At 72.8% G+C, this 230,686-nt stretch carries 190 protein-coding genes and 2 riboswitches (2 of these 192 only partly in view); of the genes, 102 read left to right on the top strand and 88 right to left on the bottom strand.

Annotation, left to right across the window (positions count from 1 at the left end):
* The 4 genes in view from Q5694_RS13875 to Q5694_RS13860 are tightly spaced (at most 56 nt apart) and all read left to right on the top strand, a layout consistent with a single transcriptional unit that may run on beyond the window.
* Window positions 1-180 carry the 3' end of a hypothetical protein gene (locus tag Q5694_RS13875; RefSeq protein WP_333933166.1) on the top strand. 219 nt of this gene lie to the left of the window's left edge, so the window shows 180 of its 399 coding nt (coding positions 220-399); its start codon lies beyond the left edge, outside the window; it ends in the stop codon at window positions 178-180.
* Window positions 177-1,082 carry a hypothetical protein gene (locus Q5694_RS13870; RefSeq protein ID WP_333933165.1) on the top strand — a complete coding sequence of 302 codons (906 nt, stop codon included), beginning with the start codon at window positions 177-179 and terminating at the stop codon, window positions 1,080-1,082. The genes Q5694_RS13875 and Q5694_RS13870 overlap by 4 nt, the downstream gene beginning before the upstream one ends.
* Before the next feature lie 38 nt (window positions 1,083-1,120).
* Window positions 1,121-1,666 (top strand): roadblock/LC7 domain-containing protein, encoded by a 546-nt coding sequence (locus Q5694_RS13865; RefSeq protein WP_333933164.1) that lies wholly within the window; start codon window positions 1,121-1,123, stop codon window positions 1,664-1,666.
* Window positions 1,667-1,722: 56 nt separating this feature from the next.
* Window positions 1,723-2,097, top strand: coding sequence for a hypothetical protein (locus Q5694_RS13860; protein ID WP_333933162.1), 375 nt, complete (start codon window positions 1,723-1,725; stop codon window positions 2,095-2,097).
* Between the two features lie 147 nt (window positions 2,098-2,244).
* Here Q5694_RS13860 and Q5694_RS13855 read toward each other — a convergent pair whose 3' ends face one another.
* From Q5694_RS13855 to Q5694_RS13835, 5 genes are all read right to left on the bottom strand, one after another.
* Complete coding sequence (locus Q5694_RS13855; RefSeq protein ID WP_333933161.1) at window positions 2,245-2,739, bottom strand: lamin tail domain-containing protein; 495 nt, start codon at window positions 2,737-2,739, stop codon at window positions 2,245-2,247.
* Between the two features lie 142 nt (window positions 2,740-2,881).
* The gene (locus tag Q5694_RS13850; RefSeq protein ID WP_333933160.1) at window positions 2,882-4,246 is read right to left on the bottom strand and encodes an FAD-dependent oxidoreductase; all 1,365 of its coding nucleotides are present in this window, start codon (window positions 4,244-4,246) and stop codon (window positions 2,882-2,884) included.
* 147 nt (window positions 4,247-4,393) lie between these two features.
* Window positions 4,394-7,132, bottom strand: coding sequence for a SpoIIE family protein phosphatase (locus Q5694_RS13845; RefSeq protein WP_333933159.1), 2,739 nt, complete (start codon window positions 7,130-7,132; stop codon window positions 4,394-4,396).
* A gap of 120 nt (window positions 7,133-7,252) precedes the next feature.
* Window positions 7,253-7,789: a hypothetical protein gene (locus Q5694_RS13840; protein WP_333933157.1), complete on the bottom strand. Its 537-nt coding sequence runs from the start codon at window positions 7,787-7,789 to the stop codon at window positions 7,253-7,255.
* A 28-nt stretch (window positions 7,790-7,817) separates the two neighbouring features.
* On the bottom strand, window positions 7,818-8,441 hold the full coding sequence (locus Q5694_RS13835) for an ATP-binding protein (RefSeq protein WP_333933156.1): 624 nt from the start codon (window positions 8,439-8,441) through the stop codon (window positions 7,818-7,820).
* Window positions 8,442-8,682: 241 nt separating this feature from the next.
* Here Q5694_RS13835 and Q5694_RS13830 point away from each other — a divergent pair, with 241 nt between their 5' ends.
* Complete coding sequence (locus tag Q5694_RS13830) at window positions 8,683-8,913, top strand: DUF397 domain-containing protein (protein ID WP_333933155.1); 231 nt, start codon at window positions 8,683-8,685, stop codon at window positions 8,911-8,913.
* A 142-nt stretch (window positions 8,914-9,055) separates the two neighbouring features.
* Window positions 9,056-9,970 (top strand): helix-turn-helix domain-containing protein, encoded by a 915-nt coding sequence (locus Q5694_RS13825; RefSeq protein ID WP_333933154.1) that lies wholly within the window; start codon window positions 9,056-9,058, stop codon window positions 9,968-9,970.
* A 158-nt stretch (window positions 9,971-10,128) separates the two neighbouring features.
* Here the strand turns inward: Q5694_RS13825 and Q5694_RS13820 are convergent, their stop codons facing one another.
* Window positions 10,129-10,956 (bottom strand): SAM-dependent methyltransferase, encoded by an 828-nt coding sequence (locus tag Q5694_RS13820; RefSeq protein ID WP_333933153.1) that lies wholly within the window; start codon window positions 10,954-10,956, stop codon window positions 10,129-10,131.
* 464 nt (window positions 10,957-11,420) lie between these two features.
* Here Q5694_RS13820 and Q5694_RS13815 point away from each other — a divergent pair, with 464 nt between their 5' ends.
* The gene (locus Q5694_RS13815; RefSeq protein ID WP_333933302.1) at window positions 11,421-13,094 is read left to right on the top strand and encodes a hypothetical protein; all 1,674 of its coding nucleotides are present in this window, start codon (window positions 11,421-11,423) and stop codon (window positions 13,092-13,094) included.
* Window positions 13,095-13,199: 105 nt separating this feature from the next.
* Window positions 13,200-13,373: a CsbD family protein gene (locus tag Q5694_RS13810; RefSeq protein WP_333933152.1), complete on the top strand. Its 174-nt coding sequence runs from the start codon at window positions 13,200-13,202 to the stop codon at window positions 13,371-13,373.
* A gap of 151 nt (window positions 13,374-13,524) precedes the next feature.
* Here Q5694_RS13810 and Q5694_RS13805 read toward each other — a convergent pair whose 3' ends face one another.
* Window positions 13,525-14,970, bottom strand: coding sequence for a glyceraldehyde-3-phosphate dehydrogenase (locus Q5694_RS13805; RefSeq protein WP_333933151.1), 1,446 nt, complete (start codon window positions 14,968-14,970; stop codon window positions 13,525-13,527).
* 169 nt (window positions 14,971-15,139) lie between these two features.
* On the opposite strand from Q5694_RS13805, the gene Q5694_RS13800 reads away from it, so the two are divergent.
* From Q5694_RS13800 to Q5694_RS13785, 4 genes are all read left to right on the top strand, one after another.
* A complete protein-coding gene (locus Q5694_RS13800) occupies window positions 15,140-16,036 on the top strand; it encodes a hypothetical protein (RefSeq protein WP_333933150.1) in 897 nt (298 codons plus the stop codon).
* Window positions 16,037-16,217: 181 nt separating this feature from the next.
* On the top strand, window positions 16,218-16,655 hold the full coding sequence (locus Q5694_RS13795) for a Fur family transcriptional regulator (RefSeq protein ID WP_333933149.1): 438 nt from the start codon (window positions 16,218-16,220) through the stop codon (window positions 16,653-16,655).
* A gap of 67 nt (window positions 16,656-16,722) precedes the next feature.
* Window positions 16,723-18,948: a catalase/peroxidase HPI gene (katG, locus tag Q5694_RS13790; RefSeq protein WP_333933148.1), complete on the top strand. Its 2,226-nt coding sequence runs from the start codon at window positions 16,723-16,725 to the stop codon at window positions 18,946-18,948.
* A 170-nt stretch (window positions 18,949-19,118) separates the two neighbouring features.
* Window positions 19,119-19,883, top strand: a complete 765-nt coding sequence (locus tag Q5694_RS13785; RefSeq protein WP_333933147.1) for a carbonic anhydrase — start codon at window positions 19,119-19,121, stop codon at window positions 19,881-19,883.
* 81 nt (window positions 19,884-19,964) lie between these two features.
* On the opposite strand, the gene Q5694_RS13780 is transcribed toward Q5694_RS13785, so the two are convergent.
* Window positions 19,965-21,356: a Tat pathway signal sequence domain protein gene (locus tag Q5694_RS13780; protein WP_333933146.1), complete on the bottom strand. Its 1,392-nt coding sequence runs from the start codon at window positions 21,354-21,356 to the stop codon at window positions 19,965-19,967.
* A gap of 106 nt (window positions 21,357-21,462) precedes the next feature.
* Window positions 21,463-23,163, bottom strand: coding sequence for a VanW family protein (locus Q5694_RS13775; RefSeq protein ID WP_333933144.1), 1,701 nt, complete (start codon window positions 23,161-23,163; stop codon window positions 21,463-21,465).
* 219 nt (window positions 23,164-23,382) lie between these two features.
* Between Q5694_RS13775 and Q5694_RS13770 the strand changes: the two genes are divergently transcribed.
* From Q5694_RS13770 to Q5694_RS13760, 3 genes are all read left to right on the top strand, one after another.
* Window positions 23,383-24,648 (top strand): glycosyltransferase family 4 protein, encoded by a 1,266-nt coding sequence (locus tag Q5694_RS13770; protein WP_333933143.1) that lies wholly within the window; start codon window positions 23,383-23,385, stop codon window positions 24,646-24,648.
* Window positions 24,649-24,797: 149 nt separating this feature from the next.
* On the top strand, window positions 24,798-25,664 hold the full coding sequence (locus Q5694_RS13765) for a transferase (RefSeq protein ID WP_333933142.1): 867 nt from the start codon (window positions 24,798-24,800) through the stop codon (window positions 25,662-25,664).
* A 177-nt stretch (window positions 25,665-25,841) separates the two neighbouring features.
* Window positions 25,842-26,492, top strand: a complete 651-nt coding sequence (locus tag Q5694_RS13760) for a YceI family protein (RefSeq protein WP_333933141.1) — start codon at window positions 25,842-25,844, stop codon at window positions 26,490-26,492.
* A 42-nt stretch (window positions 26,493-26,534) separates the two neighbouring features.
* On the opposite strand, the gene Q5694_RS13755 is transcribed toward Q5694_RS13760, so the two are convergent.
* The 5 genes from Q5694_RS13755 to Q5694_RS13735 form a co-directional block, all read right to left on the bottom strand.
* Window positions 26,535-27,029, bottom strand: a complete 495-nt coding sequence (locus Q5694_RS13755; protein ID WP_333933140.1) for a molybdenum cofactor biosysynthesis protein — start codon at window positions 27,027-27,029, stop codon at window positions 26,535-26,537.
* 138 nt (window positions 27,030-27,167) lie between these two features.
* On the bottom strand, window positions 27,168-28,175 hold the full coding sequence (locus tag Q5694_RS13750; protein ID WP_443040872.1) for an MASE1 domain-containing protein: 1,008 nt from the start codon (window positions 28,173-28,175) through the stop codon (window positions 27,168-27,170).
* A gap of 60 nt (window positions 28,176-28,235) precedes the next feature.
* The gene (locus tag Q5694_RS13745; RefSeq protein WP_333933138.1) at window positions 28,236-29,066 is read right to left on the bottom strand and encodes a PP2C family protein-serine/threonine phosphatase; all 831 of its coding nucleotides are present in this window, start codon (window positions 29,064-29,066) and stop codon (window positions 28,236-28,238) included.
* Window positions 29,067-29,146: 80 nt separating this feature from the next.
* Complete coding sequence (locus Q5694_RS13740) at window positions 29,147-29,989, bottom strand: DUF817 domain-containing protein (protein WP_333933137.1); 843 nt, start codon at window positions 29,987-29,989, stop codon at window positions 29,147-29,149.
* Between the two features lie 46 nt (window positions 29,990-30,035).
* Window positions 30,036-31,034, bottom strand: coding sequence for an inorganic phosphate transporter (locus tag Q5694_RS13735; protein WP_333933136.1), 999 nt, complete (start codon window positions 31,032-31,034; stop codon window positions 30,036-30,038).
* 141 nt (window positions 31,035-31,175) lie between these two features.
* Between Q5694_RS13735 and Q5694_RS13730 the strand changes: the two genes are divergently transcribed.
* From Q5694_RS13730 to Q5694_RS13700, 7 genes are all read left to right on the top strand, one after another.
* Entirely contained in the window at window positions 31,176-31,811 is a 636-nt protein-coding gene (locus Q5694_RS13730; RefSeq protein ID WP_333933135.1) for a DUF998 domain-containing protein, read from the top strand.
* A gap of 127 nt (window positions 31,812-31,938) precedes the next feature.
* Window positions 31,939-33,144, top strand: a complete 1,206-nt coding sequence (locus tag Q5694_RS13725) for a glycoside hydrolase family 64 protein (RefSeq protein WP_333933133.1) — start codon at window positions 31,939-31,941, stop codon at window positions 33,142-33,144.
* 304 nt (window positions 33,145-33,448) lie between these two features.
* Entirely contained in the window at window positions 33,449-34,357 is a 909-nt protein-coding gene (locus Q5694_RS13720; protein WP_333933301.1) for a helix-turn-helix domain-containing protein, read from the top strand.
* Between the two features lie 285 nt (window positions 34,358-34,642).
* Window positions 34,643-35,398 carry a (5-formylfuran-3-yl)methyl phosphate synthase gene (locus Q5694_RS13715; RefSeq protein WP_333933299.1) on the top strand — a complete coding sequence of 252 codons (756 nt, stop codon included), beginning with the start codon at window positions 34,643-34,645 and terminating at the stop codon, window positions 35,396-35,398.
* A gap of 8 nt (window positions 35,399-35,406) precedes the next feature.
* Entirely contained in the window at window positions 35,407-36,807 is a 1,401-nt protein-coding gene (locus tag Q5694_RS13710) for an aldehyde dehydrogenase family protein (protein WP_333933132.1), read from the top strand.
* Between the two features lie 2 nt (window positions 36,808-36,809).
* The gene (locus Q5694_RS13705) at window positions 36,810-37,901 is read left to right on the top strand and encodes an NAD(P)-dependent alcohol dehydrogenase (RefSeq protein ID WP_333933131.1); all 1,092 of its coding nucleotides are present in this window, start codon (window positions 36,810-36,812) and stop codon (window positions 37,899-37,901) included.
* A 94-nt stretch (window positions 37,902-37,995) separates the two neighbouring features.
* Window positions 37,996-38,901 carry an SAM-dependent methyltransferase gene (locus Q5694_RS13700; RefSeq protein ID WP_333933130.1) on the top strand — a complete coding sequence of 302 codons (906 nt, stop codon included), beginning with the start codon at window positions 37,996-37,998 and terminating at the stop codon, window positions 38,899-38,901.
* A 59-nt stretch (window positions 38,902-38,960) separates the two neighbouring features.
* Here the strand turns inward: Q5694_RS13700 and Q5694_RS13695 are convergent, their stop codons facing one another.
* Complete coding sequence (locus tag Q5694_RS13695; RefSeq protein ID WP_333933129.1) at window positions 38,961-39,494, bottom strand: EF-hand domain-containing protein; 534 nt, start codon at window positions 39,492-39,494, stop codon at window positions 38,961-38,963.
* A 752-nt stretch (window positions 39,495-40,246) separates the two neighbouring features.
* The gene (locus Q5694_RS13690) at window positions 40,247-40,990 is read right to left on the bottom strand and encodes an SDR family oxidoreductase (protein ID WP_333933128.1); all 744 of its coding nucleotides are present in this window, start codon (window positions 40,988-40,990) and stop codon (window positions 40,247-40,249) included.
* Window positions 40,991-41,139: 149 nt separating this feature from the next.
* On the opposite strand from Q5694_RS13690, the gene Q5694_RS13685 reads away from it, so the two are divergent.
* Window positions 41,140-41,973 carry a helix-turn-helix transcriptional regulator gene (locus Q5694_RS13685; RefSeq protein ID WP_333933127.1) on the top strand — a complete coding sequence of 278 codons (834 nt, stop codon included), beginning with the start codon at window positions 41,140-41,142 and terminating at the stop codon, window positions 41,971-41,973.
* A gap of 666 nt (window positions 41,974-42,639) precedes the next feature.
* Here Q5694_RS13685 and Q5694_RS13680 read toward each other — a convergent pair.
* Window positions 42,640-43,605 carry a helix-turn-helix domain-containing protein gene (locus Q5694_RS13680; RefSeq protein WP_333933126.1) on the bottom strand — a complete coding sequence of 322 codons (966 nt, stop codon included), beginning with the start codon at window positions 43,603-43,605 and terminating at the stop codon, window positions 42,640-42,642.
* A 107-nt stretch (window positions 43,606-43,712) separates the two neighbouring features.
* Between Q5694_RS13680 and Q5694_RS13675 the strand changes: the two genes are divergently transcribed.
* Window positions 43,713-44,741: a saccharopine dehydrogenase family protein gene (locus tag Q5694_RS13675; protein ID WP_333933125.1), complete on the top strand. Its 1,029-nt coding sequence runs from the start codon at window positions 43,713-43,715 to the stop codon at window positions 44,739-44,741.
* Window positions 44,742-44,774: 33 nt separating this feature from the next.
* On the opposite strand, the gene Q5694_RS13670 is transcribed toward Q5694_RS13675, so the two are convergent.
* The 3 genes from Q5694_RS13670 to Q5694_RS13660 form a co-directional block, all read right to left on the bottom strand.
* A complete protein-coding gene (locus Q5694_RS13670) occupies window positions 44,775-45,173 on the bottom strand; it encodes an STAS domain-containing protein (protein ID WP_333933124.1) in 399 nt (132 codons plus the stop codon).
* A 93-nt stretch (window positions 45,174-45,266) separates the two neighbouring features.
* The gene (locus Q5694_RS13665) at window positions 45,267-45,737 is read right to left on the bottom strand and encodes an ATP-binding protein (protein ID WP_333933123.1); all 471 of its coding nucleotides are present in this window, start codon (window positions 45,735-45,737) and stop codon (window positions 45,267-45,269) included.
* A gap of 62 nt (window positions 45,738-45,799) precedes the next feature.
* Entirely contained in the window at window positions 45,800-46,183 is a 384-nt protein-coding gene (locus tag Q5694_RS13660) for an STAS domain-containing protein (protein ID WP_333933122.1), read from the bottom strand.
* Between the two features lie 422 nt (window positions 46,184-46,605).
* Here Q5694_RS13660 and Q5694_RS13655 point away from each other — a divergent pair, with 422 nt between their 5' ends.
* From Q5694_RS13655 to ppk2, 16 genes are all read left to right on the top strand, one after another.
* The gene (locus Q5694_RS13655) at window positions 46,606-50,772 is read left to right on the top strand and encodes a SpoIIE family protein phosphatase (protein WP_443040871.1); all 4,167 of its coding nucleotides are present in this window, start codon (window positions 46,606-46,608) and stop codon (window positions 50,770-50,772) included.
* Entirely contained in the window at window positions 50,772-51,080 is a 309-nt protein-coding gene (locus tag Q5694_RS13650) for an STAS domain-containing protein (protein WP_333933121.1), read from the top strand. Before Q5694_RS13655 ends, Q5694_RS13650 begins: the two co-directional genes overlap by 1 nt.
* A 91-nt stretch (window positions 51,081-51,171) precedes the next feature.
* On the top strand, window positions 51,172-51,594 hold the full coding sequence (locus Q5694_RS13645) for an STAS domain-containing protein (RefSeq protein ID WP_333933120.1): 423 nt from the start codon (window positions 51,172-51,174) through the stop codon (window positions 51,592-51,594).
* A gap of 144 nt (window positions 51,595-51,738) precedes the next feature.
* Window positions 51,739-52,614 (top strand): MEDS domain-containing protein, encoded by an 876-nt coding sequence (locus Q5694_RS13640; protein WP_333933119.1) that lies wholly within the window; start codon window positions 51,739-51,741, stop codon window positions 52,612-52,614.
* Entirely contained in the window at window positions 52,611-53,558 is a 948-nt protein-coding gene (locus tag Q5694_RS13635; RefSeq protein WP_333933118.1) for a sensor histidine kinase, read from the top strand. The genes Q5694_RS13640 and Q5694_RS13635 overlap by 4 nt, the downstream gene beginning before the upstream one ends.
* 213 nt (window positions 53,559-53,771) lie before the next feature.
* Entirely contained in the window at window positions 53,772-55,961 is a 2,190-nt protein-coding gene (locus Q5694_RS13630) for a SpoIIE family protein phosphatase (RefSeq protein ID WP_333933117.1), read from the top strand.
* A gap of 275 nt (window positions 55,962-56,236) precedes the next feature.
* The gene (gene bdeA, locus Q5694_RS13625) at window positions 56,237-57,166 is read left to right on the top strand and encodes a bis(hydroxyethyl) terephthalate hydrolase (RefSeq protein WP_333933116.1); all 930 of its coding nucleotides are present in this window, start codon (window positions 56,237-56,239) and stop codon (window positions 57,164-57,166) included.
* Between the two features lie 238 nt (window positions 57,167-57,404).
* A complete protein-coding gene (locus Q5694_RS13620) occupies window positions 57,405-59,051 on the top strand; it encodes a helix-turn-helix transcriptional regulator (protein WP_443040870.1) in 1,647 nt (548 codons plus the stop codon).
* Between the two features lie 263 nt (window positions 59,052-59,314).
* Entirely contained in the window at window positions 59,315-60,634 is a 1,320-nt protein-coding gene (locus tag Q5694_RS13615) for a PucR family transcriptional regulator (protein WP_333933115.1), read from the top strand.
* Window positions 60,635-60,843: 209 nt separating this feature from the next.
* Window positions 60,844-61,686 (top strand): ABC transporter ATP-binding protein, encoded by an 843-nt coding sequence (locus Q5694_RS13610; protein WP_333933114.1) that lies wholly within the window; start codon window positions 60,844-60,846, stop codon window positions 61,684-61,686.
* Window positions 61,683-62,483, top strand: coding sequence for an ABC transporter ATP-binding protein (locus Q5694_RS13605; RefSeq protein WP_333933113.1), 801 nt, complete (start codon window positions 61,683-61,685; stop codon window positions 62,481-62,483). The genes Q5694_RS13610 and Q5694_RS13605 overlap by 4 nt, the downstream gene beginning before the upstream one ends.
* A complete protein-coding gene (locus Q5694_RS13600) occupies window positions 62,480-63,379 on the top strand; it encodes a branched-chain amino acid ABC transporter permease (protein ID WP_333933112.1) in 900 nt (299 codons plus the stop codon). The genes Q5694_RS13605 and Q5694_RS13600 overlap by 4 nt, the downstream gene beginning before the upstream one ends.
* 34 nt (window positions 63,380-63,413) lie before the next feature.
* Window positions 63,414-64,511, top strand: coding sequence for a branched-chain amino acid ABC transporter permease (locus tag Q5694_RS13595; protein ID WP_333933295.1), 1,098 nt, complete (start codon window positions 63,414-63,416; stop codon window positions 64,509-64,511).
* Window positions 64,508-65,794 carry an ABC transporter substrate-binding protein gene (locus tag Q5694_RS13590; RefSeq protein ID WP_333933111.1) on the top strand — a complete coding sequence of 429 codons (1,287 nt, stop codon included), beginning with the start codon at window positions 64,508-64,510 and terminating at the stop codon, window positions 65,792-65,794. The genes Q5694_RS13595 and Q5694_RS13590 overlap by 4 nt, the downstream gene beginning before the upstream one ends.
* A gap of 171 nt (window positions 65,795-65,965) precedes the next feature.
* Window positions 65,966-66,208 (top strand): DUF6411 family protein, encoded by a 243-nt coding sequence (locus tag Q5694_RS13585; RefSeq protein ID WP_333933110.1) that lies wholly within the window; start codon window positions 65,966-65,968, stop codon window positions 66,206-66,208.
* Window positions 66,209-66,245: 37 nt separating this feature from the next.
* Complete coding sequence (gene ppk2, locus Q5694_RS13580; RefSeq protein WP_333933109.1) at window positions 66,246-67,208, top strand: polyphosphate kinase 2; 963 nt, start codon at window positions 66,246-66,248, stop codon at window positions 67,206-67,208.
* A gap of 79 nt (window positions 67,209-67,287) precedes the next feature.
* On the opposite strand, the gene Q5694_RS13575 is transcribed toward ppk2, so the two are convergent.
* Entirely contained in the window at window positions 67,288-67,650 is a 363-nt protein-coding gene (locus Q5694_RS13575; RefSeq protein ID WP_333933108.1) for a hypothetical protein, read from the bottom strand.
* 41 nt (window positions 67,651-67,691) lie between these two features.
* Window positions 67,692-68,132 carry an ATP-binding protein gene (locus Q5694_RS13570; protein ID WP_333933107.1) on the bottom strand — a complete coding sequence of 147 codons (441 nt, stop codon included), beginning with the start codon at window positions 68,130-68,132 and terminating at the stop codon, window positions 67,692-67,694.
* A 209-nt stretch (window positions 68,133-68,341) separates the two neighbouring features.
* On the opposite strand from Q5694_RS13570, the gene tap reads away from it, so the two are divergent.
* From tap to Q5694_RS13555, 3 genes are all read left to right on the top strand, one after another.
* Window positions 68,342-70,564, top strand: a complete 2,223-nt coding sequence (gene tap, locus Q5694_RS13565) for a telomere-associated protein Tap (protein WP_333933106.1) — start codon at window positions 68,342-68,344, stop codon at window positions 70,562-70,564.
* A gap of 6 nt (window positions 70,565-70,570) precedes the next feature.
* Window positions 70,571-71,128 (top strand): telomere-protecting terminal protein Tpg, encoded by a 558-nt coding sequence (gene tpg / locus Q5694_RS13560; protein WP_333933105.1) that lies wholly within the window; start codon window positions 70,571-70,573, stop codon window positions 71,126-71,128.
* 101 nt (window positions 71,129-71,229) lie between these two features.
* Complete coding sequence (locus tag Q5694_RS13555) at window positions 71,230-71,640, top strand: MmpS family transport accessory protein (RefSeq protein WP_333933104.1); 411 nt, start codon at window positions 71,230-71,232, stop codon at window positions 71,638-71,640.
* A gap of 23 nt (window positions 71,641-71,663) precedes the next feature.
* Here the strand turns inward: Q5694_RS13555 and Q5694_RS13550 are convergent, their stop codons facing one another.
* Window positions 71,664-73,784, bottom strand: a complete 2,121-nt coding sequence (locus Q5694_RS13550; protein ID WP_333933103.1) for a SpoIIE family protein phosphatase — start codon at window positions 73,782-73,784, stop codon at window positions 71,664-71,666.
* A gap of 327 nt (window positions 73,785-74,111) precedes the next feature.
* Between Q5694_RS13550 and Q5694_RS13545 the strand changes: the two genes are divergently transcribed.
* Window positions 74,112-76,205, top strand: coding sequence for a SpoIIE family protein phosphatase (locus Q5694_RS13545; RefSeq protein WP_333933102.1), 2,094 nt, complete (start codon window positions 74,112-74,114; stop codon window positions 76,203-76,205).
* Window positions 76,206-76,292: 87 nt separating this feature from the next.
* Here the strand turns inward: Q5694_RS13545 and ykgO are convergent, their stop codons facing one another.
* The 8 genes from ykgO to Q5694_RS13505 all read right to left on the bottom strand — a co-directional run bounded on the left by ykgO (window position 76,293) and on the right by Q5694_RS13505 (window position 81,772).
* Entirely contained in the window at window positions 76,293-76,415 is a 123-nt protein-coding gene (ykgO, locus tag Q5694_RS13540; protein ID WP_333933101.1) for a type B 50S ribosomal protein L36, read from the bottom strand.
* 29 nt (window positions 76,416-76,444) lie between these two features.
* Entirely contained in the window at window positions 76,445-76,699 is a 255-nt protein-coding gene (locus Q5694_RS13535) for a type B 50S ribosomal protein L31 (protein WP_333933100.1), read from the bottom strand.
* A gap of 49 nt (window positions 76,700-76,748) precedes the next feature.
* Window positions 76,749-76,913, bottom strand: a complete 165-nt coding sequence (rpmG, locus tag Q5694_RS13530; RefSeq protein WP_320781837.1) for a 50S ribosomal protein L33 — start codon at window positions 76,911-76,913, stop codon at window positions 76,749-76,751.
* A 188-nt stretch (window positions 76,914-77,101) separates the two neighbouring features.
* On the bottom strand, window positions 77,102-78,208 hold the full coding sequence (locus Q5694_RS13525; RefSeq protein WP_333933099.1) for an ABC transporter substrate-binding protein: 1,107 nt from the start codon (window positions 78,206-78,208) through the stop codon (window positions 77,102-77,104).
* Window positions 78,209-78,446: 238 nt separating this feature from the next.
* On the bottom strand, window positions 78,447-78,548 hold the full coding sequence (locus tag Q5694_RS13520) for a putative leader peptide (protein ID WP_333933098.1): 102 nt from the start codon (window positions 78,546-78,548) through the stop codon (window positions 78,447-78,449).
* A gap of 186 nt (window positions 78,549-78,734) precedes the next feature.
* Complete coding sequence (locus Q5694_RS13515) at window positions 78,735-79,958, bottom strand: acyl-CoA dehydrogenase family protein (protein WP_333933097.1); 1,224 nt, start codon at window positions 79,956-79,958, stop codon at window positions 78,735-78,737.
* A 12-nt stretch (window positions 79,959-79,970) separates the two neighbouring features.
* Entirely contained in the window at window positions 79,971-80,540 is a 570-nt protein-coding gene (locus Q5694_RS13510) for a winged helix-turn-helix domain-containing protein (protein WP_333933096.1), read from the bottom strand.
* Between the two features lie 320 nt (window positions 80,541-80,860).
* Window positions 80,861-81,772, bottom strand: coding sequence for a LysR family transcriptional regulator (locus tag Q5694_RS13505; RefSeq protein ID WP_333933095.1), 912 nt, complete (start codon window positions 81,770-81,772; stop codon window positions 80,861-80,863).
* Between the two features lie 393 nt (window positions 81,773-82,165).
* Between Q5694_RS13505 and sfnG the strand changes: the two genes are divergently transcribed.
* The 7 genes from sfnG to Q5694_RS13470 all read left to right on the top strand — a co-directional run bounded on the left by sfnG (window position 82,166) and on the right by Q5694_RS13470 (window position 88,784).
* Window positions 82,166-83,296 carry a dimethylsulfone monooxygenase SfnG gene (gene sfnG / locus Q5694_RS13500; RefSeq protein ID WP_333933094.1) on the top strand — a complete coding sequence of 377 codons (1,131 nt, stop codon included), beginning with the start codon at window positions 82,166-82,168 and terminating at the stop codon, window positions 83,294-83,296.
* Window positions 83,297-83,378: 82 nt separating this feature from the next.
* Window positions 83,379-84,596 (top strand): acyl-CoA dehydrogenase family protein, encoded by a 1,218-nt coding sequence (locus tag Q5694_RS13495; protein ID WP_333933093.1) that lies wholly within the window; start codon window positions 83,379-83,381, stop codon window positions 84,594-84,596.
* 15 nt (window positions 84,597-84,611) lie between these two features.
* On the top strand, window positions 84,612-85,169 hold the full coding sequence (gene ssuE / locus Q5694_RS13490; protein WP_333933092.1) for an NADPH-dependent FMN reductase: 558 nt from the start codon (window positions 84,612-84,614) through the stop codon (window positions 85,167-85,169).
* Entirely contained in the window at window positions 85,166-86,362 is a 1,197-nt protein-coding gene (locus Q5694_RS13485) for an SfnB family sulfur acquisition oxidoreductase (RefSeq protein WP_333933091.1), read from the top strand. Before ssuE ends, Q5694_RS13485 begins: the two co-directional genes overlap by 4 nt.
* 32 nt (window positions 86,363-86,394) lie before the next feature.
* Window positions 86,395-87,552 carry an LLM class flavin-dependent oxidoreductase gene (locus tag Q5694_RS13480; protein ID WP_333933090.1) on the top strand — a complete coding sequence of 386 codons (1,158 nt, stop codon included), beginning with the start codon at window positions 86,395-86,397 and terminating at the stop codon, window positions 87,550-87,552.
* A gap of 120 nt (window positions 87,553-87,672) precedes the next feature.
* A complete protein-coding gene (locus Q5694_RS13475) occupies window positions 87,673-87,822 on the top strand; it encodes a hypothetical protein (protein WP_333933089.1) in 150 nt (49 codons plus the stop codon).
* 98 nt (window positions 87,823-87,920) lie between these two features.
* Entirely contained in the window at window positions 87,921-88,784 is an 864-nt protein-coding gene (locus Q5694_RS13470) for a glutathione S-transferase C-terminal domain-containing protein (protein ID WP_333933088.1), read from the top strand.
* A 78-nt stretch (window positions 88,785-88,862) separates the two neighbouring features.
* Here the strand turns inward: Q5694_RS13470 and metX are convergent, their stop codons facing one another.
* The 3 genes from metX to Q5694_RS13455 all read right to left on the bottom strand — a co-directional run bounded on the left by metX (window position 88,863) and on the right by Q5694_RS13455 (window position 93,283).
* Complete coding sequence (gene metX, locus Q5694_RS13465) at window positions 88,863-90,005, bottom strand: homoserine O-acetyltransferase MetX (RefSeq protein WP_333933087.1); 1,143 nt, start codon at window positions 90,003-90,005, stop codon at window positions 88,863-88,865.
* Window positions 90,006-90,010: 5 nt separating this feature from the next.
* Window positions 90,011-91,372 carry a bifunctional o-acetylhomoserine/o-acetylserine sulfhydrylase gene (locus Q5694_RS13460; RefSeq protein WP_333933086.1) on the bottom strand — a complete coding sequence of 454 codons (1,362 nt, stop codon included), beginning with the start codon at window positions 91,370-91,372 and terminating at the stop codon, window positions 90,011-90,013.
* Between the two features lie 411 nt (window positions 91,373-91,783).
* Window positions 91,784-93,283 carry an extracellular catalytic domain type 1 short-chain-length polyhydroxyalkanoate depolymerase gene (locus Q5694_RS13455; RefSeq protein ID WP_333933085.1) on the bottom strand — a complete coding sequence of 500 codons (1,500 nt, stop codon included), beginning with the start codon at window positions 93,281-93,283 and terminating at the stop codon, window positions 91,784-91,786.
* Between the two features lie 410 nt (window positions 93,284-93,693).
* Here Q5694_RS13455 and Q5694_RS13450 point away from each other — a divergent pair, with 410 nt between their 5' ends.
* Both Q5694_RS13450 and Q5694_RS13445 read left to right on the top strand, forming a co-directional pair.
* The gene (locus Q5694_RS13450; protein ID WP_443040869.1) at window positions 93,694-95,178 is read left to right on the top strand and encodes a tannase/feruloyl esterase family alpha/beta hydrolase; all 1,485 of its coding nucleotides are present in this window, start codon (window positions 93,694-93,696) and stop codon (window positions 95,176-95,178) included.
* 75 nt (window positions 95,179-95,253) lie between these two features.
* The gene (locus tag Q5694_RS13445) at window positions 95,254-95,631 is read left to right on the top strand and encodes a VOC family protein (protein ID WP_333933084.1); all 378 of its coding nucleotides are present in this window, start codon (window positions 95,254-95,256) and stop codon (window positions 95,629-95,631) included.
* Between the two features lie 103 nt (window positions 95,632-95,734).
* Here the strand turns inward: Q5694_RS13445 and Q5694_RS13440 are convergent, their stop codons facing one another.
* Window positions 95,735-96,844 (bottom strand): hypothetical protein, encoded by a 1,110-nt coding sequence (locus tag Q5694_RS13440; RefSeq protein WP_333933083.1) that lies wholly within the window; start codon window positions 96,842-96,844, stop codon window positions 95,735-95,737.
* Between the two features lie 2 nt (window positions 96,845-96,846).
* Entirely contained in the window at window positions 96,847-97,923 is a 1,077-nt protein-coding gene (locus Q5694_RS13435) for a hypothetical protein (protein ID WP_333933082.1), read from the bottom strand.
* 222 nt (window positions 97,924-98,145) lie between these two features.
* Between Q5694_RS13435 and Q5694_RS13430 the strand changes: the two genes are divergently transcribed.
* Entirely contained in the window at window positions 98,146-98,316 is a 171-nt protein-coding gene (locus tag Q5694_RS13430) for a hypothetical protein (protein ID WP_333933081.1), read from the top strand.
* A 138-nt stretch (window positions 98,317-98,454) separates the two neighbouring features.
* On the opposite strand, the gene Q5694_RS13425 is transcribed toward Q5694_RS13430, so the two are convergent.
* Together Q5694_RS13425 and Q5694_RS13420 are read right to left on the bottom strand one after the other, a co-directional pair.
* Window positions 98,455-99,609 (bottom strand): serine hydrolase domain-containing protein, encoded by a 1,155-nt coding sequence (locus tag Q5694_RS13425; RefSeq protein ID WP_333933080.1) that lies wholly within the window; start codon window positions 99,607-99,609, stop codon window positions 98,455-98,457.
* Window positions 99,610-99,750: 141 nt separating this feature from the next.
* Entirely contained in the window at window positions 99,751-100,323 is a 573-nt protein-coding gene (locus Q5694_RS13420; RefSeq protein ID WP_333933079.1) for a DUF6328 family protein, read from the bottom strand.
* A 241-nt stretch (window positions 100,324-100,564) separates the two neighbouring features.
* Here Q5694_RS13420 and Q5694_RS13415 point away from each other — a divergent pair, with 241 nt between their 5' ends.
* Window positions 100,565-101,881, top strand: a complete 1,317-nt coding sequence (locus Q5694_RS13415) for a phytase (RefSeq protein WP_333933078.1) — start codon at window positions 100,565-100,567, stop codon at window positions 101,879-101,881.
* 213 nt (window positions 101,882-102,094) lie between these two features.
* Window positions 102,095-104,275: an ATP-binding SpoIIE family protein phosphatase gene (locus tag Q5694_RS13410; RefSeq protein ID WP_333933077.1), complete on the top strand. Its 2,181-nt coding sequence runs from the start codon at window positions 102,095-102,097 to the stop codon at window positions 104,273-104,275.
* 133 nt (window positions 104,276-104,408) lie between these two features.
* Here the strand turns inward: Q5694_RS13410 and Q5694_RS13405 are convergent, their stop codons facing one another.
* Window positions 104,409-105,596, bottom strand: a complete 1,188-nt coding sequence (locus Q5694_RS13405; protein ID WP_333933076.1) for a type III polyketide synthase — start codon at window positions 105,594-105,596, stop codon at window positions 104,409-104,411.
* A gap of 1,113 nt (window positions 105,597-106,709) precedes the next feature.
* Window positions 106,710-107,075: an STAS domain-containing protein gene (locus tag Q5694_RS13400; RefSeq protein ID WP_333933075.1), complete on the bottom strand. Its 366-nt coding sequence runs from the start codon at window positions 107,073-107,075 to the stop codon at window positions 106,710-106,712.
* A 169-nt stretch (window positions 107,076-107,244) separates the two neighbouring features.
* Between Q5694_RS13400 and Q5694_RS13395 the strand changes: the two genes are divergently transcribed.
* Together Q5694_RS13395 and Q5694_RS13390 are read left to right on the top strand one after the other, a co-directional pair.
* Complete coding sequence (locus tag Q5694_RS13395; protein ID WP_333933074.1) at window positions 107,245-107,757, top strand: ATP-binding protein; 513 nt, start codon at window positions 107,245-107,247, stop codon at window positions 107,755-107,757.
* 406 nt (window positions 107,758-108,163) lie between these two features.
* Entirely contained in the window at window positions 108,164-110,254 is a 2,091-nt protein-coding gene (locus Q5694_RS13390; protein ID WP_333933073.1) for a glycosyltransferase family 2 protein, read from the top strand.
* Between the two features lie 149 nt (window positions 110,255-110,403).
* Here the strand turns inward: Q5694_RS13390 and Q5694_RS13385 are convergent, their stop codons facing one another.
* The 3 genes from Q5694_RS13385 to Q5694_RS13375 form a co-directional block, all read right to left on the bottom strand.
* On the bottom strand, window positions 110,404-111,303 hold the full coding sequence (locus Q5694_RS13385) for an NAD-dependent protein deacetylase (protein WP_333933072.1): 900 nt from the start codon (window positions 111,301-111,303) through the stop codon (window positions 110,404-110,406).
* 255 nt (window positions 111,304-111,558) lie between these two features.
* Window positions 111,559-112,980, bottom strand: coding sequence for a sugar porter family MFS transporter (locus Q5694_RS13380; protein WP_333933071.1), 1,422 nt, complete (start codon window positions 112,978-112,980; stop codon window positions 111,559-111,561).
* Window positions 112,973-113,824 (bottom strand): phytanoyl-CoA dioxygenase family protein, encoded by an 852-nt coding sequence (locus Q5694_RS13375; protein ID WP_333933070.1) that lies wholly within the window; start codon window positions 113,822-113,824, stop codon window positions 112,973-112,975. Before Q5694_RS13375 ends, Q5694_RS13380 begins: the two co-directional genes overlap by 8 nt.
* Before the next feature lie 116 nt (window positions 113,825-113,940).
* Between Q5694_RS13375 and Q5694_RS13370 the strand changes: the two genes are divergently transcribed.
* Both Q5694_RS13370 and Q5694_RS13365 read left to right on the top strand, forming a co-directional pair.
* Window positions 113,941-114,972 (top strand): LacI family DNA-binding transcriptional regulator, encoded by a 1,032-nt coding sequence (locus Q5694_RS13370; protein WP_333933068.1) that lies wholly within the window; start codon window positions 113,941-113,943, stop codon window positions 114,970-114,972.
* A gap of 175 nt (window positions 114,973-115,147) precedes the next feature.
* A complete protein-coding gene (locus Q5694_RS13365) occupies window positions 115,148-115,879 on the top strand; it encodes a GAF and ANTAR domain-containing protein (protein WP_443040868.1) in 732 nt (243 codons plus the stop codon).
* Window positions 115,880-115,971: 92 nt separating this feature from the next.
* On the opposite strand, the gene Q5694_RS13360 is transcribed toward Q5694_RS13365, so the two are convergent.
* The gene (locus tag Q5694_RS13360) at window positions 115,972-116,136 is read right to left on the bottom strand and encodes a hypothetical protein (RefSeq protein ID WP_333933067.1); all 165 of its coding nucleotides are present in this window, start codon (window positions 116,134-116,136) and stop codon (window positions 115,972-115,974) included.
* Window positions 116,137-116,453: 317 nt separating this feature from the next.
* Here Q5694_RS13360 and Q5694_RS13355 point away from each other — a divergent pair, with 317 nt between their 5' ends.
* The gene (locus Q5694_RS13355) at window positions 116,454-117,506 is read left to right on the top strand and encodes an enoyl-CoA hydratase/isomerase family protein (RefSeq protein WP_333933066.1); all 1,053 of its coding nucleotides are present in this window, start codon (window positions 116,454-116,456) and stop codon (window positions 117,504-117,506) included.
* Window positions 117,507-117,571: 65 nt separating this feature from the next.
* Here the strand turns inward: Q5694_RS13355 and Q5694_RS13350 are convergent, their stop codons facing one another.
* Entirely contained in the window at window positions 117,572-118,612 is a 1,041-nt protein-coding gene (locus tag Q5694_RS13350; RefSeq protein WP_333933064.1) for a vWA domain-containing protein, read from the bottom strand.
* Window positions 118,613-118,856: 244 nt separating this feature from the next.
* On the opposite strand from Q5694_RS13350, the gene Q5694_RS13345 reads away from it, so the two are divergent.
* Entirely contained in the window at window positions 118,857-120,296 is a 1,440-nt protein-coding gene (locus Q5694_RS13345) for a Gfo/Idh/MocA family protein (RefSeq protein WP_333933063.1), read from the top strand.
* Here Q5694_RS13345 and Q5694_RS13340 read toward each other — a convergent pair.
* A complete protein-coding gene (locus Q5694_RS13340; protein WP_333933291.1) occupies window positions 120,223-120,678 on the bottom strand; it encodes a RidA family protein in 456 nt (151 codons plus the stop codon). The genes Q5694_RS13345 and Q5694_RS13340 overlap by 74 nt on opposite strands.
* 180 nt (window positions 120,679-120,858) lie before the next feature.
* On the opposite strand from Q5694_RS13340, the gene Q5694_RS13335 reads away from it, so the two are divergent.
* Entirely contained in the window at window positions 120,859-121,113 is a 255-nt protein-coding gene (locus tag Q5694_RS13335) for an amphi-Trp domain-containing protein (protein WP_333933062.1), read from the top strand.
* Between the two features lie 245 nt (window positions 121,114-121,358).
* Here the strand turns inward: Q5694_RS13335 and Q5694_RS13330 are convergent, their stop codons facing one another.
* Entirely contained in the window at window positions 121,359-122,231 is an 873-nt protein-coding gene (locus tag Q5694_RS13330) for a YhjD/YihY/BrkB family envelope integrity protein (protein ID WP_333933061.1), read from the bottom strand.
* 413 nt (window positions 122,232-122,644) lie between these two features.
* Here Q5694_RS13330 and Q5694_RS13325 point away from each other — a divergent pair, with 413 nt between their 5' ends.
* A complete protein-coding gene (locus tag Q5694_RS13325) occupies window positions 122,645-124,483 on the top strand; it encodes a glycoside hydrolase family 15 protein (protein WP_333933059.1) in 1,839 nt (612 codons plus the stop codon).
* 210 nt (window positions 124,484-124,693) lie between these two features.
* On the opposite strand, the gene Q5694_RS13320 is transcribed toward Q5694_RS13325, so the two are convergent.
* The 4 genes from Q5694_RS13320 to Q5694_RS13305 all read right to left on the bottom strand — a co-directional run bounded on the left by Q5694_RS13320 (window position 124,694) and on the right by Q5694_RS13305 (window position 129,461).
* The gene (locus tag Q5694_RS13320; RefSeq protein ID WP_333933058.1) at window positions 124,694-124,933 is read right to left on the bottom strand and encodes a hypothetical protein; all 240 of its coding nucleotides are present in this window, start codon (window positions 124,931-124,933) and stop codon (window positions 124,694-124,696) included.
* 196 nt (window positions 124,934-125,129) lie between these two features.
* Entirely contained in the window at window positions 125,130-127,115 is a 1,986-nt protein-coding gene (locus Q5694_RS13315) for a protein-arginine deiminase domain-containing protein (protein ID WP_333933057.1), read from the bottom strand.
* A 144-nt stretch (window positions 127,116-127,259) separates the two neighbouring features.
* Window positions 127,260-128,834 carry a DHA2 family efflux MFS transporter permease subunit gene (locus Q5694_RS13310; RefSeq protein WP_333933056.1) on the bottom strand — a complete coding sequence of 525 codons (1,575 nt, stop codon included), beginning with the start codon at window positions 128,832-128,834 and terminating at the stop codon, window positions 127,260-127,262.
* Window positions 128,835-128,981: 147 nt separating this feature from the next.
* Entirely contained in the window at window positions 128,982-129,461 is a 480-nt protein-coding gene (locus Q5694_RS13305) for a MarR family winged helix-turn-helix transcriptional regulator (RefSeq protein ID WP_333933055.1), read from the bottom strand.
* Between the two features lie 321 nt (window positions 129,462-129,782).
* Between Q5694_RS13305 and kdpF the strand changes: the two genes are divergently transcribed.
* Genes kdpF through Q5694_RS13285 form a run of 4 tightly spaced genes read left to right on the top strand, consistent with a single transcriptional unit; the run spans window position 129,783 to window position 134,316 of the window.
* Window positions 129,783-129,872, top strand: a complete 90-nt coding sequence (gene kdpF, locus Q5694_RS13300; RefSeq protein ID WP_016434100.1) for a K(+)-transporting ATPase subunit F — start codon at window positions 129,783-129,785, stop codon at window positions 129,870-129,872.
* Entirely contained in the window at window positions 129,873-131,573 is a 1,701-nt protein-coding gene (gene kdpA / locus Q5694_RS13295) for a potassium-transporting ATPase subunit KdpA (RefSeq protein ID WP_333933049.1), read from the top strand. It begins immediately after the preceding gene.
* A 29-nt stretch (window positions 131,574-131,602) separates the two neighbouring features.
* Window positions 131,603-133,678 (top strand): potassium-transporting ATPase subunit KdpB, encoded by a 2,076-nt coding sequence (gene kdpB / locus Q5694_RS13290; RefSeq protein ID WP_333933290.1) that lies wholly within the window; start codon window positions 131,603-131,605, stop codon window positions 133,676-133,678.
* A 5-nt stretch (window positions 133,679-133,683) separates the two neighbouring features.
* Window positions 133,684-134,316, top strand: a complete 633-nt coding sequence (locus tag Q5694_RS13285) for a potassium-transporting ATPase subunit C (protein ID WP_333933048.1) — start codon at window positions 133,684-133,686, stop codon at window positions 134,314-134,316.
* 170 nt (window positions 134,317-134,486) lie between these two features.
* Here Q5694_RS13285 and Q5694_RS13280 read toward each other — a convergent pair whose 3' ends face one another.
* The 3 genes from Q5694_RS13280 to Q5694_RS13270 are packed head-to-tail and all read right to left on the bottom strand — an operon-like array spanning window position 134,487 to window position 137,424.
* Window positions 134,487-135,272, bottom strand: a complete 786-nt coding sequence (locus Q5694_RS13280; protein ID WP_333933047.1) for an ABC transporter ATP-binding protein — start codon at window positions 135,270-135,272, stop codon at window positions 134,487-134,489.
* Window positions 135,269-136,387 (bottom strand): FecCD family ABC transporter permease, encoded by a 1,119-nt coding sequence (locus tag Q5694_RS13275; protein WP_333933046.1) that lies wholly within the window; start codon window positions 136,385-136,387, stop codon window positions 135,269-135,271. The genes Q5694_RS13280 and Q5694_RS13275 overlap by 4 nt, the downstream gene beginning before the upstream one ends.
* A complete protein-coding gene (locus tag Q5694_RS13270) occupies window positions 136,384-137,424 on the bottom strand; it encodes an ABC transporter substrate-binding protein (RefSeq protein ID WP_333933045.1) in 1,041 nt (346 codons plus the stop codon). Before Q5694_RS13270 ends, Q5694_RS13275 begins: the two co-directional genes overlap by 4 nt.
* Window positions 137,425-137,469: 45 nt before the next feature.
* A riboswitch (cobalamin riboswitch) is annotated at window positions 137,470-137,621 on the bottom strand.
* Window positions 137,622-137,716: 95 nt separating this feature from the next.
* Window positions 137,717-137,843: riboswitch (cobalamin riboswitch) on the top strand.
* Between the two features lie 59 nt (window positions 137,844-137,902).
* Between Q5694_RS13270 and Q5694_RS13265 the strand changes: the two genes are divergently transcribed.
* Together Q5694_RS13265 and Q5694_RS13260 are read left to right on the top strand one after the other, a co-directional pair.
* The gene (locus Q5694_RS13265) at window positions 137,903-138,307 is read left to right on the top strand and encodes a (2Fe-2S) ferredoxin domain-containing protein (protein ID WP_333933044.1); all 405 of its coding nucleotides are present in this window, start codon (window positions 137,903-137,905) and stop codon (window positions 138,305-138,307) included.
* Between the two features lie 316 nt (window positions 138,308-138,623).
* Window positions 138,624-140,543 carry an RICIN domain-containing protein gene (locus Q5694_RS13260; RefSeq protein WP_333933043.1) on the top strand — a complete coding sequence of 640 codons (1,920 nt, stop codon included), beginning with the start codon at window positions 138,624-138,626 and terminating at the stop codon, window positions 140,541-140,543.
* Window positions 140,544-140,883: 340 nt separating this feature from the next.
* Here the strand turns inward: Q5694_RS13260 and Q5694_RS13255 are convergent, their stop codons facing one another.
* Entirely contained in the window at window positions 140,884-141,141 is a 258-nt protein-coding gene (locus tag Q5694_RS13255; RefSeq protein ID WP_333933042.1) for a hypothetical protein, read from the bottom strand.
* A 368-nt stretch (window positions 141,142-141,509) separates the two neighbouring features.
* On the opposite strand from Q5694_RS13255, the gene Q5694_RS13250 reads away from it, so the two are divergent.
* The gene (locus Q5694_RS13250) at window positions 141,510-142,268 is read left to right on the top strand and encodes a hypothetical protein (RefSeq protein WP_333933040.1); all 759 of its coding nucleotides are present in this window, start codon (window positions 141,510-141,512) and stop codon (window positions 142,266-142,268) included.
* 307 nt (window positions 142,269-142,575) lie between these two features.
* On the opposite strand, the gene Q5694_RS13245 is transcribed toward Q5694_RS13250, so the two are convergent.
* The 14 genes from Q5694_RS13245 to Q5694_RS13180 all read right to left on the bottom strand — a co-directional run bounded on the left by Q5694_RS13245 (window position 142,576) and on the right by Q5694_RS13180 (window position 158,010).
* Window positions 142,576-143,781 (bottom strand): ABC transporter substrate-binding protein, encoded by a 1,206-nt coding sequence (locus Q5694_RS13245; protein ID WP_333933039.1) that lies wholly within the window; start codon window positions 143,779-143,781, stop codon window positions 142,576-142,578.
* Window positions 143,782-143,954: 173 nt separating this feature from the next.
* The gene (locus Q5694_RS13240; RefSeq protein ID WP_333933038.1) at window positions 143,955-145,193 is read right to left on the bottom strand and encodes a serine hydrolase domain-containing protein; all 1,239 of its coding nucleotides are present in this window, start codon (window positions 145,191-145,193) and stop codon (window positions 143,955-143,957) included.
* Between the two features lie 224 nt (window positions 145,194-145,417).
* A complete protein-coding gene (locus Q5694_RS13235) occupies window positions 145,418-146,233 on the bottom strand; it encodes an enoyl-CoA hydratase/isomerase family protein (RefSeq protein ID WP_333933037.1) in 816 nt (271 codons plus the stop codon).
* The gene (locus Q5694_RS13230; protein ID WP_333933036.1) at window positions 146,230-147,477 is read right to left on the bottom strand and encodes a cytochrome P450; all 1,248 of its coding nucleotides are present in this window, start codon (window positions 147,475-147,477) and stop codon (window positions 146,230-146,232) included. The genes Q5694_RS13235 and Q5694_RS13230 overlap by 4 nt, the downstream gene beginning before the upstream one ends.
* Before the next feature lie 89 nt (window positions 147,478-147,566).
* A complete protein-coding gene (locus Q5694_RS13225; RefSeq protein ID WP_333933035.1) occupies window positions 147,567-148,940 on the bottom strand; it encodes a cytochrome P450 in 1,374 nt (457 codons plus the stop codon).
* An 11-nt stretch (window positions 148,941-148,951) separates the two neighbouring features.
* On the bottom strand, window positions 148,952-149,512 hold the full coding sequence (locus tag Q5694_RS13220) for a GTP-binding protein (protein ID WP_333933034.1): 561 nt from the start codon (window positions 149,510-149,512) through the stop codon (window positions 148,952-148,954).
* A 5-nt stretch (window positions 149,513-149,517) separates the two neighbouring features.
* Window positions 149,518-149,904, bottom strand: coding sequence for a DUF742 domain-containing protein (locus Q5694_RS13215; protein ID WP_333933033.1), 387 nt, complete (start codon window positions 149,902-149,904; stop codon window positions 149,518-149,520).
* Complete coding sequence (locus Q5694_RS13210; RefSeq protein ID WP_333933289.1) at window positions 149,897-150,724, bottom strand: roadblock/LC7 domain-containing protein; 828 nt, start codon at window positions 150,722-150,724, stop codon at window positions 149,897-149,899. The genes Q5694_RS13215 and Q5694_RS13210 overlap by 8 nt, the downstream gene beginning before the upstream one ends.
* 20 nt (window positions 150,725-150,744) lie before the next feature.
* The gene (locus Q5694_RS13205) at window positions 150,745-151,845 is read right to left on the bottom strand and encodes an ATP-binding protein (RefSeq protein ID WP_333933032.1); all 1,101 of its coding nucleotides are present in this window, start codon (window positions 151,843-151,845) and stop codon (window positions 150,745-150,747) included.
* 371 nt (window positions 151,846-152,216) lie between these two features.
* A complete protein-coding gene (locus tag Q5694_RS13200) occupies window positions 152,217-153,047 on the bottom strand; it encodes a hypothetical protein (protein ID WP_333933031.1) in 831 nt (276 codons plus the stop codon).
* Window positions 153,048-153,258: 211 nt separating this feature from the next.
* Window positions 153,259-153,534, bottom strand: a complete 276-nt coding sequence (locus Q5694_RS13195) for an SHOCT domain-containing protein (RefSeq protein WP_333933030.1) — start codon at window positions 153,532-153,534, stop codon at window positions 153,259-153,261.
* A gap of 149 nt (window positions 153,535-153,683) precedes the next feature.
* Window positions 153,684-155,549, bottom strand: coding sequence for a GMC family oxidoreductase (locus tag Q5694_RS13190; protein WP_333933029.1), 1,866 nt, complete (start codon window positions 155,547-155,549; stop codon window positions 153,684-153,686).
* Complete coding sequence (locus Q5694_RS13185) at window positions 155,546-157,078, bottom strand: hypothetical protein (RefSeq protein ID WP_333933028.1); 1,533 nt, start codon at window positions 157,076-157,078, stop codon at window positions 155,546-155,548. The genes Q5694_RS13190 and Q5694_RS13185 overlap by 4 nt, the downstream gene beginning before the upstream one ends.
* Window positions 157,079-157,299: 221 nt before the next feature.
* Window positions 157,300-158,010 (bottom strand): FadR/GntR family transcriptional regulator, encoded by a 711-nt coding sequence (locus Q5694_RS13180; protein WP_333933027.1) that lies wholly within the window; start codon window positions 158,008-158,010, stop codon window positions 157,300-157,302.
* Window positions 158,011-158,494: 484 nt separating this feature from the next.
* Between Q5694_RS13180 and Q5694_RS13175 the strand changes: the two genes are divergently transcribed.
* From Q5694_RS13175 to Q5694_RS13165, 3 genes are all read left to right on the top strand, one after another.
* Window positions 158,495-159,265, top strand: a complete 771-nt coding sequence (locus tag Q5694_RS13175; RefSeq protein ID WP_333933026.1) for an FAD binding domain-containing protein — start codon at window positions 158,495-158,497, stop codon at window positions 159,263-159,265.
* 562 nt (window positions 159,266-159,827) lie between these two features.
* A complete protein-coding gene (locus tag Q5694_RS13170; RefSeq protein ID WP_333933025.1) occupies window positions 159,828-162,452 on the top strand; it encodes a helix-turn-helix transcriptional regulator in 2,625 nt (874 codons plus the stop codon).
* A gap of 216 nt (window positions 162,453-162,668) precedes the next feature.
* On the top strand, window positions 162,669-165,317 hold the full coding sequence (locus tag Q5694_RS13165) for a LuxR C-terminal-related transcriptional regulator (RefSeq protein WP_333933024.1): 2,649 nt from the start codon (window positions 162,669-162,671) through the stop codon (window positions 165,315-165,317).
* Window positions 165,318-165,340: 23 nt separating this feature from the next.
* Here the strand turns inward: Q5694_RS13165 and Q5694_RS13160 are convergent, their stop codons facing one another.
* Window positions 165,341-168,076, bottom strand: coding sequence for a helix-turn-helix transcriptional regulator (locus Q5694_RS13160; RefSeq protein WP_333933023.1), 2,736 nt, complete (start codon window positions 168,074-168,076; stop codon window positions 165,341-165,343).
* 328 nt (window positions 168,077-168,404) lie between these two features.
* On the opposite strand from Q5694_RS13160, the gene Q5694_RS13155 reads away from it, so the two are divergent.
* The 11 genes from Q5694_RS13155 to Q5694_RS13105 all read left to right on the top strand — a co-directional run bounded on the left by Q5694_RS13155 (window position 168,405) and on the right by Q5694_RS13105 (window position 193,735).
* Window positions 168,405-171,614 (top strand): non-ribosomal peptide synthetase, encoded by a 3,210-nt coding sequence (locus Q5694_RS13155; RefSeq protein WP_333933022.1) that lies wholly within the window; start codon window positions 168,405-168,407, stop codon window positions 171,612-171,614.
* Window positions 171,611-179,542, top strand: a complete 7,932-nt coding sequence (locus Q5694_RS13150) for an amino acid adenylation domain-containing protein (RefSeq protein ID WP_333933021.1) — start codon at window positions 171,611-171,613, stop codon at window positions 179,540-179,542. The genes Q5694_RS13155 and Q5694_RS13150 overlap by 4 nt, the downstream gene beginning before the upstream one ends.
* Complete coding sequence (locus tag Q5694_RS13145) at window positions 179,539-186,753, top strand: amino acid adenylation domain-containing protein (protein WP_333933020.1); 7,215 nt, start codon at window positions 179,539-179,541, stop codon at window positions 186,751-186,753. The genes Q5694_RS13150 and Q5694_RS13145 overlap by 4 nt, the downstream gene beginning before the upstream one ends.
* A complete protein-coding gene (locus Q5694_RS13140) occupies window positions 186,750-187,976 on the top strand; it encodes a cytochrome P450 (protein ID WP_333933019.1) in 1,227 nt (408 codons plus the stop codon). Before Q5694_RS13145 ends, Q5694_RS13140 begins: the two co-directional genes overlap by 4 nt.
* A 68-nt stretch (window positions 187,977-188,044) precedes the next feature.
* On the top strand, window positions 188,045-188,257 hold the full coding sequence (locus Q5694_RS13135; protein ID WP_333933018.1) for an MbtH family protein: 213 nt from the start codon (window positions 188,045-188,047) through the stop codon (window positions 188,255-188,257).
* Between the two features lie 149 nt (window positions 188,258-188,406).
* Window positions 188,407-189,672 carry a KamA family radical SAM protein gene (locus tag Q5694_RS13130; RefSeq protein ID WP_333933017.1) on the top strand — a complete coding sequence of 422 codons (1,266 nt, stop codon included), beginning with the start codon at window positions 188,407-188,409 and terminating at the stop codon, window positions 189,670-189,672.
* An 89-nt stretch (window positions 189,673-189,761) separates the two neighbouring features.
* Entirely contained in the window at window positions 189,762-191,012 is a 1,251-nt protein-coding gene (locus Q5694_RS13125; protein ID WP_333933016.1) for an MFS transporter, read from the top strand.
* Between the two features lie 47 nt (window positions 191,013-191,059).
* On the top strand, window positions 191,060-191,899 hold the full coding sequence (ddaH, locus tag Q5694_RS13120; RefSeq protein ID WP_333933015.1) for a dimethylargininase: 840 nt from the start codon (window positions 191,060-191,062) through the stop codon (window positions 191,897-191,899).
* 74 nt (window positions 191,900-191,973) lie between these two features.
* Window positions 191,974-192,492 (top strand): GNAT family N-acetyltransferase, encoded by a 519-nt coding sequence (locus tag Q5694_RS13115; protein WP_333933014.1) that lies wholly within the window; start codon window positions 191,974-191,976, stop codon window positions 192,490-192,492.
* 99 nt (window positions 192,493-192,591) lie between these two features.
* Window positions 192,592-192,945: a hypothetical protein gene (locus tag Q5694_RS13110; RefSeq protein ID WP_333933013.1), complete on the top strand. Its 354-nt coding sequence runs from the start codon at window positions 192,592-192,594 to the stop codon at window positions 192,943-192,945.
* A 187-nt stretch (window positions 192,946-193,132) separates the two neighbouring features.
* Window positions 193,133-193,735, top strand: a complete 603-nt coding sequence (locus Q5694_RS13105) for a hypothetical protein (RefSeq protein ID WP_333933012.1) — start codon at window positions 193,133-193,135, stop codon at window positions 193,733-193,735.
* Window positions 193,736-193,748: 13 nt separating this feature from the next.
* On the opposite strand, the gene Q5694_RS13100 is transcribed toward Q5694_RS13105, so the two are convergent.
* Window positions 193,749-194,522: a polysaccharide deacetylase family protein gene (locus tag Q5694_RS13100; protein ID WP_333933011.1), complete on the bottom strand. Its 774-nt coding sequence runs from the start codon at window positions 194,520-194,522 to the stop codon at window positions 193,749-193,751.
* 270 nt (window positions 194,523-194,792) lie between these two features.
* Window positions 194,793-195,644 (bottom strand): GntR family transcriptional regulator, encoded by an 852-nt coding sequence (locus Q5694_RS13095; RefSeq protein ID WP_333933010.1) that lies wholly within the window; start codon window positions 195,642-195,644, stop codon window positions 194,793-194,795.
* Between the two features lie 257 nt (window positions 195,645-195,901).
* On the opposite strand from Q5694_RS13095, the gene Q5694_RS13090 reads away from it, so the two are divergent.
* The 5 genes from Q5694_RS13090 to Q5694_RS13070 all read left to right on the top strand — a co-directional run bounded on the left by Q5694_RS13090 (window position 195,902) and on the right by Q5694_RS13070 (window position 202,254).
* Window positions 195,902-197,167, top strand: coding sequence for an extracellular solute-binding protein (locus Q5694_RS13090; RefSeq protein ID WP_443040867.1), 1,266 nt, complete (start codon window positions 195,902-195,904; stop codon window positions 197,165-197,167).
* An 83-nt stretch (window positions 197,168-197,250) separates the two neighbouring features.
* Window positions 197,251-198,237: a carbohydrate ABC transporter permease gene (locus Q5694_RS13085; protein WP_333933008.1), complete on the top strand. Its 987-nt coding sequence runs from the start codon at window positions 197,251-197,253 to the stop codon at window positions 198,235-198,237.
* Window positions 198,234-199,121: a carbohydrate ABC transporter permease gene (locus tag Q5694_RS13080; RefSeq protein ID WP_333933007.1), complete on the top strand. Its 888-nt coding sequence runs from the start codon at window positions 198,234-198,236 to the stop codon at window positions 199,119-199,121. The genes Q5694_RS13085 and Q5694_RS13080 overlap by 4 nt, the downstream gene beginning before the upstream one ends.
* A 40-nt stretch (window positions 199,122-199,161) precedes the next feature.
* Window positions 199,162-200,691, top strand: coding sequence for a beta-N-acetylhexosaminidase (locus Q5694_RS13075; RefSeq protein WP_333933006.1), 1,530 nt, complete (start codon window positions 199,162-199,164; stop codon window positions 200,689-200,691).
* A 129-nt stretch (window positions 200,692-200,820) separates the two neighbouring features.
* Entirely contained in the window at window positions 200,821-202,254 is a 1,434-nt protein-coding gene (locus Q5694_RS13070) for a cellulose binding domain-containing protein (RefSeq protein ID WP_333933005.1), read from the top strand.
* A gap of 168 nt (window positions 202,255-202,422) precedes the next feature.
* Here Q5694_RS13070 and Q5694_RS13065 read toward each other — a convergent pair whose 3' ends face one another.
* The 3 genes from Q5694_RS13065 to Q5694_RS13055 form a co-directional block, all read right to left on the bottom strand.
* Window positions 202,423-202,857, bottom strand: coding sequence for a VOC family protein (locus Q5694_RS13065; RefSeq protein ID WP_333933004.1), 435 nt, complete (start codon window positions 202,855-202,857; stop codon window positions 202,423-202,425).
* Between the two features lie 69 nt (window positions 202,858-202,926).
* The gene (locus tag Q5694_RS13060) at window positions 202,927-204,459 is read right to left on the bottom strand and encodes a glycosyltransferase family 2 protein (protein WP_333933003.1); all 1,533 of its coding nucleotides are present in this window, start codon (window positions 204,457-204,459) and stop codon (window positions 202,927-202,929) included.
* Window positions 204,456-205,541 carry a HEAT repeat domain-containing protein gene (locus Q5694_RS13055; RefSeq protein ID WP_333933002.1) on the bottom strand — a complete coding sequence of 362 codons (1,086 nt, stop codon included), beginning with the start codon at window positions 205,539-205,541 and terminating at the stop codon, window positions 204,456-204,458. Before Q5694_RS13055 ends, Q5694_RS13060 begins: the two co-directional genes overlap by 4 nt.
* Before the next feature lie 245 nt (window positions 205,542-205,786).
* Here Q5694_RS13055 and Q5694_RS13050 point away from each other — a divergent pair, with 245 nt between their 5' ends.
* Window positions 205,787-207,028, top strand: a complete 1,242-nt coding sequence (locus Q5694_RS13050) for a sensor histidine kinase (RefSeq protein ID WP_333933001.1) — start codon at window positions 205,787-205,789, stop codon at window positions 207,026-207,028.
* Window positions 207,029-207,048: 20 nt separating this feature from the next.
* Here the strand turns inward: Q5694_RS13050 and Q5694_RS13045 are convergent, their stop codons facing one another.
* Entirely contained in the window at window positions 207,049-207,423 is a 375-nt protein-coding gene (locus Q5694_RS13045) for a response regulator (RefSeq protein ID WP_333933000.1), read from the bottom strand.
* Between the two features lie 385 nt (window positions 207,424-207,808).
* Between Q5694_RS13045 and Q5694_RS13040 the strand changes: the two genes are divergently transcribed.
* Window positions 207,809-207,961: a hypothetical protein gene (locus Q5694_RS13040; protein ID WP_333932999.1), complete on the top strand. Its 153-nt coding sequence runs from the start codon at window positions 207,809-207,811 to the stop codon at window positions 207,959-207,961.
* A 9-nt stretch (window positions 207,962-207,970) separates the two neighbouring features.
* Here Q5694_RS13040 and Q5694_RS13035 read toward each other — a convergent pair whose 3' ends face one another.
* From Q5694_RS13035 to Q5694_RS13020, 4 genes are all read right to left on the bottom strand, one after another.
* A complete protein-coding gene (locus Q5694_RS13035; protein WP_333933288.1) occupies window positions 207,971-209,386 on the bottom strand; it encodes an oxygenase MpaB family protein in 1,416 nt (471 codons plus the stop codon).
* Window positions 209,387-209,472: 86 nt separating this feature from the next.
* Window positions 209,473-210,246 carry a polyprenyl diphosphate synthase gene (gene uppS / locus Q5694_RS13030; RefSeq protein ID WP_443040875.1) on the bottom strand — a complete coding sequence of 258 codons (774 nt, stop codon included), beginning with the start codon at window positions 210,244-210,246 and terminating at the stop codon, window positions 209,473-209,475.
* A 304-nt stretch (window positions 210,247-210,550) separates the two neighbouring features.
* On the bottom strand, window positions 210,551-211,753 hold the full coding sequence (locus tag Q5694_RS13025) for an NAD(P)/FAD-dependent oxidoreductase (RefSeq protein WP_333932997.1): 1,203 nt from the start codon (window positions 211,751-211,753) through the stop codon (window positions 210,551-210,553).
* A gap of 101 nt (window positions 211,754-211,854) precedes the next feature.
* Window positions 211,855-212,799, bottom strand: coding sequence for an RNA polymerase sigma-70 factor (locus Q5694_RS13020; RefSeq protein ID WP_333932996.1), 945 nt, complete (start codon window positions 212,797-212,799; stop codon window positions 211,855-211,857).
* Between the two features lie 273 nt (window positions 212,800-213,072).
* Between Q5694_RS13020 and Q5694_RS13015 the strand changes: the two genes are divergently transcribed.
* The 8 genes from Q5694_RS13015 to Q5694_RS12980 all read left to right on the top strand — a co-directional run bounded on the left by Q5694_RS13015 (window position 213,073) and on the right by Q5694_RS12980 (window position 220,360).
* The gene (locus Q5694_RS13015; RefSeq protein WP_333933287.1) at window positions 213,073-214,731 is read left to right on the top strand and encodes an FAD-dependent oxidoreductase; all 1,659 of its coding nucleotides are present in this window, start codon (window positions 213,073-213,075) and stop codon (window positions 214,729-214,731) included.
* A gap of 331 nt (window positions 214,732-215,062) precedes the next feature.
* Window positions 215,063-216,214, top strand: coding sequence for a SchA/CurD-like domain-containing protein (locus Q5694_RS13010; RefSeq protein WP_333932995.1), 1,152 nt, complete (start codon window positions 215,063-215,065; stop codon window positions 216,212-216,214).
* 66 nt (window positions 216,215-216,280) lie between these two features.
* On the top strand, window positions 216,281-216,724 hold the full coding sequence (locus Q5694_RS13005; protein WP_333932994.1) for a cupin domain-containing protein: 444 nt from the start codon (window positions 216,281-216,283) through the stop codon (window positions 216,722-216,724).
* Window positions 216,721-217,989 carry a beta-ketoacyl-[acyl-carrier-protein] synthase family protein gene (locus Q5694_RS13000; protein WP_333932993.1) on the top strand — a complete coding sequence of 423 codons (1,269 nt, stop codon included), beginning with the start codon at window positions 216,721-216,723 and terminating at the stop codon, window positions 217,987-217,989. The genes Q5694_RS13005 and Q5694_RS13000 overlap by 4 nt, the downstream gene beginning before the upstream one ends.
* Window positions 217,986-219,239 carry a ketosynthase chain-length factor gene (locus tag Q5694_RS12995; protein WP_333932992.1) on the top strand — a complete coding sequence of 418 codons (1,254 nt, stop codon included), beginning with the start codon at window positions 217,986-217,988 and terminating at the stop codon, window positions 219,237-219,239. Before Q5694_RS13000 ends, Q5694_RS12995 begins: the two co-directional genes overlap by 4 nt.
* Before the next feature lie 32 nt (window positions 219,240-219,271).
* On the top strand, window positions 219,272-219,526 hold the full coding sequence (locus Q5694_RS12990) for an acyl carrier protein (protein WP_333932991.1): 255 nt from the start codon (window positions 219,272-219,274) through the stop codon (window positions 219,524-219,526).
* Window position 219,527: 1 nt separating this feature from the next.
* Entirely contained in the window at window positions 219,528-220,007 is a 480-nt protein-coding gene (locus Q5694_RS12985) for an SRPBCC family protein (RefSeq protein WP_333932990.1), read from the top strand.
* A 20-nt stretch (window positions 220,008-220,027) separates the two neighbouring features.
* A complete protein-coding gene (locus Q5694_RS12980) occupies window positions 220,028-220,360 on the top strand; it encodes a TcmI family type II polyketide cyclase (protein ID WP_333932989.1) in 333 nt (110 codons plus the stop codon).
* 116 nt (window positions 220,361-220,476) lie between these two features.
* Here the strand turns inward: Q5694_RS12980 and Q5694_RS12975 are convergent, their stop codons facing one another.
* The 5 genes from Q5694_RS12975 to Q5694_RS12955 all read right to left on the bottom strand — a co-directional run bounded on the left by Q5694_RS12975 (window position 220,477) and on the right by Q5694_RS12955 (window position 225,691).
* Complete coding sequence (locus Q5694_RS12975; protein ID WP_333932988.1) at window positions 220,477-221,505, bottom strand: methyltransferase; 1,029 nt, start codon at window positions 221,503-221,505, stop codon at window positions 220,477-220,479.
* Between the two features lie 91 nt (window positions 221,506-221,596).
* A complete protein-coding gene (locus Q5694_RS12970; protein WP_333932987.1) occupies window positions 221,597-222,700 on the bottom strand; it encodes a right-handed parallel beta-helix repeat-containing protein in 1,104 nt (367 codons plus the stop codon).
* A gap of 118 nt (window positions 222,701-222,818) precedes the next feature.
* Complete coding sequence (locus Q5694_RS12965; RefSeq protein ID WP_333932986.1) at window positions 222,819-223,325, bottom strand: GNAT family N-acetyltransferase; 507 nt, start codon at window positions 223,323-223,325, stop codon at window positions 222,819-222,821.
* A gap of 77 nt (window positions 223,326-223,402) precedes the next feature.
* A complete protein-coding gene (locus tag Q5694_RS12960; protein WP_333932985.1) occupies window positions 223,403-224,086 on the bottom strand; it encodes an adenosylcobinamide amidohydrolase in 684 nt (227 codons plus the stop codon).
* A gap of 99 nt (window positions 224,087-224,185) precedes the next feature.
* Window positions 224,186-225,691 (bottom strand): FAD-dependent monooxygenase, encoded by a 1,506-nt coding sequence (locus Q5694_RS12955; RefSeq protein WP_333932984.1) that lies wholly within the window; start codon window positions 225,689-225,691, stop codon window positions 224,186-224,188.
* 155 nt (window positions 225,692-225,846) lie between these two features.
* On the opposite strand from Q5694_RS12955, the gene Q5694_RS12950 reads away from it, so the two are divergent.
* Window positions 225,847-227,043, top strand: a complete 1,197-nt coding sequence (locus Q5694_RS12950; RefSeq protein WP_333932983.1) for a cytochrome P450 — start codon at window positions 225,847-225,849, stop codon at window positions 227,041-227,043.
* Between the two features lie 61 nt (window positions 227,044-227,104).
* Here Q5694_RS12950 and Q5694_RS12945 read toward each other — a convergent pair whose 3' ends face one another.
* Window positions 227,105-228,355 carry a helix-turn-helix domain-containing protein gene (locus tag Q5694_RS12945; protein WP_443040874.1) on the bottom strand — a complete coding sequence of 417 codons (1,251 nt, stop codon included), beginning with the start codon at window positions 228,353-228,355 and terminating at the stop codon, window positions 227,105-227,107.
* 719 nt (window positions 228,356-229,074) lie between these two features.
* Here Q5694_RS12945 and Q5694_RS12940 point away from each other — a divergent pair.
* Window positions 229,075-229,761 (top strand): PAS domain-containing protein, encoded by a 687-nt coding sequence (locus Q5694_RS12940; protein ID WP_333932980.1) that lies wholly within the window; start codon window positions 229,075-229,077, stop codon window positions 229,759-229,761.
* A 123-nt stretch (window positions 229,762-229,884) separates the two neighbouring features.
* Here Q5694_RS12940 and Q5694_RS12935 read toward each other — a convergent pair whose 3' ends face one another.
* Window positions 229,885-230,403, bottom strand: a complete 519-nt coding sequence (locus tag Q5694_RS12935; protein WP_333932978.1) for an RNA polymerase sigma factor — start codon at window positions 230,401-230,403, stop codon at window positions 229,885-229,887.
* 50 nt (window positions 230,404-230,453) lie between these two features.
* Window positions 230,454-230,686: the end of a phthiocerol/phthiodiolone dimycocerosyl transferase family protein gene (locus Q5694_RS12930; RefSeq protein WP_443040866.1), read on the bottom strand. 1,096 nt of this gene lie beyond the right edge of the window; the window shows 233 of its 1,329 coding nt (coding positions 1,097-1,329); its start codon lies off the right edge, out of view — the gene reads right to left on this strand; the stop codon is at window positions 230,454-230,456.

Below are 230,686 nucleotides of genomic sequence, written 5' to 3'. Positions count from 1 at the left end.
GAGCCGCCCGTGCAGGACCTCATCGTGACGAACACCGACTCGTACCACCTCATCAGGTTCGTCACCACGCCCTTCGAGAGCACCGTCTTCGTGCACCTGTGGCTCGACCGCACGGACGGCAACCTGGCCCTGGCCCGCATCCGGCTGGCCGAGATGGCGGACGGACTGGTGCTCGGATGATCATGCCGCTGCTGACCTCACGCACCGACGAACCGGCGTCGGTCCGGCTCGCAGGTCTCGCGGAGCGGGGCGCGAGCGGCGCCCTGTCCACCGAGTCCGGGATCTTCTACCTGGCGGACGGACGCATCGTCCATGTCGAGTCCGCGGTCACGCCCGACCTCGGCGACCTGCTCACCCACAGCGGAGCCCTCGACGCGGACGGCTGGTGGGAGGCGATCGACCGGGCGGGGCGCGGCTGCCGGGTCGGCCGGCAACTCGTGGACAGCGGCCGGCTCGCCGCCGGCGCACTGGAGCTGTGCCACCTCGGCGCCCTCTTCGACGCCGCGTACTTCGTCCTCACACACGACGGTCCGGCCCTGCGCTTCCGCCCCGGTGTCGCCCACTGGCTCGGCTCCGTGCGGCCCGTGCCGGTCGACACGGTCCTGCGCGAGTCCGCACGCCGGCGCGAACTGCTGCAGCGCATATGGCCCGAGCCCGCCATCGACCGCGACCCGCTCACCCGGGTGCCGGGGGCGTCGGCGGACCTGCCGCCCCGGCGCGGCCGGATCCTGGCCCAGGTCGACGGCGTGCGCACCGCCGCACAGATCGCCACCGCCCTCGCCTGCCGCACGTTCCACACGCTGGTCGAGCTGCGCCGGCTGGCCGCCGCCGGCCTGGTCGTCTCGGCGGGCCCCACGCCCACCGCACCCACTGCACCCCCGGCGCCCCCGGGCTCCGTCCCCGTCGTACCGCCCGCCGCCTCCCCGCCGCCCGCGGGCCCCGCCCCGCTCCTGCCGCCCCCCACAGCCCCCGCTCCCGCCCCCGCGTCCACCGCGCCGGTCAGCACCCCCCTCACCGTGGTGCCGGACGAGCCCGACACCGCACTGCTGCGACGGCTCCTGCACGCCCTGGAGGCACTGTGATCCGCGCGCGACGTCAGCGTGCCGAAAGGAGACTGCTCATGGCCGTCGAGACCGACGTCCTGGACGAACTGCGCCGGCTCCGCACCCGCATCCCGCGGCTGACCGGTTCCCTCGCGGCCACCGTCGACGGACTCGTCCTCGCCCACGACGTGCCGGAGACCGAACCCGAAGGACTCGCCGCGCTCACCGCCGCCGCCCTCGGCGTCGCCCACCGCATGACCGACGCGGCCGCCCGCGGAGACTTCCGCGAACTGCTGGTGCGCGGCACCCGCGGCTACGTCGCCACCTACGCGGCCGGCACCACCGCGGTCCTCACCCTGCTCGCCGAGGACCGCGTCAACGTCGGCCGTCTCCACCTGGAGGGCCGCCGCAGCGGGGCCCGCATCGCCGACCTGGTGACCACCCGGGTCGGCCCCGGAACCGGGCGCCACGCGGACCGGGCCGCGCGGACACCCGGCGCCGCACCCCGCTCGGCACTCGGGGAGCACCTGACGCCCCCGCCCACGGCCCGGCCCATCGGCACCCTCCCGGTGCGCACCCCGCAGCGGCCGACCCACCAGCCGCGCCCGCAGCCCGGCAACTGAGCCACCGACCCCCCCGACCGACCCGAAGCAGAAGACCCAAGGAAAGGAACGAGCGCATGGCCAACACGGAGACCGCGCTGAAGGAATGCCTGAGCTCCATCGACGGCGCGACGGCGGCGGCCCTCGTCGACTACACCAGCGGCATGGCCCTGGGCACCCTGGGCGGCACCAAGGACTTCGACCTGGAGATCGCCGCCGCGGGCAACACCGACGTCGTACGGGCCAAGCTGCGCACCATGGAGCACCTCGGCCTGAAGGAGGAGATCGAGGACATCCTCATCACCCTGAACACCCAGTACCACCTGATCCGCCTGCTCAAGGGACGTGGCGGCAGCGGGCTGTTCCTGTACCTCGTGCTGGACGGCAGCCGCGCCAATCTCGCGATGGCCCGTCACCAACTGCGCCGCGTCGAGGCCGAGCTGGAGGTCTGACCCGGCACCAGCGGACGGGAGCCCTCCGCCGCGGACACGCCGCGGAGGGCCCCGGCCTGCCGTCCGGCCTCTTCACGGTTCACATCATTCCGACGGCTCGGCCGCGCCCCGGTGATCCGGACCCGCGCCCGGCCGGCCGGCGGAGAATCAGCCGTGGTAGGTGATGTACCCGTTGCCGTCCGCGTCGGAGCCGCTCCTGGTGTACGAGTGCACGTCGGCACGGCTGCCGGACGGCTTGTACACGTAGATCGTGTCCTTGTCGTTGTTCCACATGAAGTTGCAGTTGTCGCGGTACACGACGTTGCCGGCGTCGGAGTCCGTGCCGTTGCCGCCGCGCAGCTTCACGTGGTCGCCCGGCTGGAGGGTGTGGCTCGCGGTGAAGGTGAACCTGTTCCCCGCGGCGTCCTTCACGACGTACCCCTTGAGGTCGACGGTCGTGGACCGCGAGTAGTTCTTGATGGCCAGGTACTCCTCCTTGGTGTTGCCTCCGGAGCAGCGGTTGGAGTCCCTGCCGGGAGCGTCGTACTGGATCCCGCGGATCTTCAGCGCCGAGTTGTACTCGGCGGCGTGGGCCGGGACCGCCGTCAGGGCGGCCAGGGCCCCGGCCGCGACGGCGGTGGTGGCGGCAAGGCGTATACGCATGGACGTTCGTCCCCCCTGCATGGCCTTCGGGTGAAGGCGATGTGTCGGTTCGGTGAAGCATCCGGATCGTACACGCTTCAAGTACGCGAAAGGGCGGGTCCGGTGACATTGCCACAGGACCCGCCCCGCGGGTGCAGAAAGGTCAGGCGCCGCTGGCGTCGAGCATGTCCTCACGCTCGACGATCTTCACGCGCTCGCGCCCCTCGGGCTCGCCCAGCGCCTTCTCCGCGGCGTCCAGCCGGTACCACCCCTCCCAGGTGGTGTAGCGGATGTTCCGCTCGGCGAGGAAGGCGTCCACGGCCTCGGGGCCGGGGGAGGCCGGCGTGTGCAGCCGGTCGTTCGCGAAGTCGTCCAGGAGGTTCGCGACGGTCTCGTTCGCGTCGCCCTTGGTGTGCCCGATCAGGCCCACGGGGCCGCGCCGGATCCAGCCGGTGACGTACGTCGACTGCAGGTGCTCGCCGGACTCCTGCACCACCCGGCCGCCCCGGTCCGGGACCGTGCCGGAGTCGAGGTCCCAGGGCAGCTTCGGGAGCTTGTCGGACAGGTAGCCGACCGCGCGGTAGACCGCGCCGACGTCCCAGGTCTTGAACGTGCTCGTGCCCCTGACGTTGCCGGTGCCGTCCAGCTCGGTGCGCTCGGTGCGCAGACCGACGACCCTGCCGTCCTCGCCGAGGATCTCCACCGGGGACTCGAAGAAGTGCAGGAAGAGCTTGTGGGGGCGGTCGCCCGCATCGCGGATCGCCCAGTTCTCCAGGGTCTTGGCGACCATGTCGGCCTGCTTGTTGCCGCGCCGGGTCGCGATCGAGCCCTCGTCGTAGTCGATGTCCTCGGGGTCGACGATGACCTCGATGTTCGGCGAGTGGTCCAGCTCGCGCAGCTCCATGGGGCTGAACTTGGCCTGCGCCGGGCCCCGGCGGCCGAAGACGTGGATCTCCTTGGCCCGGTTGGCTTTCAGGCCCTCGTACACGTTCTGCGGGATCTCCGTCGGCAGCAGTTCGTCCGCCGTCTTGGCGAGGATGCGCGCGACGTCGAGCGCGACGTTGCCGACGCCGAGCACGGCCACCTTCTCCGCCTCCAGCGGCCAGGTGCGCGGCACGTCCGGGTGGCCGTCGTACCAGGACACGAAGTCCGCCGCCCCGTACGAGCCGTCGAGGTCGATGCCGGGGACGGACATCGCCCGGTCGGCCATGGCGCCGGTGGCGAAGATCACACCGTCGTAGAAGGCCCGCAGGTCGTCCAGGCCGATGTCGGTGCCGTAGTCGACGTTGCCGAACAGCCGGATCTGCGGCTTGTCGAGCACCTGGTGGAGGGCGGTGATGATGCCCTTGATCCGCGGGTGGTCGGGAGCGACGCCGTAGCGGATCAGTCCGAACGGCGCCGGCATGCGCTCGAAGATGTCGACGGACACGCCGGGTTCGGTGGCCACCTCGGACTTGAGCAGGGCGTCGGCGGCGTAGATCCCGGCGGGGCCGGATCCGACGATGGCGACCCGCAGGGGGCGGGGCATGGTCAGGTTCCCTTCGAGCGGCGACAAGCGATCTCACCGGGAAGCCTAAACTAAGGCAAGCCTAAGTCGGTATGCGGGTCCGGTCTATGGCCTCATAAGCCGATCTTATGACACCCTCCTGCTGTCGCTTATGGCAGGGGGTTCCGCTCAGGGCAGCGGCAGTTCCGCCCAGATCACCTTCCCGGCGGGCAGATACCGCGTCCCCCAGCGCTCGGCGAGCTGTGCCACCAGGAACAGGCCCCGGCCGCCCTCGTCGGTCATGGTCGCGTACCGCAGGTGCGGCGAGGTGCTGCTGTTGTCGAACACCTCGCAGATCAGCTGGCGGTCGCGCAGCATCCGCACGTGGATGGGCGCGCCCCCGTAGCGGATGGCGTTGGTGACCAGTTCGCTGAGGATCAGTTCGGTGCTGAACGCCAGCTCGTCCAGCCCCCAGGCGGCCAGCTGCCGGGTGACCGCCGCGCGCACCTCGCCCACGGCCGCCGGGTCGGAGGGGACCGGCCACTCGGCGACCTGGTCCGCGGCCAGGGCCCGGGTGCGGGCCACGATCAGCGCGATGTCGTCGCTGGAACGTGCCGTGAGCTTCGAGTCGAGCACGGTCCGGCAGGTGTCCTCGGGGGACCGCCCGGCCCGGCCCAGCGCCTCGCGCAGCATCTCCAGACCGACGTCGATGTCCCGCTCCCGGTCCTCGACCAGCCCGTCGGTGTACAGCACGAGCCGGCTGCCCTCGGCGAGCTCCAGCTCCGCCGTCTCGAACGGAAGGCCGCCCAGCCCCAGCGGGGGTCCGGCCGGCACCTCGGGGAACTCCACCCGGCCGTCCGGGTGGATCAGGGCGGGCGGCGGATGCCCGGCCCGGGCCACGGTGCAGCGCCGCGAGACGGGGTCGTACACGGCGTACAGGCAGGTCGCGCCGGTGACCGGGGCGCTGCCCTCCTCCTCCGTCTCGTCCTGGTCGATCCGTCCCACCAACTCGTCGAGCAGCGCGATGAGTTCCTCGGGCGGCAGATCGAGGGCGGAGAAGTTGTGCACGGCGGTGCGCAGCCGGCCCATGGTGGCCGCCGCGTGCAGGCCGTGCCCGACGACGTCCCCCACCACGAGCGCGACCCGGGCCCCCGACAGCGGCAGGACGTCGAACCAGTCGCCGCCCACCCCGGCCTGGGCCGGCAGATAGCGGTAGGCGACTTCCAGGGCGCCCTGCTCGGGCAGGTTCCTCGGGAGCAGGCTGCGCTGCAGCGTCACCGCCATGCTGTGCTCGCGGGTGTAACGGCGGGCGTTGTCGATGGACACGGCGGCCCGTGCGACCAGTTCCTCGGCCAGCGCCAGCTCGTCCTCGTCGAAGGGCTCCGGCTTCTCGTAGCGCCAGAAGCTCACCACGCCCAGCACCAGCGCCCCCGCGCGCAGCGGCACCGTGATCAGGGAGTGGATGCCGAACTGCACGATCTGCGCGGAACGCTCCAGGTCCTGTGCCTGCCACCCGGGGGCCTCGTCCAGGCGGGGCTCCAGCACGGGCCGGCCGGTCGCGAGGCTGCGGCCCTGCGGGGAGGTCTCGACGAACCGGATCCGCTCGCCGACGGGGTAGAGCGGGGCGTCCTTACGGATGCCGCTGAGCGCCGTGCGGCTGAGGGCGGCCGCCGCGTCCGGCTGCCCGCCGCCCAGGACGGCGTCGAACAGGTCCACGGTGACGAAGTCGGCGAACCTCGGCACGGCCAGCTCCGCCAGTTCCTCGGCGGTACGGGTCACGTCCAGGCTCGTCCCGATGGCCACCCCGGCGTCGTACAGCATGTTGAGCCGTTCCCGCGCGGTCTCCGCCCGTCCGGACAGGGCCCGCAGTTCCGTGGAGTCGCGCAGGGTGGCGACGCTGCCGGGCGGGACGCCCGCGCGGTCGGTGGTGCGCTGGTTGACGGCCAGCAACCGGTCCCCGACGAGATGCACCTCGTCCGTGGCGACGCGCCCCGAGGCCAGCAGGTCGGCGGTGCCGGGGTCGAGGCCCAGGCCGAGGACGTGCCGGCCCTCCGCGTCGGCGGGCAGCGACAGCAGGCGGTGGGCTTCGTCGTTGGCGAGCACCAGGGTGCCCTCGTCGTCGACGATGAGCACGCCCTCACGGACGGCGTGCAGGACGGCGTCGTGGTGTTCGTACATCCGGGTCATCTCATGCGGCCCGAGCCCGTGGGTCTGGCGCAGCAGGCGGCGGCTCACCAGCGCGGCTCCCGCGGTGGCCAGGGCGAGCGCGACCGCAGCGGCGGACACCACGAGAGGCAGCTGACGGTCGGCCGTACCCCCGACGTTCTTGGTCGTGATGCCCGCCGACACCAGGCCGACGACCCTGCCGTCGGCCGGATCCGTGACCGGCACCACCGCCTGCACCAGCGGTCCGAGGGTGCCGTCGATCTCCTCGGTCACGGCCTCACCGGCCAGCGCCGGGGCCAGGGTGCCGACGAACTCCCTGCCGATGCGGTCCGGCTTGGGATGCGTGTAGCGGATCCCCTCGGTGTTCATCACGACGATGAAGTCGACCTTCGACCGCCGGCGGGCCGCCTCGGCACGCGGCTGGAGCGCGGCCGTGGGATCGGAACTCTCCAGTGCCTCGATGACACCGGGCGAGTTGGCGAAGGTCTCCGCGACGGCGAGCGAGCGGTTGCGGGCCTCCTGCGTCGTGTCGTGCCGGACCTGCAGCACGAGCGCCACGACGGCCGCCACGACCAGCAGCAGCACGATCACCACGACCAGCAGGAACACCTGACCGGCGACGCTGCGGCCGCCCAGCACCGATCGCAGCCCCGTCACCGGCTGCCGCCGCGCCGGACCCGTCTTGGGCCGCTGTCGCGCGGACGGCGCAGCGCCGGGGCGCAGGGGCGACCGGGTTCCGGATCGACCCGGGAGTCGGACCATGTGCCATGTCTACACTGCGCGGCTCCGCGAGGCGAGGGGCGTCGCCCGTGGCGGCAACGGGCCCTCACCGTTTCATCACTTCTCGCCCGAGGGGCCGTTCCCGCACACCGTACGACGGACTCAGCCGCCCAGGGACCGCGCCAGCTCCGTCGTCGCCCGGGCGATCTCGCCGTCCTCGTCGGACATCAGCCGTCCGAGCTCGTCCCGCCGGGCCCGCACCGCCTGGCGTGCCGCGCGCTCCCACACCACGGGGTTCTCCCGGTGGTTCAGCAGCTTCGGGTAGACGGCGGCGGTGCTCTCCCACTGCCGGGCGTCGGCGATGCACTTGAGGAGCTGGATGATCTGGGCGCGGACGGTCACCTGCGGCAGCTTCGCCAGCTCCCACAGGAACGGGACCGTCGCCGCCGTCGCCTGCTCCACGACGAAGCCGAACTGGCAGATCCGTTTCCTCAGGTCCTCGAAGGCGCACCGGGCCGTCTCGGCGTCACCCCAGGCGATGCCGTTCAGCAGGACCGGAATGGCCGCCGCCGAGCCCGTGGAGTCCTGGATGTCGCCCCACGGCACACGGTCCAGTGCCGTCAGTGGCGTGGTGCGGGCCACCCCGGTCGGGGCGTCGGGGCGCTCGCTGCTCGGGTGTTCCGTCGAAGCGCTGCGCATGGCGAGAGGCCTTTCCGCGGCAGTCGGGTCAGAGGGGCGGTCGAGTGGTGGGCGGGCAGGAGTAGGGAGGCGGGGTCAGGGGGAAGCGCGTGGGCAGCTTGGCCCAGACGGTCTTGCCGGCCGGGGGAGTGGGGGCCCACCCCCAGGCGTCCGACAGGGCGTCGACGATGCACAGCCCCCGGCCGCTCTCCTCCAGGGCGACGCCGGCCGGCGCGCACAACGGCGGGCGGTCGTCGCCGTCGGAGACCGTGACCAGAAGGTGCGTCGGTTCCAGGACGAAGCCGAGCCGGATCTCCGCGGCGGCCCCCTTGCGCGAGGGCGCCGGCGCCGCGTGCGTCGCGGCGTTCGCGGCGAGCTCGGTGACGACCAGCGTGGTGTCGTCGCAGCAGTGGTCGAGCGACCACGTGTGCAACGTGTCCCGGGTGAAGGACCGGGCCCGGGCGAAACCCTCCCGGCTGCACTCCACGCGCAGCGCGGCCGAGGCGGCCAGGGCGCCCGCGTACTGCGGCGGCGTCCCCGGCACCGACGGCGGTGCCCCGTACGGCGTCGTCGTGTCCGGACCCGGCGACGGGTCGTGGCGCGGTCCGGGTGCGCCGGTGCGCGCCCCGGCCTCGCCGGGCTGCCGGAGCACGGGCTGCGCAGGTGATGACACGGCATCTCCCCGATGCGACGTCAGGACGGGGCGCCAGCACGGGGGTTGACGCCGCAGCTATTATCCACGCTGACGGCGCTCGCGTGCAATTGCACGAGAAATTGCGTGAGATTCAAGCCGAGGCGGGTACGCAAGCCGAGGCGTGAAGCCGAGGCGGGTCCGGCCGAAGGGACGGGACCCGGCTCGGCCCGACGGCCGGGCACACCGCGCGGCGGGGAACGAGAACAGCAAGGAGACTGCGGTGCCACCAGTCAGGAACGGAGTGCAGGCAAGCTCGTTGGACGCCTGCTGGATCAAGAGCCGGCACAGCAACGCCGAGGGCAACTGCGTCGAGGTGGCCCCCCTCGTGGACGGGGGGATCGCGGTCCGCAACTCCCGTGACCCCGACGGGCCCGCGCTTGTCTACACGGCGGCGGAGGTGGCGGCCTTCCTGGCCGGGGCGAAGGACGGCGAGTTCGACCACCTGGTCTGAGAGGCCCTTCCCGGTCGAGTCGGCGCGCAGGAAGCGGAGCTCAACCCGTCTTTTCTGCACGGCTGTTGCGGGCGGATGCGTGAAGGCCCGGTGAAGTGCGATAGTGTAAGTCGCCCTTGTGCCGGTCTCGCTGGGAGTCAGGATGTCCGCCGCGTCGCATCGCATCTCCCGTCTGGAACCCTACCTGGACAGGCCCGAGCCGGCGCCGACTCTGCTCAAGATGCTGGTCGGTGTGCAGCTCGCGGGCTTCCGTGAGGATGCCGGGCTGGCCCAGGACCAGGCGGCGCGCGCAGTCGGCTTCAGTGCCGCGAAGCTGTCCCGCATCGAGTCGGGCAAGGGCCGCCGCCCTCCGACGGAGAACGACGTCCGTGCGCTGCTCCAGCTGTACGGCACCGACGACTACGAGGCATCGGTGCTGCTCAAACTGCTGCAGCGCGCAGGCGAGCCGGGCTGGTGGCAGCGCTACGACAAGCGGCTGATGCCCGAGTGGTTCGACCGCCTGGTCGGCTTGCAGGAGGCCGCCGCCACCATCCGTACCTTCGAGATCCAGTACGTCCCCGGTCTGCTGCAGACACCCGCCTACACCAGGGCCGTGGTCGAGCGCGGTCTGCCGAACGCCCCGGCGAGCGAGGTCGAGCGACGCGTCGAACTGCGCCGGCACCGGGCCCGGTTGCTGCTGCGCTCCGACGCGCCCCAGCTGTGGGCGGTCATCGACGAGTCGGTGCTGCTGCGCGTGCTCGGGTCCCCCGAGGTGATGCGTGAACAGCTCGGCCACCTCATCGAGATGGCCGAGCGTCCCAACGTGACGCTGCAGGTCGTGCCGTTGAGCGTCACCAACGCCTCGGCGCCCGCCATTCCGATCACCTATCTGCGCTTCGGCGGCCTCGACCTGCCCGACGTGGTCTACCTGGAGCACATCAAGAGCGCGAACTTCCTCGAGGACCGTGACGAGACGGAGGAGTACCGGATCGCGCTCGACCGTCTCGCCGACGAGGCGCTCAAGCCCCGGGACAGCCTCGAACTGCTCCGCCAGACGATGGAGCAGCGCTACCCCTGACGCGAAACCGCCCCTCGGCGGGGTGACGCGAGAGCGTCCCCGGCGGGGGGCGCACGTCTGCCCGTGGCGGCGGGAGCGTGCAGGGGGAGGACGCGGAACTGCCTCACGCCGGCGACCGGTCCGGCGAGAGGCAGTGAGAGGGGGGTGGAGCGGCCGGCTCAGCCGTCCAGGGGCAGGCGTCCCACGCCGCCGAACTCGATCCACTCGTGCGTGAGCTGACGGGGCGCCACCTCCGTGTCCGGGCGCCACTCGGACACCTCCACCAGGCCCGGCTCCAGGATCTCCAGACCCTCGAAGTACGCCTCGACGTCCTTCGGTTCGCGCACCCGGCCCCAGTTCCCCTGGGTTGCCTGGGCCATGAAGTCCGTGACGAACTTGCGGACCTCCGGGTCCTCGCTGACCAGCTGGCACATCACCATGAAACTGCCGGGGGCGAGCCGTTCCCGCACGCGGCGGGCGACCGCGAGAGGGCCGTCGGTGTCGCTGTCCGGGATGCAGTGGAACACCGAGTTGAACAGCACGCACACCGGCTCGTCGAAGTCGATCAGCCGCTTGGTGTCCGCGTGGCCGAAGATCAGGTCCGTCTCGCGCATGTCCGCGTGGATCACGGTCGTGCGCTCGTCCTGCTCCAGCAGGGCCCGGCCGTGGACCAGCACCATCGGGTCGTTGTCCACGTAGACCACGTGGGTGCTGGGATCGATGCGCTGGGCGACCTGGTGCACGTTCTCCTGGGTGGGCAGACCGGACCCGTGGTCCAGGTACTGCCGGATGCCGTACTCCTCGGAGAGGGTCTTCACGACCCGCTGGAGGAAGCGGCGGTTGTTCAGCGCGAGGCGGCGGGTGCTCGGCACGACCTTGTCGAGCTGCTCGCAGGCGGCGCGGTCGGCCGCGTAGTTGTCCTTGCCGCCCAGGTAGTAGTCGTACATGCGTGCTGCCGTCGGCACGTTCGCGTCGATCTCGGTGGACAGCTTGTTCTCGGAATGCATCGTCGTTCCCCCTGCAGGGTGCCGCGCCAACGGACTGGCTGGACAGGAAGTACATCCTAGGGAGCGGGAGTTGGGCCGTGCCAGCCCAGTGGGGAAGTGCCCACGATCGAACGAGCGGATGATGGGCACGAGCATGGCCGTTCGTCTGGTTTGCGAGGTTTCGCGTGCCGGCGGGTCGACCGCATCACGAACCCGTGGGATGCGCGCAGCGCCCCTACGGCGCCGGCGGACCCCGGCCGGCGCGTACCGACCTGCACCGGCGTGACGGCGGCGCCGTACGGGATGCGGAGCCCGACCCGGACGGCGAGGCGGTGCCGAAGGCGGCGGAGTACCTCGCGATCCGCCGGACCGGCACCATGGCCCGCAGCCTGGCCGCTAACCTGGAAGAGCGAGGATCGACCGGGCACCGCCGGTGGGTGCACACCGTCGTCCCCACGGCCCGGCCGCCGGCCCAGGAGATGACCATGGGTGACTACTACGACCTCGGTACCCACAGCCGCCCCGTCACCACCACGTCGCCCGAGGCGCAGACCTGGTTCGATCGCGGCCTGATCTGGACGTACGGCTTCCACCACGAGGAGGCCGTCGCCTGCTTCGAGAAGGCCGCCGAGGCGGATCCGGAGTGCGCGATGGCGTACTGGGGGATCGCCTACGCACTCGGCCCCAACTACAACAAGCCCTGGGAAGCCTTCGACGGCGACGAGCTCGTGCGCACCGTGGACCGCACGCACGCCGCGGTGGAACGGGCCCACGAGAAGGCCGCTCGTACCACCCCCGTCGAACAGGCCCTCATCGGTGCGCTGCGGGCCCGCTACCCGCAGGCGGAGGCCGCCGAGGACTGCTCGGTGTGGAACGAGCCCTACGCGGACGCGATGCGCGGGGTGTACGAACTGGCACCCGGCGACCCCGACATCGCCGCCCTGCACGCCGACGCGCTGATGAACCTCACGCCCTGGCGGCTGTGGGACATCAGGACCGGCCGGCCGGCCGAGGGCGCCCGGACCACGGAGGCGGAGGCGGTGCTGGACGCCGCCCTCGCCACGGACGCCGGCGCCGTGCACCCCGGGGTCCTGCACCTGTACATCCACCTGATGGAGATGTCCCCGGCACCGGAGCGGGCCCTCGTCGTCGCCGACCGGCTGAGCGGCCTCGTGCCCGACGCCGGGCACCTGCGGCACATGCCCTCGCACCTCGACGTCCTATGCGGCGACTACCGCCGGGTCGTCGCCGCGAACAGCGACGCGATCGCCGCCGACGAGAAGTACCGCCGGCGTGCCGGCGCGATGAACTTCTACACCCTCTACCGGGTGCACAACCACCACTTCCGGATCTACGGCGCCATGTTCCTCGGCCAGGCCCGCGTCGCCCTCGACTCGGCCGCCGAGCTGGAGGCCGCCGTACCCGAGGAGCTGCTCCGCGTGCAGAGCCCGCCCATGGCCGACTGGCTGGAGGGCTTCCTGGCCATGCGCGTCCACGTGCTGATCCGCTTCGGCCGCTGGGAGGACATCCTCGACCTGCCGGCCCCCGCCGATCCGGAGCTCTACGCGGTGACCACCGCGATGCACCACTACGCGCGCGGCGTCGCCCTGTCCGCCACCGGCGAGGTCGACCGTGCCGAGGCCGAGCGCGAGCTGTTGCGGGCTGCGGTGGGCCGGGTGCCCGAGACGCGGATGCTCTTCAACAACACCTGCCACGACATCCTCGCGATCGCCTCCGCGATGCTGGACGGGGAGCTGGAGTACCGCAAGGGCGACCACGACCGCGCCTTCGCCGCCCTGGAGCGCTCGATCGAACTGGACGACGGCCTCCCCTACGACGAGCCGTGGGGCTGGATGCAGCCCACCCGCCACGCGTACGGGGCGCTGCTGCTGGAGCAGGGACGTGTCGAGGAGGCCGAGGCCGTCTACCGTGCCGATCTCGGCCTGGACGACACCCTGCCCCGGCCCCTGCAACACCCCGGCAACGTCTGGGCGTTGCACGGCTTCCACGAATGCCTGGTGCGCACCGGGAAGACCGGCGAGGCGGCGTTGGTCGCCCACCAGCTCACGATGGCGACGGCGCTGGCCGACGTGCCGGTCCGGGCGTCCTGTTTCTGTCGCCCGGAGCCCGCGGAGACGGCCGGCGGGTGCTGCCTCTGACGCCCGCGGCCGGCGGTCCGGCAGGGGCGGCACGTTTGAGCCGCCCGGGTGCGGTCACTCGTACCACCGACCCCGCAGTCGGACACGACTTGGAGTGAACGAACCGTGGCTGAAGAGCAGAAGGCCAAGGCGAAGGCCGAGCAGGCCAAGGGCAAGGCCAAGGAGACGATCGGCCGCGCGGTGGGCAACGAGCGGCTGACGACCGAGGGCCGTGCCGAGCAGTCCAAGGGCGACGCGCGGCAGGCCAAGGAGAAGACGAAGGACGTCTTCAAGCACTGAGTTTTCATGCGCACGACCGGGTGCCGTGTCCCTTGCCGGGACACGGCACCCGGTCGTGTGTGAGCCGGGTCCGCACGCACGGAGGCAAGGGGCCCGCACGCCCCGCACCCCCGTACGCCGGAGCCGTCCCACCGGACCGGATCCGCGGAGGTCAGACCGCCGGAGCCGGGTAGGTCGGGTACTCCACGCCGGAGACGTGCTGCACGACGCGGATGACCTGGCACGAGTAGCCGAACTCGTTGTCGTACCACAGGTAGAGGATCGCGTTGTCCCCGTCGACCTTGGTGGCACCGGCGTCGACGATCGAGGCGTGGCGCGAGCCGATGAAGTCGCTGGAGACCGCGTCGGGGGCCGTGGTGAAGTCGATCTGGCGCTTGAGCGGCGAGGTCAGGGAGACCTCGCGGAGGTGGTCGAGGACCTCCTCGCGGGTGGTCTCACGGCCGAGCCGCAGGCTGAGGATCGCGATGGAGACGTCCGGCACCGGCACCCGGATCGAGCTGCCGGTGATCGGCGCCTTGAGGTCGGGCAGCGCCTTGGCGACGGCGGAGGCGGCACCGGTCTCGGTGATGACCATGTTGAGCGGCGCGGACCGGCCGCGGCGGTCGGCCTTGTGGTAATTGTCCAGCAGGTTCTGGTCGTTGGTGAACGAGTGCACGGTCTCCACGTGGCCGCGCTCGACCCCGAACTCGTCGTCCATCGCCTTCAGCGGCGGCACGATCGCGTTCGTGGTGCAGGACGCGCAGGACAGGATCCGCTCGTCCGGCTTGATCGTGTCGTGGTTGACGCCGTGCACGATGTTCGGCACGTCGCCCTTGCCCGGCGCGGTCAGCACGACCTTGTCGACGCCCGGGCGCAGGTGCTGCGACAGGCCCGCGCGGTCGCGCCACTTGCCGGTGTTGTCGATCAGGATGGCGTTCTTGATGCCGTACGCCGTGTAGTCGACCTCGGACGGGTCGTTCGCGTAGATCACCTTGATGGCGTTGCCGTTGGCGACGATGGTGCTGTTCGCCTCGTCGACGGTGATCGTGCCCTGGAACTGGCCGTGGATCGAGTCCCGGCGCAGCAGTGAGGCGCGCTTGACGATGTCCTGCTCCCCGCCGCCGCGCACCACGATGGCACGCAGGCGCAGGCCGTTGCCCGAGCCGGCCTTCTCGATGAGGAGCCGGGCCACGAGCCGGCCGATGCGGCCGAAGCCGTAGAGGACGACGTCGCGTCCCTCGCGGCGCTCGATCTTGTCGGCGCCGGTGGCCCCGGCCACGGCCTCGGCCGTGAACTCGGCGACCGACAGTCCGCGGTCGTCCTCGCGGTAGGTCGCGGCGAGCATGCCGATGTCGATCTGCGAGGGCCCGAGGTCGAGCTCGGCGAGGGCCTTCAGGAAGGGCAGCGTCTCGGTGACGGAGAGCTCCGCGCCCGCGATCTGCCGGGCGAACCGGTGGGTCTTGAGGATGCTGACCACCGACTTGTTCACCAGGGAGCGGCTGTGCAGCAGGACCGTCACGTCCCGCTCCCGGTGCAGCTTCCCGATGATCGGGATCATCGACTCCGCGATCTCCTCGCGGTTCTTCCAGTTGGTGAACGAGTCGTCGTTGACAGTCACGAGTCCATCTTTCGAGCTAGGCGGCGCTCATATGTTAAACCGTCGATTTCCCGATCATGAAGGGGGTGCCTCCGGGGAGCCGGCGGGCCCCCTTCCGGCGATCTCCACGCGCCTTCGGCGACCCGTCCTGAGACCATCGGATCCGGTCCTCCCCGTGAAGGAGACGCGCATGGACTTCGACAGCGTGGCCGAGGAGCTGTACGCCCGGCGGCCGGAGGAATTCGTCGCCGCCCGCGCCTCCGCCGTGGCCTCCGCGCGCTCCGCCGGTGACCGGGACCTGGCGCGGCGGATCGGCGCCCTGCGCAAGCCCAGCCTCGCCGCCTGGGTCAGCAACCTGCTGGTCCGCAGCAACCCCGGCGAGGTCGAGCCCCTGCTGAGACTGGGCGAGGGGCTGCGCCGCGCCCACCGGGACCTGGACGGCGAGCAGCTGCGCGAACTGAGTCGCCGGCAGCACGCTCTCGTGCGCGCCCTGTCCGCCCAGGCCAGGCAGCTCGCCCAGGAAGCCGGCCATCCCGTAGGCGAGGGCGTGCTGCGCGAGGTCGAGAACACCCTGCACGCCGTCCTGGCCGACCCGGAGGCCGCCGAGAGGTGGGCCGCGGGCCTGCTGGACAAACCGCTGAACGCCGCTGTCGGCTTTCCCGCGGCACCCGAAGGCGCCGGGCCGCGGCGCCCGGCGGCCCGGTCCGCGTCCACGGCCGGGACCGCCTCCGCGCCTGCGCAGTCCCGCCCGGACAGGAAGGCGGAGCAGCGGCGGCGGCAGCAGCTCACCGAGGCTCGTGAGGCCGCCGAGGCCGCCGAGGTGGAGCTGCGGACCCTGCGGGGGGAGGCGGACGCCGCCGACCGGGCCGCGCAGGAGGCCGAGGAGCGCCTCGACCGGATCCAGCGACGCGTCGGCGAGCTCACCGAGGAACTGGAACGCGCCAGGAACGAGCACCAGCAGGCGCGGTTCGCCGAGCGCACGGCCCGCGAGGAGGCCCGCACGGCCGGTCGCCGCCTCCGTGAAGCCGACCGCAAGGCCGCGGCGGCGGCCGCCCGGCTGGCCCGCCTGACCTCCCCGGACGCGTGAACCCCGCGGGCGTCCACGGCGCTGCGCGGCGTCCCGCGCGTCTCTCGCCCCGATCATGTCCGCGTGACCCGGCTCACATCGGCTGGCGGTCCCGTCCCCCCGCCGCCTCACTCGCCCGACACCGAAATTGAACCGTTCGTTTTCTTGAGCCGTTCGTGTTTGTGCGGCTAGGTTGTGCCGCATGACCGCATCCGGGACCCCGACCACCGCCGAGGAGCTGCGTGGCGCCGGCCTGCGGGTGACGGCCGCCCGCGTCGCGCTGCTCGAGGCCGTGCGGGAGGGCGACCACCTCGGCGCCGAAGCCATCGCCACCGAGGTGCGCGGCCGCGTCGGCCACATCTCGGTCCAGGCCGTCTACGAGGGGCTCCACGCCCTCACCGCGGCCGGACTCGTGCGCCGCCTGGACCCGCCCAACAGTCCGGCCCTCTACGAGGGGCGGGTCGGCGACAACCATCACCATCTGGTGTGCCGGTCGTGCGCCGCCGTGGCCGACGTCGACTGCGCGGTCGGCCACGCCCCCTGCCTGACCGCGTCCGACGACCGGGGCTTCGCCGTCGACGAGGCCGAGGTCATCTACTGGGGCCTGTGCCCCGCCTGCTCCACCGCCCGCAGTTCCTGAGCACGTGATCCACCGAACACCGTGATCCACCCGAGCACCGCGATCCACCCCGTCCGGAAGGATTTCCATGACTGAGAACCACGACGCGATCGTCACCGACCCCAAGTCGGCGGAAGCGGGAGGCGGTTGCCCCGTGGCGCACGACCGCGCCCTGCACCCGACGCAGGGCGGCGGCAACCGCCAGTGGTGGCCCGAGCGGCTCAACCTGAAGATCCTCGCCAAGAACCCCGAGGTGGCCAACCCGCTCGGTGAGGACTTCGACTACGCGAAGGCCTTCCAGGCGCTCGACCTCGCCGCCGTCAAACGCGACATCGCCGAGGTGCTCACGACCTCGCAGGACTGGTGGCCGGCCGACTTCGGCAACTACGGCCCACTGATGATCCGCATGGCCTGGCACAGCGCCGGCACCTACCGGATCAGCGACGGCCGGGGCGGCGCCGGCGCCGGACAGCAGCGGTTCGCCCCGCTCAACAGCTGGCCGGACAACGGCAACCTCGACAAGGCCCGCCGGCTGCTGTGGCCCGTGAAGAAGAAGTACGGCCAGAGCATCTCCTGGGCCGACCTCATGATCCTCACCGGCAACGTGGCCCTGGAGCAGATGGGCTTCGAGACCTTCGGCTTCGCCGGTGGCCGCGAGGACGTCTGGGAGCCGGAGGAGGACGTCTACTGGGGCCCCGAGACCACCTGGCTCGACGACAAGCGCTACTCGGGCGACCGCGACCTGGAGAACCCGCTCGGCGCGGTCCAGATGGGCCTCATCTACGTCAACCCCGAGGGCCCGAACGGCAACCCGGACCCGCTCGCCGCGGCCCGCGACATCCGTGAGACGTTCCGCCGCATGGCGATGAACGACGAGGAGACCGTCGCCCTGATCGCCGGCGGCCACACCTTCGGCAAGACCCACGGCGCCGGCCCCGCCGACCACGTCGGCGCCGACCCCGAGGCCGCCTCCATGGAGGAGCAGGGCCTGGGCTGGCGCAGCACCTACGGCACGGGCAAGGGCGGCGACGCCATCACCTCCGGCCTGGAGGTCACCTGGACGGCCACGCCCACGCAGTGGAGCAACGGCTTCTTCAAGAACCTCTTCGAGTTCGAGTACGAGCTGGAGCAGAGCCCGGCCGGCGCCCACCAGTGGGTCGCCAAGGACGCCCCGGAGATCGTGCCCGACGCGCACGACCCGTCGAAGAAGCACCGCCCGAAGATGCTCACCACCGACCTCGCGCTGCGCTTCGACCCGATCTACGAGCCCATCTCCCGCCGGTTCTACGAGAACCCCGACCAGTTCGCGGACGCCTTCGCCCGCGCCTGGTTCAAGCTGACCCACCGCGACATGGGTCCCAAGTCCCTCTACCTCGGCCCGGAGGTGCCGCAGGAGACCCTGCTGTGGCAGGACCCGCTGCCCGAAGCCGAGGGCGAGACCATCGACGCCGAGGACATCGCCGTCCTCAAGACCAAGCTGCTGGAGTCGGGCCTGTCCGTCGCGCAGCTGGTGTCCACCGCCTGGGCGTCGGCGTCGACCTTCCGCGGCAGCGACAAGCGCGGCGGTGCCAACGGCGCCCGCATCCGCCTGGAGCCGCAGCGCGGCTGGGAGGTCAACGAGCCCGACGAGCTGGCGCGGGTCCTGCGCGTCCTGGAGGGCATCCGGCAGGAGTTCAACTCCGGCGCCGGCGCCAAGAGGGTCTCCCTGGCCGACCTGATCGTCCTCGGTGGTTCCGCCGCCGTCGAGAAGGCCGCCAAGGAAGCCGGCTTCCAGGTGGAGGTGCCCTTCGTCGCGGGCCGGGTGGACGCCACCGAGGAGCACACCGACGCCGAGTCGTTCGAGGCGCTCGAGCCGACCGCCGACGGGTTCCGCAACTACCTCGGCAAGGGCAACCGCCTGCCGGCCGAGTACCTGCTGCTGGACCGGGCCAACCTGCTGACGCTGAGCGCTCCCGAGATGACCGTGCTGGTCGGCGGTCTGCGCGTGCTGGGCGCCAACTACCAGAAGTCCCAGCTCGGTGCCTTCACCAGGACGCCCGGCTCGCTGACGAACGACTTCTTCGTCAACCTGCTGGACCTGGGCATCACCTGGAAGGCCACGACCGAGGACCAGACGACGTTCGAGGGGCGCGACGCCGCCACCGGCGAGGTCAAGTGGGCCGGCTCCCGCGCCGACCTGGTCTTCGGCTCCAACTCCGAGCTGCGCGCGCTCGCCGAGGTCTACGCGAGCGACGACGCCAAGGAGAAGTTCGTCAAGGACTTCGTCGCGGCCTGGGTCAAGGTCATGAACCTGGACCGGTTCGACCTGGTCTGATCCCACCCGCCTGACAGGACGCCCCGGGCCGCGGCCCGGGGCGTCCCACGTTCCCGGGGACTCGGCCTGATGTCCCGTCAACTGCCCGTCCGAGTAAGGAAATCGCCTAGCGCAGGCCATGAAACGGCAAGGGGGGCAGCCCGGTCCGGGATCGGGCATACGTTCGGGTCGTGAACACAGTTCCCGCTTCCCATGACGGCTCCGGTCGCGCACCGCATCCGGTTCCCCCTGCCCGGCCCACCGGCCGCCGCGCCCTGCTGCGCACCGCACTCACCGGCGCGGCGGTCCTCGGCGCCGGCCTCGCCGCCGGGCCGGCCACCGCCGCCCCCGGCCGGGACACGCCCACGCGTCCCGCCACTCCCGCCGCAGCCTGGCGTGAACTGGTCGCGGGCAACCGCCGCTGGCGCGCCTTCCGGGAGCGCCACCCGCACGAGGACCCCGCGACCCGCCGGACCCTGGCCGTCGGCCAGCACCCCTTCGCGGTCGTGCTCGGCTGCATCGACTCGCGCGTCCCCCCGGAGCTGGTCTTCGACCAGGGCCTCGGCGATCTCATGACGGTGCGCACCGCCGGCGAGGTCCTGGACGAGGCCGTCCTCGGCAGCGTCGCCTACGGGGTGCTGGAGCTCGGCATACCCCTGGTCGTCGTCCTCGGGCACCAGTCCTGCGGCGCGGTCCGCGCGGCCGTCGAGGCCGACGCGTCCGGGACCCGGCTGCCGGCCCACATGCAGTACCTGGTCGACCGGATCAGCCCGGCCATCGACCGCGCCGAGCAGGGCGAGGCGCGGATCGACGCCACCGTGGACGCCAACGTCGGGCTGGTCCGCTCCCGGCTCGCCGCTGAACCGGAACTGGCCGCCGAGGCCGCCGCAGGACGTCTCGCGATCGTCGGCGCCCGTTACGAACTGAGCAACCAGGCCGTCCACCGCCTCGCCTGAGCCCGTCCCGTCCCTCCGGTCCACCGTCTCGTCCGAGCCCGGCCCGGTCCGCCGCACCGACCGGCGGACCGGGCCGCACCGTCACACCTGGAGCGGGTTGTACCGCGTGGCCGCCATCAGGTACCAGGCGGTCGCGCCCGTGTGCCGGTACGGGTAGTAGCCGAAGCCGAACCCGGTGTCGAGCGGACTGCTCGCGGACACCACCCCGCTCCGCTCCGGCAACGCCCCGCCACCGACGGTCTGGCCCGCGCCCAGCAGGTCCTGGGCCTTCTCGGCCGAGGCGATCAGCCGCCGGGCACGCGCCTCGTCACCACGTGCCCCGCGGTCCCGCAGGGCGAGGGCGAGGTGGGCGGTCCCCTCGAACCACACGCCGTTGCGGTCGGGCCTGGGCTGCCCGGACGCGATGGGCGCGTCCTCGTCCGCCAGCAGGCTCGCCGAACTGAAGGTGACGCCCTCGTACGACTGGCCTGCGGGGACCGTGCTGTTGGTGCGCCCGGAGTGGTCGAGGACGGCCAGCTCGGCCGCCGCCCAGTCCAGGGAGCGGGAGTGGCGCCGGGAGCCGAGCGCGAGGTGGGTCCAGGTCTGGGTGTCCTCCGGGATCGGGGACCTGTTCACCGTCTCCCCGTCGTTGGTGCCGGTGTAGAAGAAGCCGCCGGACGGCTCCCACATCCGCCGGACGAACGCCTCGGCCCGCCCGCGCCGCTCCCGCCACACCCGGTCGCCGGTGAGCCGTGCCAGCCGCCCGAACAGGCAGATCAGGTCGGTGTTGTGCTCGGTGGAGGTGAAGGGCAGCTTCTGGTTCGCCCCGTCCACCCCGAACTTGTATCCGCCCAGCGGTTCGTCGGTGCGGCCGGTCCGCTCGATCCACTCGCCGATGCGCACGGCCCCCGTGAGGAAGCGGCGCGCCCCGGTGCGCCGGGCGAGGGCGCTCAGCGCGATGCCGGCCCAGGCCATGTCGCCCACGGCGGTGCCGGTGAAGCCGAACTGGGTGCCGACGTTGGCCGTGCCGTCGGCCCGGACGAACCCGTCCGGCTGTGGTGTGCCGTCGTAGAAGGTGTACGGACCGGTGTTGTAGGCCTGGCGCAGCCTGCCGTCGTCGTACGCCGGGTCGTGCAGCTGGGCGTACAGCAGGGCGTCGCCCAGGATCCGGGCGCGGATCTGCCCGGTGCGGGTGCGGGTGGCCAGGTGGGCCAGGATCGCCAGGGCGTTGTCGTAGGTGAAGGCGGTGCTGAACAGGCCGGCCTGGTCGGTGTAGCTCTGGGTGAGGCGGACGGCGCCGTGGTCGGGGTAGGCGTCCATGGCGGCGGCGAGGAAGGCGTGCCCTCGGGCCGGGGCCGAGGCACGGCTCGGGCCGGGGGGACCGGCCGCCAGGGCCTGCCCGGAGCCGGCGGCGGTGAGAGCCGCGGCGCCGAGGCCGAGTCCGGCACCGATGAGCGAACGCCGGCCGAGGGCCGGGCCTTGTCTGCCAGTCATGGATCTCCCTTTGAGAGCGCTCTCAACGATGGCCGCCATTGTGCTGGCGGCGGGGAGAGGGGTCAACGACCGGTGCCGGCCCGAAAGTTCGCCAGGGGCGACGGAATCACTCGCAGACGATCTCGTCGCGCGGCGCGTAGTGGGTGCGGTAGGGCTCGCGGCGCACTTCGCGGCCGTTGTCGTGGAAGACGCGCTCCACCGTGACGTCGAACCCCTCGAGCGGGGTCTGCGGCACGCATTCCTTGTCGTGGCTCACGTGTCTGCCCGGCTTCTTCACCGCCGTACGCGGGCCCGTCTCCGAGGTCACCTCGTCGTACTTGCGGGTGCCGAGGAAGCTGACGGTCACGGACGTGTCCGTCGATTCGGCGTGGATGTACAGGGCCTTGCCGGAGTCGTTGGTGAACCGCAGGTCCAGGCTGCCCCAGGCGACCGTCGCCTCGCGGCCCTCCGGGTAGCGCTCGATGTAGAACGAGTGCGCACCGTGCTCCACGGGCTTGACGCCGGCGAAGAACAACGCGTTGTAGACCGTCGTCGCCACGGACGAGACGCCGCCGCCGGACGCCTTGGTGTACTTGTCGTCCAGGATGATGATCCCGTCGACGAAACCGTTGGCCTCGGTGCGTTCCCCGACCGTCCGGTTGAAGCTCCAGGTCTCGCCCGGCCCGACGAGCGAGCCGTTGATCAGTTCGACGGCCCGGCCGATGTTCTTCGTGCGGTACCCGGCCGGTTCGAAGTCGACGGTGAAGGAGGACATCGTCTGCGTCAGTCCCAGCTCCGCGGCGTTCTCCCGGGTCACCTCGGGCCGGGTGGTGCGGACGTCCACCGTGCCCGCGCGACCGTCGCCCGACGCGGTGAGCAGCGGCAGGACGGCCTTGCCCAGTGCCTTGTCGGTGACCTCGTGGCCGAGCGTGGCGTCCTTGGCGATCACGGCCTTGTCGCCTTCGGGGCGCAGTTCGGCGTCGGCGGCGGTCGTGGTGATCCGGTCCAGCGGCCGGGCCACGGCCGGGTCCTCGCGCAGGCCCTCGGTGTCGAGCCGGGGCCTCAGCCGGCCGCTGTCGTCCGGTCTCATGGCCAGGTGCTCTCCCAGGACCTTCTGCGGCACCGTGAACCGCTCACCGGCCGCGGTGAGCGTGACGGGCGCCGACATGGCGGGCTCGGCGAAGGTGCGCACCGCCCGGCGTACCTCGCCGGCCGTGACCTGGGGCCGGGTCTCCCGGACGGGCAGGGCGGTGGCCGTGCGGGTGTCGCCCCGCAGGAAGGAGGCGCGCAGGGCGCCGACCGCCGCGTCCACGTCGAGGGCGTAGCCGGTGCGCGGTGCGACCTGCTCGACCCGTCCGTCGCCGAACCCGACGGCACCCTCGCGGACCTTCTGGTCCAGCCCCTTCGCGAGCCGACCGAGGGCGGCACGGGTCCTGCCCTCGTCGACGCGCGCGACCGGTTCGACGTCGCCGCCCGACCGGAAGAGTCCCCGGAACACACTGACCGGGTCGGTGCCGCTGCGTGCGGCCCGGTCGACGGTCTTCTGGACGTCCCAGGAGAGCCCCGCGCGCCGCGGATCGACCGTCCCGATGCGGTCGCCGACCGTCACGGGCAGGTCCCGGGCCCCGGCGGCGCCGAGGTGCCGTTCCAGTGCGCGCACCGCCTCCGCACGGCTGAGCCCCCCGATGTGAACGCCGCGCACGGTCGTGCCCGAGTCGATCTCGCCTCCCGTGACCACCAGCCCGGCCAGGTAGAGGCCGCCGAAGCCCAGGGCCAGCGTGCCGCCGGCCAGGGCGAGGGACGGGACGGAGGCTATTCGAGGGCGCATGGGTCTCCAGACGATCGGGTGCGAAGGCGCACCCGGTGACGCGACGCTGCTGCGGGCAAACGACTCAAACCTACCCACACACCGGCGGCGGAACGGTATGGCGTAGACCACTTATGCCCGAGATCGTTCCGGAACGATCCCCGGCAGGCGGCCGGGCGCCCCGGACACGGAGTGGTAACGGCGAACAACTGTCCGGTGGTCGGCGCGGTCTGGTCCGGCATGAAGATCTCATTTCTGATCCACAACGCCTACGGGATCGGAGGGACGATCACCACCACGTTCAACCTGGCCGCCGCCCTGGCCGAGCGGCACGACGTGGAGGTCGTCTCCGCGTTGCGCCACCGGGAGCGCCCCCGGCTGACCCCCGCCCCGGAGGTGCGGCTGCGGGCGCTGGTCGACCTGCGCACGGAGGCGGACCATCCGCTGCACCGCAAGCCCGCACGGGTGTACCCGGCCGCCGAGTACCGCCACCACCAGTACAGCGAGCTCACCGACCAGCGCATCGGCGAGCACCTCGGGGCGCTCGACGCCGACGTCGTCATCGGCACCCGCCCGGGGCTCAACGTGCACATCTCCCACCAGGCGCCGCGGGAGGTGCTGCGCGTCGGCCAGGAGCACCTCACCCTCGACAACCACTCGCCGCGCCTGCGCACCGCCCTGCGGCGCGCGTACCGCCGGCTCGACGTGATCACCACCGTCACGGAAGCGGACGCCGACGCGTACAGGCGCAAGATGTGGCTGCCGGGCGTTCGCGTGGAGGCCCTGCCCAACAGCGTCCCCGACCCCGTCCTGCCGCCGGCCGACGGCACCGCACGCATCGTGGCCGCCGCCGGCCGGCTGGTCCCGGTGAAGCGCTACGACCTGCTCATCGAGGCCTTCGCGCAGGTCGCCGCCGCGTATCCGGACTGGCAGCTGCGCATCTACGGCAAGGGCGGGGAACAGCCTCGGCTGCGCGGCCTCATCGAGCGGCTCGGCCTGTGGAACAACGTCTTCCTGATGGGGGCCGTCACGCCCATGGAAGCCGAGTGGGCCAAGGCGTCGATCGGTGCGGCGGCCTCGAACTTCGAGCCGTTCGGCATGACCATCGTCGAGGCGATGCGCTGCGGCCTGCCCGTCGTCAGCACCGACTGCCCCTACGGGCCCGGCGAGATCATCGCGGACGGCGCCGACGGCCGCCTGGTCCCGGTCGGCGACCGCGACGCCCTGGCCGCGGCCCTGCTGGAACTGGTCGCCGACGACGAACGGCGTCGCCGTATGAGCCGCACCGCGCTGGAGAACTCCCGCCGTTTCGCCCCCGGCCCCGTCGTCGCCCAGGCCGAGCGCCTGCTGGAGGACGCCGCGGCGGCGAGGAAGGCGCCGGGGCGGACCGCACCGGTGCACCGCCCGGCGGGCAGCGCCCTGACCGGCCGCGCGCACGCGGCCCGGGACGCGGCCCGCGCCGCCGCGTCGGGCGTCCTGCGCGCGGTCCGGAGGGGCGGCCGATGAGTCCGGGAGGGACGCCGATGAGTCCGGGAGGAACGCCGATGAGTCCGGAAGGCATGCCGGTGAGCGCGTCGGTAGGCAGGGCGCGCACGGCAGAGACGAGGGGCGCGGCACGTGAGGCGGGCACGGCAGGCACGGTGGGGGGAGCGGGCGTGAGCGGCACAGCGGGCGGGACCGGCGGGCCGAGCGCTGCGTCGGACGGGCCGCGGGACTCCGGGGCTCGGGCCGACTGCACGATCGACGCGGACGGCCGGATCACCTTCCGTCTCCCGTCTGCCCCGGCCACCCGCCCCCACCCCCGGCTCGTGCTCCGGCTGCGCCCCGGGAAGGGGCGGCCGGAGGCGGACAGCCGCTCCCTCGACCTGGAAGCCGGGGGCCCCGGCGGGCACCTGTGCGCCCTGCTGGAACCCCACCCGGCCCTCGGCGAGGGACGCTGGGACGCGTACCTGGTGCCCGGGCCGGACGCCGAACCGCAGCGGCTGCGTCCCGGCCTGCGCGACCTGCGGGCCCTGGTGGACGGACACCTCCGCGACCGCACGTCACCGGTCGCCGTCCGGGTCCCCTACGCGACCAGGGACGGCTTCCTGGCCCTCAGGACGTGGCTGCGCACCGTCCACGCGGAAGCCGGCGCGGTGGACGTCACCGACCGGGCGATCACGGTCGCGGTCCGGCTGCACGGTGCCGCACTCGGTGCCGACGCCCTCGTGCACCTGCGCCTGCGCGGCACGGGGACGGTGCGTACGCTCCGCCCGCGGGCCGACGACGACGGCCGGGGGTTCTCGTTCACCACCGGCACCGACGAGGCGGCCGACGTGGGCGGGGGAGCGGACCAGGTCTGGGACGTCTTCGTGCGGCCCACGGCCGACGCCGCTCCGGTCCGGGTCGCCCGGCTGCTCGACGACGTCGCGGACCGCAAGCACGTGCACGTCTACCCGGCGATCCGCACCGGAGGTCTCACCCTGCGGCCCTACTACACGGTCGACAACGACCTCTCGATCGCGGTGTCCCGGGAATCGTGAAATGCCGGAAATCAAAAAGCTGGCATTGTGCATGGTCATTTCGTTCCCGCACGGCGGCAGTGATGTGTGGGTTCTGTGCGAAAGCGACAGGGAAATGCAGGTGCGGGCCCGTTCGCAAGACCCGTGAAAGGGAAGGGGACTTGCGGTCATAACCGATCTCAAGTACCTAGATGAATCATGAACCTGTTCAACCGCGTCGTGCCGACCCGCCGTCAGGCGCCGGCCGTCCCCCCACAGCGCCCCGGCGGTACGGCAGCCGTGCTGCCCGCCCCCCACCTGGCGGATCTCACCGGTGAATGGGTCGTCGACCCCGCCCACAGCAGGATCGGCTTCTCGGTCCGGCACGCCATGGTGACGACCGTGCGCGGCTGTTTCCTGGAGTACGAAAGCAGGCTCTACTTCGACGCGGAGGACCCCACGCGCTCGCGCGCCGACGTCACGCTGTTCACGTCCAGTGTGGACACCGGGGTGGAACAGCGCGACGCCCACCTGGTGGGCCGGGACTTTCTCGACGCCGCGACGTACCCGCGCATGCGCTTCACCAGCACGTCGGTGGAACAGGCCGGTGCGGACCTCTTTCACATGGCGGGAGATCTGACCATCCGCGGTATCACCCGGCCGGTCGTGCTGGACATGACCTACATCGGGAAGGTCACCGACCCGTTCGGCTACGACCGGGCCGGCTTCGACGGCACCACGACCATCAACCGCTCGGACTGGGGCCTGACCTACAACAGCAGGCTCGCCGAGGGCGGCGCGATGGTGAGCGAGAAGGTGCGCCTGCAGTTCGACATCGCGGCCATCCGTACGACGCCGACCGCCGGCTGAGGCGGAAGCCGAGACCGGGGCCGGCGGCCACGCGGGGCCTCGTCACGGACCGTCCATCCCGTTCACGACGCGGAACGTGGCCGGGCCGACCGTGAGCACCCCGTCGCTGAGCGGGGTGCACCGCACGCCGCCCCGGCCGCGCAGGGCCCGCTGCGCGCCGGGCCCGATGGTCACGTCCATCCACGCGCAGGGCCGGGCGGGCCGTTTCACCGCGAACAGCACCGGCCCGCTCCCGCAGTCGAGGGAGACCGTCGCGCCCCCGTACGCGTCGATGTCGACGCCCCGCAACAGGACGTTGCGCCGGGTGTGCCGGAGGTCGGCGCCCTCCGGCAGGTTCTCGGCGGCCATGAGGGTCACGGCCGCGTTCCGGTGGGCGGGCCGGGCGAAGTAGCGGTCGCCGACCAGCCCCAGCCCGCGGCGCACCTCGACGCTCGTGACGCGTTCGTCGGCGGGTCCGGGCGAGGGGCCGTCCGACGGCCGCCCGGCCAGCCGGTGCGCGGGCGACACCAGCAGCTGCACCACCTCCACCTCGGTCATGGCGCCAGCGTACGTCCCGGTGATCGGGGCCGGGCGGGGGCTTCCGTCCCCGGGGGGCGCCCGCCCCCTCCGTGGAGACAGGGGCAGAAGGCGGGGGCAGTCGGTCCGGCGCCGGCTCGAGGCGAGCCCGCCGGACCGTCACTCGTCCTGCCGCCGTGCCCGTCCCGCACCGCCCTCCTCGGCCCGGGCACGGCCGTCCGCCGTGTCCCCCGCCGTGAGATGGCCCAGGACCTCGACCAGCTCCTGGCAGGCGCGTTCGACCGAGCGCCGGGTGTGGATCTGCTCGGTGATCACCGCGGACAGGATCAGCGCGGTGAGCGCCATCGCCCCGTTGAAGGTCTGCAGCTTGAGCATCACCTCCACCCGGTTCAGCCGTTCGAACGGTCCGACGTGGTCGGTCGCCGCCACGGTGGCCATGACCGAGGCGAACAGCGCGCACAGCATGCTGCCCGCCAGCTGGAAGCGCAGCGCCGTCCAGATCAGCAGGGGGTAGACGAGGTACAGCAGGCTGACCGAGCTGCGCGCGGCCACCGGGAGCAGGCAACAGGCGACGACCGTCAGGCCCAGGGCCTCCTTCCAGCGCGACAGGGGCAGCGGGCGCCGCACCCGGGCCAGCAGGAGGAGGACCGGAGTGACGAGCAGGACGCCCATCGCGTCCCCCACCCACCAGGCCAGCCACACCGGCCAGAAGCCCGACCATTCGAGCCGGCCCGTGACGACCAGGGTGCCCGCGCCGGTGGTCGAGCTGATCAGCATGGCGGTGAACGCGCCCAGGAACACCAGGGCGAGCCCGTCCCGCAGCCGTGCGAGGTCGATGCGGAAACCGGCCCGGCGCAGCATGAGGTATCCCGCGACGGGGGCGGCCGTGTTCCCCGCCAGGATGCCGAGCACCGACGGCGTCAGGGAGGTGAGGGACAGGACGACGAAGAAGGCACCCAGGGCGATCCCCGGCCAGCAGCGCAGCCCGAGCAGCAGCAGACAGGCGACCGCCACGCCGGTGGGTGGCCAGATGGGGGTGACCACCGCGCCCTCGACGACCAGTTCCCGCAGCAGGCCCAGCCGGGCCGACGCGTAGTAGCAGGCCGCGACGGCCAGCGTCCGCAGAGCGACGACGGCCGGCTTGCGCAGATCCTGGCTACCCACCACAGCAGCCATGAGACACCGGGGCCGCCGCCACGGCGAGACGGGGACGGAGCCCCTGCCGCCCTATGGCGGAGCGTCCGGCCCGTCGAGGCCCACCACCAGGACGGCGGCGTCGTCGTCGTGTCCCACGCGCTCGGCGCCCTTGATCACCTCCGCCGCGAGCGCGTCCACGTCCATGCCCGCCGCGGCCGCGTCGCCGGCGAGCCGGCTCACCCGGTCGAGGCCCTCGTCCAAGGGCATCGAGGGGCCTTCCACCACCCCGTCCGTCAGCAGCACGAACACACCGCCGGCCGTCAGCTCGTACCGGGTCACCGGGTAGGGCACTCCCGCCTGCACCCCGAGGGGAGGCCCGCCCGCGTCCTCGGTGACGCCGCACGCGCCGTCGGACCTGGCCCAGACGCACGGCAGGTGTCCCGCCCGTGCGCTCTCCAGTACGCCGGCGCATAGGTCGAGGCGCATGAACGTGCAGGTCGCGAACAGCTCGGTGCCCAGCGACAGCAGCAGGTCGTTGGTCCGGGCGAGCAGTTCGCCCGGCTCGCCGGTGACCGAGGCCAGGGCCCGCAGCCCCGCCCGCACCTGTCCCATGAATGCGGCCGCCTCGATGGTGTGCCCCTGGACGTCGCCGATCGACAGGCCGATCCGGCCGTCGGCCAGGGTGAAGGCGTCGTACCAGTCGCCGCCCACGTTCAGCCCGTGGCAGGCGGGCGTGTAGCGCACCGCCAGGTGCAGTCGCCGGGCCGTGGGCAGGTCGCGGGGGAGCATGCCGCGTTGCAGCGCGATCGCCAGCTCCACCTGCGACCGCTGCACTTCGGCCTGCGCGCGCGCCTGGGCCGTCAGGGCCTCGAGCCGGGCCAGCAGCTCGTCGCCGTCGTCGGACGTGCCGGTGCGGAACATGGATCACTCCGGCGGGGATGGCCACGGTCGGTGACGGCCTGAAGAAGAAGCCGAATCACCCTGTTCTCCTCCATCAGATGCTACGCAGCGCCGGGTGAGCCGACGACTCCGCGCTCCCCGCCGGACGCCTCCTCTTCGCCCGGCCGACCGGCACGCCGGCCCACCGCCGCCAGGACGAACGTCACGCTGATCAGCAGCGCCCAGGCGCCGAACTTCTCCACGCCGACCGGCTCCCAGCCGTGCTGCTGGTACGGGTAGCGCCACGCGCCGACCAAGGTGGCCAGGTTCTCCGCCACCCACAGGAAGAAGCCGATCAGCACGAACGACAGCGCGAGCGGCATCCGCCGGCGCACGCCCCGGACCGTGAACCGCACCGACGTGCCCAGGGTGACGGCGAGCAGCAGCCCGGCCAGCACCCAGCGCACGTCCGGCAGCCAGTGGTGGCTGAAGAAGTTGACGTAGATGCCCAGCGCCACGACGGCCGTCGCCCGCGGGCGGTAGCGAACGACTTCCAGGTCGAACAGGTGCCACGCCCGGCACAGGTAGCTGCCGACGGCCGCGTACAGGAACCCGCCGTACAGCGGCACCCCGGCGAACTTCAGCACCGCCGGCTCCGGATAGCTCCAGGACCCGAGGGACACCTTCACCAGCTCGAAGGCCAGCCCGATGACGTGGCAGGCCGCGATCACGGCGATGTCCCGGCCGGTCTCCCAGCCGCGCGCCCAGAACACCAGCGTGAGCAGCACGCCGTAGACCACGAGCAGGTCGTAGCGCGCCACGGGCAGGTCGGGCAGCAGCGTGGACACCGCCACGCCCGACAGCAGGGCGATGGCGAACGCGCACGCCCGCGTCTGCGTCCAGGCGAAGTCGAGCAACTGGCGGACCGGTGCGGCCAGCGGGCCGGTGAGGGTTGCAGGGATCATGGTGCCCAGTAGGACGGTCCTTCGCGCTCGGCGGTTGCAGGGCGTCTCACCGGCCGGTGAGGGCGTGCAGGACCAGGTAGAGCGCCGCGGCCGGGATCCCCGCACCGGGGAAGGTGAGGAGCCACGCGGTGCCGATGGAGCGGGCGACCTGCCACCGCACGGCCGAGGCGCGCCGGGTCGCTCCGGCTCCCAGGATCGCCGCCGTGATGGTCTGCGTCGTGGAGATCGGCGCCTTCACCACGAAGGCGGTGACGTAGAGCACGGTGGCGGCGGCGGTCTCCGCCGCGAAGCCGCGCGGCGGGTCGAGGTGCACGATGCGCCGCCCGAGCGTGGTGATGATGCGCCGCCCGCCGCTGTAGGTGCCGGCGGCCATCGCCGCCGCGACGGAGGCGATCACCCACACCGGCACAGAGAAGCCGTCCTGCCAGCCCGCCGTCACCAGCGCCAGCACGATGACCCCCATGGTCTTCTGCGCGTCCTGCAGCCCGTGCCCGAGCCCCATCGCCGCGGCCGAGACGGTCTGCGCCACACGGAACCGACGCATCGTGCGTCGCGGGTTCGAGCGGCGGAACACCCACAGGACGAGCACGTGCAGCCCGTACCCCAGCGCGACACCGACCAGCGGTGACAGCACCATCGGCAAAAGGACCTTGTCCACGATGCCGGACCAGTGCACCGTGGCGGACGCGGCGAGCGCGGCTCCGACCAGGCCGCCGATCAGCGCGTGCGAGGAGGAGGTCGGCAGTCCCCGCCACCAGGTGAACACGTTCCAGCCGATGGCCCCCAGGAGCGCGCACATCACCAGCAGCAGCCCCGAGGTCCCCTCGGGCGCGCCGATGATGCCGCTCCCCACGGTCTGGGCCACCTCGGTGCCCAGGAAGGCGCCGCAGAAGTTCATGACGGCGGCCATGGCCAGCGCCACGCGCGGGCTCAGCGCCCTGGTGGAGATCGAGGTGGCGATCGCGTTGGCGGCGTCGTGGAAGCCGTTGGTGAAGTCGAACGTCAGCCCCACGACGATGATCAGCACGACCAGAGTGAGTTCCATGCACCGGTCACCTTCCGTCAGGAGGCCGCACGGTTCCATCGTGCGCCCCCGCAGGGGAGCGGGCCCCGCGACTGGGCCACTCGGGGCGGCCCCGCGCAGCGGGAACCCGAAGTCCCGGATCACCCGGTCTACGGTGTGCTGGTGCGATCCGTTCCTTCGTGGGCTCTGCTCTCCTCGGGGTGCGCGCCCGTCGTCCTGATCCTGGGCTGGCTGGTGGCGGCGTCCCTGCAGGGCTCCACGTACGACCCGGTCGCCCAGACCATCAGTGTCCTGGCGGCCCCCGGCGCGTCGGGCTCCTGGGTCATGACGGCCGCGTTCGTCGCCCTGGGCGTCTGTCACCTGCTGACCGCGTACGGGCTGCGGCCCGCCGCCGCGGCCGGGCGGATCGCCCTGGCGGGCGGCGGTGCCGCGGCCCTGGCGGTGGCGCTGTTCCCGGTACCGAGCAGCGGCGGTTCCCTGAGGCACGGTTCGGTGGCCGCGGTCGGCTTCGCCCTCCTGGCGGCGTGGCCCGTTCTGGCCGCCCGGCCCGGCCGGGACACCCCGTGGGCGCTGCGGCCCGCCCCGTCCCTCGCGGCGACGGCGGTGATGGCGCTGGGCGCCGGGTGGTTCCTGCTGGAGACCCACCACCAGGGCGCCATGGGTGTGGCCGAGCGGGCCGTCACCACGCTGCAGTCGGTCTGGCCCTTCGTGGTCGTCCTGTCCTGCCTCCGCCCGGCGGTCGGGCCCCGGGATCGCCGGGCTGGCGGCGACGCGGACCGGCGCCCCGGTCCGCGCTGATCCGCCGGCTGGGGTGCCGGAATCCCTGCGTCCCAGCGATTGACAGGTACGTACCAAGGCGGGACTCTCCCTGTGAGAGCGCTCTCAGAACCTTCCGGACCAGCCATCCGTCGAACGGAGGCAGAGCATGTTACGGACACTCGGACGCCGGGCCGCCGCCATCGCGCTGACACTCGGCGCGGTGCTCACCGGGTCGCTGCTCGCGCCCGGCGCGAGCACCACCGCCCACGCGGCCGTCCCGGCCACGATCCCGCTGAAGATCACCAACAACTCGGCCCGCGGCGAGCAGGTGTACATCTACAACCTGGGCACCGAACTGTCGACCGGCCGGCAGGGCTGGGCGGACGCGAACGGCACCTTCCACCCCTGGCCCGCAGGCGGGAACCCGCCCACGCCGGCTCCCGACGCCTCGATCCCCGGCCCGGCGGCAGGCCAGTCGACGACGATCCGCATGCCGAAGTTCTCCGGCCGTGTCTACTTCTCCTACGGCCAGAAACTCGTCTTCAAGCTCACCACCGGCGGTCTCGTCCAGCCCGCCGTCCAGAACCCGACCGACCCCAACCGCAACATCCTGTTCAACTGGTCGGAGTACACGCTCAACGACGCGGGCCTGTGGATCAACAGTACGCAGGTCGACATGTTCTCGGCACCGTACGCGGTGGGCGTGCAGCGGGCCGACGGCAGCACCGCCACCACGGGCCGGCTCAAGCCGGGCGGCTACACCGGGTTCTTCAACGCCCTCAGAGGCCAGCCCGGCGGCTGGGCCAACCTGATCCAGACCCGCTCCGACGGCACCGTGCTGCGCGCCCTCTCACCGCTGTACGGCCTGGAGACCGGCGCGCTGCCCGCCTCCGTCATGGACGACTACATCAACCGCGTCTGGCAGAAGTACTCCACCTCCACCCTCACGGTCACCCCGTTCGCCGACCAGCCGGGCACCAAGTACTACGGCCGGGTCTCCGGCGGCGTCATGAACTTCACCAACGGCGCGGGTGCGGTGGTCACCAGCTTCCAGAAGCCCGACGCCTCCTCCGTCTTCGGCTGTCACCGGCGACTCGACGCCCCCAACGACCAGGTGCGCGGCCCGATCTCACGGACTCTCTGTGCCGGCTTCAACCGCTCCACGCTGCTGATCAACCCCAACCAGCCCGACGCCGGTGCCGCGAACTTCTACAAGGACGCCGTCACCAACCACTACGCCCGCAAGATCCACGCCCAGATGGCCGACGGGAAGGCGTACGCGTTCGCCTTCGACGACGTGGGCCACCACGAGTCCCTGGTGCACGACGGAAGTCCGCGCCAGGCCTACCTCACCCTCGACCCCTTCAGCTGACCCGCCGGCGCGGCGTGCGCCCCACTCACGCCGCGCCCGGCACGCTCGACCGCCTCCTCCGCACAAGCTCCGCACGCTGGGCACCGAATCGCTGGCCGTGGGGCGGCTCGACGCCTACGGCTCACCGCCCGGCTCCTCGGTGTTCGACATCTCCCGGTCCGACCCGGACGTCATCGCCGGCGACATCACCGACACGGCGCTGATGGACCACGTCGTCGGAGCTCGGCAGAGGTCTGGAGAACTCACGGGATGTCGCACCGAGGCGCTTGAGTTTCCAGCCGCCGGAGGGTTCAGGATCTTACTCATGGACGACGAACGCCCCGACGTGCTCACCATTGGCCGGCTCGCGCACCGCACCGGACTTTCGGTGCGTACCCTGCGCTTCTGGTCGGACGAGGGGGCGGTGCCGCCCGTGGCCCGCTCCGCGGGCGGCTACCGGTTGTACGACGCCGAGTCCGTGGCCCGCGTCGAGCTGGTCCGCACTCTGCGGGAGCTGGGCCTCGGGCTCGACGACGTGTGCCGCGTCCTGAGTGGCCGCACCACGGTCGCCGAGGTCGCCGACGCGCATGTGGCCGCGCTCGACGCGCAGATCCGCTCACTCAAGGTGAGCCGGGCCGTCCTGTCCACCGTGGCGAAACGGGGTTCGACCGTCGAGGAGACAGCACTGATGAACCGGTTGGCGCGGCTTTCCGCCGCCGAGCGCAGGCAGATCATCGACGAGTTCAAGGAGGAGGTGTTCGGCGGCCTCGACGACCCGCGCCTGCGCGATCGCATGCGCACCTTCAGCATCGAATTGCCCGACGACCCCACACCCGAGCAGGTCGACGCCTGGATCGAACTGGCCGAACTGGTTCGGGACCCCGAGTTCCGCGCCCGGTTGCGCACATGGATGGAGCTCAACACGCCCGTACCGGGGCAGGGCCGTCCCCCCGGGGCGTCCATCTGGTGGGCCAGGCAGATCGTGCAGACCGTCGCGGAGGTCAGAAAGGGCGGGGTGGCTCCCGAGGGGCCGGCAGCGGTCGAGGTGCTGTCCGAGCTGTTCGGTGACACCGATCGGGCCGCCGTGCTGCGCAGCCTGGAGGCCGGGATCGAGGCAGGAGCAGAGCACTACCGCAGGCTCGTCGCCCGGGTGCGCGGGCAGGATTCGTCGCCCGACGCGACCCAGGAGCTGGAATGGCTGGCGCGGGCCCTGCGCGCCGCGGATCAGACCTGACCGCGTTGGCACCTTCTCGTGGACAGAGCTAACGGCAGCATCCGCACCATCACCACCCCGATCTCGTCCACCCACGTGAAGCAGATACTGGAGTTCCGGGAGGTCGGAGCTGGTTTGCTCCGGTATGTACGGCGCACTGCATGGGGGCACGAGCACCTCATGGGTACTCTGTGCGCCCTCCCGGTTCCCGAGGGTGACGGAAATGATGAGTGCACCGCACATGAGCCAGGTGATCCGCGGTCCCCTGTCCCTCGGCCGGGCGGACCGGCGGCGAAGGAGGTCATGGTGTTGCTTCTCATTTCCCCGGACGGTGTCGAGGAGGCCCTCGATTGTGCCAAGGCGGCGGAGCATCTCGACATCGTCGACGTCAAGAAGCCCGATGAGGGCTCTCTCGGCGCGAACTTCCCCTGGGTCATCAGGGAGATCCGCGACGCGGTCCCAGCGGGCACGCCGGTGTCCGCGACCGTGGGGGATGTCCCGTACAAGCCCGGCACGGTGGCCCAGGCTGCGCTCGGCGCGGTCGTCTCGGGGGCCACGTACATCAAGGTCGGCCTCTACGGGTGCACGACGCCTGATCAGGGCATCGAGGTCATGCGTGCGGTCGTCAGGGCGGTGAAGGACTACCGCCCCGAAGCGCTCGTCGTCGCCTCGGGCTATGCCGACGCTCACCGCATCGGCTGCGTCAACCCGCTCGCCCTGCCCGACATCGCCGCCCGATCCGGCGCCGACGCGGCCATGCTCGACACCGCCGTCAAGGACGGGTCACGGCTGTTCGACCACGTTCCGCCGGACGTCTGTGCCGAGTTCGTCCGGCTGGCCCACGCGTCCGGTCTGCTCGCCGCCCTCGCGGGCAGTGTGAAACAGATCGACCTCGCTCCGCTGACCCGCATCGGCACGGACATCGTGGGCGTGCGCGGAGCGGTCTGCGAGGGCGGCGACCGCAACGCCGGAAGGATTCAGCCGCATCTGGTGGCCGCCTTCCGCGCGGAGATGGACCGGCAGGCCCGGGAGCACGCGGCCGACGTCCCCGCGGTGAACTGACCGCTGGCATGCCGACATCCGAGTCCGGACAGGGTCCCGGACGCCCCGCGCGTTTCGCCGTTGTCGACCCGGCCACCGGGGAGACCTTCGACGAGGCCCCCGACCAGCAGCCGGAGGAGTTGGACGCCGTGGTCGACCGGGCCCACCGGGCCTGGCACGGCTGGCGGGCCGACCCCGTCGTACGCACCACTGCGTTGCGCGTGGCGGCCGACGCAGTCGAGGCGGCCGGCGATGACCTCGCCCGGTTGCTCACCCGGGAGCAGGGCAAGCCCCTGACCGAGTCGTACGCAGAGGTCGCCCGTACGGCGGCCCGCCTACGCTACTTCGCAGACCTCGCCCCCAGAACCCGGCAGATCGTCGACGGCCGGCCGGTGCGCAGCGAGATCCGCTGGCGACCGCTCGGGCCCGTCGCCGCGATCGTGCCGTGGAACTTTCCCCTCCAGCTCGCGGCGGCGAAGTTCGCGCCCGCGCTCGCGGCGGGCAACACCGTGGTCATCAAACCCTCCCCGTTCACCCCTTTGGCCACCCGGCTGCTCGGTTCCGTCCTTGCCGCCGTCCTGCCCGAGGACGTCCTGACCGTAGTCACCGGACGCGAACCCCTCGGTGCCCGTCTCGCGTCCCATCCGGGCATCCGCCACGTCACCTTCACCGGTTCGGTGTCCACCGGGCGGGCCGTCGCCGAAGCGGCGGCCGCCTCGCTCGCCCGGGTCACGTTGGAGCTGGGTGGTAATGACGCTGCCGTCCTGCTCGACGACGTCGACGTGGACCGGATCGCGGATCGGCTGTTCTGGGCGGCGTTCCGTAACTGCGGGCAGGTCTGCATGGCGATCAAACGCCTCTACGCCCCTGCCCGGTTGCATGCCGAGGTCGTCGAAGCCCTCGCCCAGCGGGCGAAGACCGTCGCCGTCGGCCCCGGCCTGAACCCTGAAACCCGGCTGGGCCCGGTCAACAACGCCCCGCAGCTGGCCCGAATCGAGCGGGTCACACAGCAGGCTCTGGCGGACGGCGCCCGGGCGGCGGCCGGCGGCCGGCGGCAGGACGGGCCGGGCTACTTCTTCGCTCCCACGATTCTCACCGACGTGCCGCCCAGCAGTCCGGTGGTGAGCGGGGAACAGTTCGGCCCGGTTCTGCCGGTGCTGCCGTACCGCAGTCTCGACGAAGCCGTCGACGCGGCCAACGGCACCGGTTTCGGACTGGGTGGCTCCGTGTGGGGTACCGATCTCGACCGGGCCGAGGCGGTGGCCGAGCGGCTCGAATGCGGCACGGCCTGGGTCAACCATCACGCCGAACTGTCCCTCGCCCAGCCCTTCGCAGGTGTCAAGGACAGCGGGGTCGGCGTCGCGGGCGGGCCGTGGGGGCTGTACGGAAACCTCCGGCCGTTCGTCGTCCACCGCCCGCAGGAGGCGTGACGATGAGGTTTCAGGCAGCCGTACTGCGCTCGTACGAGGACCCGTTCACGGTCGAGGAGGTGGTCCTGCGGACAGAGCCCGCCGTCGGCGAGATCCTGGTCGAGATCGCGGGCACCGGGATGTGCCGGACCGATCTCGCGGTCCGGCGATCCGCCGGCCGGAGCCCTGTGCCGACCGTCCTCGGCCATGAGGGCGCTGGGGTCGTGGTGCACACGGGAGGTGGCCCGGACGCCGCGATCGGCGTCGGTGACCACGTCGTGCTGAGTTTCGACTCCTGCGGACACTGCCGCAACTGCCGCGGCGCGGCCCCCGCCTACTGCGACTCCTTCGCCTCCCTCAACCTCTTCGGGGGGCGCCAGGAAGAACCGCCGCGGCTCACCGACGCGACCGGTGAAGCACTGGCACCCCGGTGGTTCGGGCAGTCCTCGTTCGCCGAGTACGCCCTCGTGCCGGCTCGCAACGCCGTCCGAGTCGACCCCGCACTACCTCTCGAACTGCTCGGGCCCCTCGGCTGTGGTTCCCTCACCGGCGCCGGAGCCGTGCTGAACACTTTCAGCGCAGGTCCCGGCGACACCCTCGTGGTCTTCGGTGCGGGAGCGGTGGGCCTGACCGCGGTGATGGCGGCCACCGCCGCAGGCGTACTGACCGTGGCCGTCGACCGGCATCCCGAGAGGCTCGCTTCGGCCGAGCGGTTCGGCGCGACCCCCCTGCCTGCCGCCGCACCCGACCTGCCCGAACAGATCCGGCGACTGACCGACGGCGGCGCCCAGTACGCGCTGGACACCACGGCCTCACCCGCTCTCATCAACCAGGCGCTCCAGGCCCTGCGTCCCACCGGCAGCCTCGGCCTGGTGGCACGCCTGCACACCCCACTGGCGCTCGAGCCGGGCACGCTCGACCGTGGCCGCAGCATTCGCCACATCTGCGAAGGGGACGCCGTGCCCGGAGTGCTGATACCCCGGCTGATCGGATTGTGGCAGGCCGGGCGCTTCCCTTTCGACCAACTGATCCGCACCTACCCGCTGGCCGGAATCAACGAGGCCGAACGCGACTGCGACGCGGGCCGTGTGGTCAAACCCGTCCTGCTCCCGTAGGGAACGAGCCGATGAGCGAGGCACGCGGCACCGAGGACTCGCCCCATCCGACAAGTGAGCATCTGGCAACCCCACTTCCACCGACGGAGGAAGCATGGCAGGCACGACGCCCCAGCACACAGACGTGGAAGGCGTGGACGGAGGCGTGGGCCTGACCGCCCTCCTGGTCGCCGCGGCACGGGCCATCGAGACCCACCGCCACGACAGCCTGGCCCAGGACGCCTACGCGGAACACTTCGTGCGCGCGGCCCCTGCCTGCGCGGACTGGCCTGTGCGCATCGAGCAGGTTCCGGACGGGGACGACAACCCGCTGTGGGGGAGGTTCGCCCGCTACTTCGGCTTGCGGACGAGGGCGCTTGACGACTTCATCCTCCGGTCGGTCGGCACGAGCGCCCGCCAAGTGGTCCTGCTGGGAGCGGGGTTGGACACCCGCGCCTTTCGGCTGGATCTGCCGTCCGACTGCGTCATCTTCGAGATCGACAGAGCGGGTGTGCTGGCCTTCAAGCAACGGGTGCTCACGGACCTGTCGGCCGCCGCGAAGGTGAAGCGCGTCCCCGTGCCGGTCGACCTGCGCGGGGGCTGGGTCAACGCGCTGACGACCGTCGGCTTCGACCCGGCCGCGCCGAGCGTCTGGCTGGCCGAGGGACTCCTCTTCTACCTGCCGGGCCCCGCGGAGACGTACCTCATCGACACGGTGGACAGGCTGACCACCGGAGGCAGCGCTCTGGCCTTCGAGGCCAAGCTGGAGAAGGACCTGCAGGCGTACCGTGACAGCCCGATCTACACGGCGACGCGCGAACAGATCGGCATCGACCTGCTCCACCTCTTCGACAAGGGGCCACGACCTGATTCCGCGGGCGACCTGACAGCCAAGGGCTGGTCCACCTCGATGCACACGCCCTTCGACTTCACCCGCCGGCACCGACGTGGCCCCCTCCCCGAGCCCAACGATGCGCTGGAGGGGAACCGGTGGGTGTTCGCGCACAAGCCCGCGCCATGACGCCCGAGGCTGCGTCGTAGCGGTGCCGCCCACGACCGGCAAGGCCTCTGAGGACCGCGTCAGACGGCCCGGGCAGCCACCAGCTGGTCGCCCGGGATCCCGGCCATGTCCGGCGCGTAGTAGTCCTTGATGCCGGCGGCCCACGTAGCCACGGTGATGCGGTCCCCGGCGTCCGGGCCGAAGGCGTCGAAGAGGGCGTGGATGTTCGCCTCCTCGAAGCCGATCGCCGTCATCAGCGATACGAAGAGGGGGCGCTCGATCAGGCCGTCCCCGTCGGGGTCGCCGAGTGCGGAGAGGGCCTCGGCGAACTCGGCGATCGTGGGACCGAAACGCTCGGGGTCGAGCACGAACGGACGGAACTCGTCCACGGTGATCACACCGTCGCCGTTGGCGTCCAGTTCAGTGGCCAGCGTCGTCCAGTAGCGGCGGAACGCCGCCCGGATGGCGGCCTTGGCGCTGTCGTCCGAAGCGGCCGCGGCCTCCAGAACACGGCCCGTCATCAGGTCGAAGTCATTGGAGTCGATGACCCCGTTGCCGTTGGCGTCGAAGAGGGAGAAGACCAGCTCGACCCGCTTGGCGGCCTCATCTCGCATTTCCATCACCTGTCTTCTGCGGCCCGACGATTCCGGGCCTGGGCCAATGAGGGCCTCTACTCGACGTGTTGGGACGCACGAAGATCTCCTGCCGGCTGCACTGATGCACCGAACGACCACGATGTCAGCGGCCTTGACTGCCTTTCCCAACCCGGCGCGTGTAGCGGCCATGGCCCATAGAACCGCCGTTATGAGCCGCGGGCCTGCCGATCTTCGCTTCTGGTGACAGAAGGACTGCTGAATGAGCGTATGTGACAAGTCGGATGCCTCACCTGTGACAACCAGACTGCTTCGGCCGACCTCATTCGCCAGCTCATCCGACCCCGCTGGCGATTCCATTGATCAATTCGCCACGCGGTCCTTCCCGCGCGGCTGCCGGCCGCTTGGCGGTGAGCGCCGTTCCGAGCTTCACGGACCATGCCTTGGCTCAGCCTGTGAGCACATGCGTGCGGACGGTCACGAATCGCCCATCGGCCGAGTCGGTTTCCACGCCCAGGCCTCGCACCCCAGGCCCCGGAACCGCTCAGGTCGGCGTTGTGGCCATCAGCGCACGCTTCCGGCTACCAGGAAGACCTGCGTACCGCTGACGAGTGGTACGGCAGGACTCAACGGCGAAATGCCGTGGCGTATCCACATACTGCGACGCACTGCAGCGACGCCTTGCGTTCGGCGCCCGCACCGTCGCGGTGGCCTCCTGTTGGCCGGTGTCGTACGTCCGCTGCTCCGGCGGAGCAGGCACCGGCCGGCCGGGTTCAGCCCTGGACGGTGGGGCGGACCACGATCTCGTTGACGTCCACGGTGGCCGGCTGATCGAGGGCGAAGCCGATCGCCTCGGCGACGGCGGACGCCGGGATGGCGAGTTGCCGTGCGGCGGCGCGCGCTGCCGCCTGTGCCTCGACGGCGCCACCCCGGTCCAGCAGCTCACTCTCGGTGAACCCGGGGCTGACGACCGTGACGCGGATGTCGCGGCTCTCCTGGCGCAGCCCTTCCGAGAGGGCGCGCACCGCGTACTTGGTGGCGCAGTACACCGCCGCGGTCGGGTCCACGCGGTGACCGGCCACGGAGGCGATGTTGACGATGTGCCCGCCGCCCTGTTCACGCATCCTCGGCAGTACCGCGGCGATGCCGTACAGCGTGCCGCGCACATTGACGTCGATCATTCGGTCCCACTCGTCGACGCGGAGATCTGCCATCGGTGCCAGCGGCATCACGCCGGCGTTGTTCACCAGCACGTCGATCCGGCCGAACCGGTCGAGTGCCGCGTCGACGAACGACTCGACGCTGTCGCGGCGGGTGACGTCGAGCGCGCAGTGGTCCAGTACACCGTTCGCCACGCCCACCTCTCGGGCCAGCTCCGCCAGCCGGTCGGTACGACGTGCTCCGGCCATGACCTGATGGCCCACGGCGGCCAGGTGACGGGCCGTGGCCTCGCCGATGCCGCTGCTGGCCCCGGTGATCAGGACGACCTTCTTCTCCGAGGGGGTGGACGCAAGCATGAAAGTGATCTCCTTCGTGTACGTGAGGTGGCCCGTGGTGATGGCCACCGGCATCAGTCCACCCGCCGAGCACGTGCTCGGGAAGGCCGCGGCAGCCTGGGTGCCGCGCACCCAGGCTGCCGCGGCAGCCGCGCAGTACCGTCGGTCTCATGCACCGTGCGTCTGCCCAGTCCCTCGGAGACTTCCTCCGCGCGAGCCGCGCCCGCCTGGAGCCGTCCGACGTCGGTCTCCCCGCCGGCAGTGGCACGCGCAGGGTCAAGGGCCTGCGCAGGGAAGAGGTCGCCGTACTGGCCGGGATGAGCGCCGACTACTACGTACGACTGGAACAGGGCCGGGAGACCAACCCCTCGCCGCAGGTCGTCGGCGCGCTGGGCAGGGCACTGCGCCTGAACACCGACGCGCGTACCCACCTGCACAGGCTCGCGGGGCTGAGCCCCGCGGCCGAGGTCGGCAGCCTGCGCGACCAGGTGCACCCCAACCTGCTGCGCCTGCTCGACACCTTTCCCGACGCCGCGGCCTACGTCCTGGGACCCGCGTTCGACATCCTGGCCACCAACGTGATCGCCGACGCGCTCCTCGAGCCCTTCGACGGGGAGTCCAACATGCCGCGGATCCTCTTCACCCACCCGCGGGCCCGCGACGTCTTCCCGGACCGGCGGCTGGTCACCAGCGCGACGGTGCACGCGCTCCGCCTGAACGCGGCCCGCTTCAGCGACGTCCCGGAGATCGACGAACTGGTCCAGGAACTGCTGCAGGCGTCGGCGGAGTTCCGCGCCCTGTGGGACGACCAGAAGGCCGGTGGTCTCACCCGGGCGTTCAAGGTGTTCGTACACCCCGAGGCCGGACGCATCGAGCTGACCTACGAGAGCTTCGACGTGCGGGCCGCGCCCGGCCAGGAACTGCTGGTGGGGTCGGCGGAACCGGGCAGCCGCAGCGCGCAGGCCCTCACCTACCTCGCGTCCATGGCCGCGCCCCGCCGCTGACACGGCCTGGCCCCCTGCGTGTGGGGGACCGGCGCCACCCGCTCGCGTCGCCGACCACGACCTTTCCGTCGGCCGTGCCGTTCGCCACGGACCGATGGGCGTCCGCCACGTCGGCGAGGGTGTGGCGCCTCCCCGTCCAGCAGGGGAAGCAGCTTGCCGTCGTCGACCAGTGCCGCGGCTTCGCGCAGTATGTCGCCGTGGTGCTCGCGGCCCTGGCCGGTCAGCACCGGCAGCGAAGTGAAGACGCCGGAGCAGGTGGCTGCCCGGAACGCCAAGGATCCAGCGCATGGGTGCCCCGGCCGAGCGCGCTCACGACATGGCCGGTGCAGATGCGTACCGCCTCGACCGGCGCCCGGCAGATCAGGGCCGGCCGTGCCTCGGGCGAGGCGAGTGCGCAGCACGGTGTGCACCCGCCGGGTGTCATCCGCCCGGCCGGGGGCAGCAGGACGGCGAAGGGCCCGCCGTCCTCCCCCCCGGCGGCGGGCCCCCTCCGCGTACGGCCGCGGCGCGGAACCCGTTGCCCTCGGGTCGGCCGGCCCGGCCCGTCCCGTCGGTCTCGCGGCGGACGGTGACCAGGGCGGTGCCCGGCCCGAGCAACCGCTCGACCTCCTGCCGGCAGCACCAGCGCACCCCGGTCGTCCGGCCGGGCCCGCGCGGGTGCCGGTTTCAGTCGGCCTCGGGGGAGCCCGCCCCGGTGCGGCTGCGGAACGTGCGCCGGTAGGCGTCGGGGGCTACGCCCACCGTGCGGTGGAAGTGGCGGCGCAGTGTCGTGGCCGTACCCATGCCGGTGGCCGTGGCGACGGCGTCGACGGTCCGGTCCGTGGTCTCCAGCAACTCCTGCGCACGGCGGATGCGCTGGGTGAGCAGCCAGCGCAGCGGGGTGGTGCCCGTCACCGATCGGAAGTGCCGGCCCAGGTTGCGCGAGCTCATGCCGGCCCGGCGGGCCATGTCCTCCACCGTGATGGGCTGGTCCAGCCGCCGGGCCGCCCACGGGAGGAGCTCGGCCAGCGGGTGGCTGTCCGGCTCGGGGAGCGGCGTCGTCACGAACTGCGCCTGTCCGCCGTCGCGGTGCGGCGGGACGACCAGACGGCGGGCGAGTGTGTTGGCGACGGAGGAACCGTGGTCGAGCCGGACCAGGTGCAGACACAGGTCCATCGCGGCGGCCTTGCCGGCGGAGGTCAGCACGCTGCCCTCGTCCACGTACAGCACATCCGGGTCCACCCTCACCCGCGGGTGCCGCAGGGCCAGTTCGCGGGTGTGCGCCCAGTGCGTGGTCGCACGCCGCCCGTCCAGCAGGCCCGCCGCGGCCAGCACGAAGGCGCCCGTGCACAGCGAGGCCACCCGCGCTCCCGCCTCGTGGGCCGTGCGCACGGCGTCGACCAGATCGTCCGGTGGCTGCCGGTCGATGTCGGCCCAGCCCGGCACGATCACCGTGTCGGCGCGTGCCAGCCGGCCGAGCCCGTCGTCGGGATCCAGACGGAAGCGGCCGGCCCGCACGGCACGAGGACCGCAGATCCGCAGCCGGTACCAGGACCCGTCCGCATCGGGACCGCTTCCGCCGAAGACCTCGCAGGCCAGAGCCAGCTCCAAGTGCAGCATGCCGTCGGTGACGGCCAGCGCGACGGTGGTCATGTCCGAAAGTGTATGGGGAGTGGCGTTCCGGACAGTCGTGGCCGGGGCCGGCCGACGCCACGATGTCCGGGACCGATCACCACGGAGCACTTGAACGAGGGGGACCCATGACAGCGGGGCGGACGGCGACGGTGTTCGGGGCCTACGGGCACACCGGGCGGTTCGTGGTCGCGGAGCTGGCGGAACGGGGATTCGTCCCCGTGCTGTCCGGCCGCGACGCGGACAGGCTCGCGGCGATGGCACGCGAGACCGGGTGGGAGGCCCGTCCGGCGTCGGTGGAGGACCGAGCGTCGCTCGACCGCGCCCTGGCCGGCACCGCCGCGGTGATCAACTGCGCGGGGCCCTTCGCCGCGACGGCGGGTCCCCTGGTCGAGGCGGCACTGGACGCCGGCATCCCCTACCTGGACGTCGCCGCCGAGATCGAGGCCAACGCCGACACCTTCACCCGGTTCGCCGGGCGTGCCCGCGAGGCCGGGGCGGTGGTCGTCCCGGCGATGGCCTTCTTCGGCGGGTTCGGCGACCTGCTGGCCACGGCGACGATGGGCGACTGGGCCGCGGCCGACGAGGCGCACGTGGCGTACGGGCTCAGCGGCTGGCATCCGACCGCCGGTACGCGCTCTTCGGGCGCGGTCTCCCGGGAGCGGCGGGGCGGACGGCGGCTCCGTCATGCGAAGGGGCGCCCGGAGTACCGCGAGGACGCGCCTCCGGTCCTGGAGTGGGACTTCCCCGAGCCGCTGGGCCGCCGTGCCGTGATCGGCGAGTTCACCATGGCCGACGTGGTCACGATCCCCAGCCACCTGGCGGTCCCGGACGTGTGCACGTACATGACGGTCGAGGCGGCCCGGGACGTCGCCGCCCCCGACACCCCGGCGCCGACCGCGGTGGACGAGCGGGGCCGGTCGGACCAGACGTTCGTCGTCGACGTCGTCGTCCGCTCGGGCGGCGCCGAACGGCGGGCCGTGGCCCGCGGCCGGGACATCTACGCGGTGACCGCGCCCCTGGTCGTGGAAGCGCTCGACCGCGTGCTGACCGGGCGGACCCGGACGACCGGTGTGGCGTCGGCGGGGGAGATCTTCGACGCACCGGACTTCCTGCGCGCCCTGTCCGCGCACATCGCCGTGGAGCTACGGGCGTAGGGGCGGCCGCCCTCGGGGGCAGACCCGTCCTGCTCAGGCGGTCTCGGCGTCGAACTCCACGGTCTCGCGGCGGGGGCGGTGGGTCATGCTCCGGAAGCGGCGGGCCCGTGAGACGGCTTCCCCGAGGGTCGGGGCGACGGGCATGACTCCGGCCAGCCCGAGCGTCTCCAGACGCCACCGCAGGTGTTCGTCGGGCACGGCCACGAGCAACGCGCCTCCGGCCGCCTCCAGCCGCTGCCAGAAGGTCAGCAGCACGGTGATGCCGGTGGAGTCGATGTAATCCACGGGGGAGGTGTCCACGACGAGGTAGCGGCAGCCGCCGTCGAGGATCCGTTCCCCTGCCGCGCGGACACCGGCACTGGTGAAGAAGTCGACGTCCTCCGGCAGTGCCGCGACGGCCAGATCCTCCTCACGGCTGATCAGCGTCAGCACGATCGTCCCTCCTTCTCGTGCTCGGTCCGTGGCTCCTCGGCCATGGTCGGTCGTGTCGGTCGTACGCCGGTCGAGATTATGCGAAGACGCCGGTCACCATGCCGGCTGGGGCCGCCGGCCGCCCGGTGCCGGCGGAAGGCCCAGCTCGGCCATCACCTGTTTGCCGCCCTCGTGGGCGATGGTGCGGACCTGCTCGCACAGGCGGGTGATGAGGAGCAGGCCGTGACCGCCGACGCGCCGGGGGTCGGGGAGTCGCGGGGCGGGTGCCTGCGGCGAGCTGTCGCGGACGGTGATGCGCAGCCGGTCGGGCGCCGGCATCTCCAGGAAGAGGCCGCCGGGTCCCGGCGCGTGGCGCAGCGCGTTGGTGACGAGCTCGCTGACGACGATCTCGGCGTCCTGGCTGATCCGGTGGTCGCGGTGGTGGCCGGCCCGGGCCAGCAGACCGCGTACCGCGTTGCGTGCGTCGGCGACGGATGTTCCTTCGGCGCCCCAGACGGCGCCGAAGCGCGGGGGCGCCGCGGGGGTGCGTGCATCCGTGGGGTGCTTCCTCAGCGGGATGGCCATGGGGGGTTCCTGTGCGTGACGATGCCTTCGATCACTGATCGTTCGTGTCGGACTGTTTCCGTCTACCCACGGTGGCCGCATCCATGAGGACGGCCGTCGGAACGGTCTCCGGCGTCGCGGACGTCCCTCACCGTGAAGTGCCCGAGTGTGCCGCTGATCTCCAGGAGCCGGCTCACCGGCGGCTGCAGCGGGCCCAGGAGGACCAGCTCGCGGCCGTCCGTGAGGTGGCGGTGCCGGGCGGTGAGGAGGGCGTTGAGAAGCATGCTGTCCGCGAAGGTGACCCGGGACAGGTCGACCGTGGTCGTGGGCAGCCCGGCGCGGTCCGCCACCTGCCAGGCGGCCTCCACGTCCTCGGCGTCCTCGTGGTCCAGTTCCCCGCTCACCGTGATCCGGACCACCAGGTCGTGCTGGCTGACGTGCACTTTCGTGTCGAAGGGGGCAGACATTGCGCCATCCTCACATCGGCGGGGCCGGGAGGCCAATCACCCTGATGTGCGATTTCCGGAACGCGCCCCGCGGCCCGAGGGGGTGCCGGGCGGGCGCGGTCCGGTCGCGTCACACTCGTGCCCTGCCCCGGGGCCGCCCGCACGAGGAACCCGGTCGTCGGCAGTAGGCTGAGCGGCGACTGCTCGACAACGACGTCACGTCCGCGCCGGGACCGTGTCCGTGGCACCCCGGGGGAGGGGCCGGCCGGGGCGGAGGGCCGTCGTCACCGCACGCAGGCCGACGTGGCATTCGTCGGCGTCAGGCGGCGGTTCCGGGGCAGACAGAGGCATGGGTGCGCGGGCCAGGGGTCCGTGCGCGCGTTCGACATGGAATGGGCATGGGAGTGGTCCCGGAAGCGGGCCGGCAGGAAGGGGGGTGTCCCGTGGAGCGCTCTGCCGAGACCGGTCACGGACCGGCGCCGGTGACGGCTGCGGGTGACGTGTTCGCCGGGGACCGCGAGGTCGGCGCGGACCTCGCCCGGGTGGACTGGGCGGACACGCCCCTCGGCCCGCCGCAGCAGTGGCCGCAGAGCCTCCAGACCGCCGTGAGCATCCTGCTGTCCTCCCGCTTCCCCATGTGGATGGCGTGGGGCGAGCAGCTCACCTTCTTCTGCAACGCGGCCTACCGGCGCGACACGCTCGGCCGCAAGTACCCCTGGGCGCTGGGCCGGCCGGCCAACGAGGTGTGGGCGGAGATCTGGGGCGACATCGGGCCCCGCATCGAGACCGTGCTGCGCACCGGGCAGGCCACCTGGGACGAGGGACTGCTGCTGTTCCTCGAGCGCTCCGGCTACACCGAGGAGACGTACCACACCTTCTCCTACAGCCCCCTGCGCGACGACTTCGGTGACGTCGTGGGCATGCTCTGCGTGGTCAGCGAGGACACCGAGCGGGTGATCGGCGGACGGCGCATGGCCACGCTGCGGGACCTGGGTTCCGACCCGAGCGTCATCCGCACCGAGCGGGAGGTGCTGACCTTCGCCGACCGGCAGCTGGCCCGCAACCGCAAGGACCTGCCCTTCACCCTGACGTACCTCTTCGACGGCGACGACGCCCGGTTGTCCGGTTCCACCGGCGTCCCCGCCGGGCACCCCGCCGCGCCGGCCCTCCTGCGGGCCGGCGACCCCGGCGCCCTGTGGCCCGCGGACGCGCTGGCCCGGGGCGAGACGGCCCTCGTGCCGCTGACCGGCGACCGCTTCGCCGGCCTGCCCGCCGGCGAGTGGCCCGAACCGCCCACGCAGGCACTGGTCGTCCCGCTGCTGCAGCAGGGCAGCGCCCCGTACGGCTTCTGCGTCGCCGCGCTGAACCGCTACCGCGAGCTCGACGACGGCTACCGGGGCTTCGTCGAACTGACGGCGGGACACATCGCCTCCGGCATCGGCAGCGCCCGCAGCTACCAGGCCCAGCAGCGCCGGGCCGAGGAACTCGCCGAGCTGGACCGTGCCAAGACCACCTTCTTCTCCAACATCAGCCATGAGCTGCGCACCCCGCTGACGCTGATCATGGGACCGACCGAGGAACTGCGCACCCGCCTGGCCGGCGCCGACGAGCACGTGCGCCGGGAACTGGACGTCATCCACCGCAACGGGCTGCGGCTGGGCAAGCTGGTCAACACGCTCCTGGACTTCTCCCGCATCGAGGCCGGCCGGATGCAGGCCCGCCACGAGCCCGTCGACCTGGCCGCCGTCACCGCGGAGCTGGCCAGCGTCTTCCGCTCCGCGATGGAGAAGGCGGGACTCACCTTCGAGGTGGACTGCCCTCCCCTGGAAGAGCCGGTGTACATCGACCGCGGCATGTGGGAGAAGGTGGTGCTCAACCTGTTGAGCAACGCCCTGAAGTTCACCTTCGAGGGGTCCGTGAGCGTCCGGGTGCGCCGGTCGGGGGACGAAGCCGTGGTGAGCGTGTCCGACACGGGCATCGGTGTGCCCGCCCCCGAGATCCCCCGGCTGTTCGAGCGCTTCCACCGCATCGAGAACGCCCGCTCCCGCTCCAACGAGGGCAGCGGCATCGGACTCGCCCTGGTACGGGAGCTGGTGGGTCTGCACGGCGGTTCCATCACGGCGCGAAGCAGCGAGGGCGAAGGCACCGCCTTCACCGTCCGGCTGCCCTTCGGCACCGCCCATCTGGCGCCGGAATCCGTGGTGTCCGAGGCGAGCAGCACCGCCGCCTCCGCCACCGCCGACCCCTTCGTCCAGGAGGCCCTGCGCTGGCTGCCGGCCGGCGGTACCGCCGAGGACATCGGCGTGCAAACCGCGGCGAACACGGCCGAGACGCCGGGGCCCGGCCCGTCCGGCAGCGCCCGGGTGCTGGTCGCCGATGACAACGCCGACATGCGCGAGTACCTCGCCCGCATCCTCGCCGGGGCCGGGTACGAGGTCATCACCGTCACCGACGGCGTGGAGGCCCTCCAGGCCGTCCGCCGCGACATCCCCGACCTCGTCGTGAGCGACGTGATGATGCCCCGGCTGGACGGACTCGGCCTGGTGGCCCGGCTGCGCGCGGAGACGCGCACGGCCGCGGTGCCCGTGCTGCTGCTCTCGGCGCGCGCCGGGCAGGAGGCGTCCATCGAGGGCCTGCAGGCGGGCGCGGACGACTACCTCGTCAAGCCCTTCGCCGCCGCGGAACTCCTCGCCCGGGTGCGCGCGAACGTCGAACTGGCCCGGCTGCGCGGCCACCACCTGCGCTGGCGGACGGCCGTCATCGACTCGCTGCAGGAGGCGTTCTTCGTCTGCGACGAGTCCGGAGCGGTCGTGGAGATCAACTCCGCCTTCACCGACATCCTCGGCTTCGGCCCGGAGGACCTGCCGTACGCTCCGGTCCACCCGTGGTGGCCCGACCCGGGCACCGACCCCGAGGCGCACCGCCGGGTCGGTGCCGCCTTCGCCAGCCTGCTGGAGGGTGACAAGGGCTCCACCACCGTCCCGGTCGCCCACCGCGACGGCCACCGCCTGTGGATCGCGGTCACCTGGAACAAGGCGCACGACCCGGACACCGGACGGCGGGTCACGGTCGGCACCTTCCGCGACGTCACCGCCGAGCACTACGCCGTCCAGCGCCAGACCGCGCTCGCGGCACTGAGCACGACCCTGTCGCAGGCCACCAACCTGGCCGACGCGCTGTCCGGCGCCCTCGCGGAACTGAGGGCACTGTGGCGTGCGCGGTGCGTCGTGGCCGCCGTGTTCGAACGCGGCGACGTGCCGGTGCTGACCGCCACGGACCCCGGCCTGAGCTGGGACGACCTGCCCGCCCAGCGCCGGGACCTGCTCACCGGCCTGCGGCACCTGTCACCACTGACCCCGGTCCCGGAGGACAGCGGCGCCGGCGTCCTGCTGGAGCACCCCCTGGGTCCGCTGGCCCTCTGGATCGACCTGGGCGAGCACCGGCCGTTCACCGGCGAGGACCAGCTGCTGCTCTCCCTGCTGGCCGGGCACCTCGCGCAGGGCCTGGTCCGGGCGCACCAGATCGACCAGCAGCGCGAGACCGCCATCGCGCTGCAGCGCGCCATCCTGGGCCCGGCGCGGCTGCCCGACGGATTCGCCGTGCGCTACGAGCCGGCCACCCGCCCGCTGGAGGTGGGCGGCGACTGGTACGACACCGTCGCGCTGCCCGACGGACGGATCGGCATCGTCGTCGGGGACTGCGTGGGCCGCGGCCTGAAGGCGGCCAGCGTCATGGGCCAGTTGCGCAGTGCCTGCCGCGCGCTGCTGCTGCGCGAGTCCGGCCCCTCCAGCACCCTGATGGCACTCGACCAGTTCGCGGCGAGCGTCCCGGGCGCGCAGTGCACGACGGTGTTCTGCGGTGTCCTGAGCCCCGCCACGGGGGAGCTGACGTACTCCAGCGCGGGACATCCGCCGGGAATCCTCGCCCACTCCGACGGGACCGTCCGGCGGCTCGACGACGGACGCTCGCTCCCGCTGGCCGTCCGCCCGGGCAGGGAGCGGCCGGAGGCGCGCTGCGTCCTGCCCGCGCGTTCCACGCTGCTGCTCTACACCGACGGGCTCGTCGAGCGCCGCCGCCGCTCGCTCGACGCCGGCATCGAGGAGGCCGGCGAGGCGGTGCAGGAAGGGCGCGAGGTGCCCGTCGACGACCTCGCCACCGCGCTGATGTCCCGCCTGTCACCGGCCGGCGGCTACGACGACGACGTCGCGCTGCTGCTCTACCGCCACCCGGGCCCGCTGGAGCTGTCCTTCCCGGCCGAGTCCGCCCAGCTCGCCCCCGTCCGCCAGGCGCTGCGCGGCTGGCTCGCCCAGTGCGACCTGCCTCCGAACGCCGTGCAGAACGTCCTCGTCGCCGCGGGGGAGGCCTGCGCCAACGCCATCGAGCACGGCCACCGCAACGCGCCGGGCCAGGCCGTACGGCTGCGCGCCGAAGCCCTGGTGGACAGCCTGCGGCTCACGGTCGCCGACAGCGGCCGGTGGAAGGTGCCGCAGCCGGAGCTGAACGCCCACCGCGGCCGGGGTGTCGCCCTGATGCGGGCCATGATGCAGCGCGTCACCATCACACCAGGCCCGGCCGGCACCACCGTCGACATGCAGATGAGGATCGCCTGATGACCACCCCGCTCACCCTCACCCCGGGCCGGCGTCCTGACGGCACCCCGCGGCTCATGGTCAGCGGCGAGATCGACATGAGCAACGCCGGATCCCTGGCCGAAGCCCTCGACGCCGGATCCGGCCCCGTCGAAGTGGACCTGACCGCCGTGGAGTACCTCGACAGCGCCGGACTCAGCGTGCTGTTCGCCCACGCCGACCGGCTGGAGCTCGTCGTCACACCGCTGCTCCAGCCCGTCCTCACGGTCTCCGGCCTGGCGGAACTGGTCACCGTCCACGCGCCGGGCGGCGGCCCACCGCGGCCGTGACCCCGGGCTGCCCGCACCGCGCGGCCGCCGACGACCCCGCCTCGTCCCGCCACGACGCACCACCGAAGCACCCGAGCCCTGGCCAGGAGTGATGACAGACGTGTCCGACCCGCTCGACATGACCGTCCACCGCCTCAGCGACCGCAGCGCCGTCCTCACGGTCACGGGGGACGTGGACCTGCACACCTCACTCACGCTGCGCGCCCACGCACTGGCCCTGGTCGGCGAGGGCGTGCGGCATCTGGTGCTCGACCTGGCCCGGGTGGACTTCGTCGACTCGACCGGTCTGAGCACGTTCATCACGCTCCTGCACGCGACGCAGCGGCGGGACGGTTCGCTGCACCTCGCCGCCGTCCCCGACCGTCTGATGCGCATGGTCACGATGACCGGCATCTCCCAGCTGCTGCCCGTCCACGCGACCGTGGAGGAAGCGGTGGCCGCCGACCCCGTCGCGAAGACTGTGACCGACGTCGCGGCCGACACCGCCGCTCGTGACGCGGGCGCCCCGGGCTGACGACGCGACCTGCGACGCCGCGGTGTCCGGCAGGTCTCCGGCACCTGCCTCGGACTCTCGGGACGAGCCGGCCCTGAGGTAGGCTGCCGCGTGCTGCGGCCCGAGAAGTACGGCTGATCGCGTGTGGAAGGAGAGGGTGAGTCCATGAGGGACACCCGCCCGATCCCCGGTGGCGAGTCCGCGGCCGCCCGTCACGTCGCCGTGAGCTACTCCAGCGACGACGAGTGGGCCGGCCATCTCGTGGCCTTCGTGCGGGCCGGGCTCGACGGAGGCGAACAGGTGCAGTACTTCGCCGACGCCACCGACCCCGACCGCGTGACGCGCACCCTCACCGAGCACGGCATCGACGCCGCGGGCGCCGTACGCCGCGGACAGCTGCTGGTGACCACCGCGGAGGAGACGTACCTGGCCGGATCCGGCTTCGACCCGGACGCCATGATCGGCCTGTGGCGCCAGGCGGTGGACGGCGCGGCCGCCCTGGGTTACCGGAACCTGCGGGTCATCGGCGAGATGTCGTGGGGCACCCGGCACATACCCGGGGCGGAGCGCCTGCTGGAGTACGAGATGCGCATCCACCACGAGGTGTTCGAGCGGCTGCCCCTGACCGCATGGTGCTTCTACGACCGGCGCCTGTTCCCGCACCAGGAGCTGGCGGCGCTGACCTCGGCACACCTGAACCGCTCCGGCGCCGCGTCCCCGGGTGCCGGCGGGCCGGCGCTGACGGCGGCCCCGCTGGCAGGCACGCCCGGCTTCCGCCTCTCCGGGACCGGCGGATACGAGAGCCGTCGCGTCGCCGCCGCGACCGCCGCCTCCCTCGCCGCCTCCCCGGCCCCCTCCCTCACCCTCGACCTGTCGGACCTGAACCATCTGGACGTGGCTGCCGTGGCCGACATAGCCCGCGCCGCGCGCCGGCGGCCCTTCGCCTCGCCGGTGCGGCTCCTGAACGCTCCGCCCGCCTTCCACCGCGTGCTGGAACTCTTCCCCGAGCTGGGTGCCGGTCTCGAGGAGGTGGGGAAATGACGACGTACTCGCGACCGTCGGCGACCCCGGGCCAGGACGCGGCGTTCCACCACCCCGCCGTCTTCTACGGCACGGACCAGGAGTACCTGAAGAGCGTCGGCGAGTTCGTCCGCCGCGAAGCGGCCCTCGGCCGGCCGCTGCTCGTCGCCGTCCCCGGCGCCCGCCTCGCCCTGCTGCGCGGCGCCCTCGGGGAGCTGGACGTCACCTGGGTCGACATGTGTCAGGCCGGACGCAATCCGGGGCGCATCCTGTCCATGCTCCAGGAGTTCGCCGACCGGCACGAACAGAGGCGCCCCTCCATCGTGGGCGAGCCGATCTGGGTCGGCCGCACCCCGGAGGAGGCCCGTGAGGCGACCCGTCACGAAGCACTGATCAACCTGGCCTTCGCCGGGCGGCAGGCCACGATCCTGTGTCCGTACGACACCCGCCTGCCCGACCGGCTCCTCGAGGAGGCCCACCGGACGCACCCCGTCCTCGGGATCGCCGAGGACTGCCGCCCCAGCCCGCACTACACCGACCCGCGGGCGGTGCACCGGGACTGCGACGCGCCCCTGCCCGAGCCCGCGGACCCGGTCGTCCTGCACTTCGAGGAGCAGGACCTCGGCCAGGTCCGCGACGCCGCGGCCGAGTGGGCGCAGAACGCCGGCCTGACGGCGCGCCGCCGCACCGACTGGCTGCTCGCCGTGAACGAGGCCACCGGCAACTCCGTGCGGCACGGCGGCGGACGCGGCACCCTGCGGCTGTGGCGCACCGACGACACCCTGATCGCGGAGACGAAGGACGGCGGGCGGATCACCGACCCGCTGGTCGGCCGGCGCCGTCCCGACCCGCTGTCCCCGGCAGGCGGGCGGGGTGTCTGGATGATGCACCAGCTCTGCGACCTGGTGGAGATCCGCACGCCCGCCTCGGGCCTGGTCGTGCGGCTGCACCTGACCGTGGACTGAGTGCCGCCGTGGCGGACACGGTGTTACGGCCGGTCACCGCTCTCTCCGGCTCCCTCGGCTCTCCTCTGGCAGGACGGCCCGGACGTCCCGGTGCCCATGACCACGGATGTGGCATGCACCATGCCGGGGTGAGCCTGATGTCGGCTCACCCGGAATCCGGGGCAGGCGCTCGGCGAGGGGGACGGGATGACGGCCGAGCGTGAACGGAGGCCGATGAGCGGCATCCGCCGGTCCGGGACCGTGCGCGAGGAGGACGAGGACCTCTCGCTGCTGTTCGGCACGTCGACCGCGCTGTTCGCGTCCATGGCCGGGCCCGCCCACGTCCTGGAAGCGGCCAACCCCGCCTTCTTCGCGGCCGTCGGCGACCGACGTGAACGCACCGGGCTGCCGCTGGCCGACCTCATGCCCGAGCTCGTGCCCCAGGGGTTCATCGACCTGCTGGACCGGGTGTACCGCTCGGGGGAGCGGCACGTCGGCCGGGACGCCCGGGTGGTCCTCGGCACCGGCGAGGCCACCCGCGAGGCGTACTTCGACTTCACCTACGAAGCCCGCCGTGACACCGCCGGCGACGTGATCGGCGTCCGGATGATCGGCGTGGAGACCACGCAGGTCAAGCACGCCCGGCGCCTGGCCGCCGAGCAGCGCGCGCTGCTGGAGCAGATCGCCCGCCAGGCCCCGCTGCCCGAGGTGCTCGACGGAATGTGCCGGACGATCGAGGAACTGTCCCCCGAGGTGATCGTCTCCGTCCTGCTGGCCGACGGGGACGGCCGGCACCTGCGCCACGGCGCGGCGCCCAGCCTGCCCGCCTTCTACAACCAGGCCATCGACGGCATCGCCACCGGCGAAGGCGTCGGCTCCTGCGGCACCGCCGCCCACCGGCGCCGCACCGTGGTCGTCAGCGACATCGCCACCGACCCCCTGTGGACCGACTTCCGGGCCCTGGCCGGGCAGGCCGGGCTCGCCGCCTGCTGGTCCACGCCGATACTCGCGCGTGACGGCCGGGTCCTCGGCACCTTCGCCATGTACCACCGCGAACCGCGTTCCCCTCAGGACAGCGACCTCGCGCTGGCCCGCGTCTTCGCCGACACCGCGGCCCTCGCCGTCGAGCGGCACCAGGCCGAACAGGCCCGGCAGGCCGCCGACGCGCGGGAGAAGGCCGCCCGGGAGGACCTCGCCTTCCTGCTGACGGCCAGCAGCACCCTGGCCGGCCGGCTGGACGAGAGACAGACGCTCCAGCGCCTGGCCGCCCTGTCCGGCGCCAGGCTCGCCCCGCTGGCCGTGGTCGACATCCTGGAGGGAGGGCGCCTCCGGCGCGTGGCGGCCGCCGCACCCGGCGAGGAGCAGCGCACGCTGCTGACCTCTCATCACTCCTCCCTCCGGGCCGACGACGACGTCGTCGCCCGGGTCCTGGCCTCCGGCCTGACGGAAGTGGCCCGCCACAGCCCGACGGGCGGCGGACCCTGGCGCGAACTGGGCGTCACCGGCTACGTCTGCGTGCCCCTGGTGGACCGCGGGCGGCCGTTCGGCGCGCTGACCCTGCTGTCCACCGACGGTCGCCCCTTCGACGACCACCGGGTCGCGCTGGCCGAGGAACTGGCCCGCCGAGCCGCCTCCGCCGCCCGCAACGCGCGCCAGTACGCGCAACGTGCCGCGCTCGCCCGCGACCTGCAGACGGGTCTGCTGCTGCCCGACCTGCCCGACATCCCCGGCGCCCGGCTCGCCGCCTTCTACCACCCGGCCGGTGAAGGGCTGGAGATCGGCGGGGACTTCTACGACGTCTTTCCCCGGGAGGACGGCAGCTGGGCCTTCATCCTCGGGGACGTGTGCGGACGCGGAGCCACCGCAGCGACCACGACGGCCCTGGTCCGTCACACCGCACGCGCGGTCACCTCGCTGCTGGACGACCCCGTCGACATCGTCAAGGCCGTCGACAAGGCACTCAACGACCGGCACGCCCACCAGAACAACGGCTTCGTGACCCTGGTCTACGGCCATCTCGCCCCGGCTCCCGGCGGACTCGGCGTCCACCTGGTCCGCGCCGGTCACACCCTGCCGCTCGTGCTGGACGGCGACCACCGGGTCGGGACGGTCGAGGCGTCCGGCGGGCTCATCGGCATCGGCATCCCGCCCACGCTCACGGCGAGCCGGTTCACGCTGGGCCCGGCGGAGAGCCTGCTGCTCTACACCGACGGCATCACCGAGTGCCGGACCGCCGGTGCGGAACAGTACGGCGAGGCCCGGCTGATCGAGGCCCTCGGCAGCACTCCCCGCCGGCCGACGGCGGACGACATCGTCGACACGGTGGCCGCGGACATCCGCGCCTTCGTGGGCGGCCGGACCGTGGAGGACGACCAGGCGGCCCTGGTCATCACGGCCGAGGAGCCCCCGCCGGGCCGGGACTGAGCGTCATCGGGCGGGGGCCGTGCAAGCCGCGACGGTCCCCGCTCCTGCTGCCGCCCGCGGAGCGCGCGTCGTGGGCGGACGGCCTTCCTGGCTGCCACGCCCCCTCCCGCGGTGCACGAGACCGGTGACATTGCCGGTCCCCGCGGGGCGGCCGATGGCCGACAGTGGCACGGCCAGCCCGACGGCGGTGCCCCACCGCGGGCATGCGAAAGACACCCCAGGTCCCGCATGCCCGTGCGGTGGGCCGTCCGCCACGACCGAGAGGACGACTCGTCGTGCACCTCGACCCCCACACCGACTCACCCACCCGCCCCCGCGGGGCGTTCGGACGCCGGACCGGGCGACTGGCCGGCGCGGCCGCCGCGCTCGCCGCCGTCATCGGCATCGGCCCCCTGGCCGCCCCCGGGGCCCACGCCGCCGACAACCCCTACGAGCGGGGCCCGGCGCCCACCCAGTCCAGCATCGAGGCCCTGCGCGGTCCGTACGCCGTCTCGCAGACGTCGGTGTCCTCACTGGCCGTGAGCGGTTTCGGTGGCGGCACCATCTACTACCCGACCAGCACCGCCGACGGCACCTTCGGCGCCGTGGCGATCTCGCCGGGCTTCACCGCCTACGAGTCGTCGATCGCCTGGCTCGGTCCGCGCCTGGCCTCACAGGGGTTCGTGGTGTTCACCATCGACACCAACACCACGATGGATCAGCCGGACTCGCGCGGTGAGCAGCTCCTCGCCGCGCTCGACTACCTCACCCAGCGCAGCTCCGTGCGCGGCCGGGTCGACGCCACCCGCCTCGGCGTGATGGGGCACTCGATGGGCGGCGGCGGCAGCCTGGAAGCGGCCAAGGACCGGCCCTCCCTCCAGGCCGCCATCCCGCTCACCCCGTGGAACCTGGACAAGACCTGGCCCGAGGTCCGGACGCCCACCCTGATCTTCGGCGCCGACGGCGACTCGATCGCCCCGGTCTCCAGCCACGCCGAGCCGTTCTACCAGAACCTGCCGTCGTCGCTGGACAAGGCGTACCTCGAGCTGAACGGCGCCACCCACTTCACGCCCAACAGCAACGACACGACGATCGCCAAGTACAGCATCAGCTGGCTCAAGCGGTTCATCGACAACGACACCCGCTACGAGCAGTTCCTGTGCCCGCTGCCCCGTCCGAGCCTGACCATCGAGGAGTACCGGGGCAACTGCCCCCACGCCTCCTGACCCCCGCCGCCTGAGGCCCGCGCGGCCGGAGACGGTGAAGCAGCCGGCGGCGGACGCTCCGGGGCGTCCGCCGCCGTGCCGTGCACGAGCAACCCCGCCGGGGCGGTGCGTTGGGCAGCCGCACAGTCCGCCGGGCGACCACACCGGACCAATCCGCAGGTGAGCACGCCGGTTACCGCACCCCGTGCCACGGACGCGAGCCTTCCGGTCTTCCTTACGCGCAAGTAACCTCCATGGGATGACCGGAGAAGGAAGCAGCGTGCGGTCGGCTTCCCGCACGGGGACCGGACACGAAGCCGTACGGCCGGCCGCCGCGCACCGCGGCCATGTCGCGTTCGCCCGCGGCCGGCGCCAGCTGGCCGGCGGGCCGGTGGGCGACGCGCGCGAGTCCCTGGCGCTGGCCGCGTCCCTGCTGGCGGCCGAGGACCCGGACGGCGCCGAGGCCGCGCGCCTGTGCGCGGCGGACGCCGCCTGGGCGACGGGTGACATCGGCGTCTGCCTGGCCATCCTCGACGGGCGGTCGACGCCCCGGGCCGCCGTGGACCTCCCCGGTGAGGGAGGAGCCCGGTGGGCCGCGGCGGGCCCCCGCCACTCCGAACCGGCCGTGACCACCGCCGTCACCGGCTCCGAGGGCGGCCGTGCGGAGCGGTCCGACGCCGAACGGGACGCACCGCCGGCCGTGGGCGACCCCTTCTTCCGGGACTACCGCGACGGTATGCGGGCCCTGCTGGCCCGACACCCGGAGCTCGCCGTGGGGCCGCTGCGGCGCGTGCTGCACCGGGCGCGCACCGACGAGCGGCCCGAGCGGCTGCTGCGTGCCGCGGCGGCCGCCCTGCTCCTCGGTGACGTCCACGCGGCGCGCGCCGCCGGGGCCCGCGCCCTGGCGGCCGCGCGCAGTACGGAGTGCGCCGCGTTCGAGGCGCGGGCGCTGGAGTACCTGGCCTACGCCGAACTCCGCGCCGGCCGGCACGCCCAGGCCCGCGCCCACGCGGAGGAGGGCGTCGTGGCGGCACGGGCGGCCGGACATCACAACACCGCGGCCAGTCACCACGCCATGCTCGCCCTGGCCGCCTCGATCGAGGGGGACACGGCAGCGGTCGCCGGGTACGCCTCGGCCGCCCTCGGTGTCGCCCGCCGCCACGGCCTGGCCCAGGCGGCGACCCTGGCCGAGTGGGCCCTGGCCCGCGCCGACCTGGCCCGCGGCCGGCCCCTGGAGGCCGCCGACCGGCTCGGCCCGCTCGTCGGCCCGGGCCCCCGGCGCGGGCACTTCGCCGTGTGGATGCTGGCGTTGCCCTGCTTCGTCGAGGCCGCGGTGCTCGCCGGTCAGCCGGAGGACGCCCGGGACGTCGTCGGCGACCTCGCCCAGTGGGCGGCCTTCGGCGCCGATCCGCACGCACCGGCCCAGCTCGCGCGCTGCCGCGCCCTGCTGACCGCGGACGACGGGAAGGCCGACCAGCTGTACCTGGAGGCACTGGCGCTGCACGACGAGTCGGGCGGTGACTTCGAGCGCGCCCGCACGGAACTGCTCTACGGCCGGTGGCTGCGCAGGCGCCGCCGGCTCCGGGAGGCCCGCGGCCGGCTCGGCGCCGCCCTGGTCGGCTTCGAGCGCTGCGGGGCCGGCGCGTGGGCGGAGCAGACGCGCGGCGAACTGCGCGCCAACGGCGTCGCGTCCGGGAAGGAGCCGGCCGGGGCGCTGTCGCGGCTGACCCCCCAGCAACTGCGCATCGCCCGCCACGTCGCCGAGGGCGCCACCAACCGGGAGGTGGCCCGGCGCCTGGCCGTCAGCACCCGTACGGTCGACTACCACCTGCGCAACGTCTTCGCCGCGCTCGGTGTGCGCTCCCGTATGGAACTGGCCCGCATGGTGAGCCGGGAGGACCGCTGAGCCCCGCCGCGACCGGCGTCCCGTCTCCGCGGTCCGTCCCCTGACCTCGGTCCCCGCCACCGGGACTGGCGGCCCCCACCATCCGGAGGATGGCCTTCCACTCGCAGAAGATGGCCGCACGACCCTGGGGACCGACCGGACGGTATGCCATTCTTCGGAGCAGGAGTACTGGGTGACGACGGCGCGCCCCGGTGCCGTGCCCGCCGGCCTTCTTCGGATCCGGCGGTGCGGGGCGGGCGGGCCGAAGTTGGGGGAGGACCGCGATGCATCCTGCCGCACGCACACGCACGACGTTCCGCACCGGGCCCATGCCCGTGCCGCAGCCGCGGACCCGAAGGTTCCGGTCGCTGATCGACGCCGACGCGCTGCGCGTCCTGCACCGCGCCGCCCGTGTCCTGCTGGAGGACCTGCCGGACCTGACCGACCGGCTGCTGGCTGTCCTGGGCGAGCAGGAACCGGCGTACCGGACCGCCCTGGAGAACGACCACACCGGCACCTGGCAGGAGGCGTACCGCTCGTTGCGGCACAGCGTGACCTCGCTGCTCGACCCGCGCGGCAGCCGGGAGGCGGCCCACCGCTGCACCTGGCGCATCGGGGTGGCACGGGCCGAGCAGGGACTGCCGCTGGACGCGCTGCTGCACGCCTTCCGGCTGGGCGGGTCCCTGGTGTGGCAGCGGCTGGTCGAGGAGACCGCCCGGGCGGAACCGGACGACATCCGGCTCCTGGTCCACGTGGCCACCGACGTGTGGAACTTCGTCGACGAGCACTGCACGCTCGTCGCGGACGCCTACCGCCAGACCGAACGGCAACTGGCCTGGCGGCGCGAGAACCGGGCGCGCCTGCTGGCGGCGGCCCTGCTGGACGGCACCAGCAGGATCGCCGACCTGCCGGAGACCGCCGAGGGGCTGGGCCTGCCGGAGCAGGGCCGGTACGTGGTCGTCGCGGTCGCGTGCGGCCGGCCGCAGGACCTCACCGGAGTCCGGGCGCTGGCCCCCGCGCACGGCGACGGCACGTACTGGCACGCGGGGGCCGACGTCGACTACGGCATCGTCCTGCTCGGGGACGGCTCGCCGGACGGCGGCGGAACGGCCGGCGGAAACGACACCCCGCACCGGGACCCGCTGGCCGCGCTCGGCGTGCCCGTCGGCGGGGCGCCCGGCCGCCGGGTCGGTGTCGGCAACGCCGTGACGGGACTCGCCGCCGTCGGCGACGCCCGGCGCCTGGCCGATCTGGCCCTGCGCATCTGCCCGCCCGAGGGCGGCACCGTCCGGCTCGCCGAGCACCTGCCCGAGGCCCTGGTCGGCTCCTGCCCCGAACTGGGCGCCACCCTCACCGAGCAGGTGCTCGGCCCGCTGCTGCGGCTCGAACCGGCCGACCGGGACGTCCTTCTGGCCACTCTCGTCGCCTGGTTCGCCTGCGAGGGCTCCGCCCAGCGCGCCGGTGAGCGCCTCTACTGCCACCGCAACACCGTCCTGAACCGGCTGCGCCGCTGCGAACAGCTGATCGGCCGTTCCCTGGCGCGCCCGCACGACGTGGTGGAGATCAGCCTCGCCCTCACCGCCCACCGCCTCCGGCACGGCTGACACCACGGCTCGCTCGCTGCTGCGGCGCCCCCGGGACGGGACCCGGGGGCGCCGCCGTTCTGGGCAGCCGCACAGTCTGCGTCCGGCGGGGTTGGGACCGCGCAGCCACCCGGGCCGGACACCTGTACCGCGCGTCCGCGCCCGTGCTGTCGTGGGCTGCCCTTCCCCCGAAGCACCCGTGCCCGACGGCACGGACCCGAGGAGCCGTGATGCCCGAAGCACCACCGGACGAAGAGCCCGCCCTGCACATCGAGGGCGTCGACGTGACCTACGGCCGCGCCCTGTCCGCCCTTCGTTCCGTCTCCCTGTCCGTCCCGCACGGCACGGTCGTCACCCTGCTCGGCGCCAACGGCGCGGGCAAGACGACCCTGCTGCGGGCGGTGTCGGGCACCCTGCGCCTGCACCGCGGCGCGATCACCGCCGGACGCATCCGCTACGGCGCCACGCGACTCGACGGGCGCGACCCGGTCGCCGCGGTGCGCGCCGGAGTCGTCCAAGTGCCCGAGGGACGGCGGGTCTTCGCCGGGCTCACCGTCGACGAGAACCTGCGCAGCGGCGGTCTCGGCCTGGGGCGGCGCCGCCCGGACCAGGTCGCCGAAGCCCGGGAACGGGTCTTTACGCTCTTCCCCCGCCTGGCCGAACGCACCCGGCAGGCCGCCGGGCTGCTGTCCGGCGGCGAACAGCAGATGCTCGCCATCGGCCGCGCCCTCATGGCCGCGCCGCGCCTGCTGCTGCTCGACGAACCGTCCCTCGGCCTCGCCCCGCAGATGGTCCACCGCATCGCCGACGTCATCCGCGAGATCAACGCCCAGGGCACCGCCGTGCTGCTCGTGGAGCAGAACGCGGGCATGGCGCTGTCCCTGGCCGACACCGCGCACGTCCTGGAGGTCGGCGAGGTCCGGCTCTCCGGGCGTGCGGACGAACTGGCCCGCACGGACGCCGTACGGCGGCTCTACCTGGGCGAGACCACCGGCGCCGAAGCCGCCGACGGCCCCGGGCACGGCGGGCCCGCGCGCACCGCCGACACCACCGAGGGGCAGGGAGCCGCGTGACCGTCCGCACCACCGCACCGCCCGAACTGGCCGTCACCGACGTGACCGTACGGTTCGCCGGACTCACCGCCCTGGACACCGTGTCCTTCACGGTCACCCCGGGCACCGTCCACGCCCTCATCGGCCCCAACGGAGCCGGCAAGTCCACCTGCTTCAACGTGCTGTCGGGTCTGTGCCGCCCCGCCACGGGCACCGTGCGCCTGGGTGACGCCGAGCTGACCCGGCTCGCCCCGCACCGCATCGCCGGCCTCGGAGTGGCCCGCACCTTCCAGAACATCGTCACCACCCAGGGCACCGTCGCCGACAACCTGATGCTCGGCCGCCACGCCCTGTCCCGGGCCGGTTTCGCCGCCAGCGCCCTGCGCCTGCCGCAGGCGCGGCGCGAGCAGCGCGCCCATCTCGACCGCGCCCGCGAGATCGCCGAACTGACCGGTCTGGCAGCCCACTTCGACAGCCCCGTCGCGCTGCTGTCCTACGGCGACCGCAAGCGCGTGGAGTTCGCCCGCGCCCTGTGCCTGGAGCCCAGCGTCCTGCTGCTGGACGAGCCGGTCGCCGGGATGAACGCCGCCGAACGCGCCCGCGCGGTGGAGGTGGTGCACGAGGTACGAGCCGAACTCGGCCTGTCCGTCGTGCTGGTGGAGCACGACATGGGTCTGGTGATGCGGCTCGCCGACGAGGTCACCGTCCTCGACTTCGGCCGCGTCATCGCCCACGGCACGCCGGACGAGGTCCGCCGCGACCCCGAGGTGCTGCGCGCCTACCTCGGCACCGGCGCCGAACAGGAGGACGCGGCATGACCACCCTGCTGGACAACGTCTTCAACGGCCTCGCGCTGGGAGCCGTCTACGCCCTCGTCGCGCTCGGCTTCGTCATCATCTTCAAGGCCTCCGGCGTCATGAACTTCGCCCACGGCTCCCTGCTCCTGCTCGGCGGCTACCTCACCGCCGTGTTCCACGACGACCTCGGATTCGCCGGAGCGCTCGCCGTGTCCGTCCTGGTCACGGCCGCCGTGGCCGGTGCGATGGACCGCTTCCTGCTCCAGGCGGGCGGCGGGGCGGACCCGCACGCCGCCCACGTGCAGACCATCGTCACCATCGGTGTCGACATCCTCATCCTCACCGACCTCTCCCGGCGCATCGGCGGCGACCTGCTCTCGCTCGGTGACCCCTGGGGCGACGACGTGAGCGGGCTGGGCCCGGTGACCGTGGCCGACAGCCGCATCGCCGCGATCGTGGTCTCGGCCGTGGTCATCGCCGGTGTCTTCGCCCTGTTCCGGTACACGCCTTGGGGCCTGTCGCTGCGGGCCTCGGCGGAGGACGTGGAGGCGGCCGCACTGATGGGCGTACGGCTGGTGCGCATCCGCATGCTGGCGTGGTGCCTGGCCGGGGCGCTGGCCGCCCTGGCGGCGGTCTTCCTCGCCGCGTTCCCGGCACCCGGTCTGGAGCGCACGACCGGGCAGATCGCCCTGAAGGCGTTCCCGGCGGCGATCCTCGGCGGGATGGCCTCGCCGCCCGGCGCCCTCGCGGGCAGCCTGCTGATCGGCATGACCGAGGCGCTCGTCGCCGGTTACCAGTCCGACCTGCACGTCCTGGGCGAGGGCTTCGGCGACGTCGCCCCCTACGCGGTGATGGTCCTGGTGCTGCTGGTGCGGCCCACCGGGCTGTTCGGCGGAAAGGCGGCGGTCCGTGTCTGACCGGTTCCCCGGATCCCGTGTCGGTGCCGCACGCCTGAGCCGGACCCTCGCGGCCGTCGTCGTCCTGTGCGCGCTGCCCTTCTACCTGGACGCGTTCTGGCTGCGCATCGGACTGTTCTCGATGGCGGCCGCCGTCGGCGCGGTGGGACTCGGCCTGCTGTCCGGCACAGCGGGCCAGCTCTCCCTCGGACACGCCTTCTTCCTCGCCGTCGGCGCCTACGGCTACGTGTGGCTGGCCGGCGAACCCGGACCCGGGCTGCCGACCGCCGTGGCCGCCGTGCTCGCGGTTCTGCTCGCCGGGGCGGCGGGCGGGCTCTTCAGCCCCGTCGCCGGCCGGGTCAGGGGCGTCTACCTCGGCGTCGCCACCCTGGCCCTGGTCTTCCTCGGCCACCACGTCCTGCTCACCGCCGACTCCGTCACCGGCGGGTTCAACGGCCGCTCGGTGCCGCCGCTGGAACTGGGCGGGTTCTCCTTCTCCGCCGACTCCGAACTCACTGTGCTGGGCGTGCCGTTCGGGGCGGAGGAGCGGCTGTGGTACCTCGGTCTCGCCCTGTTCGCCTTCACCTGGTTCACCGCCCGCGGGCTGCTGCGCGGCCGCCCCGGACGGGCGCTGGTGGCGCTGCGCGACAGCGAGACGGCGGCCGCGGTGATGGGCGTGGACGTCTCCCGCTACCGCTCGGCGGCCTTCGTCGTCTCCTCGATGTACGCGGGCCTGGCGGGGGTGATGCTCGCGCTCGCCTTCCGCCGGGTGGTCCCGGACTACTTCGGTCTGGTGCTGTCGGTCGACTACCTCGCCATGATCGTCATCGGCGGGCTGGGTTCGGTGGCAGGCGCCACCGCCGGTGCCGTCTTCGTCACCGCGCTGCCCCTGCTCATGACCCGCTACGCCGACCAACTGCCCCTGGTGGCCGCCCCCGGCAGCACCGACGGCACGATCGGCCCCACCGAGGCCGCCCGCTACCTCTACGGAGCGGCGATCGTCCTGATTCTGCTCTTCGCGCCCGACGGCCTGCACGGCCTGGTCCGCCGCCTGCGCGCCCGCCTGCGTCATCGGCGCGCCGCCCCACCGCCCCCGTCCTCGCCCCGACCCGCATCCGCGTCGTCCGCACGAGCCAAGGAGCCCACCCCGTGAAGTCCACGCACCACACGCACCGCGCACGTCCCACCACGCTCCTGGCCACCGCCCTGGCCGTCCTGCTGCTCACCGCCACCGGATGCAGCTCCAAGGCCGACTCCGCCAAGAACGCGGGCGACGGCGCCGACGGCGTCAAGGCCGGTCCCGGAGTGACCGACGAGGTCATCAGACTCGGCGCCCTGACCGACCTCACCGGCCCCTACGCCACACTCGGCAAGAGCATCGTGCAGGCCCAGCAGATGTGGGCGGACGAGGTCAACGCCGACGGCGGCATCTGCGACCGGCGCGTCGAGATCGTCGTCAAGGACCACGGCTACGACGTCCAGAAGGCCGTCACCGCGTACGCCGACCTGTCCACGGACGTCGTCGCGCTGCCGCAGGTCATCGGGTCGCCCGTGGTGGCGGCGCTGCTCGACGACATCGAACGGGACAAGGTGCTCACCTTCCCGCAGGCCTGGGCCGCCTCCCTGCTCGGCCGCGACGCCGTGCAGGTCCTGGGCACCACCTACGACATCGACATGATCGCGGCGGTCGACTTCCTCACCCGCACCAAGGGCCTCGGCAAGGGCGACACCGTCGGACACGTCTACTTCGAGGGCGACTACGGCGCGAACGCCCTGGAAGGTTCGCAGTGGGCCGCCGAGAAGGCGGGCCTGAAGATCGCCGGCCAGAAGATCAAGGCGACGGACACCGACCTGTCGGCCCAGGTCTCCGCCCTGCGCAAGGAGGGCGTGAAGGCCGTCCTGATCAGCGCCGGACCGGCCCAGACGGCCTCCCTGGTCGGAGTGGCGGCCTCCCGCGGCCTGAAGGTGCCGGTCGTCACCAGTGCGCCCGGCTACGCCCCGCAGCTCATGAAGACCCCGGCCGCACCCGCCCTCGCCGCCCTGCTGAACGTGGTCAGCGCCGCCCCGGCCGTCAGCTCCGACCTGCCCGGGGTGCGCAAGATGGTCACCGCCTACGAGAAGAAGTATCCCGGCTCCCTCCTCGACTCGGGCGTGCTCTCCGGCTACAACGCCGCCCGGCTGATGGGCAACGACCTGAAGAAGGCCTGCGAGGGGGGCAGTCTCACCCGCGAAGCAGTGGTCGAGGCGCACCGTTCGCAGTCCAGCGTCGACGTCGGTCTCGGCACCGCCCAGAACTTCTCCGACAAGGCACAGCCCGCCAGCACCGAGGCGTACATCCACAAGCCGGACGCCGAGGCGGTCGGTGCCGCGGTGAACGTCGAGGACGCGCACACCGCGCCGGGTGTGGCGGAGTACCTGGCTTCCCGCTCCTCCTGACTCCCCGGGCCGGGGCCGCGGCCGGCAGCCGACAGGACTGGGGCTGCCGGCCACGGCCGGGCCGGCACCGATGATCCGGCCGATTGCCCGCACCGCTTCCCCGTTACTCCACATGGGTGAAGCGGGTGGGGGCACCCGTGTCTGCGTCACCCACTGAAAAGGAGCACGATCATGGTGGTCGCCGCAGTCATCGGCGTGTGTGTGGTCCTGGCCGTCCTGGCCTTCCTCGTCCCGCGTCTGTCCCGTCACCCGGAGCGCGGCACCCAACGGACGCTCGGCGCCGGCGCCCGGGCCGGGGGCAAGGCGCCCGGTGTGCTGGGCCGGCTCTTCAGCAAGCCCTTCCACTCCAGTTCCCGCGCGGTGAGCCGCAGTGGCGCGGCGGGCCGCCGCTCCCGCGGCCGCATGCCGTTCTGACGGGTTGACGGAACGGACCGAACGGGGAGCCGGAACGATGAACGCCGAAGACGCCGACAAGCTGCTGGACGGACTGACCGTCGACGACAGCCGGCGCGAGCAGCCGATCGTGCTCGACGCCGACGGGCGTCCCATCCGGACGTGGCGCGAGAACTACCCCTACGACCGCAAGATCGGCCGCAAGGAGTACGAGCGGACCAAACGCGTCCTGCAGATCGAACTCCTCAAGCTCCAGCGGTGGGTGAAGGACACCGGTGCCCGCCTGGTCGTGGTCTGCGAGGGACGCGACGCGGCGGGCAAGGGCGGCACGATCCAGCGGTTCACCGAGCGGCTGAACCCGCGCGGCGCCCGCGTCGTCGCCCTGGACAAGCCCACCGAACGCGAGATGGGACAGTGGTACTTCCAGCGGTACATCGCCCAGCTGCCCACGGCCGGGGAGATCGTCTTCTTCGACCGTTCCTGGTACAACCGGGCCGGCGTGGAGCGCGTGATGGGCTTCTGCTCCAAGGACGAGTACGAGCTCTTCCTCGCCCAGTGCCCGGCCTTCGAGCGGATGCTCGTCGAAGACGGCGTGCTGCTGGTGAAGTTCTGGTTCTCGGTGTCCCGCTCCGAGCAGCGCACCCGGTTCGCGATCCGCCAGGTCGATCCGGTGCGCCAGTGGAAGCTCTCGCCCACGGACGTGGCCTCGCTGGATTTGTGGGACGACTACACCGAGGCGAAGGTCGACATGTTCCGCGCCACGGACACCGTCCACGCGCCCTGGACCGTCGTCAAGAGCAACGACAAGCGGCGCGCCCGGCTGGAGACCATGCGCAGCCTGCTCTCGCGCATCGACTACGCCAACAAGGACCAGGAGGCCGTCGGCACCCCCGACCCCCTCATCGTCGGAGCCGCCGACACCCTGCTGGAACCGGGGGAGGAGGACACGACGCTGTCCCCCACCCCGCTCTCCCCGGGAGCGGACGGGCCGGGCAACCACCCGGAGACCACCACCCCCTGACACACCCGCGCCCTCACCACGTGACGAGGCCCGGCCCCCTCCTCGCAGGGGGCCGGGCCTCGTCACGTTCGGCGGCGTCTCACCGCCGGGCGGCGGCGCGCGTCTGCGTGCGGTGGTCGAAGTACGCCCAGACCGTCACCGCGACCAGTGCGGTGAGACCGACGGTCAGGACCCGCACCGCGCCACTGGTCAGATAGGCGACCAGACCGGTGAGCCCGGCACCGGAGAACATGATCAGGCGACTGACGAAACGGTCCTCGGGCGGCTGGGGGTCCTCCCGGTCCTTCAAGTCGTGCACGGCGTCCCTGGCCGGGTGCGAGGAACCGCGCCGGGCGCGGGCCCGGTAGGCCAGTGCGTAGCTGATCAGCGCGTACAGCGCGAGAGCGCCCAGGACCCACAGCCAGACGTGCGGGTCGTCACTCGATCCTCGTGCCAGGTGCACGACACTTCTCCTTCTGCGGCGGGCTCACCGGTGAGCGGGACTCAGCTGCCGCCGCCGTGCCCCCGGGCGTCGCTGTCGCCGCCCTCGGGGTCCGCGGGACGGAAGCACGCCATCACCGTCTTGCCGTGCCGCTGACACCTCATGCCCCACTCGTCGGCGAGCTTCTGCACGATCGCCACACCGCGCCCGGAGACCTCACCCGGCTGGGGATCCCGCTGGCGCGGCAGCGTGGGGTCCTCGTCGTGGACGCCCACGTGCAGGCAGTCACCGTCCCAGGTGAGCACCAGGTGCGCGTCGCTGTGCGCGTGGATGTGCGCGTTGGTGATCAGCTCCGACACGGCCAGCACCACCGAGTCCACCGTGTCCGGCTCCTCCGCGGCCCAGGGGAGGGCCTCGAGGCGCTCGCGGGTCCACTCCCGCCCGGCGCGCACCCCCTCCGACATGGGAAACGAGTGCGCCCACCCCATAGCCTTCACCGCCACTGCCCCGACCACCTCTCTTCCGACCACACGGGCGTCCTGCAAGAACCGACTACCCGGCACCCGCCCCGGCAGACATGAGCGCCCTCGCGGTCACCGCATCGAGCGGCCCTGCCGCGACAGACGTTTCCGGCTCCGTCGTACGGGACGCGTACGCGAGGCGTACGCCGTGGGTACGGAAACGGGTCTAGGATCGCCCGTGGAGGTGCTGCATGTCGGAGCTGTTCGACGCCGTCGACGCGCTGGTCGCGTCCCGCTCCCCGTTGCCGCCCGCGCCGGAGCGCAAGCGCCTGCGCCAGGCGCACGGGCTGACGCTGGACCAGGTGGCCGCCGCGCTGAAGGTGCGCCGGGCGACCGTCTCCGGCTGGGAGTCGGTGAAGAAGCCGACCGAACCGCGCGGCCCGGAGCGCGAGGCGTACGCGCGGCTGCTGAACCAGCTCGCGGAGCTGTACCCGCCCCAGCCGGCACCTCCCGGCACCGTGGCATCGCCCCAGCCGGCACCTCCCGGCACCGTGGCCTCGGCCCCATCGGCGCCTGCCGCCCCGGCCGCGGACTCGGCACCCGTCGCCCCGGCCACCGCCTCCTCCGCGTCGGGCGCTCCCGCGGCGGCGGCGCCTGCAGGGCGTACCGGGCGTACCGCCAAGAGGACCTCCGGTCCTGACACACGGAAGACGCCCGCGGCCGCCACCTCCCCCGTCACCGATCCCCGCTTCGCCAACGGCCCTCTCGCCGTGGTCGACGTGGACTCCGACGGGCACGTCCTGGCGTACTGCACCGGCGGCCTGGTCCTCGACGTGCCCGCCAGGACCGTTCCCGCCCTGGTCGCTTGGACGTTGGAGGAGGCGGGGCTCGGCCAGCCGAGGCTGGTCGGCGCGGGCAAGGACGGTGACCCGCTGCTCGTGCTGACGGAGGCCGCGCTGGAGCGCTACGGACTGCCCGTCGCCCTGACCGACGAGGAGAGGCGGACCGGACGGCTCCGGGAGGACCACAAGGCCGTCGGGCAACTCGCGCGCGCCGACTGGAAGCTCACCAAGCGCGGGTTCGGCCCCTGGGCGCGGATCTACCGACCCGCCACCGGCGCGGAGCGCGCCTGCGTCCAGCTCTGCATCCCGTCCTGGCGCGCGCTCGACCCACGCCACTGGGGGGACGCGGCTCAGCTCCCCCCGGCCGAACTCGCCCGTGTCCTCGGCCTGTACGCGTCCCGGGTGATGACGCCGCGCGGCTCCACGGCCGTCACCGGCCTGGAGTTGATGACCGCCCTGCACCCGCCGACGCGCGCCTCGGAGCCGGACGCCCACGGCAGGCGGCACTCCGAGCACAACCCCGGCAGCCTGGGCAAGGACCCGGTGGACTGCGCCCCGTGCGAGGCCCCCGACGGGCATCCGCTGCTGGCCGACCTGCCCCGGTTCCACGTCCGCGGCCCCGACGAGAAGCTGTTCGAGGAGGCGTACGACTGGGCGCGGCCGATGACCGACGACGAGTGCGCGCTGCGGCATCTGGTCGGCATCGACGTGAACATGGCCTTCGCCGCCGGGGCCAACGGCCTCGTCGTCGGCCTCGGCGGGCCGACACATGTGAAGGCGCCGGAGTTCGACGCGAAGCTGCCGGGCTCGTGGCTGGTCGACCTGTCCCACGTCGACCTGTCCCGCGTGCGGATCGGCAAGGACGGATGGGCCGACCTGCACGCCGATCTGCTGCCCAGCCCCTTCACCCCGAAGGGAGAACGCCCCGAGGGCCCGGCCTGGTACGCCACACCCACCGTCGCCTACGCCGTGGAGCTCGGCTACGAGGTGCGGCCGCTCGAGGCGTACGTCCGCCACGACAACGGCCGTTACCTGGACGCCTGGTACGACCGGCTGCGCGACGCCTACCTCGCCACGATGGCCGACCTGGGCGTGCACGCCGACATGGCGCCGGACGACTTCCTCGCCGCGATGGACGGATACCGCAGCCGCGACCCGCAGGCGGCGATCGTCGCCGACGCGATCAAGGCGACGGTCAAGGGCGGCCTGGGCAAGCTCCGCGAGCGGCCCAGGGGAGAGGGCTGGCGGCCGGGCCGGCCCTGGCGTGCCCTTTCCCGCCCCACCTGGCGGCCGGACATCCGCGCGGCGGTCATCTCCCGGACGCGGATCAACCTCCACCGGAAGATCGTGAAGCACGCGGCGTTCACCGGGCAGTACCCGGTCGCGGTCCTGTCCGACTGCGTCGTGTACGCGGCCGAGGGGACGGGCCCGCTCGACTTCCTGCCCTACCGGGACGGCAAACCCCTGCCCGGAGGGTTCCGACTCGGCGTCAACCCCGGGCTGGTGAAGCACGAGGGCACCCAGACCGTGCTGTGGGGCGAGGAGGTCCGCGAACGGTTCGGTGCGCCGGAGCTCAACCTCGCCCGGTACATCAAGGACGGCGCCGTCACCGACGTCGACACCGGGGAGTAGCGGCCGATGAGCACGTTCGGGGACGGGCTGGACGCCGCGGTGCGCAAGGCGTTCACCCGTCCGGCGCCCAAGACTGCGCCCGCGCAGATGCGTTACCTCGTCCGGCAACTCAAGGGCACCCGCCAGGTGGCCCAGTTGCTGCGCGTCTCCCAGCGCACGGTCGAACGGTACGTGAGGAACCAGATCAGGAAGCCGCGGCCGGACCTCGCCGCGCGGCTGGAACGCGAGGTGAACCGGCGGTGGCAGCCGCAGGTCCGGGCCCGGGCCCGGCGAAGGGCCGCGACGACGGGGGGCATCGTCGTCGACACCCGGGCCCGGATCGGTTACACCGCGCCGATCGGCACGACCGACGAGGACCGGCTGCGCCACTTGACCGTGGCGCTGCCCCCGCAGTACGCGGCCCGGCTGTTCGACGCCCGGGAGCAGGGCGCACCCGAACAACGCCTGCGCGAGATCACCGCCGAGGGCCTCAGGGAGATCTACTTCCAGGACAACGGCCGCCGCGCAGGCCAATTGGAGGAGGTCCGCCTCACGGACATCGAACACGTGGAGTTCGACCTCTAGTCACGCGTGCGACCCCTGTGAGGTCGGCAGCGGATCGTTTGACTTTACCCTCCCTTTGCGATTGGCTGCTGATCACCGTTCCAAGATCCGGGGGGATCCTCATGAACCGCATGTTCCGCACCGCCGTGTGCTCCGTCGCCGTCGCGGGCCTCGCGGTCGGTCTGACCGCCTGCTCGGAGGCGGTGGATCAGGTCGACAAGGCCGTGAACGAGACGTACCAGGTCACCTATGAGGTGACGGGGAAGAACGTCGACTCGATCGAGTTCCACGGGGGCGGCGGCAAGGCCATGGAGCCGAAGATCGAGTCGGTGTCGAAGCCGGAGCTTCCCTGGAAGAAGACCGTCACCCTGCGCGGCATCATGCCCGCCGCCGTGATGCCCGTCGCCGTGGACCCCGAAGGCGCCGAGGTGACCTGCACGATCACGTACAAGGGTGAAGTGATCGAGGAGCAGAGCGCCAAGGGCCTGGTGACCTCGGGTGGTTGCACCGCCGAGTCCCCGATCGGGGGCTGACGGCAGCCGCTGGGGCGCGCGGCTCACCGCAGGCGCAGCAGGAGCAGGGCGATGTCGTCCAGGTGCGTGTGCGCGGGCAGGGCTTGGTGGATCAGGGCGTCGGCCAGCTCGTCGAGGGGACGTTCGCCGGTCGTGGTGAGGTAGTCGGCCACCGTCGCGATGGATTCCGTGATGTCGGCGCCCGGGGCTTCCACGAGACCGTCGGTGTACAGGGCCAGGAGAGAACCGGCCGGCAGGGTCGTGGTCGTGACCGGGTAGGTGGCGTCGATGCCCGTGTCGATGCCCAGCAGCGGCCCCGGTTCCACGTCGATCACCCTGGTACGGGGCTCCGGCCCCGAGGTCCGCAGCAGCGGGGGAGGATGCCCGGCACTGGCGAGGCACAGGCGTCGTTCGGCGAGGTCGAGGTGCAGGTACAGGCAGGAGACGAACAGGTCGGTCTCCAGGTCGAGCAGGACGCGGTTGGTGCGCGTGAGGACCTCGTCGGGCTGCGCACCGGCAGTGGCGTGCACGGCGGTGCGCACCTGGCCCATCAGGGCTGCGGCGTTGATGCTGTGCCCCTGCACGTCGCCGATGACGGCGGCGGCGGACGTGTCGCCGAGGCGGATCAGGTCGTAGAAGTCGCCGCCGATGTCCATGCCGTGCGCGGCCGGGAGATAGCGGGCGGCGACGCCGAGGCGGGGGACGGACGGCAGTGCCACCGGCAGGAGCGTCTGCTGCAGCCCGTGCGCGAGGTCGTGCTTGGCGTCGTACAGGCGGGCCCGGTCCATCGCCTGGGCGACCAGCCCGCCCAGCGAGACGAGCACGGCCCGTTCACCGGCGCTGAACGTCCGCGGGTGGTCGTAGGACAGGACGCAGCAGCCGACGCGGCGGTCGGAGACGACCAGGGGCAGGAAGGCCCAGGCGTGCTTCCCGCTGACCAGGGCCGCCCGGGGGTGTGCGCGGGTCATCTCGCCTCGGTCGGCGAAGAAGGCGGGGACGCCGCTCTGCAGGATGCGGCCGGCGGGCGTGAGGTCGGTGTCCAGGGGCAGGCCGTCGAGACGGGCGATCGTGCGGGGGTCGTACCCCCGGTGTCCGGTGATCTTCAGCCGGCCGGCGTCCGCCGCGGAGACGACCATGCTCTGCGCGTTGAACGCCGGCACGATCTGGTCGCCCACCACATGGATCACATCGGCCACGGTGACGGTCTGGCTGAGGGCCGCCGCCAGGTGGATCAGCTGGTGGATCCGGCCCGTGCCGGCGCCCTCGGGCGCGGCCGGTCCCGGTGCCGGGGGAGACGGCACCGTGTCCTCGGGGCTCGTCTCGCGACGGGGTTGCAGGAGTGCGCTGATCCCGCTGTCGTCGGGGTAGAGCCGGATGTCGAGCCATGTGCCGGGCGGCCGCAACGCGGTGTAGGCGACGGACTCACGGCTGAAGACGGCCGTGCGGTAGTGGTCCTCGTGGACGGGGGTGTCGAGCCAGGGCACGGTCTGCCAGGGCACGGTGCCCAGGAGGCGTTCGGGCCGCAGGCCCAGCAGCCGGGCGGCGGCCTCGTTGACGTAGGTGACGCGTCCCTCCAGATCGAGTCCGAGGGTGCCGATCGGCAGCCGCTGGACCAGGTCGGCGGCCGCCACACCGGCCTGGACCGTGTCCGGTACCGGCGGGTGCAGCGGTACCGCGCGGGGCTGGTCGGGGACGATCGTCGGGGCGGGCGACTCCTCCAGTGCCTGGGTGACGCGCTGCGCGCTGGACAGGATGTGCCCGCGCTCGCGGCGGGTCAGGGACGGCGGATGACTCGCCGGCCACACCAGGGCGAGGGCGCCCCAGCGGCGCACGCCGTCGAGCGGCGCGAAAGCCAGGGCGAACTGGTACGGCAGCCCCGCCGCGGCGTTCGGGTACAGCCGGGCCAGGTCCTCCTGCCGCCCCACCCACACCAGGCGGTCGTCGCGGACCGCCTCGGACAGCGGGCCCGCGGCCGACACGGCCACCCGCCACCAGGGCGCGACGGCCATCACCGGAACGCCGCAGACGAGCGACAGCCCCAGCACCGGCTCGGACGGCGACAGCAGGTACACGCCCCCGGCGGACGCACCCGTGCGGCGCACCGTCGCGCTGAGCGTCTCCTCCAACGACGAGCCGTCGCGAACCTCGCCCTCCTGACTGTTCACATATTGACCATAGGCGACGAACAGGCCTTTCGGTGGTCGGGTGGAGGACGGTGCCCCGGCGTCCGCCCGGAGCCCGGCGGCGTCCGTCGCGGACGGCCGGGGTGTGGAAGGGTGGAGGGAAAGGCCGACCCGGCGAGGTGAGCAGCGTGTCGTTCCCGTGCCGGGCGTCCGGGCCACCGCAGCGAGCCCTGCTCGGCGTCGCCCCGGCGCGTCCCCTGGCCGTCCTCAGCCCTGTGTCGCAAGGTGAACGAGTCGCCGAACAGCGGGGAAGCGGTGGGCCCGTCCACTGAGGCGTGGTGAGGCCGGCAGGCGGAAGGGGCGAGTGCGATGAGCCGAGCGGATCAGCACGCGGAGCCTGCGGAGCATCCGGAGGGGCCCGCGTCCGGCCCGAGCGGGCTGCTGGACCTGCTGGGCGTGGCCGCGGTCCTCGCCGAGGCCGACGGCCGGATCGACATGTGGAGCCCGCAGGCCGAGGATCTGTTCGGCTACACCCGTGAGGAAGCGGTCGGACAGTACGCGGCCCACCTGCTGCTGAGCCCCGAACACCGCGAGGTGGCCATCAGGCTGTTCGCCGAGGTGATGGTCACCGGCCGGGGCTGGGCGGGGTCCTTCCCCGTCCGGCGCAAGGACGGCAGCAGCCTCATGGTGGAGTTCCGCAACATGCGGCTGACGGACAACCTCGGCGACCACTACGCCCTGGGCCTGGCCACCGACCGGGCGCTGCTGCGGCAGGTGGAGCGCAAGGTGGCCCTGTCCAGCCAGCTGGTCACCCAGGCGCCGATCGGGCTGTCCGTTCTGGACACCGAGTTGCGGTACGTGGCCGTCAACCCGGCCCTGGCGTCGATGCACGGTGTCTCCGAGGCCGCTCACGCCGGCCGCAGGTTCCGCGAGATCCTGCCCGGTGCGCCCTTCGAGGTCGCCGAGAACCAGATGCTGGAGGTGCTGGAGACCGGTGTGCCCGTGGTGGACCGGCAGGTGGTGGGCCGTACCCGGGCCGACCCCGACCACGACCACGCCTGGGCCGTGTCGATCTACCGCCTCCAGGACCACGGCGGCAACGCCCTGGGCATCGCCAACGTCGTGGTCGACGTGACCGACCGGTACGAGGCGGCCAGGGAGGCCGAACGGGCCCGGCAACGCCTGCGGCTGATGGCCGACGGGTCCTCGCGCATCGGGACCACCCTGGAGGTGGAGCGGACCGCGCGGGAGCTGGCGGACGTGCTCGTGCCCGATCTCGCCGACATGATCGCGGTGGACGTGCTGGACTCCGTGCTGCGGACCGGCCGGCCGGACATCGGTGAGAAACCGCCGCTGTTCCGCGCCCTCGCGGTGAAGACCGCCTACCCGACCGACGCCTTCGAGGCGATCATCGCGCCGGGCCGGCTCACCGCGTACCACGCCGACCACCCGGCGGCCCACTGCCTGCGCACCCGCCAGCCCTTGCTGATCAAGCACCTGGACAGCGGCGAGCTCGGCCGGGTCGCCGCCGACGACGCCGCGGCCGACCTGCTCGCCCGGGCCGGTGTCCACACCGACATGGCGGTCCCGCTCATCGCCCGGGGGCAGATCATCGGGGTGATGGGCCTGGCCCGCGCGCGCAACCCCGAGCCCTTCGACGAGAACGACCTCACCCTCGCCTGTGAACTGGCCTCCTCCGCCGCGCTGAGCATCGACAACGCCGTCCTGCACCAGCACATCCGCAGCGCCGCGGAGACGCTCCAGCGCAGTCTGCTGCCGCAGCCCTCGCCCCGCCGCCCCGGTCTGGAGATCGCCGCCCGTTACCGCCCCGCGCAGGCCTTCAGCGAGGTCGGCGGCGACTGGTACGACATCATCCCGCTCAGCGGCGACCGCACCGCCCTCGCGGTGGGCGACGTCATGGGCAGCGGCATCCCGGCCGCCGCGACCATGGGCCGGTTGCGCACCGCCACCTCCACTCTCGCCGGACTCGACCTGGAACCCTCCCGGATCCTCAGCCACCTCGACCGCATCACCCAGGGCCTGGACCCCTACATCGCCACGTGCGTGTACGCGGTGTACGACCCCCGCCTGCGGCAGCTGCAGGTGGCCGGCGCGGGACACCTGCCGCCGGTCCTGGTGCGCGACGGCCGGCCGCCCGAACTGCTCGACCTGCCCACCGGCACCCCGCTGGGGGTGGGCGGTGTGCCCTTCGAGACCACGACCTTCGACATGGGCCCCGGCGACCAGCTCGTCCTGTACACCGACGGGCTCGTGGAGACCCGCGACGATCCCATCGACCGGCGCCTGGGGGACCTGGTGCACCTGCTGTCCCCGCCGTACGGCTCCGCGGAGGAGACCTGCGACCGGCTCCTGGAGGGGCTGCGGGGCCCCGCCGATCACGACGACGTGGCCCTGCTCATCGCCCGGGCCCAGCCGCTCGGCACTCCTGCCGAAGGCGCCTGAAGCGGGCCGGGCCTCCCCACGGCGCGGCCCGGCCCCCGCGACGGACGGCGGGGACCGGGCCGGCCACCGTGTGCGGTGGAGGGTCCGTCAGCCCTGGCGGGCCTTGAAACGCGGATCCTTCTTGTTGATCACGTACGTCACGCCTCGGCGGCGCACCACCTGGGCGCCGGGCTTGGCCTTGAGCGCGCGCAGCGACTTGCGCACCTTCATGTCGCTCTCCTCGGGTGTCGGGCGCCCGGTCAGTGCCGGGCGGCGCCGCCGTAGCGGCGCTCGAAGCGCTCCACGCGTCCTGCGGTGTCCACGACGCGCGAGGTGCCGGTGTAGAAGGGGTGGCTCGCCGAGGAGATCTCGACGTCGACCACCGGATAGGTGTTGCCGTCCTCCCACTCGACCGTGCGCCGCGAGTCGAGGGTGGAGCGGGTCAGCAGGGCGAACCCGGCTGCCCGGTCACGGAAGACGACCGGACGGGAGACGGGGTGGATCGCGGTCTTCATGGCTGTCCTTTCGGGGGCCTCCCGCCGCCGGGCGGCGGGAGGCGGGCGGTCAGCGCTCCTCGCGGAACGGGACGTGGGCCCCGGCGACCGGGTCGTACTTGCGCAGGACCAGCCGGTCGGGGTCGTTGAGACGGTTCTTGCGGGTCACGTAGGTGACACCGGTGCCGGCCGTCGACCTCAGCTTGACGACGGGCCGCGCGCTGCTGCGTGCCATGAGGACTCCTTTCCACCGACACACGAGCCTTCGATTGACTCAGGCATGTCAGACATGGGTCTCAACCCCACACAGCGCCTCCGCATTCCCGAGCGCCCCCGTTCCCGGCGGAGCAGGGGCACATGCCACGGCCCGTGTCCCCGGCGCCCCGGAGGGCGGAGAACTCCGGCCGTGTCCCGCCGGTGCGGTTACTTCGCGCCGAGGCCGGCGTCGCCGACCGACGGCTTGCCGTCCGCCTCGAGCACCTTGTTGAGCAGCTTCAGGTCGTAGATGCCCTTCAGGTCGGGCTTCTCCAGCAGGCCCGCCGTGACCGCGTGCTGCGCCTGGGTGTCGAGCGTGGAGGCCAGCGGGTCGTCGAGGAACGTGACGGACTTCCACGCCGGGTCGAGGACGTCGGCCGGCAGCGCCTTGCCCGACAGCTCCTTCAGGGCCTTGTTGGCGGACGCTTTGGCCTTGTCGGGATTGGCGTTGATCCACTCGTTGGTCCGCACCGAGCCGCGCAGCACGGCCTCGACGACGTCCGGGTGATCCTTGAGGAACTTCTGCGACACGATGATGTTCGTGATCACGAACTTCTTGTCCGGCCACAGCGTCGACTCGTCGAGGAGGACCCTGCCGCCGTCGGCGACCAGCTTGGACGCGGTCGGCTCCGGCACCCACGCGCCGTCGATGGAACCGGCCTTGTAGGCGTCCGGGGTGATCTTGTTGTCGGTGCGGACCACGGAGACGTCACCCGCGCCGCTCTCGGAGTCCACCTTCCACCCCTGCTCCGCGATCCAGTTGAGGAACGCGACGTCCTGGGTGTTCCCGTGCTGCGGCGTGGCGATCTTCTTGCCCTTGACGTCCTTCAGGGACGTGATCTTCTTCGGGTTGACGACCAGCTTCACGCCCCCGGAGGCCGAACCGCCGATGATGCGCAGGTTCTTGCCGTTCGACTTGGTGTAGCCGTTGATCGCCGGGGAGGGGCCGATCCAGCCGATGTCGATGGCACCCGCGTTCAGGGCCTCGATCTCGGACGGCCCGGCGTTGAAGGTCGACGCCTTGATGGTGGTGCCGCCGAGCTCCTTCTGGATCAGTCCCTCCTGGACGCCCACGAGGGCCGTGGCGTGCGTGAGGTTGGGGAAGTAGCCGATCTTCACCTGGTCGGCGGAGAGCTTCTTTGCACCCGCCGCGACCTCGCTCTTCTTGCCGTCGTCGGTGGCCTCGGAGCCGTAGCCGCAGGCGGTCAGCAGGAGGGGAAGCGCCGCGAGGGCGGCGAGGGCGCGCAGGCTGGTGAACGGTCTTGCGGCAGACACTGAGGTGTCCTCTCGGCAGATGAGGGATCGGGAAGGCGGGCGACGGCGTGGGGCGGGCCCGGGGCATGCGGCAGGAGGTCGCTCGCCGGCTCTCGGTACGGGACAGCCGTTCCGGACCCGTCGAGCGGAACGTGGGGGAGGGGCGGCGCGAGACCCCGGCACAAGTCCCGCGGCGACCCGGGGGGCCGGCGGGATGCGCGGGAGTCGTCGGCCGAAGGGTGTCGCGTCCGGCGACGTCTCAGGCGGGCCGACACATGGCGCTCGACGTGCGGGCGAAGTCGATGTGGCGACGTGAGGTCAGGCGGAGGAGCGCGAGGGTGGTGAAGTCGAGCAGACGCACGGCCCCACCTCGCAGTTCCCTAGTTTTCCTACCTGGCTGCTAGGGATCGTGGCAGAAGACGGCCCGCACCCCAAGAGGGTGTCCGAATGGCGGTCGCGCGCCTCTCGAATCATGAGATGGTGCGCCGGAATGTGTGGATTGTCCCGGGGTGCAGCCGGGTTGCCCGGCCGCACCGGCGCCTCCCCGTCACGCCGGGAGGACGAAAGCCGGGTGGGTGCCGTTCAGGTAGTAGTCCCCGACCTCGCGGAAGCGGTGGGCGGCCGGTTCCTGCAGGGTGTGCGTACGGGCGTTGCGCCAGAAACGGTCCAGGCCCAGCCGTGCGGAGGCGGCGCGGGGGCCGAGTGCGTCGAGGGCACGTGCGGTGGACTCGTGTGCCGCCCGGGATGCGGCGGCCTCGGCCATGGCGACGAGCACGGTGATCTCGGCGTACTGGTCGAAGCCGAGGTCGTCCCCGGCCGACAGTCCCTCCCGCGCGGCGTCCATGGCCTGGTCGGCGAGTGCCGAGGCGGAGCGGGTGAGGACGGTGAGTTCCCCGTACGCGCTGAGCACGTGAGGATCGGTGGGGGCCTGGGAGGTCCGGGGCCACGCCGTGTGGCCCGTCCTGCTGTACTCGCGCACCTCCGCCAGGACGCCCTCGGCGATCCCGAGCAGGAGCTGGACCGAGACCAGGCGCCCGACCGGTGAGGCCAGGGCGGCCGAGGGGGACAGGGTCTCCTCGTCCGCGGACAGCGAGCCGAGTACGTCGTCCTCGGTGACCGCCACGGCGTCGAACTCCACGGTCCCGCCGGCCGCGAGCCGCTGGCCGAAGCCGCCGGTGCCACCTTCCACCCGCACGCCCGCACCGGCGGGGTCGACCAGGACGGCCAGCGGTTCGCCGGTGCCGGCCCGGACGGCCCGGACGGCGAGGCGGTCGGCGACCAGGACGCCGGTGACGTAGCTCTGCCGGCCGTCGAGCACCCGGCGGCCGGATTTCCCGGTGAGGACCGGCGGGGCCTCCTGGCGGGCCAGGCCGCCGCCCCAGAACCACTGCTCGGCCGTGGACCGCAGTTCGACGCGTGCGGCGACGTCCGGGGGGGAGAAGAAGCGGGTGCTCCACGACAAGGAGTAGTGACAGCCGAGCAGTTGGCCTATCGCTCCGTCGGCGGCGGCGATCTCCCGCAGGACCGCGCAGGCCGTCGCCCAGTCCGCGCCACCGCCCCCGAACTCCACCGGCGCGAGGAGTGTCAGCAGTCCGGCCTCGCGGAGCCTGGACACCTCGTCGAACGGGTGCTTGCCCGCCTGTTCCCTGGCCACGGCGTCCGTGGCCAGGTCGTCCGCCGCCTCCCGGGCCACGCGCAGCCAGTGCGTTCGGCCGGGCCCCGTCCGCTCGGCCGCCGGGACGGGGTCGGCCGGTGCGATGGCAACGCCCATGGCGGGCTCTCCTCAAGGTCGGTGGCAAGGTGTGGTGCCGGGGCTCTGCTCCTGGTCGGGCACGTACTTGTAGCCCACGCGCCGCACCGTGACGATCGTGTGCCGGTGGGCCGTGCCGAGCTTGCGGCGCAGCCGCGCGATGTGGACGTCCACGGTGCGTCCGTCGCCCACGTGCTCGTAACCCCAGACGGCGTTGACCAGTTGTTCGCGCGTGTGGACGTGGTGGGGACGCCGGACGAGGTGCGCCAGGAGGGCGAACTCCAGATAGGTGAGGTCGAGTTGCCGCCCGTCCACCTCGGCGGCCTGGCGGGCCGGGTCGATGTGGACGGCGCCCTCGCCGGTGGGCGGGGCGGCGGCCGGGACGGTCGCCGCGACGGTCCGGACCTCGGGTCGCGGGCCTTCCCCGGCGAACAGCTCCCGCAGGTCCGTGCCTTCGGGCGCCACGACGAGGTAACCGACGAGGCGCGGGGCGGCGGGGCCGCCGGTGTCGTCGCGTCCCGGGTCGCCCACCAGGTGGAGGCGGCGGGTGTCGACGGGCGGGGCGGTCAGGGGGGTGGCCTGGGCCGGGAGTGCCGTGGTCATGGTGATGTCCCTCAGGGGTGTGCGGGCCGTCGTGCTCCGGGTACGGGCGCGTCCGGCCGCGGGGAAAGGAGGCGAGCTGAGCCGATCGGCACGGTGGGCGGGTGAGCCGGGTGCCTCAGGCGCGACAGCAGGCGGCGCTGACGACGTGACCGAAGTCGACATGCCGACGGCGAACGAGTCGCTGCTGTGTACGGGACATGTGCAACATCCTGTGCATCCTCCACGGACACCGTCAAGGGTTTCCTAGTAACTCGATAGGAAACGTGGGGAATGCCTCGCGCCGGATGGCCGCGGCCGCGAGACCTCACGTCCGGGGCGCCTCACGCCGGTGCGGCCCGGTACGCGGCCGCGTTGCGCACGAACAGCTCGTGCAGGTCGCGGACGGCGCGGGCGGGGGAACCGGAGTGCCGGCGCTGCAGTACCAGCAGCACCTCCGTCCCGTCACCCGCGAGCGGCCGCACGGTGATCGCGCCGCGCCGCTCCAGCGGGTCACCCACGACACTGAACTCCGGCAGCACCGTGGCCCCCAGCCCTTCGGCGACCATGAGCTTGCCCATCTCCGCGCCGTCGGTGGAGTACGAGAAGACCGGTGCCCTTCCCCGGAGCAGGCGGTGCAGGAAGCGGTGCATGACGTAGCCGGACCGCATGACGATCAACGGCTCCGCCAGCAGACTGTCCGCGTCCACCGCGTCCAGGGCCGCGAGCGGACTGTCGGGACGTACGCACACCACGGGCCTCCCGCACAGCAGCTCGGTGGTCTCGAAGCCGGGCGGCAGGTCGTCGCCACGCAGGTAGTTCACCAGCCCGAGGTCGAAGGACCCCTCCAGCAGCCCCCGGTGGATCCCGGACTGCTGCGCACCCACCAGCTCCACCTGGGTGACCGGGTGCGCGGCCCGGAACTCCCGCACCGTCGGGATGACCAGCGGCACGGTTGCCGTGTTCACCGTGCCGAGCCGGACCATCCGGCTGACGCGGTGCTGGTCACCGGCGGCGTCCCGCAGGCGGTCGACCGCGTCCAGCACCGTCATGATGTGCGGCAGCAGCTCCCGCCCCTCGTCGCTGATCTTCGCCCCGGACCGCTTGCGCTCCAGCAGGTCCACACCGAGTTCCCGCTCCAGATTGCGCACGGTCTCGCTGAGCGCCGGCTGGGACAGGTGCAGTTCCTCGGCGGCTCGCCGCAGCGACCCCAGCCGGGTCACCGCGGCGATGTATTCGAGCTGTTCGATGCGCACGGAAACGAGACTGCCGATCGAGCAGATCCGGGTTCAAGGGAATCCCTGTCACAACCTCGTGAATACCGAAGGCCGGCATGTGAAATCGAGCCGGGCATTCTTGACCGGCCGGACCTCGCGCTGCTTTGATCGAAGGCATGAAGCGACAGGACCTCACGCGGCGACGCCATGTCGATCTCGCGCGTGTCTGCAGCTCCCGCTGTCGCCACCGGGCCTGAGCGCACCCAGGGAAACCCTCCCGCCCCGCTCTCCCCACCTCCCCCTTCCGTGAATCGCCGTCCCGGCCGCATCCCTGCGTGACGACGGATTCCCAGGGACGCACAAAAACGCAGCCGAATTCCCGGAAGGTGCTCCGTCACGCTTTCTCCCGCATTCGCCGGCCAGGAGTTTCCCATGCCCGCATTTCCCCGGACCGACCCCGTCCGCTTCGCCTACTGGGTGCCGAACGTCAGCGGCGGCCTCGTCACCAGCACCATCGAGCAGCGCACCGACTGGGGCTACGACTACAACCGCGAACTGGCCGTGCTCGCCGAGAACAATGGCTTCGACTACGCCCTCAGCCAGGTCCGCTACATGGCCGGCTACGGCGCCGAGTACCAGCACGAGTCGACGAGCTTCAGCCTCGCCCTGCTGCTCGCCACACAGCGCCTCAAGGTCATCGCCGCCGTCCACCCGGGGCTGTGGCACCCGGGCGTCCTCGCCAAACTCGGGGCGACCGCGGACCACCTGTCGGGCGGCCGCTTCGCCGTCAACGTCGTCAGCGGCTGGTTCAAGGGGGAGTTCACGGCCCTCGGTGAGCCCTGGCTGGAACACGACGAGCGTTACCGCCGGGCCGAGGAGTTCATCACCGCCCTGCGCAGCATCTGGACCGAGGACCATGCCGAACTGGCCGGTGACTTCTACCGATTGCGCGACTTCTCCCTCAAGCCCAAGCCGCTGAGCAGCCCCGGGCGCCCGCATCCCGAGATCTTCCAGGGCGGCAACTCCACCGCGGCCCGCGCCATGGCCGGCCGCGTCTCCGACTGGTACTTCAGCAACGGCACGGACTTCCACGGCGTCACCGAGCAGTTCACCGACGTCCGCACCTCCGCCGCGCGAGCAGGCCGCACGCCACCCGGGTTCGGTCTCAACGGCTTCCTCATCGCCCGCGACACCGAGGCCGAGGCACGCGAGACGCTCCGCGAGATCGTCGCCAAGGCCGACACACCGGCCGTCCACGGCTTCCGTGACGCCGTCCGCCAGGCCGGGCAGTCCACCGCCGACGGCAAGGGCATGTGGCAGGACTCCACCTTCGAGGACCTCGTCCAGTACAACGACGGCTTCCGCACCGGCCTCATCGGCACACCCGAGCAGATCGCCGAACGGATCGTGGCCTACAAGCGGCTCGGCGTCGACCTGTTCCTCCTCGGCTTCCTGCACTACCTCGAGGAAGTCGAGTACTTCGGCAAGCGGGTGCTGCCCCTGGTGCGCGAACTGGAGGCGCTGCAGCCCGAGTCCGCGCCCTCCGCCGCCGTGCACGCCTGACCGTCCCCCCCGAACGTGTCCCCGCGCGCGTTCCTCAGCACACGTCACCCCCGCACGTCCCTCAGTGAAAGGAAGACGTCCCATGAGCACCGTCGCCCGCGCCGACTGGCAGAGCGCCCCCCTCCCCGAGAACGCCGAAGGCTGGATCACCCGCGCCACCGAGGTCGCCGCCGTCCTCGCCACCGACGCCGCCGCCCGGGACAAGGCCGCCGCCACGCCCCACGCGGAGGTCCGCCTGCTGAAGGACTCCGGCCTGGTCACCCTGCTCGGACCCGTCGAGCACGGCGGAGGAGGCCAGGACTGGCCGACCGCCTACCGCGTCGTCCGCGAGGTCGCCAAGGCCGACGGCTCCATCGGCCAGCTGCTCGGCTACCACTACCTGTGGAACCGGGCCGCCCGCCTGGTCGGCACCCGTGAACAGTGGGAGCACGTGGAGGCCGAAGCCGCCCGGGGCCGCTGGTTCTTCGGCGGCGCCGTCAACCCCCGCGACGCCGACGTGGTCGTGCGCGACGAGGGCGACACCCTCACCTTCACCGGCCGCAAGACGTTCTCCACCGGCAGCAAGGTCTCCGACGTGACCGTGCTGGAAGGCGTCCTGGAAGGCACCGACGACCACGTCTTCGCCATCGTCCCGTCCGGCAGCGAGGGCCTGACCTTCCACGACGACTGGGACAACATCGGCCAGCGCCTCACCGAGAGCGGCGGCGTCACCCTCGACGCCGTCCGCGTCCCCTGGTCGTCCGCCGCCGGATACGTGGACAAGCGATTCCGCCCCCGCGTGTACAACACGCTCAACGTGCCGACGATCCAGCTGGTCTTCGTCAGCTTCTACCTCGGCATCGCGGCCGGCGCCCTGGAGACCGCGGCCACCTACACCCGCACCAAGTCCCGCCCCTGGTTGCACGGCGGCCACGACCGCGCCGTCGACGAGCCGTACGTCATCGACACCTACGGCGACCTCACCGCCAAGCTGTGGGCCGTCGAGGCACTGGCCGACGCGGTGGCCGCCGAGGGCCAGAAACTGCACGACGACCCCGACGCGGTCACCGAGCAGGCCCGCGGCGAGTTCGAGGTGCGGGTGGCCGCCGTCAAGGCCCGCGCCACCGACGTCGCCCTGGAGATCACCAACCGCATCTTCGAGGTGACCGGAGCACGCGCCACCGCCTCCGCCGAGGGGCTCGACCGCTTCTGGCGCAACGTCCGCACCCACACCCTGCACGACCCCGTCGCCTACAAGCGCCGTGAGGTCGGCCGCCACGTCCTCACCGGCGAACTGCCGCAACCCACCTGGTACTCCTGAAAGGAATCCCGTCTCATGGCCACGATCCTCTCCGTCTCCGGCAGTCCCTCCGCCACGTCCCGCACCGCGCGCCTGCTGCGCCACCTCGACCAGCGGCTCATCGCGCAGGGCCACCAGGTGGTCCCCTTCGACGTCCGCGCCGTCCCGGCCGAGGCCCTGCTCGGCGCGGACTTCCGGCACCCCGCGATCGTCCGGGCCACGGCCCTGGTCGAGCAGGCGGACGGGCTCGTGGTCGGCACCCCCGTCTACAAGGCCGCCTACTCCGGGCTGCTGAAGTCCCTGCTGGACCTGCTCCCGCAGTTCGCCCTGGCCGGCAAGACGATCCTGCCCCTGGCCACCGGCGGCTCCACCGCACACGTCCTGGCCATCGACTACGCCCTGCGTCCGGTCCTCAGCTCCATGGGCGCGGCACACATCGTCCCCGGCTGGTTCACCCTCGACAAGGACATCACCACCGGCGACGACGGCACCCTGACCGTCGCGCCCGGCTCCGCCGAGGCCCTGGCCCAGGTCACCGACCAGTTCTCCGCCGCCCTGGGCGGCCGTACGGCCGTGCTGGCGGCCACCGGATGAGTCCCGCCCATGTGATCGCCGACGACGCCGAGGCCCTCACCGTCGCCGCGTCACTCGCCGAGGAGTTCCGCAAGGGCGCCGCCGAACGGGACGCCCGCCGCCGGCTCCCGCACGCCGAGGTGGAGCGGCTCTCCGCCTCCGGACTGCTCGGCGTGTCCGTACCGGCCCGGTTCGGCGGCGCGGACGTCGGCGCGGGCACACTCGCCGAGGTCTTCCGGCTGCTGGCCGCCGCCGACGCCAGCCTCGCCCAGATCCCGCAGAGCCACTTCGTCTACGTCAACGTGCTGCGCCGGCAGGGGACCCACGAACAGCGGGAGTTCTTCTTCGGCGAGGTGCTGGCCGGCAGGCGGTTCGGCAACGCCCAGTCCGAGGCCGGGACCGCGCACGTGCAGGACATCCGCACCCGCCTCGTGCCGCGCCCGGACGGCTCCTACGTCCTCGACGGTGTCAAGCAGTACTCCACGGGCGCTCTGTTCGCCCACTGGATCCCCGTCCTCGCCCGGGCGGGGGACGACACCCTGCACGTGGCGTTCGTACCGCGCGGTGCTCCCGGGCTCACCGTGGTCGACGACTGGGACGGCATGGGGCAGCGCACCACCGCCAGCGGAACCGTCCGTCTGGCGGCGGTGCCCGTCCCGCCCGGCCGGGTCGTCCCGCACCACCTCACCTTCCGCGGCCCTCAACTGCACGGCGCGGTCGCACAGATGCTGCACGCCGCCATCGACGCCGGGATCGCCTCCGGCGCCCTGACCGAGGCGGTCGAGTTCGTCCGCACCAAGAGCCGCCCCTGGTTCGAGAGCGTCGAGGAGGGACACACCACCGCGGCCCAGGACCCGCTGCTGATCCAGCGGTTCGGCGAACTGGCGGTCCGGGAACGGGCCGCCGCGGCGCTGCTGCGCGAAGCCGCCCGCGTCGTCGACGCGGCCCGTGCCGACCTGAGCGACGACTCCGCCGCCGAGGCATCCATCGCCGTGGCCACGGCCAGGGTGACGGCGGCCGAGGCGGCGGTGGAGATCGCCAGTGCTCTCTTCGAGGTCGCCGGGACCCGGTCCGCTCTCGACTCCCTCGGCCTGCACCGCCACTGGCGCGACGCCCGCACCCACACCCTGCACGACCCGGCCCGCTGGAAGGTCCAGCACATCGGCCGTCATGTGCTGAACGGCACCAGACCGCCGCGGCACGGCCTGCTCTGACGACGTATCGGTACCCCGGATCGGAGACCCGCGTGTCCCTCACCTTCCACTGGTTCCTGCCCACCAACGGCGACAGCCGCCATGTCGTCGGCGGCGGCCACGGCACCCCGGCCACCGAGTCCGGCCGCGACCGGCCGCCCACGGTCGCCTACCTGAGCCGGATCGCCGGCGCCGCCGAGGACCTCGGGTTCGTCGGTGCCCTCACCCCGACCGGCGCCTGGTGCGAGGACGCGTGGCTGACCACCGCCATGGTGAGCCGGCACACCGAGCGGCTGAAGTTCCTCGTGGCCTTCCGGCCCGGCTTCGTCTCACCGACGCTCGCCGCTCAGATGGCCTCCACCTTCCAGCGGCAGACCGGAGGCCGCCTCCTGCTCAACGTCGTCACCGGCGGCGAGAGCCACGAGCAGCGCGCCTACGGCGACTTCCTCGACAAGGACTCCCGCTACCGCCGCACCGGCGAATTCCTGCACGTCGTGCGCCAGTTGTGGGCGGGCAAGGCCGTCGACCTGCACGGCGAACACCTCCAGGTCGAGGACGCCCGCCTCGCCCGGGTGCCCGATCCGGTGCCCGAGGTCTACTTCGGCGGCTCGTCACCGATCGCCGGTGAGATCGCCGCCCGGCACGCAGACGTCTACCTCACCTGGGGTGAACCACCCGCCCAGGTCGCCGAGAAGATCGCCTGGATCCGGGCGCTCGCGGCCGCGGAAGGCCGCAGCCTCCGCTTCGGCATACGGCTGCACGTCATCACCCGCGACACCTCGGGGCAGGCGTGGGCCGAGGCGGAGCGGCTCCTGGCCGGCTTCGACCCGCAGACCGTCGCATCGGTCCAGGCGGGGCTCGCCCGCAGCGAGTCGGAAGGGCAGCGGCGGATGCTCGCCCTGCACGGCGGGGGCAACCGGGACCGGCTGGAGATCCACCCCAACCTGTGGGCCGGGATCGGCCTGGTGCGCGGCGGCGCGGGCACCGCCCTGGTCGGCAGCCACGACGAGGTCGCCGACCGCATCAGGGAGTACGCGGCTTCGGGCATCGAGGAATTCGTCCTCTCCGGCTACCCGCACCTGGAGGAGGCGTACTGGTTCGGCGAAGGCGTCCTGCCCCGGCTCGAGGCGCAAGGACTGTGGCGACACCCCGTCGGAGCGCGGACAGCGCCCCCCGCGCAGGTGCCGTTCACCGGTACCCGGAGCGCGTGACGGCCGGGTGCCGTTCCAGGGGGTGAGACGGCGAACTCCCGGCCGCACGGCCCTCTTGACGAGGGCCCGCCACGGACCGAGACTCCATGACGGGAACCCTAGTGAAAAGATAGGAAAATCATGGACCGTGCCGGCCGGGCACTCGGCGGCGACGCCGCCCGCCTCGCCCTCCGGCACTCCCCCCGGCTGACGTCCCGCCGCCACGTCGATCTCCTGCGGGTGTGCAGTGCGGCCGGTCCCCCTGACGGCGGCGGTCCCGCCCCCGCCTGACCCCCCGGTTTCGAGAAACGGTCCGGCCGTGCCGACGCCGCCGCGCGCCGCCGCCTTCCGTGCCTGTACGCCTGTGAACGAGCACCCCAGGGAGACGCATGTCCGCACCATCCCCGACCGCCGAGCCGTCCTTCCGAAGCCGGATCGGCTGCGACGCGCGCAGCGGCTACTACGCCGCTCCGCACCGCTACCGGCTCCACCTGTCGCCGTCCTGTCCGCACTGTCTGCAGATCGCCGTCACCCACAGCCTCCTCGATCTCGACAACGCCCTGCCGGTGACCCTGCTGCCGGCCGTACCCGACAGCCCGGACGGCGGTCACACGGCCCTGCGCCCGCTGTACGAGGCCAGTTCGCACCAGCACCCCGGACCGGCCGTCGCGCCGGTGCTCAGCGACAGCTGGACCGGGACGATCGTCAGCACGCACACGCCCGGCATCCTGCGCGACATGGCCCGGCGGTTCGGCGGCGACGGACCCGACCTCGTCCCGCCCGGAGCGGAGGAGGAGATCGAGGCCGTGGCCCGGCTCTGCGAGCAGGGCATCACCGAGGCCGCCCAGCGCGCAGGTCGCGCCGGAGCCGTCGCGGCGGAACGGGACGCGGCGCTGGCCACGCTCCTGGGCGCCCTCGACGCACTGGAGGCCCGGCTGGCCGCCCGCGACCACCTGCTCGGAGCCGAACTCACCCTCGCCGACGTACAGATGTGGGTGACGCTGGTGCAACTGGACACCGTGCACCGGCACCATCTGGACGTCGCCGCGGTGCAGCGCATCACCGACCACCCGTTCCTGTGGGCCTACGCGCGCCGCCTCGCGGCTCGTCCGGCCTTCGGCCCGCACCTCGACCTCGACGGCACGGCGCGCAGGCACCACGCCCACTGCCGGGGCCAGGAGGCCGCGGGTTCGGCGGTGCAGATCGTCGACTGGGCCGCCTTCACGCGGCGGCGGACGCCCGAGGCGGGGTGACGCCGGCGGACTCGGGACGCGGTGACGTACGGGTGGGGCGGCCTCCGGCGCGGGGCCGCCCAGGAGCACCCGGCCTCGTCAGCTCACCAACTCGGCCACGAGCGCGGCGACCTGCTCCACCTCGATGAGGAACCCGTCGTGCCCGTACGGCGACTCGACGACCCGCAGGCGATCCGCACCGCGCAGCCCGGCAGCCAACTCCGCCTGCTGGGAGAGCGGATAGAGCCGGTCGGAGTCCACCCCGGCGACCAGGGCGGGAGCCCTGACCCGGCTCAGGGCGGCCCGCACACCACCCCGGCCGCGGCCGACGTCGTGACTGTTCATCGCCTGCGCGAGTGTGACGTAACTGCCCGCGTCGAAGCGGCGCACGAGCTTGTCCGCGTGGTGGTCGAGGTAGGACTCGACCTGATAGCGGCCACCGCGCCAGGGGTCCTCCGCGCCCTGCGGCGCGCGGCCGAAGCGGGCCTGGAGCTCCGGCTCGCTGCGGTAGGTGACGTGGGCCAGACGCCGGGCGAGACCCAGCCCGGCGTGCGGACCGAGCCCGTCGGCCGCGTCGTGGTAGTCGCCGCCGTGCCAGTGCGGGTCGCTGCGGACGGCGTGGAGCTGGATGTTCGCCCAGGCGATCTGCTCCGCGCTCGCGGCCGCCGCGGTGGCGAGCAGCAGCAGCGCCCCGGTCCGTTCCGGGTGCTCCACGGCCCACTCCAGCGCACGCATCCCGCCCATCGACCCGCCGATCACGAGCGCCCACCGGTCGATGCCCAGCGCGTCCGCGAGACCGGCCTCGGCCGCCACCTGGTCCCGCTGGGTCAGGAACGGGAAGGCGCTGCCCCAGCGGCGCCCGTCCGGCGACACGGACGACGGCCCGGTACTGCCCTGGCAGCCCCCGAGCACGTTCGGCGCCACGACGAACCAGCGGTCGGTGTCCAGCGCGCGCCCGGGACCGACCAGCCCGTCCCACCAGCCGGCGGTGGGATGGCCGGGCCCGGCCGGGCCGGTGACGTGGCTGTCACCGGTCAACGCGTGCAGCACGAGCACCGCATTGGACCGGTCCGGCGCGAGCCGCCCCCAGGTCTCGAACGCGAGCCGCACCTGCGGCAGTTCACCCCCCGCCTCCAGCGGCAGCGGCCCGCCGTGCCGGTACCACCGCCGGCGCCCCGGCGGGTCCCCCTCCCGCCAGGCCCCGGAGGCCGGCGGGAGGGGGACCGCGGACGGCGTCAGCACGGTGCTCAGGACGCGGCCTTCGCCGCGCGGAAGCCCGCCTCCAGATCCGCCTTCAGATCGGCGAGGTTCTCGATGCCGACCGACAGGCGCACCAGCCCCGGCGAGGCACCGGTGGCCGCCAACTGCCTTTCGTCGAGCTGGCTGTGCGTGGTCGACGCCGGATGGATGATCAGGCTGCGCACGTCACCGATGTTGGCGAGGTGGCTGAAGAGTTCCACCGCGTCGACGAACCGCTTGCCCGCCTCGACACCGTCACGCAGCTCGAAGGACAGCACCGCCCCGGCACCGCGCGGCAGATAGCGCTGCCCGGCCTCGTACCAGCGGTTGGACGGCAGGCCCGGGTAGTGCACGGCCGCTACCTCGTCCCGCTGCTCCAGCCACTCGGCCAGGGCCTGGGCGTTGGCCGAGTGGCGCTCGATGCGCAGGCTGAGCGTCTCCACGCCCTGCAGCAGCAGGAAGGCGGAGTGCGGGGAGAGCGCGGGGCCGAGGTCGCGCAGCAGCTGCACGCGCAGCTTCACGGCGAAGGCGCCCGGACCGAGGGCGGGCCAGTACTGCAGGCCGTGGTAGCTGGGGTCGGGCTCGGTGAAGTCCGGGAACCGCTCGGGGTGCGCACCGAAGTCGAAGGTGCCGCCGTCGACCACCACGCCCGCGATGGCGGTTCCGTGCCCGCCGAGGAATTTGGTCGCCGAGTGGACGACGATGTCCGCCCCGTGCTCGATGGGCCGCAGGAGATACGGGGTGGGCACGGTGTTGTCCACGATCAGCGGCACGCCCGCCCCGTGCGCCACGTCCGCGACCGCCCGCACGTCCAGCACGTTGCCGCGCGGGTTGCCGAGCGTTTCGGCGAACAGCGCCTTCGTGTGGGGGCGGACGGCGCTCCGCCAGGCGTCGGCGTCGTCGGGGTCGTCCACGAAGGACACCTCGATGCCCAGCTTGGGCAGGGTGTGCCGGAACAGGTTGTAGGTGCCGCCGTACAGGGAGGTGCTGGAGACGATGTGGTCGCCCGCACCCGCCAGGGTGAGGATCGCCAGTGTCTCCGCCGCCTGGCCCGAGGAGAGCGCCACGGCCGCGACTCCGCCCTCCAGCGCGGCGATCCGCTGCTCGAAGACGTCCTGGGTGGGGTTGTGGATCCGGGTGTAGATGTTGCCGGGTTCGGCGAGCGAGAACAGGTCGGCGGCGTGCTGGGTGTCCCGGAACACGAACGACGTCGTCTGGTAGATCGGGGTGGCCCGGGCCCCGGTGGCCGGGTCGGGTACGGCACCGGCGTGGATCTGCTGGGTCTCGAAGGACCAGCCGGACGCGCCCGACCCGGTCGGGTCGTCCTCGGGCGTGTGTCCGGCGGTGACGGAGTCGATGGGCTGGCTCATGGTGGTGCTCCCGGGTGCGAGGGCAGGGCAGGGCAGGAAGTGGTGAACGAGGGATGCGTGGAGGACCCGCGAGGGCGGCCGGGCACGACAGCACGGCAGGAAGGCGCGGCCACAGCCGGGGGTCAGACGGAGACCGGGCCGGTTCGGAGGAGTGACGCGGCCGTCGGTCAGCCCATGGTGCGACACATGGTGGGACGACCCATGTTGGGACAACACATGGTGGTGACACGCACGAAGTCCACGTGGCGGCGGGTCACGAACCTGGTCATGAACTCAGAGAACCACGACGAACGCCGCCGTACCAGCGACACCTGCCCATTTCATACAGCGGACACGCGATGGACACAGTCGGCGCGCGACCCCTGGACGGAACGCGGGCCGCCCCCGGGCGAAGGGGGCGGCGCGCGGGGGTCACGACGAGCAGCCCGAGTCGGCCAGGACGTAGTGGTCGGGTGCCGTCTGCTTGAGGGTGTGGCTGGTGAACGTGTTCCACAGGCCCATGGCCTGCCCCGAGCCCTTGGCGTAGGTGTATCCACTGCTCTGGTAGGCGCGTCCGGCGACCGTGTGGTCGTAGTTGCTGGCCGTGTGGCACGTCGGCGTGAACCCGGTGGTCGTTGCCGTGACGCTCGGGGAGACGCGGCCCACGGCACCCGAGCTGTCCACGGCCGCCACGCTGTAGCCGTACGCCGTGCCGGTGGCCAGGCCGGTGTCGGTGTACGAGGTCGCCGTGACGGTGCCGACCCTCGCGCCACCCCGGTGGACGACGTACGAGACGGCACCGGGCACCGCGTTCCAGCGCACCGAGACCGTGCTGTCGGTGGTCCCGGTGACGGACAGCCCCGTCGGCGCGGGCAGGGAACCGGTCCCCCCGTCGTCGCCGAGACCCCAGAACCGGGCGGTGTGGTAGCTGGAGCAGATCGTGTCGAGGTAGTACGTACCCGTGCTGCCGCACTGCTCCGGGCCGCTGCCCGGGTCGACCGCCAGGCCGTGTGCCATACCGGAGACGGAGTAGACCTGGACGGCGGGACGGCCCGAGGGGTCGTCGTAGACACTCAGCGTGGTGCCCGCGCCGAGGTTCTCCGTACGGGAGGGTGTCTGTCCGATGCCCCACACGTTGGTCCACTGGTCGCGCAACTCGGTGGCGTTGGCCGGCCGGACGGTGGTGTCGGCGGTGCCCTGCCAGATCGCCACGCGCGGCCAGGAGGCAGTGCCGGACGGGGCGGCGCTACGGACCAGGTCGCCCCACTGGGCGGGCGTCCTGTCCGGCGGGCTGTACATGCACGTGTACGCCGCCGACACACTGGTCGCGCAGCGCGCCGGCAGCCCGGAGGCGACGGCGCCACCGGCGAAGACGTCCGGGTAGGCGGCCAGCATGTTCGCGGTCATGCCACCGCCCGCCGACAAGCCGGTGATGTACACGCGCCGGGGGTCGCTGCCGTACAGGGCGACGGCCTTGTCGACCATCTGCTTGATCGACAGCGCCTCGCCCTGGCCGCGGGCCGTGTCGCCCGGCTCGAACCAGTTGAAGCACGAGTTGGCGTTGTTGGCGCTGCTCGTCTGCGGGAGAACCAGGGCGAAGCCGTAGGCGTCGGCGAACTCGGGCCAGCCCGAGTGGGTGTAGTAGTCGCCGGCACTCTGCGTGCAGCCGTGCAGGGCCAGGACGAGTGGCGCACCGGGCGGCAGCGCGTCCGGGACGTGGGCGTACATCGAGAGGTTGCCGGGGTTGGTGCCGAAGCCGGTGACCTGCGTCAGGCTCGCGGCGGAGGCCGCGGGGCTCACGGTGACCAGGCCGACGGTCAGTGCCAGGGCACCGGCAGCGGCGGCGGCGACGCGGCGGATGCGTGCGCCGAGGCGGTGGCGTCGCGTGACGACGGGGGAGAGGGCAGTGGAGCGTGGGGGCGGTTGTCCCATGACGATGGCCTCCTGGTGGGGGACTGGGGGACTGGAGGGTCGGGGGCGATGCCGCTGGGGAGCGCTCGCTCGTCCGGGTGCCGGGGCGGTGGTGGTTTCGGCCACCGGCCCGGCTGAATCGTCTGGGTGCGCCGGCCGGTACCGACATGGGTTCGGCGACCATGGTCGGCACGAACCTGTGTGACGGCGCTCCATGGCTGTGGAGCGACGGGCGGTGTAAGGGGGACGATGCGAACAGGGCTGCGTCGCCCCCCGGAGGTGGAGGGATAGGGCTGGAAACCATGGCCAGGCTTCCGAAGGTGGTCTGCCACCCCATATGTGGCGGGCACACAGACGGCATAGCCTCCCGCGGGTCCTGGTAAGCGAGGCACGCGCCGCAGGCGCTGCTCGTCATCGTGGAGGCGTCACCCATGCATCTCTCCGTCCGCCCTCGTCCCCACCCCCGGCCCCGTCCACCTGTCCGCCCCCGTTCGGGCACCTGGCGGCGAGACGTTCCGGCGGTTCTCGCCGCGGCGGCCCTGATCCTGTCCGCCGGGCCTGCGACGGCCGGCCCCGCGAGTGCCGTGACCCCTGCCCCGGACGACCGCCACTGCGCGCAGTCGCACAAGGCGCGCGTGCCCGGCGCGGAGCGGCAACGCGTCGCCTGCCTCGACGAGTTGACGACCGCCGGCACGGTCGCCTCGGGACACACCGACCCGGCCGACTGGGCGGGGCTGACGCCCAAGGACCTGGCCGTACCGGAGGGTGTACCCGGGGTACAGATCGACGGCTACTTCCCCGACACCTCCACCACCAACACCAACCACGGCTGGAACCACGACGCCCAGTTCGTCGTGCGCCTGCCCGACCGCTGGAACGGCGGTCTCGTGGTCGCGGGAACTCCCGGGAACCGCGAACAGTACGCCAACGACCGCGCCATCGCCGACCACGTCCTCTCCCGCGGCTACGCCTACGCGGCCACGGACAAGGGCAACACCGGCCTGGCCTTCCACCGGGACGGCAGGAAGCCGGGGGACGCCATCGTCGAGTGGAACCGCCGGCTGACCCAGCTCACCCGGGCCGCCAAGGTGACCGTCGCCCGCAGCTACGGCCGGCCGCCGTCACAGACGCTGGTCACCGGCATCTCCAACGGCGGATACCTCGTGCGCTGGCAGCTGGAGAACCACCCCGAGCTCTACGACGGCGGAGTGGACTGGGAGGGCACCCTGTGGCGCCCCGACGGCCCCACGCTGCTCGACTTCCTGCCCGCGGCGCTGCGCAACCACCCGGTGTACGCGGCCGGCGGCGCAGGAGCCGACGAGGCACGCGCAGCCCTGCACACCGCCGGGTTCCCGGCCGGGTCGGAGTTCCTCTGGCAGTACCACCACAGCGTCTACTGGGACCTGACGCAGCGCCTCTACCGCGAGGAACTGGACCCCGGCTACAACGGGCCGGCCGAGGCGGGCACGCCCTTCTGCACGTCCGGGACGCCGGCCTGTGACGCCGACTACGACTACGCGGCCCGGCCCGCCGAGGTGAGAAAGGCCGTGCAGAGGATCGGGCTGACCGGACGCATCGGCAGGCCGCTCATCACCCTCCACGGCACGCTGGACGTCCTGCTGCCGATCAGCCGGGACTCCGACGTCTACGCCCGCATGGTGCGCGAGTCCGGCCGGGGCCACCTCCACCGCTACTACCGCATCGAGGGCGGCACCCACACCGACGCCCTGGCCGACACCCACCCGGGCCGCCTCCGCCCGCTCACCCCGTGCCACCACACGGCCATGGCGACACTGGACGCCTGGCTCACCGCAGCGAAGCAACCCCCCGCGTCCCACACGGTCCCCCTCCCGGCCGACCGCACCGCGGCGAACCTCGCGCACACCTGCCCGCTGGGAGGTGCGTCTGCCGGTTGACGGTACGCAGAAACCGCCGCGCCGGCCACGGCAGACCGACGCCGCGTCCAACTCCGGCCCGCATACGCTCCCTTCATGATCGCGGAACTGCAGTGCGTGGTGCTGGACTGTCCCGAGCCGTCAAAGCTCGCCCGGTTCTACCGGTCGCTCCTCGGCGGCGCCCTGAACCGGCAGGACAGGCGGTGGTCGCTCGGCGACGACTGGGCGACACTGCACACGCCGTCCGGTCTCGTCCTCGCCTTCCAGCGTGTCGCCGACCACCGGGCCCCCAAGTGGCCCGACCCGTCCGGCCCCCAGCAGTTCCACCTCGACCTCGGTGTCGACGACCTGCACCGTGCCGAGGAGCAGGTGCTGGCGCTCGGCGCGGTGCTGCTGGACGGCGGCTCCGGGGAGCGGAGCCGGCGCGTCTACGCCGACCCGGCAGGGCACCCGTTCTGCCTGGTGCGGCACTGAGCACGGGGGTACCGCGCGGAACAGCAGGACGCGGCCGACGCCCTCCCAGCGACGTGCCGAGGACTTGCGTTTCCAGCCGTCACCGGGCGGGGACGCGCGCCGCTCACCCGAAGCGCAGGATGCGTGGTGCGAAGGTGTTCTCGGGGCCGTCCGCGCGGCCGACCGACCACACCGTGTCCGTGCCCGGTACCCGCGCCGGCCGGAGAACCCGGGACTCGCCCTCTCCCGCCACCGTCGGTTCGTCGTACTCCGTGAAGGACCGTCCGTTCCAGGCGAGGAAGTCCGGTCCGGGGACGAGCGGGGGGTTGCTGCCGGGTGGGCCCCACTTCTGGGAACGGGTGACCGCGACCCAGCCCAGTGCGCCCGTCGCGGCGGGTGTCAGGGAGCTGATCGCGCCGAAGTCGGTCGGCACGCTCACCCGGCTCCACGCCTGCCCGTCGAAACGCACCAGCAGGGGAGGGATCGGCCGGCCCACCGGGCCGCCGACGAACCCGGCCGTGCCGCCCGCCCACACCTCGGTCGGCGAGACCGCCAGCACACTGCCCACGGCCGAGCGGGGGAAGCCGTCCACGACCGTCTGCCGCCAGGTGCGGCCGTCGAAGTGCGCCACGGCCGCACCGGCCTCCGTGGCGCCCGCGGCCCACACGTCGTCGGCCGCCACGATGTGCAGGCCGTGAACGGAGCCCGGTGGCACCGGCATGTCCCGCCACACGCGTCCGTCCCTGCGCAGCAACACCTGCGTGCCGTCCCGGGAGCCGATCAGCCAGGTCTCGCCCGGTCCCGCCACGACCCCGGTGAGCGACACGCCGCCGGGCGGCCGGCTCTCGGACCATGCGGTGCCGTCGTAGTGGAGCAGCCGGGACTCGCCGGCCGAGTCGCGGCCCACCACCCACACGGCGCCGGCTGAGGCCGCGGCGACGGACAGCAGCTCACCCTGCCAGCCCGCCCGGGGCAGCCCCTGGCGCTGCCACCCGCGTCCGTCCCAGCGCAGCAGCAGAGGGAAGCCCGGTGCCTGGCGCCCCACGGCGTCCGCGCCCACCGCCCAGGCCCGGTCCGGACCCAGGGCCACGGCCTCGTTCAGTGCGGCCTGGGGGCGCACCCCTGCGGGAACCGGAACGTGTTGCCACGTCGGCGTGCCGGTTGCGGCCGAAGCCATGACGGTCGCGAACGCCAGCGTCAGGGACAGGACGGCGACGAACAGTCGGCGTGCCACGGTCAGCCTCCCAGCCGCTCGCTCATCAGGTTCGGTTTCGAGCCGTAGATCTCGACGGTGCCGAAGGACAGCAGCGAGGAACCGGCGGCCGTCAGCGCCCGGGGTTCCACCTCGATGGCGTCGGTGCGCGCAGGACCGTAGGAGAAGGTGGTGCGTGCGCCGTGCAAGCGCGCGTACTTCGAGCGGAACGCGCGGTCGCTGCGCACCGGCAGCCACAGCGCGCCGTCGGGGCCGCGCACCACGGCCTGTGCGGAGGTGTCGCCCAGCGGCGGGTAAGTGGTGCGCCAGATCGCCCCGTCGCGGGTCGTCAGGTAGGTGCGGGGCCGGCCGTCGACGTACCGGCTGCCGCCCACCGTGATATGGCCGGGCCCGTCGACCACGATCGTGTGCACGTTGCTGTCGGGCGGCAGAGGCACCCTCGCGTCCCGCCACGCCGTTCCGTCCCAGTGCAGGACGGTGGCCCCGTCGATGGTGTCCGCCCACGCCCAGGCGTCGGTGGCGGTGCGTGCGGTGATCCCCATGACGTACAGCACGTCCTCCGGGGTGTCCTGCGCGGTCCACGAGGTGCCGTCGTGGTGCAGGACCTTCAGCCCGCCGTCGTCCTCGCCGACCACCCAGGCCGCGCCGTCGGGGGTGGCGTCGAAGTCCTGGTACGTCCACAGGGATTGCGGCAGTCGCAGGGTGCTCCAGTCCCCCGCGGAACCGCGGCGCAGGATGTCCCCCGTCCCCTCGCGGCCGCGGAAGATCCACGTCTCGTCGCCGGCGAAGTGCACCCTGCCGAGCCGGCCCGGCTCGCCCGCCCCTGGAAACGTCGTGTCGCGGCTCCACGCCGTTCCGTCCCAGCGGTACAGCATGGGCCGTGTCCCGCCGCCGGTGTGCTGCTCGAAGCCGCTCGCCCACGCCTCGCGCGGCCCGCGGGCGGCCAGGCCGGACACGGAAACGGGCGGGGCCGCCGCCGGCACGGGCAGCGCCGACCAGCCCGGCGGGACGGCCGCCGCCGGCGGAACCGCCACAGCCGGCGGCACCACCGCGGCACACAGCGCCACGAAACGGACGACGAACGCTCGGAGACCGGTCACGAGACCTCCACGACGCGAAGGCGGCACAGGCTACTGGCGTTCGACCGGCCGTGCACAGGCGACAACCGGCCGATGCGCCCACCGGGCGAGGCCGACGCGAACCGGTCGCCGGTCCGGCCGGCCCCGGCCGAGCGGCGTGCACGACACCGCGGCGAACGACCCGGGTATGCCTGGACGTTGGCCGGGCATACGGGCTTCACCCCTTCGAGAGGAGCTCGTTCCATGCTTGGCATAGTCGCGGCGGTGCTGTTCTTCATCTCGTTCCTGATCAACGCGGCGGAGATCGGCACCAATGACGTGTTCTCTTCGACGAACGTGATGCTGCTCGGTCTGATGTGTCTGGCTCTGCACGTGGCCGGCGTGGGCGGCGGCTGGACGGCCCGCAGACGCTGATCCCGTCGACGGCAGGACCCAGGACGCCTGCCGGTCCGCCCGGCCCGTTCCACGGCGCGTGGAACGGGCCGGCACGGCGACCGGCAGGCGTCCGTCCTGCCTCTTCCCCCGGCACCGGTGACGGCGCCGGGCGACCGGTCACGTGCAGAACGCCGTGTCCACGGACTTCATGACGGCCCGGGCCCCCTGCTCGGCGTCACCGAACGTCCCCGGCAGTGCGGTCACCGCCAGCCCGACGGAACGGCCGTCGTCCGTGGCGCCGCCGCGGGTCTCGTACCCGTCGATGTCACCGCCGTGCCCCCAGTACACGCCCCCACAGCTCAGCGGAACGCTGAACAGGCCCAGCCCGTAACGCCAGCCCGGCATCAGCGGGGCGGCGACCGTCTTGCGCATCTCGGCCAGTTGCGCGGCCCCGAGGAGCCTGCCGTCGATCAGGACGCGGGCGAACCTCGCGAGATCGCTGGGGGTGGAGATGAGCTGGCCGGCGGCTCCGCCCCATGACGGGTCCATCTCGGTCACGTCGATCACCTCGCGCGATCGCGGGTTGTCCAGGGCGTACCCGTGGGCGTGGGGTTCGCGCAGGGTCTGGTCGCCCGGCTGCGGCCAGTAGGTGTGGCGCAGACCGGCCTTCTCGATCACGCGCTCGGTTATCTGCTCCTGCACGGGGCGTTCGGTGACCCGCTCGATCAGCAGACCCGCCAGCAGGTAGTTGGTGTTGCTGTACTTCCACTCGGTCCCGGGAGCGAACTCCGCCGGATGGGCCAGCGCCGTCGCGAGCAGGTCGTGCGGCTGGAAGAACGTGTGCCGGACCTCGTCGAAGTTCTCCAGGCCCAGGTGGTCGGTGTAGCTGGGCAGGCCGCTGGTGTGCTGCAGGAGCTGGCGGACGGTGATGTCCCTGCCGTCGATGCCCTCACCGCGCACCAGCCCGGGCAGGTACGTCTCGACGGGCTCGTCCAGGCGGACCTTGCCCTCGGCGACCAGCTGGAGGACCACGACGGCGGTGAACGTCTTCGTGTTGCTGCCCGCCCGGACGTAGCCGTCGCGGGGAACCGGCACCCGTTCGCCGAGCCGGGCGGATCCGGCGACCAGGGACCTGGTGCGGCCGTCCTTGTGCACCCACGCCGTCACGGCCGGGTACTTCTCCTCGCTCACCAGTGAGTCGATGCTCCTCTGCAGCGGCGAGGCGGACGGCGGGCCCGCCACCGCCGCGCTGGTCACGGCGGTGCCCGCAAGGCCGGCCGCCGCCGCAACCAGCAGTCCCCTGCGCAGCCTTGACGCGATCTTCCTGTGCATCTGCGATCCTCCTCGTCCGGTCCGTCCACCACGACGGTTCCAGGACCGGGCGAGAAGATCAGTGGGGCTGAACGCCGAAAGAGGGGTGTACTTGTCACCACCGGGCCGCCACCCGGGCCGCCACCCGGGCCGTCACGCTCCTCAGGAGCCGTCGGCGTCGCGGGCGCGCCGGTCGGCACGGCGCCGCAGGTGCAACGGCAGCGCGTACCAGCAGAAGCCGAACCACAACATGACGCCCACGACCAGTATCTCGGCCAGCACGCCGGGCACCACGAACCGGAGGATCAGCAGCAGCGTGCAGCCGATGGTCAGCGCGAGAAGGACCATGCCGCACATCATCAGACGGCCGGCGGTCTCCACCAGCTCGTCCTTCATGCGCTGCCCGGACAGGAAGCGGTGGATGGAGACGGGGGCGATGAGCGTGCCCGTGGCCGCCGCGCCGAGCACCACGGTCGTGACGTAGATGGCCCGGTCCAGCGTCTCCAACTCCCTGAACAGAGGGGTGAAGGCCACGCTGAGCAGGAAGCCGAAGAGGATCTGCACGCCCGTCTGGGACACGCGCGTCTCCTGCAGGATCTCGTTCCACCGCCGGTTGACCCGCTCGTGCGGTGACTCGGGTCCCTCGCCGTCCGGTCTCCTCTCCGGCTCGTCGTTGCGCGCACCGTCGGCCTCGTTCCTGCCTTCCGGTTCCACCTGCTGCTCCGCCATGGTCACGGCATCCTCCCCTGTCAGAGGGACCGTCTGCCCTGCGGCGGCGCGATCCATGCCCGGGCAGGCGCGGCCCACCCCAGGCGGCCGTCCCCACCCCTCACCCGGTGTCCCGGTTGTCCCACGTTCAACGGCAGTTGGCCGGCCGGCGTCTTCTCCGTGCCCGCGCGTACAGGTCACAGTCTCCTGCGCGCAAGGTTCCACCAGCACCATCGGCAGGTCCTCGACACCGACCAAGGAAGTGCCAGTGGCGACGTATCGCACTCCGTTCACCACCGCCGCCCTCGTGCTGGGCAGCACCGTGCTGGCCCTGCTCAGCCCCGCCCCCGCCGGAGCGCTCGACCAGGCCCTGCCCACCGTCACCCCGGTCAGCGAGACCCCCGCCCTCTACGACGACGAGGCCGGCGGCAACTCCGACGCGGACGACCCGGCGATCTGGCGCAACGCCGCCCACCCGGGCCGCAGCCTCGTCATCGCGACCGCCAAGGAGGGCGGCCTGCGCGTGTACGACCTCGGCGCCCGCCCGGTGCAGTCACTGCCCGCTCCCCGCCCGCCCGCCGCGGACGACGCGCCGGGCCGGTTCAACAACGTCGACCTCGTCACCGGTCTGCGCACCGCCGGCGGCCCGGCCGACGTCGCCGTGGTCAGCGACCGCGGCACCGACCGGCTGCGGATCTACCGTATCGACCCGGCGGCCCCCGGCGGCCCGCTGACCGACATCACCGACCCGGCAGCCGCCCCGGTGTTCTCCGCGGACCAGGCCGAGGTCAACGAACAGCGCACCGCCTACGGCCTCGCCACCTGGCGGGACAGGTCCACCGGCCGCGGCTACGCCTTGGTCAGTCAGCGGGAGCGCACCCGCCTGGCACTGGTCGAGCTGCAGCCGACCGCGAGCGGCACCGTGACCTACCGGAAGGTCCGCACCCTCGACCTGCCCGCGTCCTTCCGCCTCCCGAACGGCGCGACCTGGTCGCCGTGCGCGGAGCCCGGCGAGCTGCCGCAGGTCGAGGGCATGGTGGTGGACCCCGCGAACGGCACGCTGTACGCCGGACAGGAGGACGTCGGCATCTGGCGGCTGCGCGCCGACCTGACGGGCAAGCCGGCCCTCGTGGACAAGGTCCGCGAATACGGGGTCCCCGGCGTGTACGACGAGGAGACCGAGGAGTGCACGGCGGGCACCGACCCCGGCTACGGCGGTGAACGGCTGTCGGCGGACGTGGAGGGACTGACCCTGCTGCAGGAGTCCGACGGCGACGGCCACCTGCTCGCCTCCAGCCAGGGCGACGACACCTTCGCGCTGTACGACCGCGAGGTGAGCGAGGACAACGAGTACGAGGGCGGCTTCCGCGTCACCGCGGCCTCGGCGACGCTCGACGGGGCGCAGGAGTGCGACGGCGCCGCCGTCCTCGACGCACCGCTCGGCAGCCGCTACCCGAACGGCCTCCTGGTCGTCCAGGACGGCCACGAGACCCCGGGGACGGCCGACGGCGAGGGCGGTACCCGGACCGCGACCGGCTTCAAGTTCGTCGATCTGGGCGAGGTGAAGGAGGCCGCCGACCTGTGAGCCCGGGTGCGTGGCGCCCCGGCACACGGGCGTGACGCGGCCCCGCCCGCCGGAAGCCGTCTCCCGTCCGGCGGGCGGACCTCACCCTCACTGTCCGTGTTCGTCGGGTGCTGCGCTGGTGTGGGCGCAGCGGCCCTTGGTGTTATTGAATGAGGTGTGCGACCAGGGGGCTCGGGGCCCCGATCGCACGGGTCCGCATACGGAAAGAGCCGCATGGACTCCACACCCTCGTCCTCGTCCCCGTCCTCCTCGGCGTTCGACCTGGTCAGCCGCGCCCTGGGGCGTTACATCCCGCACGGCGAAGAGGAAGCGGCCACCGGTTCGGCCGAGGCGCGGGACGACCGTGCCGCCAGGGGGCAGGGGACGGCCGACACCGCGGGGAGCAGCCGTCAGGAGCAGATCCTCGGCGCGCTGAATCTGGACACCGACCTGGTCATCACCCGCTGCAAGCTGGACGCCCCGGTGTTCGCGGGCCTGGACGCCGCATCGGGCAAGCCGTTCGTCGACCTCCTGCCTCCCGGTGACGTACCGACGGTCACCCGACGGCTGCGGCAGGTGGTGGAGACCGGTGAGGCACACGTGGCACGGATCCAGCGCCTGCGCCGCGCCGACGGGTCGGAGCTGGTGGTCTCCATGAGCATCCTGCCCGCCGCCCCGCCCGAGGAGGGACTGACGGTCTCGGTGATCGCCATGGCCAGGCGGCTGCACCTCTACGCGGCCGAGACCGCCATCGGCACCTCGCTGGACATCGGCGAGACCGCGCAGTCACTGGCACAGTCCCTGCTGGCCTGGGGGGACGTGGCGGCCGTCGACCTCGACTTCGCCGTGTGGACGGGCGAGGGGGTCACCGGCAAGGCGCGGGGACGCATCCGGCTGCGGCGCGCGGCCCTCGTCCCGGACCGGGCCTGGCCCGCCGGCTACGTCACCCCCGGCAACGACCTGCCCGGCGACGCGGGACGCCTGCTGGTGCAGGCGGTGATGCGCGACGACGACCCGCAGACCGTCGTGATACCCGACCGGGAGGCCGTCGAGCGGGTCTTCGGCAGCCCGCGCGTCATCCGCGCCCTGGTGCCCAGTGACCGTTCGGCGGGTGTGGCGTGCATCCCGCTGGTCCTGGACGGCACGCCGCCCGTCGTCCTGGGCGTGGCGGAGGTCTGGCGGCGGGCCGACCACCCCTTCCGCGACGGCGAGCTGTTCGACCTGCAGGAACTGGTGGCGCGGACGGCCCACCACGTCGACCTGGCCCGTCAGCACCAGCGCGAGCACACACAGGTCCTGGCGCTGCAGCGCCGGCTGCTGCCCCGGACCGGCGGCGACACCGTCGAGATCGCCAGCGTCTACCAGCCCGCCACTCCCGACAGCGCGGGCGTCGGCGGCGACTGGGTGAACAGCTTCCCGCTGCCGGACGGCCGTACCGCGCTGGTGGTGGGGGACGTCGTCGGGCACGGCCTGGGGGCCGCCGCGACCATGGGCCAGCTGAGCATGGAGGCCCGGGCGCTGCTGTCCGCCGGCCTCGCGCCCGACCAGGTGCTGGAGCACCTGGACGAGACCGTGTCACTGCTGGACGACGCGGAGTCCGGGCTGACGGCCGGCTACAGCGCCCTGGGGTCGACCTGCTGCATCGCCCTCTACGACCCGGTCAGCCACCAGGTCACCATGTCCAGCGCGGGCCACCTGCCGCCGATCCTGGTCTCCCCGGGCGGGAGGGCGGAGCCGCTGGCGATCCGGCCCCACCCGGGCCTCGGCGCCGAGTTCGCGCTGCGCGAGCCGTTCGACGTCCACACCTTCCACGCGCCCCCCGGATCGCTGCTCGCCCTCTACACCGACGGCTTGGTGGAGGACCCCGCCCTGTCGATCGACGACGGCATCGGCAGGCTCGCGGAGGCCGTGGCGGCGGTGCACCCCTGGGACACCCTGGAGCAGGCCGCACGGCACGTCGCAGCCACGCTCGCGCCCGCCCGCCAGCGCGACGACGTGACCCTGCTGCTCGCGCGCATGCTCGGCTACCGCAAGGGCGACACGGCGACCTGGCGGCTGCCCGCCCGCGACGACGCCCCGGCCCGTGCCCGGGCGCACGTCGACGCGCTGCTGAGGCGCTGGCGCACCAGGGACCACACCCGCTGGGCCGTGCTGTTGCTGATCAGCGAGCTGGTCACGAACGCGGTGCGCTTCGCGACGGGTCCCGTCACCGTACGGCTGATCAGGACGGGGCACGGCCTGTTGTGCGAGGTGGGCGACACCGGGAACGGCCGGCCGCGTCTGCGGCGCAGCGACGTGCTCGACGACGGCGGACGCGGTCTGGGCATCGTGCACCGGCTCACCACCCGGTGGGGAGTGCGGTGGACCGACGACGGCAAGGTGGTGTGGGCGGAGGTCGCGAGGCCACGAGGCTGAGCCTCACCGCCGTGCGGTACGGCCCGCGGGGCGACGGAGGCCGGTAGGGGAGCGACCGGCACGGGGGGCCGGCGAGGGCTCGGACGCGCCTGCGGGGACCACTGCCGGCCGGCAGTGGCGGTGGGACGGCGCCCTACAGCCACTCGCCCTCCAGGGCGGTGGCCGTCAGGCCCGGTGCCGCCGCGTAGAGGACGGCGCGGTCGCCGGGCTTGCGCCGCCCGCAGTCGTGCGCCCGCCGCAGGATGTCGAACACGGCGGCGCCGCCGCGATTGCCGGTGGTGTAGCTCTCCCTGCTGTGGTCGAGCAGCCCGGACGGCCACGAGTCGGGCATCGTCTGCTCCATGTACTCCAGCACGCGCGTCCCGCCGGGGTGCGCGAGCAGCACGTCGGGGTGCCAGGCCTCGGGGTGGTCCTGGTAGCGGGTGCGCAGCCAGTCCCACATGGCGGTGACGGTCTCCTGCACGGCGCGCGGCCCGCGCCGGTCCATCACGAAGTGGGTGCCGTCCGCCCGCGTCCGGAGCCGGTGCAGGTCCTGGGTGCCGGGCAGGGTGTGGTGCCAGGAGGCGTCCAGGCGCAGCACCGACTGGCGCCGCTGCCGCCCCGTGACCACCGCGGCGACCGCGGTGTCGGCGAACAGCAGCCGGACGATCAGGGACTCCAGGGTGTCGTCCGCGGGCTGGTAGGTCGTGCTCAGCGCCTCGGCGATGACGACCAGGACGACCCGGTCGGGATCCGCGGCCACGAGGTCCGCCGCCAGTGCCAGGGAGCGGGTGCCGGCGATGCAGGCCCACTGAGTGGCGGGCAGCAGCATCGCGTCCGGGCGCAGCGGCAGCCTGTTGGCCAGGGACATGTCCAGGCCGGGCAGCGCCGGGGTGGTGGAGTGGCTGGTGATCAGGCAGTCGACGTCGGACACGTCCAGTCCGGCCGACTGAAGGGCCCCGCGAGCCGCGCGCTCGCCGTAGGACTGCACGGCTTCCCACGCCGGTGCGGTGCGCTCCTCGATCGTCTGGGAGACGGGCAGGGCCTCCAGGGCGGCGATGGCGCGGTCCACGTCCTGCTGTGCGAACCCCTCGGCGGCGAGGGCCCCTTGGGCCGTCTCGACGCCGACGGCGTCCAGTGCGCCGCCCCTGCCGGGTGCGACGGCGGTCTCCAGCGGCAGCATCCAGCCGCGGGACTCGATGCCCGTACCGGCCGCGATGGCGTCGATCCGGGGCGCCCAGGCGGCGTCGGGATGCCTGCCCCGCACCTCCGCCACGATCTCGCTGGTCTTCACGGTGTGTTCGCCGTGTATGACGGTCGGGGGGCAGAGGTATGCGGCCATGTCGGGAGCCTTCCGGGGAGCGGGTTGTGGGGTGGTCGGGCGCTGACCGGGGGCGATCGCCACGAGGGGTGTGTCAGGAGTCACTTCCGCGACCCAGCGCCCAAAGGGGTGCCGAGGGGCTCCACTTCGGGAGGTCCGGTACCTGTGTCGAGCATGGACGCCAATGGGACATTTCCGCTGTGATGCAGACAACTCAGGTCAGCACGGGATGCGTGATACGGCACACAGGTCAACCGGCGTGTGACTCCTCCTCAGCCGGCCGGCCTCCACAACGGGTAACCGATTCGGAGGACTTCGAAGCGCGCCCGGCGCACGGAACGAGGCGCGCCCGTCCGACGCCGGCCACCTCGGGGCGTGCGGTGCCGGGGGAGGGCGCCGCGAGCCGAGAACACGGGTCGCCCACTGCCCCGCCGGAGCTGCCGGCGGCCTCAGCGAGCCGTTCGGCGTGGGACGGGGCGCGTACGCACCGACGAGCACGCCGGTGCGGCCGTGCCGCAGGAGTTCCGCGGAGCCGTCGCCCCGGGCCGGGCCGCCGGTGACGTCGAGTGGGGTCCCGCGCTGCTCGGCGGCGCAGGGCTCCGGTCGGACGAGCAGCGCGCCGGAACGCGTCCACGGCCGGCGGCGAAGCGCCGGCGGTGAGGAGGGAACCGGCGCGGCTGGGCGTGCGCTCGACGCGGACGCCCAACGCCCGCACGTCCGGCCATCGGTACGGGGCAGGCCGGGGCCGCGGGGCGTCCGGCCGTGACCGTCCGGTGGCCGACGCCGGGCCCCGCGGCGACGGCCCGGGGCTCACCGAGGCGCGTGCGCGGCGCGGACACCACGCGGTCGAACGTGTCGTCAGCAGCCGTGCCCCCGCCCGGACATGCTGTTCGCAGCGGTCACCGGCAGGGGCCGCCGTAGGGCGTACGCGACGCTCGCCACGCCGATGAGCACGACATCGGGCAGCAGGAGTCCGCGCATGCGACGGGCGGCGCCGGCGACGTTGTGTCGAGGTTCGACCGCCGGGGGCGGACGCCGGGCCGTGCACGGGCGTACGCGGTTCTCGACCCGCGTCATGCGCGCGCGCCACGCCGGATCCTCCCCCTGTTGCCCGGCCGGTGGGCGATCGCGTGATCAGGCGGTGAGGGCCTGCTCGGTCGTGGGGTGGCAGGGGATGACCGTGTCCACGCCGACCAGCTGCAGGACACGCAGCACGGACTCCTGGGCCCCCGCGATACGGACCCACCCGTCCGCCACGCTCACCTGCTGGTGGGCGGCGACGAAGACGTTGATGCCGCTGGAGTCCATGAAGGTCACACCGCTGAGATCGGCGACTATCCGGGGCGGCTCGGACGCGTGTCCACCCAGCAGCGCCTGGCTGAGCACGTCCTGGACGTCGTGGTCGATCTCGCCCCGCAGGGTCACGACACGGACGCCCTCGACCAGGTGGTGTTCGGCGCAGAGCCGGTCCGGCCGGTCCGCGGGTTGGATGTGGGCCACGATCTCCTCGATGCGTTCAGGGCTCGCCCTCGGTTCAGAACGAGGTTGATTCTGCCCCACCGGTCCTTCCGGATGCACCCCGCGGCTGTATCGAACATCACCTGTGAGGTATGTATGGCGTCAGTGGGGGTACTGGCGGGCACGTAAACGGGGAGTGAGGGCGAGGCCAGTGGAATGTCGTGCCGAGGGTGACGGTGGTTCGGCGCCGGACGAGCATCTGGCGCAGGTCGGCTTCGCCTTGAGCGGGGACGACAGTTGCATCGCCGACGCCCGTCACCATGCTGTCGGCTTCCTCGACAGGGCTGTCGAGGAACGTCACGTGCCGGTCTCCGACCGGGTCCGGGACCTCACCCAACTCGTGGTCAGCGAACTGGTCACCAATGCCCGGAAGTACGCTCCGGGCCCCGTCTTCGTGGAACTGCGCCTGACCGGGCGCAGCGTGGACGTCGTCGTGTGGGACAGCGACTCCGCGCTGCCGGCGGCCCGCGCCGCCGACCCCGGCCGGATCGGCCAGCACGGCCTCGAGATCGTCAAAGCGGTCACCGAGAGCCTGTCCGTCGAACGCGAAGCGGTCGGCAAGCGCATCACGGCGCGCATCCCCCTGCGCCACCTGCCCGGCAAGCCCGCCGGTGCCTCCACCACCCGGGACCTCTCGACGGGCTCCGGGGTCTGCCAGCCGTGATCCGTCCGCTTCACCGCGGCGCCCCAGCCGACCGTGCCGCTGCCCCGGCCCGGCCGCACTCCGCCCCGGCGCACCCCTCGCCCGCCGAGCTCCGTCCCGGTCCGTGACCCGCCGATCCGACGTGGCCCCGGTCGACGGCCCGCGACCGGCTCCGCTCCCGTCCACGGCCCGCGGACCGAGCCATGCCCCGGTCCACGGCCCCGGGCTCCGAACGGGTACGGCGCCGACACGCGCCCGAACGGGTGGTTCGCGCACTCCGACAGCCTAGGCGGGCGTCCCGGGCAGGGCGGGGGCGGCGACTGACGCCGGAAGCTCGCGGGGGAGGGCCTGCCGCCGCCCTGGCCCGGTCAGCGACGGACGGCCGTTCCCCCCTCTTCCGCAGCACCCCACGGCCCGGGAGCCCGCCATGCCCCGCACGACCCCTCCGCGCGTGAGCGTGATCATCCCGGCGTACAACGCCATGCCTGAGGTCACCGAGTGCGTCAGGTCCGCCATGGAGCAGACCCTCGGCCCGGACGAGATCGAGATCATCGCGATCGACGACGGCTCGACCGACGGCACCGGGCGCGAACTGGACCGCCTCGCCCGCATCTGCTCCCGCCTGCGCGTGATCCACCAGCCCAACAGCGGAGGGGCCGGAGGCCCCCGCAACACCGGTCTCGACCTGGCCTGCGGCGACTACGTCTTCTTCCTCGACTCCGACGACTACCTCGGCCCGGACGCGTTGCGCCGGATGGTCGCGGCGGCCGACGAGAACGGTACGGACGTGGTGCTCGGGAAGATGGTGTCGGTCGGCGGGCGAGCCGTGCCGACGGCCGTCTTCTCCCACGACCAGCCGCGCACCGACGTCTTCTCCTCCCACGCGTACCGCACCCTGGGCTGCTGGAAGCTGTTCCGGCGGTCGCTGATCGAGCGGCTGGGCCTGCGCTTCCCGCCGTACCGCAACTGCGAGGACAAGCCCTTCACCGCCGCGGCCTACCTCAACGCCGACGGCATCTCCGTCGTCGCCGACTACGACTGCTACTACTCACGGAACCGCCGGAACGGCAACAACCTGACCCTCACGGCCGCCGACCTCGTCCACCGCATGGACGGCACCCGGCTGTGCTTCGAGACGGTCGTCCGCTACCTGGAACCAGGGCCCCGCCGGGACCGGATCATGCGCCGCCACGTGGAGTGGGAACTGTGCGGGCCACTGCGGGCGTTGCTGCCGCGGGAGGACGAACAGCGGGCACGGGAGCACTACTACCCGCAGTTCCGGCAGTGGGCGCTCGACCACGTGACCGACGGCGTCTTCCACCTGCTCGCCCCACCGGACCGGCTGATCGTCCACCTCCTGCGCGCGGACCGCTACGACGACCTCATGACGGTGGCGCGCCACGCCCGGCGGGACGCGGCCCGCGGCCACGTCGTCGACAAGGGCCGCGTCTACTGGGCCCACCCGTTCTTCCGTGATCCGGCCAAGGCGGTCCCGGACGTCTGTTTCGACGCGACGGACCGGACCCCCGTCCATCACGACCTGGCCGGGGCCGCCTGGGCGGGCGACGGCGACGTGCTCCGCCTTTCGGGCCACGCCCGGATCGACGACCTCGGCCCGCTCCAGCCCGGCAGCCGGCTGGTCCTGCGCCCGAGCGGCTTCCGCCACCCGGACGTCCACGTGCCGCTCATGCTCGACGGCCGCGTGCCGGTCGTCTTCGCCGCCGCCCCGCAGCAACCCGTCCCGGGCACGGACGAGCAGGCCGCCACGGCCGAGGGCGGCAGCGGGGCGACCCGCTTCACCGTCGACGTCGACCTGGGCACCGCGGCCTCGGGTGCCCCGCTGGGCATCGGCACGTGGAACGTCCACCTCGACCTGCGCGCGCAGGGGGTCAGCCGCACCGTCAGGCTCCGGCAGCCCCGGACGGACACCGACGGCCGCAGCAGCACACCCCTGCCCCGCGAACGGATCCTCGGCTCCCGCCCCGAGCCCGTCACCGCGCGGCTGCACTTCACCGCCGAAGGCCATCTCGCGCTGGACATCCGGCGAGCCGGGACGGCGTCCGAGCCGACGTGCCGCGTGACCGCGGTCGCCTGGGAGGCCCCCGGCACCCTCGTCGTCAGCGGACACCTGACCGACGAAGCCGCCCGCCGCCCGCACCCCGTCGCCCTGCGCGCCGAGGAGGACTCGGGCCGGGTCCGGGAGGTACCCCTGTCCTACGGGGCGGACGGCGGTCGCGCATTCACCGCCCGCATGCCGCTCGCCAAAGTCCGGCCTGGCCGGTGGGCGCTGACACTTCGCACGGACGGCGGCGGCACGCCGATCCCCGTCCCGCACACGCACCGGCTCCCCGGCACGCGCTGGTTCCGCGCCTCCCGGCTGGGCCGCCCCTACTACGCCACACCGCTCCCGCACCCCCCGAGCGGCGTCCTGACACTCCGCGTCGCACCGATCAGGCTGACGGCGGCCCTGCGCCGCCGCCTGGCACGGACCCGCCAAGGTCACGGCAGGCACCCGTGAGGCGTCGCCCGAGCCCGCCGGGTCTCCGCCAAGGCAGAGGAGGTGGGGGGTGAGGACGAGCGCGCCGTCGGGGTTGCCGGCACGCGCCGCGCACGGTGAGCGGGTGAGGCGAGCCGGGGCCCGAGGAGCCCGGCGCGGACGGCACGCCGTCACCCGGCCGGCTCGTCCTCCAGCGCGATGCCCAGACGGTCCGCCACCGTGGTCAGGGCGGAGCCGAGCGGCAGAGCGACCCTGGTGACGGCGTGCTGGTCACCCCGCGTCAGGTCCCGGTTGACGATCAGCACCGGCTTGCCGGCCTGAGCCGCCTGACGGACGAGCCGGAGCCCGGACATCACCGTCAGCGAGGAGCCCAGGACCAGCAGCGAGGTGGCCGCACGGACCAGTTCCCGGCAGTGCTCGACGCGCTGCGGTGGAACGGACTCGCCGAAGAACACCACGTCGGGCTTGAGGACGCCGCCGCAGGCCGTGCAGGGCACCACACGGAAGTCTCCGACCTGTTCGTCCGTCAGGTCGGCGTCGCCGTCCGGGTTGATCCCCGCCGCGACGGGCTCGAAATCCGGGTTGGCCTCCTCCAGGCGCCGGGCGAGTTCCCGGCGGGGACCGAACGCCCCGCAGGACAGGCACACGACCCGGTTCAGGGTCCCGTGCAGTTCCACGACGTCCTCGCTGCCGGCGGCCTGGTGCAGGCCGTCCACGTTCTGCGTGATGACACCCGTGAGCAGTCCGTGCCGCTCGAAGCCGGCCACGGCCCGGTGCCCGGCGTTGGGGCGGGCCCGGCCGAAGGTGCGCCAGCCGAGGTGGCTGCGCGCCCAGTACCGGCGCCGGGCCCGGGCGTCGGCGGTGAAATCCTGGTAGGTCATCGGCGTGTGCCGGCTCAGGCTCCCGCCCTCGCCCCGGTAGTCCGGGATGCCCGAATCCGTGGAGATGCCCGCGCCGCTGAGCACCAGGACCCCGCCGGCGCCGAGCGCGTCGACGACCGGCTGCGGGTCCGAGGTGCCCGGCGGGAGGTCTCCGACGGGGGTCCAGCTCAGCGTGGGGCGCATGCGCATGCCGTCAGGGTACGGAACGGCGGCCCGTGACGCGCCGGCCCCGGCGAGCACGGCGCTCCGGGACGTCCCGGAGCCTCCGGCCGCCGCGCCCCGCCGCCCGGGCACATCGCCGTACCGGCCCGCGCGGGCCGGCCCCCGGCTTCGTGCACCCGTCCGCACCTCACGCGGCACCGGACGACCGCCACCTGAGCACGACGCTCTCGTGCCCCGCCGCGGATCCGCCGCCTCCGTCAGCAGGGCAGGGCACTGCCGTCGTCAGGAGCCGTCGAGCGCCTTGCGGAAGTCGCCGCCGCGCCGCAGCGCCCGTTCGATGCTCTCCAGCGACCTGCCCCGGGTCTCCGGCACCTTCGCGAGGACGAACGCGATGCAGACGACGTTCATCAGCGCGTAGACGAAGAAGGTCCCGGACCGGCCGATGGTCTCGATGGCGGTCAGCGCCGTGAGGGCGATGAGCAGGTCGACGCCCCACACGGTGACCGTGGCGAGACTGGTCGCCGGGCCGCGCACGCTCAGCGGGAGGATCTCCGGGCCGATGAGCCAGACCACCGCCTGCATGCCCACCCCGTTGAAGAGGATGTAGGCGAACAGGGCGACGATCACCGTCCACCGCTGGGCCGACGAGCCGCCCGACCCCAGGAACGCCAGGGCCATCACGGCCATCGCCAGGGCCGAGCCGGGCAGGAACCAGAGCATGGTGCTCCGCCGCCCCACCCGGTCCACCGCCACGGCACCCACCACGCCGACGACGACCAGCATGACGCCGATCCCGACACCCGTGAGGAGGGCGACCGAGTCGCCGAAGCCCGCGTCGACGAGGATGGTCGGCGCGTAGTAGACGACGGCGTTGATGCCGGTCAGCTGGCTGAAGGCGGCGATGCCGACGGCGATCAGCAGGGCGGGCCGCACCCATCGCTGCCGCAGGTCCCGCCAGCCGCCGGCGGGGACGCGCGCGGCCACCTCGGCGATCTCCCGGATCTCCCGGCCGACGTCGGTCCCGGCGGGCCGCAGCCGGGTCAGGACCTCCCGGGCCCGGTCGTCCATGCCCCGCTCGATGAGCCAGCGCGGGCTCTCCGGCAGGAACAGCATGCCGACGCCCAGTGCCACGGCCGGCAGGACCGCCAGGGCGAACATGACGCGCCAGCCGCCCTCGCCGGACAGCGCCCAGCCGCACAGGTAGGCGATGAGCTGCCCGGTGGCGACCATCAGCTGGAACAGCACCATGAGGCGGCCGCGGATCCGCGCGGGCGCGACCTCGGCGATGTAGACGGGCACCATGTTGGACGCGCCGCCCACGGCCAGTCCGAGCACGAAGCGCGCGGCGATCAGCGTGCCCACCCCGGGGGCGACCGCCGCCGCGGCGGCTCCCACCGCGAAGACCACGGCGACGGCGACGACGATCCTGCGACGCCCGTGGCGTACGGCCAGACGACCGGACAGCAGGGCCCCGACCATCGCGCCGAGCAGGATCACGCTGACGACGATCTCCTGCTCGCGGGAGGTGAGGTGCAGATCCTCGCGCAGATGCAGCAGCGCACCGGAGATGATGCCGGTGTCGTAGCCGAACAGCAGCCCTCCCAGGGCGGACACCGCCGACACCGCGTACACCGCCGCCGGGACGCGGGCCGAGGCGCCGGCGGCGGGGCCGGTGCGCCGGGGCTTCGTGGTCAGCTCAGGCATCGCCCATGACCAGACCCTCGATGGTGTGCTTCTGCGTCACCGGCTGCAGCACGTCGACGACGGGGCAGTCCAGGTGGCGCCGGACCCGCTCGGGCAGGCTTTCCCAGTAGGCCCGCGTGACGGCGGTGTCGTGCCGGTCGCCGTTGGTGGCCTCGGGACCGTCGACGCCCAGCACCAGCACGGGGCGGGACTTCGCGGAGTGGTTGCGGGTGCCGCGGTGGATCGTCAGCGCGGTGCGCGCCGAGATGTCGCCGCGCTGCGGGTACTTGCGCACGGCCCGCTCCTCGTAGCGCGGGTAGTGCGAGCGGGGCGGGAACATGCCGTGCCCGAACTCCGGGCTGTCGTCCCACTGCGTGCCGGGCGCGATCTCGAAGGGGCCCATGTCCTCCTCCGTGTCGACGGCCGTCACGTTGAAGGCCAGCGACGTCAGCCGCCGCTCGGCGCGGGTCTCCTCGGGCATGGGGAAGTCCCGGTGCCAGGGCTGGTTCACCGCGCCCTCCAGCGGTACGTCGAAGCCCAGCTCGACGATGCGATACTCGGGTCCGAGCACGGCGGTGCAGACCGAGCGCACCCACGGATGGTCGACGAGGTCGACGAAGCCGCGCAGTTGCTCGGGGTGGATCTCCACGTAGTAGCGGTTCGGGCCGCGTCCGACCGCGCCGCCGGGCCGCTGCCGCGCTTCCTCGAAGGCGGCCTCGACGTCCTCGCGCAGCCGGTCGGCCCACTCCTTGGTGAACGCGCCCTTGCGCGCCGTGATGCCGTCCGAGTACAGGGCTTCCACATCGGCCGTCACGTCGACGTCGAGGCCGGCCGGCGCGATGCCGGGGTAGGCGTACGGGCTCATGCGTGCCTCCTTGCAGCAGAACTGTCCGAGCCATGTTGCATCGTTGATTTCAACGTGGCAATACCTTCTTAGGGGGATCTTGTCCCGCCGCGCGCGGCGCATGCCACGATGTGCGGGTGAGGAGCAGCCTGAAGGACGTGGCCGCCCGCGCGGGTGTCTCCGCGCGCACGGTGTCGAACGTGGTCAACGGATCCGCCCGGGTGTCGGCCGAGACCCGGCAGCGGGTGCAGGAGGCGATCGACGAACTGGGCTACCGGCCCAACCTTGCCGCCCGCAGCCTGCGCGCCGGCCGCACGGGCATCATCGGACTCGCCATCCCGGAGCTGCACTCGCCGTACTTCGCCGAGCTCGCCGGCCTGCTGGTGGACGAGGCACGCCGCCGCTCCTGGACCGTGATCATCGACCAGACGCAGGGCGACGCCGAAGCGGAGCGCAGGCTGCTCACCGGCGACGGCGGCCGCGTGATGGACGGGCTGATCATCAGCCCCTGGGCCCTGGGCGCGCGCGACCTGACCGACACCGCCCGCTCGCTGCCGGTCGTCCTGCTCGGTGAGCGCAGCCCGCAGGGCCTGGCCGACCGCGTGGCCGTGGACAACGTGGCCGCCGCCGAGGAGGCCACCACCCATCTGCTGGCGCAGGGACGCCGCCGCATCGCCGCCGTCGGTCTGCAGCCGCACCTGGAGAACGGCACCGCGGAGCAGCGCGCCGAAGGATGGCGCCGGGCCCTGCGCCGGGCCGGCATCACGCCCCGCCCCGAATGGGCGCGGGCCGTGACGTCGCTGCACCGCACGGACGGCGCCCGGGCCATGGCGCAGCTCCTCGACGGCGGCACCGTCCCCGACGCGGTGTTCGCCTTCAGTGACGAACTGGCCCTGGGAGCCCTGCACACCGCGCACGCCCGTGGCGTGTCCGTACCGCGCGACCTGGCGATCGTCGGCTTCGACGACATCGAGGACGGCCGGTTCAGCAACCCGTCCCTCACCACCGTCTCGCCCGACAAGCGCCAGATCGCCCAGCGGGCCCTGCAGTGCCTGGCCGACCGCATCTACAGCCCCCGGAACGACCTGCCGGCCTCCGACCTGACCATCCCGCACCGGCTGATCGTGCGGGGCACCACGGATCCGGCGGTGACAGCGGCGGCGCCGTGATCCGGTGGTGACGGCGACGCCGCGGCGCGGTGGGCACCCCGGGCCCGGGCCCTGCCCCGAGCCGCCGCCCGTGCGGGCCGCCCGTGACGCATCGCTGTGCGCGTATCCGGCCCCGTCCGGGTATCCGCACAACGAAGGACAGGCCGCGGGTTCATGCTGTGGGAGGTGAAGGGCAGTGCACCGGCCGGATCACGATCGGCACGCCCTCGACATGATCGACTGGCTGCTGGAGACCGACACACTGCGGGACTTCCTGCAGCACCTGGTCGCCGACGCGGTCGGCGCCTCGGCGGCGGACGGGTGCGGGGTGACGGTGCAGCGCAGAAGCCGCCCGCTGACCGTGGTGAGCACCGGGGGAGTGGCGGACAAGCTCGACGAGAAGCAGTACGGCCAGGACGACGGCCCCTGCCTGCAGGCCCTGCGCACCGGAGAGATCGTTCACGTGCCCGACATGCTGAAGGAGTCACGCTGGGCGGGTTACCCGCGGTTCGCCACCTCCCTGGGCGTCCGCTCCGCGCTGTCGGTACCGATAGCCGTGCGCAGCCACACCGCGGGCGCGCTCAATTTCTACGCCGCGGACCCCCACGCCTTCACGGAGGACGACCGGCACGCGCTGGCGTTGTCCGCCGCCCAGGCGGGCGGTGCCATCGCCCTGGCCCAGCGACTGGCCGACGCGGAGGAGTTCACCCGGGACCTGCAGAGCGCTCTGGCCTCCCGCCGGGTGATCGACCAGGCCATCGGCGTGGTCATGCAGCAGCGGCAGTGCACCGAGGAAGAGGCCCTCGGCCTGCTGCGCCGGCTGTCCCAGCAGACCAACCTCAAGCTCCACGACGCCTGCACGCGTCTGCTGACCGACATCGCCGGCCGCCCGCCGACACCTCAGCCGCCGCTTCGGCCCCGCCCCTGACCGGCTCCCGACCGGGCTCCCCACCGGCTTGGTGGGCGGCACAGGGGAGCGGGACGCCGCGCACACGGCGTCCCGCCCCGCTCGCAGCCCTGTCAGGGTGCTTCGGTCCCGTCGGAGGCGTCGGGCGCGTCGCTGCCGTCCGAGTCGCTCTCGCCTCCGGTGTCGGGCGGCGTCGCCCCTTCTTCCTCGGGATGTACGTCCTTCTCCCCGGTGACTTCTTCCAGCGGATGGGACAGGTCGTTGTCAGGACTGGTCATGTCGGCTCCTTCCCTCTGACGGCCGGGTGCCCCTTTGCGGGGGAACGACGACTTCGCTCGGGATTTCGACCGGAAGGCCGGGCCGGCCCCCGCCCCGACACGGCGGGCGGCACCCGGCAGGCCGGTACGACCCGGACGAACCGGCCTCCCACCCACCCCGCCGGATCGCCCCGGCCGGGCGTCGGGCAACGTAGGGTCCCGCGTGGCGGAACCCTCCGCCGGCTGCCGAGGGCGGGCACACTGCTCCGCCACCGCGTCACGAGACAACGAGGAGACAGGGGCGTCACCGTGGTCCACGGCTCGAGGGAGACGGTCCGATGAGCGCGGCCGAGGAACCGGTCCTCTTCCGCACCACCGGACGCGCCGCCCACATCACGCTGAACCGGCCCAGGGCGCTGAACGCCCTCACCCACACCATGATCCGCCGCATCGACGAGGCCCTCACCGAGTGGGAGCGGGACCCGGCCGTGGAGACCGTGGTCATCACCGGCGCGGGAGAGCGCGGCCTGTGTGCAGGCGGCGACATCCGCGCCATCCACGACGACGCCCGTGACGGGGACGGCTCCGCCTCGGCGGCGTTCTGGCGCGACGAGTACCGTCTGAACGCCCGGATCTCCCGCTACCCCAAGCCGTACGTCGCCGTGATGGACGGCATCGTCATGGGCGGCGGAGTCGGTGTCTCGGCGCACGGGGACGTCCGGATCGTCACCGACCGGTCCCGGGTCGCCATGCCGGAGACGGGCATCGGCTTCGTGCCGGACGTGGGTGGCACCCATCTGCTCGCCGTGGCCCCCGGCGAACTGGGTACGCACCTCGCGCTGACCGGAACCCAAATCGGCCCGGCGGACGCCCTGTTGTGCGGACTGGCCGACCACTACGTGCCGTCGGACTCGCTGCCGGAGCTTCTCGAGTCCCTGTCGACCCTGCCGGCGGCCGAGGCCGTCGCGGGCGTGGCGCTGACGCCCCCGCAGGGCGTGCTGGCGGCTCGGAGGGACTGGATCGACGCCTGCTACCGCGCCGACTCGGTCGAGGAGATCGTGCGCCGGTTGCTCGCGCACGGCGACCCGGCGGCGAAGGAGAGCGCCGAGACCCTGCTGTCGAAGTCGCCGACCGCCGTCAAGGTCACTCTGGCTTCCCTGCGCCGGGCGCGCCGGCTCGGAACGCTGGAACGGGTTCTGGACCAGGAGTACCGCGTGTCCTGCGCCGCGCTGACCACCCCTGACCTGGTGGAGGGCATCCGCGCCCAGGTCGTCGACAAGGACCGCCGGCCGAGGTGGTCGCCGAAGACCCTCGCCGAGGTGGGCGACGCCGACGTGGAGCGCTTCTTCGACTCCCTGGGTGACCGTGAACTGGGGCTCGCCGAGGAGTAGGGGCATCATCCGGGGAGAGCACGCCCCGCCGCGTCCCCCCGGCGCGCTCATCCCCTGGCAGAACGTCAGAGCATGAGGAGCAGGCGGGTGTTGGGCACCAGCTTCCGGTTGACGCTGGTGCTCTGCACGAAGATCGTGAAGTGGTCGTTGTGGTCGGGCTTCACCCGGACCTCCGAGTCCGGCAGGCCGAGCAGGGCCCGAGCCTCCGGACCCGTGTACACGCGGTCCGTCTTCTTCTCCAGTACCGCTATCTCCTTCTGCGCCTGGATCTTCTCGGACTTGCTCAACTGATAAAAGGCGCAACCGGTGCGATAGGCGTGCCCGCATTCGATGACCCAGTCCCGGATCGCCGCGTCCCGAGCCACCGGGATCAGTTGGTATTTCGACGCGTCGACGGGTGTCAGGCCGGCCGTCTTGATGGTGTTCTCATTGACCGCGTCGGCGCCGGTGGAGAACACCGCCCGGGAGCCGCGAATTCCTCGCGTACGGCCCACCATGAAATTCTCGGTGGCCTGCCGGATGACCTGCCCGGCCTCCTCCAGTCCCTGTGTGCTGGTGGCGTCCCAGATGGCGATGTTGTCCCTGGGGAAACCGCACTGCATGGCCTCGCGCTTGCCCATCTGGTCGGGCACCAGCACGGCCAGCGTCCAGTTGTCCTGCTGCGTCTCGATCATCTCGGCCACGGCCCTGACCAGGTCGCGCGCGTTCCCGCTGGGGGCGTCCGGGCAGCGGTGGCTGGCGTTCTCCTGCCCGTCCGTCAGCACGAACGTCAGGAAGCTGTGGTCCCCGTAGAGCTGTGCCGTCCGCGCCAGTTCCCGCTGCGACTTCAGTGCGGCCGCGAGCAGGGCGGTCATTCCACCGGTCCGGTAGAGCTGCTTGAGGGACGGCATCCGCAGCACGTCCTTGTCGTAGATGACGCACTCCACCTTGTCGGCGAACACGTACACCGTGACGCGGGTCTCCTGGTCCAGTTCCCTCGAACGGCGGGCGAGATAGGCGATCTGCTGATCCGCGACTTCCACGACTTTGTGGCTGAGATGCGACATGGACGAGCTGGCATCCAGTACGAGCGCGACGTGGTTGATGTAATTCTGGGTTCCGGACATCACAACTCCCCCTCGTTCCGGGCTTGGTGTTTCCACCTTCTCATCCACCACTGACAATCGATCTCGCTTCCGGGTCCCACGGGGTCGGGTACGCCCCGCCGGCCGCTCAGCCACGACGCTCGGCGTGCTCATTCCTGCTCGCAACGGCGGCCTATCGAGCATCTATTGACACGGCGACGGCGCTCCCCCAGAGTCGTCCCCACCGAGTGATGCCGATCCGCGGACCCGAGGAGCGTGCACTGCCATGCCCGAAATCCCCGATGTCACAAGGCGTTCGCTCCTCGGAGGAGCACTGGCGGGCGGCGCAGCCGCAGCCGGTCTGGGCGCGGCGCAGGCGGCCGCGGCGCCGGACGGGCCCGACGGGCCGGCCGACCCCTCGCCGCGCCGCGGACCGGGCCAGAAGTCCATGATCAACGTGCCGTTCGACGCGCACCGGACCGTCCGCGTGGGCGTCATCGGACTCGGCAACCGTGGCTCGGGGATGACGGAGGGCTGGTCCGCCGTCCCGGGTTGCACCGTGACCGCCGTCTGCGACGTACGGACCGACCGCGTCCGGCGCGTCGCCGACCGCCTGGTCTCCCAGGGCAGACCGCGCCCCGCGGAGTACGGCGGTTCGGACGACGCCTGCACCCGCATGCTCCGCCGCGAGGACGTCGACCTCGTGTACATCGCCACCCCCTGGGAGTTCCACCACCGCCAGGGCCGGGACGCGCTGCGGGCGGGCAAACACGCCCTGGTCGAACTGCCGGTGGCCACCGAACTCGAGGAGCTGTGGGACCTCGTCGATACCTCCGAGCGCACCCGACGGCACCTGATGCTCGCGGAGAACTGCTCCTACGGCCGCAACGAACTCGCCGTGCTCAAGATGGCCCACGACGGCCTGTTCGGCGACCTCACCAACGGGCACGGCGGCTACCTGCACGACCTGCGGGAGCTGCTCTTCTCCGACACGTACTACACCGACGCCTGGCGGCGGCGGTGGCACACGCGCAGCACCGCCTCGCTCTACCCGATGCACGGGCTGGCACCGATCGCCGCCGCCATGGACGTCAACCGCGGCGACCGCCTGACCACACTGCGCGCCACCGCGACCGAGCCCAGGGGTCTCGCCGACTACCGGGCGAGGTTCGTGCCCCGGTCGCACCCCTCCTGGGAGGAGACGTACATCAACGGTGACCTGGTCACCTGCCTGATCGACACCGCGAAGGGCCGCACCGTCCGGGCCGAGCACGACGTCAGCTCGCCACGCCCCTACAGCCGCATCAACAGCCTCGCGGGCAGCCGGGGCATCTTCGAGGACTACGCGGGCACCTCGGCGACCGGCGGCCGCATCTACGTCGAGCCCGACCACGGCGGGCACACCTGGCGCGACTTCGACGCCTACCGCAAGGAGTTCGACCACTGGCTCTGGACGAAGATCGGTGACGACGCCGAGAACAACGGCGGTCACGGCGGGATGGACTACGTGCTGCAGTGGCGCACCGTCCAGCTGATGCGCGCGGGACTCGTCCCCGACATCGACGTCTACGACGCAGCCGTGTGGTGCTCCCCCGTGCCGCTCAGCGCACGGTCCCTGGCGGCGGGCGGTCGCCCCGTGCGGGTTCCCGACTTCACCCGGGGAGCATGGGTGAACCGGCGCCCGGGCCTCGACACCCGCCCCTCCGAGATGCCCCCCGTGTCCTGACATCGCCCGGCTCCTCGCACCGCCCGATCGCCCGCCCGCCCGCATCGGCGAGGCCGGGGCCGATGCGGGCGCGCGGGTCAGCGCCGGACGGCGACGGCCCCCACCTCGAACAGCACGTCGGGGGTGGCCGGCCCCCCGCGACGCCGACGAGTGTCCGAGCCGGGGGCCGCGTACCCCACCCCTCCCGGACGGCCTCGGTGATCGGCCCGAGCCTGCCGACGTCATGGTTGACCACGTACGTCCTGAGCTGGACGACGTCCTCCAGCCCCAGCCCGTGGGCGGCGAGAGCGACAGCGAGGTTGTGGAACGCCCGCTTCACCTGCCGGCCGAAGTCGTCCGACACCACCGTGCCGCCGGGCCCGGCCCCGAACCGGCCGGCCACGAGGACCGGTCCGGTGCCCGCCGGGGCGGCTGCGGTGTGGCTGTAGCCGAACGAGGCCGGCACGCGCCGCCAGGTCCGGGGCCGACCGCACCTACCGGCTGTCCCGGATCCTCGACGCCCGGGAACTCTCGCGCGGTGGGCCGGATCGAACCTCTCCGCGCCAAGGTTCCGGCCGAACCGTTGACCCTGCGGATCCCCGACGGTCTGCGCAGCGAGATCGAGGTCGAGATCGGCGGCGGCGAGGCCGAGCTGGAGATCGAGTTCACGTGGTCCACCGGGACGGGATCACCCCCGACCGGATCCGGGAAGGACGCGGCGACCTCCGACACGGCCGGGGCGACCTCAGCGAGGCGGCCCAAGGACGCCGGCGCGACTTCCGGGCGGGTGGCGGGCCGGAGCAAGACGGCGAAGCGTCCAGCCGCCAAGACGTCCTGAGCACGGCCGACCGGCACCGTTCCCGACCCTGCCACGATGTGGTTCGCCGACCAGCGCGGCGAACCCCGCGGAAGAGTAGCCTCGATCGTACGCGGAGGTCGGTTCCCGGGAGCCCATCAGCGCGAGGCTCCCTCAGTTCGGCCCAGAAGCTGAGGGAGCTGCTCCGAGCGGGCGGACGGCACCGATGCCCCGCCGGCACCGCCCGGACGGCCGTCCGCGGCCCGCGAGCGGCGCAGGCAGGTCCCTCAGGCGTCCCCGGGCGGCGACGTGACCGTGCCGAGCCTGCGACGCAGCGACGTCGCCTGCGACAGCACCGCGCCCACGCTCAGCCCGACCGCGATGGCCACGCACAGCACGATCAGCCAGGACAGCAGCACGAAGACCGAACCGGCGGCCCCGTAGGCGTCCAGGGCCCGCTTGAGGGCCCGCGGCATGGAGAAGTGAGCGGCGACCGACAGACCGCTGACCGCGAGCGCGGTGACCAGGGCCCCCGGCAGGAGCGGCGCCCAGCGGACCAGACCGCCCAGCAGCAGATGCTGGGTCCACCACCACATGAGCGTCTGCATCAACAGGCTGATCGTGAAGCCGAGGACCGCTCCCAGCTCGTTGCGCAGCAGGCCCTGCACGGCCAGGGCGCCCAGCCACAGAGCGATCCACGCCAGCCAGCGCCACGCGGCGACCGACGGGCCGGAGCGCGGCAGCTGCCACGCCCGTCTGCACAGCCGTTGCACGGCCCGGCTCACCGCGGTGGCCGACAGCAGCACCATCAGACCGCCGACCACGCCGGTCGCCTGTCGCAGGTCGGCGGTCGGCGGCTGGAAGATCTGCTGCAACTGGGCCCTCTCCTGCGCACTCAGTCCGAACACGGCGCTCACCGAGGCCGCCACCTGCTCCTTCAGGGCCGCGGGAGCGTAGGCACCCAGCACGAAGAGCAGGGGGACGGCGGTGAGAAACGACTGCGCCGCGATGCGGGTCGCCGAGTCGAAGACATTGACCGCCAGGAGTCGTTCGACCAGCGCCGTGACGAGGGGGAAGCGCGCTCTCAGTCGTGAACCGGCGGAGCGCAGCCGGGCGGCCCACCTGCCGGTCCCGGCCCGCCACCACGGCGGGCCGGACATCGGGGACGTCCGGCGTGGCGCGCCGGCTCCGCGGCTCACCCCGCCGGACGGCGTGCACGGCTCGCGCGGATCCGCAGCCGCAGGCCCATGGCACCACGCCGGCGGGCGGCCCGGCCGTACACCGCCCCCAGGGAACCCGCACAGGCCGGCCGTGTCCGCACCGCCGACCGCACACCCGGCGAAGTCTCCATCACGCCGCTCCCTTCCTCACCCAGCGTGCGCGACCCGGCCGCGCACGGCACCCCGCCGTATCGTCCGCGGGTATCGCCACGGGGACGGCGAGCGGCCGGTGGGGGCCGTGGCCGCCCCGGGCCCCACCGTGCCGTCGGGTCCGGACCGCGCGCCGGTCCGGGGCCCGGCTTAGTCTGTTGCCGGAGGCGTTCGGGTGAACGGCGCACCGGAAGGGCGGCCCGATGGACGACTACCCACCGATCGAGAACCACGGGCTCGTCGGTGACCTGCAGAGCGCGGCACTGGTCACCACCGACGGCGGCGTCGACTGGTTCTGCGTCCCGAGGTTCGACTCGCCCAGCGTCTTCGGCGCCCTTCTGGACCGGAAGAAGGGCGGACACTGCACCATCCGGCCCCGGCACCGCTCCTACGCCACCAAACAGCTGTACCTGCCCGACACGGCGATCCTCGTCACCCGGTTCATGACCGAGGCCGGAGCCGGCGAAGTGATCGACTTCATGCCCGTCACCGGCACCACCGTCACGCGAAGTCACCGGCTGGTGCGGATGATCCGCTGCGTACGCGGGCGGATGACCTTCGAGATCGAGGTGGATCCCCGCTTCGACTACGGCCGCGAACCCCACCGGCTGCACATCAGTGAGCACGGGGCGGTGTTCGCCGGAAGGCGCGGAGCGCGACTCACCGTGCACCCCGTCCGGGAACCGGACGACGACGAACTCCTCGACGTCCTCACCGACCGGGAGGAGGCCCTGCACTTCACGCTGACCCTCCAGGCGGGACTGGAACGCGGGATGGTCCTGGAGTGGGGCGCCGACGGCCCGCCCAGGGAGATGCGCCTGGCCGAGTACGGGCGGCTCTTCGACGACACGGTCGAATTCTGGCGCGGCTGGCTGCGGCAGTCGCGCTACACCGGGCGCTGGCGCGAGACCGTGGAGCGCTCCGCGATCACGCTGAAACTGATGACGTACGCGCCCTCCGGCGCCGTGGTGGCCGCCCCGACGGCCGCGCTGCCCGAGCAACTGGGCGGCGAACGCAACTGGGACTACCGGTTCACCTGGATTCGCGACGCCTCCTTCTCGGTGTACGCCCTGCTCGGGCTGGGGTTCACCGAGGAGGCCAGCGCGTTCATCCAGTGGCTGGGCGACCGGGTGAAGGAACGCGCCGGACGGGACAGCGACAGCGGGCCGCTGAACATCATGTACGCGGTGGACGGCTCCTGGGACCTGGACGAGCTGACGCTGGACCACTGGGAGGGTTACGCCGGCTCGGCGCCGGTGCGGATCGGCAACGGCGCCGCCACGCAACTGCAGCTGGACATCTACGGTGAGGCGCTGGACAGCATCTCCTTCGCGCACCGGCACGGCCTGCGGGTGGGCCACCACGGCTGGAACGCCCTGCTGACGGACCTCGACTGGCTGGCCGACCACTGGGACCAGGCGGAGGAGGGCATCTGGGAGACCCGCGGCGGCCGCAAGGACTTCACCTACGGACGCGTGATGTCGTGGGTGGCCTTCGACCGTGCCCTGCGGCTCGCGGAGTCCAACGGCAGACCGGCCGACGTCGGGCGCTGGCGCGCGGCTCGGGACGCCTGCTACGAGCAGGTCATGGCGAAGGGCTGGAACGAGCGACGCCAGGCGTTCGTCCAGCACTTCGGCAGCGACGTCCTCGACTCCTCGCTGCTGCGCATGGCGACCGTCGGGTTCGTCACGCCCGACGACCCGCTCTGGACCTCCACCCTGCAGGCCATGGAGGAGGAACTCGTCAGCGACAGTCTGGTCTACCGCTACAACCCCGAGGCGTCTCCCGACGGCCTGCGCGGCTCGGAAGGCACCTTCTCGCTGTGCACCTTCATGTACGTGGACGCCCTGGCCCGCGCGGGCCGCACCGACAAGGCACGGCTGGTGTTCGAGAAGATGATGGGGTACGCCAACCACCTCGGTCTGTACGCCGAGGAGATCGACCCGCAGGGACGCCAACTGGGCAACTTCCCGCAGGCGTTCACCCACCTCGCCCTGATCGACGCGGCCATCACCCTGGATGACGCCCTCAACCGGGCGTAATGGCGACGACTTCACCCGGCCGGTGCCGCAGCGGTCGCCTTCCCGTTCGGCAGCCGAGGAAACGGCTCCCGGGCGGCGCGTCCCCGGCGCGGGCGGCCCTTCCAGCCGTTGCAGCACTCGCCCCGGTCCTGCGCATGTCCGACGGCGCACCCGCTCGCGTCCGCCCGGGGCGCCCCTTGTCGGGCGGACGCCGACCTGCCCGATCGCTCGTCAGGCCGCCCTGTCGCGTACCGCCGCGTGACGGGAGGGCACGGACGCGCGGGTCCGGCCGGTTCCGCCCTCCGTACGGGCCGCGGTGGCCTTGCCCCCGTGGATGAGGCGGAGCCGACGGGGCCGGGCATGCCGGGCGGCGCCCGGCTCCGCTTCCCGCAGGAGCCGGTCCTCGAGCACACTCATGCCCGTCAAGAGCAGGGCGAGCCCGGGCAGCAACAGGACGGCGACTATCAGCATGGGCTTTCCCCTCCCGGACGCGGCATGCCATCCGGGTGCCCGGCAGGCCCGGAAGGATGGGCGTCACCGAGTGGAGAACGAGCAACGTTCCGGCAAACGGAACGAAATGCCTCCCGAGGGCGACGGGCGCCGGGCCCGCGGTCGAGCGGCGCCGGTGGTCCGCCGGGGGCCGTCGCCGGCGGCGACCGGCCGCTGCCTACGCTCCGTCGGGTGAACCGGGACGCAGCCACCACGCGGCGGACATGTCGCGCAGGGTGTTGGTGCCGCAGTGCACCTCACCCATCCCGAGGTGGTACGTGTACCAGTCGTCGATGTACGACACCTTCAGGCCGGCCCGCCGGTAGACGGCGGTGACGGCCTCCGTGAAGACGTCCTTGCCGCCGATGACGGGCCCCCACTGGCGCGGTGCGAGGTAGCGGTCGCGCGCCAGCAGCACGCCGTTGACCGCGCCGGGGACGTACGCGCTGGTCCTGACCGTGGCCGCGGCGGCCGCCCGCGCGGCCGGCGGGTTCTCGGCCAGCCACTTCTGCTGGCCGTGCTCCCCGAGACCGTTCACCAGGTCGGATCCGGCCCCCATGCGGGTGAGCCGGGGAACGGGAATCTCCCGGCCGTCGGCGGTCACGGCCTCCGAGTCACGGGTGTACAGCGCGGGCACGCGCACGATCTCCGCGTCGGTGACCCCCGTCTCACGCCTGAGGACCTCCAGGTTCGCCGCGATGCGCCGGGCCGCCATCTCGTTGTCGGCCGCCAGGTGACGGGACGCGAGCGCCTGGCTGATGGTCTCCCTGGGTGCGGGGCTGCCGCTGCGGCCCGGGACGGAGAACATCTTCGTCCCTCCGTGGCCGTCCCGTTCGGCATCGCGCAGCAGCCGCAGTCCCGCCTTCGGGTCGGCGACCCCGACACGCCAGCCGCGCGGGGTGTCGGCGGGCAGGAACTGCACGAACTCGTCGACGTGCCCGACGCCCAGCCACGACGTGTCCAGCAGCAGCGGGTCCTGCATGCCCTGCGACGCCAGCATCGTCCGCATCACCTTCGACGGGCGGGCCCCGACGTCCTTGCGCTCGCCCATGATGATCCGCCCGGCCGGGAAGGTGCGCCCGCCGTGCGAGTAGGGCGGGACGGTCTCCAGGTTTCCCATGGAGTCGAGCGACCAGTCCACGGGCTCCGCCCGGTCGGTCACCTGCACCACGCCGATGTCCCGGCCGCGCAGCCTCTCGAACAGTTCCCGGCCCGCGTCCCGGTGGGGCTGTGCCGAGCGCAGCATCACACGCATCGCCTGCCGCCCGCCGCCCGGCCCGGTCATGCTGACGTACGCCGGTTCCACGAAGTCCTGTGCCCAGCGGTCGGCGTACTTCTCGAACCTGATCAGCGGAGTCGTGACACCGGCCCTTTTCACCTCCTTGTCCAGCGCGGCGACGAACCGGCGCTGGAGCCGGCTGTCCGGTCCGTCGCCCTGCACCTCGGAGACCATCACCTGCCGGGTGTCCTGAAGGTGATGCTGCGTCAGCAGCGGTGCGACGCGCAGGGTCACGGCGTCGGAGGTGGATCTCCGCCCGGACGTCACCGTCAGCCGCACGACCGCCCGGCCGTCCCACTTCGCCTCGTCCCGGACGACGTCGGTGGCCTCGACGCCGAGCTCCGCACCGGAGCGCAGCTCCGCGGCCGTCAGCCTGGTCGCGGACGTGACCGGCACCCACGTGCCGGACCGCTTGAGGAAGAGATGGGTGTGCCGGGCACCCGAAGTGATCTTCAGAGTGCCTCTGGCGCCGGAGGCGAGGCCGGGCATCGGCACGGACCGGACCCGGGCGAGGTCGGCGGCGTCCTCGCTGCCGTTGACCTCGGTGTCGGTGCCGTCGTTGCACGCGGCCAACCGGGCGTCGCTCAGCGGTTCACCGCCCGGCCCGCTGACCCGGCACCGCTTGGAGTCGTCGTCGATGTTGGGCAGATACACGGCTCCCCGCCCGACGGACCAGCTGTCCTCTCCCCGGGTGTCGCTGCTTCCGGTGACGTCGGCCCTTCCGTCGCGGTCGACGTCCGCCCGCAGGTCGGCCCGTCCGCCGGCCTCGGCAGCGAACGCGGAGCCGCCGGCCGGACCGGCCAGCACGGATCCCGCGGCGGCGAGGGCCAGCACGACGGACCCGGCCCTGTACGGGCGCGGACGTATACGCGTACGTGAACGCACAGCACGTTCCTCTCGGTTGGCAGGTTTCGCCCTGCAAGAGGAGGCACGGTGGCTGTGCGTTCACTGCGTGGTGCGCTTTCGGCAGGACGAGTCAGCCGCTCCAGCACCCGCCGCACCCGCGGCCGGGCGCGCCCGGGGGGCCGGTCAGCCGTCCTTTCGGCCGCGCAGGCCGAGCGCGGCCAGGGCGGCGCCGGCCAGGGCGAGGATGCCCGTGACGAGTACCGCGGTGTGGACGCCGTTCATGAAGGCGGTGTGACTGCCGTGCGTCACGGCGGCCCTGAGCGATGGCGGCATGGCGCCGGAGACCGGGGCGACGCCCATGGCGACCGCGTCCCCGGCCTCTCGCAGACGGCCGGCGACGGCGGGCGGGACGCCCGCGCCGGTGAGCGAGCCGGTGAGGGTGGCGCCGACGCGGCTGCTGATGAGCGAGACGAGCACCGACGTACCGAGTGCGCCGCCCACCTGCAGCGACGTGGCCTGCAGGCCACCTGCCACGCCACCGTCCCGGACCGGGGCGTTGCCGACGATCGCGTCGGACGACGCCGACATCACCATGCCGACGCCGAGGCCCAGCGCGACGAACGGCGGCCACATGGTGTGGTACGACGAGTCGGCGCTCCACGCCAGCATCGAGAAGGCGGCACCGGCCTGCAGCACCATCCCCGACGGCATGGTGACGCGCGGCCCGAACCGCTCGGTGAGCTTCGCGCCGAGCGGGGAGGCCAGCATGGACGCCAGGCTCAGCGGAAGGGTGCGTATCCCGGCCTCGACGGGGGTGAAGCCGCGTACGTTCTGCAGGTACAGCATCACGAAGAAGATGACACCGAGCAGGACGAAGAAGTTCAGCGCGGTGACGACGGTACCGACGGTCAGGGCCGGACTGCGGAACAGGCGCATCGGCAGCAGCGGGTGTGCGACGCGCGTCTCGTGCCGGCCGAAGAGGCCGAGGACGACGGCGCCCCCGGCGATCGCACCGAGCGTGCCGGGCGAGGTCCATCCCCACGTCTCGCCCTTGACGACGCCGAAGACGACCGCGAGCAGTCCGCAGGCCAGCAGGACCACACCGGGCACGTCGAACCTCTCGCCGGCGGCCGCCTCGTTCCTGGACTGCGGCAGGACGAGCAGACTGAACACCAGGGCGATCACGCCGATGGGGGCGTTGATGTAGAAGACCGACTCCCAGTTCACGTGCTCGACGAGCAGTCCGCCGACGATCGGGCCGAGCGCGGTGGAGACGGACGAGATCATCGCCCAGATGCCGACCGCCATACCGAACTTCGCGGGCGGGAACACGGCGCGCAGCAGCGCGAGGGTGTTGGGCATGAGCATCGCGCCGAAGACGCCCTGTACGGCGCGGAAGGCGATGACGCCCTCGATCGAGCCGGCGAGGCCGATCGCCACGGACGCGGCGGTGAAACCCACGACGCCGACGAGGTAGAGCGTGCGGCGCCCGAAGCGGTCACCGAGCTTTCCGCCGAGGATGAGGGTCGCGGCGAGGGCGAGCAGGTAGGAGTTGGTGACCCACTGGAGTTCGGCGGTGGTGGCGTTCAGATCGCGGGCGATCTCGGCGTTGGCGATCGAGACGACGGATCCGTCGAGTCCGACCATGAACAGGCCGAACGCCACGGCGACCAGGGTGAACCAGGGATTGGCCCGGACACCCCGGGGCTGTGGGGCGGACGCGGAGGTGGGCGCTGCGGAGACAGCGGTGACTGGCACGGGTGAGATGTCCTCGGAACGAGTGGCGCCGCGCAGGCGCGTGGATGTGCGGGGGAAGGCCGTGCACCGGTGGCGCGGCGCAGCCTCGCCCCCACCCGGCCGTGTCCGCGGCGAGGGCGGGAGGCGAACGGCGAGCCGGAGGACCGGTCAGGCGGAGTGTTCGCGCAGGTGCCGGGTGAGGGCCCCGAGCGCGCCGAGCGCCGAACCGAGGGCGTCGAGATCCCCGTCGGTGAGGGTGCGCAGGGCGGACGCGAGCTGCGCCGCCGCGGTCTTGTGCACCTCGTCGATGCGCCGCCGGGCCAGCGGGGTGACGCGCAGATGCGCCACGCGCCTGTCGGTGCCGTCCTGGCGCCGTTCGAGCAGTCCCGCCTCGGTGAGGCGGGTGACCAGGGCGCTGACGTTGTTGGGCATCATCCGCAGCGCGGCGGCCGCCCGCTGGACGGTGACGTCCTCGTGCTCGGCGACGTACCGGAGCAGGTGAAGCTGCCGCTCGGGGAGCCTGGGGAAGGGCAGCCGCCCGTCGATGCTCCTCTCGAGGTGCCGGTTCAGCGCGGGCAGGCACGCCACGAGGCCCGCGGCCACCTGGTCGAGGCCCTGGCTCGTGCGAGCCCCACTGGTTCCGGTCACCCGCGCACAGTACCTATGAGCAAAAACCTATGTCAAGATACCCATCGCGGGGCGGCTCCGGTCGCCGGAGCTGCCACGGCATCGTCCGCCCTGGTCACCGTGCTGGTCACCCGGGTCGTCAAGACGGCGTCAAGGCCGGGCCCCGCGCCGTATGGGAGGCGTCAACGACCGCTCCGATCCGGCCATCGAGGCGTTTTCCTGATCCGGTCCGTTTCCGTCGACCTTCACTCAGGAGTTCGCGATGGCCGATCTGGCCTTCGTCGTCGCCGTGCTCGCGGGATTCGCGCTGGTGGCCCTCGTCGCCAAGGGGGTGACCAGGCTGTGACCGCCGAGAACATCGTCGGCCTGGTCGTGGCCGTCGCCCTGCTGGGCTATCTCGTCCTCGCCCTGATCTTCCCGGAGAGGTTCTAGATGAGTCCCGTCCTCGCCGGCGTCCTCCAGCTGCTGGCCCTCGTGGCGGCACTGGCGCTCGTGCACGTCCCCGCCGGCACCTACATGGCCCGGGTCTACTCCTCGACCCGGCACCTGCGGGTGGAGAGGTGGATCTACAAGAGCGTCGGCGTCGACCCGGACACCGGGATGCGGTGGCCGGCCTACCTGCGCGGTGTCCTCGCCTTCTCGGTCGTCGGGGTCCTCTTCCTGTACCTGCTCCAGCGTCTGCAGGGCCTGCTGCCCGGCTCGCTCGGCTTCGCCTCCGTCGGCCCGGCCCAGTCGTTCAACACGGCCGTGTCGTTCGTGACGAACACCAACTGGCAGTCGTACTACGGCGAGCAGACCATGGGGCACGTCGTGCAGACGGCCGGCCTCGCCGTGCAGAACTTCCTGTCCGCCGCCGTCGGCATGGCCGTGGCGGTGGCCCTCGTGCGGGGCTTCGCCCCCCGCCACCACCGGCTCCCCTCCGACGCGAGAACCTCCGTCCGCGCCGGCGAACTCGGCAACTTCTGGGCCGACCTGGTGCGCGGCACCGTACGGATCCTGGTGCCGGCCGCCGCGGTCGCGGCCGTGGTATTGGTGGCGTGCGGTGCGCTCCAGAACTTCTCCGGCATCCACGAGGTCGGCCAGTTCACGGGCGGCCCCCAGCAGTGGAACGGCGGTGCCGTCGCCTCCCAGGAGGCGATCAAGGAGCTGGGCACCAACGGCGGTGGCTACTTCAACGCCAACTCCGCCCACCCCTTCGAGAATCCGACGCCCTTCACCAACCTCTTCGAGATCTTCCTCATCCTGGTGATCCCCTTCTCGATGACCCGCACGTTCGGCGTCATGACCGGATCGGTGCGCCAGGGATACGCGATCCTCGCCACGATGACCACCATCTGGCTGGGCTTCGTCGCGCTGATGATGTGGAGCGAGTTCACCCACCACGGTCCCGCCCTCCAGGCCGCGGGAGGTGCTCTGGAGGGCAAGGAGGTCCGCTTCGGCGTCGGCTCCTCGTCGATCTTCGCGGTGTCGACCACCCTGACCTCGACCGGTGCGGTGGACTCCTTCCACTCCTCCTTCACCGGCCTCGGCGGCGGCCTCACGATGCTCGGCATGATGCTGGGTGAGATCGCGCCCGGTGGCACGGGTTCCGGCCTCTACGGCATGCTCGTCCTGGCGGTCATCGCGGTGTTCATCGCCGGCCTCATGGTCGGCCGCACACCCGAGTACCTGGGCAAGAAGATCGGCGCGCGGGAAATGAAGCTCGCCGCCTGCTACATCCTGATCACCCCGTCCCTGGTGCTCGTGTTCACGGCCGCCTCCCTGGCCCTGCCGACGCCACCCCACTCGATGCTGAACCCGGGCGCGCACGGCTTCTCGGAAGTGCTGTACGCCTTCACCTCCGCCGCGAACAACAACGGCTCGGCCTTCGCCGGGCTGAACGCGAACACCGACTGGTTCAACACCACGACCGGACTGGCCATGCTGCTGGGCCGCTTCCTGCCCATGGTCTTCGTGCTCGCCCTGGCCGGCTCCCTGGCGGCCCAGCAACCGGTCCCGGTGACCGCCGGGACCCTGCGCACCGACAAGCCGTTGTTCACCGGCCTGCTGGTGGGCGCGGTCCTGATCATCACCGGTCTGACGTACTTCCCGGCCCTCGCCCTGGGCCCGCTCGCGGAGGGACTGGCGTCGTGACCACCCGCACCGAACCCCACGAGGACTGCATGTCCACTCCCACTCTCGCGCCCCACCCGGACACACCGACGGGGCACACGTCCCCGCAAGGCCGCGTCCGAGCGGGCCACTTCACACCCGGACAGCTCATCACGTCGCTGCCGGACGCCTTCCGCAAGCTCGACCCGCGCGTGATGGTCAAGTCGCCCGTCATGTTCGTCGTGTGGATCGGGTCCGTGCTGACCACGGTCTTCTCCGTCACCGACCCGGGCGACTGGTTCGGCTGGACCATCAGCGCGTGGCTGTGGCTGACCGTGGTCTTCGCCAACCTGGCCGAGGCCGTCGCCGAAGGCCGCGGCAAGGCGCAGGCCGACACCCTGCGCAGGGCCAGGACCGACAGCGTCGCCCGCAAGCCGGACGGCAGCGTCGTGCCCGGAACCGACCTGCGGATCGGCGACCTGGTCGTCTGCGAGGCCGGGGACGTCATCCCAGGCGACGGGGACGTGATCGAGGGCGTGGCCTCCGTCGACGAGTCGGCCGTCACGGGCGAGTCCGCCCCGGTCATCCGCGAGTCGGGCGGCGACCGTTCGGCCGTCACCGGCGGTACGAAGGTGCTGTCCGACCGGATCGTCGTCCGCATCACGACCAGGCCGGGGGAGACCTTCATCGACCGGATGATCGGCCTGGTCGAGGGCGCGGCACGGCAGAGGACGCCCAACGAGATCGCCCTGAACATCCTGCTCGCCTCGCTGACGATCGTCTTCCTGCTGGCCTGCGCCACCCTGCCGTTCTTCGCGGCCCGCGCCGGCACCCACCTGAGCCTGGTCGTGCTGGTGGCCCTGCTGGTCTGCCTGATCCCCACCACGATCGGCGCGCTGCTCTCCGCCATCGGCATCGCCGGCATGGACCGCCTGGTCCAGCGCAACGTGCTGGCCATGTCCGGCCGCGCGGTGGAGGCGGCCGGCGACGTCTCCACGCTGCTGCTGGACAAGACGGGCACCATCACCCTCGGCAACCGCCGAGCCGCGGCCTTCGAGCCGGTGGACGGTGTCAGCGAGGCCGAACTCGCCGAAGCCGCCCAGTTGTCGTCACTGTCCGACGAGACTCCGGAGGGCCGCTCCGTGGTCGTCCTGGCCAAGGAGCGGCACGGCCTGCGCGAGCGGGAACTCACCGGCGCCGAATGGATCCCGTTCACGGCCCAGACCCGCATGTCGGGCGTCGACGCGGACGGCCGCAGGGTCCGCAAGGGCGCGACGGCCTCGGTCGTCGCCTGGGTCCGGCAGCGGGGCGGGACGATAGCCCGGGACGCCGCCGGGATCGCCGACCGGATCGCCCAGGCCGGTGGCACCCCGCTGCTGGTCGCGGTCGAGGACGCCGACGGTGCCCGGGTGCTCGGCGTCATCCACCTCAAGGACGTCGTGAAGAACGGCATGGGCGAACGGTTCGCCGAACTGCGGCGCATGGGCATCAGGACCGTCATGATCACGGGCGACAACCCCCTGACGGCGAAGGCGATCGCGGCGGAGGCGGGGGTCGACGACTTCCTCGCGGAGGCCACCCCCGAGGACAAGATGGCTCTCATCAAGCGCGAGCAGGCGGGCGGCAAGCTGGTCGCGATGACCGGTGACGGCACCAACGACGCCCCCGCACTGGCTCAGGCGGACGTCGGCGTCGCGATGAACTCGGGCACGTCGGCAGCGAAGGAGGCCGGCAACATGGTCGACCTCGACTCCGACCCGACCAAACTCATCGAGATCGTCGAGATCGGCAAGCAACTCCTCATCACACGAGGTGCGTTGACGACGTTCTCCATAGCCAACGACGTCGCCAAGTACTTCGCGATCATCCCCGCGCTGTTCGCCTCGGTCCACCCGGGCCTCGACAAGCTCAACATCATGCAGCTGTCCTCGCCCGACTCCGCGATCCTGTCCGCCGTCGTCTTCAACGCGCTGATCATCGTCGCGCTGGTGCCGCTGTCCCTCAGGGGAGTGCGGTACCGGCCGATGAGCGCCGACCGGATGCTCCGCCGCAACCTCACGGTCTACGGCATCGGCGGGCTGGTCGCTCCCTTCGCCGGCATCAAGGTCATCGACCTGGTCCTCTCCCTCTTCCCCGGAATCGGCTGATCGCCATGAACAACTCCGTCGTGAACACCGTCCGGTTGCTGGGAGCGGGCCTGCGCGCCCTGCTCGTGCTCACCCTGGTCACCGGCGTCGTCTACCCGCTGGTCGTCACGGGCACGGCCCAAGGGCTGTTCCACCACCAGGCGAACGGGTCCGAGATCAGGGCGGACGGCAGGGTGGTGGGCTCCTCGCTCATCGGGCAACAGGGCTACAGTCTCGACTACTTCCAGCCGCGCCCGGCGAACGGCCTGGGCGAGAACTCGCTCAACACGCGGTACCGGCTGATTCTCTCCGGTGCCACGAACCTGGCGGCCGACAACGAGGAACTCGTCGCGCAGGTGGAGCAGGCCAAGGCCGAGGTCGTCCAGGACAACTCGGTGCCGGGCTACACCGTCCGGCCCTCACAGGTCCCCGCCGACGCCGTCACCTCCTCCGGCTCCGGCCTCGACCCGGACATCTCCCCGGCGTACGCCGGACTCCAGGTCCACCGGGTCGCCCAGCGCAACGACCTGCCGGTGGCGCAGGTGAAGGAACTGGTGCGCGAACACACCCAGGCCCGCACCCTCGGCTTCATGGGCGAACCGCGCGTCAACGTCCTGGAACTCAACATCGCGCTCAAGGAACTGGCGGACAGACGGTGAGCCCCGCCTGCACCGGCTGACAAAGCCGGCGGCCCGGGCCACCCGCAGCCCCCGGACATTGACGGCATGGGTCGGTGTGAAGCCGAGCACGGCCTCCACCTCGGGATGGTCGGCGTGCCCGGCCTCGAAGATGCCCTCATCGCCCACGCCGGGTCCATGAGGTCCGGGTCCTACGTGCCGTCCGGGCCGGGGAGGAACGTCACATGAGGCGCTCCGGTTCGTGGATGGACGGTGACCTCGCTCGACACCCCGTAGACCTCGGCCAGCAGCCGCGGGGTGAGCACCTCGGACGGCGGGCCGGAGGCCGTGACCTCGCCGGCGTGCAGGACGTAGAGGCGGTCGCAGTAGTACGCCGCCAGGTTGAGGTCGTGCAGGGCGACGAGGACGGTCGCGGGCAGCCGCCGCAACGTCCCGAGGACTTCCAGCTGGTGGCGGATGTCGAGGTGGTTGGTCGGCTCGTCCAGGACCAGCAGCGACGGCTGCTGCGCCAGAGCGCGGGCGATGAGCACCCGCTGGCGTTCGCCGCCGGACAGCCGGTCGAACGGGCGGTCGGCCAGGCCGGCCGCGTCCACGGCGACGAGCGCCGACTCGATCAGACCGGCGTCCGCGGGGGTGTCCCCGTCGAGCAACCGCTTGTGCGGCGTACGCCCCATCGCCACGACCTCGCGCACCGTGAGATCGAGGTCCGCCCCCGATTCCTGCACGACCGCCGCCACGGCCCGCGCCACTTGGCGCACAGGCAGGGACCAGACGTCCCTGCCGTCGGCCAGGATGCGACCGGTCTCCGGGCGCAGCACGCGGTAGACCGCCCGCAGCAGACTGGACTTGCCGCTGCCGTTCGGCCCGACCAGGCCGACGACCTCACCGGGGCGGGCCCGCAGGGAGACGTCCGCAACGAGGCGGTGGGCCCCGGCGCTGAGGGTGACGCCGTCGAGTGTGAGTTCGCTGGCGGTCACGCGGCCGCTCCCTGCCGCGTGGCCCGCCGGGCGTCCCGGCGCATCAGCCACAGGAAGAACGGGCCGCCGCACAGTGCCGTCAGCACGCCGACGGGTATCTCCATGGGCGCGGCGACGGTGCGGGCGGCGATGTCCGCCCACACGAGGAAGACCGCTCCGCCCAGGGCCGCCGTGGGCAGGACGCGACGGTGGTCGCCGCCCACGACGAGACGGACCACGTGCGGCAGCATCAGGCCGACGAAGCCGATCGGCCCGCAGGCCGCGACGAGCACGCCGGTGACGAGGGAGAGCAGCACGAACATCCGGGCCCGGAACCGGGCCACGTCCAGCCCCATGGTCACGGCCGCCTCCTCCCCGGCCAGCAGGAGGTTCAGGTTCCGCGCCTGGACCAGGAGCACGGTGACACCCAGCAGCAGGGCGAGGCCGGGCAGCCACAGCGTCCCCCAGCTGACGCCGCCCAGACCGCCGAGCGTCCAGGCGAGGACCGCGCGGGCCTCGTTGCCCCGGTCGGTGGTGAGCAGCAGCAGGTTCAGCACGGCGCTGAGCACCGCGGCGACGGCCACGCCGGACATCACCAGCCGTGACGAGGTGATCCGGCCACCGGTGCGGGCGGTGGCGTAGACGAGCAGCAGCGCGCCGAGTGCGCCGGCGAACGCGGCGGCCGCCAGCGACACCGGGCCGAACAGCGTCACACCGAACACGATCACCACCACGGCACCCAGGGACGCCCCGGAGGAGACACCGAGCAGGTACGGCTCCGCGAGCGGGTTGCGGATCAGAGCCTGCATGGCCGTGCCCACCACCGCGAGTCCGGCGCCGGCCACCGCCCCGAGCAGCACGCGGGGCGCTCGTACGTCCAGCACGATGGTCTCCCTCGCACGCGACCAGTCCGGCGCGGCCCATTCGGCGCCCAGCGCGTGCGTGACGATGCCCCACACCTGGCCCGGGGGCACGTGCACGGACCCGACGGCCAGTCCCGCCGTGACCGACACGACCAGCGTGGCGGCCAGGACGACGAGCGTGACGGCGAGACGGGGCCGGCCCGTGCGCCCGTCGCGCTGTGGCCGTCGGGGTGCGGCGTGCCCGGCGCCGGCGTCGGTGACCGGGGAGGTCACTCGAAGCTCTCGGGGTGAAGACCCCGGGCCAGGTCCTCGACCGCGTAGGCGGACCGCACGCCGACGAGGGTGGCCGTCAGCGGCAGCACGACGAACCGCTTGTTCCGGACCGCGGGAACGTCCCGGAGAGCCGGTTGCGACAGCAGGAACTCCTTCTTCTGCTCGATGCTCCCCGCACCCGCATAGTCGTAGATGGCGATGACGTCGGGCTTCCGCTCGACGACCTGCTCCCAGGAGACGTCGCCGAAGACGTCGTCGAGGTCAGCGAAGACGTTCCTGCCGCCGGCCAGCCGGATCAGCTCCGTTCCCAGGCTCTTGCCACCGGCGGTGAAGGCCGCCTTGTCGCCGCTGTCGTACACGAACACGGACACCTTGGGCTCGCCCTCGACCGTGGAGGCGGCCCTGGCGACCCGCGCCCGCAGATCGGACACCAGCTCGTCCGCGCGGCCGGAGACGCCGAAGATCCGGCCGAGAGTGCGGACTTCCGCATAGGTGTCCTGCATCGTCACCCTCTTCTCGCCGCAGTACTCGCGGTTCAGGTGGGTGTCGATGCCGGAGTCGGCGAACGCCGTGCGGGACCGGCCCTCGTTCTCGGCGAACGCACTGCCGTACCCGCCGTAGACGAAATCCGGTTCGGCCTCCAGGACCGTCTCGAACGAGGGTTCCTTCTCGGCCAGTTCGGGGATCGACTCGTAGTCCTTCCGCAGTCGGGGCAGCACGGCCGAGTCGGGGAAGGCGGTGCCCACCACACGGTCCTTCAGACCGAGGGAGAGCATGAGTTCCGCCGGGTGCTGGTGGATCGTGACGACGCGGGAGGGCGGCTTCTCGTAGGTCGTCCGCACGCCGCAGTTGTCGACGGTGACGGGGAAACCGGCCGGTGAGCCCGCGGCGGCGGCGTCCTGCCCGGTCTTCTGCGAAGCTCCGCAGCCGGCGGTCGACAGGACCGCCGACAGGGCGAGCGCGACTGCCGCGGCGCGCAGGGCGTGGGACCTGCGGGCAGGGGTGAACAGCGGGGGACGGGACATGCCGTCGAACACGTAGAGCCTCCTGGGGAGTCCGCGCTCCTCGGATCGGGCCCGCGACAGGCCAGTGTCCTGACTCCCGGATCGACGCTCTCCCTCGGCCTTCCCGCGCGGCGCGCAGTGGCGTGTCGAAGGGTGCACTCCCCGGTCACAGTGGCGGGACCGTGCCGGATTCGCACCGGCTTCCTGTTTCCCGTCGCGGTGATGACCCGGTGATCCTACGGTCCGCGGAGCACGGATCAAAAGGGCGCCCTCTGCGGCGTGCGGGCTGATGCGATGATGAGCGGCGACAGGGCGACGACGGTCCGAGGAAGCCGGTGTGAATCCGGCGCGGTCCCGCCACTGTGATCGGCGAGCGGATCCCGTGCAGGCCACTGCCCCCGGGAGGGGGTGGGAAGGCCGGGACGAGCTGCGACCCGGAAGCCAGGAGACTCACGTCGTCGCCTCCTCGAAGAACACCGGGGCGGATCTCCCCGGAGAGAGGTGGTTCGGCATGCCCGAAGCAACGGACATCGAAGAACCCGGCAGCGGGGCGACCGCGCAGCGCGCCGGCTCCGCACCGTGCCGGATCGTCGTGTGCCGGGACTGCTGCTGCGGGAGCCCGAAGGTGACCGGCGTCGACCACGCGGAACAGACCGCACGCCTGCGCGCCGAGGCGCCCGTGCGGGTGTCCGACTGCCTGGACGTGTGCGATCAGGCCAACGTCATCGTCGTGCAGCCCTCCTCGGCGGGTCGGGCGGCCGGGGCCCGCCCGGTATGGCTCGGCCTGGTCAACGACCCGGCCGCCACGCAGGACATCGCGGACTGGGTACGGGCGGGCGGCCCCGGCGTGGCTCCGCGCCCGGAGATCCTGGACCTGTACGCCTTCACCCCGCAACGCCGCCGCGGGGCCCTCTGAACGACGCCGCCCCCGGGCCGGACAGCGGACAGCCGGCGGCATGCGCGTCCGGGCCACGGCCAGGAAGAGGCGGCGTACCGCGAACCGACCTCGCACCGCGGCCGTCACCGGCATGCGCAGACGGCCGTGCACCACGGCCCCCACCAGGGACGGTGCCCCGGCGTCGGGAAACTGGGAGCGCTCCCTTCCAGTTTCTCCGGTACAGACCTTGACCGACTGGCCGTGCAGGCAGTTCCATCACACCTTGAACTAAGACCTGAGTGCTTGGAGTGGCAGCAACTCCCATGGCAGCCGACGGACTTGAGGAGTGACGCGTATGAGGACATCGCAGACGTCGTCGACCACGGCGAAGCGACCGGGCCTACGCAGGGCCGCCCTTCTGCTCGGGGCCCTGGTCCTGACGGCCGCCGGTCTGGAGGTCGGTCTGGCCGGGACCGCTCAGTCCGCACCGTCCGTCGCCCAGGTGTGGGTGACCACCCCGGACGGCACCCGCAAACTCTCGTCCGGCGGCAGCGTGGCGTTCGACTCCGCCCCCCGGGCCATCGACATCCGCGTCGACGCGGCCCAGCGTGAGCAGCGCTTCACCGGCGCCGGCGCATCGGTCACGGAGGCGTCGGCCCACCTGATCCAGCAGCTCCCCGCTGCCCAGCGCACCGCGTTGATGACGTCCCTGTTCTCCACCCAGGGGGACGGCATCGGCCTGAACTACCTGCGCCAGCCCCTGGGAAGCACCGACTTCAACGCCGGGCCGTTCTACACCTACGAGGACACCCGGGGCCAATTCGGCATCGGCCGGGACCAGCAGGAGATCATCCCGGTCCTGCGCCAGGCCCTCGCGGTCAACCCCGGGATCCGCTTCATGGGCAGCCCCTGGTCACCGCCGGCCTGGATGAAGAGCGGCGGTTCCCTCAACGGCGGCAGTCTGCTTCCCGAGCGGTACCAGGACTACGCCGACTACCTGGTCCGCGCGATACGGGCGTACGCGCAGCAGGGCATCACCCTCACCGACCTCACGGTGCAGAACGAGCCGGAGTTCGCCACCAGTTACCCCTCCATGTCGATGACCGCCACGCAGCAGGCCGACTTCATCCGCGTGCTGGACCGGACGCTGACCGCGGCCGGACTGCCGACCAACCTGCTCGCCTACGACCACAACTGGGACCATCCGCAGTACCCCTTGACGGTGTTCGCCAACACCACCGGGATCAGCAGGGTCATCGGGGCCGCCTTCCACTGTTACGGCGGCGACCCGAACAGCCAGTCCCAGATCCGTCAGGCGGGCAAGCGGGTCTTCTTCACCGAGTGTTCCGGGACGGACTCGACGAACCCGTCCCAGACGTTCGCCGACACCCTGCGCTGGCATGCCGACAATCTCGTCGTGACCAACATGCGCACCGGCGGCGAGACGGTGATCAACTGGAACCTCGCGCTCGATCAGAACGGCGGGCCGCACCAGGGCCACTGCACGAACCGCTGCAACGGCGTCGTCGAGATCAACGGCGGCACGGTCACGCGCATGGCCGAGTACTACGTCCTGGGGCACCTGTCCAAGTTCGTCGAACCGGGCGCCGTGCGCATCGGCTCGACCAGCCAGGGCGCGGGCGGCGTGCGGAACGTGACGTTCGAGAACCCGGACGGCTCGCGCGCCGCGTACGTGGTCAACTCGGCGTCCTCCGCCCAGACGTTCTCCCTCACGGACGGTGGGAAGTCGCTCTCCTACACGCTCCCCGCCGGGGCCGTCGCCACGTTCGTCTGGGAGCCGGACGGCACGACTCCGCCTCCGGCCGGGAGCATCGACCCCTCCCGCTGGTACCAGGTCGTCAACGTCAACAGCGGCAAGTGCCTGGACGCCACCGGCGGTGGCACCGGCAACGGCACGGCCGTGCAGCAGTGGACGTGCTCGAGCGGCAACCCGAACCAGCAGTGGCAGTTCCAGCCCACCACGGACGGCCACGTGCGCGTGGTGAGCCGCAACGCCACGACCGCCGTCTGGGACGTCACCGGGGGCAGCGGTGCGACCGGGGACGGCGTCAAGGTCCAGCTCTGGGCCTACGGCGGCGCCGCGAATCAGCAGTGGCGTCCGGTGAGCCGGGGCGACGGGACCTGGGAGTTCACCGCCCGGCACAGCGGAAGGTGCCTCGACGTCACGGATCTGTCCACGGCTGACGGCGCCCGCCTGCAGCAGTGGACGTGCACGCACGGCCCTGCTCAGACCTTCCGGCTCACGCCCGTGTGATCGCCTGCCGCCGGAATTGCACCATCAGGCCTCCCTGAAAGCGGTGGCGAGGAATTGGGCGACGGAGATCTGCCGGTCCCGTGGCTCGCTGAGAATCCGACGGAGGTTGTTGCCGTGCGAAAGTCAGTGGAATGTGATCGAGTATTCAAGCAATCGGCTTCGGATGTCTCGTCGCTGCCGCCGTCATATGCACCATAACGTCCGAGCCGGGTGGTGGGTGCTGCGGGGAACGGGTGACGCCATCGGTGATACGTACGGTGTGACGATGATCGTGACCGGCTGCCGGCTTTCGTGCGGCAGCCCGGTCAGGTGCTGTCCCGAAGCGGACGTGATGCCCCTGTCAGGGAGTAGTCGCAGGTCGTCGGGGACAGGGAGCGCTCGCCGCCGGCTCCTTGGCTTCGTCGGCGGCCCGGGGCGACGGCGGCGCGCAGCGCTGCGCGCGCATGTTGTTGCGCAGCACCTCGACGAGCAGCCGGCGGCGGCGCAGTTCTGCCGCGTCGGTGTGGTGCAGTCGCCGGTGAGGGTCGGACAGGAATACGGAACCGATAGTGCAGAGAGATGCACTCACGACAAACGTCCACACCGTGGCGTTCAACATAGCTTCTCCGTGATCTGTGACCGGATGCATCGTCGAGGGTGATTGATGCATGGGCACAACTGAACGGCTCATGCTGTGTCACGGTTCGGCGGCGAATTTCTATCGTTCGGTTCAATAGCCCTTTGCCGTGCCTATCAGTTTGTCGCCCTTGCGTAACGGTGAGTCGGGGCTGTCCGGATGTACATGTTCCCGACGCCGCTGCCGCGCCCTCCGTGACGGCCTGCCGACCGTCACCGCGACGATCCCGGCGGTCCCGAGCTGACCGAGGGCCGAGCAGCCGCCCGCGGCGGAGGGCTCCGTCACTCTTTGGGCTGGCGGAACACGAGGTCGGCCGCCACCGGGCCCCACTGTCCCTACCGTCCGATGGCATGACCGACACGGACGACATCAACGCCATCGTGAACAGGGTGCGGCACGAACTGGGGGAGGAGTTGCGGAACCGCGTGCGGCACGCTCTGGCCGACCGGTCTCGTGACTGGCTGATCGAGCAACTCCTCGACGCGGCCCTGCCCCCGGCGCTGCCCGCGCCGCGGGACGGCCGCCAGGTGACCGTCCCGCAGGAGACGGAAACCGAGAGGTCGGCGCGGCTGGTACGAGTACGCGCGCTGAACCTCGACCACGCGGCACTGCGCCGTTGGGTCGACGACCACCGTGACCTGACGCGCGATGAACTCACCGGCCGGGGCCTGCTGCTCGAACCGCCGTCGAAGGGCGGGCCGCCGATCGGCCCCGCCCACCGTTCCGCGGACGGCGGGCGTCTGCTGCAGCGGGCCAAGGACGTGCTCTACGCGCTCCTGTTCGGCACCGAGGAGGTCGGGGTGCACCTGCAGCGCGTGGAGCGGGAGTTGCTGACGCTGACCGTACCGCGGGCGAAGGGGCACACGGTGGCCCGTGTCCTCCAGGCGGCGACCGAGATCGGTGCGCACGGCACGTGGCGCGACCCGCACGGGACGGCCGACGACGACCGCGCGGCCAACACCGTCTACCAGGTCGAGTACGGCGAGACCGCCGACGAGCTCGTGGGCAGCGGCATCAGGACCTGCCTGCGGCTGATCAACGAACTCGAGGTCAACGAGCAGGTGCTGTACGGACGCATGGAGAACGTCGAGGAAAGCACCCTGACCTGAGCCGAACCCCTCCACACCGAGCCCCTCGGCCGGTCCCGCCTGCGCCGGGGGATGCTCACCGCCGGGCCACCGGTCGGGCGGAACGGTCCTGGCTCGGGTCGCACGGGCGTGCCGGCCGGCCTCGTCGGGCGGCTGTGAGAGGAAGGCGAGGACGGCGGTGTGCCGTCGAGCGGCCGGAGCGCCCGGTTCGGTTCGCCGTTCGAGCGGACCGGAGTGCACCAGGCGGCTGATCGCCCGGCGCAGGATCCCGGCACCGACCGGCTGACCGCGGCCGGCTGCCGCGGGGCCGTGCCGCCGACGGCGCCGGTCAGGTGGTGACGAGGTCGCCGGTGACGGACAAGCCCTCGATCCGGCCCGGTGTCACGATGGCGAGTTCGTAGTCGTGGCGGATGCCCGGCTGCCACTGGCCCCCCGCCAGGGCGACGGTGGCGACGTTCGGCACGGGGCCGCCGGTCCAGTCGAGCAGGCCCGCCATGGTGTGCAGTCGCGTCGCGCCCAACGCGGCGGCGACGGAGCGCCGGTCGGTGGGGTCGTCCGCCGTGGTCAGCGCGTGGCAGGCGACTTCGAACAGGGCGTAGGCCAGACCGAGCGGCTGCAGGGACTGGCGGCCCGTCGACTGCTCGTAGGCGTCGGCGAGTTCCGCCGCGGTCGTGCCGTCGATCGACGACCGGTAGGGGTGGGCCGGTGTCCAGTACGCCAGGGTCCCCACCCCTGCCTGGGCGGGCAGTTCCCCGCTCCGGGTGACGGACGGCGGGTAGGCCAGCCAGCGGGAGCAGGTGATCAGACGCGGCCGCAGGTCCTCCTCGGCGGCCCGGGCCCGGAAGAGGGCGAGGTCGCGGCCGGTGGCCGCGCTCGTGACCACGTCGACCCCGGCGTCCTTGAACGCCTTGACGTGGGCGTCGAGGGAGGTGGCCGGTTCCCGGTACGGCTCCGGCTCCACCAGCCGGTGCCCCCGGGCCAGGGCCGCCGGGGCGAAGCCATGCTGCGGGTGGCGCGACCACATGCCCTGCGGCCCGTCGTTCCACAGGCAGCCGACCGGCTGCTGCGAGCCGGGGCCGTCCAGGCGCTCCCAGAGATCGGCGAAGGTCTCCGCGATGTCGTCCAGGCCCCAGCAGAAGTGGTACGTCCAGTCGAACGGCCGGTCGCCCTCGGCGCCGCGCCCGTAGTAGTACACCTGCCAAGGGAACGTGCTCGACAGGCACGGGACCCCGGCCGCCTCACAGGCGTCGGCGACGGCGGGCAGCACCTCGGTCCCGGCGAGGGTGACGACGATCGAGGCGTCCTCCTCCCGGATCAGCTCCTCGACCGCCTGGCGGGCGCCTTCGGCGCACGAGCGGGTGTCCCGGCTCGCCAGCCGGATCGTGTACCCGGCAGGTCCCCGTCCGGCCAGCTTCGGCGCCAGGTGGTCGAGTGCGAAGTCCAGAGGGTCGCCCAGGGACGCAAGGCGGCCCGAACGGGCGACGGCCACCCCCACGGTGAGGACGCGTTCCCGAACCGCACGTGACTCGCTCATCATGCTCCTCGCTGCTTGCCCGGGCCGGCGTTCGGCCCGCGGTGCACAGCCAGGCTCCCCAGGGGACTCGTCCGCCAAGGGGCCCGATCGGGTGATGTCGAGGCGTGCCGGTCACGGCACGGGAGCGCCCTCGCGACCGGGGGCGGCGGTCCCGTCCGAAGCGGAGTGTCCGGTCAGTCGCGGCGTCCGCCCAGCAGTGCGCAGACCGCGTTCTCCTGGACCGTGCGCAACTGCTCCAGGAGTTCCGGGGCGAGCGTCTTGTTCACCTGGGTGGTCAGGGAGAACGTGAGGGACTTGCGGCCGTCCGGGGTCGCGGCGATCAGCTGGGTGTAGCCGGGGAAGTTCCCCGTGTGACCCAGGACGACCCCGCAGCGGGTCTCGTAGCGGAAGACGGCGAGTCCGGCCTCGTTGCGGCCGGGTCCGGCCGGCTCCGAAGCCCCCTCGACCCAGCGGCGCTGCTCGCGCAGCACCTCCGGTGACGTCAGGCGTCCGGCGGCGTAGGCGCGGACGAAGCGCGTCATGTCCCGCGGGGTCGAGACGATGCCGCCGGAGGCCCACACGCCGGACGCGCTGATCACCTCGCTGACGTCCTCCGGCGGCTCGGGCGGCTCCACGGCGTAACCGTGCATGTAGGGCTCGGGCATCTCGTAGCCCATGGGCAGGCTGGTGTCGCGCAGGCCGAGCGGCCGGTAGACGATCTCCTTCAGCAGCTCCTCGTACGGCGTGCGGGTCACGGCCTCCGCCATCAGCGCCACGGCGATGTTGTCGGAGTTGGAGTACCGGTACCGGGTGCCGGGGCGGAAGCGCAGCGGCTCGTCCGCCACGAAGTCCAGCAGCCGTCGGGGGTCGAAGGTGCGACGCGGGTCCGACACCAGCAGGTCCGCGAACTCGGGGTCCTCGGTGTAGTCGGGCAGTCCGCTGGTGTGGTTCAGCAGTTGCCGCAGGGTGACCGACCGCCAGGCACGCGGCAGCCGGGGGAGGACGTGGCCGACGGTGCTGTCGAGCCGGAGCGCACCGTCCGCCACGAGACGCAGCGCCACCGCTCCGCTGAACGCCTTCGCGGTGCTCGCGATCCGCATGTGGTCGGTGGGCTCGATCGGGCGGCCGGTCTCCAGGTCGGCGACACCGGCGCGCAGGATGCGCGGGGCGCCGTCCCGTCGCAACACGACGATCACACCCGGTGGTCCTCCGGGCGTCGTCACCAGCTCCTCGAGCTGCCGCTGCAGGGCACGCTCGCCCGTGCCGCCGGAGCCGCCGGAACCGGCGGCGGCGCCCGCCGTCGGGGCGAGCAGCAGACCGCCGAGGAAGGACGCGCCGAGCAAGGTGACGAGGAACAGACGGTGGCGGCGGGAGCGGAATCCGGCACCGGAACGGGCAGGTGTCCCCGGTCGGGGAACGGGCACGAGTGGCATGGGGGTCCTGGGAGACTCGGCGGTCAGGGGCATCCTCAGCATCGGCCGGGACCGTGCCGGTCTGCTCGACGGACTTGCTCCATCCGGCCGCACGGCGTGCTCCCCGGCGGGCGCGGATCGCCCGGTCGTGGGCGACGGGGACCGCGCCGGAAACAGCGGCGGCCCCCTCGTACGGCGGATGTCCGCCGGTGCGTACGAGAAGGGCCGGGTGTGCTGGGCGCGGGTCAGCGGGGCTGGGCCAGTTGGGCGGCCAGCAGGTGGGAGTCCAGCAGGGCCGGGTCGGCGGTGCGGGCGGCCTTCGAGTAGCCGGCCAGCATGCGCTTGGTCAGGACGAGGGCCTGCGGTGAGCGCCGGGCCAGGGGCCTGGTCCAGGCGGTGACCGTGTCGTCCAGGGAGTCGAGGGGAGCGACCTTGTGCAGGAGGCCCAGACGGTGAGCGGTGTGGGCGTCGAACGTCTCGCACGTGAGCATCAGTTCGCGTACACGGGCCGCACCCGCCTCCGCGATCAGGCGGCCCATGGCGCCGCCCCAGGCCGGTGCGAGCCCGAGGCCGAGTTCGGGCATCCGGAACTGACAGGTGTCAGCGCCCGCGCGCAGGTCACAGTAGGCGGCGAGGGCGAGTCCCGCGCCGACGACCTTGCCGTGGAGCCGGGCGACGGTGACGGCGTGGGTGTTCTCCAGGGCCTGGCACAGGCGCTGTGCCTTGTCCGCCATCCGCCGCAGCGCGGTCCCGCCGGGGTCGGCGGCCAGGCTGTCCCGGTACTCCCGCCGGTCGGCACCCAGGCAGAAGTCGCCGCCCCGGGAGGAGAGCACCAGAACGCCGACGTCGGGCTGGTCGTGCAGTCCGTCGAGGACGGCGAGGAGAGCGTCCAGGACCGCCGTGCCCAGGACGTCGTCCTGTGCGTCGGGGTTGAGCTGGACGTGGAGGACGGCGCCGGTCCGGGTGAGGGCCAGTGGAGCGGGGGCGAGGGGCGTTCTCAGCGGGGCCGCCGGCTCGGGGGCGGCGGCGGAGACGCCGGTGGGGGTGTGAGGCGGGTTCATGCCAGTGCTACATCCAGATTCAGCAGGCGCCTGAACGCCACCCGCGGTGCGTACGCGGGGCGGCGCACCAGGGTGAGTCTCGGCAGACGGGTGATCGTGTGGCGGAGCAGGGTCTGTGCCTCCAGGCGGGCCAGGGGCGCCCCGAGGCAATAGTGGATGCCCCAGCTGAAGGCCAGGTGCGAAGGGTTGCGCTGCACGTCGAACAGGTCGGGTCCGGGGAACCGTTCGGGGTCGCGGTGGGCCGCCCCGACCATGAGGTGGACCATCTCACCGGTCGCCACCTCGATGCCCGCGAGGACGGTGTCCTGGGCGGCGACCCGGCTGATGACGTGGGTCGGGGGGTCGTGGCGCAGCGACTCCTCGACGAAGGAGGGCACGAGGTCCGGCCGGTGGGTGAGACGCGTCCAGCGATCGGGGTCCTCGACCAGCCGCAGTGTCATCGTCGACAGCATCGTCGAGGTGGTCTCCAGCGCCGCCAGCAGGACGAACAGGGCGAGGAAGTAGACCGCTTCGTCAGCCTTGTCCTGGTCGGGTTCGAGCTGGTCCCAGGTGTCCGTCCAGCGGGACACCGGGTCGTCGCCGGGACGTCTGCGCCGGTCGCGCACCACATCGAGGAAATACGCGCGCAGTTCGGCCATGGCGGCGTCGGAGCGCGCCAACTGGCTGGCGTTCGGCAGCAGTTCCTGGGTGAAGACCTGCTCGTGGGTCAGTTCCCGCAGGCGTGCCCAGTCGGCGCTGGGCAGCCCGAGCCAGTCGCCTATCGTGGCGACGGGGAGCTCCTCGCTCACCAGAGCCGCGAAGTCGGCCTCCCCGGCCTGTATTCGCTCGTACAGGTTGCCCAGCAGCCGGTCGACGATGCGGGTCACCCGGCTGCCGATGCGGTCGATGGTGCCGCGGTCGAAGGTGCCCGCCGACCGGCGCACACGGGTGTGTTCGGGTGGGTTGAGCGCGGGCAGGGTACGGCTGATCTCCCGCGCCGAAGGGGCGTTCCAGCGGGTGCGCGCACCTTGCTGCTCCCGCCATCGGGTGTCCGGTTCGAGCCAGTTGCCGCTGCGCAGTATCTGCTCGCACATGGCGTAACCGGTGACGAGTAAACCGCCCCAGGGCGCGGGACTGACCGCGCCGCGCGCCCTGAGCTCCTCGTAGAAGGGGAAGGGGTCGGCCTGTCCGTCGGCCGTCCTGAGACGGGAGAACAGAGAGATGGTGGCCCGACGGTCCGTGGACGGGGTCGTGACACTTCCCACGATAGCGGCTCCTTTCTGCCAGCCGCTATCCGTACCCGACCGTCACTTGAGCCATACAGTAACACCGTATTCTCATAGGGTTACTTACGTCACTCGCCATTCATCCAGGCCCGGAAACGGCTGAACAGCCCGCCCTTCGGGCGCGCGGCGTGGGCCGGCCGGTGGGCCGCGTGCGGCTGGGGGACGCCGACGGACGAAGACGCCGTTTGAGCCGCCGAGGGCTGCTTGAAACGGGCGTTGGCGGCCTGGGGCACGGTGCGGGGGCTGTACCGGATGGGGACGGTCACCAGCGTGCGGCTCCACGGGGCCGGCACCCAGGCGAGCTCGTCGAAGGGGACGCGCATCTCGACGTCGGGCAGCCGGTTGAGCAGGGACTCCACGGCCGTGGCGGTGATCATGAACGCCGGGTCCTTGGCCGGGCACGCGTGCGGGCCGGCGCCGAAGGCCAGGTGCGCCTTGGGGCTGAGCTGCTCACGGTGCGCGGTCAGCTTGGGGTCGTTGTTGGCCGCCGCGAACGAGATCAGCACGGGGTCGCCCGCCCGCAGGGTGCGGTCGCCCAACTCGACGTCCTGTGTGGGGTAGTGGCCGGCGTAGTTGGCGATCGGGGCGTAGTTCCACAGGGTCTTCACGACCGCGTCCTCCGCCGGCAGGCCCGTCGGCCAGTCGTCGCTGAGGTACAGGGCGACGCTCGTGCCGATCGCCGCCGCCAGGGGCGCGGTGCCGCCCGACAGCAGGGTCACGAGCTGGTGCAGCACCTCCTCGTCGCTCAGCCGGGCGGAGTGCACCATCAGCTTCGTGGTGAGGTCCTCGCCGGGCTGCCGGCGCTTCAGGGCGATCAGTTCCCCGAGAGCCCCGGCCAGGATCTCGTCGGCGCCGGTGGTGCCCTGGAAGATGCCGGTGATCCCGGCGATGACGCGGTCACCGAGCTCCGGGGGGCAGCCGAACAGGTCGCCGAAGATCAGCAGCGGCAGCGGCTGGGCGTACGCGGCCATCAACTCGGCCTGCCCGAGCGGCTCCGAGCTGAACCGGCTGATCAGGTAGTCGGCCGACTGCTGGGTCAGCCGGATGAGCCGGCCCTGGTCGACGGTGGCGAGACTGTCGGTGACCGCCTGGCGCAGCCGGGCGTGCGCGGCGCCGTCGCTGAACAGGGCGTTGGGGCGGTAGCCCATCATGGGCAGGGCCGGGCTGTCCTCCGGGACGCGCCCCTCGTTGAGGGCGTTCCAGCGGCGGGAGTCACGGACGAAGAGGTTCGGGTTCTGCAGGATGTACAGGCTCGCGTCGTAGCTCGTCACCAGCTCGACCTGGACGCCCGGGGCGATGTCGACCGGGGCGCTGTGTCCCGACGCGCGCAACCGGTCGTAGGTGCGCTCGGGGTCGGAGCCGAAGTCGGGGCCGTACAGCGGCACGTTGCCGGGCGCCGGCTGACCGGCGGGCGTGCCGGTCGTCTCGAGGGGCTGTTGCATGGTGGTGGCTCCTAGCCGAGTGAGGACAAGAGGTGCTTCACGAGGGTGATGAGGGCCTCCATCGAGGAGTCCTGGTCGCGGACGTCGCAGTCGATGACCGGCGTGTTCTCGGAGAGGTCGAGTGCCTCGCACACCTCGGACAGCGGGAAGCGGGACCGGCCGTCGAAGGTGTTGACCCCGACGACGTAGGGCAGGCCGAAGTCCTCGACCAGGTCGAGGATGGGGAAGGTCTCCTCCAGCCGCTCCGGGTCGACCAGGACGAGCGCTCCCAGCGCTCCCCGGGACAGGCCCTCCCACATCTGCTTGAACCGTTCCTGCCCCGGTGTTCCGAAGATGTAGAGCACCAGGTCGTCGCTCAGCGTCAGACGCCCGAAATCCATCGCGACGGTCGTGGTCGTCTTGTCCGGCGTCTCGGAGAGATCGTCGAAGCCCTCGCTGGCCTCGGTGATCTCCTCCTCGGTCTGGAGCGGCTCGATCTCGGAGACGCTGCCGATGTAGGTGGTCTTCCCCACCGCGAAGTGGCCCACGACCAGGACCTTCACGGAGCGGGAGACCTTGGGATCCAGATACACGCGACTTACGCTCCGGTTCGTATTCGCTCCAGGCCATGGAGCACGGCGGTGAGCAGGGCGGGGTCATGGCGCTCGGCATGTGGCACCGGATTGCGCACATGGATCAGCCCGTCCTCGGCCATCTGGGCCAGCAGGATGCGCACGATGCCCAGGGGCAGCTGCGTATGGGCGGCGACCTCGGCGACCGACAGGTATCCGTTCGCGAGCAGGTCCATCACCACACGTGCTTCCGGAGCCAGGGTGCGCACCGTGGCGGCGGCCGCGTCCCGGACGGAGATCATCGTGGTGTGCTCGTACTCGCTCTCCCGGGGCAGCACCCGCCCCTTCGCCATGACGAAGAAGGGGACTAACGGAGCCGTCAGCTCCAGCTCCTCGGACGGGTCCTCATGCATCGCCGACCCCTTCTCCCCACCCGGCGCGAGACGAGGCCTGCGGAGGCATCGCGTCACTCAGCCGGACGGTGAACTCCTCGATGTCACAGTCGTGTTCGGCGGCCGCCGCGAGGAAGGCACCCTCGCCCGCCGCGATCAGGAAGACCCAGCCGTGCTGGAACTCGATGACCGTCTGGCTCCACTCGTCGTCCCGCGCCCCGCCCGCGAACGGTGCCGTGGCCCTGCTGTAGGCGTGAATGCCCGTCATGGCCGCCGAGATCGTGTCGGCGAGGTCCCGGTCGATCCCCGCGCTGGCACCGCGGGGCAGACCGTCCGCGCCGAGCAGCAGCGCGTGCAGCGCACCCGGCACCGAGGCCACCACCTTGTCCAGCTGGTCCAGCACCGCGACGGCCCTGCCCGCCTGGCGCTGCGCGGCCTGGCCGCCGTCGCCGGCTCCGGCCTGGTCGGCAGGGGTCACCCGCGGCGGGGCCGTGAGGTTGTTGCCCAGCCGCGCCACCAGCCGGTTCATGCGGAACGACAGCTGTTCCATGTCGACGTCGGGCTCGGCGGCGGCGGCCAGATAGGCCCCCTGGCCCGCCCCGATCAGGAACACCCAGCCGTGCTGGAACTCGATGACGGTTTGGATCCACTCGCGGGTCTGCGAGGAGCCCGCGAAATGCGCGGTGGCCCGGCTGAGGGACTGCATCCCGGCCATGGCCGCCGAGACGGTACCCACGTCCTTGGCGGTCAGGCCGTCCGTGGAGCCGCGCGGCATGCCGTCCGCCGAGAGCACCACGGCGTGCCGTGCCTTGGGCACGTTGGCCACGATGTCCTGGACCATCCACGACAGGTCGGTCGTACTCATGCGTTGTCGGACCCTTCAGACATGGGGGCGTCGAGGGAGGCCACATCGCGTCCGGTCTGGGCGCCGCGCTGCAGCGCGCCGAGGCTTCCGGCGCCGCGGCGCCGGACACTTCGCCGGGCCGGCTGGTCCGCCGACGGCGAGTCGGCGATCGACGCCACGCGCGGGCCGCGCTTGGGCAGCCCGTTGGCCGTGCGCGCCTGATTGCGCGTCTCCATGGGCCGGATGCTGCTCACGGGCGCTGTGTCGGGGGCCGACGGGGTTTCCTCCATGGTCCACAGCTCCTCGGGCAGCAGGACGACGGCCCGTACACCGCCGTATCGGGACACGCCGGTGACGTCGACCTTGAAGCCGTACTGGCGGGCGATCAGACCGATCACCGGGAAGCCGAACTTCGGTTGGGTGCCCAGCTGCGACAGCCGGGGCAGATCGTCACCGGAGAGCAGCGCGGTCGCCCGCTGCCGCTCCTCGTCACCCATGCCGACGCCGGCGTCGTCGATGATGATGCACAGGTTCTGCTGGACCTGGCGGAACGTGACCTCGATCGGAGCGTCGGCCTGCGAGAAGCTGGCAGCGTTGTCAAGGAGCTCGGCCACGGCGAGGGCGACCGGCGCGACGGCGGAGGCCTTCAGCGCGATGCCGCTCGGCTGCATGATCTCCACCCGCTGGAAGTTGCGGATCTGGCTCTGGGCACTGCGGACGACGTCGTACACGCTGGCCGGCTGGTTGCGGCGGCCCAGGGGCGCGCCGCACATGACCGCGATGCCCTGGGCCTTGCGGGCCATCTGGGCGTTGGCGTGCGTGATGTCCATCAGGTCGCTGAGGACCGGGTGGCCGCCGTACTCGCGCTGGACCCGGTCCAGCAGCGTCGTCTGCTCGGCCGCGAGGCTCTGCAGGAAGCGGGCGGCGCCCTTGAGGACCGCCTTGGTGTTCTCCTCCGCGGTCGTCTCCGCCTCGCGGATGACGCTGTCCTGCTCGTTCCTCAGCTGGGACAACTCGCCGCGGACCCGCGCCAGTTCGATCTGGCTGTACTGCAGCTGAGCCTGCAGTTCGTCCTCGGACTCCTTCTTCCTCCTCAGTACGCCTCTGCTGCGGAGCACGAGCGCTACGACGGCGGCTATGGATATCACCGCTATCGCAACCAGGCACCAAAGAAGCACGTCTTGAGTCATGGAAACCTTTCACGGCGCGTGGCATGCAGGCGTCGACAGGTACGCCTCGCAAGGATCCGCAACCCGTCCGGGGCAGTGCACCAGGGGGAGCTCGGCGCGCGTTCGGGTTCGGGGCCCTGAGCAAAAGTGGATCAAGGTCGCAGACGGCGGAATGCTATCACCGTCGACGGGGGCGTCTGGAAGCCGCTCCTCCGGACTTCACACGATCAACGCCACTATTTAACAAGGGGCGTTGAACTCTGAGCCGACTCCGGGTGACGGGCCGGGGCCGTGACCGGCGGCGTCGGCCTGACGGGCGTTCAGCCGACGGCCAGGAACCGGCGCAGGGATCCGGTCATGCTCGCCACGAACGCCTCGCGCGTGTGGTCGGGGACCAGGTCCAGGGAGAGGTACGGGTTGAGGTCCTCCAGCTCCACCAGCAGCAGTTCGCCCTCCGGTGTGCGACAGGCGTCCACCCGCTGGATGCCGTGGTCGAGAGTGTTCCAGTCGATGAACCGGCGGGCGAAGGCCAGGTCGGCCCCGGTGGGCTCGTAGGGTTCGAGCGCCCAGCGCCTGCCGGGATCGGGGGCGTGGAGGGCGTACTGGAAGGTGTGGTCCACGTAGTAGAAGGACACCTCGTACCGGAAGTCGACCCGGGGCTGGATGAGCACGTCACCGCCGGTGAAGCCGCCCAGGGCCGCTCGCGGGACGAAGGTGAGCCCGATGGAGTCCGCGCCCAGCTTCGGCTTCACCGCGTACAGCTCCGCCTCGGGCAGCCGGTGCAGGTCCCGGGGATGGTCGACGGTGGGGATGACGGGGTGACCCGAGAGGGTCAGGTCGAGCAGATACTGCTTGCCCGCCATGTCCCCGCGGCCCGACAGCGGGTTGTAGACCCGGGCACCGCGCGCCACCGCCTGTGCCCGGAAGGCGGCGTACTCCTCCCGGTACTGCAGTACCGGACCGCTGTTGCGGACGACGACCGCGTCGAAGGCGTCCATCAGCGCGGCCGCGTCCAGCGGGTGGCACAGAGCCAGGCCGAACTCCCGGCGGAGGCGGGAGGTCAGGAAGATGTCCTCGTCGCAGTAGCGTCCGCGCCCCCGGGCCCGGTAGGCCAGGTCGGTGACGAACAGGATGCGGTGGCCGTCGGGCATCGGGTTTCTCCTTCACTGATGCCGTGCACCCTATGCCGTACCGGTCCCGCCCTCGCCGCTGGTCCGCCGCCGGCGGGAGCACGCTCCGCCGGCCGATCCGCTGGGCGAGGGCGACGACGGTGCCCGAGGGGCCGCGCAGTTGCGTCTCCTCGCCACCGGTACACCGGGGACGGAGCCGCCGCCGCACGCTCGGCACTCCCGGAGTGTCGACCTAGGCCGCACCCCCCTGGCGGCCGAACTCCTCGTTCAGCACGGACAGACGGCGCCAGTACTCGTCCTCGTCGATCTCACCGGAGGCGAAGCGGTGGCCGAGCACGGCGACGGGCGAGCCGGTGCCGGCCGGTTCCTGCCGCCGACGGGGGCCGCCGCGCCACGGGGCGCGGCGCAGCAGCGCGATGCCGCCGCCGATCACCAGGGCCCAGATCACCGGGACGAGCAGGATCCACGGGCCGGGTCCGCCGTCTGTGACGTTCGCCAGGGTCTGCATGTCGCTCACTCCTCGATCGCTCGGCACGCTGTCGGTGCGTCGCCTACGAGAGTGGTCCCGCACGGGGTGCCGGGTCGTCGTACGGGCGGCGGCTCCCCGTGTACCTCGCGGGGAGCAGGCGCAGGGGCGCGGAGTGCTTCCCGCCGGGGCTACGCGTCGCGGCCGACGGCCCGCTCCGCCACCGCGTGGGCCAGGGCCATGATGGTGACCTGCGGATTCACGCCGGGGGACGACGGCAGCAGGCAGGCGTCGGCCACCAGGACCCCTTCCGTACCGCGCAGCCTTCCGTCGGGGCGGACGGGAGCCCGCCGGCCGTCCGCCCCCAGGGCTGCCGTCCCCGTGGGGTGGAACGCCGACAGGTGCAGCCGGCGGTGGCCGGTGCGCCGCACCAGGTCCTCCAGGGCGCCGGGGGACGTGACCGACGGGTGCCCCGGGAGGCCGGTGAGGACCTCGCGGGCGCCCGCGGCGAAGAGGATGCGGCCCATGTGGACCATGGACCGGAGCAGACGGTCCCCGTCCTCGGTGTGCAGGGCGTACGAGGCCACCGGCCGGTGTGCTCCGCGTACGCGCCCGGAGGGCCGGTCCGAGACCATCGCGCCGAGGAGACCGAGGTTCCCCGCGTCCTCCAGCTCGTGCTTCAGGTCCGCGCCGAGATGCGGGAGGACGAACGAGGTCATGCCGGGCGGTGCCGCGGTCGCCTCGATGAGGATGCCGTCGTGGTGCCACTCGTCGACCCCGACGCTCTGCAGGACGTTGGGGCCGGCGCCCGGGCCGGTGACCGGTTCGGTGAAGCGTCCGGCGACGCTGACGGCCGGGTGGATCGCCAGGTTGCGGCCCAGCCGGGGGTGTCCGGCCAGCCCCGAGCGCCGCAGCAGGGCGGGGGTGTGCAGGGCTCCCGCCGCCACCACCACGAGCTCCGTGGCGAGGGTGAGGACCGTGCCGTCCGGGCGCAGTGCCTCCACCCCGACGGCACGGCGGCCCCCGGCCCGGTGCTCGGTGAGGACGCGGGTGGCCCGGGCACGCGTGACGATGCGCGCTCCCGCCGCGCAGGCCGCGGGCAGCACGGACAGCTGCACCGCCTGCTTGGCACCGCTCGGGCACCCGGCGACGCATTCGCAACAGCCTTCGCATCCGGTGGCGTTGCGGCGCAGGGGAGCCGCGGACCACCCCAGCCGCTCGGAGCCGGCGAGCGCCAGCCCGCCGTTGCGGCCGAGGACGGACGGATCCGGGAGGCCCACCCCGAGGAGACTCTCCACATGGTCCAGATGACGGGCGAAGGCGGCGGGGTCGGCGAGTTCGACACCGTGGGTACGGTGCCATCGCCGCAGCACGTCGCCGGGTGTGCGGAAGCAGGTGCCCGAGTTGACCAGTGTGGTGCCGCCGACGGCCCGGCCGACCGGGAGCAGCACGGGCGGCAGGCCCCAGGCGAGGGTGGCACCGCCGTCCCGGTAGGCGGCGGCGAACCGGTCCAGCGGCGGGCGCGCAGCGAGTTCCCGGGTCGGGAAGTGCCGCCCCTCCTCCAGGACCACGACCGAACGCCCGGAGGCCGCCAGGGTCAGCGCCGCCACTGCTCCGCCCGCGCCGGAGCCGATCACCACGGCGTCGACGCGGCACACGTCCGGCCACTCGGACGAGACGCACAGGTCCAGCGGAGGATCGGCCCGGACGAGGGGGCGGACGGCCCGGGTGCCGTGCCGGCTCGCCCCCGCGGCCAGCAGCACCGGGATCTTCACGTTGTCGAGCAGAGCCGGGAAGCCCGGCAGGCGGACCAGCCGCCGCAGCAGCCGGGCTCTCGCGTCCGCCGGCAGCCGGTGGGCGCGCCGCCCGGTGGTCAGCACGGCGAGGCCGTCGAGTGCGGCGTCCGCCGCGCGCAGACCCGTACGCACGTACGGCGGCAGGGAGGACATGAAGCGCAGCAGGCGTTCCGGCACCTGCCGCTCCCATTCCGGACCGTGGGCGTCCCCTCCGAGGTCCAGCAGGACCGCTGACAGCGCCCGGCCGGCAACCGCCCTCATCGCAGCCCCACTTCGGCGTGTGCCGTACCCCGCAGGTGCCAGACCCGCTCGGTGCGCCACCGACCGTCACGCACCTGCTCCACGTGGACGTGGACGTCGGCCCGCTCGCTGTTGTGACAGGTGGCCCTGCCGCCGTCCGGGTCGGTGTAGCCCACCTCGGTCCGCCTTCCCTCCGGCAGGTCCACCCGCACCGCGATACGGCGTCCTCCCGCACGGCCGTGAACGGTCCAGGTCGGCAACCGCGGCCGCCCCCGGAACCGTCCCACGCCCAGCAGACCCAGCGAACTGCGCCAGTCACCCCGCGGCCAGTCCCGTCCCCCGGTGCGCAACCGCAGGAACACCAGGGGCGGCAGGTGCCGCAGCAGGGGCAGGTCGGAGACGGCCGTCACCACCTCCAGCACGGTGTCGTCGTCCAGGTCGGCGTGCAGCCAGGCCCAGCGGTGGGCGTTGCCGCGACCGGCGATGCGGGCGTCGGCGCCCGGCGCGTCCGCCAGGGCCAGCGACTGCCCGTCGAGGCGGACGGATCCGGAGTAGCGGGCCTGCGGCTGGTGGACGGCGTGCACCGCGGGCAGGAGCCGGCGCTTCCACGCCAGCCGGGGGAACGTGTGCAGGGGCGCGGAGTCCGCCGCGACTTCGAGGTCCCACGCCAACCGGTCCGTTCTCCCGCGCAGTTCGCGTGCGGTGGCGACGGCGGACGGGCAGTGGAAGCCGGGTGACTGCGCCGGGACGGTGCCGTCGGCCGGTACGGGGGGTTCCCCCGGCAGTGGGTGCGGGCCGAAGCGGTCGATGACGGGGGGTGCGTCCGGCCGGTACACCGCCGCCCAGCCGTGGGTGTAGGGAGCGCCGCCGACCGGGCGGACCAGTTCGTGGTGGAACCAGTAACCGGTGCCGGTGTCCGGGTCCGTGAAGGTGCTGTACCAGACGTTGAGGCGGTCCGGGCGGGGTGCGGTGAACGTCTCGGCGGTGGCGGTGGTGTCGGAGGGCGTGCCGCCGGTGGTGGCGGGCGCGGGGAAACGCCAGCTCGCGGCGAACGAGGGGAGGGTGTGCAGCGGGAACCGCAGGAGTCCCTCACCGCTGACGCCGGGGGAGGAGCGCTCGTCGTCGGTCGCCGGGGAGCAGCTCTCGCCGGCGGCCGCGTGGGGGAAGCCCACCTCCCCGGTCGTCCCGGCCGGCCGCAGTCGGATCGGAAGGGTGGTCATGGAGCGCAGGGGACTGCGCCACACCGGGGACTTGTGCCCCTCCAGGACGTACGGGCGGCCGTCGCGGGCCGTGAAGCGCACGCTGTAGGCGATCCGGCCCCGCGACAGCGGGGCGATGAGCATGCTGCCGCGGGCGTGGAGGTCGTCGGCCCAGCCGCCGATGCGAACACGCCCCGTCACGCCGGCCGTCGTGGAGCCGCTCGGGCGGATCGCGCCGCGCGTGGCGACCCGCAGGTCGAGTCTCACGGGCCGTGACCCGCCTTCCGGTGTGTCGAGCCGCAGGGTCCCCTGCATGGTCTCCGCGAAGCGCGCTCCCCGGCGTGCTGCCATCTACGGCACCCTTCCTCTGCGAATCGTCCGGGCCGTCCGCCGCGTGAAGCAGCCACAGGGAAGACCGCGGAGGTGACGGCGAGCCGCGAGCCAGTGGTCTACTGGCTCAGTGGCTCATCCACTGGGGGAAGAGAATCAGCCCATCTCCCGGAGGTCAACCCCTCGTTCGTTCGTCCGGCGCCGCCCGCAGTTCGCGAGCGAGGGGTCCGTCGGCGCCGCCCCTACCGTCGCCGGGCGTGCCTGTCCAGGTCCGCGGTCATCTCCTGCGCGGTCAGCCGGAAGTAGTCCTCGGCGGCGCGCCCGGCGTCCTCCACCTCGCCGTTCGCCACCGCTTCCACCACCTGCCGGATGCGCTCCGCGGCGGCCGCAGGGTCGGCGAAGGGGGTGCTCATCAGGTGACGGACGGGCAGATAGGCGTTGAGCAGGGTGTTGGTCAGCAGCAGGTAGACGCGGTTGCCGGTGGCGCGGGCCAGTTCGCGGTGTACCTCCGCCTCGGCGAGCTGTGCCCCGGCCGGGTCCGACGCGTTGGCCACCGCGTCGACCGCGGCACGCAGCCGGACCCCCTGTGAGGTCCTGCACCGGGAGGCCGCCTTGCGTGCGATGATCCCGCCGATGGCCCGCCGCGCCTCGAAGACGTCCGACAGCCACCGTCCGTCCTGACCCACCAGCAGGGGCAGGAGATCGACGCCCCCGGACCTCAGGAAGTCCAGCACGCGCGTGCCCACGCCGTGGCGGGTGCGGAGCAGGCCCGCCTGCTCCAGCCGGGACAGCGCGTGCTTCAGGGTGGTGCGGGTGACGCCGTAGGAGGCGGCGAGTTCGCGCTCCGGCGGGAGCAGGGAACCCGGTGGGAGCGTGCCGTCCAGGATGCCCGTGCGCAGGCGTTCCTCCAGCACGTCGACGACGGACTGGCGCACGATCGTTTCGCCTGACATGGCCGCACTCCCTCGGTTCGGTCCGCCCTCCCGTCGGTGGGGCCGGGACCGGATGTCGGATCTTCGCAGGCAGTGGACCAGCGCGGACTTCCGACCGTCAAGCGGGGACCGCCGTGACCGCGGCAGGGCCCGCCTTCACCGAGGCCCGTCGCTTCCTGCGCTACGCGTCGCTGCCGTCCCGGACGAACGCGTCGTCACGGATCGCCGTTCCGCCCCGTCGGGCTGTCACGATGCCGTGGCCGCCGGTGATGCAGTACACCTCCGCCGGACAGGTGCGGACGTGTGCCCCTTGGCCGGTGCACTCAAACCGGCGGCGGGAGCGCGCCGTCGTCCGCGTCCGACGCAGGCCGATCCCCCTGCCGCGGGCGTCGCGCGCGTGTGAGCCCTGGATGCGCCCCCTCCGCTGCGGCCACTATGCGCCCTGACGACGGACGGGTGGCCGAAGAGTGTCCGTCGGCGTTCCGGAAGGGCAGCGTGACTGAAGATGCTGGTACATCTGCCGAAGACGGTGGCGCAGGCGCGGAAGCACCTGGCCGAGGGTGCCGTACCGGTCGGCGGGGCGACCCTCGTCTGGGCGATCTGGCAGCGGGACGGGTTCCCCCGACAGGCCATGTCCCTCAGAGAGCTGCCGCAGGCCAACGTCATGGGCCCGGAGGAGCTGGGCGGTGCGGTCGTACTGAGCCGCATCGACGAGCGGGTCCCGCACGTCCTGCGCGCCGCGGCCGCTGCGGTGGGCACGGGCGCGGTGCGGCGCGCGGCGACGGTCGGCGGCAACATAGCGGGCAGCACATTGCGTTGCCTGCTGCCGGCGGCCCTGGTCCTCGACGCCCGCGCGACCGTTCTGGCCCCGCACGGCGTCTACGAGACCGATCTGGCCGAGGTGACGGCCAAGCGCCCGGTGCTGCTCGGTCTGCACTGGCGCACTCCGGTCGCCAGCGCCTACCGCAAGCTGCCCGGTGCGGCGGGCGGCGCCCCGCCCCTCGTCGTGGCCACAGCCCTGCACGCCGACACCGATCCCCACACCGGCGCAGGGCACCGGCTCCGCGCCGCCGTGCGCGACGGGCACGACGTCCTGACCGCGACCGCGACCGCGACCCTCGGCGTCGGCACGGCCCCACTCCTGGACCAACTGCGCGACACACCTCTGGCGGACGTCCCCGGCGCCTGGGATCTGATCGACGAGCAGGTCACCACCCTGGTGGCAGCCGCTTCGGCCGAGGACGAGGCGGGCGACCAGCCGCGTCGGTCCGACTGAGCGGAGGCAGCCGGGCCGGCGTCGGCGACCCTCACCTGCCGGGCCGAACCCTGTGCGAGTTCCCGGCGGGCTTCTCCGGCTGTCTGTTGCGGCCCCGCGGGGCACAGGCGCTCAGCCGCGTTCGAAATTGAGTAGTCACCCTCCCTGGTCCGGTCTCCGTCCTCCTCGGAGACTGTCCGGGACCACATGATCGATCACGAACACGGCGGCCGGACACGGGGGAGGGTCGTACACCGGCGCCGACGGGGACGCACGACCGAAGGCGGGCCGGCCCACCCGAGCGGGACCGGCCCGCAGGCCGGCGGGAGCCGGCGCCCGACCCGGCGGTTCTCACACCGTAGGGCTCCTGGGCCGACGACGCTCCGGCCGTCCGAACCGGCGAGCGCCGACAGCCCGGCCCCGGAGGCACGGGCCATGACGGACGAGTCCGTCGGGCGTGGCTCCCGTCCACGCGACGCCGGCCCTCCCGCGTCGGCACGGCCGAGCGCCCGGTGCGCCGTCACGCACGACGTCGTGCCGCAGGCGGCGCCCGGCACCAAGCGATCCGCAACTGAGGGACCCCATGACTCCTCTACCGCTCACCCCTCACCCGGTCCCACCCGGGCCGGCCCCCGCCCTGGCCTTCGAGCCCGCGTTCGTCGGCAGGGTGGGGGAGCTGGAACGTATCCGTCACGTGCTGACGTCGGCACGCGGCGCACGGGGCGTTCTCGTGGCCGGACCGCCCGGCATCGGCAAGACGCGACTGCTCCGCGAAGCCGAGACCCTGACTCCCCAGCGACGCCTGATCAGCCTCAACTGCCGGGCCGGCGCGGGCACTCCCGTGTTCGTGAACGGGGAACCGGCCACCTCGGGCATCGCCCACCTGCTGACCGAGCCGACCCGCGGTACCGCCCGGAACCGGTCACGCGCCTGGCAGATCCACGTCGACGACGCCGACCTCATGGATCCGGCCTTCCTGCCGCTGCTCCACGAGGCCGCCCGCCACCCGGACGTCAAGCTGCTCGTCTCGGTGACCACGGACGGCAAGGCCCTGCCCGCCGGGATCCGGGCCCTGTGGAGCGACCACGCCCTGGTGCGGATGGATCTGCAGCCCCTCGGGGCCACGGACGTGAAGCAGCTGACCGACTCGCTGCTGAGCGGTGGTCTCGGCCAGCTGAGCGCCTCCCGGCTGGCCGGGATGTGCGAGGGCAACCCGCGGCTGCTGCTCGAAGTCGCCCGCGCCGCAGTGGAGCGGCGCATGCTCACACGAGTCGACGGCAGTTGGCACTTCACCGATGAACGACTGCCCCTGCCGACCTCGGTGCTGGAACTCATCGACCCGTACCTCGACGCCCTCGACGCCGGGGACCGGGAGATCCTGGAACTGGTGGCGCTGGCCGGCGAACCCCGTCTCACCGACGTCGAACGCCTCTGTGACGTACGGCGGCTGGAGCGGCTCGAACAGCGTGAACTGCTGCGCACGGACGGGGAAGGGGAAGCGGGCTCGTCCGGGCCCCGCGTGCGCATCACCCGCCCGCTGATACGCCATGCCCTGTCCTGCGGCCTGCCGCTCCTGCGCCGACGGCGCCTGCTGCGCGCATGGATGACCGCCTGCGGGGAGGCGGCGTGGACGGAAGGCGACGACTGCGTCCGGCTGGCCGAGTGGCACGTCGACGCCCTGGTGAGACCGCCACGGGCCCTGCTGGACAGGGCGGTCGGACAGAGCCTGCGGCAACAGGCCCTGGCGAGTGCCCTGCGGCTCACCAGGAGCGCCTGGCAGCACTATCCGGAAGTCCTCACCGCCGAGGCGCACGCCCGGGCGCTGACCGCTGCGGCGGACTTCTCCGGACTGACGTCGTTCGTGGCGGGGGTGCGCGCGCGGGGCGGCGAGTACACGGGTGCGCTGAGAGCAGCCGAGGCACGCGGGCTGTTACTGCAGGCCCGTTACCCGGAGCTGGAGGCACTCCTGCCGCTGCTCCCGCAGACCGAACGTGCCTACTTCCGCACGGTCGCCCAGTACTTCCAGGGCAGATTCGCCCGGGCGTACGCGTCGGCTGAGGCGCTGCGCCGCACCGGGCCGGAGGCGCACGCCCTGGAGGCCGGGCTGATCATGATGGGCTCGCTGTGCCACATGGGCCTGCCCGAGCGGGCGTTGACCCTGTACCGCACCCTGCGCCAGGACCTGGAGCGGACCACCGGCGGGCCCACCCGGTTCCACGCCGACTCGCTGGAGGAGCTGCACGCCTCCGCCCTGCACTACTGCGGCCGGTTCGACGAGGCCGAGGGGATCCACTGGCGCGAGTACACCGAGGCGCTGGAGAAGCACCACGTCCGCGTCGACGCGCAACGCGGCCTGGCGCTGGGCCATCTGCTGCACGACCGCGGCATCATCGAGGGAGCCGTCAAGTGCGCCACCTTCACGTCCAGTTACCAGGTGGGCTGGCGGCAGTGGCAGGTGAAGGCGGGCATCCACGCCGCGCTGGCGGCGAGCGCGCTGCCCGCCGACCAACGGCCGGCCGACGCGCTGCCCGAGGGACTGAGCATGCAGGAGGCCGGGCACTGCGCCATGTTCCTCGCGGTGGTACGGGCACGGCGGCACCACGAGGGCGGCGACGACCACGCGGCCGCCACCGCCCTGCACGAGGCGGTGGCGGCGGCCCTGGCCGACGCGGCCCACGCCGACGTCGTCATCGGCCTGCACGAGTGCGCGCGCCTCAGCCTGCCCGCACCGCCCGTCGCGCCCACGGACCTGCACGTGGAAGGACCCTTCCTGAAGGCACGCGCGGACTACGCGTGGGCCCGTGCGGCGCGCGATCCGAAACGCATGGGGAAGGTGGCCCGCGCGTTCGCCGAGCTGGGGGCGTTCCTGTTCGCCGCCGAGGCCTACGCGGAGCAGGCGCGGCTGTACCAGCGGCGTGGCGGAGTGAAGGCCTCCGCAGCGGCCACCGCCCAGGCCCGGGACCTGCTGCGCCGCTGCGGTCCCGTCGACACCCCGCCGCTGCGCTTCCTCGGCCGGTCGGTGCCGCTGTCGGACCGGGAGCGGACGATCGCCGGCCTCGCCGCCCGGGGGCTGCAGGACAAGGAGATAGCCGAGCGGCTGTGCGTGTCCGTCCGCACCGTGGGCAACACCCTGTACCGCGTCTACCGCAAGGTCGGCGCCGCCAACCGCCGCGAGCTCCAACTGCTCATGGCACCCTGCGGCGGCTGACCGCGCCGGGCCGCCGACGGACCGCTGCCGTCGCCGTGGCTCGGACCGCTGTCGTCACCGGCGGAGCCCGTCCCCTCGGCTCGGCGGGCAACCCGGACTATCGTGCCGGGATGGCGCACGAGGCCTGCGTCCGGCGGGGGCGCCGTGGGACCGGGACCAGCCACGCGAGGACGACCGACGAGGGCGACGGGGACTGTACCGAGATGCAGGACGACGATGAGCACGAGCGATGACGGCGCACCGGCCGGTCGCCGTCCCTGGCCGATGCTGGGCCGGGACCGGGAACTGGAACTAGCCGACCGTGCCCTGCGGGACCCGGCCTCCTCCGGCGTCCTGGTGACCGGGCCGTTCGGTACGGGCAGGAGCCGCCTGGCACAGGAGTGCTGGCGCGCGGCGGGCCGACGCGGGCATCCGCGCCTCCACGCTGCGGCCACCCCCGCCGCGCGGTACGTTCCGCTCGGCGCCCTGGCCCCCGTGCTGCGCCGCGGCCCGGACGGCGCGCCCGGTCTGCTGGAGGACGAGGTGCGGGCGGTCCGTCCCCGGCCCGTGCTGTTCCTGGACGACGCGCACCATCTGGATTCGGCGTCCGCCCGGCTCGTCGCGGAGTCGACGAGGAACGGCCGCCTGCTGGTCGTCGCCACCTCCGCACTCCACGCCCGGCTGCCGTGGGAGGAACACCCACGGCGACAGGCACTGCTCCCCGTACGGCTGGAAGCCCTGCCGGTGCAGGCCATGGGCCGGCTGCTGCGGCACGCCCTGGGCGGACCGGTGGAGCGCCGCACGGTCCGCCTTCTCCACCGCGCCACCGGAGGCAGGCCCCGGGAACTGGAGGAGGTGCTGGAGGGCGCCGTCGCCGAGGCCGCGTTGAGGTGGGACGGAACCGTGTGGCGACTGACGGGGGCCCTGCCGGTCACCGCGGGCCTGCGTGCGTTGACGGACAGCCGTCTGCGCTCCCTCGACCCCCGTGACCGGGAGTTCCTGGACCGTGTGGCCGTGTGCGGGCGTCTGGCCCACGTGAGGCCGGCACAGGCCGACGTGGAGGGACTTGTCCTGGACGGCTGGCTGCGGGCCCGGACCGAAGGCTCTCGCACCTTCCTGGAACTCGCCGGTGACCTGCACCGACAGCTGCTGTGCGCCCGCCTCCCGTCCCAGCGCACGCGCCGCATCCTGCGCCAGGAGCTGGCCCGTTCCCCGGAGTCCGGCTCCGGTGACCTGCTCGACCGTGCACGCTGGCGTTCGGCGGCGGGGGAGCCGTTCGACCCGTACGACCTGACGGCAGCCGTCCGCGCCGCCCGGTCGGTACCCGACCACGACCTGGCCCTGCGGCTCGCCCGGGAGCTGGTCCACCTGCGGCCGGGTCCCGCGAGCGGCTTGGCCCTCGCCGAGCAACTGCTGGAAGGCGGCCGCCCCCACGAGGCCCGGGCCGCGGTGAGGCAGGTACTGCGGGACAGCGCCGCGCCGGACGAGAGAGCCAGGGCCACGGTGCTGGAGGCGCAGCGGCTCCTCGGCGACCTGCGAGGGGAGGAAGGCCTGTCGGCCATCGCCACCGCGCGCGACGACTGTGCCGCCGACCCCGGTGCGGCGGCGCTGCTCGACGCGGCGGAGGCGGCGCTGCGCAGCCTGCTCGGTGACATGGAGGGGGCCGGGCGGGCCCTGGGGCCCGGGCCCGTGCGTGCGGCCGGCATCACCGAGCCGTTGCACCTCCTGGCCGAGATCCGCTGCCGGACCGAATCGGGCCGGACGAAGGAGGCGGTGGGCCTCCTCCGGCACGCGCCCGAGGGCGCCGCCCCGCTCACCCGCTCCGCGGCGAGGCAGGCAACCGTGGCCGAGGCCGAGCCGTCCGTCCGCTTCGTGCCGGCCGGCACCGAGGCCTGGGCCCTGGCCGAGGCCGGCGCCCTCGAGGAAGCCGGGGTGCTCGCGGAGCGGGCCTACGACCGGGCCGTGGACGCCCGGGCGGTGCGGTCGCTGACCTCGCTCGCGGAGCAACTGGGCTGGATCCGCTACCTCCAGGGACGGCTCGACGAGTGCAGGACGTGGTACGCCACCGCACTCGGTCACGGCCGGGAGGCCGGACAGCGCTCCAGCGCGTACGCGGGCCTGTGCGGACTCGCTCTCGTGGCGGCCGTGTGCGCCGATGTGACCGGTGCCGAACAGTGGCGGGAGCAGGCCCGGTCCCTCGCGCCCAGGAGCGGATGGCGGGCGGAGCCGGTGCTCGCGGATGCGTGGCTGGCGGCGGCCACCGGCCGGCTCGGTGAAGCCCGCCGGCAACTGCGGCGCGCTGCCGACGAAGCGGCCCGGCGGGGCCTGCACACGGCTCAGGCGCTGCTGTGGTGCGATGTGGCGCGGCTGGGGGACGCCCAGGCGGCGGCCGGGGCGCTGTCCCGCCTGGCGGCCTGCTCGGACAGTGCGCTGACGGCCGCCCGGGCCGGCTTCGCGCGGGCCCTCGCGTCGGCGGAGCCGGGCCGGTTGGAGACCTGTGCGGCCGGGCTGGAACGTCTGGGAGTCCGGCTCCTCGCGGCGGAGGCATGGACCGCCGCTGCCGCCGCGCATGCCAGGGCCGGTGCCCGGCCGTCCGCAGCCGGCGCGGCCCTGGACCGTGCCGCCCGGCTGACGTGCCGGGAAGCCGCAGCCCGCACCCCGGCCCTCGTGGCACCCCGTGCCCGGCTCGGCCTCACCGCACGGGAGACGGAGGTGGCGCTGGCCGCGGCGAGCGGCCTCGGCGTCGAGGAGACCGCTCGCCGGCTCTCCCTCGCGGACCGCACGGTCGTCAACCACCTGCGCAGGATCCGCTCGAAACTCGGCGTCACCGACACCGGCCGGCTGCGCACCGCCCTGTTCCCGGACCCCCGCCCCGCGGGTCCCTGATCGGGTCCGGCTGACGGTACCCGTCAGGGAACCGCCGGGGCGTCCGTGCCCCTGCCGGGCGAATCCGGCCAGTCGGCCGCCGCGAGCTCCCGGCGCGAGGAGACCCCCAGCTTCCGGTAGGCGCGGTGCAGGTGGTTGTCCACCGTGCGTACCGACACCACCAGTCGCGCGGCGATCTCGTGACTGGTCAGTCCATCCGCCGCCAGACGGGCCACGTCCCGCTCCCGCCGGGTCAGCGGACGCGCTTCGGCCGGCTGAGGAGAAGGCGCACTGACGCGTTCGGTCCCGCAGCGGGCCAGCAGCCGCCGGGACAGCACGGCGGCCGAGGCCGCCGCCTTCCCGTCGCCCGCTCGCGCCGCGCGCGCCGACGCCTCGCGGGCCGCCTCCGCAGCGGCCATGTCCAGGCCCAGCCGGCCCAGCCGGTCCGCCGTTGCCCGCAGGGGGTGGTGACCCGGCCCGGTCAGTGCGGCCGCCAGGTCCGCCCTGACCGCGGTGAGCCGGCTGTCCCCGGCCGCCGCCAGCTCGGCCAGCCGCACCCCTACCCGGGCGGCGGCCCCCAGCCGCGCCGCGTCGGCCAGGAGCCAGCCTTCGTGCACGGCCATCCCCGTCTCCCTCGCCCGCTCGGCCGCCGCGAGGAGGATCCGCACCGCCGTGTGTGGCGTGCCCCGGACCGCGCTCGACCAGGCGAGCGCCAGCTGCCGCATGAAGAACGTCGCCTGCTGGCGTTCGACGTCGACCCCGTCCAGCGAGGCCAGCGCCTCCCGCGCCGCCGCGGGACGTCCCGCCTGGGCGTGGACGGCGGCGAGGCCCGCCCCGGCGAACGCGGCCGCCCGCCGGAACCCCCGGGCGCGGGCCAGCCCCAGAGCCTCCGTGAACCACTCCTGCGCCGTCGTGAAGTGCCCGGCGATCAGCTCGCACCGGCCCAGATGGGCCGCGAGCCAGATCTGCGGCATCAGGGCCCGCGCGGCCACGGCGCTCTCGAAGGCCTCGCGGCCCACCGCACGCGCCTCCTCACCCCGGCCGGCGTCCGTCAGCGCGGCCACCCGGTAGATCGCCGGGCCGCTGGCGTGGGAGGAGGCACATCCCGGACGCTGGTCCCGTTCGGCTGCGGTCAACTCCTCGTGCACCGCCCGCGCCAGCTCCACGGACTCCTCCGCCCGCCCCACGTAGCACAGGGCCAGCGAGCGCTGCAGCTGCGCCCACATCCGCAAGCGGGGCACGGCGACGTCGTCCGCGTCGGACAGCAGACGCAGCGCGTCCGGCACCCGGCCCGCGTACAGCCGGTAGGCGGCCTCGTTGATGCGCAGCACGCGCCGCCCCACCGCGTCCAGCCGCGCCGCGGCACGACTGTTGACCTCCAGGGTCCGCCGGGCGTCACCGAGCCCCCAGTACAGGTTCTGGGTGCGCTCCATCACCACGGTCACCAAGTCCTCGTCCCGCTCGGCCAGTTCCTCGGCCGTGCGCAGACACTCCTCCGCCGCCGCGGAGTCACCGGTGTGGTGGTGCGCCTCGCCCCGCAGCAGCCAGACATCGAAGTCCGCCTCCTGTCGCGGCACACCGGCCAGCAGCCTGACGACGGCCGGGTAGTCGCGCACATGGCGGGCGATGCGTGCCGCGGCGAGCAGCGTGGCGGTGCCGACGGGCAGACCGGCGGCCAGCCGCCAGGAGACCAGGCGCAGGGCGTCCTCACGCCGGCGCGCCCCCGTCGCGGCCAGCCGGTCCGCCTGCTCCCGGAACACCTCGCGTCGCCTCGCGGCGGGGACACCGTTCCGCACCACCTCCCCGAACAACGGATGGTCCACCGCGCAGACCGTGCGGCGACCGTCGACCCGCACCCGCAACAGCCCCAGCTCCTCCAGTGCCTCGACGTCCTCCTCGCCGAACTCACCGGTCACCGCGTCCAGCGGGAGCGGACCGCACAGCGACAGCAGTTCCAGCACCCGGCGCCGACGGGCACCCACCCGGTCGAGACGGCTGCGCATGACAGCGGCCGGCCGCATCGGCTCCGGCAGTGGCCCGGTGAGCCGCCACAGCCCGTTCTCCCGCACCAGCCGTCCAGCACCGACGGCCGCGGTGACCAGCTCCCGCAGCAGCAGCGGGATGCCACGTGACTGCTCGGCCAGATGCCGCAGCGTGACGTGCTCGACCGCACCCCCGAGAGCCGTACGGACCACTTCCCGCGTCTCGGCTGCACCGAAAGGCGGCAAGTCGATGCGGCGCGTGCCGGGGTCGGGCGCGAAGGAGTCCACCACGTCCGACGCGGGAGCAGGGGTACGCACGGTCGCGAGGAGGAACACCGCGCCCCTGCGCAGCAGATGACCGAGGAGCACGGCGGACGCGTTGTCCAGCAGCGGGAGGTCGTCCACCCGGACGACCGCGCGCCGGGGGCGTCCGGAGCCGGTCGGCGGAGCGAACGCCTCCACCGCCGTCCGGAACAGCCGCACCGGATCGGTGACCGGGGCGTCCGGTGGCAGCAGATGCATCAACGCGCCCAACGGCAACGGCGAGTGCGCCTCGCCGGTGACCGCCCGCTCGACGCGGTGGCCGGCCCGTTCGGCGTGACGCAGGCACTCCTCGGCGAGGCGGGACTTGCCGACCCCCGCAGGACCGGTCAGCAGCAGTGCCAGGACGCGGTCGTCGTCGAGGTGCGACCGGAAGGCGTCGACCTGAACGTCCCGGCACGCGAAGGGCCACCGGTGCCGCGGGGCGTCGCCGGCGCACGGCGCGCCGGCGACCGGAGGGCCGCCCTCTCGTGCCACCGCTGCCGGCCGACGCCGGGACACCACATCGCTGTTCAGTGGATGAGCCACTGAGGCAATCAACCACTACGGGCAAGCAGAAGCAAGGCCGTATCCGTCGGTGCGGTGCGCCGGTGACGGCCACCCGGGGGCGCGGCACGGAAGTAGCGCCTACTCTATCGACGCTCGATTACCGCGGGATCCTTTCTCGCACGGACCCCGGGTCCGGTGCGAGGAACCATCGATCCTTCCCCGACCCGTGGCGGTCCATGCCGCTGCCTTGTGAGCCGGTCCGGCCGGCGAGGCGTCGACACCGGACAGCGGCTCCGGTATGGGGAGAGGAACTGCGGTGGAGCAATCAGCGACGAACGCGCTCGGGACGGACACCCGTGCCGGGGCCGGCCGGCCCCCGTCCTTCGCCCAGGAGCGCATGTGGTTCCTCGACCGGCTGGCCGGGGGGCACAGCACCGCATACGTGTCGACCCCCATGTGGTGGGTGCGCGGCCCGCTGGACCGGACACGTTTCGAGTGGGCGCTCGCGCGGGTGGCGGCCCGGCACGAAACGCTGCGAAGCCGCTTCACGGACCTGGACGGCGTGCCCCGCGTCCTCGTCGACGACCACGTCGGCATCCCCGTCCAATGGCGTGAGGCGACCGACGCCGCGCAGGTGGACCGGGAGGCCCGCGCCGAGGCCGACCGGCCCTTCGACCTGAGCCGGGGGCCGCTGCTGCGGATCGTCCTGTGGCGGCTCGGCGACCACGAGCACGTCCTGCTCGCAGCGATGCACCACATCATCTCCGACGCCTGGTCGGCCGGGCTGCTCGTCAAGGAACTGGGCGCCCTGCACGACGGCGCTGCCCTGCCCGAACTCCCCTGCACCTACACGCGCTTCGCCGCGGAGCAGCGACAGGAACTCGAGGGAGAGGCACTGCACGCGGACCTGGCGTTCTGGCGTGAGCGGCTGGGTGGTCTGCCGGTGCTGGAGTTGCCGGTGGACCGTGCGCGTGGGGTGCGGCCGTCGTGGGCGGGTGCGACGTGTTCGTTCGAGCTGGATCCGGAGCTGGTGGCCGGGTTGGAGCGGTTGGGGCGTGAGCACGGGGCGACGTTGTACATGACGTTGCTGGCGGTGTTCGAGGTGCTGATCGGTGGGTGGTGCGGTCAGTCGGACTTCGGGGTGGGTACGCCGGTGGCGGGGCGGGGCCGGCCGGAGGTGGAGCATCTGGTCGGGTTGTTCGTGAACACGCTGGTGGTGCGGGCGGATCTGTCGGGGGACCCGGCGTTCACGGAACTCCTGGCCCGCGTCCGCGACCACACCCTCGACGCCCTGGACCACCAGCACGTGCCGTACGAGCGGGTCGTACGCGAACTCCGGCCCGGGCGGCCGGACACCGACTCCCTGATCGACGCGTGGTTCGCCATGCAGAACGTCCCGGACACCGGTGACGACACCGGGACCCTGCACTTCTCCGACTTCGACACCGACCGTCCCCGCGCCCTGTTCTCCCTGTCCCTGTTCGCCCAGCCCCGGCGCGACGGCGGGATGTCGATGACCTTCGTCTACGCGACGGATGTGTTCGATGCGGTGTCGGTGGGGCGTCTGGTCGCTCGTTGTCGTGGGGTGTTGGCGGCGGTGGTGGCGTCGCCGGGTGTGCGGGTGAGTGAGTTGGGGTTGCCTGCCGGTGAGGTGGGTGTGTTGCGGCGGTGGGGTGCGGGTGAGGTGTCGCCGGGTGTGGTGGGGGATCCGGTGGTGTTGTTCGAGGAGCGGGTGCGTCGGGTTCCGGGTGCGGTGGCGGTGTGGTCGGGTGGCCGGTCGGTGTCGTATGCGGAGTTGAACGCGCGGGCGAATCGGGTGGCGTGGTGGTTGCGTGGCCGGGGTGTGTCGGCCGAGGTGCCGGTGGGTGTGCGGGTGCGTCGTGGTGTGGACATGGTGGCGGCCGTGCTGGGGGTGTTGAAGGCCGGTGGTGTGTATGTGCCGTTGGATCCGGACTGGCCTGCGGAGCGGGTGGCGTTCGTGTTGGGGGATGTGGGTGCGTCGGTGGTGCTGGAGGGGGAGCTGCCGGACGGGGGTCGTGAGGATGATCCGGGTGTGGTGGTCGCTGCGGAGCAGTTGGCGTATGTGATCTTCACGTCGGGTTCGACGGGGCGGCCCAAGGGTGTGGGGGTGAGCCGGGGTGCGTTCGCGGTGCATGTGGGGCGGATGCGGCGTCGGTTCGCGTTGGGTGCGGCTGATCGGGTGTTGCAGTTCGCGGCGTTGGCGTTCGATGCGTCGGTGGAGCAGATCTTCCCGGCGTTGTCGTGCGGGGCGGCTCTGGTACTGCCCGGACACGGCTTGATCGCCCCCGGCACCCTCCTCACCGAACTCCAGGACCACCGGGTGACCGTGATGGAGGTCGTCCCGGCCTACCTCAGTGAACTCGTCACCGAACTGTCGGCGGCCGGCGGACCGGCCGAAGCCGACCTCGGTCCCCTGCGCCTGCTGGTGCTCGGCGGTGACGTCGTCCGCCCGGCGGACATCACTTGGTGGCACCGGCGCTTCCCCGACACGACGGTCGTCAACACCTACGGCCCGACGGAGGCGACGGTGTCGTCGACGGTGTTCGAGGTGCCGGCGGGTGCGGGGGAGTGGCCGGGGGGTGTGCCTCTGGGGCGTGCGGTCGGACCGCGTTCCCTCCACGTCCTGGACGAGGGGTTGCGTGAGGTGCCGGCCGGTGCGGTGGGTGAGCTGTTCATCGGCGGGTCGGTGCTGGCGCGCGGGTATGTGGGGCGGCCGGGGCTGACGGCGCAGCGGTTCGTGCCGGATCCGTTCGGGGAGGTGCCGGGAGGGCGGCTGTATCGCACGGGTGATCTGGTGCGCTGGCGCAACGACGGGCAGCTCGCGTTCTGCGGTCGTGCCGACGACCAGGTCAAGGTGCGTGGTTTCCGGGTGGAGACCGGTGAGGTGGAGACCCGGCTGCGGGAGCACCCCGGTGTGGAGGACGCGGCGGTCGTCGTGTGGCAGGACCGGCTGGTGGCCTACCTCGCCGGCCGGGAGGCCCCCGCGGGTGAGCGGATGCGGGACTGGCTGGGCGAGCGGCTGCCCGCCTACATGGTGCCCGCCCTGTTCATCGCCGTCGAGGAGCTGCCCCGCACGGTCGGGGGCAAGGTCGACCGGGGCCGGCTGCCCGACCCCGACCACCACCGCCCTGCCTCGCAGCGCACCTACGAGGCGCCCCGCACCCCGGCCGAGCAGGCCGTCGCCGAGGTCTGGCAGGAAGTCCTCCAACTCGACGAGGTCGGCATCCACGACAACTTCTTCGACCTCGGCGGACACTCACTGCTGGCCACCCGGGCCGTGATGCGGCTGCGCGCGGTGTTCGGCGTGGACGTCGGCGTCCGCGCCCTCTTCGAACGACCCAGCGTCGCGGGACTGGCCGACGCCGTGGAGGAGCAACTGGTGCGCGAGATCACCGCGATGAGCGCCGAGGACGTCGAGCAGGCCCTGCGTGAGCGGGAGACGGCCGACGTCGTCGAACGGGCGCCGGGAGCACAGGACCGCGTGGAGAAGGAGCAGCAGGCATGAGCACGATGCACGGACTGGTCGAGGCGCAGGTCCGGCGCAGCCCGGACGCCGTGGCCCTGGAGTTCGAGGGGGAGGAGCTGACCTACCGGGAGATGGACCGCCGGGCGAACCGCCTCGCCCACGCCCTGCGCCGCCACGGTGCCGCGCCGGAGACCGTCGTCGCGGTCGGCGCCCAGCGTTCCCTGGACCTGGTCGTCGCCCTCCTGGGCGTCCTGAAGTCGGGGGCCGCCTATCTCCCGCTCGACCTCGAACTGCCCCCGGACCGGCTGACGTACATGGTCAGGCAGGCGGGGGCGGTGGCCCTGGTGCGCGGGCCCGGCATGGACGCGAGCCTGGACCTGCCCGGACTGCCCGAGGTGTCCACCGGCGGCCTCGACCAGGAGCCGGACGGGCCCTGCGGGGTGCGGGTCGACGACCGCAACGCCGCCTACCTGATGTACACCTCCGGCTCGACCGGCCGGCCCAAGGGCGTGATCGTCGAACACCGGGGCGTCTGCAACCGGCTGCGCTGGGGGCAGCGGGAGTACGGCATGACACCGGACGAGCGGGTGCTGCAGAAGACGCCGTACGCGTTCGACGTCTCGGTGCACGAGCTGTTCTGGCCGCTGATGGTGGGTGCCCGGCTGGTCGTGGCCCGGCCCGGCGGACACCGCGACAGCGGGTATCTCGTCGACCTCATCAGGCGCCGCGGCATCACGTCGGTCCACTTCATCCCCACCATGCTGGCTCTGTTCGCCGGTGAGCGGGGCGCGGCGCAGTGCACGAGCCTGCGTCGCATCCTCGCCAGCGGTGAGGCCCTGCCCCCCGACACGGCGAACCGCGTGCTGCGCGAGCTGCCGCACGTCGAGCTGCACAACCTCTACGGCCCCACCGAGGCGTCCATCGAGGTGAGCGCCTGGCCGTGCCGTCCGGACTGGACCGAGCCGGGCGTGCCGATCGGCGCCGCCGTCACCGACACCCGCCTGCACATACTCGACGACGAGCTGCTGCCGGTCCCGGGCGACGGACGGGGGGAGCTGTACCTCGCCGGCGTGCAACTGGCGCGCGGCTACGCCGGGCAGCCCGGGCTCACGGCCGAGCGCTTCCTGCCCGACCCCTACGGTGAGCCGGGCGGCCGGATGTACCGCAGCGGCGACCTGGCGGCGTGGCACCGGCCCGGAGTCGTGGACTACGTCGGCCGCGCCGACGACCAGCTGAAACTCGCCGGGAACCGGGTGGAACTCGGCGAGGTCCAGGCCGCGTTGAACGACCAGCCGGGCGTGCGCACCAGCGTGGTCGTCGCGAGCGGGTCCGGCGCGGACCAGGGGCTCGTCGCGTACGTCGTCCCGACGGGGCGAAGCCTGGACCACGCCGCGCTGCGCGGTGCGCTGGGCGAGCGACTGCCCGCCTACATGATCCCTTCCGCCCTCGTCGAGCTGGACGCACTGCCCCTGACCTCCAGCGGCAAACTGGACCGCAAGGCCCTGCCCGCGCTGGACAGACCCGACCTGCCCGTCGCCTACCGGACCCCGCGGGGTCCGCTGCAGGAGCGGCTCGCCGAGATCTGGGCATCGGTCTTCGGGGTGTCCGCCGTGGGGGTCGACGACCCGTTCTTCGCCCTCGGCGGCCACTCCCTGCTCGCCGTGCGGCTGGTCGCGCGCCTGCGGGACGAGGCCGGCCTCCACCTGTCGATCCGGGACGTCTTCGAGCAACCGACGATCGCGTCGCTGGCCGAGCACATCACCGGCACCGGCCTCGCCACCCGCACCGGGCTCGCCACCGCGGACACGCCCGCGTCACCGGCCGCCCCGGACGGCCCGCCGGTCGCCTCGTTCGGCCAGGAGCGGCTGCTCTTCCTGCAGCACATGCACCCCGACAGCGCCACGTACGTCATCCCGATCGCCTGGCGGGTGGACGGACGGCTCGACGAGACGGTCCTGCGACGGGCACTGCACCGCCTCGCCGACCGGCACGACGCGCTGCGCACCCGCTTTCCCGGGGTTGGTGCCGCGCCGGTCGTGGAGCCCGTGCCCAGCGTGGACCTGCGCCTGACCGACGCGCCGCGGTGGAGCGGGGAACTCGCCGCGACCGAGATCAGCCGACCGTTCGACCTGGCCGGCGGGCCGGTGTGGCGGGCCGTGGTGGTCCGGCTGCCGGAACACGACGTGCTGATGCTGACCTTCCACCACCTGGTCGCGGACGGCTGGTCCCTCGGCGTCGTCGCCCGGGAACTCGGCGAACTGTATGCCGGAGGCACCCCTTCCGCGCCCACGGTCCGCTACGCCGACTTCGCCCGCCGGCAGCGCGCCGCCCTGACCGGGGAGCGCATGACCGCCCAACTGGACTGGTGGCGGCGCACCCTGCACGACGCCCCGGTGCTGGAACTGCCCACCGACCGGCCCCGCCCGGCGGTCCTCGGCACCGAGGGAGCCACCCTCCGGTTCGACCTGCCGGAGGAAGCGCTGCGCACGCTGGCGCGGCGCGCGCGGGACGCGGCGACGACCCTGCACACCCTGCTGCTGGCGGCGTACCAGGTCGTGCTGGCCCGATGGAGCGGACAGACCGACTTCGTGGTGGGGATTCCGGTCGCCGGCCGGGCGGGCGCCGACGTGGAGAACACCGTGGGGTTCTTCGTCAACACCTTCGCCCTCCGCGCGGACCTGGCCGGCGACCCCACCCTGGACGAGCTGCTGAGCCGCGTGCGGGCGGCCACCCTCGACGGCCACGAGCACCAGGACGTGCCGTTCGAGCGGGTCGTGGAGGAACTGCACCCCGAGCGGGACCTCAGCCGCACCCCGGTGTTCCAGACCATGTTCGCCCTCCGGGACGGCGCCGGCACCGCCCTGCGGCTGCCGGGCACGACGACCGAGGAGATCCCGCTCGGTTGGCGAACCGCCAAGTTCGACCTCACGCTCTTCGTGGACCAGGCCGCCGACGGCTCACGCACCGGACTGATCGAGTACGCCACGGCGCTGTTCGACGCCGCCACGGCGCAGCGCATCGCCGACGCCTACCGGCAGGTGCTGCGCACGCTCGCCGCCGACGCCGGTGGCCGCCTCAGCGACTGGGACGTCCTCGACCCGGCCACCCGCGACCGGCTCGTCCGGGCGGGCACCGCCCCGCGGCCGGCCCTGCCCGAGCGCCCCCTGCACGAACTCGTCGCCGGGCAGGCGGCCCTGCACGGCGGCCGGCCGGCCGTGGTGGACGGTGACCGCGTGTGGACGTACGCCGAACTCGACCGCCGCGCCAACCGGCTGGCACACCGCCTGCGGGACCTCGGCGTGGGCCCGGAGACCGTCGTGGCCGTGGCTCTTCCGCGCAGTGCGGAACTGGTCCTGGCCCAGCTGGCCGTCCTCAAGGCCGGCGGTGCCTACGTGCCGCTGGACGCCGACCAGCCCGCCGAGCGCAGCCGCCACGTGATCGAGGAGACCCGAACCGGCCTGCTCCTCACCACCGCCGGGCACCTGCCCGCCGAGGAGCTGAACTGCCGGGTGGTGGAGGTGCCCCGGGACGCCGCGGAACCGGACGGTGCGCACGCGGCCGCTCCCGAGGTGGCCGTGCACCCGGACCAACTGGGCTTCGTCGTCTACACGTCCGGGTCCACGGGCACCCCCAAGGGCATCGGCATCACCCACCGCGGACTGGTCCGCACGGTGGCCGGCAGCGGCCACCTCACGCTCGGTCCCGACGACCGGGTGGCGTTCGCGGCCAACCCCGTCTTCGACGCGGCGACCTTCGAGGTGTGGGGAACGCTGGTCGCCGGGGCGGCCGTCGTGGTGACCCCGCCGGACGTCGCGCTGTCGCCCGACGCTCTCGCCGGCCACCTCGCCGGGCACGGCGTCACCACCCTCTTCCTCACCACCGCGCTGTTCAACCAGGTCGTGCGGCAACGCCCCGACGCCCTCGCCGGTCTGCGCCACGTGCTGTTCGGCGGTGAGGCCGCGGACCCGCACGCCGTGGACGCCCTGCTCGCCGACCCGCCCGGACAGCTGCTGCACATGTACGGTCCGGCCGAGTCCACGACGTTCGCCACCTGGCATCCGGTGACCGAACGCGCCCAGGGCCGCCCGGTGCCGATCGGCGGGCCCCTGCACCACACCACCGTCCACGTGGTCGACGCCTCGCTGCGGCCGGTCCCGGTCGGCGTCGTGGGGGAGCTGCTGATCGGCGGAGCCGGCCTGGCCCGCGGCTACCTGCGCCGGCCGGGACTCACCGCCGGCCGTTTCCTCCCCGACCCGTTCGGCCCGCCGGGCGGCCGCGTCTACCGCACCGGAGACCTGGTGCGGTGGACGGCGCCCGGACGGCTGGAGTTCGTCGGCCGGGCCGACGGCCAGGTGAAGATCCGCGGATTCCGTGTGGAGACCGGCGAGATCGAGTCCGTCCTGCGCCGCCATCCGGAGGTGCGCGAGGCCACGGTCGTCACCCGCGCGGACCGCAGCGGCTCCCTCGGCCTGGTCGCCTACGTGGTGGCCGACGGCACCGGACAGGCCGCCCTGCGCACGTTCCTCGGCGAACACCTGCCGTCCTACCTGGTGCCGGCCGCCGTGGTCACGCTCGGCGAACTGCCCCTGACGCCCAACGGCAAGGTGGACCGGGCGGCGCTGCCCGAGCCGGAGCACAGCCCCGGCGACGGCCGCACCGAACCGGCCGACGAGCTGGAACGGCTTGTCGCACAGGTCTGGACCGAGATCCTCGACGTGCCGGCACCGGGCATGGACGACGACTTCTTCGCTCTCGGCGGGCATTCGCTGCTGGCGATCCGCATGGCCGCGGCCGTGGCCGAACGCACGGGACGGCAGATCACCTTCCGCGACCTGTTCCGCACCCGCACCATCGCGGGACTGGCACGTCTGCTGCGCGACACCGCTCCGGCCGGCGCCCCGATGGAGCGCGCCGAGCGGACCGGCCGGCTGCCCGTGTCGTTCGGACAGGAGCGGCTGATCTTCCTGGACGTCCTCGAAGGCGCGGGCCCTGCGTACACGGTCCCGGTCGTGTGGCGGCTGGCCGGACCGCTGGACCTCGACCGTCTGGCCGACGCGTTCGAAGCCCTCGTCTCCCGTCATGACATGCTGCGCACCCGGTTCGCCCTGGTCGACGGTGTCGCGTACCAGGACACGGACGCACACGGGAAGGGCCTCGACCGGCGCGAGGCCCCCTCCCTCGACGAAGCCGTCCAGGGCGTGCGGGAGCTGGTGCGCGAGCCGTTCGACCTCACCGCGGGCCCGCTGTTCAGGGCGGTGGTGTACCGCATCGCGGCCGACGAGCACGTGCTGGCGGTGGTGATGCACCACGCGGTCTCGGACGGTTGGTCCATGGGAGTGCTGATCCGCGAACTGGAACTGTGCTACGAAGGCCGAACTCTGCCCGAACTTCCCTTCGGCTACGCCGACTTCGCGGCCTGGCAGCGCCGGGAGCTGTCCGCCGAGCGGCTCACCGGCCGGCTGGCGCACTGGCGGCGCCGGCTCGCGGACCTCCCCGCGCTGGAGCTGCCCACGGACCGGCCCCGTCCCGCCGTCCGCGACCGCGCGGGCGAGGCCGTGCGGTTCACGGTCGCGCCGGAACTGGTGACCGCACTCGAGGAGGTCGGCCGGCGGCACGGGGCGACGCTGTTCATGACCCTGCTCGCCGCGTACCAGGCGGTGCTGGGCCGGTGGAGCGGTCAGACGGACTTCGCGGTGGGCACCCCGGTCGCCGGCCGCGACCGGCCCGAGGTACGCGAGGTCGTCGGCTTCTTCCTCAACACCCTGGTCCTGCGGGCCGACCTGTCCGGCGACCCGGCTTTCGAGGACCTGCTGGGCCGTGTACGCGACGACGCCCTCGACGCCTACGAGCACCAGGACATGCCCTTCGGCCGCCTCGTGGAGGAACTCCGCCCGGACCGTGACCTGAGCCGGTCACCGCTGTTCCAGGCCATGTTCAGCTTCAACGACTGGAACCTGGACACCCTGCGGCTGGGCACTGCGCACGGCACCGCCCTGCCCGCCGACCGGGGCGCGGCGAAGCTCGACCTCACCCTGGAGCTGGTGCAGGGCCCGGACGGACTGGCCGGCACGATCGACTTCACCACCGACATCTTCGACACGGCCACGATCGAGCGCATGGTACGGGCGTACACCGCCCTCCTGGGAGCTGTCGCGGCCCGGCCCACCCTGCGGGTCGGCGACATCACCCTGACCGAACCGGGCACCGCGTCCACCGCGACGGCCCCGGCCGCCCCGCCCGCCCGGCCGGTCCTGGACCGGATCGCCGACCAGGTGCGGGACCACCCGGACGCCACGGCCGTGATCCACGGTGGCGAGCGGGTCACCTACGCCGAGCTGGATCGCCGGGCCGACCGCCTGGCCCACCACCTCGTCGGGCGCGGCGTGAAGCCCGAGAGCCGGGTCGGGCTGTGCGTACCGCGCGGCGTCGACACCCTGGTGGGGCTGCTGGGCATCTGGAAGGCCGGTGGAGCCTTCGTCGGCCTCGACCCGGACCAGCCCGAACGCCGGCTCGGAGTGCTGGCGGCGGACTCCGGACTGCTCACGGTCGTCGACGCCCGCACCCTCGCCGACCCCGCCCTCGACGGATGCCCCACCGGGCCACCGGACGTGGCCCGCGCCCCGGACCACCTCGCCTACACCGTCTACACCTCCGGTTCCACCGGAACGCCGAAGGGCGTGCTGGTGGCCATGGCGAACATCGCCGACCACCTCGACACGTGCCTGGCCCACTACCGGCTGGGGCCCGGCGACGTCGTCCTGCAACGCGCGTCCACGTCCTTCGACGCGTTCCTGCGCGACTGTCTCGGGCCGCTCACCGTGGGAGCGACGGTGCTGATGGCCGACCGGCCGGACCTGTCCGGCCTCGACGCGGCAGGAGACGGCACCCCCTCGCCTTCCGCCGTCCTGAGCATGGTGCCCTCCCTGCTCCACCGGCTCCTCGACGGCGGAGACCTGAGCCCCGACCGGCTGCCGGACCTGCGCCTGATGGTCCTCAGCGGCGAACCGTGCACCCCCGCCCTGCTGGAACGCCTCCACCGGGCGCTGCCGCACCTGCGCCGGGTGATCAACCAGTACGGGCCGACCGAATGCACCCTCACCACCACGTTCGAGGATCTGGACCCAGCCTTGCCGTACCGCACGGTCTCCATCGGCCGGCCCATGCCGGGCACGTCGGTGTACGTGCTCGACGCGGCACAGCGTCCCCAACCGCTCGGCGTGTACGGGGAGGTGTACATCGGCGGCCGGGGCGTCACCCGCGGCTACCACGGCCGGCCCGGCCCGACGGCACGGGCCTTCGTCCCCGACCCCTTCGGACCGCCCGGCGCCCGCATGTACCGCACCGGCGACGCCGCCCGCCTGCTGCCGGACGGCGGACTGGAATTCCGGGGCCGCCTCGACCAGCAGGTCAAGGTACGCGGGGTCCGCATCGAACCGGCCGAGGTGGAGGCCGCGCTCGCCACGCACCCCGCGGTGCGCGCCACCGCTGTCGTGGCGCGGCCCGACGGTTCGAACGGCTGGAGGCTCACCGGCTACGCCGCACGTGCCACGGGCACCACCGTCACCGCCGGCGAACTCCGGGCACACCTGGAGACCGCACTGCCGTACGCGATGATCCCGGCGGACCTGATGGTGCTCGACACCCTGCCCCTGCTCGGCAACGGCAAGGTCGACAGGGCCGCACTGCCCGAGGCCGCCGCCGCCCCGGAAAGCGAGCGCGTCGCTCCGCGCACGGCGACGGAGAAGGCCATCGCCGAGATCTGGTCCGAACTGCTGGACCGGCCCGACATCGGGGTCGAGGACGACTTCTTCGCCCTCGGCGGACACTCCCTGTCCGCGCTGCGGGTCATCTCCCGGCTGCGCTCCCAGCTCGACACGACGATCAGCCTCCGCGCCTTCTTCGAGGCCCGGACCATCACCGGGCTCGCCAGGAAGCTGCTCGCCCAGGAAGCGAAGGACAACACGTGAACGGCCTGACACCCGCACAGCGGGAGCTGCTGCGCCGCCGCCTCGCCGGACGCGCCGAACGCCTCGACGTCCCGGACCCGATCACTGCCGTCCCCGGCACCAGCGCACTGCCGGTGTCCTTCGGACAGGAGAGGCTCTACTTCCTCGACCGGCTGGAGGGGCCGGGCCCGGCCTACACCATCGCCGTGGCCTGGCGGCTCAAGGGCCCGCTGGAGCCCGCCCGGCTCGGGGCGGCGTTCGACGAGGTGGTGGCCCGTCACACCAGCCTGCGTACCCGGTTCGCCCTGGTCGACGGCCGGGTGCACCAGGACATCGACCCCGGCTGGCCGGGTGTCCGGTGGTGCGCGGCCGCCTCGGAGGAGGAGGTGTCGCGGGCGGCGCGCCGGCTCGCCCGCGAACCGTTCGACCTGACGCGTGGCCCGGTCTTCCGGGTGACCGCGTGGCACCTCGCGCCCGACGACCACGTCGTGCTGATGGCCTTCCACCACATCGCCTTCGACGGCTGGTCCATGGGCGTCCTGGTCCGCGAGGTGGAGACGCTGTACGCCGGTGGGTCGCTGCCCCCGCTGCCGCTGCGGTACGCCGACTTCGCCGCCTGGCAGCGCCGTACCCTCACCGGTGAGCGGCTGGCCGCCGAACTGGGGCACTGGCGCGACCGGCTGGCCGGATTGCCCCCGCTGGAGCTGCCGTACGACCGGCACGGCGAGGGCGTGCGCGGCGGCGACGCGGGCGCGGTGTGCGAGTTCCGAGCCGGGCCCGAGCTGGTGGCCGGCCTCGAACGGCTGGGCCGGGAGCACTCCGCGACGCTGTACATGACGCTGCTGGCCGCCTACCAGGTGCTGCTGGGCGAGTGGAGCGGGCAGCGCGACTTCGGGATCGGCACGCCCGTCGCCGGACGCAGCCGTCCGGAGGTGGAGCACCTGATCGGCTTCTTCGCCAACACCGTGGTCCTGCGCGCCGACCTCGGCGGGGACCCGTCGTTCGGCCGGATACTCCGACGCGTCCGGGACGACGCCCTGAGCGCCTACCAGCACCAGGACGTGCCGTTCGAACGGGTCGTCGACGAGGTGGGCCCCGAACGGGACCTCGGCCGGACTCCGTTGTTCCAGGCCATGTTCACGCTGGAGGACGACGCCGACGACCGGCCCGTACGCCTCGCCGGGATCACCGCCACCCGGTTCCCGCTGGAACTGGACGCCGTCAAGTTCGACCTCATCCTGCAGACCGCACGCACCCCCGAGGGCTTGGCCGGCGCGTTCTTCCACCGGGCCGGTCCGTGGCACCCCGAGACGGTACGCCGCTGGGCCGACCAGTACGTCCACCTGCTGCGCACGGCCGTGGAGCACCCCGACACCCCCCTGTCCCGCCTTCCGCTGCTGCCGGCGGGCGAGCGGCGGCGCATCGCCGCCTGGGGGACACCTGCCGCGTCGTACGACAGCGGTGACCTGCTGCACGAGCGTTTCGAGCGCCACGCGGCCGCCCGGCCCGGGGCCCCCGCACTGGTCGCGGGGCACGCCCGGCTCGACTACCGCGACCTCAACCGCCGGGCCAACCGGCTCGCCCACCGGCTGCGCGCCGCCGGGGTCGGACCCGAGTCGGTGGTGGCGCTCTGCGTGGAGCGCGGACCCGATCTCGCCGTCGGCGTCCTGGGCATCCTCAAGGCCGGGGGCGCCTACCTGCCGCTGGACCCGGACCACCCCCGCGACCGGCTGGAGTACGTCGTCGGCGACGCCGGCGCGCGCACGGCCGTCGTCTCGCCCGCGCTCACCGACCGGGTTCCCGCCGGGCCGGGGCAGCAGATCGTGCTCGACGAAGCGTCCCTGGCCGGACAGCCGGAGCACGACCCCGCCCCGGCCGGTGACGCGGACCGGCTCGCCTACGTCATCTACACCTCCGGATCCACGGGCCTGCCCAAGGGCGTGTGCATCCCGCACCGGCAGGCCGTCCGGCTCCTGGACGCCTGCGAGGCCGACCTCGAGCTGCCCGCGGGCGGCGTGTGGAGCCTGTTCCACTCGTACGCCTTCGACTTCTCCGTCTGGGAACTGTGGGGGGCGCTCGCCCGGGGCGGCAGCGTCGTCATCGCCGACAAGGACACCGCCCGCGACCCCGAGCGCTTCGCCGCGCTGCTGGAGTCGGAGCGCGTGTCCGTCCTCAGTCAGACCCCCGGCGCCTTCCGCAACCTGCGCGCCGCCCTCGGCAGCCGCCCGCTCGCGGAACTGGGCGTGCGCACCGTGGTCTTCGGCGGCGAGAAACTCGACCCGTCCGAGTTCGCCGGCTGGCTGGAGGGGCCGGGCGCCGGGGTCCGGCTGGTCAACATGTACGGCATCACCGAGACCACCGTGCACGTCACCCACCACACCGTGACACCCGGTGACCTCACCGGCGGCACCGCCTCGCCGATCGGCCGGCCGCTCGGCGACCTGACCGTCCACGTCCTCGACCCGCACCTGAACCCCGTACCGGCCGGAGCCGTCGGCGAGATGTACGTCGGCGGCGCGGGCCTGGCCCGTGGCTACCTGGGCAGGCCGGGCCTGACCGCGGAGCGGTTCGTGCCCGACCCGTACGGCACCGCGCCCGGGGCGCGCCTCTACCGCACCGGGGACCGGGCACGCCGGCGGCCCGACGGGACCCTGGAGTACCGGGGCCGGGCCGACGACCAGGTCAAGATCCGCGGTCACCGCATCGAACCGGGCGAGGTGGAGGCCGCGCTGCTCCGGCACCCCGCCGTCGACCAGGCCGCCGTGCTCGCCCGGGGCGAGCGCACCGGCGAACACCGCCTGCACGCCTACCTGGTGGGCGGCTCCGGCCTGGACCGCGACGACCTCCGGGCGTGGCTGCTGCGCCGGCTGCCCGAGCCGATGGTGCCGGCCACGTTCACGGTGGTGCCGGCGATGCCGCTCACCGCGAACGGCAAGACGGACCGCCGGGCCCTCGCAGGGCTGGACGGCACCGCCCTGGACACGGCCCGCTCCTTCGTGCCCCCCGCCACGCCCACCGAACGGGTCCTGGCCGACGTCTGGGCGGAAACGCTCGGCGTGCCGCGGGTGGGGGTCACCGACCGCTTCTTCGAACTCGGTGGCGACTCCATCCTGGCGCTGCGCGTGGTGGGCCTGGCCGAGCGGCGCGGAACGACCGTCGAACTGCGTGACGTCTTCGCGCACCAGATGCTGGGTGACCTCGCGCGCGCCGTCGACACCGCCGCCGACGCACGGCAGCGCGGCGGGCGGAGCCAGGGGCCCGTGGCACGCTTCGCCATGGTGTCGCCCGCGGACCGCGACCGCCTCCCCGGCGACATCGAGGACGCCTACCCCCTGACCCGCATGCAGCAGGGCATGCTGTACGAACTGCTCGCCGACGCCGGCAAGGGCGCCTACCACAACGTCACCAGCTTCCGCATCCAGGAGCCGGCCGGCTTCGACGCCGAGGCGATGCAGCGGGCCGCCGACGCGGTCGTGCGGCGCTACGAGATCCTGCGCACCGGCTTCGACTGGAGCGGCTACGACGAGCCGCTGCAACTGGTGCATCTCGACGCCACGCTCCCGGTGGGCGTGGACGATCTGCGTGGCGTCGACGCTGCCGCCCGGTCCGAGCGGGTGCGGGCCCACCTGGACGCCGAGGCCAAGCGCTGGTTCGAGCTGTCGGCCCCTCCGCTGATCCGGCTCCACGTGCACGTGCTGAACGACACCGAGTACCGGCTCACCCTCACCGACTGCCACGCGGTGCTGGACGGCTGGAGTCTCACCTCGCTCATCGCCGAGCTGGTGGACCGCCACCGCCGCATCCGGACCGGCGAGCCCGGACCGGCGGAAGACCACGAGGTCCCGCGCTTCGCCGAGTACGTGGCCCTGGAGCGCGCCGCCCTCACCGACCCGGCGGCGCGGCGGTTCTGGGACGCGATGGTGGAGTCGTTCCCGCCGGTACGGCTGCCCCGCGCGCGGGGTGACCGGACCGGCACGCCCACCTGCGAGGCACTGCGCGAGTACGGCCATCTCCAGCCCGGCCTCGACGCGCTCGCCGCCCGGGCCGGAGTGCCGCGCAAGACCGTGCTGTTCACCGCCTACTACCACCTGCTCGGGCAACTCGCCGACGGCGACGCCTACTCGACCGGCCTGGCCACCAACGGACGTCCGGAACGGGCTGGTTCGGACGGGATGCGCGGAGTGTTCCTCAACGTGGTGCCGTTCGGCGTCCGCTCCGCGGCCACCAGCTGGGTGGAACTGCTGAAGGACGTGTTCGCCGCCGAGCAGGAGGTGCTGCCGCACCGCCGCTTCCCCCTGGCGGAACTGCAGCGCGGCCGCTGGGCGGGAGAGACCTTGGTCGACACCGCCTTCAACTACGTCCACTTCCATGCCCTGGGCAGTGAACACAAGCAGGAGATCGAGGAGATCGCCCGGACCAACTTCGGGCTCATGGTCACCACCGGCCCGACGGGCGTGTCCGTCGAGGCGGACGCCGCACGCATGGCACCGGCCGAGGTGGCACGCCTCGCCGACGCCTACTGCGCCCTGCTGACCACGATGGTGGAGAACCCGGACGCCGCCCCGAGCCTGCCCGCGGCGGCGCAGGGGGCCCCGGCGACGGTACCGCCCCGGGCCCACGCCCGGGACGACCGCAGCGTCGTCGACGTGTTCGAGGCCCAGGTGGCCGCCCGCCCCCACGACGACGCCCTCGCGGGCGCCGGCGGCACGCTCACCTACGCCGAACTGAACCGGCGTGCCAACCGGGTCGCCCACCGGCTGCGACACCTCGGCGCCGGCCCGGAGCGCGTGGTCGGCCTGTGCGCCGACCGCGGCCCGGACCTCGTCGTCGGTCTCCTCGGCATCCTCAAGTCCGGTGCCGCGTACCTGCCCCTGGACCCGCGGGACCCCGCCCACCGGCTCCAGCGGCTGATGACCGGCACCGACGCCGACGTGGTGCTCGCCGAGCCGACCCACCTGCAGGCACTGCCGGAGGGCGTCCGCGCGGTCGTCCCGCTCACCGAGGCGACCTTCGCCGCCGACCCGGCGGGCGACCCCGGCCGCGGCGCCGACGCCGACAACCCGGCGTGCGTGCTGTACACCTCCGGCTCCACCGGCCACCCCAAGGGCGTCGTGGTGACGCACCGCGCCGTCGTCGACTCCCTGCTCGACCAGGAAGCCGCCTTCCACCTGGACGCCGACGAGACCGTCCTGCACCTGAGCAGCCTCAACTGGGACGCTGCCGTCTTCGAGATCCTCGGCCCGCTGCTGCACGGCGGGACCTGCGCCCTCCACCCGGCCGGACCCCTGACCCCGGCCGGAATCGCCGAGGTGATCCGCACCCGCGGGGTCACCACCGCCTTCCTCACCACCACCCTGTTCAACCTGATGGTGGAGGAGCGGCCGGACGGGCTCGACGGTCTGCGGCAGATCCTGTTCGGCGGCGAGACGGCCTCCGCCCAACACGTCCGCGCCCTGCGCCGCAGCCGGCCCGATCTGCGCATCGTCAACGGATACGGCCCCGTCGAGACCCTGTTCATCGCCACCGCCCACCACGTGGACACCGTCGCGGAGGACGCGGTCGGACTGCCGATCGGCCGCCCCCTCGCCCGGACCACCGCGCTCGTCCTCGACGGCGAACTGCGCCCGGTGCCCGCCGGGACGGCGGGCGAGATACATCTGGGCGGCGCGGCGCTGGCCCGCGGTTACGCCGGCCGGCCCGGGCTGACCGCCGAACGGTTCGTGCCCGACCCGCGCGGCGGCGGCGGACGGCTGTACCGCACGGGTGACCGGGGACGGCACCGGGCGGACGGCGCACTCGAGTTCGGCGGCAGGCTCGACGACCAGGTGAAGATCCGCGGACGCCGGATCGAACTGGGCGAGATCGAGACCACCCTGTCGACGCGATCCGACGTGGCGGTCGCCGCATGCCGCGCCCGGACCGGCCGGCCGGGCGACGACGCCCGGCTGGTGGCCTACGTGGTGCCCGCCGCGGGAGCCGCGGCGCCCACCGCCGAGGAACTGCGGCGCTGGCTGCGCGACCGGCTCCCCGCCTACATGGTGCCGACGGCGTTCGTGGCCCTGACCGCGCTGCCCATGACGGGCAACGGCAAGCTCGACCGCGCGGCACTGCCGGAACCCGGCCCGGCCGACCGTCCGCAACGCCCCCACGTCGAGCCGCGCACCGACGTGGAGGCGAGCCTGGCCAAGCTGGTGGCCGAGACCCTGCGGCTGGACCGGGTGGGCGTCTACGACGACTTCTTCGACGTCGGCGGCGATTCCCTGGCCGTCGTCCGGGTCGCCGCACGCGCCTGCGACCTCGGCCTGCCCGTCGGCGTGGCCGACGTGCTGCAGCACCCGACGATCGCGGCCCTGGCCGCCGCGGTGGACGACCGCCGCCACGGCGCCCCCGGCGCAGCACCGGCACCGCGGGGCGAGGTCCTCGTCGTGCTGCGCGAGGGCGCGGGCCGGCCGCTGTACTGCGTCCACCCCAGTGGCGGCAGCGTCGCCTGGTACCTGCCGCTGGCCCGCGCCCTGCCCCCCGGCCGGCCGGTCATCGGACTGCAGGCCCGCGGCCTGGACGGCGGCACGGACGCGGACACCATGACGGGGCTCGCCCAGGACTATGTCCGGCAGGTGCGCGCCCACCAGCCGCACGGCCCGTACGCCCTGCTCGGCTGGTCGATGGGCGGCAACATCGCCCAGGAGATGGCCATACGGCTCACCGCCGAGGGCGAGCAGGTGGACACACTGCTGCTGGTGGAACCGGCCGTGCCCGACGAGGCGGGGATGTTCGCGGTCACCGAGGCGCTGGACCTGCTGGACAAGGCCGTCGCCCTGCGCGAGGCGATCCGGGCGCTCTCCCCGGGCACACCCGCCCGGCTCAGCCAGGAGCGGGAACTGGTGGCCACACTCCTCGCCGCCGGGGTGGACGAGGCGGAGGCGGCGCTGGGCGCGGACTGGCCGGTCGCCATGTGGACCGCGCTGCTGCGCGCGGCCGCGTCCTACCGGCCCGAGCCCTACCGGGGCCCGACGCATCTGCTGGTCAGCGCCGAGGCGGCCACCGCGGCCCCCGGCCGGCCCTCCGTCGTCGCCGGTGAGGACCCGGCGGCCTACGAGCGGCGCTGCCGGGAGATGTTCCCGGGCGCCCTCACCCTGCACCGCCTGCCCGGCACCCACCGGAGCATGGTCACCGAACCGGAGGTGGCGGCCGTCGCCGCCATCGCCGCCGAACTGATGGAGCGCACGACATGACCACCGCCGGTCAGGTCACCGACCGCTATCTCCTGGACGACGACCTCGTCGCCGACCCCTTCCCGTACTTCGCGCACCTGCGCGACACCGCTCCCGTGCACTGGAGTCCGGTGCAGCGGTCGTGGCTGGTCACCGGGTACGAATCCGTCGCCTCCTGCTTCACCGAACCGGCCGTCTCCGCCGACCGGATCACCCCGGTGCTGGCCCGGACCCCGCGTCACCTGCTGGGCCCGGAAGCCGCGCGCGCGTTCGAGATCATGGCCGGCTGGATGGTGTTCGTCGATCCACCCGAACACCGGCGTCTGCGCAGCGCCTTCCGGGGCGCCTTCGGGCCGCGGCAGGTCCGGCGCAACCGGCCGATGGTGCAGCAGGCCGTCGCCCGGCTCGCGGCACGGGTCCGGGACGGGGGGCGGTGCAGCGACCTGGTGGCCGATCTCGCCCGCCCCCTGCCCGCCACCGTCGCGGCGGCCTGGATGGGGGTGCCGGCCGCCGACACCGCGCGGTTCCAGCGCTGGGCCCTCCAGGTCGGGGACCTGGCCCTCGGCGCGGCGCAGTCCGCGCAGGAGCACGAGGACTCCCAGCGAGCCCTGCTCGACCTGTTCGCGTACCTGCGCGACCTGGTGCGGCTGCGCCGCAGCGCACCGCAGGAGGACCTCATCAGCGCCGCGCTGGCCGGCGGGGTCGTCGACGACACCGTCAGCGAGGACGAGTTCGTCGCGATGCTCACCCACATCGCGTTCGCGGGCGGAGAGACCACCAGCAACCTCATAGCCGTGGGCACCTGGCACCTGCTGCGCCACCCCGACCAGCTCGGCATCCTGCGCCGGGAGCCGGAGTCGGCGCCCACCGCCGTGGAGGAGCTGCTGCGCTACGACGGCCCGTCGAAGATGTCCGTCCGGCAGGTGCGCGACGACTTCACCCTGGAGGGCAGGACCCTGCGCCGCGGTGACCGTCTCTACCTGGTCACCGCCGCGGCCAACCGCGACCCCTCCCGGTTCGAACGACCGGACGAACTGGACCTGCGCCGGCAGCCCAACCCCCATCTGGCCTTCGGACAGGGCGCGCACTTCTGCCTCGGTGCGCCGCTGGCGCGCCTGGTGGCCGGAGCGGCGCTCACCGACCTCCTGGCCGCCGCCCCCCGGCTCGCGCTCGCCGCCGGCGAGCCGCAGTGGCAGCCGTCCCTGCTCAATCGCAGCCTGCGGACCCTGCCGGTCCGGCTGTAGCCCCCGAACCCCGGCCACCGGCCGGACACCGCACAACGACACCACGTGCCACGAGAAGGAGGACACCCATGTCCGCAGAAGAGGACACCCGCACCTACCGCGTCGTCGTCAACCACGAGGAGCAGTACTCGATCTGGGCCGCCGGGCGTGACGTGCCGGACGGCTGGACCGCCACCGGGTTCGAGGGGCCGAAGCAGGAGTGCCTCGACCACATCGACGAAGTGTGGACGGACATGCGGCCGCTGAGCCTGCGCCGGCGGATGGCGGACGCCGGGCAGTGACCCGTCGGGCCCTGCCGGGGCGCGGCCGCACGGCACACGCCGTCCGGCCGCGCCCCGCCCCGGCCACGCCCCGGACTCCCGGCCGTGATGCCCCCGCGCGCAGGCGCCCCTCCCTCGTCGAAACCAGTGAGCCCCACAGATAGGCGGCAGTGTTGAAAGTCTTCGCCCACCAGCGTCTTGAACGCCTCGCCCGCGAGCGGGGCATGCTGGAGGAGTACCTGCGCGAGCTGCGGGTGGTGTCGTCGGTGCTGCCGTTCAAGGTCAACGAGTACGTCGTCGACGAACTGATCGACTGGTCCGCGGCACCGGACGACCCGATCTTCCGGCTCACCTTCCCGCACCGCGACATGCTGCCGCCCGACGTCTACGACGGCATGGCGGCGTTGCACCGCACGGCCGCCGCACCCGACGTGATCCGCAAGGCGGCACGTGAGGTCCACTCCCGTCTCAACCCCAACCCCGGCGCGCAGTTGGAGGCCAACGTCCCGACGGACGGGGACCACCCCCTGGACGGCGTCCAGCACAAGTACGCCGAAACGGTCCTGGTGTTCCCCGCGCAGGGCCAGACCTGCCACTCCTACTGCGGCTACTGCTTCCGCTGGTCGCAGTTCGTCGGGAACGCCGACATCCGCCAGGCTGCCCCGGACGTCGCCCGCGTCGTGTCGTACCTGGCCCGCCACGACGAGGTCAGCGACGTCCTGTTCACCGGCGGCGACCCCATGATCATGAGTTCCGCCGTACTGGACCGATGGGTCGCCCCGCTCCTGTCGGCCGACCTCGGCCACATCCGCACGATCCGCTTCGGCACCAAGGCCCTCTCCTACTGGCCCTACCGCTTCACCACCGACCGTGACGCCGACGACCTGCTGCGGCTGTTCGACCGGATCGTCGCCGACGGACGGCACGCCGCGGTCATGGCCCACTTCTCCCACCCGAGGGAGCTGGAGAACCCCGCCGTGCGGGAGGCGATCCGGCGCATCCGCGACACCGGCGCCGTGATCCGCGCCCAGGCGCCGCTCATCGCCCACGTCAACGACCGCGCCGAGGACTGGGCCGTCATGTGGCAGCGCCTGGTGGAACTGGGCGTGCTGCCCTACTACATGTTCGTCGAACGGGACACCGGCGCCCACAGTTACTTCAGCGTGCCGCTGACCCGCGCCCTGCGCATCTACACGGACGCCGTGCGCCGGGTGTCCGGCCTGGCACGCACCGCCCGCGGACCCGTCATGTCCGCGGCACCCGGCAAGGTCCTCGTCGACGGGGTCGTGACCCTGGGCGGCGACGAGGTCTTCAGCCTGCGCATGCTCCAGGCGCGTGACGCCCGCCTGGTGGGACGCCAGTTCTTCGCCCGGCACGATCCGGACGCCGAATGGCTGGACGACCTGCGCCCCGCACCCGGCTCCTGGTGGCCGTGACGCCCCCCGCAGCCGGCCCGCCCGGCGAGAACGCGGCCGCAGCGGCCCGTCGACCCGCCGCCCCACGACCGTCCGCACTGGAGGAATCGATGCCGCCGACCAAAGAGGACACCGGCGCCACGGCGAACGCCGACCCGACGCCGAGCCTGTGGCGCAACAGGGACTTCAACCTGCTCTGGGCCAGCCAGTCGCTCTCCGACCTCGGCACCGCCATGTCCAACCTGGCCCTGCCGCTGCTGGTGCTGCACCTCACCGGCTCGCCCGAGCAGGCGGGCCTGGTCGGCACCGCCGGTCTGCTCGTCACCATGGTGTGCAGACTGCCGGCCGGTGTGCTCGCCGACCGGCTCGACCGGCGCCGGGTGATGATCGCCTGCGACCTGCTGCGTCTGGCGGCCTACGGGGCTCTCTTCGGCGCGGTCCTGGCCGACGCCGCCGGAATCGCCCTCGTGCTCGCCGTGGTCGTCCTGGGTGCCGCGGCCAACGCCCTGTTCAGCACCGCCGAACACGCCGCCGTCCGCAGCCTGGTCCCGGCCGGTCAGCTGTCCACCGCCGTCGCCCGCAACGAGGCGCGCGCCTACGGCACCTCGCTGGCCGGGCCGTCGCTGGGCGGCGTGCTCTTCGCGGCCGGCCGGTCGCTGCCGTTCCTCGGCAACGCCGTCAGCCACCTGCTGTCCCTGATCGCCGTCCTGTGCATCCGGCGGCCCCTGCAGGAACGGCGGACGGCACCGGCGGAGACCGGACGGGCCGCCGGGACCGAGGGCGTGCGCTTCGTCCTGGGCAATCCCTTCCTGCGCGCCCTGCTCCTGATCGCCGCCCCCCTCAACATGGCGTTCACCGGCATGATCTTCGCCATCATCGTCGCCCTGCAACGCGAGGGCACCTCGCCCGCCCTCGTCGGGACCGCCAGCACCATCTTCGGACTCGGCGGCTTCCTCGGCGCCTTCGCCGCTCCCGCCCTGCAGCGGAAGCTTCCCCTGCCCAAGCTGATCCTGGTGCTGTGCTGGGTCACCACCGCCCTCATGGCGGCCGGCGCCCTGTTCGCCACCAGCGTCCTGGCCGCCGTCCCGCTGGCCTGTGCCGTCTTCCTCGGCCCCACCGCCAACGCCGCCCTGTTCGGCTACCAGGCGGCCATCACCCCCGACCGGCTGCAAGGGCGCGTGATCAGCGTCATCCTGCTGGTCGCCACCTCGGCGGCGGCCCTCGCCCCCGGACTCGCCGGCGTGCTCCTGGCACACCTGTCCAGTGCGGCGACGATGCTCACCTTCTCCCTCATCGTGGCGGTCGCCGCCGTCGCCGCCACGTTCAGCTCCGGCATCAGGACCATGCCCACGGACGTGTGACGTCCGACCCCGGCCGGACACGGCCCGAGACAGAAGGAATTCACCGGATGCGTGAACGCACGGCCCGCCCCAGGCGGTACGTCATGTGCCGTCCCGAACACTTCGACGTCACCTACTCCATCAACCCGTGGATGGACACGGGCAAACCCGTGGACACACCCCTGGCCGTGGCCCAGTGGGAACGGCTGCGCTCCGTCCTGCAGGAGGCCGGACATTCCGTCGCCCTCGTCGACCCGGAGCCGGACCTGCCGGACATGGTGTACGCGGCCAACGGCGCACTCGTCGTCGACGGCAAGGTGCTCGGCGCACGTTTCCGCCACCCCGAGCGTGCCGCCGAGGGCACGGCGTACCTGCGCTGGTTCCGGCAGCAGGGGTTCCGCGCGGTCGCGAGCCGCAGTGTCAACGAGGGCGAGGGCGACTTCCTGTGCACCGGGACGGTGATCCTCGGCGGCCACGGCCTGCGCAGCGAACGGGAAAGCCTCCTGGAGGTCCAGGAGTTCTTCGGCCGTCCCGTGATCGGTCTGGAACTGATCGACCCGGACTACTACCACCTGGACACCGCACTGGCCGTCCTCGACCACGACGAGGTCATGTACTACCCCGGGGCGTTCAGCCCCGGCAGCCGCGAGGTGCTGCGCCGCCTGTACCCGGACGCCATCGAGGCGGAGCCGGCCGACGCGGAGGTCTTCGGACTCAACGCGGTCAGTGACGGTCGGCGCGTCTTCCTCCCCGAGGCCGCCACCGCTCTCGCGGAGCGGTTGCGCGAGCGCGGATTCGAACCGGTGGGCGTCGATCTGTCCGAACTCCTCAAGGGCGGCGGCAGCGTGAAGTGCTGCACGCTGGAAGTCAGGGCACAGCGCGGAGGAGAAAGCGGCACACCGTCCTGACGGGAGGACGTACGGTGGGGACCACACGACCCCCAGCAGCGGCCTCCTGCCGTCCGGCCCGGCAGGAGGCCACGGTGAGCACACTCGCTGCCCGGCCGATCAGCACCGAGCGACTCGACCTGCTGCCGCTGCGGGTGGAGCACGCCGAGGAGATGGCCGTCGTGCTGTCCGACCCGGGCCTGCACACGTTCACCGGTGGCGCCCCCGACACCCCGCAGGCCCTGCGTTCTCGGTACGAGCGCCTCACCGCGGGCTCTGCCGTCCCGAGCGTGTCCTGGCTGAACTGGGTGCTGCACCTGCGTGCCGAGTCCCGCCTGACGGGCACGGTCCAGGCGACGGTCGGTCCGTCCGATGACGGGCTCACGGCCGAGATCGCCTGGGTGGTGGGAACCCCGTGGCAGGGAAGGGGCATCGCCCGCGAAGCGGCCCGGGGACTGCTCTCCTGGCTCCGCGAACGGTCCGTGCACACCGTCATCGCCCACATCCCGCCGGACCACCGGGCGTCCGCCGCCGTCGCCACCGCGGCCGGTCTCACACCGACGGACGCCCGGCACGACGGCGAGAGGCGCTGGCAACGGCCGTTGGGCCGCTGACCGTCGCAACCCGGGCCGAAATACCTGGCAGTCCGGGCGTTCCTGCCGGTAGTGTCCGGCTTTCCGAGCCCACCACCGTCCACCTTCCGGGATGCCCCGATGACCAGCCCGCGACCGACGACGACCCTGTGGCGCCCCACCGGTCCCGAGGAGCTGGAACTGGTCCGCCGGCTGAACTGGCGTGCGTGGCCCGCGCGCTTGCCCCATCAGCCGATCTTCTACCCGGTTCTGGACGAGGACTATGCGATCCGGATCGCGCGGGACTGGAACGTGAAGCACGACGGCGCGGGATTCGTCACCCGCTTCGAAGTCGACGCGCCGTTCCTCAGCCGCTATCCCGTCCGGCAGGCGGGCGGGAAGACGATCCTCGAACTGTGGGTGCCGGCCGAGGAACTGGACGATCTCAACGCCCACATCGTCGGTGACATCCAGGTGATCCACGAGTTCCGCTGATCCGGGCCGCCGACCTCTGTCGGACCGAGGACCGCGGCCCGCTGCCCGTTCGCCGCAGGGCTGCACACGGCCACTGATAGCCTCGTGTGGATCACGGAAGGCAGGCCCGGCGTACATCGGTCGCGGGCCCGGAGTCACCGGATCGCCGAGAACGCCCTGACGGACCGAAAGGCAACACCGCACTCCCATGCACCTGCGCACCCCCCGTACCGCTCTGGCCGCAACCGTCGCCGCGCTGGCGCTGGCCCTCACCGCCTGTGGAAACGGAGGCGATTCCGCCGACGGCAAGGCCCGGCCGAGCGAGGGGAGGTCCGAGTCGGCGAAGGCCAGGACGTCGTTCCGCCTCGGCGAGCCGAGTCCGATCAAGGAAAGCACGGCCGAGAAGGACAAGGGGACGAAGTACACGCTGACCCCGACGAAGGTGGAGACCGGCACGAAGGCCGACATGGCCAACTCCGGCCTCAAGAGGGACAAGGACGACGAGCCCCAGGTGCCGGTCTACGTGTGGACCACTCTCCGGCACGTCGGCGGCAAGCCCATGGCGTCCGGTGACATGGACGACGACCTGATCGTCCGGACGGACAAGGGCAAGCGCACCAGGGCACTCATCGTGCTGTTGGGCGAGGCGAAGTGGCCCGACTGCCCGACGCCTGAGAACAAGACCCTGCGCCCGGGGCAGTCCCAGAAGATCTGCAAGGCGTTCCTCATCCCCGAAGGCCAGAAGGCGAGCGCCGTCGAACTGTTCCAGGGCTTCTCCAAGGAGCCCCTGGAATGGCCGGTGAGCAGCTGACCGGGCCCGGTCCTCAACGTACCGGGAACCCGCACGAGTAGCCCTGTTCCTCCAGCCAGGGGAGGATGCGACGCAGGGCCTCGACGGTCTGGGAGCGGTCGCCGCCCGCGTCGTGGAAGAGGAGCGTCGGTCCGTTGGCCAGTTCCCGCCGGACGGTGGCCACGATGGCGTCGGCGCCGGGACGCTCGAAGTCCTTGGTGTCGACGTTCCAGCCCAGCGGCCGCATCCCCCGTGACGCGGCGAGTTCGCGGCTGTAGGGGGTGAACGCCCCGCCGGGCGCCCGGTAGTACATCGGCCGGACACCCCCCGACGCCTTGGTGATCATGCGCTCGGCGTCCAGGATCTGCCGTGACTGGTAGGTCCGGGAGTTCTTGTCCATGGCGGTGTCGTGCGAGACGGAGTGGTCGCACAGCCGGTGCCCGGCCGCGACCACCTTCCTGACGAGGTCGGGGTGTGCCTGCGCCTGGGTACCCACCATGCAGAACGTGGCCTTGACCCCGTACTGCCGCAGGACGTCGAGGACTTGCGGGGTCCACACGGGGTCGGGGCCGTCGTCGATGGTGATGTTCACGCCGCGTGCCCCCTTCTCCGACGCGTGCGCGATGGTGACCGCGACCGGCTCGACGTCACCGCCGGGGGAGGCCGAGACCGTCGCCTTCGGCCTCGGCGCGTCCGTGGCGCCGGCCCGTGCGGTCCACACCGAGGCACCGGTGGCCAGCACCGTCACCCCCAGCGCCGCCCCGACGACCTTGCCGTACCAGCCCCGCCCGCCACCGTGCCGCGCCATGTCCGCCCCGCTCCCACGCTGTTCCTCGTCCGCTCCGCGGTCGCCTCGCGACCACCTGACAGGACGAGGACCGACGGGTGCGGGATCCGCCCGTGACGGATTCCGGACGATTCCGCGGGAGTTCCCGGACAACCGATCGTGACGGTGGGGACGACCCCCTGCGAAGGCGGTCGGCAGCAGCGCCGTCCAGGCGTGCGCGGCGCCGGGGCCGCCTTCCGAGGCTGACGCACACCGTGTGCGGGAGAGCCGCCCCGGACCGTCTCCGCTCCGTCAACGCCCCCTGCCCGCCTCCCCGTCCGCCCCCGCCTCGACGGAGAGGCTGGGCTCCCACTGTCCCACCCCGCTCGGCGCGACCCCCGGTGTCACCCCCGGGCCGGGGGAAGCCTGCCGCCGGTCCGGGGCGTTCAGGCTCAGGCGGGACACGATGCGGTAGCGATCCCCCCGGTAGATCGAGTGGACGTACTCCACGGGCCGGCCCCGCGTGTCGCTGGTGTGACGCTCGAAGAGAAGCGCGGGCGACAGTTCGGGCACGCCCAGCAGCCTGGCCTCCGCCTGGCTGACCACGGTGGGCTCGATCGTCTGGGTGGCGTCGCAGACCTGTACCCGGTGCCGCTCGCGCAGGTGCTCGTAGAGGTCGCCCGTCTCCAGCTCCCCCGCGCTGAGCGCGGGTACCAGTTGCGCCGGGATGTGCAGGTGCTCGATGGCCATGGGGACGCCGTCGACCAGCCGCAGGCGCGCCGCGTAGACGATCTCGGCGGCGGGGGACAGGTGCAGTTTGCGGCCCACCCGGGCGCCCGCCGTGATGGTGGCGAACTCCAGCAGACGGCTCGACCAGGCGCCGGACGCCTGCGGCAGGACCATGCCGTGGGAGTCCGAGACGAGTTCCTGCGTGATCTTCTCCGGCGCGACGAACATGCCCCGCCCGTGCTCGCGCACCAGGAGCCCCGCCGCGACGAGTTCGTCGACGGCCGCGCGGAGCGTGGGGCGGGAGACCTGCAGCGTGGCGCACAGGGACCGCTCGGAGGGGATGGAGTCCCCCGGGTGCAGTGACTCGATCAGCTGGAGGATGTGGTCCCGCACCCGCTCCCGTTTGAGTACCGCCCCCGACCCGTCAGCGCCCATGCCCGACCGCTCCCGCTTCGCCGTACGCGACTGTTCTGCGACCCGCTCCGTGGACTCTTTACCACTCGGCGCCCGCTGGTCAAGCAGGCGGATCCCGCGACCGTACCGTCCCGCGTTCCGGCCGGAGCGGAAGTGAGGTGAGCGCGGGGGATTGACGCCTCTATTGGTCTATGCCATTTTCATCGACCAACGAGAGGTCACCTGTCCAGTGGCTCAACTGGTCAGGTGCCTTGGCGCCTTACCTCCAGGGGTGAACTGTGAAGCTCCGCATGCTTGCAGGACTGACCGCACTGGTGATCGTCTCGGGCGTCAGCGCCTGCGGCGACGGCTCCGGCTCGTCCGGTGACTCCGCCGACGGCGCCACGACGATCGACGTCTGGCTCATGCGGGACAGCGTCTCGGCGCAGTTCCAGAAGCAGTTCGTGGCGGGGTTCGAGGCCGCCCACCCCGACATCGACGTCAAGGTCCAGATCCAGGAGTGGGACGGCATCGGGGAGAAGGTCACGGCCGCCCTGGCCAGCAACGACGCCCCGGACGTCATCGAGACGGGCAACACCCAGGTGGCGCAGTACGCACAGAGCGGCGGCCTCCTCGACCTCAGCGACAAGGTCGACGAACTCGGCGGAGGCGACTGGCTCAAGGGGCTGGCAGAACCGGGGGCGTACGAAGGCAAGCAGTACGGCATCCCGTACTACGCCGCGAACCGGGTCGTGATCTACCGTACCGACCTGTTCGAGAAGGCCGGCGTCGACGCGGCCTCCATCAAGACCCGCGACCAGTGGATCGCCGCCACCGAGAAGCTCGACTCGGGTGGCACGCAGGGCATCTACCTGCCGGGCCAGATGTGGTACGCGCTGGCCGGGTTCATCTGGGACGAGGGCGGTGACCTGGCCACGCGGTCGGGCGGGAACTGGCGGGGCGCACTCGACACGCCGCAGGCGCTGCGCGGCATGGCCTTCTACAGGAAGCTGCAGGCCCTCGGGAAGGGCCCCAAGGACTCCGACGAGGCGGAGCCGCCCCAGGCCGAGGTGATGGCCAAGGGGCAGGTGGCGCAGATCATCTCCACACCCGGCGGAGCCGACGTGGTGACCGAGAACAACCCCGAACTCGAGGGCAGGCTCGGCTTCTTCCCCATCCCGGGCAAGACCCCCGAACAGCCGGGCTCGGTGTTCATCGGCGGCTCCGACCTGGTCATCCCGGCGGCGTCGGGCAAACCGGAGGCCGCCTTCACCTTCGTCAAGGAGCTGACCGGCGACACATGGCAGCGAAAGCTCGCCGCCGCCATGAGCTACGTGCCGAACAGGACGACCCTCGCCGACGCGGTCGCCTCCGACCCCGGTGCCTCGGCCATGGCGGTGGGTGCCGCCGTCGGCCGGGCCACGCCCAACACCCCCGGCTGGGCGGCCGTCGAGGCGAAGAACCCCATCAAGGACTACATGACGGCGGTCCTGACCGGCGCCGACGCCCGGGCGGAGGCGGCCCGTGCCTCCGCGTCGATCACCGCCGCCATGAACGGCTCCTGACAGCGTCACCGGCAGCACCTGGCGCCGCCACCCGGCGCGGTCCCGCCGTACAGGCCCCTGACGACACCCAAGGAGGCGACACCGTGTCGGTCGTCCGCGACTCCAGTGCGCCACCCGCCCGGACCCGTCCGCCGGCGCGGCCACCCGCGAAGCCGCGACGCGGCAGCGCACCGCGGGCCGGCCGTGCGGGCCCGTGGCCCTACCTCCTCGCGGCCCCCACCGTCCTGGGCATGCTCTACCTCCTGCTCTACCCCCTCGCCCGCGCCGTGCTGATCTCCCTGCAGGACTTTCGGCTACGCCAACTCATCCGCGGAGACGCCCAGTTCGTGGGCCTGCGCAACTACCGCACGCTGCTGTCGGACGAGCGCTTCTGGCAGGTCGTACGCCGTACCTTCGTCTTCATGGCCGTGAACGTCGTCCTGATCATGCTGCTGGCCACTCTGGTCGCCCTGCTCATCGAGCGGCTCGGCCGCGTGGGGCGCACGGCCGTCCTCAGCGCGCTCGTCCTCGCCTGGGCGATGCCCGTCATCGCCGCCACCACCGTCTTCCAGTGGCTCTTCCACTCCGAGTTCGGCATCGTCAACTGGGCGCTGCAGCACCTCGGCTTCTCCTCGTTCGACCGCTACCCCTGGTTCGCCCACGGTCCGGCCGCCTTCACCATCCTCGTGCTGCTGATCGTCTGGCAGTCGGTGCCCTTCGCCGCCGTCACCCTCTACTCGGCCCTGACGACCGTCCCTGCGGAACTGTACGAATCGGCCCGCATCGACGGCGCCTCGGCCGGGCGCGTCTTCCGCGCCGTGACGCTCCCCGTGATCCGGCCGATCTTCATGCTGGTCCTCTCCCTGGAAGTCATCTGGACCTTCAAGGCGTTCGTCCAGATCTGGGTCATGACCAACGGCGGACCGGGCGACGCCACCACCATCCTGCCCGTCTACGCCGTCCAGACCGCCCTGTCGAGCCAGCGCTACGACCTCGGTTCCGCCGCCTCCATGGTCACCGTCCTGCTGATGACCGGCGTACTCGTCCTCTACTTCCGCCAGATGTTCCGCCAGGAGGGCGAAACCCCATGAGCACCGGCCCCCTGACCATCGCCTCCACACGTCGCGGCGTCGGAGCGGTGACACGCCCCCCGGTCCGCCGGCGCCTCCTGCTGAACTCCGCCGCCTGCCTGACGATCGCCGTGTGCCTCTTCCCCGTCTACTGGATGATCACCACGGCGTTCAAGCCCAGCCGGGACATCCAGTCCGGCACACCGCAACTCCTGCCGTACACCTGGACGCTGAAGCACTTCCGTACGGCTGTGGCGGCAGACGGCTTCGCACTGTTCTGGCGCAACAGCCTCCTGGTGACCGCCGGTGCCGTCCTGCTCGCCCTGGCCGTCGCCCTCGGCGCGTCGTTCGCGGTGGCCCGCATGCGGTGGCGCGGCAGACGGCAGTTCATGCTGCTGGTGTTCATCGCCCAGATGGCACCGTGGGAGGCACTGATCATCCCCGTGTACATCATCTCCCGCGACACCGGCATGCTCGACCGGTTGCCCACGCTCACGCTCGTCTACTTCATGATGACGCTGCCGTTCACCATCGTGGTGCTGCGCGGCTTCATCGCCGCCATCCCGCCGGAGCTGGAGGAGGCGGCGCAGGTCGACGGCTGCACACGCCGGCACGCCTTCCGCCACATCACCTTCCCCCTCCTCGCACCCGGACTGATGGCCACCTCCCTGTTCGGCTACATCACCGCCTGGAACGAGTTCGCCTACGCCAACTTCCTGATCATCAAGCAACAGGACAGCCGCACCCTGCCGGTCTGGCTGTCCTCGTTCCAGAACGTCTTCGGCACCGACTGGGGCGCCACCATGGCCGCCTCCACCCTCTTCGCGCTTCCCGCCCTCGCCGTCTTCCTCCTCCTCCAACGCCATGTGACCGCCGGTTTCGCCGCCGGCGCCGTCAAGGGCTGAGCCCGCGCCCCCACTCAGCCGCAACCTTCCGGAGACAGCCGTGACCCCGTCCTCGCCGCGGACCGCGCTCGTGCCCCGACCCGCCAAAGCCCGTGTCAAGGGCGGGCAGTTCACCTTCGACGCCGGCACCCGTATGCGCGTCACCGCGGGTGCCGAGCCCGCCGCCGACCTCCTGCGCACCCTCCTCGCACCCGCCACCGGACTGCCGCTGCCCCCGGCCGCCGACGGCCCCGTCGTCCTCGTCCTCGACACCGCCCTGACCGGACTGGGCAGCGAGGGCTACGGGCTGACCATCGGCCCCCAGTCCGTGCTCCTGCGCGCCCGCAGCGTCACCGGCCTCCTGCGCGGCGTGCAGACCATCCGCCAACTGCTGCCCGCGCAGGCCCTGGCCGCCTCCCCACGGCCCGGCGTGCGCTGGACCGTGCCCTGCGCCGACATCACCGACGTCCCCCGGCTGCCCTGGCGCGGAGCCATGCTCGACGTGGCCCGCCACTTCCAGCCGTTGCCCTACCTGCTGCGCTACGTCGACCTGCTCGCCCTGCACAAGATCAACGTGTTCCACCTGCACCTGACCGACGACCAGGGCTGGCGGATGCCCGTCTCCGCCTACCCCAAGCTCACCGAGATCGGAGGCCACCGCCGCCAGTCCCTGATCGGACCCGGCGGCGACCGCTACGACGGCACGCCCCACGGCGGCGCCTACACCAGGGCCGACCTCACCCGCCTCGTCGTCCACGCGGCGGCACGCGGCATCACGGTCATGCCCGAGATCGAGATGCCCGGCCACTCCCGGGCCGCCCTGGCGGCCTACCCGCACCTGGGCAACCGGCCCGGACGCACCCTCGACGTCTGGACGCGATGGGGGGTGTGCGACACGATCCTCGGGGTCCACGAGGAGGTCCTCGACTTCTGCCGGACCGTGTGGGAGGAGGTCATGGACGTCTTCCCCTCGCCCTACCTCCACATCGGCGGCGACGAATGCCCCACCACCGAATGGGAGCGGAGCCCGGCGGCCAGGAGCCGCGCCCGGAGCGAGGGACTGACCGGGCCGGCCGCCCTGCACGGCTGGTTCCTCGACCGCATCGGCACCTTCCTCACCCGGCAGGGACGGCGCCCCGTGGGCTGGGCGGAGACCGGCAGCGAACTGCCCGCCGGCTTCACCGCGATGGCCTGGCGCGACCCCGCACACACCCTGCACGCCGCCCGGCGCGGCCACGACGTGATCAACTCGTACCACCGCGCCACCTACTTCGACTATCCGCAGAGCGCCGGTCCCGACGAACCGCCCGGACAGCCCGGCGGCGTCGTAGGACTGCGGGACGTCCACGGCCACGACCCCGTACCCGGGACGGCACCCCCGCACACAGCCGCCCGCATCCTGGGCACCCAGGCCCACCTGTGGACCGAGTACGCCGCCACACCCGCCCGCATCGAGTACCTGACCTACCCCCGCCTGTGCGCCCTGGCCGACGTCGGCTGGACGGGCCCGACCACCTGGGCGGACTTCAGCGCCCGCCTGGCCGGCCACACGGCCCGCCTCGACGCGCTGCACGTCGGCCGCCACCCCTGAACCGCACCACGGCACCACCCGGCACCGCACCGAGGCACCACATCCGGCACCGCAGCACAGCACCGTCCGTGCTCGTCCGGCCGCCCCCGAGCGGCGGGACGACCCCACCCCCACCCGGAAGGAAACAGCATGCAACGGCGCACGACTCCCCAGCGGTGGCGCATCGCCGCAGCCGCCGCCGTGGCCCTGGCCACGGGAACCACCTCGCTGGCCGCCCTCACCGGCACGGCCAGCGCCGCCGGCGAAACCGTCACCGTCCAGTACCGCACCGGCGCCGGCTCGGCCACGGCCGACCAGTCCGAACCCTGGCTGAAGGTCAGGAACACCGGGACCGTCCCCGTCCAGCTCTCCACCGTCAAGGTGCGCTACTACTTCAAGGCCGACTCGGCCGCGGCCGGCTACCGCTTCGCCTGCTCCTGGGCGGTCAAGGGCTGCGCCAACATCACCGGCACCTTCGGAACCCTCGCGCACCCCACCGCCACCGCCGACCGTTACCTCGACATCGGCTTCACCGCCGGCGCAGGCAGCCTCGCACCGGGCTCCGACACCGGGGACATGCAACTGCGCTTCCACCGCACGGACTGGCAGCCGCTCAAGCAGAGCGACGACTACTCCTTCAGCGCCACCCGCACCACGTACGCCGACTGGCCGAAGGTCACCGCCCAGGTCTCGGGCAGCACGGTGTGGGGCACGGCCCCCGAGGGCAACGACCCCACCGACCCGCCGACCGATCCGCCCACCGACCCCCCGGCCGGCGGACAGACCCTCTTCGACGACTTCAACTACACCAGCTCCAGCGACCCGAGGATCTCCGCGAACGGCTGGAGCGTCCGGGCCAACTCCGGTGGACCCGGCGTGCCCGGAGCGACCTGGGCCCCCGAGAACGTGACCTTCGCGGCGTCCGGCGGCAACTCCGTGATGAACCTGCGCACGTCGACGGCGGGGACGGCCGCCAGCACCAAGCACACCGAAGTCCTCACCAAGGCGACGAAGTTCAAGAACGGTACGTACGCCGCCCGCGTCAGGTTCTCCGACGCGCCCGTCTCCGGCCCCGACGGCGACCGCGTCGTCCAGACGTTCTTCACCATCAACGACCTCAAGGCGCCGATGGCCGACGACTACGCCGAGTACGACTTCGAGTACCTGCCCAACGGCGGCTGGGGCGAGCCCGCCAACATCCTGTACACCACGTCCTGGGAGACCTACAACCCCGACCCCTGGCAGGCCGTCAACCAGCACACCGAGTCGCGGCAGAGCTACGCCGGCTGGCACGACCTGGTGCTCACCATCGACAACAGCAGCATCAAGTACTACGTCGACGGGCAGCTGTTCGGCACCCATGACGCCGCCTACCTGCCCGAACGCCCCATGTCGATCAACTTCAACCAGTGGCTGATCGACCTGGCGGGCCAGACCAGCACCACTCCGCGCGCCTACGACGAGCAGATCGACTACGTCCTGCACGTCAAGGACCAGGTGCTCACACCTGCCCAGGTCACGGCGAAGCTCAACGCGTACCGCACGTCCGGCACGACCTTCGAGGACACGGTCCCCAACCCCTGACCGGGAAGGGAACACCGCACGGCCCGGGGCTGCCCGCCACACCGACGGGCAGCCCTTCTCGTCGATCGGCCGAGACCGGCCCCGGCCGCGGAACTCCGGCCACGGACGCCGAACCGACCGGTCCCACCCCCGGATCCGACGGGCTTGTCGGACCCGGGATCCGTTCCGTCAGTCCAGGCAGAACTCGTTGCCCTCGACGTCCTGCATCACGATGCAGGACTCGTTCTCCTCGTCGGCGAGCAGCACCTGCACCTTCGTCGCCCCCAGTGCGATCAGCCGCTCCGCCTCCGCCTGCAGCGTGGCCAGCCGCTCCTCGCCCACCAGGCCCGTGCCCACGCGTACGTCGAGGTGCACGCGGTTCTTGACCACCTTGCCCTCGGGGACCCGCTGGAAGTACAGACGCGGCCCCTCGCCCGAGGGATCGCTGCACGCGAACCACGCGCCCCGCTTCTCCGGGTGCAGGGAGTCCTCGTACTCGGCCCAGGTGGTGAAGCCCTCCGGCGGCGGTGGTGCCACGTACCCCAGCACCTCGCACCAGAAGCGGGCGACCCGCTCCGGGTCCGCGCAGTCGAAGGTGACCTGGATCTTCCTGATCGTCGGCATCGGCGCACCATAGCAGGGGACTTCGTCTGGCTTCCCGCTCTTTCCGCCCGGCCCTCCGCGGCGCCCGGCTCAATGGGACGTGCCCCGGTCCCGAGGCGCCGCCGCAGGCGATCGCGCACCGGTCGGGGCCTGCCCGGCCGCCGTCTCCGGAACCGTGGCGTGGCTGCCGTGGTCGAGGGGTGTGGTCCCGGCGAAGCCGCTGCGGGTCATCTCGCCCCACACGGGCGTTCCCTTGCGCAGCGACGCCCACCACCCCTGCAGTCGCCACAGGGCCGTGAGCTGCCGGTAGCCGAGGTTCTCGACGACGGTGGCCGCGGCCACCGCGGCCAGGTCCCCGAGCCGGCGGTAGCGGTGCAGACCCAGCTCGTCCAGCAGCAGGGCGAGCAGCGAGAGCAGTACGGCGTAGCCGAAGGCCGCCAGCAGGAACAGCAGGGCCAGCGGCGCGGACACCAGCCCGAACCCGAAGCCGACGCAGACCGTGATCAGGCCCCACACCTCGAGCAGGGGGGCCAGCAGCTCGAACAGCACGAAATAGGGGTAGGCGACCATGCCGATGACGCCGTAGCGGGCACGCAGCAGCATCCGCCGGTGCCGCAGCAGCGTCTCGTACAGGCCCCGGTGCCAGCGTCTGCGCTGCCGGGCCAGGACGCGCCCGCTGTCGGGGACCTCGGTCCAGCAGACCGGCTCGGGGACGAACTCGATGCGGTAGGGGCGATGCCGGTCGCGCAGGTGCCGGTGCAGGCGCACGACGAGTTCGAAGTCCTCCCCGAGGGAGTCGGCGTTCATGCCGCCGACTCCCTCGGGGAGGACGTCACGGCGGTACAGGCCGAAGGCCCCGGAGATGATGAGCAGGCCGTGCAGACGGGCCCAGCCGGTGCGGCCCATGAGGAACGCCCGCAGGTACTCGACGACCTGGATGCGCGGGAGCCAGCCCTTGGGGACACGGGGTTCCGCGACCTGCCCGTGGCGTACGACGCTGTCGTTGACGGGACGGATGACGCCTCCGGCGGCGACGACGTGCAGCGGGTCGGCGACGAACGGCTGGGCGAGCGTCAGCAGGGCGTCCTCGTCCAGCAGCGAGTCGGCGTCCACCATGCACACCAGCGGGTGGGAGGCCAGATCGATGCCGAGGTTCAGGGAGTCGGCCTTTCCCGAGTTCTCGGTGCGCACGACGGTGAGGGGCACGGAGTGGGTGCTGACGTACACGGCACGGGCCGGTTCCCGCGAGGTGATCTCCTGGGGGCGCACGCGTTCCACCGGTACGAGTCCGAAGGCTTCGCGGAGCCGGTCGAAGGTGCCGTCGCGTGAACCGTCGTCGACCAGGACGACCTCGTGGCGCGGGTAGCGCAGGGCGAGCATGGCGCGCACGCTCTCGACGATGGTGGGCTCCTCGTTGTAGGCGGCGGTGACGATCGACACCGGTGGGGTGAGCGGGCTGGTGGCGAGGTCGTCCAGGCCGGTGAGCCGGCGGCGTCGAGCCAGACGGGGAATGGTGCGTCCGGCCACGACCAGCAGCACCAGGTACACGGTGTTCAGGGCGAGGAAGTAGCCGATCACCAGGTACTGGCTGAGGTGGACGAGGGTGACGACGACGTCCTTCACCGGTCGGAGCCTCCCCGGTCGTCGAACGCGGAGGAGAGGGCTTCACGGGCGTGCGCACCGGCGGCACCGGAACCGCGCGCCGCGTCGGTCAGCGCCCCCCTTCCCGGCCGGTCCAGGCGCAGCAGGGCGCGGGCCGCGGTGTGGGCCGGGCGGTAGGTGCCGTGCCGGAGGATCTGCTCCAGTGCGGGTACGGCGCTCTCGTCGCCGATCAGACCGAGCGCCTCAGCGGCGGCCGCCACCACCCGGCCGGAGGGGTCGGTGCGGACGGTCGCGGCCAGCGCGGGGACGGCCGCGGGTTCGCCGACCCGGCCCAGAGCCGCGGCGGCCGCCGCCCGCACCATCGCGGCGGGATCGTCCAGGGCCACCGACAGGGCCGGCAGCGCCCGGCGGTCCCTGATCAGGCCGAGCAGTTCCACGGCCAGGGCGCGGTGCTGCTCGTCGCCGCTTTCGGCCGCTGCTGCCAGAGCCTGGACGGAGGCCGGTCCGATGCGGACGAGCGCGTCGCCGACCAGGCCGGGGGCGACGGACCGGGGTGCGTCCAGGGTGGCCAGCAGCAGACCGGCGCTGACCGAGTCACCGAGTCGTCCCAGGGCGCGCACCGCCGTCTCGCGCACCGTGGCGCTGCGGTGCTCCAGCAGCCCGTGCAGGACGCGCCGCGCCTCGGGCCCGCGCACCGGGTCCGTCCGCAGACTGGGGCCGGTCAGGGCGAGCAGGGTCGCGGCCCGGGCCCGCCGCAGCGAACGGGGCCTGTCGGCGTGGGTCAGGGCCGTGTCGACGACGCCGCGCTGCACCAGGACGTCGGTGAGCGCCCGGTGCGCGCCTCCCTTGACGCGGCTCAGCAAGCGGGTGACGGCGGGCTCCACGGCCTGCCAGGAACGCCGGTCCAGTGCGGCCAGTGCCGCGCCGGCCGACGGGCTCTCACCGCCCGCTGTCTCCACGACGAGACGTCTGGCGGCCGTCGCCGCATCCCGGAGGGCGCGTTCCCGGCGGTTGCGCACCACCCGGGTGACGCCGAGCGCGAGCAGGCACAGGGCCGCCCAGGCCGCGGACACCAGCAGAACCGCCTGAGCCACCGTACGCATCGCTGTGCGCCCCCTTCACCGGTCACGCGTGCCAGCCTGGGGCGGCGCGTGGGCGCGGGCCAGAGAGCCTCGTGCGTTTGCCGCGGCGCGTCCCCCGCAGGGATGACCGGTCACCGCGCGGAAGACCGCGGTGACCGGCGTCCCACCCCGGTGGCAGGCGGTGGGTGCGTTGGCCGGCGTTGCGGGTGCCGGCAGGCCGGTGCAAGCTGCTGAGAGGACCGCACACGTGGGACTCGGGGGCAGGGATGGCCGAACGCGTGGACCCCGGCGACGACCCCGCCGAGCACCGCCGTCTCGCGGTGCTGGAGCGCTACGGCATCGTCGGGGCGCCCGCACCGCCGGACCTGGACGTGATCGTCCGGCTGACCGCGCGGGTGTGCGAGGCTCCGCAGGCCGCCGTGAACATCATCTCCGCCGACCGCCAGCACCAGATCGCCGCGGTCGGCATCGCCCCCACGGTGTGTTCGCGTTCGGACTCCATGTGCGCGGTGAGCATCAGCGCCCCCGGCCAGGTCCTGGTGCCGGACGCACGGCGGGATCCCCGGTTCGCCGCCAACCCCTGGGTGACCGCCCCCACGGGCGCCGTACGTTTCTACGCCGCCTCCCAACTGCACTCGCCCGAGGGCGAGACGCTGGGCACCCTGTGCGTGTTCGCCCAGGAGGTGCGGTCGCTGACCGAGCGGCAGCGCCGGGCGCTGGACGATCTGGCGTCCCTGGTCGTGGACGTCCTGGACCTGCACCGGCACCGGCAGTTGCTGCACCACGCGCTGCTGGCCGCCGACCAGGTCCGGGCCGAGCTGGAGCGCTCCAACTCGGCCCTGGAGCAGTTCGCCGGGCAGGTCGGCCACGACCTGAAGAACCCGCTGACCGGCATCACCGGTCACGCGGGCCTCCTCGCCGAGCTGCCGGGCGTGACCGAGGACGCGCAGGCGTCGGCCTTCGTCGGCCGTATCGAGGCGGCCACCTCCCGCATGAACCGCACCATCGAGGCCGCCCTGTCCCTGGCCCGCACCGGCGGACGGCTGGACCTCGCCGAGACCGACCTGCTGTGCGTGGCCCAGGAGGCCGTCGAGGACCTGCGCGAGGAGCTGACACGGGCGCGGGCACACGTGTGTCTCGGCATGCTGCCGGTCGTCCCCTGCGACGGCACGCAGATCCGCAGGCTCCTGCAGAACCTCGTGGCCAACGCGGTCAAGTTCCGCCGTCCCGACCGGCCCGCGCGCATCGAGGTGAGCTGCGACAACGACGCGGACGGCTGGAACCTCCGCGTCACCGACAACGGAGTGGGGATCCCGGCCGAGCAGCGCCGTCACGTGCTGGAACCCTTCGTGCGGCTGGACACCGGCGCACCCGGCTCCGGGATCGGGCTCGCCACCTGCCAGCGCATCGCGGTGGCACACCGCGGCACCCTCGCCGTCGACGCGGCGGCCGGCGGGGGCACGACGGTGACCTGTCACCTGCCCTACCCGCCCGGGACGCGGGACTGAGCGCTTTCCGGCGGCGCCGGTCAGGAACGCGAGCGGGCCAGGACGGCCTGGACCCGGCTGCCCACCTCGCGCGGACTGAACGGCTTGGCGATGTAGTCGTCCGCGCCGGCCGCGAACCCGGCCTCCACATCGCCCTCCTCGGACTGGGCGGTCAGCAGGATGACCGGAAGCGTGGCCGTCGCCGGGTTCTGCCGCAGCCGCCGGCACACCTCGACACCGGTCAGCCCCGGCATGCGCACGTCCAGCACGGCCAGGTCCAGGCTCCGGCTGCTCGCGATCCGCAAGGCCTCCGGGCCGTCCCGGGCGGCCAGCACCGTGTGGTGGGCGCTGCCCAGCTTGAAGGACACGACGTCCCGGACGTCCTCGTCGTCATCCGCCACCAGAATGGTCGCCACGGCACTCCCTGTCAGCGAACACTCGCGCGCGGATCGGCGTCCGCACGACCGTGGTCGCGGCCCGTCGCCCGGCCGCGCGCCGGGACCTTCCGAGTATCCCCCGGGGGTGCTGCGGCCGCCCGGCCGCAAAAGCCCCGCAGTGGACGGCTGCGGCGGCGCCGCGGGGGAGCGGAAAAGAGGTGCCGCCACAGCCGGCCTGAGGTGTGCGTGCCCACCGGGCGCCACCGCAGTCGTCAAACCACCCCCGCCGGTGAAACCTGAAACCCGCCCGGGCCCCAGGAGCCGCCGTGGCCGTCGCCGCGGGTGCGATCTTCATCCGCTCGGCCCATGGTGGTCCTGGACCTGCTGCGTCACGCCGCGCCCGGCACCGCTGTCAGGAGGCGTCATGATGGCCTTGGCACTGCTCACGCCCCTGGTGCTGCTGGGCGTGCTGTTCGCACTGGACGCCTTCGAGGGGTTCCTGTTCCCGCCGCCCGCGCCTCCCGACGCGCCGCCGCGGGAGACGACGGCCGCCCACCTGTACGCCGAGAGTGAGTGACCCGGTCCGTCACGCCTGCGCCAGGAGGGGATCGTAGGCGGTCGTGCGCCGGCGTCCGGCCATGAAGGACACGAAGTCGCCGACGAACGCGCTGCGGCTGTACGTACCGTCGGCGTCGGCGGTGTCCCGGTGGAACCCGGTGCGGAACAGCGCCCGGTACTCGTCGGCGTCGATGCGCTGGTCGCCGTCCCTGTCGGTGACGTCGAAGAGGACCTCGGCGACGCGGATCAGCGCCGGCCCGGCCAGGGAGGGGACGGCGTCGGCGTACTCACGGGCGCTGACCCGGCCGTCCCCGTCGGCGTCGAGGGCGGCCTGCAGCTCGCGCCACCAGTCCGCGTAGGCGTCGTAGAGCCGGGTCTCCTCGGGCTCGTCGAGGTCGAGGCGGCCGGACAGTTCCCGGGCCATGGCGGCCAGGTCGGGCCAGTCCAGGTATCCGTCGCCGGTCTGGTCGAGGACGTCCGCGAAGAACTCCTCCGCGCTCCGCTGCGCCGTGCCGGCCGCGGCGGGTTCCGGCTCCGGGTCCGCAGGCAGTGGGGTGATGAGGCGGATGAGGGCGCCGGCCCGCTTGATCCGGTCCCGCAGGGCGCTGATCGTCCGGGCACGGGGGTCGTCGCTGTCGGGCGAGAGCGTCAGCATCTCGGCGATGGTCTCGGCCTGGATCCAGCCCTCGGGCAGGAACCGGGCCAGACCGGCCGCGAGATAGGTGCCCTGCATCAGGGTCTGGACGCCCGCGATCTCCGGCAGGCCGGCCCGCCGCCGGAAGGGCTCCGGGAGGGACGCCACGGTGATCGCCCCGATGACCGGGCCGGCCACGGCCCGGCCGGTCGCCCACAGTGCGGGGAAGCCGTTGAGCACCGGAGGGGCGGGGAGGTGGTCGAACAGCTTGTAGAGGATGATCCGCATGGCCTCGGTGTTCTCCAGCTCCTCCGCGACCACCCGGTCGTAGTAGGGCCAGAACTCGTCGAGCGTGGAGGGCAGGTGGGAGGCGTCGCCCTCCATCGCGGCCAGGAAGGCCTGGAACTCGGCGTACAGCTGCTCCATGGTCTTCTGCTCCAGCGGCTGTCCGCTGAGGCGGCACATCGTGACGGCGCTCTCGAACATGGTCGCCACCACCCAGGCCCGCACGGCCGGGTCCATCGCGTCGTAGGGCCGCTCCCGCGCGTCGGTGCCGCGCAGCCGGGCGTGCATGCGGTTGAGCCGGGTCGCCTCCCGCTGCCGTACGTGCTCGTCGGCTCCGAACATCCGCCGCAGGCTCATGAACGTGTTGCCCAGTCGCCGCCACGGGTGGACGACGAACGTGGAGTTCTCGATCAGGGCGGCGCCGATCTGCGGGTGGGCCGCCTCGAGCACGGTCGCGCGGATCATGGCCAGTGCCCAGCGCGGGTCGTTGAAGAGCGTGTGGAACTGCGAACCCGGACCGAACAGGGGCTCTTCCGCCGTGTCGTGGGCCCCGGCCCCGTCATGTTCCGTACCGCCCCCGGCGGTGGAGGAGCGGGGGGTGTCTGCTGTCGTCACGATCGGGTCTCTCCGTTCTGGTTCGGCAGTACGCCGCCGAAGCGGCGGTCGCGCTGCCGGTAGGCGTGCAGGCAGTCGAGGAAGTCGGGTGCGCGGAAGTCGGGCCACAGCACCGGCGGGAAGACCCACTCGGCGTAAGCGACCTGCCAGAGCATGAAGTTGGAGATGCGCTGTTCGCCGGAGGTGCGGATGACCAGGTCGACGTCCGGGGTGTCGGGGAAGGGCAGGTGGTCGGCGAAGCTCCGCTCGGTGACCGCCTCGGCCGGCACCCCGTTGCGGATCAGCGACCGTGCCGCCTCGACGATGTCCCGGCGGCCGCCGTGGTCGAAGGCGACGGTCAGGGTCATCTGCCGGTTCTCGGCGGTCAGCGTCGTCAGATCGCGGATGTCGCGCGCCAGTTCGGCAGGGATGCGGGGATCGGTCATGCCGAGGAAGCGGCAGCGGATGCCGCGGGCGTGCAGCAGCGGGGCGTGCTTGCGCACCACGCGGCGGACCAGGTGCATGAGGAAGTCGACCTCGGCGTCGGGCCGTCGCCAGTTCTCCGTGGAGAACGCGTACAGGCTCAGCCAGCCGACACCCGCCGCCCGCGCCGCCTCGATGACGTCGATCACCGTCGTCTCCGCGGCCCGGTGACCCGAGGTCCGGGGGAGGGAACGCCGCGCCGCCCAGCGGCCGTTCCCGTCCATCACGCACGCCACGTGGCGTGGCACCGGTCGTGGCTCGGGCGCGGTCCCGCCGCCGTGCGGCGCGGCACGGGGAGGCGTGAGCACATCACTCGTCAACCGCTCTGCTGTCACGCCTGCCCCCCTCAGCACCCCGGCCGGCGCACCCCCGCGGGGAGGCGGCGCCCGACGGGCCCCCGCCGTCTTTCGATCACCAACGGCAGGTTGACAGCGATGAGGTGTCCGGGGTCGGCATACGTACGGGAATCACCCTTGGTACTGGTGTCCGATTCGAGGGGTCGTGGCGGCCGGTCGCGGCGCCGCGCACCCGTGCGGCCGGGCCCGGACGCGCCGGGCCGCGGCCGAAGCGGGCGCCCGGACCGGGGCGCCCGCTTAGGCCCGCTGCCGGTGGTCAGGCGGCGGCCTCGGCCTCCGTCACCGTCGCCGTGCGGGACGGCTCGGCGACGACCCGGCGGCGGCGCGTCGGGAGGCCCAAGGTCGGATGGGCGACGCCCCAGGCCGCGCCCTTGCAGACGAGCTCCTTGTAGGCCGCGGCGAGCCGGCCGGTGAGCGCCGAGCGGACCGCGCGGTCGTCGGCGGTGACGTACTGGATCAGCCCCTGCCTGCGGCCCAGCGAGATGCACTGGTTGACGTAGCGCAGGGGAATCGCGGGGAGCTTGCCGCCCGTCAGACGGGCCGCGATGGCGTCGGCGGCCTGCCAGGCGGTGGGGACGCCCGAGGCGCAGGACATCCGCAGCGGCTTGCCGCCCGGGCCCGCCACCAGGGCGGCGTCACCGATGGCGTAGACGTCCGGGTGGGACACCGAGCGCATCGTCGCGTCGACGACGATCTGGCCGGTCTCGCCGACGCGCAGGGTGGTGGCCTGCGCGATCGGGTGGACGGCGAAGCCGGTGGTCCAGACGGTGACCGCGGCGGGGACGGCCGTGCCGCCGGCGGTGACGACGCGGTCGGCCTCGACCGCGGTGACCTCCGCGTTCTCGTGGACGGTGATGCCGAGCCCGTCGAACACCTTCCGCAGGTGCCGGCGGCCCTTGTCGGACAGCCAGTCGCCGAGGGCGCCGCGGGCGGCGAGGGCGACGTCCAGGTCCGGGCGGGCCTCGGCGATCTCGGTCGCGGCCTCCACGCCGGTCAGGCCGCCGCCCACCACGACCACGGGCCGCCCCGCGTCCAGCCCGGCCAGACGTTCGCGCAGCCGCAGCGCGCCGGGGCGGCTCGCGATCTCGTGAGCGTGCTCCGCGGCGCCGGGAACACCCTGGTCGTTCCAGCCGCTGCCCAGGGCGTAGACGAGGGTGTCGTACTCCAGTTCCTCGGCGCCACCGCCGGTGGTCACCGTGACCCTCCTGGCGTCGACGTCGATGCCGGTCACCCGCGCGAGCTTCAGCGTCACGCCGGTGTCCGCGAACATCTCGCCGAGGGGCCGGGGTGCGAGCTCCCGGCCGACGGCGAGCTGGTGCATCCGGACGCGTTCGACGAAGTCGGGCTCGGCGTTGACCAGCGTGACGGCGACGTCGTCGCGGTGCAGCCGCTTGGCGATGCGCCCGGCGGCGGACGCTCCGGTGTATCCGGCTCCGAGAACGATGATGCGGTGCTGCATGGCCTGCTCCTGTCGTCAGCGGGTTCGCCTCTTGAACCGAGCGGCGTCCTGCTTCCTGACAGGCGGGCTGTGTGATGCGCGTCACATTGCAGGTGGGGGCGTCAGAAGACCCGGAGCAAGGGCTCCCCGTGCTCGCCGGCGGCCCACCGCCGCGTCGCGCGCTCCAGCTTGTCGGGGTTGACCTGGCTGCGGAACGCGGCGATGCCGTCGGCGCCGATCTCCAGGCACATGACGCCGACGACCCGGCCGTCGACCACCACCACCAGGGCGGGACCCCCGTTGGCGGTCGCGGCGTAGATGTCCGGGGAGCCGCCCACCAGGTCCCGCTTGGCCTTGCTCGGCTTGAACAGGCCCCGCATGAACGTGGCGACCGCGCGGGCACCCTCGAACGCCCGGGCCCGGGCCGGGACCTTCCCGCCGCCGTCACCGACGGCGACCGCGTCCTGGGTGAGGAGCCGGACGAGCGGCTCGGTGCGCCCGCTGGTGGCGGCCGCCAGGAACTCGTCGATGATCTTCCGTGCCGCTGCCTCGTCGACCTCGGAACGGGTCTTGCCGGCCGCGACGTGCTTCTTCGCGCGGTGGTGGATCTGCTGGCTGGCGGACTCGCTGATGTCGAGGATCTCGGCGATCTCCCGGTGCGCGTAGGCGAAGGCCTCCCGCAGCACGTACACCGCGCGTTCACTGGGGGACAGCCGCTCCAGCAGGACCAGGACGGCGTACGACACCGATTCGCGCTGCTCGGCCGTGTCCGCCGGGCCGAGCATCGGGTCCCCCGCGAGCAGCGGCTCGGGCAGCCACTGGCCGACGTAGGTCTCACGCCGGGCCCGGGCCGAGGTGAGCTGGTTGAGGCACAGGTTGGTCAGCACCTTGGTCAGCCAGGCCTCGGGAACCTCGATGCGGTCGACGTCGGCCGCCTGCCAGCGCAGGAACGTCTCCTGCACGGCGTCCTCGGCCTCGCTCGCCGAGCCGAGGAGACGGTAGGCGAGGGCCTCCAGGCGGGGCCTGGAGGCCTCGAAACGCTCCACGTCGCGCACGGTCAGCACCATGGCCCGGATCCTAACGGCACCGCTCGCGGCCCGCCGCGGGCCCTCGGCCGGCGGCCGGCGCCGGACGCGGGTGCGAAGCGCCGCGTGCCTCACGTCGTCGACCACCGTCCCGCTGGGGTACGGCACCCCGCGCAGCCTGGTCCCGAGCCCTCCCGCCGGGCGCGCGAAGCAGGCGGGTGAAGCCTGAGCCACCGTCAGCTTCCCGGGGCATGCATGAGGATCGCCGCCGTGTCCGGCCTGGCCGGCGGCATCGATGCGCTGGAGGCGAGAGTGATGAACGAACGAGCCGGGGGGACGGGCCCCGACACCGTCAGCGTCCCGGTCCTCATCGTGGGCGGCTCCCTGGTCGGCCTGTCGACGTCCTTGTTCCTGGGACGGCTGGGTGTGCCGCACGTCCTGGTGGAGCGTCACGCGGGCACCTCGATCCATCCCCGGGGCCGCGGCAACAACGTCCGCACGATGGAACTGTTCCGGGTGGCGGGCGTCGAGCAGGCGATCCGGGACGCGGCCGCCACCCTGGCCGTCAACCACGGCATCCTCCAGACGCCCACGCTGGTCGGCGACGCCGGCGAGTGGCTGTTCCGGGACATCGACCCGGGCGGCGGTCTGGCCCGCTTCAGCCCCAGCGGCTGGTGCCTGTGCAGCCAGAACGACCTGGAACCCGTCCTGTTCGACCACGCCCGCGCGCACGGCGGCGACCTGCGCTTCTCCACCGAGCTGATGTCGTTCGAGAGCGACTCCACCGGGGTGACCGCCCTGGTCAAGAACCGTGAGACGGGCGAGCACACCACCATCCGCGCGGACTACCTCGTCGCCGCGGACGGCCCGCGCAGCCCCGTGCGCGAGCAGCTCGGGATCACCCAGAGCGGACCCGGCGACCTGTTCCACAACGTCAGCCTCACCTTCCGCTCCCGCCGCCTCGCCGACGTCGTGGGCGACCGTCACTTCATCGTCTGCTACCTGACGAACCCCGAAGCCGACGGCGCCCTGCTGCCGGTGGACAACCGCGAGAACTGGGTCTTCCACGCCCCCTGGCACCCCGAGCAGGGCCAGAGTCTCGACGAGTTCACCGACGAGATGTGCACCGCACACATCCGCCGCGCGGTCGGGGTCGACGACCTCGACGTGGAGATCACCGGCAAGGCGCCCTGGCACGCCGCCCAGCGGGTCGCCCGCAGCTACCGGTCGGGCCGGGTCTTCCTGGCCGGTGACTCGGCCCACGAGATGTCCCCGACCGGTGCCTTCGGCTCCAACACCGGCATCCAGGACGCGCACAACCTGGCCTGGAAGCTGGCCGCGGTGCTCGACGGCTGGGCCGGGGAGGAACTGCTGGACACCTACGACGCCGAGCGCCGGCCCGTCGCCGAGGCCACCAGCGCCCGGGCCGCCGCCCGGTCGGCCGAGCACAGCCACCCCGGTTTCGCCCCGCCCCCCGGAGCGGGCGGCGCGGGCCCGCAGCGGGGCATCCTGAACGTCGCCCTCGGTTACCGCTACACACAGGGCGCCGTCGTCGGAGCCGACCCCGAGGCCCCGGTGGTGCCCGAGGGCCTCGACCTGACCGGCGCGGCCGGTACCAGGGCACCGCACCTGTGGGTGCGCCGCGGGAGCGACCGGATCTCCACCCTCGACCTCTACGAGCGGGCCCCGGTGCTGCTCAGCGACGCCGACGAGCCGAACGGGTGGCACGACGCCGCCGTCCGCCTCGCCGACGAGCTGTCCCTGCCACTCAAGTCCTACCGGGTGGGCGGCGGAACCCGGGCCGAGCTGGTCCCGGAGGACTCCGCCGACTTCACGGAGCGCCACGGCACCGCGCCCGGCGGTGCCGTGCTCGTCCGGCCCGACGGTTTCGTGGCCTGGCGGTCCCGGGGAGCGGAGGCGGACGCCGAGGCGGTGCTGCGGGACGTCCTGCGAACCGCGCTGGCCGTGCACTGAGACCCGTCCTCGTCGTGGCCCGGCGGCCGACCGCCGGGCCACGACGACGTCCGTCGGGGGCACCCCGACCTCCCCGGGCGCGTGTAGCGAGCAACCATCCGCGCCCGGCCCGGGCCGTCACCTGTGCGGGGGAGCACGGGCGGCGCACCCGCGAGAACACGGTTCGGCAGGCCCGCCCCGGCATATGCCCCCCGGCCGCCCCCGCCGCATCACTCCTGCACTACACCCGAGTCGCGCGATGCGTGGAATCGGCCACAGGATCGAGGAACGCCGACGTCGCCCCACTGCGACCGGCGCCCACTTTTCCCTCCGCGAAGGAGCTGTGCGCAGGATGACCACCACGTCCGAACGGGCCGCAGGTTCACGGGTGCGGCAGGCGTCGCACCATGTCTCCCAGTCCGTGTTCGACGGCTCCCGGCTGCGAGTCGTCCTCCTGGTCGACGTCAACGACGGCGCGCAGCAGGAGTTCCTCGAAGCCTACGAGCAGTTGTGCAACCAGGTCGCGTCCGTCCCCGGGCACGTCAGCGACCAGTTGTGCCAGTCGATCGAGAACCCCTCGCAGTGGCTCATCACCAGCGAGTGGGAGAGCGCCCCGCCCTTCCTCGCGTGGGTCAACAGCGAGGAGCACGTGCAGATGGTGCGGCCGCTGCACAACTGCGTGCGCGACACCCGTTCGCTGCGTTTCCACGTCGTCCGCGAGACCGGCGGCCCGGCGGACGGCCCCGACGCGGCGGAGCGCCGGCTGCAGGCGGCCCCCCGGATCGGTGACGGTGTCATCCGGCACGCGCTGACCTTCACGGTCAAGCCGGGCAATGAGGACGTCGTCGCCAAGATCCTCGCCGAGTACGCCTCGCCCGAGCCGAAGGTCGACGACTCCACCCGGCTGTGCCGCACCTCGCTGTTCATGCACGGCAACCGGGTCGTGCGGGCCGTCGAGGTGCGCGGCGACCTGCTGGCGGCACTGCGCCACGTCGCCCGCCAGCCCGAGGTGCGGGCCGTCGAGGAGGCCATCAACCCGTACCTGGAGCAGGACCGGGACCTCAACGACCCCGAGTCCGCCCGGGTCTTCTTCACCCGCGCCGCGCTGCCGGCCGTCCACCACGTGAGTGCCGGGGACCAGGATGAGCGGGCCGAGCGGCACGCCCTGTACTACCCGGCCCGCCCGGAGTGCGGCATGCGGCTGGCCGAACTCCTGGCCCGCCAGGACGAGGCGGCGGCGGACGACCCGCGCAGCCCGGTCCTGCGCAGCACGATCTTCCAGCGCGACGACGTCGTCGTGCGGCTGGTCGACGTGCGCGGTGCGCTGGAGGACGCAGACCCCGCCCGCATCCTCGGCCTGTCCGACCCGGCCCGGACGGCCGAGCTGACGACGCTCCTCGACGACGCCGCAGGCGCGGCGGCGTCCACGGACGCCGACCCGGCCCGCCTGCTGGAACTGGCGCGCATGGAGTTCGTCACCGACCGCCGGGCGCCCGACGCCTGACCGCCAACCCGGGAGAGGCGATGCCCGCCTCTCCCACGCCGGTGCAGCACATCAACGGAGGAACGCGTGATCACATCCCGTCACAAGATCGTGAGCCTGAACGACGTCGAGCCCAACCGCCGGCGAGGTGGTGACCTGCGCGCCATGCTCACCCCGGCGGCGGTGGGCGCCACCAGCGGATTCATGGGCGTGGCCCTCATCGAGCCCGGTGACCGCATCGGTGAGCACTACCACCCGTACTCGGAGGAGTTCGTGTACGTGGTGTGCGGGCAGCTGGAGGTCGACCTCGACGGAGAGCCGCACCCGCTCCTGCCCGAACAGGGGCTGTTGATCCCGATCAACGTGCGCCACCGCTTCCGCAACGTCGGCAACGTGGAGGCGCGGCTGGTGTTCCACCTCGGTCCCCTCGCCCCGAGCCCGCCGCTGGGCCACGTGGACACCGAGGAGACCGACGCCGGGTCCGCGGTGGTGGGGGCGGAGGCGGCCGGACGAGACCAGGTCCCGTCATGACCCGACGTGTGGCGGTCACCGGTATAGGCATCGTCGCGCCCGGCGGCATCGGGGTACCCGCCTTCTGGGATCTGCTGTCGGCCGGGCGCACGGCGACACGTGGCATCACGTTCTTCGACCCGGCGGGCCTGCGCTCGCGGATCGCCGCCGAGTGCGACTTCGACCCCGCCGCCCACGGACTGGACGCGCGCGAGGTAGAACGCTCCGACCGCTACATCCAGTTCGCCCTCGTGGCGGCGGACGAAGCGGTACGGGACGCCGGTCTCGACGCCGGTGCCGAGAACCCGTGGCGCGTCGGCGTCTCGCTGGGCACGGCGGTCGGCGGCACCACCCGGCTGGAGAACGACTACGTCCTGGTCAGCCACGGCGGCGAACGCTGGGACGTGGACCACCGCAAGGCGGGCGCCGACCTGCACCGCGCGTTCTCGCCCAGCACCCTGGCCTCGACGGTCGCGGAGCGGTTCGGGGCGCGCGGGCCGGTGCAGACCGTCTCCACGGGCTGCACCTCCGGGCTGGACGCGGTGGGCTACGCCTTCCACACCGTCGAGGAAGGCCGGGCCGACGTCTGCATCGCGGGTGCCTCGGACTCGCCGATCTCCCCGATCACCATGGCCTGCTTCGACGCCATCAAGGCCACCTCCCCCAACAACGACGACCCGGCCCACGCCTCGCGTCCCTTCGACGCCGACCGGGACGGATTCGTCATGGGCGAGGGCGGCGCCGTCCTGGTCCTGGAGGAGCTGGAGCACGCCCGGGCCCGCGGCGCCCACGTGTACTGCGAGCTCGGCGGCTACGCCACGTTCGGCAACGCCTACCACATGACCGGCCTGACCAGCGAGGGCGTGGAGATGGCCCGCGCGATCGAGGACGCCCTCGACCACGCGCGGCTCGACCCCACCGCCGTCGACTACGTCAACGCGCACGGCTCGGGCACCAAGCAGAACGACCGCCACGAGACCGCCGCGGTGAAACGGGTGCTGGGCGCGCACGCCTACGAGACCCCGATGAGTTCCATCAAGTCGATGGTGGGCCACTCCCTGGGCGCCATCGGGGCGATCGAACTCGTCGCCTGCGTGCTGGCCCTGGCCCACCAGGTGGTCCCGCCGACCGCGAACTACGAGACGCCCGACCCCGAGTGCGACCTGGACTACGTCCCGCGCGTCGCCCGCGAGCGCAGGCTCGACAGCGTGCTCTCGGTGGGCAGCGGGTTCGGCGGCTTCCAGTCCGCGGTGGTCATGAGCCGGCCGAGGGAGAGGACACGATGAACGCACCCCGCCCACGGCGCGCGGCCGTCACGGGAGTCGGTGTGATCGCGCCCAACGGATCCAGTACCGAGACCTTCTGGAAGTCCACCCGGGAGGGCATCAGCGTCCTGGACCGCGTCACCCGGGAGGGCTGCGAGCACCTGCCGCTGCGGGTGGCGGGCCAGGTGCGCGACTTCGACCCCTCGGCGGCGATCGAGGAGCGCTTCCTCGTCCAGACCGACCGGTTCACGCACTTCGCGATGGGCGCGGCCGACCTCGCCCTGGACGACGCCCGCCTGCCCCGCTCGGAGACCGACAACGCCCCCTTCTCCGTCGGGGTGGTCACCGCGGCCGGTTCCGGCGGCGGCGAGTTCGGCCAGCGCGAACTGCAGCAACTGTGGGGCAAGGGCAGCCGCTACGTAGGCCCCTACCAGTCCATCGCCTGGTTCTACGCCGCCAGCACCGGCCAGATCTCCATCCGCCGCGGTTTCAAGGGCCCCTGCTCGGTGGTGGCCGCCGACGAGGCCGGCGGCCTGGACGCCCTCGCCCACGCGGCACGGGCGGTGCGCCGCGGTACCGACGTGATCGTGGCCGGATCGACCGAGGCACCGATCGCGCCCTACTCGGTGGTCTGCCAGCTCGGTTACGAAGAGCTGAGCACGGCCGACGACCCGGCCCGTGCCTACCGCCCGTTCACCTCCTCGGCCTGCGGGTTCGTCCCCGCGGAAGGCGGCGCCATGGTCGTCGTCGAGGCGGAGGAGATGGCCCTGGCGCGGGGTGCCCGGGTGCGGGCCCACCTGGCCGGTCACGCGGCCACCTTCACCGGCGCCTCCCGCTGGGAGGAGTCCGCGGAGGGACTCGCCCAGGCCGTGCGCGGCGCCCTGGCCGAGGCCGAGTGCGCGCCCGAGGAGATCGACGTGGTCTTCGCGGACGCCCTCGGCGTACCGTCGGCCGACCGCGCCGAGGCCCTCGCCCTCGCGGACGCCCTGGGGGCCCACGGCACCCGGGTGCCCGTCACCGCGCCCAAGACCGGTATCGGCCGGGGCTACTGCGCGGGACCGCTGATGGACGTCGCGGCAGCGGTGCTCTCCATGGAGCACGGGGTGATCCCGCCGACGCCGAACGTCTTCGACATCTGCCACGACCTCGACCTCGTGACCGGCCGGGCCCGTACCGCCGAGGTGCGCACGGCCCTGGTCCTCAGCCGTGGGCTCATGGGGTCGAACTCGGCGCTGGTGCTGCGGCACGGCGCCACCGGTGCCTCGTCCTGAGGCGCCGCGGAACCGGAGAGGAAGGAAACGCCATGAGTGACCGCATCACCGTGGAAGAGCTGTCCGAACTGATGAAGAAGTGCGCCGGCGCCACCGTCAGCCCGGCCGAACTGCGCGAGGAAGGGGCGCTGTTCGAGTCCATGGGCGTCGACTCGCTGGGCCTGCTGGGCATCGTGGGCGAACTGGAGAACCGGTACGGCACCCCGATGCCGACCGACGCCGAGCGCTCCAAGTCGCCCCGGCAGTTCCTCGACCTGGTCAACGGCGCCCTCATGGCGGGAGCGTGACATGGCCGGGCACACGCGGAACGAGATCACGATCGCCGCACCCGTGGACCTGGTGTGGGAGGTGACCAACGACCTGGAGAACTGGCCGCAGTTGTTCAGCGAGTACGCCTCCGTCGAGATCCTGGCCCGGGAGGGCCGCAGGACGACCTTCCGGCTCACCATGCACCCCGACGACAACGGCACCGTGTGGAGCTGGGTGTCCGAACGGGAGCCGAACCGCGACACCCTCACGGTCGACGCCCGCCGGGTCGAGACGGGTCCCTTCGCCCACATGGACATCCACTGGCAGTACGAGGAAGTACCGGGCGGCACCCGGATGGTGTGGACGCAGGACTTCGCGATGAAGCCGGACGCACCGGTCGACGACGCCTGGATGACGGACAACATCAACCGCAACTCCAAGGTGCAGATGGGCCTGATCCGCGACCGCATCGAGAAGATCGCCGCGGAGCGCGGCGAGAGTCCCGGTCTGACCCGTTGAGCCGGACGGAGAACACCGCCATGCACCAAGCCCTGATCGTCGCCCGGATGGCCCCGGGATCGGCGCCCGACATCGCCAAGGTGTTCGAGGAGTCCGACCGCGGGGAGCTGCCGCACCTCGTCGGCGTGACCCGGCGCAGCCTCTTCCAGTTCGGCGATGTGTACATGCACCTGATCGAGTCCGACCGCGAGCCCGGGCAGGCCATCGCCCAGGTCGCCGGGCACCCCGAGTTCCGCGACATCAGCGAACGGCTGGCCGCCTACGTCAGCGCGTACGACCCGGCGACCTGGCGTTCCCCGAAGGACGCCATGGCGCAGCGCTTCTACCTCTGGGAGCGCGAGCCGGCGGGCTGAGACGCCGCCGGCCCTCACCGGTCGCCGGGTCCACGACGTGGTGGACCCGGCGACCGGTGTCTGCGGGTGCCGAAGGCGCCCCGGGATCACCGGGCGCCCTGCGCCGTGCGATCGGGTCAGCCGGGGATGTGGCAGTCGAACGCGTGCAGATACGGGTTGACCGGGCTGATGTCGTCGATCACCAGTCCCGCTCGGGTCAGCCGGTCCACCATGCTTTCGGTGGTGTGCTTGGCCCCGCCCACGTTGAGGAGCAGCAGCAGGTCCATCGCGGTGCTGAACCGCATCGAGGGCGTGTCGTCGACGAGGTTCTCGATGACCACCACACGCGTCCCCGCGCCACCGGCCTCGCGGACGTTGCGCAGGGTGCGCGCGGTGCTCTCGTCGTCCCATTCCAGGACGTTCTTGATGACGTAGACGTCGGCCTTCACCGGGACGGCCGAACGGACGTCACCCGGCACCACGCGCGCCCGGTCCGCGAGGTCCCCGCCCGGCAGGAGCCGCGGCACCGCGTTCTCCACCACCCGGGGGAGGTCGAGCAGTGTGCCCTCCAGGGTCGGGTACTTGTCCAGCAGGCTCGCCACCACGTGCCCCTGGCCGCCGCCGATGTCGGCGACCGACGCGCACCCCGTGAGGTCGAGGAACCGGGCGACGTCCTGCGCCGACTGCACGCTGGAGGTCGTCATGGCGCGGTTGAAGACGTCGGCGGACTCCGGGGCGTCCTCGTTGAGGTAGGGGAAGAACTCCTTGCCGTACAGGTCCTTGACCACGCTGCGGCCGGTGCGCACCGCCTCGTCCAGCTTCGGCCAGACGTCCCAGGTCCACGGTTCGGTGCACCACAGGGCGATGGCCCGCAGGCTCTCGGGATCGTCCTCGCGCAGCAGCCGGGAGACGTCGGTGTGCGCGAACGTGCCGTCGGGGCGCTCGCTGAAGACGCCGTAACAGGACAGCGCGCGCAGGAGCCGCCGCAGCGGGGCGGGTTCCGTCTTCACCGACGCCGCGATGTCCTCCACGGCCATCGGTGTGTCACCGAGGGCGTCGGCCACGCCCAGCCGGGCGGCCGCGCGCAGGGCGGCGGCACAGGCCGCCCCGAATACGAGCTCCCGCAGCCGCATGGACGGCGGAGGAGCGGGCTGAGTGGTCGTCATGTGCCGCCTTCCTGGTCGATTCACGTGAAGCACGAGGGTCGTCGGACGTGCGTGGGGCCGGCGGGGACGGGTGCGGATCGACGGCGAACCGTCAGCACAGACCGGCGGGTTGCGAGGAGACGCAGGAGTTGCCCTGGAACGTGTTGCCCACGCCCGGGTCCGTGTTGACCAGGTCCGCAGGGGCGTTGCCGCTCAGCAGGTTGTCGCTGATCCGGTTCCGCTCGCTGGTCGTGCCCACGAAGCTCTTGAACACGACGATGCCGCCCGACAGCGGGGACCGGCCGGCGTTGTCCCTGATCACGTTGTGGGTGATCACGTTGTCGTCGGTGCCCGTCAGGACGATGCCGGAGCCCTGCAGGGCGTCGAGCCGCGCGGTCTTCGGGCAGGACTTGTTGTTGCGCTCGATCCGGTTCTCGCGCACGGTCACCCGGCCGGCCTTGGGCTTGTTCTCGTCCCCGACGACGAACACCCCCGCGCAGTTGCCCGTGAGGTGGTTGCCGGCGACGGTCAGGTCGCGCAGCCGCCGCACGGTGACGCCGATCCGGTTGCCCTCCAGCCGGTTGCGCTCCACCACCGTGCCCCCGGCGTCCGAGGCGCCTTCCTCCTCCGTCACCGTGTTGGCGAGGAACAGGCCCGCGTCACCGTTGTCCCGGGCGGTGTTGCCGCGGAACACCCCGCGCGGCGAGCGCTCGGTGGCGATGCCCCACACCCCGTTCCCGACCGCGGTGACGTTCCGCACGGTCAGTGCCTCGGCGGAGTGGGCGTAGACGCCGGTCTTGCGGAAGCCGGTGACCGTCAGGGAGGCGATGGTGACGCCCTCGACGCTGCCGGCCTTCGTGCCCGTGACGCAGATGCCGTTGCCGGCGGCGGCACACGTTCCGGAGGAGGCCGAGGAGACCGAGGAGGCTTCGGCGGCGCCGGAGGCGCCCGTGGCCGCCGCCGGCCGGAGCACGGTGCCGCGGCCCATGCCGCGCAGGGTGATCCCCGGCGTGGTCACGTCGACGCTGCCGTGGTGGACGCCGTGTGCCAGCAGCACGATGTCACCGGGCCCGGCGGCGTCGACCGCCTGCTGGATCGAGTCGCCCGGCTTCACCAGACGGACCGTGTGGGCGGCGGCGGTCGACGGGGCGGCACCCAGGCTCGTCCCGAGCAGCGCGGCCGTGCACGCCAGATACGCGATATGGCATTTGTTCATATCGCGCAGGTTATGTTCACCGAGGCCCGGAACCGGTGCGATGGGCCATCCGGTGGCGTGGCACCGGGCGCCTCGGCCGTCCGCGCGGACCGGAAGCGCAGTCGGGCACTCCGACGTCCTACGCCGTGCGGCCGTCCGGGGCGCGTGCCTCCGCGGGAGCGTTCCGCAGCCACGTGTAGGGGACCGGCTGGACGGCGTTCCAGCTCTCGGCGAGCGCCGGATCGACCGGTACGAAGCCGGCGCCGAGATAGCACCGGAGCGCCCGGTCGTTGTCCGGGTGGACCCGCATGAAGACGTCGTCGAAACCGGCCTCGACGGCCCGGGCGAGGAGAGCCGTCACCAGCTCGCGCCCCAGCCCCTCGCCCCGGACCCGGGGATCCACGATGAGCCGTGCCAGCTCGACCTCGTCCTCCTCCTCGTCGAACCACAACTCCCCGTACGCGAGCGGTTCGTCGCCCTCGACCAGGAGGTGGGCCCGTACGTCGTCGTCCTCGTGCCATGCGCGGACCGTGCGCTCGGACAGGGGGAACGCGTGCCGCCCGCACCACATGAGGACCTCCTCCGCGGACGTCGGCCATCCGGCGACCGTGGACGCGTGCGGAGGGGCGAAAGGACGAAGTTCCATGATCACCTGCCGTCTGGGCGCTGCCGGGGCGGCGACAGTACGCCGGACGGCCCTGCGGGCTCCACCGGATTCGGGTCTCACGGCCCGGCGGGGACGGCGTCGCGCACGGCTCGGTGCACGGCACGGGCCAGGCGTGCGCCCCACAGCGAGCGGGGACCGGCGAAGGCGTGGACCTCGTCCCCGGCCAGCGGGGAGCGGGCGGCGACGCACACGGCGTCCGTCGGGGTCCCGGAGCAGTCGTAGCCCGCGTCGAGCAGTGCCTGCACCTTGGCCTCGGTGGCCGTGGCCACGGCGTTGACCAGGGCGGCGTCGGACAGGGCGGCGGGAAGCGCCGCGACGATGTTGATCGTGCCCGGTCGCGTGTCCCCGTCACGGCCCGCCACCGGGGACGCCGCCCAGCCGCGCACCCCCAGCCCCGCGGTGGCGACCGCCTCCACGCCACCGTCACGGCCGTGGCCGTAGGCCCGGACGTCGGCCGCCGTCATCAGCCCGACACCCGGCCCGCGGGTCCCGGCGGCACGGGCGAGTTCCGCGAGGTGCCGGTCCGGGTCGGTGCGCCGGTATCCGTGCGCCACCTGTGCGTTGAGGACGAAGGACCGCGTCCCGACGCCCCCGCCGAGGACGGCGCTGCTGACCATCCGCCAGCCGTCACCCGCCCGCCACAGCAGACCGTGCAGCCGCTCGCCGTCCTCGACGCGGCTGAGCTGCTCCACCGTCAGCAGATCGGTGGCGGGGCGGGGCAGCGGGATCGCGGCGGTCACGGACGGGCACTCCTTGCGGGACGGCTACCGGCCGATCGTATGCGGTGCCCGCCCGGTGCCGGTCGGCTGGACCTGTCGGCCCGGAAGTCCGGCAGGCCCTCAGGACACCCCGGCCCGCAGGCCGATCCGGGTCACGTAGCGCTCAAGGTCTCCGGGATCGACGGTGGCCAGACCGATGTGGTTGTCCGGGCGGATGAGGAACAGTCCGGTGCCCAGTGCCTCGGCGAGCGGGCCGCCGGTCACCTGGTGCGTGCGGACGCGCCACGCAGTGGCAGGAGGCGTGCAGTCCACCGCCAGCAGGGTGAACTCCGGGCCCCTGAGGAGGTCGAAGAGACCGTCGTGGGGGCCGTCGGTGGTGACGCACGGGAGGTCGGGCGCACGATCGCCGGCCCGGACATCGGCCGGGGAACGGCCCGTACGCGTGTCGGTCGACAGGTCGCTGTCGCGGTAGTGCACCGACAGCAGGTGGCAGACCCGCCCCCGGTAGCGGGCCTGTTCACCGGCGTCCCGCGTCTCACGGCCCGCCCGGTACAGGCGCGTGCTGAGATCCAGTACGTCGGCTGCCGCCGCCCGGCGCTCGGCCTCGTAGCTGTCCAGCAGCGCGTCCGGGGCGCGGGCACCGACGACCAGGGCGAGCTTCCACCCGAGGTTGTAGGCGTCCTGCACGCCGATGTTCAGTCCCTGGCCACCTCCGGGCGGGTGCAGATGAGCGGCGTCCCCGGCCAGGAGGACGCGCCCCTGCCGGAAGCGTTCGGCCAGCGCGGTACGGGGCCGGTAGAACGAGTACCACCCCACCTGCGTGACGGCCTGCGGGGGCAGATGGGTACGGGCGGCGACCAGGTCGCGCACGGTCTCGGGCGCCGCGGCGAACTCCTCGCCGGTGATCTTGGCGTTGAGCTGGAAGTCCGCCGTTCCGGGCAGCGGGCACATCAGCAGCTCACCGGCCGGGTCGGGCCAGATGTGCCAGTGCCCCCGATCCAGCCCCCGGACGCGGACGTCCGCCACCACCGCCGAGCGCAGCCCCCCGTCGTCGCCCTTCATGGCGATGCCCGACGACTCGCGCACCGTGCTGTGGCCGCCGTCGGCACCCACCAGGTAGCGCGCCGACAGCCGGCGCCGGCCACCGTCGGGGTGGGTCACCTCGGCCGTCACCTGCGCGTCCGACTGGGTCAGGCCGCTCAGCCGGGCACCGTACTCCAGCGTCCCGCCCAACTCCAGGAACCGGTCGCGCAGGATCTCCAGAGTGCGCCACTGCGGGACCAGCCACGGGCGAGGATGCCGCGACACCGGTGCGTCCGGGTCGGGCTCGATCAGCTGCCACTCGCCCTCGCGCTCGCCGTCGCGCCATGTCTGCATGGGTGGGAAGAGGGAGCCGGCGGCGTGCACCGCGTCGCCGACGCCGAGGTCGTCGAACACCTCCAGCGTGCGCGACTGCAGGCTCTTTCCGCGCGAGCCCGCCGGAAGGCGTTCGGCCGCTTCGACGACATGGGTGCGCACACCGCGCCCGGCCAGGTCGCAGGCGAGGGCGAGGCCGGTCGGCCCGGCGCCGACGACCAGCACGTCCACGGCCGGAGGACGGGGTGACTCAGGGGTGGGATGGGGCACGTCTCCCTGCTTTCTGCCGTTTGACCGGCACTGGATGCATGGAGCGGCGCTCTGCCGCACTATGCGAGATGTCCCCCCTCGGGCAGGGCGGCCGTGGCCCGTGCCCACCGGTTCCGCCCACATGGCCGCACCACCGCACGCCCTCAGGAGTACCCATGGCTCACGCCGTCGCCTGCCCCTTCGACCACAGCGAACGACTCGCCTTCGACCCCTCCCTCGCGCAGCTCATGGCGGACGGCCCGGTCACCCGCATCCGGCTGCCCTTCGGGGAGGCCGAGGCGTGGCTGGTGACCAGCTTCGAGGGGGTGCGCCAGGTGACGACCGACCCGCGGTTCAGCCGGGCCGCCGTCGTCGGACGCGACTACCCGCGGATGACTCCGGAACCGATCGTCTCCCCGGAATCGCTCAACGTCATGGACCCGCCGCGCAGCACCCGGCTGCGTCATGCCGCCGCCCGGGCCTTCACGCAGAGCAGCGTGAAGGGCATGACACCGGCCATCGAGCAGGTGGCGCACCGGCTGGTGGACGAGATGGTCGGGAACGGCCCGCCGGCGGACCTCGCCCGCTGCCTGTCCGAGCCGCTTCCCAACCACACCATCTGCGCGCTGCTGGACGTACCCGCCGCGGACCGGCCCCTCATGCTGCGCCTCACCCAGCAGATGCTCACCACGGCACCCGAGGGCAGGCAGGCGGCGGCCGCGGCCAAACAGCAGCTGCGCGGCTACTTCACCACGCTCGTCGCCGAGCGCCGCAGGGACGGCGGCAGCGACCTCATCAGCACCATGGCTGCGTCCGAGCAGGGGGAGGAGCCCTTGAGCGACGACGAACTGGCCGTGCTGGCCCTGACGCTCATCCTCAGCGGCAACGACACGGCCACCTGCCAGATCAGCAATATCGCCTACACCCTGCTGACCCGGCCCGATCTGCGTGCCCTGGCCGAGCACAGCCCCGAACGGCTGCCCCGGCTGCTGGACGAACTGCTGCGGCACATCCCCTTCCGCAAGGGGGTCGGCATCCCGCGCGTCGCGGTGGAGGACGTGAAGCTGGAGGGGGTGCTGATCCGCGCGGGTGAATTCGTCCACGTCTCCTACCTGGCGGCCAACCGGGACCCGGAGGTGTTCGAAGCCCCCGACGTCATCGACGTCGACCGGGCGCCCCACCCGCACATGACGTTCGGCTGGGGCGGCCACCACTGCGTCGCCAGCACCCTCGCCGTCGCGGAACTGAGAGCTGCGATCGAGGTGCTGTTCACCCGCCTGCCCGGCCTGCGCCTGGCGGTTCCGGCCGAGGAACTGACCTGGGACACCCGGACGATCCGCCGCTTTCCCGTGGAGTTGCCGGTGACGTGGTGACGGGTGGGGGGACGGCCCCGGCGGACCCGTGCTCCTCGCCACCGGCCGGCACGGGTCCGGCTCAGGGGCAGCGGTCACGCTGACGTCCGGACCCGGGTCGCTCCGCCGCTCCCGGGGCCGTGTCGTGGGGGCGGACGTCGGCCAGGGTCGTGGCGAGGGACTGCCAGACGTGGGCGGCCAGGTCCAGGTTGGCGGACTCCGTCGCCTGCCGCCCCAGCCGTCGCAGCGCTGCGATGCCCTCGTCGGCACGGTCCGCGAGTATCTTCAGACGGCCGTCGAGGACCGACAGGCGTACGCGTTCACGGTAGGACAGACGCAGGTCCTCCTCGGCGAGCAGCGCCTGACTCAAGGCCCTGGCGTCGTCCAACCGTCCCTGATGGAAAGCCAGATGGGCTTCGAGGGCCCGTACTTCCTGCAGTTGACCAGGGGTTCCGACGAGACGCAGGACGGCCGCGGCCTCACCCAGCCGGCGCTCGGCGGCAGCCACCCGGGGCGGTGACATCTGCAGCGCGGCGTCGGCGGCTGCGACCCGAAGCCGGGTCCACAGGGCCAGGTCGTCCCTGCCCTCCAGCAGGCTGAGGGCCGTCTCCAGCCGGGTCCGGGCGGTCGTGTCGTCGCCCTGACGGCTGCTGACCACGGCGGCCGTCCACAGGGCCTCGGCCGCCTGGGCCGGCGCGGCCCGGACGAGCAGATCCCGCTCCAGTTCGGCGACATGGCGGCCGGCCGCCTCCAGCTTGCCGAGCTCCGTCTCGACGCCGATCAGCGCGATCAGGGCGGACAGGGTGTCGGCCACGGCGAGTTCCTCGGTGCGCGCCACGCACAGTGCCTCCACGGCCGCCGCCTCGGCGGCGCGCATGTCGCCCAGGGAGCGTGCGCAGCGGGCGAACTGCACGCGCGACCGGGCCCTCAGTTCCGGAGCGTTCAACCGGTCGCTCAGATCGACGAGTTCCGCCAGCCTCGTGCGCTCCAGCTCCCGGTCCCCGTCGCGGTCCGCGGCGCGGCTCAGCAGCCACAGCGCCTGCCAGCGGGCTGCGGGGTCCTCACCCGCGTCCTCCTCGACCGCGCGGCACAGCGCCGACGTGTCGTCCGCGCCGGGCGGCGCCGAGGTCACGGCGGCCAGGATGCCGGTCAGGGGCCTGCCGTCGGACGGACCCGTCAGGACGGACGGGTCGACGCCGAGCCGCCGGGCGAGGTAGGTCACGGCGCGCTCGGTGGGCGGCCGCTCACCGGATTCCAGACGCGACAGGTATCCCGTCGACATGCCTTGGCCGACGAGACCGGCCTGGCTCAGCCCCCGTGCCAACCGGAGCATTCTCAGCCGACGGCCGAAATACGGCTGTTCGAGCATCTCCCTCCCCTGCTCCCCAGGCGCCGTCGGCGCCACGCTGCGCCGCTCACGCCTGCCCGTTCGGGCGTACGAAATTGCCAACACTTTAGGAAGTGCGGCAAGGGGCGACAAGCCGTTTAACGCAGGTCAACCGGCCGGTGCCCGGGCGGTGTCCGGCTGTGCGGGCAATGTTTGAACTGCCTTTCAGGGCGCCCGAATTCAGCCCGTTCGGATGCCGGTCGACGCGTTGTCCAGGTCACTTGGCAAACTCTTGCCAGGGGAGTTGCCGAGGTCTAATCTCGAAAGCGTCCCCTTGATGTGACCCCCATTTCGCCATGCGGAGGTTCTCGTGCTGAGCAGGTTCCGACCGGCTCCCTCGCGACGGCCGGAGGTGCGGCCCGCGGACCCTGCCCGTGGTTTTCCGCCACGATCGGACGCCCAGGTCCCATGGCGATGACAACGTTATCCCCGGCAGTCAGGGGCCGTCCGCCTCGGTGCCGCTCTCTCTGCTCACTCTGACCGACCCGGGAGGCCGGCGCCTCGGTGCCGGCCGCCCCGGAACGACGCGGACAACGGCCCCGGCCACCAGTGAGGTGGTGCCTGCCGTCACCGGTCGCTCGTCGACACCCATGCACAGCGCACCGGTCCGTTCCGCGTCCGCTCACCCTTCCCCGCCCGCATGCAGGAAGAAGGACGGTACGTCCGTGGCGACCACGAGTTTCCCCGACGCCTCGCCCCACAGGAACAAGACAGCCGCCGCGGCCGCCCCCGCCCGCCGTGGCCCGACCGGCGACGGCTCGCCGGGCCCCGGCGCCCCGGCCGGAGCCTGCACGGCCCATGTGTCCCCCGGAGTTCCGGTCGTGACGGCCGCCGAACCCGAATTCGCCGGCCAATTCGGGCTGACCGCCGACGAGATATGCGGGTACAGCATTCTCGACCTTCTTCGTTCACCCCGTCCCGCGCGGCTGCGGGAACAATTCACGGCCCTTTCCTCGGGGCACCTGCGGCGGGTCACGGAAAGGGTCACCGGCCGGAACGGCAGCGGCCGGGAGTTCACGGCGGAGATCACCGCCGTCGCCGTGCGGGAACCTGCCGGTGAGGTCGTCGGCGTCGTCGTTCTCCTGCGCAGGGCCGAGGACGCGCTGTCGGCCGGGCCGGTGCTCAGCGCCCTCGACGCGCAGGTCCTGGAGGGCGTGGCGAGCGGTGAGTCCACGGTGCAGCTGGCCTCCCGTCTCTATCTGAGCCGTCAGGGAATCGAGTACCGCGTCGGGCAGATGCTGCGGCGCTTCGACGCGCCCAACCGTCCCGCCCTGGTGGCGCGGGCACACGCACTCGGCATGTTCGCCACGGGGCAGTGGCCCCCCCGTGTCCTCCCCGAACGCGTGCGCTAGCGCGGGACCCCCGGGGCGGGGCGGGACACGTGTGCCGCAGCGATCCGGAGTGCCAGTCCCGGAGCGGCCGTGGCGGTGACACACCGCCACGGCCGCGTCCACGTCGAGCAGCGGGCGCCGGTCTCAGGCCGCCGAGGGCTGCCACGCCTCCTGGAAGCGGCGCCGGGCGCGAAAGAGGCGGGAGCGGACGGTGCCCACGGGCAGGGCGAGCACCTCGGCCATCTCCTCCTCGTTGAGCCCGTAGGCACGCAGGGTGAGGACCTGCCGGTGCGCCCGGGACAGGCGCTCCAGCACGTCGCTGATGTGCACCGCGTCCAGCGGATTGGTCTCCTGCTGGGAGTCCACGTCGGAACACGAGCGTTCCTCGCCGTAGCGCTTGGCGGTGCGGACGGCCTCGCGGACCGTCACCGAGCGCACCCAGCCGTAGAACGCCGCCGGTTCGCGCAGGGTGCCCAGACCGCGGTAGATGGCGAGCAGCGCCTCCTGTGTGGCGTCGGCGCCGTCGTCGTGGGTGATGGACCGGCAGATACGCGCGACGTAGGGCGTGATGCCGGTCAGCAGGTGGTTCATGGCGTGCTCGTCACCCGCTTGCGCGCGGGGCAGCAGTGTCAGGGGGGAGGGGAGTTCGCTGACGGTGGTCATGTCGGTCACGGGTTCCTCGGCGGAGGCGGGGGAGCGGGGAGCGGGCCTGATCAGCCCGTGACGGCGCGGTCGGGTCGCGCCGCGCTCGCGAGGCGGAGGAGACCGGCGCGGACCTCGTCGCGGAAGGCGCTCATGAAGGCCGGGCTGTAACAGGCCGTGGAATGCGGGAACTCCACCGAGAGCCGGCCTTCGAAGGACACGACGCACGCCATGACGGGGCTGCGTCCCGCCTGCGGGAAGTAGTGCTCGCGGGCCGGCACCAGACGCACGTCGGACGCCAGCA

The organism is Streptomyces sp. AHA2 (assembly GCF_036857595.1).
In the GTDB taxonomy this organism is placed as follows: domain Bacteria; phylum Actinomycetota; class Actinomycetes; order Streptomycetales; family Streptomycetaceae; genus Streptomyces.
This window is presented reverse-complemented; position numbering and strand designations above follow the sequence as displayed.

Bases quoted from the DNA above. Each gene is read 5' to 3' on its own strand.
- Q5694_RS13820 (WP_333933153.1), bottom strand. From the start codon at position 10,956: ATGCATTCCGAGAACAAGCTGTCCACCGAGATCGACGCGAACGTGCCG.
- Q5694_RS13815 (WP_333933302.1), top strand. From the start codon at position 11,421: ATGGGTGACTACTACGACCTCGGTACCCACAGCCGCCCCGTCACCACC.
- Q5694_RS13645 (WP_333933120.1), top strand. From the start codon at position 51,172: ATGACAGACGTGTCCGACCCGCTCGACATGACCGTCCACCGCCTCAGC.
- Q5694_RS13100 (WP_333933011.1), bottom strand. From the start codon at position 194,522: ATGGCGCGGCACGGTGGCGGGCGGGGCTGGTACGGCAAGGTCGTCGGG.
- Q5694_RS13425 (WP_333933080.1), bottom strand. From the start codon at position 99,609: ATGCACAGGAAGATCGCGTCAAGGCTGCGCAGGGGACTGCTGGTTGCG.
- Q5694_RS13210 (WP_333933289.1), bottom strand. From the start codon at position 150,724: ATGGTCCAGGACATCGTGGCCAACGTGCCCAAGGCACGGCACGCCGTG.
- Q5694_RS13180 (WP_333933027.1), bottom strand. From the start codon at position 158,010: ATGTCAGGCGAAACGATCGTGCGCCAGTCCGTCGTCGACGTGCTGGAG.
- Q5694_RS13535 (WP_333933100.1), bottom strand. From the start codon at position 76,699: ATGAAGACCGCGATCCACCCCGTCTCCCGTCCGGTCGTCTTCCGTGAC.
- Q5694_RS12995 (WP_333932992.1), top strand. From the start codon at position 217,986: ATGAACGCACCCCGCCCACGGCGCGCGGCCGTCACGGGAGTCGGTGTG.
- Q5694_RS13240 (WP_333933038.1), bottom strand. From the start codon at position 145,193: ATGCCACTCGTGCCCGTTCCCCGACCGGGGACACCTGCCCGTTCCGGT.
- Q5694_RS13405 (WP_333933076.1), bottom strand. From the start codon at position 105,596: ATGGCCGCATACCTCTGCCCCCCGACCGTCATACACGGCGAACACACC.
- Q5694_RS13215 (WP_333933033.1), bottom strand. From the start codon at position 149,904: ATGCATGAGGACCCGTCCGAGGAGCTGGAGCTGACGGCTCCGTTAGTC.
- Q5694_RS13200 (WP_333933031.1), bottom strand. From the start codon at position 153,047: ATGCCCGACGGCCACCGCATCCTGTTCGTCACCGACCTGGCCTACCGG.
- kdpB (WP_333933290.1), top strand. From the start codon at position 131,603: ATGTCCACTCCCACTCTCGCGCCCCACCCGGACACACCGACGGGGCAC.
- Q5694_RS13445 (WP_333933084.1), top strand. From the start codon at position 95,254: ATGATCGCGGAACTGCAGTGCGTGGTGCTGGACTGTCCCGAGCCGTCA.
- Q5694_RS13800 (WP_333933150.1), top strand. From the start codon at position 15,140: ATGGACTTCGACAGCGTGGCCGAGGAGCTGTACGCCCGGCGGCCGGAG.
- Q5694_RS12980 (WP_333932989.1), top strand. From the start codon at position 220,028: ATGCACCAAGCCCTGATCGTCGCCCGGATGGCCCCGGGATCGGCGCCC.
- Q5694_RS12970 (WP_333932987.1), bottom strand. From the start codon at position 222,700: ATGAACAAATGCCATATCGCGTATCTGGCGTGCACGGCCGCGCTGCTC.
- Q5694_RS13860 (WP_333933162.1), top strand. From the start codon at position 1,723: ATGGCCAACACGGAGACCGCGCTGAAGGAATGCCTGAGCTCCATCGAC.
- Q5694_RS13055 (WP_333933002.1), bottom strand. From the start codon at position 205,541: ATGCGTACGGTGGCTCAGGCGGTTCTGCTGGTGTCCGCGGCCTGGGCG.
- Q5694_RS12945 (WP_443040874.1), bottom strand. From the start codon at position 228,355: ATGCTCCGGTTGGCACGGGGGCTGAGCCAGGCCGGTCTCGTCGGCCAA.
- Q5694_RS13685 (WP_333933127.1), top strand. From the start codon at position 41,140: ATGCACCGTGCGTCTGCCCAGTCCCTCGGAGACTTCCTCCGCGCGAGC.
- Q5694_RS13020 (WP_333932996.1), bottom strand. From the start codon at position 212,799: ATGGTGCTGACCGTGCGCGACGTGGAGCGTTTCGAGGCCTCCAGGCCC.
- Q5694_RS13545 (WP_333933102.1), top strand. From the start codon at position 74,112: ATGAGCCGAGCGGATCAGCACGCGGAGCCTGCGGAGCATCCGGAGGGG.
- Q5694_RS12985 (WP_333932990.1), top strand. From the start codon at position 219,528: ATGGCCGGGCACACGCGGAACGAGATCACGATCGCCGCACCCGTGGAC.
- Q5694_RS13325 (WP_333933059.1), top strand. From the start codon at position 122,645: ATGGACGACTACCCACCGATCGAGAACCACGGGCTCGTCGGTGACCTG.
- Q5694_RS13760 (WP_333933141.1), top strand. From the start codon at position 25,842: ATGAACCTGTTCAACCGCGTCGTGCCGACCCGCCGTCAGGCGCCGGCC.
- Q5694_RS13775 (WP_333933144.1), bottom strand. From the start codon at position 23,163: ATGCGCCCTCGAATAGCCTCCGTCCCGTCCCTCGCCCTGGCCGGCGGC.
- Q5694_RS13485 (WP_333933091.1), top strand. From the start codon at position 85,166: ATGAGTCCCGCCCATGTGATCGCCGACGACGCCGAGGCCCTCACCGTC.
- Q5694_RS13745 (WP_333933138.1), bottom strand. From the start codon at position 29,066: ATGTTCCGCACCGGCACGTCCGACGACGGCGACGAGCTGCTGGCCCGG.
- Q5694_RS13780 (WP_333933146.1), bottom strand. From the start codon at position 21,356: ATGACTGGCAGACAAGGCCCGGCCCTCGGCCGGCGTTCGCTCATCGGT.
- Q5694_RS13515 (WP_333933097.1), bottom strand. From the start codon at position 79,958: ATGGGCGTTGCCATCGCACCGGCCGACCCCGTCCCGGCGGCCGAGCGG.
- Q5694_RS13125 (WP_333933016.1), top strand. From the start codon at position 189,762: ATGCCGCCGACCAAAGAGGACACCGGCGCCACGGCGAACGCCGACCCG.
- Q5694_RS13610 (WP_333933114.1), top strand. From the start codon at position 60,844: ATGCCCGAAGCACCACCGGACGAAGAGCCCGCCCTGCACATCGAGGGC.
- Q5694_RS13350 (WP_333933064.1), bottom strand. From the start codon at position 118,612: ATGTCCGGAACCCAGAATTACATCAACCACGTCGCGCTCGTACTGGAT.
- Q5694_RS13375 (WP_333933070.1), bottom strand. From the start codon at position 113,824: ATGAGCCCGTACGCCTACCCCGGCATCGCGCCGGCCGGCCTCGACGTC.
- Q5694_RS13475 (WP_333933089.1), top strand. From the start codon at position 87,673: ATGGACCGTGCCGGCCGGGCACTCGGCGGCGACGCCGCCCGCCTCGCC.
- Q5694_RS13825 (WP_333933154.1), top strand. From the start codon at position 9,056: ATGTCCGCCGCGTCGCATCGCATCTCCCGTCTGGAACCCTACCTGGAC.
- Q5694_RS13680 (WP_333933126.1), bottom strand. From the start codon at position 43,605: ATGACCACCGTCGCGCTGGCCGTCACCGACGGCATGCTGCACTTGGAG.
- Q5694_RS13635 (WP_333933118.1), top strand. From the start codon at position 52,611: ATGACGACGTACTCGCGACCGTCGGCGACCCCGGGCCAGGACGCGGCG.
- Q5694_RS13390 (WP_333933073.1), top strand. From the start codon at position 108,164: ATGCCCCGCACGACCCCTCCGCGCGTGAGCGTGATCATCCCGGCGTAC.
- Q5694_RS13720 (WP_333933301.1), top strand. From the start codon at position 33,449: ATGGACGACGAACGCCCCGACGTGCTCACCATTGGCCGGCTCGCGCAC.
- Q5694_RS13870 (WP_333933165.1), top strand. From the start codon at position 177: ATGATCATGCCGCTGCTGACCTCACGCACCGACGAACCGGCGTCGGTC.
- Q5694_RS13735 (WP_333933136.1), bottom strand. From the start codon at position 31,034: ATGGAACTCACTCTGGTCGTGCTGATCATCGTCGTGGGGCTGACGTTC.
- Q5694_RS13725 (WP_333933133.1), top strand. From the start codon at position 31,939: ATGTTACGGACACTCGGACGCCGGGCCGCCGCCATCGCGCTGACACTC.
- Q5694_RS13000 (WP_333932993.1), top strand. From the start codon at position 216,721: ATGACCCGACGTGTGGCGGTCACCGGTATAGGCATCGTCGCGCCCGGC.
- Q5694_RS13065 (WP_333933004.1), bottom strand. From the start codon at position 202,857: ATGCCGACGATCAGGAAGATCCAGGTCACCTTCGACTGCGCGGACCCG.
- Q5694_RS13585 (WP_333933110.1), top strand. From the start codon at position 65,966: ATGGTGGTCGCCGCAGTCATCGGCGTGTGTGTGGTCCTGGCCGTCCTG.
- ykgO (WP_333933101.1), bottom strand. From the start codon at position 76,415: ATGAAGGTGCGCAAGTCGCTGCGCGCGCTCAAGGCCAAGCCCGGCGCC.
- Q5694_RS12950 (WP_333932983.1), top strand. From the start codon at position 225,847: ATGGCTCACGCCGTCGCCTGCCCCTTCGACCACAGCGAACGACTCGCC.
- Q5694_RS13250 (WP_333933040.1), top strand. From the start codon at position 141,510: ATGACCGACACGGACGACATCAACGCCATCGTGAACAGGGTGCGGCAC.
- Q5694_RS13385 (WP_333933072.1), bottom strand. From the start codon at position 111,303: ATGCGCATGCGCCCCACGCTGAGCTGGACCCCCGTCGGAGACCTCCCG.
- Q5694_RS13620 (WP_443040870.1), top strand. From the start codon at position 57,405: ATGACCGGAGAAGGAAGCAGCGTGCGGTCGGCTTCCCGCACGGGGACC.
- Q5694_RS13700 (WP_333933130.1), top strand. From the start codon at position 37,996: ATGGCAGGCACGACGCCCCAGCACACAGACGTGGAAGGCGTGGACGGA.
- katG (WP_333933148.1), top strand. From the start codon at position 16,723: ATGACTGAGAACCACGACGCGATCGTCACCGACCCCAAGTCGGCGGAA.
- Q5694_RS13675 (WP_333933125.1), top strand. From the start codon at position 43,713: ATGACAGCGGGGCGGACGGCGACGGTGTTCGGGGCCTACGGGCACACC.
- Q5694_RS13555 (WP_333933104.1), top strand. From the start codon at position 71,230: ATGAACCGCATGTTCCGCACCGCCGTGTGCTCCGTCGCCGTCGCGGGC.
- Q5694_RS13190 (WP_333933029.1), bottom strand. From the start codon at position 155,549: ATGAGGGCGGTTGCCGGCCGGGCGCTGTCAGCGGTCCTGCTGGACCTC.
- Q5694_RS13710 (WP_333933132.1), top strand. From the start codon at position 35,407: ATGCCGACATCCGAGTCCGGACAGGGTCCCGGACGCCCCGCGCGTTTC.
- Q5694_RS13040 (WP_333932999.1), top strand. From the start codon at position 207,809: ATGATGGCCTTGGCACTGCTCACGCCCCTGGTGCTGCTGGGCGTGCTG.
- Q5694_RS13845 (WP_333933159.1), bottom strand. From the start codon at position 7,132: ATGGTCCGACTCCCGGGTCGATCCGGAACCCGGTCGCCCCTGCGCCCC.
- Q5694_RS13010 (WP_333932995.1), top strand. From the start codon at position 215,063: ATGACCACCACGTCCGAACGGGCCGCAGGTTCACGGGTGCGGCAGGCG.
- Q5694_RS13690 (WP_333933128.1), bottom strand. From the start codon at position 40,990: ATGCTTGCGTCCACCCCCTCGGAGAAGAAGGTCGTCCTGATCACCGGG.
- Q5694_RS13050 (WP_333933001.1), top strand. From the start codon at position 205,787: ATGGCCGAACGCGTGGACCCCGGCGACGACCCCGCCGAGCACCGCCGT.
- Q5694_RS13630 (WP_333933117.1), top strand. From the start codon at position 53,772: ATGAGCGGCATCCGCCGGTCCGGGACCGTGCGCGAGGAGGACGAGGAC.
- Q5694_RS13450 (WP_443040869.1), top strand. From the start codon at position 93,694: ATGCATCTCTCCGTCCGCCCTCGTCCCCACCCCCGGCCCCGTCCACCT.
- Q5694_RS13285 (WP_333933048.1), top strand. From the start codon at position 133,684: ATGAACAACTCCGTCGTGAACACCGTCCGGTTGCTGGGAGCGGGCCTG.
- Q5694_RS13410 (WP_333933077.1), top strand. From the start codon at position 102,095: ATGGACTCCACACCCTCGTCCTCGTCCCCGTCCTCCTCGGCGTTCGAC.
- Q5694_RS13140 (WP_333933019.1), top strand. From the start codon at position 186,750: ATGACCACCGCCGGTCAGGTCACCGACCGCTATCTCCTGGACGACGAC.
- Q5694_RS12935 (WP_333932978.1), bottom strand. From the start codon at position 230,403: ATGACCACCGTCAGCGAACTCCCCTCCCCCCTGACACTGCTGCCCCGC.
- Q5694_RS13770 (WP_333933143.1), top strand. From the start codon at position 23,383: ATGAAGATCTCATTTCTGATCCACAACGCCTACGGGATCGGAGGGACG.
- Q5694_RS13865 (WP_333933164.1), top strand. From the start codon at position 1,121: ATGGCCGTCGAGACCGACGTCCTGGACGAACTGCGCCGGCTCCGCACC.
- Q5694_RS12965 (WP_333932986.1), bottom strand. From the start codon at position 223,325: ATGGAACTTCGTCCTTTCGCCCCTCCGCACGCGTCCACGGTCGCCGGA.
- Q5694_RS13705 (WP_333933131.1), top strand. From the start codon at position 36,810: ATGAGGTTTCAGGCAGCCGTACTGCGCTCGTACGAGGACCCGTTCACG.
- Q5694_RS13355 (WP_333933066.1), top strand. From the start codon at position 116,454: ATGAGCGCGGCCGAGGAACCGGTCCTCTTCCGCACCACCGGACGCGCC.
- Q5694_RS13755 (WP_333933140.1), bottom strand. From the start codon at position 27,029: ATGACCGAGGTGGAGGTGGTGCAGCTGCTGGTGTCGCCCGCGCACCGG.
- Q5694_RS13345 (WP_333933063.1), top strand. From the start codon at position 118,857: ATGCCCGAAATCCCCGATGTCACAAGGCGTTCGCTCCTCGGAGGAGCA.
- Q5694_RS13080 (WP_333933007.1), top strand. From the start codon at position 198,234: ATGAGCACCGGCCCCCTGACCATCGCCTCCACACGTCGCGGCGTCGGA.
- Q5694_RS13360 (WP_333933067.1), bottom strand. From the start codon at position 116,136: ATGACCAGTCCTGACAACGACCTGTCCCATCCGCTGGAAGAAGTCACC.
- Q5694_RS13850 (WP_333933160.1), bottom strand. From the start codon at position 4,246: ATGCCCCGCCCCCTGCGGGTCGCCATCGTCGGATCCGGCCCCGCCGGG.
- Q5694_RS13740 (WP_333933137.1), bottom strand. From the start codon at position 29,989: ATGATCCCTGCAACCCTCACCGGCCCGCTGGCCGCACCGGTCCGCCAG.
- ssuE (WP_333933092.1), top strand. From the start codon at position 84,612: ATGGCCACGATCCTCTCCGTCTCCGGCAGTCCCTCCGCCACGTCCCGC.
- Q5694_RS13225 (WP_333933035.1), bottom strand. From the start codon at position 148,940: ATGCAACAGCCCCTCGAGACGACCGGCACGCCCGCCGGTCAGCCGGCG.
- Q5694_RS13025 (WP_333932997.1), bottom strand. From the start codon at position 211,753: ATGCAGCACCGCATCATCGTTCTCGGAGCCGGATACACCGGAGCGTCC.
- rpmG (WP_320781837.1), bottom strand. From the start codon at position 76,913: ATGGCACGCAGCAGCGCGCGGCCCGTCGTCAAGCTGAGGTCGACGGCC.
- Q5694_RS13510 (WP_333933096.1), bottom strand. From the start codon at position 80,540: ATGACCACGGCACTCCCGGCCCAGGCCACCCCCCTGACCGCCCCGCCC.
- tpg (WP_333933105.1), top strand. From the start codon at position 70,571: ATGAGCACGTTCGGGGACGGGCTGGACGCCGCGGTGCGCAAGGCGTTC.
- Q5694_RS13260 (WP_333933043.1), top strand. From the start codon at position 138,624: ATGAGGACATCGCAGACGTCGTCGACCACGGCGAAGCGACCGGGCCTA.
- Q5694_RS12975 (WP_333932988.1), bottom strand. From the start codon at position 221,505: ATGACGACCACTCAGCCCGCTCCTCCGCCGTCCATGCGGCTGCGGGAG.
- Q5694_RS13840 (WP_333933157.1), bottom strand. From the start codon at position 7,789: ATGCGCAGCGCTTCGACGGAACACCCGAGCAGCGAGCGCCCCGACGCC.
- Q5694_RS13855 (WP_333933161.1), bottom strand. From the start codon at position 2,739: ATGCGTATACGCCTTGCCGCCACCACCGCCGTCGCGGCCGGGGCCCTG.
- Q5694_RS13195 (WP_333933030.1), bottom strand. From the start codon at position 153,534: ATGCAGACCCTGGCGAACGTCACAGACGGCGGACCCGGCCCGTGGATC.
- Q5694_RS13245 (WP_333933039.1), bottom strand. From the start codon at position 143,781: ATGAGCGAGTCACGTGCGGTTCGGGAACGCGTCCTCACCGTGGGGGTG.
- Q5694_RS13600 (WP_333933112.1), top strand. From the start codon at position 62,480: ATGACCACCCTGCTGGACAACGTCTTCAACGGCCTCGCGCTGGGAGCC.
- Q5694_RS13070 (WP_333933005.1), top strand. From the start codon at position 200,821: ATGCAACGGCGCACGACTCCCCAGCGGTGGCGCATCGCCGCAGCCGCC.
- Q5694_RS13640 (WP_333933119.1), top strand. From the start codon at position 51,739: ATGAGGGACACCCGCCCGATCCCCGGTGGCGAGTCCGCGGCCGCCCGT.
- Q5694_RS13380 (WP_333933071.1), bottom strand. From the start codon at position 112,980: ATGCCTGAGCTGACCACGAAGCCCCGGCGCACCGGCCCCGCCGCCGGC.
- ppk2 (WP_333933109.1), top strand. From the start codon at position 66,246: ATGAACGCCGAAGACGCCGACAAGCTGCTGGACGGACTGACCGTCGAC.
- Q5694_RS13105 (WP_333933012.1), top strand. From the start codon at position 193,133: ATGCACCTGCGCACCCCCCGTACCGCTCTGGCCGCAACCGTCGCCGCG.
- Q5694_RS12990 (WP_333932991.1), top strand. From the start codon at position 219,272: ATGAGTGACCGCATCACCGTGGAAGAGCTGTCCGAACTGATGAAGAAG.
- Q5694_RS13665 (WP_333933123.1), bottom strand. From the start codon at position 45,737: ATGGCCATCCCGCTGAGGAAGCACCCCACGGATGCACGCACCCCCGCG.
- Q5694_RS13110 (WP_333933013.1), top strand. From the start codon at position 192,592: ATGACCAGCCCGCGACCGACGACGACCCTGTGGCGCCCCACCGGTCCC.
- Q5694_RS13615 (WP_333933115.1), top strand. From the start codon at position 59,315: ATGCATCCTGCCGCACGCACACGCACGACGTTCCGCACCGGGCCCATG.
- tap (WP_333933106.1), top strand. From the start codon at position 68,342: ATGTCGGAGCTGTTCGACGCCGTCGACGCGCTGGTCGCGTCCCGCTCC.
- Q5694_RS13495 (WP_333933093.1), top strand. From the start codon at position 83,379: ATGAGCACCGTCGCCCGCGCCGACTGGCAGAGCGCCCCCCTCCCCGAG.
- Q5694_RS13460 (WP_333933086.1), bottom strand. From the start codon at position 91,372: ATGAGCCAGCCCATCGACTCCGTCACCGCCGGACACACGCCCGAGGAC.
- Q5694_RS13430 (WP_333933081.1), top strand. From the start codon at position 98,146: ATGCTTGGCATAGTCGCGGCGGTGCTGTTCTTCATCTCGTTCCTGATC.
- Q5694_RS13330 (WP_333933061.1), bottom strand. From the start codon at position 122,231: ATGTCCGGCCCGCCGTGGTGGCGGGCCGGGACCGGCAGGTGGGCCGCC.
- Q5694_RS13795 (WP_333933149.1), top strand. From the start codon at position 16,218: ATGACCGCATCCGGGACCCCGACCACCGCCGAGGAGCTGCGTGGCGCC.
- Q5694_RS13150 (WP_333933021.1), top strand. From the start codon at position 171,611: ATGAGCACGATGCACGGACTGGTCGAGGCGCAGGTCCGGCGCAGCCCG.
- Q5694_RS13660 (WP_333933122.1), bottom strand. From the start codon at position 46,183: ATGTCTGCCCCCTTCGACACGAAAGTGCACGTCAGCCAGCACGACCTG.
- Q5694_RS13170 (WP_333933025.1), top strand. From the start codon at position 159,828: ATGACTCCTCTACCGCTCACCCCTCACCCGGTCCCACCCGGGCCGGCC.
- Q5694_RS13135 (WP_333933018.1), top strand. From the start codon at position 188,045: ATGTCCGCAGAAGAGGACACCCGCACCTACCGCGTCGTCGTCAACCAC.
- Q5694_RS13165 (WP_333933024.1), top strand. From the start codon at position 162,669: ATGAGCACGAGCGATGACGGCGCACCGGCCGGTCGCCGTCCCTGGCCG.
- Q5694_RS13265 (WP_333933044.1), top strand. From the start codon at position 137,903: ATGCCCGAAGCAACGGACATCGAAGAACCCGGCAGCGGGGCGACCGCG.
- Q5694_RS13650 (WP_333933121.1), top strand. From the start codon at position 50,772: ATGACCACCCCGCTCACCCTCACCCCGGGCCGGCGTCCTGACGGCACC.
- Q5694_RS13320 (WP_333933058.1), bottom strand. From the start codon at position 124,933: ATGCTGATAGTCGCCGTCCTGTTGCTGCCCGGGCTCGCCCTGCTCTTG.
- Q5694_RS13235 (WP_333933037.1), bottom strand. From the start codon at position 146,233: ATGAACCCGCCTCACACCCCCACCGGCGTCTCCGCCGCCGCCCCCGAG.
- Q5694_RS13455 (WP_333933085.1), bottom strand. From the start codon at position 93,283: ATGGGACAACCGCCCCCACGCTCCACTGCCCTCTCCCCCGTCGTCACG.
- Q5694_RS13095 (WP_333933010.1), bottom strand. From the start codon at position 195,644: ATGGGCGCTGACGGGTCGGGGGCGGTACTCAAACGGGAGCGGGTGCGG.
- Q5694_RS13185 (WP_333933028.1), bottom strand. From the start codon at position 157,078: ATGGCAGCACGCCGGGGAGCGCGCTTCGCGGAGACCATGCAGGGGACC.
- kdpA (WP_333933049.1), top strand. From the start codon at position 129,873: ATGAGTCCCGTCCTCGCCGGCGTCCTCCAGCTGCTGGCCCTCGTGGCG.
- Q5694_RS13015 (WP_333933287.1), top strand. From the start codon at position 213,073: ATGAACGAACGAGCCGGGGGGACGGGCCCCGACACCGTCAGCGTCCCG.
- Q5694_RS13255 (WP_333933042.1), bottom strand. From the start codon at position 141,141: ATGTTGAACGCCACGGTGTGGACGTTTGTCGTGAGTGCATCTCTCTGC.
- Q5694_RS13695 (WP_333933129.1), bottom strand. From the start codon at position 39,494: ATGCGAGATGAGGCCGCCAAGCGGGTCGAGCTGGTCTTCTCCCTCTTC.
- Q5694_RS13175 (WP_333933026.1), top strand. From the start codon at position 158,495: ATGCTGGTACATCTGCCGAAGACGGTGGCGCAGGCGCGGAAGCACCTG.
- Q5694_RS13470 (WP_333933088.1), top strand. From the start codon at position 87,921: ATGTCCGCACCATCCCCGACCGCCGAGCCGTCCTTCCGAAGCCGGATC.
- ddaH (WP_333933015.1), top strand. From the start codon at position 191,060: ATGCGTGAACGCACGGCCCGCCCCAGGCGGTACGTCATGTGCCGTCCC.
- sfnG (WP_333933094.1), top strand. From the start codon at position 82,166: ATGCCCGCATTTCCCCGGACCGACCCCGTCCGCTTCGCCTACTGGGTG.